This window comes from Pigmentiphaga aceris (assembly GCF_008119665.1).
Lineage (GTDB): Bacteria > Pseudomonadota > Gammaproteobacteria > Burkholderiales > Burkholderiaceae_B > Pigmentiphaga > Pigmentiphaga aceris.
Map to the genome: position 1 here is coordinate 1,553,113 of NZ_CP043046.1, position 230,686 is coordinate 1,783,798.

Here is a 230,686-nt window from a genome sequence, read left to right on the forward strand (position 1 = left end):
TGCCGGAATCAATCGGCTCAAGACGCGTTTCTGTCGCGCCGCGTGCCTGCTTGAACGCCTGGATCGCCAGCGCAACGTGTACACAGTTTCCCCCCGCCACGCAGTCGCAGCGGGCGTAGGCCAGTACGTGCGGCACCAGGAAGCGCACGGTGGCCATGGGCAGGTGTGCGGCGGGGATCGCGCCTTGTTCCAGGCGCACGTCCAGCCGGGCGGCGCGTAGCCGTGTCAGTTCGGTACGCAAGGGGGCGGACAGCGACGCAGTGAATGCGTCGGCGTCCAGCTCCGCTGGGTCCCAAGCGGCACGGGCCGCAGGCGAGGTGGTGCCAGAAGTGTTTTTGCGCGCGTCTTGGTCAGGCGCTGTACTCGTACTGCTGCCAGTCGCTGTGCCTGCGTCTTGGCCCGCCTCGGTTCCTGCATCCTGGCCGGCGCTTGTCGCTGCGTTCGTGCTTGTGCTCGCAGCGGTCTCAACGTCAGCACCACCGCCCGCACTCTGCTGCGCCTGATACGCCAGCACCAGCGTCACCCGATGACGACAAACACCACTCGCCGGGCAGGTGCACGTTGCATCGATCAGGCTGCGATCAGGTGCGAGCTTTGTCACCGTGCCGTCGGCAAAGTCGGCCTGAACCGAACCGTCGTCGCTCACCGTGATCGTGGGTGCCTTGCCCTCGGCCACATCACGTCGGCCGCGCTTGACCAAGCCTACATTCGCCAACTGCGCGAGCCCATCGTCACTCAAGGCGAGCAGATCGTGGCGGATCATGGGTTGTGCGTCCGAGTGCTCAGGGACGCATTGCCTGCGAGCATGTTCGCCGGCCGTTTGCCTGCAGACGCTTGGTTCACAGTCCAATCTCGTGCAGTCTGCATCGCAGCGCACAGCTTCATTGTCGTCGTATCCATCACTGTCCAATCTTCTCCGCCAACCATCCGGCCAATTCCCCCGGCGTCATCGCACCGACTTCCGCGCCCGCTGCCACCAGCCGATTCGCCATGTCCCGGTCATAAGCAGGATTGGCATCCGCATCCAGCGCGGCAAGCCCCAGCACCAAGCTGCGCTGGCTGGTCAGCGCACGCACGCGTTGGACCAGCATCTGTTCACTCGCGCCTTCATAAAAGTCGCTGATCAACACCACAATCGCACGCTCGGGGGTTTCGACCAGACTCGCGCCGTATCCCACCGCTTGCTGAATATCGGTACCGCCACCCAGCTGCACTTTCATCAGTAGTTCACATGGGTCTTCCACATCCTTGGTCAGATCGACCACCTGGGTATCAAAGGCCACCAAGTGAGTTCGTATCCCAGGAAGGTTCCACAGGCATGCCGCGGTGACCGACGCATGAATCACCGAGCTGACCATTGACCCGCTCTGGTCCACCAGCAGAATGACCTGCCACGGCCGCAGGTGCCGCTGCGACCGCGCGAAGAAGTGCACGCGTTCGACGGTGACGCGTTTGTTCACGGGGTCGTAGTTGCGCAGGTTGTCGCGCAGGGTGCGGCGTAAATCCAGGTTACGAGCACTACGCAGTCGTGTATGCCGACGACGGTCCAAGGTGCCTGAGAATGCGACCGCCATGTCTTTGGCCAGTTTCTCCATCAGCTTGCGAACGACCTCGGCAACCAACTGCCGCGCCAGTTGCAGAATGTCTGGCGACATCAAATGCTTGGTGCGCAACACCGCGCGCAGCAGGGTTTCGTTGGGCTCGGCGCGTTTCAGTACGTCGGGGTTGGTCACGACGTCATCGATGGCAAAGCGTTCGATGGCGTCGCGTTCCAGGCGTTCGATGGTTTCTTTGGGGAACAGGCGATGGATTTCGTTGATCCAGTCTGGCGTGCTCAGCCGCGAGCCTTCGCGGCCACCTTGTCGGCGCAGGTTGCGTTCGTCCTGACCCTCGCCGCGCTGGTATAGCCAGTCCAGCGAGGCGTCCATGGCAAGTGCGTCACTGCTTAGCGTGCAGCCGGCGGCGCTGCATGCGCCGTCGGCTGACTCGCCCAGAATCAGGCGCCAGCGGGTCAGCGTGTCGAGTGCGGGTGGGGTGCTCATGGGGTGCTCACGTGCTTGCGCTGCTCGCTACCAGGCTTGGCACGCGCAGCAATTCGCTGATGCTGATGGGGTCCAGTTCACCAAAGGTGCGGCTAACTTTTTTGTTGCCTGAGCCTGAACCCCACGGGTCACCCAGCCCCAGGGTGCCCATTTTCTGGGTCTTGGGTTCGTACTCGGCGGCACCGGCGTAAATGCCCTCAGATATATGCATGTACACCTCACCTGGCTTGCCGTCGCTGAAGGTCACGGGGCGTTCCAGCCAGACCGACACGCCGCCGTCTTGCGGTGAACCGATGTTCCATCCGCGTGTGCTCATGCCGCGCAGGCGGGTGGTTTCCACCTCGGACTCGGCGAAGCGCGTAAGCGTGTGCAGCTCCCGTTCCTGGTCTTCCAGCGCGTAGGTTTCGCGGGACAGTTGCATAAAGGGCTGGGCGATTTCATAGTCCCCGAATACCGTGCCCCAGGCGGCGCGCGTGTCGGCATCCAGGTGCAGCGGGTGTACCAAGCCGATGCGGCTGCTTGCGTCTTCGGACAGGTCCACGTCAAGCGGGTCGTCGTTTACGTCTGCGGCCGACAGGTCTTCCGTCACGCGGAACACTTGGGTAGGCAGGCTGCGTGCATCGTCGTCGGCAAATACGCCCCACACCAGGCGTTGCGTCAGGTGGCGGATCAAGGGGTGCGTCGCAAAGAAGGCATCGAACACGCTGGGTTTTACGCGGCGGGAATTGGCCAGCATGGATTCCAGTCGGGTGATCTGCAAGGACGCCACCGCACGCGCGTCTTTCTTCAGGGCGGACCATGTGGCGCTGGCCTGTTTGGACAGTTCCTCGTCGTCTGATTTGTTGGGCTTGGGCAGGTCTTTCAGGCGACGGCCTTCGGCGTCTTTCACCCAGGGCTTCAGGAATTCGTCGAAGCCTACGCGGAATTTGCGTTCGCCAAAGTCCAGGTCCATGCCGCCGCGTTCGTCCAGGTTCAGGTCGGGTGCAAGGCGGTCGGCAAGTTCTTCCGGCGTCAGGTCGCGGGCTTCGGCGATGACTGCAATTTTCTCGCGGGCTTTTTCCTGCAAGCCTTTGAACTTCAGTTTTTCTGCGATGCCGTTCAGGTTCATCAGCGCCACGTCGGTGCCAATGTCGGCCAGCACGTCCAGGCCGGTCACGGCGCGGGCATGTGCCGCTTCACCCGGCCATTTGCGGATCAGTTTGGTCAGCCTGCGTGCGCATTCGTCGTCGCCCAGCCAACCCACGCCGCGTAGCGCCCAGTTTTCCTTGGCGACAGCACCTTCGGACATCCAGGTCGAGAACACATCCCATGCGAAAGCAGCTGCGCTGTCGCGGGTCAATTCTTCACGCACGCGCGCCACGCCCACGTACTGCTCGCCCGCTGCGCCCAGCATCAGCATCTCGCCCAGACCAAGCACGGCGTCGTCGGTCAGGGCACCGCTGCCGTCGGCCAACATGGGGCGCGACAGCACGGCGGGTTGGAACCAGTTGGGCAGTTTGGGTGGTTTGGATGGCACGTTGTCGGCAGCGTCGCGCGCAAGAATTTCGGCGACGGCATCGACCACACCGGGTTCTGCAGCCGCGTAGGCGGCGACGGCTTCGTCAATGGCTGCGCGGCCATCTTCTGTGTCAAACGCGTACCAGCGCAGCGTGTACTCGGCGACTTCCCGTGCTTCCCGTGCCTGGCTGGTTTTACCAACGGCGTCGGGAATCAAGCGCATCAACGCGGTGTGACGATGGCGGCGCAGCCAGGGCACGGCCAGCGCATGTGCCTTCTTCAATTTGGCCAATGCACGCGCGGCATGCGGCGCGATGTGTGCGCTGTCTACTGGCAAGGCCAGTTCCAGCATGCCCAGCGGGTCGCTGCCGACCAATGCCGCCATGCCGGGCGCGGCGCGTTCACCAAAGCGCTTGAACATCCGTGCGACGGTGGGTTCCCACGTCACATAGCATTCCAGCGCTACCGTTGACAGTTCCCACAGAGCAAGCGTCAGCGTCTCGTGGTGAGTGGGCAGCGTGTCGTAAAGCTTCGCGTACTCGGTGCTGCTGATGTAGGTGTTGGCGGCGCGTGCTGCGCTTAAACGCTGCGTCAGCCACGTCACCCATTCTTCCCCCGACAATTCATCCACGGCGGGCAGGGGGGCGGCCGTGGGCGGCATGGGACGCCAGTTGGACTGCTTGCCACCTTCGGTGGCGTGTATGAAATCGCCAAGCTTGTCCAGGGTGTCGATCAGCGGCTTGGTTCGCGGCGGCATCTCGTCGCTGAGTTCGCCTTCGCTGTACACGAACGGCGTGGCAATCGGCTTGAGCGCAAGCACGGGTACCAGCTTGCCGCCCTTGCGGGCCGGGTTGCGCCAGGGGGCCTTGCGCAACAGGGCGGGGATGGCCTCGTCCGGTGCGGTAGCCGCATTACCGGCACTCAGGCGTTCGTCCAGGGTGGTAATGTCTTTCTCGCTCAGACCGTCGGCCCATTGGCGCACGGTCTGCTCACCGAATTTCGCAATCAATTCTGCCAGGCGGACTTTGATGGCAGGTTCGTCACGATGCTTGGTGGCCAGGCGCAGCAATTGCCGGAAGGTCCACACCGGGTAGGCCTTGCTGGCGGCATCTACGGCAGTGCGAATCCAGCGCTCGTGGAAGTAGGGCAGCAGCAAGCCCATCGCCTCGTCGTCGCGTGTTTCCAGCATGGCGCGCGCTGCCGTGGTGCGCCATGCTTCGGTTGCGTATTCCAGCAGCCAGTTCAGCGTGGACAGTGGCGATTCGTTGTAGTGGCGGCCAACCGCCATGGCGGTCGCCGCGATGCTTTCCAGCGAGGTCAGGGCATAGCGGTAGGTCAGGGTGTAGGGGCGCGTCTGGTGCCACTGCGCTGCCGCAGCCGGCGGCGCATCGATAATCAGCGGAAGCAGCGGCGATTGCGCAGGCACATCGGCACCCGCAGCCTGGGCTGCCTCTACCTGTGCCAGGGGCTTGAGTAGATGATCGCCGGGTCGGTCGTCGGCAAAGATGAACGCGTAGAACACACCATCGTCGGGGTCGGCCTGCGCGAGGTCCTGGGCGGCACGAAGCGCAGCGTCGTAGTCGGCTTCATCGGGCGTGGCGGGAAACGCCTGGCGCATGGCCAGGGTGAATGGCTGGGCCCAGGCGAAATCCTGATAGCTTTGCTTGGGCTTTGCCGGTCGCGTCTGCTGCACGACGTCGATCATGGCCCGCGCACCCACGCTGGCGATGCCCAGCCGTACCAGGGCCGACAAGCCGCCCAGGTAGTTCTCGAAGCGCCCTGTATAGAACATGCCGCCACGGCTGGTGATGTCATCCCACACGCGGCATGCATCGCGCTGCAAGGCGGTGATGGTCGCCAGATCGAAGGTCGGCGGGCTGTCCTTATCAATAGCTTTAAGGCGTTGCAGCTCGGTCGGTCGCTTCGAGCTTGACGCTTCGATGTCGGCAATGTGTTTGCAAAAGGTCTTCCACTCTGCAGCCGCATCAATGGCTGGGCCAGGACGGCTGCGCGTGGTCAGTGCCTCGGCAGAAAACAGTACACCGTGGCGAGCGCATTCTTCTGCGAACGCAGTGGATGCATCTGTCGTTGCTGCGTCGGATTGGTCTTTCTGGCTGGTTGGCGCAGGCGCGCTGGACTTCTCAGCGGCGGCACTGTTGCTGTTCGTTTGCGCCACGGTAGAGGCAGCAGCGGCGTCTACTTTCTCACTGGTCGATGGCGATTCGCTGGCTGCGGGGGTAGCCATCGTCGCTGCCTTCTCCACCTTCGGTTTGGCAACGACAGGCGCACTGGCAGCCGGCACCGGGCTGGGCCCGCTTCCGGTCAGCGCATAGCCCTTGCCGGTCTTTTCCTTGACCAGTTTCAGCTTTTCTTTTTCCGCCGCAGCGGCATCGGCAAACTGTTTGTCTTTGGTCTGGCCATTGGTGCCGATGCGGCCAAAACGCACGGTTACGGTGTCGCCAGTAACCGAGACTTCCCAGAATTTCGATGCACTGCCTTCAACCAGTTCGTAGCGTTCCATGTGGTGCAAGTTTCCTATTCTTAAACTAAGTAGAGCGTCGTGTTGCAGGTTCAAGCCGCGGGTGCTTATGCGCCCGCGCTGTTCGCCACCAGGCTCGGCACGCGCAGCAGTTCGCTGACGCTGATGGCGTCCAGGTCACCGAAGGTGCGGCCAGATTTTCCCTGGCGTGCGTTCGATCCCCACGGGTCGTCCAGGCCCATGGTGCCCATCTTCTGTGTCTTGGGTTCGTATTCCTGGGCACCTGCCCAGATGCCTTCGGAAATATGCAGGTAGACCATGCCCTTGGTGCCGTCGGTGAAATTCACCGGGCGTTCCAGCCACATCGATACACCCGCATCCTGCGGGTCGCCGACCCGCCAGCCGCGCGTGCTCATGCCGCGCAGACGGGTGGTTTCGACTTCGGCCTCCGCGAATCGTGCCAGCGTGTCCACGCCGCGTTCACTGTTTTCCAGCACATAGGTTTCGCGACCCAGTTGCAGGAAGGGCTGGGCGATTTCGTAATCGCCAAACACCGAGCCCCAGGCGGCGCGCGCCTCATCGTCCAGTTGCAGCGGATGTACCAAGCCGATCCGGTAGCTGGCATCGGCCGAGACATCCAGCTCGACAGGGTCGTCGTTCACATCGGCTGCCGACAGGTCTTCCGTGACGCGGAATACCTGCGTGGGTTGGGTACGTGAATCGTCGTCGGCAAAGATGCCCCACACCAGCCGCTGGGTCAGGTGGCGAATCAGCGGGTGGGTGGCGAAGAAGACCTGGAACACATCGGGTTTCACCCGCCGCGAATTGGCCAGCATGGCTTCCAGGCGTGTGATCTGCAGCGAGGCAATCGCGCGCGCGTCTTTCTTCAGTGCCGACCACGTGGCGCTGGCCTGTTTGGACAGTGCTTCGTCATCCGATTTATTGGGCTTGGGCAAGTCTTTCAGGCGTCGGCCTTCGGCATCTTTCACCCAGGGCTTCAGGAACTCGTCGAAGCCCACGCGGAATGTGCGTTCCCCGAAGTTCAGATCCAGACCGCCGCGTTCGTCCAGGTTCAGGTCAGGGGCAAGGCGGTCTGCAAGTTCTTCAGGGGTCAGGTCGCGGGCCTCGGCAATGACGGCAATCTTCTCGCGGGCTTTTTCCTGCAAGCCTTTGAATTTGAGTTTTTCGGCGATGCCGTTCAGGTTCATCAGCGCCACGTCGCTGCCGATGTCGGCCAGTACATCCAGGCCCGTCACTGCGCGAGCGTGTGCCGCTTCACCTGGCCATTTGCGGATCAGCTTGGTCAGGTTGCGCGCGCACTCGTCGTCACCCAGCCAACCGATCGCTCGCATGGCCCAGTTTTCCTTGCCCGGTGCGCCTTCCGACATCCAGATCGAGAACAGATCCCAGGAAAACGCCGCCGCGCTTTCAGGTGTCAGGGCAGCACGCGTGCGCGCGACACCTACGTAGGGTTCACCAACGGAACTGAGCATCAGCATTTCGCCTAGCCCGCGCACGGCATCGTCCGACAGCGCGCCCGCGCCGCTTGCCAACATGGGGCGCGACATCACCAGCGGTTGGAACCAATTCGGCAATTTCGGCGGCTTGGACGGCACGTCGTCGGCGGGATCGAGGGCAAGCATCTTCTCGATCTCGGCGGCAAGCTTTGGCTCAGTGGCGGTGTAGGCGGCCACGGCTTCATCAAGCGCGGCACGTCCATCTTCGCGGTCTTCGATGAACCAGCGCAGGGTCTGCGAGGCGGCATCGCGCACTGGGCCGGCCTTGCCAATGGCGTCGGGGATCAGGCGCAGCATGGCGGTGTGACGATAGCGACGCAGCCAGGGGATGGCGAATGCACGCGCCTTCTTCAGTTTGGTCAGAGCGCGTGCCGCATGCGGGGCGATGTCGGCGCTGTCCACCGCCATTGCCAACTGCAGCTTGCCCAGCGGATCGGTGCCGACCAGCGCCGCAAAACCCGGTGCCGCGCGTTCGCCGAAGCGCTTGAACATGCGGGCGGTCGTTGCTTCCCAGTACAGATAGAAGCTCGATGCGACCGTGGGCATTTCCCACAGGGCAAGCGCCAGCATCTCGTGGTGGAAGTGGATCGTTTCGTAAAGGCGCTGGTACTCGCTGCTGCCAAGATAGGAGTTGGCCGCCCGGGCGGCTTCCAGGCGTCGCTCGATCCACCTAACCCATTGCTCGCCCGACAGTTCACCGGCGGCAGGGAACGAGTCCGGGGTAGGCATAGGCTTCCAGCTCGACTGCCTGCCTTTCTCGGCCTCGTGCACAAAATTGCCAAGCGTCTCCAGATCCTCGATTTTCACGGGCTGGTGCCGCATCGGGCCTTGCTCGCTCAGCTCACCCTCGTGGTAGACAAAGGGCGTGGCGATCGGCGTCAGAGACAGCACGGTAAGGGCGTTGCCAGCCTTGCCGGCAGGCTTGCGCCACGGTGCGCTGCGCAGAATGGCGGGCAGCGCGTCGTCCGGGGCAATCTGCACATTCTGCGATGCGTAGCTGCGATCCAATGCCGCGATTTCCTTGGCACCCAAGCCCTCGGCCCACTGGCGCACAGTGGTTTGGCCGTGCTTGGACATCAGGTCTGCCAGTCGTGCCTTGATCGCAGGTTCATTGCGGTTGTTCGCCGTCAGCTTCAGCAGTTGGCGGAAGATCCAGACCGGGTAGACCTTGGTGGCGGCATCGACTGCCGCCCGAATCCAGCGCTCGTGGAAGTAGGGCAGCAGCGCGGCCAGCGCGTCGTCGTCGCGGGTCTCCAGCATGGCGCGCGCAATCTTCGTGCGATCGCCTTCGTCTGCGTAATGCAGCATCCAATCCAGCGACGGCAGGGGCGACTCGCCGTAATGGCGCGCCGCGGCAATCAAGGTTGATGCGATCGTTTCAGGCGTGACGTGCAGATAGACGAAGTACAAAAAGTACTGGCGTTTCTCACGCCACTTTGCAACGGCAGAGGGCGGGGCATCGGCAACCAGCGGCAGCAGGGTAATCGACCCGGCCGCGACGAAGCCAGCGGCTTTTACTTGTGCCAAGGCTTGCAGCGCGTGGCTGTCGGTGCTGTTGTTGGGTCGGTCATCGGCAAACACAAAGGTGTAGAAAACCGCCAGCGACGGGTGTTGCACCAGGGTTTCCTGGGCGGCACGCAGCGCGGCATCGTAGTCCGCCTGGTTTTCGATTGCCGTGAAGGCCCAGCGCATGGCAAGCGTGTAGGGCTCGCCCCAGGCAAGGTCTTTGTAGGAGGTTTTGGGCGGCACGGGAATGGCCAGACGCGCGACCTCGACCATGTCTATTGCGCCCAGCGTGGCGATGCCCCAGCGTGCCAGCGCCGCCAGGCTGCCGATGCGGTCGTCGATGCCTGTGGTATCGGTGTACATGCGGTTGGCCTGGGTGGCCTCCCACAGAAGATGCACGTCGCTCAGCCACTGAACCATCGCCTGGGCATCGACCGCCGGCGGGGTGTCCACGTTGCGGTCGGCAATGCGTCGGGCCTCTGCTGGCAACTTGCCGTCGTCTGCAGGCAGTTTGCTCATGTGCTGGCGATACGCCTTCCAGTCTTCCGCAGCATTGATGCGTGCGCCGGGCCGGCTGCGCGTGGGCAGGGATGTGCCTTCGAACAGCAAGCCGTGACGGGCGCATTCCTCGGAAAATGCTACTGAGGCGTCGCCGGTGGTTTCAGCTTCTTCGGCGGGCTTTGTTGCCGGGGGAGTGGTGTCAGCAGCATCGGCGGCGTTGGCCGAAGGCACCGTGGCGGGCGTTTGCGTCGCGACGGCTTTAGGTGTTTCTTCAGATGCTGCGTCGGCCGTTGCCGTATCTGCTTTCACCGAAGCGGCCTTCGCTGCCTTGGGCTTGGCGGCGGGCGCGGTGCTGGGCATCGGCGTTGTTCCACTTCCCGTCAGCACATAACCCTTGCCGGTCTTTTCCTTGACCAGCTTCACCTTCTCTTTTTCAGCCGCAGCTGCATCGGCCAATTGCTTGTCCTTGGTCTGGCCATTGGTGCCGATGCGACCAAAACGCACGGTTACGGTGTCGCCAGTAACCGAGACTTCCCAGAATTTCGATGCACTGCCTTCAACCAGTTCGTAGCGTTCCATAGGGAGCGAATTTCCTTTTTTTCGTTAGCCGCAGGGCCATTGAGTCGCAGCATGTGATCGGAAGCTCATGCCCCCGCGCTGCTTGCCACCAGGCTTGGCACGCGCAGCAGTTCGCTCGCGCTGATCGGGTCCAGGTCACCAAAGCTGCGGCCAGATTTGCCTTGGCGGGCGTTCGATCCCCACGGGTCGTCCAGGCCCATGGTGCCCATCTTCTGTGTCTTGGGTTCGTATTCCTGGGCACCCGCATAGATGCCTTCGGAAATGTGCAGGTAGACCGTGCCCGTCTTGCCGTCGGCAAAGTTCACCGGGCGTTCCAGCCACATCGACACGCCACCGTCCTGCGGGGCACCGATTTGCCAGCCGCGCGTGCTCATGCCACGCAGTCGGGTGGTTTCGACCTCGGCATCGGCGAAGCGGCTGATCGTATCCACGCCGCGTTCGGCCTCGTCCAGCACATAGGTTTCGCGGCCCAGTTGCAGGAAGGGCTGGGCAATCTCGTAATCGGCGAACACCGTGCCCCAGGCGGCGCGGGCTTCGTCGTCCAGTTGCAGCGGGTGCACCAGGCCGATTCGATAGTTGGCATCCGCCGACACATCCAACTCGACTGGGTCGTCGTTCACATCGGCTGCCGACAAGTCTTCCGTGAGGCGGAACACCTGCGTGGGTTTGGATGTTGCGTGGTCATCGGCAAACGTGCCCCACAGCAGCCGCTGGGTCAGGTGGCGGATCAGCGGATGGGTCGCAAAGAAGACCTGAAACACCTCGGGTTTCACCCGCCGCGAATTGGCCAGCATCGCTTCCAGTCGCGTGATCTGCAGTGATGCAATGGCGCGCGCGTCTTTCTTCAGCGTCGACCAGGTGGCGCTGGCTTGCTTGGACAGTTCCGGATCGTCCGACTTGTTCGGCTTGGGCAGGTCTTTCAGGCGACGGCCTTCTGCATCTTTCACCCATGGCTTCAGGAACTCGTCGAAGCCTACGCGGAATGTGCGTTCGCCGAAGTTCAGATCCAAGCCACCGCGTTCGTCCAGACCCAGGTCGGGGGCCAGGCGGTCTGCAAGTTCTTCGGGCGTCAGGTCCCGTGCCTCGGCAATCGCAGCGATCTTTTCGCGGGCCTTTTCCTGCAAGCCTTTGAACTTCAGCTTTTCGGCGATGCCGTTCAAATTCATCAGGGCGACATCGCTGCCGATGTCCGTCAGCACTTCAAGGCCGGTCACGGCGCGGGCATGTGCCGCTTCACCCGGCCACTTGCGAATCAGCTTGGTCAGGTTGCGTGCACATTCGTCGTCGCCCAGCCAGCCCACCGCTCGCAGCGCCCAGTTTTCCTTGCCCGGTGCGCCTTCCGACATCCATGCCGAAAACACATCCCAAGAGAACGCCGCAGCACTTTCCGGCGTCAGTGCCGCGCGTGTGCGCGCCACGCCTACATACGGCTCGCCAGTTGCGCCGAGCATCAGCATTTCGCCCAGGCCGCGCACTGCGTCGTCCGATAGCGCGCCGGCACCACTGGCCAGTTCCGGGCGGGTGAACAAGGCGGCTTGGAACCAGATCGGCAGCTTGGGCGGTTTGGACGGTACGTTGTCGGCAGGGTCTTGCGCCACTACCTGGTCGATGGACTCCTTAACCTCGGGGTTGGACGCTGCATAGGCGGCCACTGCCTCGTCGAGGGCGGCGCGACCATCTTCAGCGTCATCAACGAACCAGCGCAAGGTCTGGGACGCTGCGTCGCGCAACGCACCGGGCTTGCCCATGGCGTCGGGGATCAGCCGCATCATCGCCGTCCGGCGGTAGCGGCGCAGCCACGGAATGGCCAGCGGTGACCCTTTTTTCAGCTTGGTCAGGGCACGTGCCGCATGCGGTGCAATGTGTGCGCTGTCTACCGCCATCGCATGGGGCAGGAAGTACAAGGGATCTTGACCCACCAGCACGCCAAAGCCTGGTGCTGCCCGCTCGCCAAAGCGCTTGAGCATGCGTGCAGTCGTGACCTCCCAGTTCAGGTAGAACTCCTGCGCAACAGCGGGCATTTCCCACAGTGCAAGCGACAGGCTTTCGTGATGCATGTGGATCGTGGCGTACAGCTGCGCATAATCCGTGGAGGTCAGGTAAGCGTTTGCCGCGCGTGCTGCCTTAAGTCTGGCGACGACCCATTCAAGCCATTGTTCGCCCGACAGTTCGCTGGCGGCAGGCAGGGAGTCCAGCGCCGGCATGGATCGCCAGCCCGGCTTCTGGTTCTTCTCGGCCCGATGCACGAAGGTGGCAAGCTCCGTGAGTTTTTCCATCACCATGGGCTGGCCGCGCATGGGTGCCTCATCGCTTAGCTCGTCGGTAGCAAAGGCGAAGGGCGTATCGATAGGCGTCAAGGACAGCACGGTGATGGGCTTGCCTGCCTTGGATGCCGGTGTGCGCCAAGGCATGCTGCGCAGAATGGCGGGCAATGCATCGTCGGCAGCAATGGCGACGTCTCGGACCGCAAAACTCCGTTCGAGTGCCGCAGTTTCCTTGGCACCCAGCCCTTCTGCCCACTGGCGCACATTAGCTTCCCCGTGCGTGGCGATCACTTCTGCCAGCCGTGCTTTGATGGCTGGCTCAACGCGACTGCTGGCCGCGAGTCCAAGCAGCTGGCGGAAGCTCCATACCGGATAAGCCTTGATCGCGGCATCGAGCGCAGCCCGTATCCAGCGTTCATGCAGGTAGGGCAGCAGTACCGCAAAAGCGCTTTCGTCACGCGTTTCCAGCAAGGCACGTGCGACGGTGGTGCGACGGCCTTCATCTGCGTAGTGCAGCAACCATTCCAGTGCGGGCAGTGCAGACTCGCCGTGATGGCGGGCAACTTCAGTCAAGGTCGCCGCCACCGTTTCCGGCGATACGTGCAGGTAGACGAAATAGAACAGGTACTGGCGCTTCTGACGCCATGCGGCAACGGCCGATGGCGGCGCATCGGCAAGCAGTGGCAGCAGCGAGGAGTTCGACGCAATATCGATGTTGGCAGCGGCGGCTGCCTGAAGCTGTGACAACGCCTGCAATGCATGGCTGGCGGGGCGGTCATCAGCGAACACAAACGTGAAGAAAGTTGCCAGGCTTGGGTCGGCCGCGACGGCGTCCTGCGCAGCATTCAGCGCCGCGTCGTAGTCGGCATCGCTGGCAATGGCCGTGAACGCCTGCCGCATTGCCAGCGCATACGGCTCTGCCCAGGCCAAGTCTTGATAGCCCCGGTGCTTCGGGGGAACCGGCGTGGCGCGTTGGACCACGTCGACCATGGCTTGCGCGCCCAGCGTGGCGATGCCCCAGCGTGCCAGGGATGCCAGGCTGCCGATCCGGTCGTCGGTCACTGACGACCCCTCGCGGTAATTGCCCGAGCTGGCAACTTCCCACACGACGGCAGCATCGTTCAGCCAGGTCACCATTGCGTCCAGATCGACGGTTGGCGGCGTGTCGGCGTCACGCTCCTTCAGCCTGCGCAATTCAGCAGGCCGATCCCTGGCTTCTTTTGGCAGCGCGGCCATGTGCTGGCGATACGCCGCCCAGTCGCGTGCTGCATCGATGGTGGCGCGCGGGCGGCTGCGCGTGGGAAGGGCGGTGCCTTTGAATAGCAGACCGTGGCGGGCGCTTTCTTCTGCGAAGGCGGCCGAGGCGTTGGCTGACGGGCTGGTAACGTCAGCAGTGCTGTCCTTCGGGGACGCATCAAGGGCGTCGGGCGCGGTCGTTGCATCGGCGGCTTTCTCGGGCGAAGGTGGAGGTGCCGCTGCGGCGCTCGATGCATGCTCATCGGTCGCGTCGTCTTTTGCCGTGGCTGTCTTCGCCTTTGTCGTTGTTGCCTTCGCGGCCTTGGGTGCTGCGGCAGGCGTTGCACTGGCCGCAGGTGCCGGGCTTGGCCCGCTTCCCGTCAGCACATATCCCTTGCCAGTCTTTTCCTTGACCAGTTTCAGCTTTTCTTTCTCGGCTGCAGCTGCGTCGGCCAGTTGCTTGTCCTTGGTCTGACCATTGGTGCCAATGCGTCCGAAGCGCACGGTTACCGTGTCGCCAGTCACCGAGACTTCCCAGAATTTCGCTGCACTGCCTTCAACCAGTTCGTAGCGTTCCATGTGTGTGGGCTCCTGTATTTACTGGGTTGAGCGGGGCGGCGGCAACACCAGGCCCGCGCGCGCCATGCGCGCCACGGCCCGTTGCTCGGCCGCCAGTGCGTAGGCTTGTTGATCCAGCGGCACGCTTTGCCGCATCCAGTGCATGGCGTCGGCTTCCGCTTGTGCGGGTGCCATGCCATGTCGGGTCAGCAGCGCGCGTGCAATGCGTTCGCGTTCGCGTGGCGGGAACCATGCAAATGCTTCGCGCAGCGGTGGCAGCGCACGCAGAAAATCGCCGTCGTGCCAGTCCGCGACCAGTTCTTCGACGGCTTGCATGGCACCTTGATCGGTGCCGATTTCGTCACGGGCCAATGCAAACAAGCCGATCAGAAAATCGCCAAGCTCGGTAGGCTGCGACACGCGCCGAATGCGTGCATCGACACCATCGGCGGCTGTTTCGCCGCAAGCTATGCGCAGGCCCAGGGCCGCGCCCGCCAGTGTGGGCGGGCTGTCGGTCGATGTGATGCAGCGTGCTGCCGTCGCCAGAAAGGAGTCCCGCGCAAGCGGGATTTCCGGGCAGTCGCGCAGCAGGTCGCGGCAGGCCTGCATGGCGGTCACGGCTTGTTTGCCATCGCCTGTGGCCTGGGGCGATTCCAGCAACCAGCCGGTCTGTTCGAACCCGGCTTGTGCCAGCCGGGCCAGGCCCGCACGTGCATCCGCACCGAAGATGTCGCCGAAGCGGTACAGGGACACAATGCGTCGATGCGCTTTGCCCAGTGCACCCAGGTCGTGGGCCTGGCTCAATGCGGCATCAAGTGTTTTGACGGTGCCGTCGTGGGCGTCCATCAGCCCGGCGAACAAGGCATCCGACAAGGTGTTTGCCAGGCTGGCAATGTCGGTGTCGCGCGCCGCCAGGCAGCCTGATGCCGCCGCCTCCAGCGTGCCGCCCCAGCGCGATGCTTCGATCAGCGCGCCGTGCAGATCGCGGTGGCGGGTGATGCGGAAATTTTCGCTTGGCGTGCGGGTATCAGCCAAGGGCGTGCCGCCCACGCGCTCGAACCCCGGAATGCCCAGAATGCGCAGCGCGTGCAGCACATGCGCGCGCCTGCGATCTTCTGGCAGGCTCCAGTCCAGCTGCACCTCGCGTGGCATGGTCTGCGGTTCCAGCGTCAGCTGTCTCAGCAGTTCCTGAATTTCTAGCAGCAATGGTGGTTCGCGTGTACCTGCCGCAAGCTGGCCTTCACGTTTGCCGGACAGGGCGTGCAGCATGGTGCCCAGGAACGGATGCGCGCGCAGACCGCGTTGGCTGGACCAGTCGGGCACTTGGTCCAGGCCGTCTTTCAGCAGCGTGGACAGGGCACCATCCAGCAGGTCGTGGCGCAGCGCTGCACGATGACCGCGCAGGCGTGCCAGTCCTTCGGCTTGTGCTGCCCACGCGATGCGGTCTGCGGTGGACACCACTTGGCCGCGCTTGCGCAAAGTGCGTGTAATCACCGTGTATGCCCAGTCGCTTGCGCGGGCCAAGCCGTGTTGCCAAACCTGTTCGTAATACGCAGGGGAAGGCATGCCCGCCGCGTAGCCATTCAGGCGGTCAAGGCGAGGGTAGCTGTAGGGCACCAGATAACTGTCGACGCGGGTATCGCCATCCGGTTGGGGTGTGTCCGGCAGCTCAGCGCCATCGACACTGCGGGCAATTCGGCGGATGGCGTCGGCATGCCAGCCACCGCACACCAGCACCACCGGTCTTCCTGCTGCCTGGCGTACTGCCCAGGCGGCGTAGCGTCCCATGTGCTGTTCGCGTGCGGCTTCGCTGGGGTCTTCTGCGCCGTCGGGGCGAAGCAAGGCGAAGTATTGCGCCAGCCGCGCGGGCAGGGCATCTGGGTCGGCCTGTTCGGCCAAGGCATCCCACAAGGCATCCAGGTCTTGCTCGCCCAGGCGGCTGGCCAATGCGGTTTCCACTGCGTCGATGTGCAGGCCGTGCGGATCGGCGTAGCGATTGGGCGTGTCGCCGAATGCACGTGTCCAGGCGGGCAGGTCGCAAAAGAGCGGCGTGGCACCTGTTTCGAAGGCAGCCGACAAGGCTTGCCATTCCGGGGAGTATTCGCAGAATGGCGCGTAAGACGAGCGGCTGTCGTTTGGCCCGGCATGAAAGCTGAAGATGGCTACCGGCAGCGTGTGCGGGCGTTTCAAGTCTGCAATGTGCGGGTTGAAGTCGGCCGGGCCTTCGACCAGCACAAAGGCCGGGCGCGTGGACGCGATCACCTGGCGCACGTGGCGTGCGCAGGCAGGCGAGTGGTGACGGACGCCGATGACGATCAGGCCGTCGTCTGATTGACCGGGATGCTCGCTCACCGTGCTGCTTGCTGCATGCATGGCATGCACGCTCATGCAGTCAGACGATGTCGTGCCGCGTACAGTTCGCGCCAGACATCACCCTTGCGTTTGGACACGCGCTGTTCAAGATACCGGCGCAACTTGGCCAGGTCATCGGCGTTGTCCTTGGCAGCAGTACCGGCCAGACATTCGACAATGTCTTCGGCCCGTCCATTGTCGCCACGCATGAAGTGTCCGCGCACGCCAATGGCATGCGCCATGCTCACGGCCTCGGCCGTGCTCATCACGGATGACAGGCGTTCCATGCCCTTGCCGCCGTCGTCCGTGCCTTCACGCAGTTCGCGAAAGCACGTCACCAGCACACGCAGCACGTCGACATGCGGGGCCTGCGGCACGCCCGAGCGAAGCAGCAGCGCAGCCGATTCCCGCTGCACCAGCGCCAGCTCGTCTTCCAGGTCTGCAATGGGGAACACGGTTTCGAAGTTGAAGCGGCGCTTCAACGCTGCCGACATATCGTTCACGCCCCGGTCGCGGGTGTTGGCGGTGGCAATGACGTTGAAGCCATCACGCGCGAACACCATGGCCGAATCGCTTTTCAGTTCAGGCACGGCCAGCACGCGGTCGGACAGCACCGACAGCAGGCTGTCCTGCACTTCCAGCGGGCAACGTGTGATTTCCTCGAAGCGCACCACACGGCCTTCACGCATGCCGCGATACAAGGGGGCGGGTACCAAGGCGCGTTCGGTCGGGCCTTCGCTGACCAGCAAGGCGTAATTCCAACCGTATTTGATCTGGTCTTCAGTTAGCGACGCGCCACCCTGAATCGTCAGCGTCGAATCCCCACTGACCGCAGCGGCCAGCAATTCCGACAACAGACTTTTGGCGGTGCCAGGCTCACCAATCAACAGCAGCGCGCGCGAGGTCGCCAAGGTGACCATCGCGCGTTCGATCAGCGCGGGCGAGCACACCAGCTTGGGCGGCGAACCGTTGCCGCCCAGGATGAATTGCTTGACGCTTGCCAGTGACATGCTCCAGCCAGGGGGCCGCGCGGCGGTGTCGGCCGCACGCAGGGCAGCCAGTTCGTCTGCATAGCGCAGCTCGGCAGGTGGCCGTTGCCAGCTGGTGGAGTTTTCTTGCGCCGCGGGGGCTTGCACCGGTTTTGCAGTCAACGACTCGCTCCTTGCAGAATTATTAGCCGGGTTTAATGGCCAAGTTCGCAATGGTAGAGCGTAGACGGCGAAATATCCGTGGCAAAAGGTTAGCGGCGAGCCAGCGGTGCAGTGGTTGGCCACCGGAACTGGTTACGAACACCTGACTGTCGGTACCCATCTGAATAGATGGCGATGGTCGGCACAACAATCATCCGCGTGCCTTCCATCGCCAGCACAAGCTGCGTTGACGTGCTTCAGCGTCCGCGCACGATGCGCAGTCCGATTCCCAGCGCAATCATGATGCCGCCGTAGACCTGGGCGAACAGTTCGCCCTTGTACACGCCCACGGCAAGCAGCAGCACGCCCAGCCCTACCGCAACGCCCCAGTGAGCGTTACCCAGCTTGTTCAGCAAGCCGATGCGGCGTGGGGTGGTCGATGTTGCTGCGGGCTGCGCGCGGCCCGCATCGGGGCGCTCATCTGGGCGCGGAGCTGCCATTAACGCAGTGCCTCGATCAGGCTGTCGAGCTTGCGTGCATCAGCCACAAAGGCGCGGATGCCTTCTGACAGTTTCTCAGTCGCCATCGCATCTTCATTCAGCAGGTTGCGGAAGGTGACTTCGTCGGCCGTCAGGCGTTCCACGGGCGAGGCAGCGGCCGTGGCCGGGTCCAGCAATGCAGGTACGTCGCCTTCTTCCGCCGCCAACTTGGCCAGCAGATCAGGGCTGATGGTCAGCAGGTCGCTGCCTGCCAGCGCGAGGATCTGGCCGACGTTGCGGAAGCTGGCACCCATGATCTCGGTCGGAATGCCGAACTTCTTGTAGTACGCGTAGATTGATGCCACCGACTGCACGCCGGGGTCATTCACGCCGGCCTTGGCCGCTTCGTTCCAGGATGCGCCGGCAGACTTCTTGTACCAGTCATAGATGCGGCCGACGAAGGGCGAGATCAGCTGTGCATCTGCGTCGGCGCAGGCCACGGCCTGGACCAGCGAGAACAGCAGCGTCATGTTGACCTTGATGCCTTCGGACTGCAGCACGCGCGCGGCCTGGATGCCTTCCCAGGTGGAAGCGATCTTGATCAGCACGCGATCGCGCGAGATGCCGGCGGCGTCATACAGCGCAATGATCTTGTGCGCGCGGTCGATGGTGGCCTGGGTATCGAAGGACAGGCGGGCATCGACTTCAGTGGACACGCGGCCGGGCACGATGCCCAGAATCTCGGTGCCGAAGGCCACCAGCACCTGGTCGACCAGGTCCGGCAGCGGGGCGGTCTTGTTGGCCGCAACCACGCGCGTCAGGATCGGGCGATAGGCGTCTTGCTGGACGGCTTTCAGGATCAGCGACGGGTTGGTGGTCGCGTCGGTCGGACGGAATTCGCGCATGGCTTCGAAGTCACCGGTATCGGCGACGACGACAGTGTGTTGGCGCAGGGATTCGAGCAAAGTGGGCACGGCAATCTCTTCTTTGTTGAGCGGTCGATAACGCAAGTGTAGTGCGCCTGTCCGCAAACCGAGAATGTGGCGGGGCAGCAGCATTGCAGGGGCCGGGAGCGCGATATGACTGCAAAGCCCCTATCTTTAAAGTGCGGGGAAACGCTATAATCGGAAGGTTTAGCGTTTTCACTTCATACCTTCCCTAGCGCATAACCCCATCTGTCGCATGCTGGTCTGAGCCGGGCCACGCAGAACCATGAATACGTGTTTTTTTGACACGTTCCTGAGTTTGCGAGCCCCTCAAGACCGCGCAGCCCCCCAACACGAGTCGCCGCATTTCCTTGCGGCGTCCACAGCGTGCGGGTGGTGCGCTCCGGCCGCGCAGGATGCAGTCTCACTGCACTGCGGGCCGCCCCGGGAAGGTAACGACACGGAGATTTTCCTTTGTTGCCGTCTCTCTTTCCCGAGACCTCCCCTGCGATTCTGGCCCTTGCCGACGGCACGATCTTTCGTGGTATCTCGATTGGCGCGTCTGGCCACACGGTCGGCGAAGTCGTGTTCAACACGGCAATGACCGGTTATCAGGAAATCCTGACCGACCCGAGCTACCACCGTCAGATCGTGACGTTGACCTACCCGCATATCGGTAATACCGGTATCAACGTGGAGGACAACGAGTCCGTCAAGGCATTCGCCGCCGGCCTGATTGTGCGCGACTACCCGCAAGTGGTCTCCAACTTCCGGTCCACGCAAACACTGCAAGCCTACCTCCAGGAACAGGGAGTCGTAGGCATTGCCGGGATCGATACGCGCAAGCTCACCCGTATCCTGCGTGAAAAGGGTGCCCAAGGCGGTGCCATCCTGGCTGGCGACGACGCTGAAAAAGCGCTGGAACTGGCTCGCGAATTCCCCGGTATGTCAGGCCTTGACCTGGCCAAGGTTGTCTCGGTGAAGGAATCGTATTCCTGGACCGATGGCACCTGGGCGCTGGGCGAAGGCTTCAAGAAAGACAACGCCGGCACGTACCACGTGGTCGCCTATGACTTCGGCGTGAAGCACAACATCCTGCGCCTGTTGGCCGATCGCGGTTGCCGCATCACCGTGGTGCCCGCGCAAACCCCGGCCGAAGACGTGTTGAAGCTGAACCCGGACGGCGTGTTCCTGGCCAACGGCCCTGGCGACCCAGAGCCTTGCGACTACGCAGTCGCCGCCACCAAGGTGTTCCTGGATCGCAAGCTGCCGGTATTCGGCATCTGCCTGGGTCACCAGTTGCTGGGTCTCGCCGCAGGCGGCAAGACCTTGAAGATGAAGTTCGGTCACCACGGTGCCAACCACCCGGTGCAGGACCTGGACAGCAAGCGCGTGTTCATCACTAGCCAGAACCACGGTTTTGCGGTCGATCCGACCACGCTGCCGGCGACGGCGCGTGTGACGCATGTGTCGCTGTTCGACGGCTCGCTGCAAGGCTTCGAGCTGACCGACCGTCCGGCGTTCTGCTTCCAGGGTCACCCGGAAGCAAGCCCCGGCCCGCACGACATCCTGGGGCTGTTCGACAAGTTCGCGCAGATGATGCAGCAGGCGCGCGCGGCGTAACCGCCGCCCCGCAGCCACGCATCAAGCTCCGCAATCAAACAGACAAGCAGTTAGGCGTCCCATGCCCAAGCGTACAGACATAAAAAGCATTCTTATCATTGGCGCAGGCCCGATCATCATCGGTCAGGCTTGCGAATTCGACTATTCCGGCGCGCAGGCCTGCAAGGCCCTGAAAGCCGAGGGTTACAAGGTCATCCTGGTCAACAGCAATCCGGCCACGATCATGACCGACCCGGAGACGGCCGATGTCACCTATATCGAACCGATCACCTGGCAAGTCGTTGAAAAGATCATCGAAAAAGAGCGCCCCGATGCGCTCCTGCCCACCATGGGCGGCCAGACCGCGCTGAATTGCGCATTGGACCTGGCCAAGCATGGCGTGCTGGAAAAGTACAAGGTCGAACTGATCGGCGCGAACGAACACGCCATCGAGAAGGCCGAAGACCGCCTGAAGTTCAAGAACGCGATGACCAGCATCGGTCTGGATTCGGCCAAGTCGGGCGTTGCCCACAGCATGGACGAAGCCTGGGCCGTGCAGCGTCGCATCGCTGAAGAAGTTGGCACCGCCGGCTTCCCGACCGTGATCCGCCCCAGCTTCACGCTGGGTGGCACGGGCGGCGGCATTGCCTACAACGCGGAAGAGTTCGAAACCATCTGCCGCCGTGGCCTGGAAGCCTCGCCGACCAACGAACTGTTGATCGAAGAATCCCTGCTCGGCTGGAAAGAGTTCGAGATGGAAGTTGTGCGCGACCGCGTCGACAACTGCATCATCGTCTGCTCGATCGAAAACCTGGACCCGATGGGCGTGCACACTGGTGACTCGATCACCGTTGCTCCGGCACAGACCCTGACGGACAAGGAATACCAGTTGATGCGTAACGCGTCGATCGCGGTCCTGCGCGAAATCGGCGTCGATACCGGCGGTTCGAACGTGCAGTTCGCGATCAACCCGAAGAACGGTCGCATGATCGTGATCGAGATGAACCCGCGCGTGTCGCGTTCGTCGGCGCTGGCATCCAAGGCCACCGGCTTCCCGATCGCCAAGATCGCGGCCAAGCTGGCGGTTGGCTACACGCTGGACGAACTGCGCAACGACATTACCGGTGGTGCAACCCCGGCATCGTTCGAGCCCAGCATCGACTACGTGGTCGTCAAGGTGCCGCGTTTTGCGTTCGAAAAATTCCCGCAGGCCGATTCGCGCCTGACCACCCAGATGAAGTCGGTGGGCGAAGTGATGGCCATGGGCCGTACCTTCCAGGAATCCTTCCAGAAAGCCCTGCGTGGCCTGGAAGTTGGCGTAGATGGACTGAACCAGAAGACCACCGACCGCGAAAAGCTGACGGTGGAACTGGGCGAACCTGGCCCGGATCGCATCTGGTACGTGGGCGATGCCTTCGCGCAAGGTTTCTCGCTGGAAGAAGTGCAGAACCTCACGCACATCGACCCGTGGTTCCTGACGCAGATCAAGGAAATCGTCGACATCGAACTGGCGCTGGAAAAGCACACGCTTGCCGCGCTGGATCGCGACACGCTGTTCCAACTGAAGCGCAAGGGCTTCTCGGATCGTCGTCTGGGCTGGTTGCTGGACACGACGGAAACCGAAATCCGCAAGCTGCGTCACCAGTTGAACGTGCGCCCGGTCTACAAGCGCGTGGACACCTGCGCCGCTGAATTCGCCACCAACACCGCGTATATGTATTCCACGTACGAGGAAGAGTGCGAGGCCGCGCCGACCAATGCCAAGAAGATCATCGTCTTGGGCGGCGGTCCGAACCGGATCGGCCAGGGTATCGAGTTCGACTATTGCTGCGTCCATGCTGCCCTCGCGCTGAGCGAAGACGGCTACGAGACCATCATGGTCAACTGCAACCCCGAAACCGTGTCCACCGACTATGACACGTCTGACCGTCTGTACTTCGAGCCGGTCACGCTGGAAGACGTGCTGGAAATCGTCGACAAGGAAAAGCCGGTTGGCGTGATCGTGCAGTACGGCGGCCAAACGCCTTTGAAGCTGGCCAAGGCGCTGGAAGCCAACGGCGTGCCGATCATCGGCACCAGCCCGGAATCCATCGACATCGCCGAAGACCGCGAGCGCTTCCAGAAGCTGCTGCACAAGCTCGACCTGAAGCAGCCGCCGAATCGCACCGCGCGTACCGAAGCCGAAGCCATGTCGCACGCACAAGAGATCGGCTACCCGCTGGTCGTGCGCCCGAGCTACGTGCTGGGCGGCCGCGCGATGGAAATCGTGCACGAGCCGAAGGACCTGGAGCGCTACATGCGCGAAGCCGTGCAGGTCAGCAATGACTCGCCGGTGCTGCTCGACCGCTTCCTGAACGACGCGATCGAAGTCGACGTGGACTGCCTGTCTGACGGCAAGCGCGTGCACATCGGCGGCGTGATGGAACACATCGAGCAAGCTGGCGTGCACTCGGGTGACTCGGCTTGCTGCCTGCCGCCTTACTCGCTGTCTGACGAGACGGTTGAAGAGATCAAGCGTCAGACCGCCATCATGGCCCGCGCGTTGAACGTGGTCGGCCTGATGAACGTGCAGTTCGCGATTCAAGCCGGTACGGTCTACGTGCTGGAAGTGAACCCGCGTGCGTCGCGTACCGTGCCCTACGTGTCGAAGGCAACCGGCATCCAGCTCGCCAAGGTGGCGGCGCGTGCGATGTCCGGCCAGTCGCTTGACGCGCAAGGTCTGGGCAAGGAAATCGTGCCGTCGTACTACTCGGTGAAGGAAGCCGTCTTCCCCTTCGTCAAGTTCCCGGGCGTGGACACGATTCTCGGCCCCGAGATGAAGTCGACCGGTGAAGTCATGGGCGTGGGCATCAGCTTCGGCGAAGCCTTCGTGAAGTCGCAGCTGGCTGCCAGCGTGCGCTTGCCCGAATCGGGCACCGCCTTCATCAGCGTGAAGAACGAAGACAAGCTGCGTGCCGTGGAACTGGCGCGTGGTCTGCATGGCCTGGGCTTCTCGCTGGTCGCCACGCGCGGCACGGCGGCAGCCATCGAGCAAGCCGGCATCCCGGTTCGCGTGGTGAACAAGGTTGCCGAAGGCCGCCCGAACATCGTCGACATGGTGAAGAACGGCGAAATCTCGCTGGTCGTCAACACCGTCGAAGAGCGTCGCAACGCCATCGTCGATTCGCGGGCCATCCGCACCTCGGCACTGGCGTCGCGCGTGACCTACTTCACGACCATGGCCGGTGCACGCGCAGCGGTCGAGGGCATGCAGTACATGCGCGAAAAGAACGGCTTCCAGGTGTACTCGGTGCAGGAACTGCACGCCGGGCTTGAGAAGGCCTGATCGACGGTTCTGCTACGGTTCAATGCGGCCCGGGAGGGTTCCGGCTGCATGTTGAACAAAGCCGGTAGAGCAAAGACAGAAAGTGGCCGCATGGCCACTTTTTTTCGTCTGTACTTTGTTCATTGCGATCTTCGCCACATTGCAATCAACACTGCGCCAGCAGGGCGCGCGTCGGTATACTTGTCGATGCCCAGCCCGGTATTCATCACATGTCCGATTTGACCTCTGCGCCGCATGTCTCCAGCGCCCGTGCCTCTACTGACGACTATCAGTTCTCTGAACAGATCGGTCATCTGTTGCGCCGTGCCTATCAGCGCCATGTGGCCTTGTTCCAGCAGACCATTCCCGATTCGCAACTGACTGCCGCACAGTTCGTGGTGCTGTGCGCGGTGCGCGACCAGGACGCCTGTTCGCTGAGCGACGTGGTACGAATCACCGCCATCGACCAGGCCACCGTGCGTGGTGTGATGGAACGCCTGAAATCCCGCGACCTGCTCCAGGTTGCGCAAGACGCCGTAGATCGCCGCAAGGTCATGGTCACCCTGACCGACACCGGGCGCGCGCTGGTCGGTGAAATGGTGCCCTTCGCCGAGAAGATCACCACCGACACCTTCGGCGATCTGAATCCCGCCGAACGGGTAGCCATGATCTACCTGCTTCGCAAGATGTGCGAAGTCGACACTGCCCCCTCATCCTCGGGCAACTGAATACCGATATCCCAATAGGGGAAACCCGAAATTACCGGGAGGACGTGCTAAATGCACGATCCCCGCGTAATGGTATTCACGTATTCATATGCACTTTCAGCACTGAGTTGGTGCTGTTTCTGGTGCTGAAGTGCACTGTATTTGTGATGTGTCACGCCGTTTGCACCGTTATTTGCCAATACACCTTTTTGTTGTAAGGTTATTTGCGCCAGCGCAAGTTTCTGCGTGCAATATCGAGCGTATACACCTGAATCAAGCCTTGTGCGTTCAGTCGATGCCCAGGTCTTTCCGCCATTTGTGATACCGCCATACCTCCGAGGGGACACCATGTACGGTTTCAAACGCTATACCCAGATCCTGGGCGCAACCTGCCTGGCACTGACGGCCGCGTCGGCCTGGGCTCAGGGCACGATCAAGATCGGCGAAATCAACAGCTACAAAGCCCAGCCGGCCTTCCTCGACCCGTACAAGAAGGGCATGCAGTTGGCCCTGGACGAAGTCAACGATGCCGGTGGCATCAATGGCAAGAAACTGGAACTGGTCATCCGCGACGACAACGCCACGCCGGGCGACGCCGTGCGCGCGGCCGAAGAACTGGTGTCGCGTGAAAAGGTTGACGTGCTGACGGGTTCGTTCCTGTCGCACATCGGCCTGGCGCTGACCGACTTCGCCCGCCAGAAAAAGGTGTTCTTCCTGGCCAGCGAACCGCTGACCGACAAGATTACCTGGCAAGACGGCAACCGCTACACCTACCGCCTGCGCACCTCGACCTACATGCAGGTTGCGATGCTTGTGCCGGAAGCATTGGCGCTGAACAAGAAGCGCTGGGCCATCGTGTACCCCAACTACGAATACGGTCAGTCGGCAGTCGCCACCTTCAAGGCCTTGATGAAGGCCAAGCAGCCCGACATCGAGTTCGTGTCTGAGCAGGCAGCACCGCTTGGCAAGGTTGACGCCGGCAGCGTGGTGCAGGCCCTGGCCGATTCCAAGCCCGACGCCATCTTCAACGTGCTGTTCGCCGCTGACGTGACCAAGTTCGTGCGCGAAGGCACCACCCGTGGCCTGTTCAAGGACCGCCCGGTGGTCAGCGTGCTGACCGGTGAGCCGGAATACCTGGACACCTTCCGCGACGAAACCCCGGCTGGCTGGATCGTTACCGGCTACCCGTGGCAATTCATCGACACGCCCGAGCACAAGGCGTTCTTGGCGGCCTACCAGGCCAAGTTCAAGGACTATCCGCGCCTGGGTTCTGTCGTTGGCTACAGCGCGATCAAGTCGATTGCCGAAGGCATCAAGCGTAGCGGTGGCTCGACGGAAACCGAGGCCATGATCAAGGCCTTCTCGGGCCTGAAACTCACGATTCCGTTCGGACCGATCGAATACCGTGCCATCGACAACCAGTCGACCATGGGTGCTTATGTCGGCAAGCTCGCCAGCAAGGACGGCAAGGGCGTAATGGTTGATTTCCGCTATGTCGATGGTGCCAAGGTTCAGCCTTCGGACGAAGAAATCCGCAAGCTGCGCAAGCCGGACTGACACTTCCGTAATGGTCATGGCGGCAACGGTGTCGCCATGCCCCTGCGGCTTTTGCACGATGCGTCGCGCCCGCGACGCACGCATTCCTCACAGGTGCCAGGTTCATGGATCTGACGGGTTTTCTTGCGCAGATGCTCAACGGCTTGGCCGAGGCATCATCGCTATTCTTGGTGGCCGCTGGCCTCTCGCTGATCTTCGGCGTGACCCGCATTGTCAATTTCGCACACGGCTCGCTCTACATGCTGGGCGTGTATGTGGCGTATTCGCTGGTCGAGCGCATCGGCGGCAGCGCGCTCGGTTTCTGGTTCGGGCTGATCGCCGCGTCGCTGATCGTGGGTGCCGTCGGTGCGGCCATCGAAATCGTATTGCTGCGTCGGATCTACCGCGCACCTGAACTCTTCCAGTTGCTGGCGACCTTTGCGCTGGTATTGATCATCAATGACGCCGCCCTGTGGATCTGGGGTGCCGAAGACTTGCTGGGCCGTCGCGCCCCGGGCATGACCGGCGCTATCGATCTGTTTGGTCGTCAATACCCCGTCTACAACCTGGCGCTGATTGTCATCGGCCCGATTGTGCTGGGCTTGTTGTGGCTGCTGCTGACCCGTACCCGCTGGGGCACGCTGGTGCGCGCCGCCACGCAAGACCGCGAGATGTTGGGTGCGCTGGGCGTGAACCAGGCGTGGCTGTTCACTGGCGTGTTCGCGCTGGGCGCGATGCTGGCAGGCTTGGGCGGCGCGGTGCAACTGCCGCGCGAACCCGCCAGCCTCGGGCTTGATCTGCGCGTCATCGGCGATGCCTTCGTGGTCGTGGTGGTAGGCGGCATGGGCTCGATTCCGGGTGCCTATGTGGCCGCGCTGATCATTGCGGAACTGAAGGCGCTTTGCGTGGGCCTGGGTACGGTCACGCTGCTGGGCATCAGCATTTCGTTCCCGAAGCTGACACTGGTGGTGGAATTCGTATTCATGGCCTTGGTGCTGGTCTTCCGGCCCTGGGGGCTGTTCGGCAAACCGCAGGGTGCCAGCCGCAATTCTGCTCCCTTGGAAGCACCGCTGCGCGCCGCGTCCAAGTCTTTCAAGCTGATGGCCGTGGTGGTGTTTGCGGCGCTGGCGGTCTTGCCCTTGCTGTCGCCCTGGTTGCCTTATGCCACCGTGCTGACGCAGGACATTCTGGTGGCCGTGCTGTTTGCCATCAGCCTGCACTTCATCATGGGGCCGGCCGGCATGCACTCCTTCGGTCACGCCGCGTACTTCGGTCTGGGCGCATATGGGGCTGCGCTGCTGTTGAAAAGCGCATCCATGCCAATGCCGCTTGCGCTGGCCTTGGCCCCCATGGTGGCCGGGGCGGGCGCGCTGATCTTCGGCTGGTTCTGCGTGCGCCTGTCCGGTGTCTACCTGGCCATGCTGACGCTCGCGTTCTCGCAGATTGTCTGGTCCGTGGTGTACCAGTGGGACGACTTCACGGGCGGGTCAAACGGCATTGTGGGCGTGTGGCCGGCCGAATGGCTGTCCGGCACGCCGTACTACTACCTGAGCCTGGCGCTGGTCGGCCTGTCCATCATCGTGTTGCGACGGGTACTGTTCTCGCCCTTCGGTTACGCCTTGCGAGCTGGGCGGGATTCGCCGCTGCGTGCAGATGCGATCGGTATTGACGTCAAGCGCATCCAGTGGATCGGCTTTGTGATCGCGGGCCTGTTTGCGGGCTTGGCAGGTTCGCTGTTTGTCTTCTCCAAAGGCAGCATCTCGCCAGATGCAATGGCGGTGGGCAAGTCGGTTGACGGCCTGGTGATGGTGCTGCTGGGCGGTATTCAGACTTTGGTTGGCCCGATCGTGGGGGCGGCCAGCTTCAGCCTGCTGCAGGACTACATCATTCGATCCACGGAATATTGGCGCGCCTTGTTCGGCGGCGTGATCTTGCTGCTGGTGCTGGTGTTCCCGCAAGGCATTGCAGGCTTCTGCCGCGAGCTGGGTGAGCGCTGGCAAGCACGAAAGGGCAGCAACGGCAACGGGGCTTCGTTGGCAACATCCAAGGAGGCATCATGAGTCTCTTGCAGGTCAGAAACATCAGCAAGTCCTTCGGTGGCGTGCAGGCTGTTGCCGGTATCAGTTTCGATGTGGCGGCAGGTGAACTGCTTGCGCTGATCGGCCCGAACGGTGCAGGCAAGTCCACCACCTTCAATATGGTCGGCGGGCAATTGGCGGCGTCCAGCGGGTCGGTGAAACTCGATGGCCACGAACTGGTGGGCATGCGTCCGCGCGATATCTGGCGGCTTGGCGTAGGCCGGACGTTCCAGATCGCCGCCACCTTTGCGTCGCTTACCGTGGTGGAAAACGTGCAGATGGCCTTGCTGTCGCACCGCAGCCGTATCTATTCCTGGTTCAGCCGCGCAGCAAACGAATATCGCAGTGAGGCCATGGAATTGCTGGCCCAGGTGGGCATGGCTGCGCAGGCCGACCGGCCTTGCAGTGAACTGGCCTATGGTGACGTGAAACGTGTCGAGCTGGCCATGGGTTTGGCCAACGATCCCAAGCTGTTGTTGATGGACGAGCCTACTGCCGGCATGGCACCGCAGGAACGCAATGATTTGATGGCGCTGACCAAGCGCCTGGTGGTCGATCGCGGCATGGCGGTGCTGTTCACCGAGCACAGCATGGACGTGGTGTTTGCCTATGCCGACCGCATGATCGTACTGGCGCGCGGCAAGCTGATCGCTGAAGGCAGCGCGCAGGAAATCCGCAATCATCCCAAGGTGCAGGAAGTGTATTTCGGCAGCGGCAAGACCTTCGAGAAACCTACCGGAGTGGCCGCATGAGCACGCTTGCTTCTCGTTCTTCTACGGCCTCGGCTGCTGATGCCAACCTGCTGTTGAAGGTGCAGGATCTGAACGCCTGGTACGGCGCGGCGCACATTCTGTTCGATGTGTCGCTGGATGTGCGGCGTGGCGAGGTGGTGGCCTTGATGGGTCGTAATGGCGCGGGCAAGTCGACCACGCTGAAGGCGATCATGGGCATGCTGGCCAAGCGGCGCGGCAACATTGCGTTCATGGGGCAGGACATCAGTTCGCGTGAACCGTTTGAGGTGGCGCGGATGGGGTTGGGGTTTGTGCCGGAAGATCGGCGGGTGTTTACTGATCTGAGTGTGACGGAGAACCTGGAGGTTGGGCGTCAGCCGGCGCGGAAGTGGCCGGATGGGACGGATGCGTTGAATTGGCAGCCGGAGGCTTTGTATAAGCTGTTCCCGAATCTGGGGGAGATGCGGAATCGGCCGGGTGGGCAGATGAGCGGCGGTGAGCAGCAGATGCTGACGGTTGCGCGGACGCTGATGGGGAATCCGTTTGTGGTGTTGTTGGATGAGCCGTCTGAGGGTGTTGCGCCGGTGATTGTGGAGCAGATGGCGCAGATGATTCTTGAGCTGAAGGCGCGGGGTGCGAGCATTCTGTTGTCTGAGCAGAATGTGCACTTTGCCGAGCTGGTGTCGGATCGGGTTTATGTGCTTGAAAAGGGGCAGATTCGGTATACGGGCAGCATGGCTGAGCTGGCTGAGAATGAGGAAGTTCGGCGGGCTTATTTGACGGTTTGAATGGTTTTGCTTTGGTTGCTTGGGGCGGTCCTTTATGGGGCTGCCCTTTGTTTTTGGTGGGTCGTGGCGGTGTGTCTTTCTTTTGCCAGTCGCGGGTGGTGGGGCCGGCTCGTCTGCCCCGCTGGACGTTGGCGTCGGGACTCCCGCCCTCCACCTCGTCCAGAAGGGCAGCCAACCCGGCCCCACCACCCACGCCTTCAAGGTCGTTTGGTTAAAAGCCAATCCCGCCTGTGGACGGCTCCGTCTTTCTGGCTGCTTGGTGCTGGAATCGGTTCTCGGCATTCGTTGGCCATCGTCTTTTAATCGCCGTGCGGCTGGCCTTGGGGATTGGTTGGCCAGGTCGCCACGAAGTAGCTCAACGGCTCGCGTTTCGGAGTGTCCTTCAGTGGCCTTTTACATTTCGGCAGTTCGGTACGTCACCAATCCTTCAACGGGTGGGGTGACACGGAAGCGGGTGGCCGCGCATACAGGCATGCGACGAAAAGGCGTTTGGCGGCCTTCTGCGTTCTGGCGTTGGGACTTCGAGTTTTCAGCGGGTGGGGTGACGCTGGCGCGGGTAGATGCGCGTCGCCTGCTCGCGATGGGAAGGGCGTTGGTGCGCAGCTTGATGTGCTGAACGAGTGTAGTGGTCAAGTTTTAATGGACACGGAGATAGGGTGTTCAGTGGCTAACTTTCTCGTAGTCAGCCGGTGATTGATAGCCCAGCGTCGAGTGCAGCCGATGGGTGTTGTAGAAGCCCACGATGTAGTGATTGATGTCGACGATCCCTTCAGCCGCATTGGCATAACGGCGCTGCCACACCCGCTCCATCTTGAGGTTCAGGAAGAAGCGTTCCATCACGGCATTGTCCCAACAGTTGCCCTTTCGGCTCATGCTGGCGACCAGCTTATGTTTGGCCAGTAAGTCACGATGGGCATGGCTTGCGTACTGGCAGCCACGGTCGGTATGCACGATCAGGCCAGGCTTGGGCTGACGCAGTGTGATCGCCATCTGCAGCGCGTTGCAGACCAGTTCAGCAGGCATGGCCGGTGCCATCGACCAGCCCACCACCTTGCGTGAGTACAAGTCCAGCACGGCGGCCAAGTACAGCCAGCCTTGGTCGGTGCGGATATACGTGATGTCGGCCACCCACGCTTGGTTCGGCGCAGCCGGCCTGAACTGTCGGTTCAACACGTTGGCGGCGATCGGCAGGTCGTGTCGGCTGTCGGTGGTATGCACGAACTTGCGCTTCCAGCGAGGTTGCAGCGCAAGCTGTTTCATCAACCGACGAACCCGATAGCGACCTACCATCAACCCATCAGCGTTCAGGGCTTCCCGCACACGTCGGCTGCCGTAGTTGCCACCGCTGGCGTCGAAGGCGGCCTGAACGGGGGCTGCCAAGGCACAGGGCCTGGGCGCAGCACGCCGTCGGCGTGCTGCGTACACCCCGGAGCGGCTGACGCTCAACAATCTGCACAAACGGGTCACGCTGGCCTTCTCCTGCCACTGGTGAATGATCCGTTGGATCACTTCAGTTCGCGGGCGAAGAAGGCCGATGCTTTTTTTAACAGCGACACGTCCTCACGCAGACGCTGATTCTCTCGCTCCAGTTCACGGATGCGTTGCTGCTCAGCGGTCAACGGCTTGCCCAGGCCAGGCTGGCCAAGCTGCTCGGCATCGTACTGGGCCAACCAGCGGCGGACCGGGCTTTCTGCCAAGCCCAGGTCCTTGCAGACCTGCATTACGCTTAAACCCTGGTCACGAATCATCTGTGCCACTTGCAGCTTGAAAGCTGCATCGAACGTTCTGCGGTTAGGTGTCGTCATATCGTCAGTGTCCTCGTTGGAGAAATTATCCCCCTATCGAGGTGTCCACTTTTATTGGACCACTACAGAGATCAGTGGTTCTTGCGCAGGGCGTTCACGCGGTCGGGGACGTTTTCCCAGGCGGCTTTGTCGGGGGCGTAGCGGGCGCGCATGTAGGCGATGAGGTCGGCGATCTGGGTGTCGTTCATGCTGTTGCCGAAGGCGGGCATGTAGCCTAGGTCGCCGGTGGCGGGGTCGGCGATGCCGTTCAGGATTACCTGGATCAGGTTGTCAGGTTTGTCGCTGTGCAGGTTGGTGTTGAGCGCAAGCGGCGGACGGACGCCGAACATGGGGGCTGCGTTGCGGGTGTCGTGGCAGACGGCGCAGGCTCCTTCGAAGATGCGTTCGCCGTTGGGGGGGAATACTTGGGTGCTGCGGTCTGCGGCGGTTTCCAGTGCGGTGATGCTGGCGGCACGTTCGGTGTCGGTGGTGGTGACGGGGTTGAGTGACGCCAGGTATACGGCCATGGCGCGCACGTCTTGTTCGGGCAGTTGTGACAGGCCTTGCACCACGGGGGCCATGGGGCCGGCGGCGACGCCGTGGGCGGGTGAGAAGCCTGTGCGCAGGTAGGAGAAGTAATCGTTTTCTGTCCACGGAATCGGTGAGCGGGACAGGGCGTTCAGGGGTGGGGCTTCCCATCCTTCTGCTTCGCCTCCGGCCAACCAGGCCTGTGCGCCTGTTTTTTCTGCGCCCAGGGCGTTGCGGGGCGTGTGACAGGCTCCGCAGTGGCCGATGCCTTGCACCAGATACGCGCCTCGGTTCCAGACGGTGGACTGGGTTTCGTCGGGCTGGTAGACCTTGTTTTCGTGGAACAGCAGGTTCCAGCCGGCCATCAATGGGCGCACGCTGAATGGGAAGGCCAGCTTGGTTTCCGGTGGCGTGGCGCGTACGGCCGGTTCCGACATCAGGTAGGCGTACAAGGCCTGCATGTCGGCGTCGGTGAGCTTGGCGAAGTCGGTGTACGGGAAGGCAGGGTAGAGCTGGCGGCCGTCGCGGTGGATGCCTTGTCGCATGGCTCGATCAAAAGCCTGGAATGACCACATCCCGATGCCGGTTTCCGGGTCGGGGGTGATGTTGGTGGTGAAGATCTGACCGAAGGGGGTGTCCAGTGCCAGGCCGCCCGTGTTCGGTGTGCCGCCCGGCACCGTGTGGCAGACCACGCAGTCGCCGGCGGCGGCGACCAGGCGGCCTCGGTCGATGGCGGCGGTGGAGTAGATGCTCAGGTCGGGCGTGACAGGTGGAATCTCTGCGCGCCACGGCATGGCCGTCACGAGCAATCCGGTGGCTGCGGCCGCAATGCCACCCAGCCACGCACCGGCCACGCGACGCGATGGGCGGCGGGGTTCGGTGGTCAGTGCGGCGCGGGCTGCCGCACCGTTGAAAGGCGGCTCGCGCAGCCGGACGCCGGTGGCGTCGAAGATGGCGTTGGCGACGGCTGCTGCGGCGGGCAGCGATGCGGCGTCTGACCAAGCCAAGCCCGTCGGGACGCTGACCGTGGTGCTGGCGGGCGCTACTTCGTAGTTCGTGCTGGCGACGTTCACATCAGCGGATGGCACGATCGCCGTCCCCGGCGTGTCGGTTGTGCCCCAATCATCGAATGCTGCCGGTGCCTGCAGCAGACGGCCGGTGGTGTCTCGCACCTGGTCTTCGATCTGGCGTGCGCCGGGCGCAGCGGCTTGCATGTGCTCCAGGTCGTGGCCGACGACTACCCGCGTGATGTCGATGCGGCCATCGGTCGGGTCGACCGCCACGTCGGCGACCCATGCAGACCAGCTGCGCTGCGCAGGGTCCACTGAATCGTCGATCACGCTGGCGTAGGCAAACCCTCGGCCGGTGCGTGGCGTGCTGCCGTTGTTGGGGGCAGAGCCTGGCTTGTTGCCGGCACGCTGATCTGGGTTTGACGAGGTGCCCGCCCAGCCTGCGTGCTCAGACACCTGACGCACCAATGCTGCGCCGCGCGCATCGTCCAGATGGCGCAGGCGATAGTCGACCGGATCGATTTCAGATGCTGCCGCCGCTTCGTCAATGAAGGATTCCTGCGCGAAAACCTGCGCCGCTTGTTGTGCTGCACCCGCCTGGGCGACTGTCGCCACGGCCGCATTTTCCGGGACCGCGAGCGAGGCCGCGTCGAAACGGTAAGGCACCAATCCCGGTTGGTTCACCGTTCCGCCACCATCCGACAGCAGGCGTGCCAGTGATGGCCGGCTTAAGTGGCTGCCATCGGCATGAATGGTCTGCGACAGAACATAACCATCGCCAGCGAGCGTCGCGCGAATCGATGTGCGGCCACGTGCTGTGTCAGCCTGTGATCCGGGCTGTTCGTGATGATTCAGCCCACGCGCATCCGCTGCTTTCTTGCCGCTGCCTGATGGCTGCAACACCTGATCTACATAAACAGATCCTTGCGCATTCGACATGTTCGACACATGCACCGCGCGTCCAACAGCACGCGACAAGAGCACTGCATCTGCTGCCACATCGAACGCTGCATCGCATGTGGCTTGGCCATTGCCCAGCACACGAACCACATCCAGTGGCAGCCCTGTCAGCGCGGACAGCTCACGCCGCAAGGGCAGGGCAGGGGCGGCGCTCCAGACGCTGAGTCCGTCGCCATGCCACCACGCCACGGCCCAGGTGGAATCCGTGTTTGCCGTGACAGGCCAGCGATACTCGTGCGCGATGGCACGAGCGTCGGTTGTATCGTTCGCGTCATCGTCAGATGAAGCGCTCGTGGACGCAAGGCCTGCACGATTCGCAGATGCGCCTGTCTCAATATTCGCAGAAGCATGTGCCTGCGATGCGGACGTAGACGATGCATGTGTTGAAGACGATGCCGAATCAGGCCTTCCGCCCGCATCCCCATTCGCCGCCGCATTGCTGCTGTGCCAAACCGTTCTCGGCGTATCGACCGCCGAAGCCGCTGACCACGCAACATGCACACGTGCGGCAGCCTGACTGGCCGCATCTGAACTGAGCGCCACGACCCCGACAAAGTCGCCGTCGCGCACCACTCGCACCAGCCCAGGCAAACCTTGCACACCAGATTCATCCACGCGCAACACACGCGAACCGGTGTAGCGATGCCCGTTCCACTGCAGAACCGGTGGGCGCAGCACGCAGCCCCACAGCACATCGGCTCCGTTGGGCGGGCTCAGGTCGGCACCGCCTACGGTCTGCATGGCACCAGGTTTCGACACGCTCATTTCCGCCGACTCATTTCAGACCACTCATGGCGCACACCCGCCGCAGCGTTCGGCCGCGCAACGCACGGCGGCCAGGATTTCCATGTGTGTGCCGCAGCGGCACAGGTGGTACTGCAAGGCCTGGCGAATGTCTGCTTCGGATGGCGACGGGTTGCGCAGCAGCAAGGCCTGTGTCGCCATGATCATGCCGTTCAAGCAGTAGCCGCACTGGGCCGCCTGCTGATCGATGAACGCCTGCTGCACCAGCCCGGGGGACTCGCTTGTACCAAGTCCTTCCAGCGTGGTGACGCGGCGCGTGCCGATGCCCTTGACGGGCACCACGCAGGACCGCGCCGGCAGGCCGTCCACCAGCACCGTACAGGCACCACACTCGCCCAGGCCGCAGCCGAACTTGGGGCCATTCAGCCCCAGGTCGTTGCGCAATACATAGAGCAGTGGCGTGTCGGGATTGACCTCGACCACATGACTGTGGTCGTTGACGTTGAGAATGACGTGGCGAGAGGTGGCGCGCATGGTGCGCAGAGCTTACTGCGTGCGCTCAAGCCGCGGTCTTGCGGCGACCTTCGACCAGCGGTTCTTTGAACACGTCGTAGCCGAAGCACCAGTCGGGGTTTTCGTTGGTGCGCAGCCAGGTGTTGTTGTGTGACACCAGCTGCACGCGGCCCGCGCGTTCGGCACGGTTGTCTTCGTACAGGCGGAAGGCGGTTTCGTGGTCATCCAGGCCAACCTGCTGGAACACGCGCGTCAGCATGGCGGCATCTTCGATGGCCATGGCGGCACCTTGTGCCATGTGCGGTTTCATCGGGTGGCAGGCGTCGCCCAGCAACACAATGCGGCCACGGCTCCACAGCGGCAGCGGGTCGCGTTCCAGCAGCGGCCACTTGGAAATTTCCTTGGTGCCGTTGATCAGTGCCTGCACAGTCGGGTGCCAGCCGGCGAAGGTGTCGCGCATTTCGGCCTGGCTGCTGGGCAAGTTGCTGTGGCTCAGGTTCCATTCGGCTTCCGGTACACCGGTCACGTAATAGATTTCGTCGCGCTTGCCGGTGACGAAGTACACCATCATGTGACGGTCGTCGGCCCACCACTTCACACACATGTCGAAGGGCAGGGGGCCGCTGTCTACCGGGGTCTGGAACACGGCGCGATGCGCGATCAGACCGGTGTACTTCGGCGGCTCGACGCCCAGCAGGTGTTCGCGCAGACGCGAATTCACACCATCGGCACCGATCACGATGTCGGCTTCTTCGACCGTGCCATCGGCGAATGACAACTGCACCTTGTCGCCCAGGTCTTCGACCTTGGTCAGGCGCTTGTCGAATTCCAGAATGCCGGGGGGCAGGGCAGCAGTCATCAAGGCATGGAAGTCACCACGGTGGACGGTCAGGTAGCTTGCGCCATAGTGGGAAACCGCATAGTCACCGAGCGGGATCTGGGCGAGGATATCGCCGGTCTTGCCGTCGCGGCTGTACCAGTAGTCGGGGTGCGAGCCCTGGCGGTTGAGTTCGTCTTCGATGCCGATCTCGCGCATGATCTTCATCACGTTCGGGCCGACGTGGATGCCTGCTCCCAGACGCGAGAAACCCGGTGCCTGTTCATACAATTTGACGTTGAAACCCGCGCGCGCCAGCAAGGCTGCACCTGCAGTTCCGCCGAGGCCTGCGCCGATGACGGCGATTCTTGGTTTATTTTTCACGAGGGGTCTCCGGAGATGATGCGCGTCCGACACTGGTTCGCCAATGGAAAATAAATGTACACACTAAATTTTCGGCTGTAAACGAGTTTGCCGGAAGCGGAGGAAAACTCCCTTTCACGGTGCGTTTTGCACCATCGTGAATCGCGTTTTGCCCTAATTTGGATGGGTTTTCCCCAGTTTTTCAGGCTGTCATGTCGCGCTATCAACTAGCTATTGTCAGCCACCGCTCCAGCGGTGAGAATGCAGCGTATACGCTAAATAAGTCGATTCAAAATCTTGCCGGCCATCCAGGAGAACAAGCATGCCCGTTAGCGACTACGAACTGATCCGCGCCTGGCAACAGGTGCTGACCCTGTCGAAGCTGGAGGCCGGACAAAGCGTAACGGTGTTGACCAGCGCCACCACGCACCCGCAAACCCTGTCCACTGCGTTGATCGCTGCCCAATCCATGGGGGCCATCGTCAATCGCCTGGACCTGCCACCGGTCAACGCCGACAAGGCGCTTAGTCGCGATTCGCTGGCTTACCTGGGCACCACGCCGCTGACGGGCAACCGTGCGGCGATTGCTGCCTTGAAAGAAAGCGACCTGGTGCTGGATTTGATGACACTGCTGTTCTCGCCCGAGCAGCATGACATCCTGTCGGCCGGCACCAAGATTCTGCTTGCCGTCGAACCGCCGGAAATCCTGGTGCGCATGGTGCCCACCGAGGCCGATCGCACGCGCGTGAAAAAAGCAGCCACGCTGATCGAAGCCGCGAAAGAGATGCACGTGGTGTCGGCAGCAGGCACCGACCTGCGCTGCCCGCTGGGCGAATTCCCGGTGGTCAGCGAATATGGATTTGTTGATGAGCCGGGTCGCTGGGATCACTGGCCCAGCGGATTCGTGTTGACGTGGGCCAACGAAGGCGGTGCCAACGGCACCATCGTGATCGACCGGGGCGACATTCTGCTGCCGCAGAAGTCCTACGCGACCGATCAGATCGTACTCACGGTGGAAAACGGTTTTGCCACCAGGATCGAAGGCGGCGTCGACGCGGAATTGCTGCGCGAATACATGGAGTCCTTCAAGGATCCCGAGGCCTATGCGATTTCGCACATCGGCTGGGGCCTGCAACCGCGCGCGCATCGCGCCACGCTGGGTCTGTACGACCGCGAAGCCACCATCGGCATGGACGCCCGCGCCTACGAAGGCAACTTCCTGTTCTCGCTCGGCCCCAACAACGAAGTGGGCGGCAGCCGCACCACCACCTGCCACATCGACATTCCGCTGCGCGCATGCACGGTCAGCCTGGACGGCGTGCCGGTGGTCGAGAGAGGCAAAGTGCTGGACGGCGGCGGCAACTAAGGTCTGGCCGACGTCGGGTTCTCGTCCATGAGCACGCTTTCTTCCTTGTCGGCGGCTGGGTCGGCTGACTCGTTGGCGGCAGCGTCGGGATCGTCCGGCGCGGCTGCCAACGCGCTGATCACCACGCACAAGCCGCAACATCTGGCGCTGCTGCAAGATCGGCATGCATTGCTGGTGACGCGCGCGCCGTTGCCGGGCGTCAAGCCCGCACCCGGACAGCCGGGTGCAGCGTCTGACTACGTGCCGCCAACACCGGATATTTTCGTCGCGGTGCTGGCCAACGGTCTTGTGCTGGCGTTCAACGGCCACGTCGATCTGGGCACGGGTATTCGCACGTCTTTGGCGCAGATCGTTGCCGAAGAACTTGATGTCGACCTGGAGCGTGTCGACATGGTGCTTGGCCACACCGAGGCCGCCCCCAATCAGGGGCCGACGATTGCCAGCGCCACCATTCAGATATCAGCTGTGCCCTTGCGCAAGGCTGCGGCTCAAGCGCGCGCCTGGTTCGTCGCGCAGGCCGCCAATGTGTTGGCGGTGGATGCCGCCACGCTTCGTGTGGACGACGGGTTGATCCAATCTGCCGACGGCGGGCGCATCGATTACTGGACCGTGCTGAATCGAGGCGGTGCAATCCTGTCGCTGGCCGACGCCGTGGTGCTCAAGCCCGCCGCAGAGTACCGCATCGTCGGCAAGTCCACGCCTCGCGTGGACATTCCTGCAAAGGCCACTGGCGCATTGACCTACGTGCACGACGTGCGTGTGGCGGGCATGTTGCACGGCCGGGTGGTGCGCCCGCCTTATGCTGGGTTGGACAGCGGAAGCTTCATCGGCAACAGCCTGCTCGATGTGGATGAAGCGTCCGTTGCGAACCTGCCCGGCATCGTCAAGATCGTGCGGCAGGGGGACTTCGTTGGCATCGTCGCCGAACGGGAAGAACAGGCCATTCGTGCGGCCCGTCAACTCAAGCTGCGTTGGGCACCGATCCCGCCTGCGCCCGATCTGTCCGACTTGGCCCAGGCCCTGCGCACCGCGCCGTCTACCTTGCGGCCTTTGACCGAGCAGGGCAACGTCGACGCAGCCTTGGCTGACGGCACTGAACTGGCCTGCGACTACCTCTGGCCTTATCAGATGCATGCGTCCATCGGGCCGTCCTGCGCCGTGGCCGATTATCGCGACGACGGTTTGACTGTCTGGGCCGGTACGCAGAATCCGCATATGCTGCGCATCGACCTGAAACGCCTGCTCGACCTGGGCGAAGACAAGATCGAAATCGTACGCTTGGAAGCGGCCGGTTGTTACGGCCGCAATTGTGCAGACGACGTTTGTGCCGACGCGGCGTTGTTGTCCAAGGCCGTGGGTGCGCCGGTGCGCGTGCAGCTCAGCCGCGAGCAGGAACACGCGTGGGAACCCAAAGGCACCGCGCAGTTGATGACCGTGCGTGGCGCGGTGGATCGGCACGGCAATTTGTCTGCTTACGACTTCAGCACGCGTTACCCCTCCAACGACGCGCCCCTGTTGGCCTTGCTGCTGACCGGGGTAGTGCCTGCCGAACCGCGTACCTTGCAGATGGGCGACCGCACCGCAGTGCCGCCTTATCGCTACGAATCGATGCGCATCGCCTGCCACGACATGCCGCCTTTGGTGCGCTCGTCATGGCTGCGTGGCGTGTCCGCGTTGCCGAATTCGTTCGCGCACGATTGTTTTGTCGATGAGCTGGCGGAACAGGCTGGGCAAGATCCGTTGGCGTTCCGGCTGCGTCATCTGGACGATTCACGTGCGGTCGATTTGCTGCGCGCGGTCGCAGCACGTGCAGGCTGGCAGCATGGCGCTAACGGCTCGCGTGGACAGCCGAATGCCGATGGCTGGCTGCACGGAAGGGGCGTGGCGTACGCCCGCTACATCCACAGCCGTTTCCCCGGCTTCGGTGCCGCCTGGTCCGCCTGGGTGATCGACCTGCGTGTTGACCCGAAAACAGGTCGTATCGTGGTCGACAAGATCGTGGTCGGCCAAGACACCGGCATGATGGTCAACCCCGACGGCGTGCGCCACCAGATCCACGGCAACGTGATCCAGTCGCTCAGCAGGGCGCTGAAAGAGTCGGTCAGTTTCGACGCAAAAGGCGTCACCAGCCTGGAGTGGGGTGCCTACCCCATCCTGGGCTTCAAGGACATCCCGGACATCGATGTCGTCCTGATGCCGCGCCAGGACGAGCCGCCAATGGGGGCAGGCGAATCGGCTTCCGTCCCGGGTGCCGCTGCGGTTGCGAACGCCCTGTTCGACGCCACCGGCAAACGCTTCCGCGCCCCGCCGTTCACGCCCGAGCGAGTGATGCAGGTGTTGCGCGACAAGTGATGATTTGGCAGCGTGTCGCGGTGGATACGCCATGCCGCGTCGGCCTGGTACGTCGATGGCAAGGCTTGTCGGGCCGCACTTTCCTGAGCGTCAGTCCTTAATCTCTTCCAGCATCTTCATCCGCAGAATCTCGTTCATGCGGGAAGGGACTTTTGTGTCCTATTCCTTCCTGTGCACGTCCTTCGGACGCCGCAACAGCATCAAGTCATACAGCTCCTGTGCCGCCATCGGCAGGCTCGCGCCGCGCCGTTTCACCAGCGAAATCTTCCGCACCAAGCCTTCCACATTGATTGGCCGGCTCACCAGCTCGGGCCGCTGAAACTCATACAGCGTCAGCGCCGGCACCACCGTGATGCCCATCCCCGCCGCGATCATTGCGGTCACGGTTGCCAGTTGCTCGACCTCCATGGCGGTCTGCATTGGGTAGGGGTGAAACGCGCGCTCCAGTTGCAGCCGCACGCTGTGTGATCGCGCCAGGTGAATGAAGGGCGCTGCCGCCAGGTCGCGCACGCCGATCTTGCGTTGCGTGGCCAGCGGGTGCGATCGGTGGCAGACCAGGTGGAAACGGTCGTTGCACAGCAGTTGGGTGTCCAGGTCTTCGGCGTTCGTGTGCGACGACGCCAACGCAAAGTCTGCGCGACCCGAGCGCACCAGTTCCAGACAAGGTGCCGACAACACATCGGCCAATGCCAATTCAATGGCCGGATAACGCTGCCGAAATTCCGCGAACACGCCGGGCAACCAACCCGATGCCAAGGACGGCAGGGCGGCGACCGACACGCGGCCTTTGTGCAGCATGGCGTGGCCCTGGAAGTCCGCGATCATCGCGTCGAAGTCGCCCACTACACGGCGCACCGAGGTTTCCAGCAATTCCCCTTGCGGGGTCAGTTCCACATTGCGGGTGTCCCGATCAAACAGGCGATACCCCAGCGTGTCTTCGATTGCTTTGATCAGGGAACTGAAGGCCGACTGGGACAGATGACATTGCCGGGCAGCCCGCGTGAAGCTGCGTTGTTCCACCAGCGCCAGAAAGGCCCGCAGGTCACGTGTAGAGAGATTTATCTCTTTCATCGCTTAATCCATTCAAATTTTCTGTTTTCCAGATTCTAGCCACGGGTCTACAGTCTACGCATCAGAAGTTGGCGCATGCCACGCATTGCAGCAGTGCCGGGTTCCCGGATGCCCACTGCACCAAGCCGCTCGACAAGAAACGCGATCCGCCGATCCGAGGCCGGGTCCACCCAGGAGAGACTGTCCATGTCCGTCACCCGTCGCACCGTGTTGCGCGCGCTTGCTGCCGCGCCCGCTTTGTATCTGGCCCCGCGCTTCGCGCACGCTGCCGAGTTCACTTACAAGTACGCCCACAATCTGCCGATCACGCACCCGCTGCACATCCGTGCGCAGGAAGCCGTGGATCGCATCAAGAAAGAATCCAACGGCCGGCTTGAGATCAACATCTTCCCGAGCAACCAGCTGGGCGGTGACACCGACATGCTGTCGCAGGTGCGCAGCGGCGGCATCGAGTTGTTCACCCCCTCGGCGCTGGTGATTGCCACGGTCGTGCCGGTGGCGGCGATCAACGCAGTGGGCTTTGCGTTTGCCAACTACGACCAGGTCTGGAAGGCGATGGACGGCAGCCTTGGCGCGCATGTGCGCGAAGCCATCGGCAAGGCCAACCTGTATGCGTTTTCCAAGATGTGGGACAACGGTTATCGCCAGATCACCACCAGCAATCGCCCGGTGCAGACTGCGAAAGACCTGGAAGGCACGAAGATTCGTGTGCCGGTGAGCCCGCTGTCGGTGTCGATGTTCAAGGGGCTGGGTGCTGCACCCGCCAGTTTGCAGTTCAGCGAGGTCTATTCGGCCTTGCAGACCAAGATCGTGGATGCCCAGGAAAACCCGCTGCCGATCATTCAGCAGGCCAAGCTGTTTGAAGTGCAGAAGTTTGCCTCGCTGACCAATCACATCTGGGATGGCTACTGGTTCATTGCCAACGGCCGTGCTTTCAAGCGCTTGCCTGAAGACCTGCAGAAACTGTGGGAATCTGCTTTCAACGATGCGGGTGAGCGTCAACGCGACGACTTGCGCAAGATGAACCAGTCGATCCAGACCGATCTGGAAAGCAAGGGCCTGAAGTTCAACACCGCTGCGCCCGACAGCTTCCAGGCCAAGCTGCGCGAAGCGGGTTTCTACGCCGAGTGGAAGAAGAAGTTCGGTGATCAGGCTTGGGGTCTGCTCGAAAATACCGTCGGCAAACTGGCCTGATCATGCACCTCGCTGATGCTTCGGTCCAGCCGGGTAACCCGGTTGGCACCGGCGGCTTTCTTGCCGCCGCTGACCGTGCGCTGGGCCTACTGGTCGAGATTCCCGCTGCCCTGCTGGTGCTCGCCGAGATCGCTTTGCTGCTGGCAAGTGTGATTGCCCGATACGTCTTCCACACGCCGCTGGTGTGGGGGGACGAACTCGCGTCGATGATGTTCCTGTGGTTGTCGATGCTGGGCGCGGTCGTGGCCTTGCGGCGCGGCGAACACATGCGCATGACGGCACTGTTGTCACGGGTCAGTCCGCAGGCACGGGCGTTCATCGACGTGCTGACGATTGCGGCGTCGATTGCCTTCATGTTCATGGTGTTCCCGCATGCGCTGGAATACGCCGAAGAAGAGGCGGTCGTCTCGACGGCGGCGCTTGAAATCAGCAACGCATGGCGGGCCTCGGCCTGGCCGGTGGGCATGGGCCTGATGTTGTTGACGGGTGTGCTGCGCCTGACGCGTGTCGCGACATTGAAGCAGGCCGTGTCGTCTCTGGCACTGGTTGCGCTGATCGTCGGCGTCTTCTACCTTGCCAGCCCGATCCTGATGACGCTGGGCAAAGTCAATCTGATCATCTTCTTTGTCGGGGTGGTGGCGGTCAATGTGTTCCTGGGTGTGCCGATTGCGTTCGGCTTTGCACTCGCCACCTTCGGCTACCTGGCGCTGACTACGCATACGCCGCTGGTCGTGATGGTCGGGCGCATGGACGAGGGCATGTCGCACATGATCTTGCTCGCGGTGCCGATGTTCATCTTCCTGGGCATGCTGATCGAGATGACCGGAATGGCACGCGCCATGATCGGTTTCCTGGCCAGCCTGCTGGGCCATGTGCGCGGCGGCCTGTCTTATGTGCTGATCGGTGCGATGTACCTGGTGTCGGGTATTTCGGGTTCCAAGATTGCCGACATGGCGGCCGTCGCCCCGGCCCTGTTCCCCGAGATGCAGAAGCGGGGTTCCAAGCCTGGTGACCTTGCCGCGCTGTTGTCGGCTACCGGCGCGCAAACCGAAACCATTCCGCCGTCCATCGTGCTGATCACCATTGGTTCGGTGACCGGTGTGTCCATCGCGGCGCTGTTCACGGGTGGTCTGCTGCCCGCCGCAGCGCTGGGCCTGGTGCTTGGTTTCATCGTCTGGCGTCGCAGCCGCAAACAGGATCTGCAAGGGCTGGTGCGTGCCACGCGCAAGGAAATTCTGCGCACGCTGTGGATCGCCTTGCCTGCCATCGTGTTGCCTTTCCTGATCCGCGCTGCGGTGGTGGAAGGTGTGGCAACGGCGACGGAAGTCTCGACCATTGGCATTGCGTACTCGGTGATCGCCGGCCTGTTGCTGTATCGCCAGTTCGACTGGAGCCGTCTGCCGAAGATGCTGGTCGATACCGCCACCTTGTCGGGTGCCATCATCTTCATCGTCGGCGCAGCTACTGCGATGGCCTGGGGTCTGACCCAATCTGGTTTCTCGCGTGACCTGGCGGCCCTGATGACGCAGATTCCTGGCGGCACCGTCGGCTTCCTGCTGGTCTCCATCGTGGCCTTTGCGATCCTGGGCAGTGTGCTGGAAGGCATTCCCGCCATCGTGTTGTTCGGACCGCTGCTGTTCCCGATTGCCCATGCGGTCGGGGTGCACGAAGTCCACTACGCCATGGTCGTGATCCTGGCGATGAGCCTGGGCCTGTTCGCACCGCCTTTCGGCGTAGGTTTCTACGGTGCCTGCGCGATCAGCAAGGTCGACCCGGACGAAGCGATTCCCTATATGTGGGGTTATCTGGTTGCGCTGGCCATCGGTACGGTGATCATCGCGCTGGTCCCCTGGATCTCCATCGGTTTCCTGTGATCCGCCTAGTGGCGTGATCCCCCAAATTCTTCGAGGTAAGCATTCATGAGCCGCTTTTTTGGTGAAGTGCGTCAGCTGGGCTATGTGGTCCACGATATTGAAAAAGAAATGAAGCACTGGACGGAAGTCCTGGGCGTGGGTCCCTTCTATTACGCCGAGCGTGTGCCGGTGCAGAACTTCCACTACCAGGGCAAGCCCTCGCCCATCGAAGTGTCGGTGGCGCTGGCCAACTCGGGCCCGCTGCAGATCGAACTGATCCAGCAGCGCAACGATGCACCGTCGATGTACAAGCGTTTCCTGGACGAAGGCCGCACGGGTCTGCAACACATCGCCTACTGGACCGAAGACTTCGACAACGATGTCGCGCGTCTGGACAAGCAGGGCCTGATCGTCGGCATGAGCGGCGACGTGGGGGATAAAGGCCGCTATGTGTATTACGAGACCGAGACCCATCCGGGCACGATCATCGAGTTGTCTGAAGTTGCCGGTCCCAAAGGTCGCCTGTTCAAGCTGATCCGCGAAGCCTCGCAAGGCTGGGATGGCAGCGACCCAGTGCGCAAATTCCCTGATCTTTCTACGCTGTAGGCCGATCCATGAGTGATTCATCACGGGCGTCGCGCCCCGAGTTCGAGGCGACCTACCTGATCGAGACGCCGTTTCCGCTGGCCCAGGCGGCCGACGTGTTGGCCGGTGAGCAGTCCAGCGGCACGTTTGTACGGGTGGCGGGCGAGACCGATGACCTGCGTCAGCGCACCCGCGCCGAGGTCGTGAAGATCGAAGAACTGCCGTCGTTTGATACGCCCAGCCTGCCGAATGCGTTCCTGGATCGCCGCCAGAAGGGCGGGCCGTACAAGCGTGCTCACATCACTGTGCGTTTCCCCGAGGAAAACATCGGCAATAACCTGCCGACCTTGGCCGCGACGGTTACCGGCAACATCTACGACCTGGGCGAGATGACGGGCGTGAAGCTGCTGTCGCTCAAGCTGTCGCCATCCTACGTGAAGCAGTTCGATGCGCCGCGTCAGGGCGTGGCGGGCACACGGCGCTTGGTGGGGCGTGACAGCGGTCCGATTCTGGGCACGATCATCAAGCCGAACGTTGGCCTGTCGCCTGCCGACACCGCGCGCACCGTGGCGCAGCTGTGTGAAGCGGGCGTGGACTTCATCAAGGACGACGAGTGCATGGCAAACCCGCCGCACTCGCCGCTGGCCGAGCGCGTGCGTGCCGTGATGCGGGTGATCAATGATCACGCCCAGCGTACTGGTCGCAAGGTGATGTACGCCTTCAATATCTCGGACGAACTGGATGCCATGCGTCGGCATGCGGCTCTGGTCGAAGCCGAAGGCGGCACCTGCGTGATGGCAAGCGTGAACTGGTGTGGCTACAGCGCGATGCAAAGCCTGCGCCGGTCTACCTCGCTGGCCATTCACGGGCATCGCAACGGCCTGGCCATGATGACGCGTCATCCGTCGCTGGGTATTGCGTTCCAGCCCTACCAGGTCATGTGGCGTCTGGCCGGTGTCGATCAATTGCACGTGAACGGCCTGGCGGGCAAGTTCTACGAGCATGACGATAGCGTGGCCGCTTCGGCGCGGGATTGCCTGACACCCCTGGGTGGTTATGATGCGGTGATGCCGGTATTTTCGTCAGGGCAGTGGGCGGGCACGGTGCCGCCGACCTTCGCGGCGGTGGGCAGCGACGACTTGATCTTCCTGTCGGGCGGCGGCATTCTGGGCCACCCCGATGGCCCGGCTGCCGGCGTGCAAAGCATTCGGGATGCATGGGACGCCGCGCGCAGCGGGATTGCGTTGCCGACGTATGCGGAAAACCGTCCTGCGCTGGCCAGTGCGCTGTCGTTCTTTGGTTGAACGGTTGTTGGCTGAGCTGCTTGGCTGAGCTGCTTGGCTGAGCGATTCGGCTGGAAGATCTGGCCGTCCGGTCTTGGTCAGCATTCTTAGCCAAATATCTTCGGCTAGAGCGCTTTGACCAAGCCTCTCTGCCGAACGTCATTGAGTCGGCATGTCGGCTGAAGCGCGGTTTCTTGTTGACCGTGTTTCGGCCGACTGTCTTTCGGGTTGATGGTTTTCCTGGCTGACCGCTTTGGCTGACCTTTCTGGCTGCGTGTTGGCCGACGCCGTCAGTCCATTCCGTTGACCGAGTCCTTCGGCTGACTTTCTTGCAGCCCCTTTTGCTGCGACGACTTTTGTCCCGCCCCTTTCCTCCATGACATCTACTGCCACCCCCGCCGACGCCGCCTCCACGCAACGCGGCGTTCGCTTCGCCTATTACGGTGACGACTTCACCGGATCGACCGACACCTTGTCGTCCGTGGTTCAGGGTGGCTGGCGTGCCGCCTTGTTCATGAAGGTGCCTGATGCAGCACAACTGGCGGCCTTCGGCGAACTTGACTGCGTCGGCGTCGCCGGCACGGCACGCGCGATGTCACCGGCCGAGATGGACGCCGCGCTGCCCGATATCTTTCGCGGGCTTGCGGCCACCGGGGCCGATGTCGTGCATTACAAGACCTGCTCCACGTTCGACAGCGCGCCGCATATCGGCAGCATCGGTCATGCGGTGCAGCTGGCGCAGTCGGTTCTTGGTTCCCAGCCGGCAATGATCGTGGGCGGACAGCCGAACCTGGGGCGCTACTGCGCCTTTGGCAATCTGTTCGCCCGTGCGGGTCAGCAGGGCGCGGTGTATCGGCTGGATCGTCATCCGACCATGAGCAGGCACCCGGTCACACCGATGGACGAGGCAGACCTTGCCCGTCACTTGGCAAAACAGGGACTGGCCAGGATTGCCGGCGTAGATGTCGTGGCGCTGAGCGCAGCAGATACCAACGCCCGTGTCGATGCGGCATTGGCCGACGCACCGGATGCCCTGCTGTTCGACGTGCTGGAGCCGTCGCACCTGGTGGCGGTGGGTCGCCAACTGTGGCGGCAGGCAGAGAAGCGAGGCCCACTGTTGACGGTGGGGCCAACTGGCGCTGCGCAGGCGTTGTTGGCAGCGTTGCCAGCAAGCGGGCAGGGCGGTGTGTCTGGGGAGTTGTCGACCGGGGCAAAGAAAGAGGCAACATCGCAAGGTTCAGCGAACATCTCGGCGGGGGGTACGGCCCAGGCCGCAACCGCGCACGCAGTTTCCCAGACCTTGATCGTCGCCGGCAGCCGTTCCCCGGTGACGGCTGCGCAGATCCGGCATGCTGAACAGGCTGGGTTCGTTTCCATCGAGCTTGACCCGGTGCTGCTGGCCGACTCCCAGTCGTCGTTGGTGCCCTTGATCGAACAGGTGCTGGATGCGCTTCGTTCAGGGCGTAGTGTGGTGGCACATACGACTTTTGCCGACGACAGCCATGGCCGTACGGCAGGATTCACGCGGGCGCTGGCCGTCGGTAGCGGCAGGCTGGTGCGCGAGGTGCTTGCCGTGCATCCGCTGGCTCGCGTCGGTCTGGCTGGCGGCGACACGTCCAGTCTGGCGGTCGAATCCTGGGGAATCACGGCGTTGACGCTGGCCTACATCCTGGCACCGGGTGTCGGGGTATGCCGCGTCCACGCCGCGGGTCACCCGCTGGATGGGATCGAGTTGATGTTGAAAGGCGGTCAAATGGGACCACCTGATGTTTTCGAGGCACTACTGGCGGGTACCTGAACCCGCGCTCAGGCCATCGCGCGTGGGTTTTCGGCCCACGGAGTGGGCATCCATGCCGAACTGGGTGTTCTCGGGCCAACCCGGCTTGCATGGTGGGCCGAGTTTCAGGACAATTGACCTTAGTCGCCCCGGTTTTCGCACCGGGGCGTTTATATTTTTAGACACTATGTGTCCCGAGCCGCAGGCAGTGCCGCGCTCGGGACACGTGCATTTGAAGGAAGCAAACATGGCTGCCATTCCGCTGACCGTGCGCGGTGCCGAGCGCCTTAAAGAGGAACTGCATCGTCTGAAGACGGTCGAACGCCCCGCTGTCATCAATGCAATTTCCGAGGCACGCGCGCAGGGCGACCTGTCGGAAAATGCTGAATATGACGCCGCCAAGGAAAAACAGGGCTTCGTCGAAGGTCGTATCGGCGAATTGGAAGGCAAGTTGTCGAACGCGCAGATCATCGATCCGACCACCCTCGATGCAGAAGGCCGCATTGTGTTCGGTGCCACGGTTGACCTGGAAGACCTGGAGTCCGGTGACAAGGTGACGTATCAGGTCGTCGGTGACGACGAAGCCGATATTCGCGAGCGCAAGATCTCGGTGTCCAGCCCGATCGCGCGTGCTCTGATCGGCAAGTCGGCAGGCGACGTGGCCGAAGTCCAGGCACCTGCGGGCATCCGCGAGTACGAAGTCCTGGATGTGCGTTACATCTAAAGAGAGAAGGGTCTTGGAACAAGACCTGAGAAGCGCGACTTGAAAAAGTGCGACCTGAGAAAGCGGACCGGCAACTGACAAAAATACGTCAGTTGCCTGCCGTTGGTCGGTCGGCGGCAAAGGCCGCCGAACGGCAGGGGGCCGCTCCCGACACAGGCCAGTCGTGAAGACTGGCCCGGTTTCCTGCAGTAAGGCACTTGCGAACTGCTGTTCGCAGGCCTGCTACTTACTTCTTGGTCGAGCGAGTCTTGCGCGGCGATGCCGTGCTGCGGGGAGCACCCGACGCACGAACTCGCGGTGCATCACGGGCACCAGCACGCAGCGACAGGGCGCTGCGACGCGGGGTACGTGCCGGTGCTGCGCCGCCTTCGTTGCCGCGTTCACCGCCACGCTCGCTGCGTTCGGCGCTGCGGGCTTCGGCGGCACGGCGTTCGGCCGGGCTGCGGGTGGTGCTGAAGCGATCGGCCAGTTTGCGGGCTTCGCCACGGCGCGAACCGGTTTCACCGGTTGACGGACGTGTACGCTTGCCGGAGTCGCCAAGGTAGCGTTCGCGGGCAGTGACCGGGCCGGCAGGGCGCTCGACGCGTTCGCTGCGCTTGACGCGCTCGGGAGCCGGCTTGCCAACAGCGGCGAGCTTCTTGGGCACGTGGGCTTCGTTGGGGTTGCGGGCACCCTTGAAGTCGGGATCGGGCACAGCCGGACGTCCGGCGAGCAAATCCTTGCCCTGGGGATCGGCTTCGGTCGGTCGGAACAAGATGAAAATCTTGCCCAGATGATGGACCGGGGCGCAGGAAACCGCTTCGCAGATGGCGTTCAGCAGTTCGTCTCGCTCGGCGCGATCCTTGGCTGACGCGCGCACTTTGATCAGGCCGTGGGCTGACAGGCTGCGGTCGATTTCTTGCAGGACCGCGTCGGACAGCCCCTTGTCGCCCATGAGGACGATAGGCTTGAGCGGATGGGCGGCAGCGCGCAGGGCGCTACGGGTTTGGGAGGTAATGTCAAGAACAGGCATGGCGCGATTGTACGGGCTGGCGGGCTTGGGGTGGCGCTGAATTGTTGGAAATCACTGCGATCGACGCCTGCATGCCGCCACCGTCGCTTGAGCCCAACGTCACGGCACGATCCACGTCGATCAAGCTTCGCATTTGGAACCCGGGCACAATGCCGGGCGTTATTGTTTTTGTCTCACGCCGAATATCGGGCAATCATGGCCAAGAAAAAGTTTTCCAAAGAATGGATCATGCAGCACATCAATGATCCATACGTAAAGTTGGCCAAAGAGAAGGGCTATCGGGCCCGTGCCGCTTTCAAGCTCACCGAGATTCTCGACAGCGAGAAATTGCTGCACATCAACGACGTGGTGGTCGATCTCGGGTCCACTCCTGGCAGTTGGTCGCAAATCGTAAGCGAGCGCCTGGCCGGTGCCGGCGGCACGCTGCGCGGTCGCGTGATCGCCCTCGACATCCTGCCTATGGAACCGATACACGGCGTGGAATTCATCCAGGGCGATTTCCGCGAAGACGAGGTCTTGTCCCAGTTGTCCCAATTGGTAGGCAATCAGCAGGTAGACCTTGTTCTTTCGGATATGGCCCCAAACTTGTCCGGAGTGGGGATCGCAGACGCCGCGCGCATTCAGCACGTCTGTGATCTGGCGCTGGAGTTTGCGAAGGATCATTTGAAACCTGATGGCGCGTTGATCGTCAAAGCGTTCCATGGAACCGGGTTTTCCCAGATCGTTGAGAGCTTCAAAACGGTTTTCACCCGTGTCGTGGAGCGCAAACCCAAGGCCTCGCGGGACAAATCGTCGGAAACCTTTCTTGTTGCACGGAACCTGAAGGCTTCGGTGCTCGCGGGAAGGGTAGAATCAGGTAATTAAGTCGATATTCAGGCGATGGACGCGTTTGTCCGCAGCCGGTCGGTAATCTAGCGGGAGATCGACCTTGAACAATATGTTCTCCAAAGTAGCGGTCTGGATGGTGATCGCCCTCGTGCTGTTCACGGTCTTCAAGCAGTTTGAAGGTCGTGCCCGGCCGCAGGACACAGTGTCGTATTCGCAGTTCATGGACGACGCCAAAGCCGGACGCATCCAGAAGGTCGACGTCCAGAGCGATGTGCTCTACGTGACGCCGTCCGATGGCCGCCCCTACACCCTCACGTCGCCCGGCGACCTGTGGATGGTTGGCGATCTGATGAAGTTCGGTGTACAGGTGTCTGGCAAGGCCAAGGAAGAGCCGTCGCTGCTGATGAGCATCTTCGTGTCCTGGTTCCCGATGCTGCTGCTGATTGGCGTGTGGATCTTCTTCATGCGACAAATGCAAGGCGGTGGGCGCGGTGGTGCCTTCAGCTTCGGCAAGTCTCGCGCCAAGGTATTGGACGAAACCACGAACCCGATCACCTTCGCTGACGTCGCCGGTTGCGACGAAGCCAAGGAAGACGTGTTCGAGCTGGTCGAGTTCCTGCGCGACCCCAGCAAGTTCCAGAAGCTGGGTGGCCGTATTCCCCGTGGCGTGCTGATGGTCGGCTCGCCGGGTACCGGTAAAACCCTGCTGGCCAAGGCCATTGCCGGTGAAGCCAAGGTGCCGTTCTTCAGCATCTCGGGTTCGGACTTCGTGGAAATGTTCGTCGGCGTGGGCGCTGCCCGTGTCCGTGACATGTTCGAAAACGCCAAGAAGCAGTCGCCTTGCATCATCTTCATCGACGAAATCGATGCGGTGGGTCGTCAGCGTGGCGCAGGCCTGGGCGGCGGTAACGACGAGCGCGAACAGACGCTTAACCAGATGCTGGTGGAAATGGACGGCTTCGAAGCCAGCCAGGGCGTGATCGTGATCGCCGCTACCAACCGTCCGGACGTGCTTGACCCGGCGCTGCTGCGTCCGGGCCGTTTCGACCGTCAAGTCGTGGTGCCGCTGCCCGATATCCGTGGTCGCGACCAGATTCTGAAGGTCCACATGCGCAAGGTGCCGCTGTCCACCGACGTGGATGCAAACACCCTGGCACGCGGTACGCCTGGTTTCTCGGGTGCTGACCTGGCCAATCTGGTCAACGAAGCTGCGCTGTTCGCTGCTCGCCGCAACGGTCGTACCGTTGAAATGGGCGATTTCGAAAAGGCCAAGGACAAGATCATCATGGGTGCGGAACGTCGCTCGATGATCATGCCCGAGGAAGAGCGCCGCAACACCGCGTATCACGAGTCCGGCCATGCCATCGTGGCGCGCAAGCTGCCGAAGACCGATCCGGTGCACAAGGTCACCATCATCCCGCGCGGTCGTGCGCTGGGTGTGACCATGCAACTGCCGGAAGGCGATCGTTACAGCACCGACAAAGAGCGGATGCTGAACACCATCGCCGTGCTGTTCGGTGGTCGGATTGCCGAAGAGATCTTCATGAACCAGATGACCACTGGCGCATCGAACGACTTCGAACGTGCGACGGCCATTGCCCGTGACATGGTTACCCGCTACGGCATGACCGACAGCCTGGGGCCCATGGTCTACGCCGAGAACGAGGGTGAAGTATTCCTCGGTCGCAGCGTAACCAACACGACCAAAATGTCGGAAGCCACCATGCAGATGGTGGACAGCGAAATTCGCAAGATCATTGATGAGCAATACCAGGTTGCCCGCAAGATCCTGGAAGAAAATCGCGAAGCCGTGGAAGTCATGACGCGTGCTCTGCTGGAATGGGAAACCATCGATGCAGACCAGATCAACGATATCTGCGATGGTCGTCCGCCCCGTGCACCGACCCCGCCGGGCTCGTCGGGAAACAATCCCACCACGCCGCCCACGTCTGGTTTGACGCCGAACGCAGCAGCACCGGCTTGACGTAACAAGGCAGGCAGCGGCCAAGACAAGCATTTGCACGATAAGCGGTCCGCTGCTTTGTAAACAAAGGCGTCCTTCGGGGCGCCTTTGTTTTTGTCACGCTGCCGCAGCGTTATTCTTGAGCCCCCGCGCTGAGCGCGCCATGAATATGCGCAGACCGCAGATAATTCACGACTGTTTTTGCCAACGCACTGATCTCCAAGACTCGAATCATGAATTCCCTGTTTCTTTGCGGCCGTTTTGAGCTTTCGCTGGCGCGGCCGCTTGTCATGGGTATCGTCAATGTGACCCCAGATTCTTTCTCGGACGGGGGGCAACATGCCCGGCTGGACGCGGCCATTGCCCATGCCAGGCATCTGGTGGCCGAAGGTGCCGACATGCTTGATATTGGTGGCGAGTCCACCAGACCGGGGTCTGACTCGGTGCCTGAAGACGAAGAGTTGCGGCGGGTGGTGCCGCTGATCGAGGCCTTGGTCAGCCTGAACGTGCCGCTGTCGGTCGATACCTGCAAACCTGCGGTCATGCGCGCAGCCTTGCGTGCCGGGGCCGATATGATCAACGACATCATGGCCTTGCAGGCCGATGGTGCCCTGGCGGTGGCGCAGGACTATCCCGCCAGCGGTCTGTGCATCATGCACATGCAGGGCGAGCCGCGCACCATGCAGGCTGCCCCGGTTTATGACGATGTGGTCGAAGACGTTGCAGCATTCCTGTGCGCGCGCCTGGCGGTGCTGGATACGGCCGGCATCGATCCTCGCCGGGTCGTGCTCGACCCCGGTTTCGGCTTTGGCAAGACTGTTGAACAAAACTATCGACTGTTGCGCGAATTGCCGCGCTTTGGCGAGATTGGCTTGCCTGTTCTGGCCGGCGTCTCGCGCAAGTCCATGATTGGCGCATTGACCGGCCGCCAGCCCGCTGAACGTGTGGCCGGCAGCGTGGCTGCTGCGCTGGCATCGGTTGCACGTGGCGCGGCGATTGTCCGGGTGCACGACGTTGCCCAGACAGTCGACGCACTGAAGGTCTGGCAAGCGGTCGAGTCCCCATCCTTTTTCCAGGAGCACGCATGAGCGCGCGCAAATATTTTGGCACCGACGGTATTCGCGGTGTGGTTGGCGGCGAGCGCATCAATGCGATGTTCGCGCTGAAGCTGGGTTATGCCGCAGGCCGCGTATTGACGCGAGCGCCGCTCAAGGGCGGGGCACGACCTGTCGTGCTGATCGGCAAGGACACGCGCATTTCCGGCTACATGCTGGAGTCCGCCCTTGAGGCCGGTTTGTCGTCTGCAGGGGTGGATGTGTTGCTGGCCGGGCCGATGCCGACGCCGGCGGTTGCTTACCTGACCCGTACGCTGCGCCTGTCGGCCGGTATCGTGATCAGTGCCTCGCACAACCCGTACTACGACAATGGCATCAAATTCTTCTCGGGGGGCGGCATGAAGCTGCCGGACGAGCAAGAGCTTGCGATTGAAACGGCTTTGGAAGAGCCGCAGGGTTGCGCATCTTCCGAATCGTTGGGCAAGGCGCGCCGCTTGAACGACGCGGCAGGGCGCTATATCGAATTCTGCAAAAGCACCTTCCCCGCCGAACTCGATCTGAACGGGCTTCGGATTGTGGTCGATGCCGCCAACGGGGCGGCCTACGACATCGCGCCCCACGTGTTCCGTGAACTGGGTGCCACCGTCATTCCGGTGGGATGCGCGCCTGACGGTTTCAACATCAATGACGGCGTGGGTGCCACGCACCCTGAATCATTGGCTGCTGCGGTTCGCGACAATGCCGCCGACTTGGGTATTGCGCTGGATGGGGATGCCGATCGACTGCAGATGGTGGATGCGTCCGGGCGGGTCTTCAACGGTGACGAACTGCTGTATGTGATCGTGCGTGATCGCATGCTGCGGGCACCGGTTCCCGGCGTGGTGGGCACCTTGATGACCAACTTTGCCGTCGAGCGGCGCTTCCTGGATTTGGGCGTGGACTTTGCGCGCGCAGCGGTGGGCGACCGTTATGTGCTGGAGCAGATGTTGGAGCGCGGCTGGAATTTCGGTGGAGAAAGTTCGGGTCATCTGATCTGCCTGGACCGCCAGACCACTGGCGACGGGATTGTGGCGGCCTTGCAGGTACTGGCTGCCATGCGGCAAGCGGATAAAGACCTGGCCGAGCTGCTGCAAGACCTGCGGCTGTATCCGCAGATCCTGGTGAACGTGCCGCTGGACCCGGAGATCGACTGGCAATCGCATGGCGGTCTGACTGCCGCGCGCAAGGAAGTCGAAAGCACACTGGGCAAACGCGGTCGGGTCTTGATTCGCGCGTCGGGCACCGAACCCAAGCTGCGATTGATGGTGGAAGCCGAAGACCGTCGCCTGGCCGAGGAAAGTGTCGAGCGCCTGCGCGAAGGGCTGATGGGTGTGCACCAGCAAGCCTGAACCAGCCCCCAATAAATCTGAACCTGCCGCGGCAGGCTTCAACATGCATTGGAAGTAGGTACTGACACAAGGTTTGCCCGTGGCCGTCAATAGACGGTCATGGAGCGACGTCACAATGCCGTTTTTGCGCCCGGTGGGTGCTTTCAAGGAAGCGTTTTTCATGAATTTGATCTTGTGGCGTCATGCAGAAGCCGAGGAAGGCGAGGACGATCTGGCACGTGCGTTGACACGGCGCGGGCGTCGTCAGGCCGAAATGGCTGCCGGCTGGTTGGGCCGTCATGCGCCGGAAGACATGCAAGTGCTGGTAAGCCCCGCCGTGCGCACCCGCCAGACGGCTGACATGCTGGGCCGCGACTACACCGTGGTGCCGGACATCGCACCGGGTGCGTCGCCCGACCTGGTGCTGGCTGCGGCAGGCTGGCCGCTGAATGCGCAGACCGTGCTGATCGTGGGTCACCAGCCGACGCTCGGTCAGGTCGCCAGCATTTTGCTCGCCGGCAACACGCTGAACTGGACGCTGAAGAAAGGCGGCATCTGGTGGCTGGGTCGCCGTCAGCGCGACGAAGACTTTCAGGTTGTGTTGCGCGCCGTGGTGAATCCCGAATTTCTTTGATTCATTTTCCGAAGTGTGCGGGCTTCATCGGCCTGTCATTTCAGCTTCAACGTAGTGAAATATGCGGGATCGACACTGACTACTCCTAGCCAAGGAGTCTGTCCATGCTCGAGTTTTCCCGTATCGCCGCCCATGTGGGCAAGCCTGTCGGCACCGCCGGCATCTCGGCCGATTGCGCCGGCCTGGCAGTCGGCCTGGCGCGTTCCTGGGACGAAGTGGAGCAAGCGCAACGCTTGCGCCACGACGTGTTCACCACAGACATGGGTGTGGTGTTCGAGGGTGCGCGCGATGGCATCGATGAAGACCGTTTCGACCGCTGGTGCGAGCACCTGCTGGTACGCGAAGTCGATACGGAACGGGTGGTGGGGACCTACCGCATCCTTACCCCGGAGCGCGCCCGTCAGGCGGGTGGCTATTACTCGGAATCCGAATTCGACCTGAGCGGCCTGGCCGGCATTCGCGACGGCCTGGTCGAGTTCGGTCGTTCATGCACCCACGAAGACTATCGTGGCGGCTCAGTGATCATGTTGCTCTGGTCTGGCCTGGCAGAATTCGTTCGCCGTCATGGCTATCGCCACGTATTGGGCTGCGCCAGTGTCAGCTTGCGGGATGACGGTGCGACTGCCGCAGGTGTGTATCGCCTGGTGGCCGACCAGATTGCCGAAGCCGGTGACATGCGCGTCACGCCGCGTCTGCCCCTGCCGATCGAGCGCCTGGATCACGCACTGCCGACCAAGGTGCCGCCGCTGATCAAGGGTTATCTGAAGACTGGTGCGCGTGTGTGTGGAGCCCCGGCCTGGGACCCTGACTTCAACGCGGCTGATTTCCCGGTGCTGCTGTCGGTGCGCGATCTGGACGAGCGTTATCGTCGCCGGCTTGGCATGCCGGGTCGGGCGGATTGAATGCGTCCGCTCCCGGGCAATATCGCGGGCGGGTCGATGGACCCGTCTTTTGAATCCGCAGCACTTGAGTCGGCTCCGCTTGAACCCGCCGCGCTCAAGTCTGTTGCATTGGAAGTACTGAGCAGGGTGCCCAGGCGACGCCGCGTATTGCGGCGCACCCGGGTGCGCATGCTTCGACTGCTGACCGGGCGTGTGCGCTCAGTGCTCAAGCAGTTCGAAGTTGAACCCTATCTTGCTCCATTCTGAGGTCTCGCTGCGCAGGGTGAAGTCGGTCAGGGGGTGGGCAGCGAGCCATTCGCTGTCTGCCTTGACGATGATCGACGAACCTTGTGCAGATACCGAGATCGGCAGCACGTCGCTGTCTTCACGACGGCGGAACAGCAAGGTGGCAAGACGCAGGCTCAGGATTGCCATCCACTGTTCCTGGTTGCGCACCAGGGGTTGCAGTTTGGCCAGCTTGCCGATGTGTCCGAGTGCCAGCAGGGACATCAGCTTCTGGTCCTGGCGCGAGAACCCCGGCATGTCGGCGTTTTCCAGCACGTAGGCTGTGTGCTTGTGGAAGGCCGCGTGGGCGATCGACAGACCGACCTCGTGGAGTTCGGCGGTCCAGGCCAGCATGCGGATCAATTCTTCGATACCGGGCTGATCGCCGGGAACCAGACGCGCGAAGATCGCCAGTGCGGCCTTGCGCACACGCATGGCTTGGGCAACATCGACTTCATAACGCGCCATGAACTGGCGCACGGTGTCGTCGCGCTTGTCGTGCGAGGCGTCGCGGCCCAGCAAGTCATACAGCACGCCCAGGCGCAGGGCACCATCGGCGGTCTGCATGCGGTCGATCTGCAACTCGTCGAACACGGCGCTCATGATGGCCAGGCCACCGGGCAGCACCGAGCTGCGGTCGTGCTTGATGCCGGCGAGTTCGGCGCGGTCTACCGTGCCCATCTTGATCAGGCGTTGCTTGAGCAAGTCCATGCCCTTGCGGGTAATGCCCGATTCCGAGAAGCCCGATTCCACCAGAATCGCGCCCAGTGCCTTGGCGGTGCCTGAGGAACCATAGGCTTCCTTCCAACCGCTGCGGCGGTAGGTACGGCTGATGACCTCGACCTCGCGGCGGGCGGCCAACTCGGCCTGCTTCATGCCGTGCGCGTCGACGATGCCGTCGGGGAAGAATTGGCGGCTGTAGCTGACACAGCCCATGTACAGCGATTCCATCAGTTCGGGTTCGAAACTGCGGCCGATGATGAACTCGGTCGAACCGCCACCGATATCGACCACCAGACGGCGCGAAGGCGAGGGCGGCAGCGAGTGTGCGACGCCCGAGAAGATCAGCCTGGCTTCTTCGCGTCCGGCAATCACTTCAATCGGGAAACCCAGCGCGGCTTCGGCCAGCGGCAGGAATTCAGAGACGTTGCGGGCAACGCGGAAAGTATTGGTGGCAACGGCGCGCACGCGATCCGGGTGGAAACTGCGCAGGCGTTCGCCAAAACGTTGAAGCACTTCAACGGCACGTGCGACGGCGGCGTCATCCAGTTCTTTGGTCGGTGTCAGGCCGGCAGCCAGACGAACCGTTTCTTTCATGCGATCAACCGGGTAGACCTGACCCATGCCGTCGCTGTCGGCACGGCCGATCAGCAGGCGAAAACTATTGGAACCCAGGTCGACGGCGGCAAGCAGATTATTCATGGGGCGGCAGAAGTGCAGCGAGTAAACCCGAAGAATACGCAATTTGCGTGACATTCGGGCTTCTCGAGGCTTTTTGCGTGCATCAATTGCTGGTTTGCCGACCTGTGGCGATGGCTGTCTTGCGTTCTATCAAGCCTGTATTTCAGGCCTGGCTCAGACGCATTTCAAGGTCAGACCGCCATCCACGGGCAACTCGACGCCTGTGATGTAGCGCGCATGGTCAGATGCCAGGAACAGCGCCGCGTAGGCCACATCCCAGGCGTCGCCCATGCGACCGGTCGGCACCTGCGCATGGCGTTTGGCCTTCATGGTTTCGATGTCACCGCCATACGCCGCTTTCAGCGGTTCGCGGATCATCGGCGTGTCCATCAAGCCGGGCAGGATGCAATTGCAGCGCACGCCGTGCGGGGCGTATTCCACGGCAATGTTCTGGGTCATGCCGACAATGGCAGCTTTCGACGCGGTGTAGCCCAGGTAAGGGAAGCCGATCCAGCGACGCGAGGCAATCGACCCGATGTTGATGACCACGCCAGACTTCTGCGCCTTCATCACCGGCAATACATATTTGCAGGTCAGGAACACGCTGGTCTGGTTGATTGCGATCAGGCGGTTCCAGCTTTCGATGGAGGCGTCTTCCGGGCCGCCGGTTTCGGCGATGCCGACATTGTTGTGCAGGACGTCGATGCGGCCGAAACGCGCCAGGGTGTCGGCGACGATGCGCTGAATGTCGTCCGCGCTGGATACATCGGCCTCGACGGTGATGCATTCGCCACCTTCGCCTTCGATGATGCTGCGGGTTTCCTCGGCGGCAGACAGCTTGCGATCGACGGCAACGATCTTGCCGCCAGCGCGTGCATACAGCACGGCAGCGGCCTTGCCGTTGCCCCAGCCTTCACCGACCGAGCCTGCGCCCATCACGATGATGACCTTGCCTTCCATCGATTTGCCCAGTGGCAGATCCGTATTCATAGCTGTGTATCTCCGGGTGAACGTGCGCCTTGTCCGGCACGGCGTGCCTGGCGGGCGCTTTGTTGTGGGAGCGCTGATGCAGATTGCATGCCAATGGGTGCGACGGTGCATGCGCCAGAACAGGCGACGGGGGGGCGACAGCGGTGCGACACATTGGCGACATGAGCGCGACATGAGCACGACACTAAGGCGACATCAAGGCGACACCTGATGCGACAGGTGTCGCATCCCATTGTCCCGGTTCACAGGCCGCGAAGCGACAGTGTCCGGCAACTGTCAAGCATGTTGACGTCACAGAGGTACCCAGGGGTGGCACCCCATGCGCCAGTCTCAGGGTAGACACCTAATTCACCTGCCAAACCCGCGTGCTAGCTTACGCTCCGATGCCGCGACCCCCAGCAATGACCACGGTTTTACGCATCGATGGCATACATATTGCAATTGCCACGTTGGGGCGGCCTCGCCCTTCATAGACGATAAGTCAGAGAGTCCAGGAGACCTGAATGACGCAGACGCGACGCACCTTTCTCAAGACCATGAGCGTGGCTTCGGCCGCATTGGCCGGTGGCTTCTATACGACTCGCGCCAGCGCAGCCGCAGAATTCACCCTCAAGTACGCCAACAACCTGCCGCTCACCCACCCGATGAACGCACGGGCCAAGGAGATGGCCGAGGCGATCGCCAAGGAATCCAACGGCCGCGTTGAACTCCGCATCTACCCGACCAGCCAGCTGGGCAACGACACCGACACGCTGGGTCAGGTCCGTGCAGGCGCTGTCGACTTCTTCACGCTGTCGCCGCTGATCCTGGGCACGCTGGTTCCCGCCGCGCAGATCTCCGGCGTCGGCTTCGCGTTCAAGGACTACAAGCAGGTCTACAGCGCGCTGGACGGTGAACTCGGTGCCCACGTGCGCGCACAGATCGCCAAGACCTCGATCTTCGCGTTCGAGAACATCTGGGACAACGGCTACCGCGTCACCACGACCAGCACCAAGCCGATCACCAAGCCCGAAGACTTCAAGGGCATGAAGCTGCGCGTGCCGCCGAGCCCGCTGTGGACCTCGATGTTCAAGGGCTTCGAAGCATCGCCTTCCAGCATCAACTTCGCCGAGACCTACTCTGCGCTGCAGACCAAGATCGTGGAAGGCCAGGAAAATCCGATGGCCATCATCGAGACGGCCAAGATCTACGAAGTGCAGAAGTACCTGTCGATCACCAACCACATGTGGGACGGTTTCTGGTTCCTGGGCAACAAGAAGTCCTTCGAGCGCCTGCCGCAAGACCTGCAGGACATCGTTCGCAAGAACGTCAATGCCGCCGGCCTGAAGCAGCGCGACGACGTCGCCAAGTTGAACGACAACCTGACCGAAACCCTGAAGGGCCACGGTCTGACCGTCAACACCGTGAATCCCGAACTGTTCCGCGACAAGCTGCGCAGCGCCGGGTTCTACGCCGAGTGGAAGAAAAAGTTCGGTGACGACGCTTGGGCCTTGCTGGAGAAGGTCACAGGAAAGCTGGAGTAAGCATGCATTTGGATTCGGATTTTCCAGTGATCGAGCGCGGCGGTCTCGTCCGCGGTTTCGTCACGTTCAATGACGCGGTGGTGCGCCTGGTTGGGTTCATCACGGTGATCTTGTTGGTGGTCGAGACGACCATTTTGTTGAGCGGCGTGATTTCGCGTTATGTGTTGCATGCGCCGCTCACCTGGTCCGACGAACTGGCGTCGATCTTGTTCATCTGGCTCACGATGCTTGGTTCGGTGATCGCGCTGAACCGGGGTGAGCACATGCGTCTGACGGCCTTGATCGGCCGCCTGACGCCGGCAAAGCGGGTATGGTGCGAGACCCTCGGGTTGCTCCTCATCTTGTTGTTCCTCGTCATGGTGCTGATGCCTGCGGTGGAGCATGCCGAAGAACAGATGTTCATCACTACGCCGTCACTGGAGATTCCGGATGGCTTGCGCGCCGCGGCAATGCCTGTTGGCGTGGCGTTGATGTTGATGTCGGCAGTGGCTCAGCTGGCCCGCCGTTCCACGATCAAGGACCTCGCCAGTTGCCTGGTGGTTGCGGTGCTGATCGGTGGTGCGTTGTGGCTGGCTGGCCCCTTGCTGATCGGCATGGGCAACTTCAACCTGGTGATCTTCTTCGTGCTGCTGATTGGCGCGGGGATCGCCGTGGGCATCCCGATCGCATTCGCGTTCGGGGTGGCGACGATGGCCTATATCGAAATCATCACGCACGCGCCGATGCTCATCGTCGTGACGCGGATGGATGAAGGCATGTCGCACATCGTGTTGCTGGCGGTGCCGCTGTTCATCATGCTGGGTGCCTTGCTGCAATTGAGCGGCCTGGCACGCACGCTGATCGACTTCATGGCCTCGCTGCTGGGCCACGTGCGTGGTGGTCTGCAATACGTGTTGTTGGGTGCGATGTTCCTGGTGTCCGGCATTTCCGGTTCCAAGGTGGCCGACATGGCTGCCGTGGCGCCGGCGCTGTTCCCTGAGATGAAGAAGCGCGGCCAGAAGCCCGAAGAGCTGGCCGCGTTGCTGTCGACGACCGGTGCGATGACCGAAACGATTCCGCCTAGCCTGGTGTTGATCACCATTGGCGCGGTGTGCAGCGTCTCGATCACCTCGCTGTTCATCGGCGGCCTGATGCCCGCCGTGGTCTGCACGATCGCCATCGGTATCGTCTGCTGGTTCCGTGCTCGCAAGGAAAACCTGCCCACGCAAGTGCGCGCCCCGATGGCCGTGGTGGTCAAGACCCTGCTGATCGCGATGCCCGCGCTGATTCTGCCGGTGCTGATCCGCCTGTCGGTGATCGAAGGTGTAGCAACGGCAACCGAGGTGTCCACCATCGGTATCGCCTACACCATCGTGGTCGGCCTGATCATGCACATCTTCCAGCGTCACATCGACTTCCGTCGTGTGTACCCGATGCTGGTCGATACGGCGGCGCTGTCCGGTTCCATTTTGCTGATCATCGGCATGGCAACTGCCATGGCCTGGGCGCTGACGCAGTCTGGCTTCTCGGCCAAGCTGGTGTCGACCATGATCCAGATCTCTGGCGGCCCCTTCGGCTTCCTGCTGATCACGATCGTGCTGTTCGCCATCCTGGGTAGTGTGCTGGAAGGCATCCCGGCAATCGTGCTGTTCGGACCGCTGTTGTTCCCGGTTGCTCGTGCGCTGGGTATCGACGACGTGCACTACTCGATGGTCGTGATTCTGGCCATGGGTCTGGGTCTGTTCGCACCGCCGCTCGGGGTTGGTTTCTATGCAGCTTGCGCCATCAGCAAGGTGTCGCCAGACCAGGTGTTCCACCGGGTGTGGGGTTACCTCGGCGTGCTGTTGATTGCATTGCTGATCGTTGCAGCGGTGCCGTGGATTTCCACCGGCTTCCTCTGATTCCGATCGTTCCATGATTTAACGCGTGTCCTTCCGGGCGCAGGGTCCTGACCTTGCGCCCGGTTGCCATCGGCCGTCCCGAGCCAGGCAAGGCGACGCTTAGTGCAAGGCTAAACAAGGCTACAAACATGAATTCTCCTGCCACGAACTCCTCTTCATTTTCTGAGCCCACTTCCCAGCAACGTGTCGCATTGGTGACGGGCGGCGCTGTCGGCCTGGGTGCCGCGATTTCCAAGCGTCTGGCGCGTGACGGTTTCACTGTGCTGGTGGCTGACATTGATGACAAGGCTGCGGATGCAACGGCGGCCGAGATCATTGCTGCGCAGGGACAGGCTTCGTCGCTGCATATGGACGTGGGGTCGGCGGAGTCGATCGCTGAGGCGTTTGCCGAGATCACCGAGCGTTATGGCCGTTGCGATGTGCTGGTGAACAATGCGGGCATTTCGAACATTACGGCGTTCCTGGATGTTGATCTGGATCGCTGGAACCGTACGATGCAGATCAATGTGACGGGTACCCTGTTGTGCTCGCAGCATGCGGCGCGTTTGATGCGTACGCGTAGCTGGGGTCGCATCATCAATATTTCGTCGATCAGTGGCATTCGTGCGGGTGCGGGTCGTACATCGTATGGGACGTCGAAGGCGGCGGCGATTGGTCTGACGAAGCAGATGGCGATTGAGTTGGCTCAGTATGGGATTACGGCGAACAGTGTGGCGCCGGGTCCGGTGGATACGCCGATGACGCGTGAGTTGCATTCGGACAAGACGCGTGAGAGCTATGTGCGCGGTATTCCGGCGAAGCGTTATGCGACGCCTGAGGAGATCGCGGGTGCGGTGGCGTATTTCACGACGGATGATGCGGCTTATGTGAATGGCCACGTGCTGCCGGTGGATGGCGGTTTCGTTGCTGCGGGCTTGCTGGAAATCTGATCGTCGGTTTTTGACGATTTGGCCTGGGGCGGATTCGAGAGAGTCCGCTTTTTTTTATGGGGTGGTGTGTACGTGTTTTTGCCAGTCGGGCGTAGCTCGGAATCGGTTTGTCTCTGGTTGGCAGATTGCTATTATTTGTATCGGTGTGTCGTGCTTTAGTCAGTCGTGGGTGGCGGGGGCGCGTCGCCTGCCCCGCTGGACCTACGCGTCGGGTCTCCCGCCCTCCACGTCGTCCAGAAGGGCATGCGCCACGCCCCCGCCACCCACGCCTTCAAAGCGGCTTGGTTAAAAGCAGATCCCGCCTTTGGGCGATCTGCAATTTTCTTGCTGCTTGGTGCTGGATGCGGTTCTCGGCATTCTGTGGCCACCATTCTTGAGCACCATGCGGCTGGCCCTGGGGATTGGCTGCCCAGGTCGCCACGAAGCAACTCAGCGGCTCACGTTTCAGGCCGTATATCAGTGGCCTTTCGCAGCAGCGCCACTCGACAAGGTTGCGCTCCTGCTCAGTGGTGGGGTGACTTGGAAGCGGGTGGCCGCGCACCAGGTAATGCGACGAGAAGGCGGGGCGTCGACGATCTGTGCTTTTCAGGTTTTGTCGTAATCGGGCGAGCGGCGGCTTGAGTATGGGCGTGTCCTGACGGACACGTATTTGGCTGCGAATTGCTGCTGGCAGAACGTCGTGACAGGCCCGTTCGCCATCCTCTTCGGCAAGCGTTTCACTGGCAAGAACGAGTGAACAACCCGTTTCCAACACGCCTCGCCCACAAAACTCTGACACGTCCTCAGCAATGGGTCCTTCTCGTTCGATTGCCACCATGCCTTGCCGGCCAAGCGCGTTCGTCAATTTCATGTGAGCGATCAACGTCCACATTCAGCTTTCAACTTCCACATTCAGCCGCCAGCACCGCGCTTGCCGCGATTTTTCTCCGCAAGCCATAACCGTGCGGCCACCCGCTTCGGTGTCACCCCACCACCAAGCAGACGCGCAAATTTCCTTGAGTGGAAGTGCCGTAAAAGGCCACTGATATACGGCCAGAGCCGCGAGCCGTTGACTCGCTTCGTGGCGACCTGGTCAGCCAAGTCCCCGACTCCGGCCGGGCAGTAATCAAGGATTGCTGACGCCAATACGGGGGAGCCGCGTACAGCACTCGAACAGCCAGCAGAACGGCATACGTCCAAAGGCGGGATCTGCTTTTAACCAAATGATTTTGAAGGCGTGGGTGGCGGGGGGCGGGGCGAATGCCCTTCTGGACGACGTGGAGGGCGGGAGTCCCGACGCGTAGGTCCAGCGGGGCAGGCGACGCGCCCCCGCCACCCACGACTGGCAAAAGCACGAACACACCGATATCCATAAGCGAATCACCGGTTCCAAATACGCATGCCAGCCGCACAACAGAAAACCTATTCTGGCTCAACCTCTGAGGGCACAGAAACCACCGCCATCTCACCCTGAAGTTCCAGATAATCCCGCGCCGTCTGCGCAAAGGTATTCACGCACGGATTCAGATTGTCGCGGTTCCAGATTACTGCCACTTCCAACATCGGCGCATCCTGCAAAGGGATAAATACCGCCGTCGATAACCGCATATTGCGCATCGAATTTGGTACCAACGCGACCCCCAGCCCCTCGCCAGCCAGATTCACAATCGTCTGCTGCAAATTAGTTTCCAGCCGAATCCGAGGCTTGAACCCCCGCGACAGACAGAAATTGATCGTCAGGTCGTAATACACCGGGGCCACATGACGAGGAATCGTCAGAAAAGCCTCCGTCGCCAAATCCGTGATCGACAGCGAACGACGCTTGGCCAACGGGTGATTGCGCGCCAGTACCGCCACCAGCGGCTCGCGGAAAATGGTTGCCGTCTCCAGACCCCGACAATCCTCTGGCCGATACATTACCCCGATATCAATGGCCGAGGTTCGCACCATATCGGCCTGAATATCCGGCACGATTTCAGTCAGCTTCACATCCACATCGGGATAACGCGACAGATACTGCGTGGTCAGCGTTGGCAGCACGTTATACGCCGCTGACATCATGAAACCCACCGACAAGGTCCCCACCTGGCCCTGCGCCGCCGCCAAGGCATTGCGCTGCGCCTGCTCCAGCATGCTGAAGATTTTCTCGGTATCTGCGTAGAAACGTTCGCCGGCATTCGTCAGTTGCACGCTGCGGCGGGTGCGCTTGAACAAGGCCACGCCCAGCTTCTGTTCCAGCAACGCAATCTGGCGCGAAAGAGGAGGCTGTGAAATGTGCAGCTGCTGGGCCGCGCGGCCGAAATGCAGGGTTTCAGCGAGCGTCCGGAAGTACTGGATATGGCGCAGCTCGATCAAGGACTTTCCCTAGGTAACAGACCACAAGCAAAAAAATGCTGCGGTGCAAAGCCGCGTGGTTGCTGATCATACCTTTTAGGTATCACAGGAGTGCCGGCCTTGTATTGGATGTTATCAAACAATCAGCGCAGCATCCGCTTGCCGATCACCCGTAACGCGCTACTGCCATGCGGGTGTGTGAACCGCAAGTAGGGTCGGCAGAATAATCGTTACGGAGAGTCATCATGGCGACGCCTGCAACCGTCATCACCTCAGCCACCGCGGACCTGCTGCGTAGCCCGCGGCCGGCGTCCCGCCCGACCGTGGATGCGGTCATGGAAGCGGTGATCGGACGTGGCAAGAAGCTGATCGACAAGGCCGTGCCCATCCTGCTGCTGGGCGAAACCGGTACCGGCAAGGAATATCTGACTCGCCTGCTGCATGCCCACTGTGCGCGTCGTGATGCGCCGCTGGTGGCCGTGAACTGCGGTGCCATTCCTGAATCACTGATCGAAAGCGAACTGTTCGGATATGTGAAGGGCGCGTTTTCCGGTGCGCTGGCCGGTGGCATGAAAGGCAAGGTCACCGAGGCCCACGGCGGGGTGCTGTTCCTGGACGAAATCGGCGACATGCCGCTTGCCCAGCAGACCCGCCTGCTGCGTGTGCTGTCCGAACGCGAAGTCACACCGCTCGGTGCATGCCGCCCGGTGCCTGTCGATTTCCTGCTGGTGTGCGCCACCACGCAGAACCTGGAAGCCAAGGTTGCCGACGGCACGTTCCGCGAAGACTTGTACTACCGCATCGCCGGCGGCGTGCTGCGCTTGCCGCCGCTGCGCGAGCGCATGGACCTGGCTGCACTCATCCTGAAATTCATCCAGGCCGAGCTGCCGGATGCCGATGCGGCCGATGTGCTGCCGCCTTCGGTCATGGAAGTTCTGCTGCAGCAGCCCTGGCCTGGCAATGTGCGCCAGCTGAGTGCCACGATTCGGTACTCCTGCGCCGTCATGGAGGGCAGTGTGCTGTCGGAAAGTGATCTTCCTGACGGCATGGCTAGGAAATTTGCACCACCCCTTTCAGCTCGATCGGGCCGTACTGTGGCACGACCCGTATCGCAAGTGCCCGCAACCCGCGCGTCCGCTGATAACGTCTATGTATTGGACACATCCCGCCGCGATACGGGTGGCCGCCTCGATGCTGGCGACATGCCGGAACACGCTGCTGGCATGCGCAAAGATGCGTCGGAACGCGAACGTGTTCTCGACGCACTCGATCAGCACGGATGGAACATGTCGGCGAGTGCACGTGCCTTGGGCATCTGCCGGGCCTCGCTGTATCGGGTGCTGCGTCGCATGGACATCCCTTTGATCAGGGAACAAGCCAGCGCATCCACAAGATCGCGCAACTTCTAAACGTTTCTACCGGAGACTTCTGCCATGACATCACCCCATATCACTGGCTGGGCGCACACTCGCTTTGGCAAGCTCGATGCTGTCGACCACGAAGAGCTGATCGCGGAAGTTTCGCGTGGCGCCTTGCAGCACGCCGAACTGAGCGCCGAAGAGATCGATTCGATCCACGTCGGTACCTTCAACGCCGGTTTTGTGTACCAGGACTTCCCGTCCTCGCTGGTGTTCAACTCGATCCCGGAACTGAATTACAAGCCTGCCGTGCGCGTCGAGAACGCTTGCGCCACCGGCTCGGCCGCGATTCACTCCGCATTGGCTTCGATCCTGTCGGGCCAAAGCCGCCACGCGCTGGTGATTGGCGTCGAGAAGATGACCAGCCTGCCGACCAAGGAAGTGGGCGATGTGCTGCTGAAGGCTTGCTACGCCCGTGAAGAAGCCGGCGTGCCGGGCGGCTTCGCCGGTGTGTTCGGCCAGATCGCGCAAACCTATTTCGACCGCTACGGCGACCAGTCGGATGCGATTGCCGCCATTGCTGCCAAGAACCACGCCAACGGCGCAGTCAACCCGTACGCGCACATGCAGCGCGACCTGGGCTTCGATTTCTGCCGCACCGAATCGGAAAAGAACCCGTTCGTGGCCGGCCCGCTGAAGCGTACCGACTGCTCGATGGTGTCCGATGGTGCAGCCGCCCTGATCATCAGCGCAGGTGACGCCATTCAAAGCCGTCCGAACGCGATTCGCTTCCGTTCGTTTGCCCACGTGAACGACTTCCTGCCGCTGAGCAAGCGTGACCCCATCGTCTTCGAAGGCGGCTCGCGCGCTTGGCAACAAGCTTTGTCCAAGGCCAAGCTGACGCTGAACGACCTGTCGTTCGTGGAAACCCACGACTGCTTCACCATCGCCGAATTGATCGAATATGAAGCCATGGGCCTGGCACCGAAAGGCCAGGGCGCACGCGTGATTCTGGACGGCATCAGCACCAAGCAAGGCCGTCTGCCGGTGAACCCCTCGGGCGGTCTGAAAGCCAAGGGTCATCCGGTTGGCGCAACCGGCGTGTCGATGCACGTGATGGCCGCGATGCAGCTTGCACAGCAGGCACCTGCCGGCATGCAACTGGCTGACCCGCGCCTGGCTGGCATCTTCAACATGGGCGGTGCGGCGGTGGCGAACTACGTCAGCATTCTCGAATCGACCAACTAAGCTTTACAGACACGCTCATGCTCAAGAACGTCAAGAATCTCGGCAAGCTGCTGACCGATGTCGCCAAGCGCATTCCCGATGAACCCGGCCTGATCGTCGGTGACCGCGAATATTCGTGGCGCGAGCTCAATCGCCGAGTGGATGCCGTGGCGACTGCCTTCCGTGACAAGCTCGGCCTGAAGAAGGGCGACAAGCTGGTTGTCCATTCGCGCAACAACCTGCAAATCTTCGAGAGCGCCTGGGTCGCTTTCAAGATGGGCATTGTCTGGGCACCGACCAACGTGCGCATGACGCCGCACGAGGCTGCGTACATTGCATCGTCCAGCGGTGCCGTGGCCATGATCTACGAAGCAGGTGCCGAAGCGCACGCCGATGCCGCCAAGGCTGCATCACCGGCTTTGAAGCACATCATCGCGATCGGCAAGCCGCGTGAAGGCGAGTTCTCCTTCGACGACCTGGCCAATGCCGTGACCGACGCCTTCGACGAAGCTGAAGTCGAATACGAAGATGGCATGTGGTTCTTCTATACGTCGGGCACCACGGGTCATCCCAAGGCGGGCACGCTCACGCATGGCCAGATGGCCTTCGTGATCACCAACCACCTGGCCGACCTGATGCCCGGCATCACGCACAAGTCGCGTTCGCTGGTGGTGGCGCCGCTGTCGCACGGTGCCGGCATTCATGCGGTCATCAATGCTGCACGCGGTGCCGCGAACATCTTGCCGGCCAGCGATCGTTTCGATGCCGAAGATGCCTGGCGTCTGATCGAAAAGCACAAGGTGGACAACATGTTCACTGTGCCCACCATCGTGAAGATGCTGGTGGAACACGAGTCGGTTGACCGCTACGACCATTCTTCGCTGAAGTTCGTGATCTACGCCGGTGCGCCGATGTACCGTGCTGATCAGAAGTACGCGTTGAAGAAGCTGGGCAAGGTGCTGGTGCAGTATTACGGTCTGGGCGAAGTTACCGGCAACATCACCGTGCTGCCGCCGTCTTTGCACTTCGAGGAAGACACGCCGGAAGCGCGTGTGGGTACTTGCGGTTATGCACGCACCGGTATCGACATCGCCATTCTGAACCCGGCCGGCGAGAAGCTGAAGCCGTTCGAGACGGGCGAGATCTGCGTGCGCGGGCCGGCGGTGATGGAAGGGTATTACAACAATCCGTCGGCCAATGAGAAGGCGTTCAAGGGCGGCTGGTTCCACACGGGCGACTTGGGGCATCTGGACGAGCAGGGCTTCTTGTTCATCACGGGTCGTGAGTCGGATATGTACATTTCGGGTGGGTCGAACGTGTATCCGCGTGAGATCGAAGAGGCGCTGTTGTTGCACGCTTCGGTGTCGGAAGTGGCGGTGTTGGGGGTGCCTGATCCGAAGTGGGGCGAGTCTGGTGTTGCGGTGATTGTGTGCAAGCCGGGCTGCAGTGTGACCAATGAGGAGCTGTTGGCTTTCATTGGTGAGCGCATTGCGAAGTACAAGTGGCCGCGTTATTTCGTGTATTGGGAAACGATGCCGAAGTCGGGATACGGGAAGATTGTGAAGAAGCAGATTCGCGGGATTCTGGAAGAGCAGGGCACGTTGAACGTTTGATGTGTTTTGCGGCTGGGGTTTCCGGTCTTGCTCTTAAGAACGCCATGTCCTGAGTTTCAGGGCGTGGCGTTTTTTTTGGGGTTCTTTACTAGGCATGGGGGCTTCGTTTTGAGTCGGTTAGCTTTGGTTTATGCGGTGTGTCGTTCTTTAGCCAGTCGCGGGTGGCGGGGGCGCGTCGCCTGCCCCGCTGGACTTACGCGTCGGGGCTCCCGCCCTCCACGTCGTCCAGAAGGGCAGCCGCCACGCCCCCGACACCCGCGCCTTCAAGCTTTCTTGGTAAAAAGCGAATCCCGCCTGTGGGCGATCTGCAATTTTCTGGCTGCTTGGTGCTGGATGCGGTTCTCGGCAGTCGTTGGCCACCATTCTTGATCGCCACGCGGCTGGCCCTGGGGACTGGCTGCCCAGGTCGCCACGAAGCGACTCAGCGGCTCACGTCTCGGGCCGTCTTGCAGAGGCCTTTTACGGCAGCGCCACTTAATGAAGTCGCGCGTCTGCTTGGTGGTGGGGTGACTTGGAAGCGGGTGGCCGCGCACCAAGTAATGCGACGAAAAGGCGGGGCGTCGACGATCTGTGTTTTTTTACGTTTTGCCGTAATCGGACGGGTGTCGGCTTGATTACGGAGGCATCCTGAGGAACACGTTCTCGGCAGCGAACTGCTGCTGGCAGAACGTCTTGACGGGCCCGATGTGGCTCGCGCTACGAAACGTGCTGTCCAAAGAAATACGCGCCGCCTACGATTGAAAATCTGCCATGAGTCGGTTCGCCATCCTCTTCGGCAAGCGCTTCACTGGCAAGGACGAGTGAACAACCCGTTTCCAAGACGCCTTGCCCACAAAAACTCGAACACGTCCTCAGCACTGGGTCCATCTCGTTCGATTACCACCATGCCTTGCCGGCCAAGCGCGTTCGTCAATTTCAGGTGAGCGATCAACGTCCACATTCAGCTTTCAACTTCCACATTCAGCCGCCAGCACCGCGCTTGCCGCGATTTTTCTCCGCAAGCCATAACCGTGCGGCCACCCGCTTCGGTGTCACCCCACCACCAAGCAGACGCGCAAATTTCCTTGCGTGGAAGTGCCGTAAAAGGCCACTGATATACGGCTAGACGCGTGAGCCGTTGAGCCGCTTCGTGGCGACCTGGCCAGCCAAATCCGCGACTCCAGCCGGGCAGTAATCAAGGATTGCGGACGCCAATACGGGGGAACCGCGTACAGCACCCGAGCAGCCAGAAGATCGAACACGCCCAAAGGCGGGATTCGCTTTTAATCAAAACCGTTCTGAAGGCGTGGGTGGCGGGGGCGTGGCGGATGCCCTTCTGGACGACGTGGAGGGCGGGAGACCCGACGCGTAGGTCCAGCGGGGCAGGCGACGCGCCCCCGACACCCGCGACTGGCGATAGAAACCAAGACCAGCCCAAAGCCAACCACAGCCCCTTTTCTGAAAGCATCTGCTCCAAAAATAGGGGTTACCCCGAAAAGCTTTACAGAAAGTCGTCGGACTGTCATAGCTACGTCATCATTCTGAAGCAAAAATACATGTTCGCCGCGCGTTGCACCTGCCTGCCCGCGTGACACGCACTCTACGGACGCTCCCGATGCCTGCTCGCAAGCCCGCTGAAAAACTGTTCCTGAACCGCGAACTTGCCCTGTTGAAATTCAACGAACGGGTCCTGGCGCAAGCCGAAGATCCGCGTACGCCGCTGCTCGAACGCCTGCGCTTCGTCTGCATCGTCGGTGCCAATCTGGACGAATTCTTCGAAATTCGGATCTCCAGCATCAAAGAACAGCTTCGACAGCATCCCGGCGTCAAAGGCGGTGACGGCGTCAGCCCCGCGGAAAGCTACCAGCAGATATCAGACGCCGCGCACACTCTGGTCGCGCGCCAATATGCACTGCTGAACAACGAAATTTTCCCCGCATTGGCTGCCGAAGGCGTCGTGCTGCACCTCGCGCAAACCTGGACACCGTCGCAGCGCGCCTGGGCCCATGAAGTATTCGTGCGCGAAGTCATGCCGCTGCTCACGCCAATCGGCCTGGACCCAGCTCACCCGTTCCCGCGCGTCTCCAATAAGACACTGAACTTCATCGTGTCCCTGTCGGGGCGCGATGCATTCGGCCGTCAGGCGTCGATTGCCATCGTGCAGGCACCGCGCGCCTTGCCGCGACTGATGAAGATGCCGGACGAGCTGTCCGGGCATGCAAACGGCTATGTGATGCTGACCTCGTTCATGCAATTGTTCGTGGGCGATCTGTTCCCGGGCATGAAGGTCAGCGGGTGTTATCAGTGGCGGGTGACGCGCAACAGCGACCTGTATGTCGATGACGAAGAAATCACCAATCTGCGCCTGGCTTTGCAGGGCGAGCTGACGCAGCGCCACTTCGGCGATGCCGTCCGCCTGGAAATCGCGGAAACCACCACGCCTGAACTCGAACGCTTCCTGATGACCGAGTTCTCGCTGGACGCGTCAGCGGTGTACCGCGTCGATGGCCCGGTGAACCTGTCGCGCCTGATGCAGCTGTGCAACGTGGTGGACCGTCCCGATCTGAAGTTCTCGGACTTCCGTGGGCCGGTGCCGGTGCCGTTCAATGCCACCTTGCGCGCCAAGGACCTGTTCGGCGCGATTGCCGAACGTGATCGCCTGCTGCATCACCCCTACGAGTCTTTCCAGCCCGTCATCGATTTCCTGACCGTGGCGGCGTCAGACCCGGCCGTGATGGCGATCAAGCAGACCATTTACCGTACCGGTGAAGACTCTGAATTGATGACTCTGCTGCTGGCGGCGGCCCGCTCCGGCAAGGAAGTCACGGTGGTGGTGGAATTGATGGCCCGTTTCGACGAGCAGACCAACATCAACTGGGCTGCACGTCTGGAAGAGGTGGGTGCGCACGTCGTCTACGGCGTGGTCGGCCACAAGACGCACGCCAAGATGTCGCTGGTGCTGCGCCGTGAAAAGGGGCGCATTCGTCGTTATGCCCACCTGGGTACCGGCAATTACCACCCGCGCACGGCGCGTCTGTACACCGACTTCGGCTTGTTCACCGCCGATCCGCGTATTTGCGAAGACGTCGACAAGGTGTTTGCGCAACTGACCGGCTTGGGTGAGCAGCGCAAGCTGAAGTACCTGTTGCAAGCCCCGTTCACCTTGCACGCCACCATGATCTCGATGATCCGCCGCGAGGCGCGTCATGCGCGGGCCGGCAAACCTGCGCGCATCATGGCGAAGATGAATTCGCTGCTGGAACCTTCGGTGATCGAAGAGTTGTACAAGGCCAGCCGTGCCGGGGTGAAGATCGACTTGGTGGTGCGCGGTGTGTGCACGCTGCGTCCGGGCGTGGAGGGCTTGTCCGAGAACATCACGGTGCGCTCGATCATCGGCCGCTTCCTTGAGCATTCGCGCGTCTTCTATTTCCTGAACGAAGGCGAAGAAGCGACCTACATTTCGTCGGCGGACTGGATGGATCGCAATTTCTTCCGCCGTGTCGAACTTGCCACACCGATTCTCGACCCCGAACTGAAGCGCCGTGTCATCGATGAAGCCTTCACCTACGCCTTGCGCGACAACGTCCAGGCCTGGCTGCAGCAGCCAGATGGCGACTACACACGGATCAAGAGCCGTCGCAAGCCGTTCGTGATGCATCAGCACCTGATGCAGACTGTGGGGTCGGAGGGCGGCTGATTCAGGGAATTATCCGGGTAATTATTTCGGATAATTCACCCGGGTAGTGCAACCCGATGAGTCGTAATGTTTCAGTCATCATGACTGTCATCAACATGTCATGGAGCGTGCGTAATCTTCGTTCATCGGTTGACCTAACTCCACCCGCGTAGAGGAAATTCAAGCAATGTTGAAGAAAGCGTTCCAGCAAGTGTCGATCAGCCTCGCCCTCGGCGTAGCAAGCTTTGGCGTGGTCCACGCTGCGGACATCACCGGTGCCGGTGCTTCGTTCCCGTACCCGATCTATGCCAAGTGGGCGTCTGACTACAAGGCTGCAACCGGCAACACCGTGAACTACCAGTCGATCGGTTCCGGCGGCGGCCAGAAGCAGATCATCGCCAAGACCGTCGATTTCGGCGCCTCGGACGATCCGATGCCCGCAGCTGACCTGGAAAAGAACGGCCTGCTGCAATTCCCGGCAGTCATCGGCGGCATCGTGCCGGTGGTCAACATTGACGGCGTGAAGCCGGGCCAGCTGAAGTTCTCCGGCGAAGTGCTGGCCAACATCTACCTGGGCAAGATCAAGAAGTGGAATGATCCGGCCATCGTCGCACTGAACAGCGACGTGAAGCTGCCCGCACAAGACATCGTTGTGATCCACCGTTCGGACGGTTCGGGCACCACCTTCGGCTGGACCAACTACCTGGCCCGCGTGTCGGCTGACTGGAAGTCGTCGGTTGGCGAAGGCAAGTCGGTCAAGTGGCCTGCTGGTCAAGGCGGCAAGGGCAACGAAGGCGTGGCCAACTACGTGAAGCAGCTGAGCGGTTCGATCGGTTACGTCGAATACGCCTACGCCAAGCAAAACGCGCTGTCGCACGGCTCGGTCCAGAACAAGGATGGCAAGTTCGTTCAGCCGGAAGAAGCTACCTTTGCAGCAGCTGCAGCCAACGCTGACTGGAAGAGCGCACCTGGCATGGGCGTGATCCTGAACAACGAGCCGGGTGCTACCAGCTGGCCCATCACCAGCGCCACCTTCATTCTGGTCCACAAAGTCCAGGACAAGCCGACGCAAGGTGCAGAAGTCCTGAAGTTCTTCGACTGGGCCTTCAAGGGCGGCAAGGCATCGGCATCGGCCATGGACTACGTTGCTCTGCCGGACGAAGTCACGACCCAGATCCGCGCACAGTGGAAGTCTGAGATCAAGGACACCGCCGGCAAGGCTGTGTACCAGTAAGTTAAATCGACGGTACCTTCGGGTAACGTAGAACAGACGGGCGGGTGGCGATGCTGCATGTATCTCCCCCGCCCGTCTGCATGTCGCCACTAACGGTTCAGCAGAGAGAAGCACCGATGAGCGCGGTAATTGATAACATTCGCGGCACTACGGACTCGTCCGGGGCTGAGAGCCTCCCTCCGATGCGCAAACCAAAAAATGCGTTGTACGACGCAATCTTCAAGAATTTGACCCGACTGGCAGCACTGGGCGTACTCAGCCTGCTGGTTGCGATCCTGATTTCCCTGGTCATGGGCAGCCAGGTCACGCTTGCAAAATATGGCGTGTCCTTCCTGTTTTCTGACGAGTGGGACCCGGTCAACAGTGAATACGGTGCCTTGGTGCCTATCGTCGGCACCTTGCTGACATCCATCATCGCCCTGGTGATTGCCGTGCCGGTGTCGTTCGGCATTGCCTTGTTCCTGACCGAACTTGCACCGGCCTGGCTGCGCCGCCCGTTGGGTACCGCCATCGAAATGCTGGCTGCGATCCCGTCGATCATCTACGGCATGTGGGGTCTGTTCGTGTTTGCGCCGGTCTTCCAGCGCTACGTGCAGCCTTCGCTGATTTCGCTGTTCGGTGATATCCCCGGCTTTGGCATGTTGTTCCAGGGGCCGGCCTTCGGTATCGGCATCTTCACCGCAGGCCTGATCCTGGCCGTGATGGTGATCCCGTTCATCACCGCCGTGATGCGCGACGTGTTCGAACTGGTCCCCACGCTGCTGAAAGAATCGGCCTACGGTCTGGGTGCAACCACCTGGGAAGTGGTCTGGCGCGTCGTGTTGCCCTACACCAAGGCAGGTGTGGTCGGCGGCATCATGCTGGGTCTGGGTCGTGCGCTGGGCGAAACAATGGCGGTCACCTTCGTGATCGGCAACGCCTACCGACTGTCCGGTTCGCTGTTTGCGCCGGGCAACTCGATTGCCTCGTCGCTGGCCAACGAATTCGCGGAAGCCTCTGACGACGTTCACCTGTCGGCGCTGATCGAACTCGGCCTGATCCTGTTCCTGATCACCACCATCGTCTTGGCACTGTCCAAAGTCTTGCTGCTGCGTCTGGCCAAGAACGAAGGCTCGCGTAGCTGACGCCTGGAAACATCACCATGTCCATTATCAATATGCAAAACCCGGTTTATCGCAACCGGGCCCGGACCAACAAGGTGTTGTTGACCCTGTCGGCCATCGCACTCGCCTTCGGTCTGTTCTGGCTGGCGTGGATCATCTTCACGCTGTTGTCCAAGGGTGCGGCAGCTTTGTCGTTCACCTTGTTCACGCAGATCACGCCGCCGCCGGGTCAGACGGGCGGTCTGCTCAACGCGATTCTCGGCAGTGTGATGATGGCCGGCCTGGGTACGCTGATCGGCACGCCGATCGGCATCCTGGCTGGCACCTACCTGGCTGAATACGGTCAGCGCGGCTGGCTTGCCCCGGCCACCCGCTTCATCAATGACGTGCTGCTGTCGGCCCCGTCGATCGTGATCGGCCTGTTCATCTACACCGTGGTCGTGGCGCAGATGAAGCACTTCTCGGGCTGGGCTGGTGCGCTTGCGCTGGCCGTCATCGTGATCCCGGTGGTGGTTCGTACTACCGATGACATGTTGAAGCTGGTGCCGAACAGTCTGCGCGAAGCTTGTGTCGCCTTGGGCTGCCCGCAGTGGAAGATGATCACGCTGGTCTGCTATCGCGCTGCCCGTTCCGGTATCGTGACCGGTGTGCTGCTGGCGGTTGCCCGTATCTCTGGCGAAACCGCACCGCTGCTGTTCACCGCGCTCAACAACCAGTTCATGTCGATGAACATGAACGGTCCGATGGCCAACCTGCCCGTGACGATCTTCCAGTTCGCCATGAGCCCCTTCCCGGACTGGCAACGCCTGGCCTGGGCAGGCGCAACACTTATTACCTTGCTGGTGCTGGGCATCAACATCGCCGCACGCCTGCTGTTCCGCAAACAGGGCTGATGCCCCCATCATTCGCAAACGGATAAATCATGCCCACCACTGCGCAACAACCCAGCCGCGCCAAGCTGGAAGTCAAGAACCTGAACTTCTACTACGGCAAGTTCCACGCCCTGCGTAACGTCAACATGACGATCCCCGAAAAGAAGGTCACCGCCTTCATCGGCCCGTCGGGTTGCGGCAAGTCGACGCTGCTGCGTACCTTCAACCGCATGTTCGAGCTGTATCCCGAGCAGCGCGCCGAGGGCGAAATCAACATGGACGGTGAAAACCTGCTGCAATCCAAGCAGGACATCTCGCTGATCCGCGCCAAGGTCGGCATGGTCTTCCAGAAGCCCACGCCGTTCCCGATGAGCATCTACGACAACATCGCCTTTGGCGTGAAGCTGTTCGAACGCCTGAGCAAGGGCGAGATGGACGAGCGTGTCGAATGGGCGCTGACCAAGGCTGCTCTGTGGGAAGAAGTGAAGAACAAGCTGGGCCAGAGCGGTCACGGCCTGTCGGGTGGCCAGCAGCAACGTCTGTGCATTGCGCGCGGCATTGCGATCAAGCCGCAGGTGCTGCTGCTTGACGAACCTTGCTCGGCGCTGGACCCGATCTCGACGGCCAAGATCGAAGAGCTGATCACCGAACTGAAGAACGACTACACCGTGGTCATCGTGACCCACAACATGCAGCAGGCTGCACGTTGCTCGGACCACACCGCCTACATGTACCTGGGCGAACTGATGGAATTCGGTGAAACCCAGCAGATCTTCATCAAGCCGAAGAAGAAGGCGACCGAGGACTACATCACCGGTCGTTTCGGCTGATCCAAGTTCGCTTGTAGTACTGAACGTGTAATACCGAACCGCCGCGCTTTGCGCGGCGGTTTTATTTTTGGGGCAGGGCATCACCTGGTCAGAAAGGGGCGAGTGTCGGCTGAATGCATCAATATGCCGCTCAGGCAAGCCCGCCGAGCGCCCGCGACCGTTGTTCCCACGCGGCGCGCGGCGCAGATACGACGTGTGACTACCGCTTTCAGCCTAGAATCCCGAAACCGCCGCGATGTGCAGGCGAACGCATGTGTGTCTCCGATGTTCGTCGATCTTCTTACCCTCTATCTTCTCGCCGTTGGCACGCTGTTCGCCACGGCGTGCATGACATTCTGGGAGCATCGGACGAATGCCCGCCATAGCCGGGCGTTACGGTTGCTCGCAGCGGGCTTCGCAGTATTGGGCGTCGGCTGTGCGCTGATTCTGGTGCGTCGCCAGATACCCTGTGGCGCTGGTGCCACGATGGCCAATCTGGTGGTGTTGTCGGGGTATCTGTTGATACTCAACGGCATCGCTGCGTTCAGCGGGCGGCAATATCGGCGTTTGTGGGTCTTTGTTCTGGTCGTGATGGCGCTGGTGTGGGCCGTTGCAGGCGTACAAGGCGAACCCCTGGTCTGGCACTACCTCAGTTCGATTCCCATAGCCCTGATCAACGGCCTGATGGTCTGGGAAGTGCGCCGTGCCGAGACCATGAAAATGCTGTCGGCCCGGCACATCGTCGTTGCCATGGCCGGCATTCACACCATCTTCTACGCTGCCCGGGCCTTGATTCTGCCCTGGGCCGTGCAGGTTTACGGAGACGGATTGCTGTCGATCACCAGCAAGATCACGCTGTATGAAGGCGTGCTGTATTCCGTGGTGCTGCCCATGGCCCTGCTGAAACTGGTGCGTGACGAGACCCACAGCCAGTTATTGCAGGAATCCCAGACCGATTACCTGACCCGCCTGGGAAACCGACGTTCCTTCTTCGAACTGGGGGCGGCTGCCGTCGATGGCCGGGGGCGGCAGGGCCCGATCGCCATCTTTGCGTTCGACCTTGATCGCTTCAAATCCATCAACGACGTGCACGGTCACCAGGTTGGCGACGATGTGCTGAGGCGTTTTGCCGAGATTGCCCGCCGTGTGCTTGGCCCGAATGCGATCCTGGCTCGGATTGGCGGTGAAGAATTCGCCGCGCTGCTGGCCGGTGACGATGCGCGCGACGCAGTGTCGCTGGGGCAGTCCGTGACCAGGCAATTTGCAGAATCGGCGCGTGATCCGCATGCGGGCCTGGGGCTGATCGCAACGGTCAGTGTCGGGTTGGCTTATTTTGCAGATGAGGTGCCCGCTTTGCCCACCGCGCTTGCTGCAGCAGATCGTGCCTTGTACTGCGCGAAGGCGCAGGGTGGTGACAGGTTGGAACTGGCCTGACGTGATTGCTGGCCTGGGGCGCGGCGCGGCGTTGCTTGCCGGCGATTGACGGCTGATTTACCCATGCCAAGTCAGTCGTGTGAGCGAACAGACACGGTTGATGCAGGAACGCCCGACGAACGGTCAATGTGCTGGAATACTGTATTTTTATACAGTATTCTTGTGGCATGAAGCTCCGCGACAAACTAGAGATCCTGGCTGACGCTGCCAAATACGATTCCTCCTGTGCCAGCAGCGGGGCACCCAAGCGCTCGTCTGCCGGCAAAGACGGGCTGGGCACCACCACCGGCATGGGCATCTGCCACAGCTACACGCCCGACGGGCGTTGTGTGGCGCTGCTGAAGATCCTGTTCACCAACTTCTGTCAGTACGACTGCCAGTACTGCGTCAATCGGCGGTCCAGCAACGTGCCGCGTGCACGCTTCCAGGTAGACGAAGTGGTCAAGCTCACCATGGACTTCTATCGGCGCAACTACATCGAAGGGCTGTTCCTGTCTTCGGGCATTGTGCGCAGTGCCAACTACACGATGGAACAACTGGTGGAAGTGGCACGCCGGCTTCGCGAAGTTGAACTGTTTCGCGGTTATATCCACCTGAAGACGATTCCAGATGCCGATCCGCAATTGATCGCGCTGGCGGGCAAGTATGCCGATCGGCTCAGCGTCAATATTGAACTGCCGACCCAGGAAAGCGTGGAAAAGCTTGCGCCGGAAAAGAACGTGCACACCATCAAGATGGCAATGGGCACCATCCGCAGCAAGCTTGACGAATCGCAGGACAAGCGCGCGCCACGTTTCTCGCCCGGAGGGCAAAGTACCCAGATGATCGTGGGTGCCGATGCCAGCGACGACCGCAGCATTCTTGATACGGCAGTCACGCTGTACAGCGCCTACAAGCTGAAACGCGTGTATTACTCCGCCTTCAGCCCGATTCCCGACAGCCCGTCTTCAGTGCCGCTCGCTCCTGCGCCCCGGCTGCGTGAACATCGCCTGTACCAGGCGGATTTTCTGGTGCGGGGTTACGGTTTTCAAGTGCCCGAATTGCTGGATGCCGACCGGCATCTGGCCTTGGATATCGATCCCAAACTGGCATGGGCGCTGACGCGGCGCGAGCTGTTCCCGGTCGATCTGAATCGGGCCGACGAAGCCATGATTGCACGCGTGCCGGGCATTGGCTTGCGCAATGCGCAGCGCATCGTTGGCCTGCGCCGCCACCGCCGTGTCAGCTGGGCCGACCTGAGCCGGCTGCGCTGCCCGATGCAGAAGCTCAAACCCTTCATCGTGGTGTCGGACTACCGGCCTGCGGCTGAACCTCAGTCTGAACAGTTGCGCAAGGCCTTGATCGAGCCGCCGCGTCAGCTTGATCTCTGGGGCGCAGCAGCATGAGTACCCGGCATCGATACGAAATCGCAGACTTCGAGGCCTGGCGGCGTATCGCTCGGGAATTGCTGCTGGCAGGCGTGCCACCGCACGATGTCGATTGGCTCGATGTCAGCGATTCAGGAAGCCATACGCTTTCCTTGTTCGAGTCGGCGGGGGGCGATGTTTCGGCTGCGCGCGCGCCTGCAATGAAACCAAACAGCAGCGCAGACTTGTTCAGTGCGGCCGATGTGTCAGGCGCAGACCACCAGCAGATGCCGTCATCAGATGTGGCTGAACATGCTGCGCCAGTCTTGCGTGTGTCCCGCCAGTGCCTGGACGTCTTGCGCTCGGCGGCCATGTTCCGTGACGCCGGCCGATGGGCCTTGCTGTATCAGGCCTTGTGGCGTTGGCAGCAAGGCGACCAGGCTGCAATCTCGCCCGCCGATTCGGACGGCGCGCGCATTCACGTAATGGTCAAGGCGGTTCAACACGAAATTCATCGCATGCATGCCTACGTGCGCTTTCGTGAAACTCAGGGTGAGCGCCCGGCCGGTTCGCCGCAGTTCATTGCCTGGTTCGAGCCAGTGCATGAAATCCTGCGGGCAGGGGCCCCGTATTTCCGACAGCGCATGGGCCGCGCCAGCTGGATGATCGCGACCCCTGGCGGTATTGCCCAATGCCACGGCGAAGACATCGAATACGGCCCACCCATCCCGCAACCGCCGCCTATCGACGATGCCGGTGAAAGCCTGTGGTTAAGCTACTACCAGCATACGTTCAACCCCTCTCGCGTCAACGCGCGGGTGATGACGCAGCACATGCCTGTGCGTTATTGGAAGAACCTGCCCGAGGGCAAGCTGATCCCGGGTCTGGTGGCGCAAGCCAACGCCGGATCACAACAACTGGGGCAGACCGACTCGGTAGGGGCCAGAAAAGGCGCACCGATTCGTGTGTCGGCCGCGCGCGCCATGCCGGTACGTGAAGCGCCGCGCACGCTTGATACCTGCACGCGCTGCGAACTGGGACGCCACGCCACGCAGGGCGTCGCAGGTATCGGGCCGCGCAATGCCAGCATCATGCTGGTTGGCGAACAGCCCGGTGATCAGGAAGACCTTCAAGGCACCGTGTTTGTCGGGCCGGCAGGGCAGTTGCTCAATCAGGCGTTGGAAGCGGCTACCCTGTCGCGCGACGCTATCTACCTGACCAACGCCGTCAAACACTTCAAGTGGGAGCCGCGCGGCAAGCGCCGGCTTCACAAGACGCCCGCGCAACAGGAAGTCGATGCCTGTCGTTATTGGTTGGAGCAAGAATTGACCGAGGTTGCACCCAAGGTCATCGTCACGCTGGGGGCCACGGCTTTGCGCAGCGTGTTGAATCACGCTCGCATCAAGCTGCAGGATCAGCGAGGGCGGCCGTTGCGTCACGGTGATACGTGGGTGATACCTACTTGGCATCCGGCCTATGTACTGCGCGTGCCAGACCCTCGTGCACGCACCGATGCGCTGGCCGACATCGTTGCTGCCTTACGCCAGGCGCAGGCCTTATCCGAGTCGGATGTGGTGGCAGGATAAGGGTCGCCGGATAAAAGCCATCGATCGGTGCCGAACGAGGCCCGACCTGATGTACAATCGCGGCTCGGGTTTTTCGCCGGACACTGCGTCCTGCTTTATTCGAGCCTCGTCGGGGCGTAGCGCAGCCTGGTAGCGCATCTGCTTTGGGAGCAGAGGGTCGTGAGTTCGAATCCCACCGCCCCGACCACCAGAATGCCAAGTAACAGCCCAGCGGCTGTTGGAAGAATCGAAAGAAGCTGTCAATGACTTTGTGCATTGGCGGCTTTTTTTGTATGCGGCTCACGGGCTTGCCTCAGCGCCAACAAGCGGCCGATCAAGGCGCTGCAAGGCTTATCGGCTGCGGCGTGCAGGCGGTGGTGTCCGCAGACCGTAAGAAAGGCGGACCTGCGCCGTTGCAATGGCACATGCTTTGCTTTGCGCATGCATGACATGAATGGGGAGGGCACACCTGCCCCAAGCATTCCCGCACGGCGTTCCTAGCACTGATTACCCCGCACTGACTACCCGTACTACAACACGAAGATCACGCACGACGCGCTACGCACCGTCCACCGGTTTCCACCTGGTGGCGCTCGCACAATCCACATCATGCAGGGGAGAGGGAAGGGCAGTGAATTCCCGTGATGTCGTGTACGGCCATGCTTGCCTGCGCCCGGCTTTGTCTGGGCAGGTCGTGTCCTGCCTGCGTCATGTGCAGCGTGGTACCCATGCTTGATACGCGTACCCTGATCTTCTGCGGTGGCGTCGGCCAATTGCTGGCGGCGTTGCTATTGATCGGCGTGGCGGTGATCCACCGACGCGAGCTGGCTGCACGCTATTGGGCCTGCGCCTATCTGATGCTGGCGCTCGGCACGCCCCTGTTCATCATGCGCGGCATGGTGTCCGACTTCATGAGCATCGTGGTGGCAAACACGCTCAGCATCGGCGGGGTGTACCTGATCTATGTCGGCGTGGCGCAGTTCGAGCGCCGTCCCAAGTATTGGCGCGCGGGCCTGAGCATGCTGCTGGCATCCGCGCTTGGCCTGGCCTACTGGGCCTACGTCGATCCACGGTTGCCGGCGCGCGTCATCATGGCCAATCTGGGCATCATTCCCTTCGCGCTGATGATTTCCTGGACCATGCTGCGCACCAGAATGATCGGCCAGCGCATCATTCCCCTAGCTATTTCGGCTTTGTTCCTGGCGGTCGCCATCGGCAACACCATTCGGGTCGTGGACGCGGCGTTTCGCTGGGATTCTGCTAACACCAACGCATTTGCAGCACCCTGGTTGGCGCTGTGGCTGGCCTTGACGCTGGCCGTGGTGTTTCTTAGCGCCACCGGCTTTCTGATCATGATCCAGCTTCGTGTGCAGGCCAGGCTTGATCGGCTTGCCAATCACGATCCCTTGACGGGGCTGTTCAATCGACGGGCGTTTCGCCGTCGTGTGATCGATGTCATGCGCCAGGCCGTGCCAGACAGGGCGGATGGGGCAGGTGGGGTCTTGCTGCTGATGGATCTGGATCGGTTCAAGCAACTGAATGACCACTTCGGACACCTTGCCGGCGACCGTGTGCTGCGCGCCTTTGCCAATGTGTTGATGGAAAAATTACCGCCTGAAGCCATTGCTGGAAGATTTGGTGGCGACGAGTTCTGTGTATTGCTGCCCGAGGCAAACGCCGCGCAGGCCGCGCAACAGGCAGAAATCATCCGTGCCGCAACCGAGCGTTTGGCGGTCATCGTCGGGCCGGCAATTGTTCGGGTGCAGGTCAGTATCGGCTTGAGTGAACCGACCACCAGTCTTTCTTTCAACGAACTGCTGCGACGTGCCGACCAGGCGCTTTATCAAGCTAAGTCTGCCGGGCGCAATAGTGTGGCCCTGGGTGATAAGGCACTTGCGCTGATGCAGCCGGCAAGCTTGGCGCATTAAGCAATCCGGTCTGTCTGGGCGCTTGCCAGCGGTTTTATGGGCTGGATTGGCGCGATTCCTCACTTGTTGGCAAATTGCAGGTGCTGCCAATGCTATCCTTGCGGTCGCTGCCTGCCCGTAGCTCAGTTGGATAGAGCAACGGCCTTCTAAGCCGTGGGTCGGGGGTTCGATTCCCTTCGGGCAGGCCAGCACAGCTTATTGCCTTATTGCCTTATCGCCGGTTTTGCCGGCGATGAAAATGAAGTCCGATGCCATCAGGCACGGGCTTTTTTTCGTCCGCAGAGGCTTGGCTGGGGCAGCCGCCTGGGTCAGGCACTTATCTTGCTGAGACGCGCTTCTCTTCAGATATGTACGAAAAAAGGGTTTGATCATGGGCCTGACCGCCAAATTCCTCGCAGCTACCGCCATTGCACTGGGCTTGAGCACACAACCGCTGCTTGCCCAGACCACGATGTCGGCGAACGATTTGCCTGTGGAGCAGACACAGGGCGATGTGCGGTATCGCACTGGCGGTATCGGACTGGATGAATCGACCGCTTTCAAGTCTGCTATCGGCAAGCACAGCGCCGCCCTGGTGTTCACCTCGCATTCCGGCGGAGCAAATGAGTATCTGGCCGATGTGCCGGTAACCATTACCGATGCTCGTGGCCGGGAAGTGCTTCGTGTTGCTGCCGGCCCGTATCTGCTGATCGATCTGCCGGCGGGCAACTACACCGCGACTGCCAGCTATCAGGATCAGACCCTGACCCGCAAGTTCTCGGTGGGTGCGCGAAAGGGCAATCGGGTGTCGTTCGACTGGCGCCGTTGAAGCGAACTATTTAATTTTTGCTATCGATTCGCCAAACGCAAAAAAATCCGTTAGAATTCTTCTTCTCTGCTGCACCGACGTGAAAACGCAGGTGCCGGCGGGGAAGATAGAGTGCTGTAAAAGCTAGTTGAAAGAAATCAGTGGTGACTGTAGCTCAGTTGGTAGAGTCCCGGATTGTGATTCCGGTTGTCGTGGGTTCGAGCCCCATCAGTCACCCCATTTTTCTTAAACTATTTTTTTATACGCGTCATTAATACCTGATCGGATCACCGATTAGCGTGTCTAAGTTCCACGCAGTGGAATTCGAAGAAAATCCCCTGTCAGTAAAAATAAGCATCGCGGCGTAAGCCATTTGGCGCGAGCACAGATTGCTTGGATCAACACTGGTTGCTTGAATCAATACGGTTCGTCTCCGTGGCGTCTGATTCAAAACATCTGACTCCTTGCACCGGGTCGCACGCACTCGCGATGTGTCCTCGTCAAGCACCAGCACCAGCACCAGCACCAGCACCAGCACCAGCACCAGCACAACCGCAGGCACCTTGCCCCCCCCCGGTGCCGTCGTGCACACCCAAGCCATTCCGCCCTGTTTTGCGACCGCATTACGTGGCCTTTCGCTCGCGCGGCACAATCCGCTGTAAGTGAATCGCAATCGCACACTTCGCGTTTTTTCAGGCACCAGGTTCAGCATCAATCTGGCAGGGCTTTCATTAGCATTGATACATCGGTGAACACCCGGTGTCCTGTGATTTCAGCGCCGGCGTTCCCTTCGACTCAGTCAGCTCGATGAACTCCGCGAACAAGGCCCGCTGCCAACGCAGCCGCCAAGCTGCGCATTCCAAGGACAAGCATGACCATGGCAACTGACAACCGTAGCTGGGACGATATGCGGCTATATATCGACGGACGCTGGCATGACAGGTCAGAGGCACCGAAGATCGCGGTCGTGAATCCTGGTTCCGAGACCGTCCTGGGTCATGTTGCCGCAGGTTCGCAAGCCGACGTCGAGCTTGCCGTAGCGGCGGCGCGGCGTGCGTTCGACCAGTTCTCCCAAAGCACAGTGGCAGCGCGGATCGCCTTGCTCGAACGCATTCAGGCGCTGATTGAAGCGCGCGCCGAACAATTCGCCCAGGCCATCGTCAATGAAATGGGCACACCGATCGAGTTCGCGAGAAACGCACATGTACCGGCTGGCATCGCCCATGTGCGTGCCCAGATCGAGGTGTTGCAGACTTATGAATTCCTGTCCAGAAAAGAGGGCATGGCGATTTCCAAAGAGCCGATCGGCGTGTGTGCGCTGATCACGCCCTGGAACTGGCCGCTTTACCAGATCACCGCCAAGGTCGCGCCTGCGATTGCCTCAGGGTGCACGGTGGTGCTCAAGCCCAGCGAATTGTCGCCCTACAGCGCACTGCTTTTTGCCGAGGTCATGCACGACGCCGGTGCGCCTGCCGGCGTGTTCAATCTTGTCAGTGGCACGGGGGAAGTGGTTGGGGCGGCGCTCTCTTCGCACCCCGAAGTCGACATGATTTCCATCACCGGCTCCACTCGTGCCGGTGTGCTGGTCGCCCAGGCAGCGGCGGTAACGGTCAAGCGTGTCGTGCAGGAACTGGGTGGCAAGTCGCCCAATGTGTTTTTGGACGACGCAGACTTCAAGAACGGCGTCGCCAAGGGCGTGTTGTCGGGCATGCGCAATGCCGGCCAGTCGTGCAGTGCACCGACACGCATGCTGGTTCCCGCGTCACGCCTGGCCGAGGTCGAAGCCCTGGCAATCGCGGCGGTCGCAGACATCACCGTGGGCGACCCGAACGATGTGAAAACCATCATGGGGCCGATTGCCAACGCGGCGCAGTACGCACGCGTGCAGACCATGATTGCGCGTGGCATTGAAGAAGGGGCCAAGCTGATCTGTGGTGGTCTTGGCCTGCCCGATGGGCTGGAACACGGCTACTTTGCGCGTCCCACGGTGTTTTCCGAGGTGACGTCAAGCATGCAGGTGGCCCAGCAGGAAATATTCGGCCCGGTGCTGGTCATCATCCCCTACCAGGACGAAGCCGAGGCCATCGCAATTGCCAATGACACGATCTACGGCCTGGGTGCACACGTTCAATCAGCCGACCCGGAACGGGCACGGCGGGTGGCAGGGCGACTGCGTGCAGGCCAGGTGCACATCAATTACCCGGCCTGGCGCAGCGACGCGCCGTTTGGGGGATACAAACGCTCTGGCAATGGTCGCGAATATGGCGTCCATGGACTGGAGGAATACCTGGAAACCAAGGCCATCGTCGGCTACTGAACAATGAAATTGGCTGGTGACACGGTTGTCACGAGTCAGCTGCACTTCCCAGCTTTCGAGCACCTTCTGCGGACACCCTGAGCATGCCAGCCCCTTTATTTGCCATCGAAACGAATGCCGAGCTGCCCACGCACGCTGACGTGGTCGTGATCGGTGGCGGGATTATCGGAACCTTCACCGCCTATTACCTGGCCAAGCGTGGAATGAAGGTCGCGCTGCTGGAAAAGGGGCGTATCGGTGCCGAGCAATCAAGTCGGAACTGGGGTTGGTGCCGCCAGCAGAATCGCGATGCACGCGAATTGCCGATGGCCACGAAAAGCCTCGATCTCTGGGAACAATTCTCGGCAGACTCCGGTGAAGAAACCGGTTTTCAACGCTGCGGCCTGCTTTATCTGAGCAACAGCGAAAAGGAATTGGACGGTTGGGCCAAGTGGGGTGAGTTTGCTCGCACCGTCAACGTGAAGACGCAGATGTTGACCGCCGAGGAAGCCGCTGCCCGCGCGCGTGTTACCGGCAAACCTTGGCGGGGCGGTGTCTTTTCGCCCACCGACGGTATTGCCGACCCGTCTCGGGCGGCCCCGGCCGTGGCACGTGCCGTCATGAAGCTGGGCGGCACGGTGCATCAGGACTGCGCAGCACGCGGCGTGGAAACCGAAGGTGGCCGACTGTCTGCCGTGGTGACCGAGAAAGGGACGATCCGCACCAAAATGGCTGTGCTGAGCGGCGGGGCCTGGGCCTCATCGTTTTGCCATCAGCACGGCATTCGTTTCCCCCAGGCGGCCATTCGGCAGACTGCCTTGGCGATCTCGCACGGTGTCGAGGGCATGCCGGCGGCCTGCCATACCACGGGCGTTTCCATGACCCGCCGTGTGAATGGCGGCTATACCGTCGCAATCAGTGGCCGAGGCCGTGTCGATCCGACCCCGCAGCTTTTCCGCTTCGCGCCGCAATTCCTGCCCATGTTCCAACGTCGCTGGCGCAGCCTTGCGCCCGGTGGACTGGAAGGTATTCGTGCGGGCCACGAGGGCTGGCGCAAGTGGAAGCTGGATCAGCAAACGCCGATGGAGCGCACGCGGATTCTTGATCCCAAGCCCGATGCGGCGGCAGTGGCACTGACCTATGAACGCGCAGTGGAAATGATTCCAGCACTGAAGGCGTCATCGATCACGGCGGCGTGGGCCGGTTATGTCGACAGCACACCGGATGGCGTCCCGGGCATCGGCGAAATGGCAAGCCTGCCTGGCCTGGTGCTTGCCGCCGGGTTCAGCGGCCACGGTTTTGGTATCGGCCCGGGGGCAGGGCATTTGATTGCCGACATCGTCAGCGGTGCTGCACCATTGGTCGATCCGCGTCCGTACCATCCGAGCCGATTCCAGTCTTCGTCTTGGGGCAAGGTCGCGGATTTCTGAATTGTCGGGTTTTTCGGCTTCCTGATCGTCAGGTTTGCCTGTCTTCAGGTGTCAAATCTATTGCACCAGCATGCAATGGTCGGGGCATGAGAGTTGCGGAGTGGTACGCCGCACAAACACCTCTCACCTTTCTGCTGGAGTTATCAATGGCCGTGAAGACACTGCAAGACTTGTTCATCCACGCCCTGTCGGACGTGGCCAGTGCTGAAAAGCAGATTACCAAAGGCTTGCCGAAGATGGCGCGTGCTGCCACGGACCCTAAACTGGTCGAGGCATTCAAGGCGCATCTTGAAGAAACGCGTGGACAGATCGAGCGAATCGATGCTGTGGTCGAGTCGATTGGCCTTCGCCTGAAGCGCATCAAATGCGCAGCAATGGAAGGCCTGATTGAAGAGGCTTCCGAGGAAATCGAAGAAATCGAAAAAGGTCCGGTGCTGGATGCTGCGCTGATCGGTGCGGCGCAGAAAGTCGAGCACTACGAAATCGCCAGCTACGGCACCCTGATCGCGCTGGCCAAGCAGCTTGGATTCACCGAAGCTGCCGATTTGCTTCAAGCCACGCTGGACGAAGAAAAGGCCACTGACAGCAAGCTCACCGTGCTGGCATTGCAAGAAGAAAATGCCAAGGCCGCTGCTGTCTGATGTGAACGCTGTCGGGTCGATTGACCCAGGCCTATGTAATAAAGCCAGGTCCGCATGCGCTGCGGCCCTGGCTTTGTTTATTTAGCGTGCCAATACGGCTTGCATGATCACACCAGTGGCGATGCCGACGAGCAGATAATCAGCGCCTACGCCAACCCAGTGTGCGCCACGGGGCGGCGGTGCCAGGCGATGGCCGCGCCAGTCATTCACAATATATTGGCGGCCACGGTAATCGCGCGGCAGGCGGTCACCGCGTGACCAACGCGGGCCAGGGCCGTGACGATAATGGTCTGCACGGTCGTTGCGGCGGCCGTCCCAATCACGGCGGTCATCGTAACGACGACGATCGTCACGAATCACGATTACGCGATCCGGACCGCGACGGTCGTAATGGTCGTGACGGCGACCGTGGTCGTGAGCCTGTGCAGGAGCAATCGCGGCCAGAGAGAGACAGCCAGTGATCGCCAAAGCGGTGAGTTTAGTGAGTTTCATGGTGGCACTCCTTGGATCGTGTTCGGTATTCGCGTCAGGCCCGCCGACGCCATGACCTCAATGTACGTGTGCACTGAGGTCGAAATGTGGCGAAATCGTGGGCTTGCGTTAGCGCGCGTAGCTCGACGCGGAAGCACGATTGATGCCCGACGCAGAATATGCAGGGCACAGCAAGGCACGTCCCTTGCGACTGCTTGCGAGCCTGGGACATGAGGGCGAAGTGGTGTAGGTTTCGCCAGGCACCGGTAGCCTTGCGTCAAGCCTGACGCGGTGGCACCGGTGCCGGTGGAAAGCAACAGACGCGGTGCGCGAAGCGTCAGCGGCGTTCCGGCACCACCATCTGTGCAACTTCGAATTCGACCAGGTCACCGACGCGGAAGGTTTCGAGTTTCATGCCGCCGTGGTCTTGCGGCCCGACAAAGGTAGCGATCTTGCCTTGATAGCGGTCGGCGTCGCGGCCGGTCACACTGACAATGATTCGGTAGTTGGCACCGGTGGCAGGCGAAAGATGGATATGGTCGCCCGTTTCAATGCGGCGCGGCGTACCGCTTGCCGCATCGGCAGGAGCGGGCAGAAATTGGTCGGGGCCATGTTTGGCGGCCTGGGTCATCGTGTCATCCTGTGCGCAGCGGAGAGGGTGGATCCCGCGTTTGCGGTAACTATTCTCTTTATGGATATACCCCGGCCGCGAGACGATTTCTATCTCGCCGTAGACAAATTGCTTCGGTTAGGCATTTTTCCCACAGCTTTTCTCCAAGCTAGACATAAAGAAAACCATGGCTCAGTTCTTTAGTGTGCATCCCCAGAATCCGCAGGCGCGCTTGTTGAAGCAAGCGGCACAGCTGCTGCACAACGGCGGTTTGGTGGCGGTTCCGACTGATTCGGGTTACGCCGTGCTGGCGCAGCTTGACAATAAAACCGCTGCCGACGCGTTGCGGCGGCTTCGCGGCATCGATGATCGGCATCATTTGACCGTTCTGTGTCGGGACCTGGCCGAGATTGCCGTCATGGCGCGGGTGGACAACCGCCAATATCGTTTGCTGAAGGCCGCAACGCCGGGGCCATGGACGTTCATTCTTGAAGCCACGCGCGAAGTGCCGCGCCGCCTATCGCATCCGTCGCGCAAGACGATCGGCATTCGGGTGCCTGACTATCCCATCACGCTGGAACTGCTGGAAATCATGGGTACGCCGGTGATTTCGACAACGCTAATTCCGGCCGGCGAAACCGAGCCGCTGAGCGACGCCGAGGCGATCCGCGAGCGCTACGAGCACGAATTGGCTGCGGTGATCGATGGTGGTGCCTGTGCGGTCTTGCCCACCACCGTGATCGACCTGACCGGTGATGAGCCGGAATTGATTCGTCGCGGACGCGGTGATCCTGCGCTGCTTGGCATTGCGGGTTGATGTGCTGACGGGCGATCTGCTGACCACCTGACGTGACGCGCGGCCCCAGTACGCATTACCGGTACGCGCCACGTCGGATCGCAAGCGCTAACGGCTACACTGCTGCTTTGCATCCGCAGCCGGTTCACGCGTCGCCATGAGTTCCAGTATCAGTTCCCGCACTAGCCCCAGCAGCAACCCCAGCAGCCGTACCCGCGTACTTACCGGTATCACCACTACGGGCACGCCGCACCTGGGCAACTACGTTGGGGCCATCCGTCCTGCCGTGACGGCCAGCCTGCGCGCCGATACCGAGGCCTTCTACTTCCTGGCCGACCTGCATGCGCTGATCAAGTGCGGTGATCCGGCCCGTGTCGAACGTTCGCGCCGTGAATTGGCCGCTACCTGGCTGGCTGCAGGTCTTGACCCGGAACGGGTGACGTTCTATCGCCAATCCGACATTCCTGAGATCCCGCAGCTGTGCTGGTTGCTGACCTGCGTCACGCCCAAGGGCTTGATGAACCGGTCGCATGCGTACAAGGCAAGCGTCGATCGCAACGTGGAAACCGGTCAGGAAACCGATGACGGCATCAACATGGGGCTGTTCTCCTACCCCATTCTGATGGCGGCGGACATTCTGATGTTCAACGTACACAAGGTGCCGGTTGGACGCGATCAGGTGCAGCACATCGAAATGGCGCGCGACATTGCGCAGCGCTTTAATCATCTGTTCGGCAATGGCCGCGAACTGTTGCTGTCGCCGGAAGCGTCGATCGAAGAAGACGTGGCGCTGCTGCCAGGCCTGGACGGTCGCAAGATGTCCAAGAGCTACGACAACACCATTCCGCTGTTTGAAGGCAACGCCAAGCAACTGCGTGAAGCGATTTCGCGCATCGTCACGGACTCGCGTCTGCCGGGTGAAGCCAAGGATGCCGAGCAGTCGCATCTGTATGTGATCTATCGTGCCTTCGCCACGCCGGAAGCCACGGCGTCCTTCCGCTCGGCGCTGGAAGGCGGTATGGGCTGGGGTGATGCCAAGCAGGCCTTGTTCGAGTTGATCGACGGTGAGATCGCGCCAATGCGCGAGAAATATCACGCGCTGATGGCCCAGCCCGCCCAGGTGGAAGCACTGCTGCAGATTGGCGCAGCCAAAGCACGTGAACGTGCCGCCCCCTTGCTGGAGACGCTGCGTGACGCCGTGGGCCTGCGTTCGGCCACCAGTGTCGCTGTGGCCCCGACCAAGAAGAAAAAGGCGGCCAAGTTGGCACGCTTCATCAGCTTCCGCGAAAAAGACGGCAGCTTCGGCTTCCGTCTGCTGGCGGCCGATGGCGAAGAGCTGCTGTATTCCAGCGGCCATGCCACGCCGCAGAGCTCGGGCGCATTGATTCAACAACTGCGTCAGCCGGGTGCCCTGAGCGAGGCCTTGAAGCCGGCCGCACCACATTACGAGCTGGTGATCGACGGTGGCGTGATCGGTCGTGGTCCGGTTGATGCGGCAGGGGTCGACAAGCTGCTGGCCGAATTGGCAGCCTTGGACGCGGCTGCTTCAGATAGCGACGCTTGAGCGTCGACCGCTACAATCAGGCATGGATTCAGTCATTCAAACGATCGCGGTCTACGCGATCCCCCTGATCTTCGCGATCACGCTGCACGAGGCTGCGCACGGCTATGTCGCGCGCATGTTCGGTGACAACACGGCCGAACAGGCTGGCCGGATCAGCCTCAATCCCATTCGCCACATCGATCCGATCGGTACGCTTCTGGTGCCGGCGCTGATCCTGCTGACCAGCAAGCTGTTCGGCGGCGGTCTGCTGTTTGGCTGGGCCAAGCCCGTGCCGGTCAACTTCGGGCGTCTGCGCAATCCCAAGCGCGACATGCTGTGGGTGGCGGCTGCCGGGCCTGCCAGCAACCTGGTGATGGCAATCGGCTGGGCGATTGCGATCAAGATCATGATCGCATCGGGCGTCACCGAGCGATTCTTCCTGACCATGGGTATTGCCGGCGTGCAGGTCAACCTGACGCTGATGGCGCTCAATCTGTTGCCGATTCCGCCACTCGATGGCGGGCGCATCCTGTTCAGCCTGCTGCCTACCCGCCTGGCCATGCAGTTCGCCAGGATCGAGCCTTACGGCATGGTGATCCTGCTGGTCTTGCTGGCCACGGGCGTGCTGTCCACCTTGCTGTCGCCCTTGCTGGCGATTGGCGACCTGGTCATCAGGCTGTTCCTCTGAACAGGCTCGCGCAGCAGAATTTTGTGGATCGTTTGCCGACTTTCGTCGGTAACGCTTGCTTTCACGGCAATCCGGTACACTTAACGGTTGAATTCCAGCCACTTCATGGCCACTTCGGGGCATTCGAACCAGCATGACATCTACGACATCGAACCATCCCATCCAGGGTAGCCTGGTCGCGCTCATCACTCCCATGTTGCCCGATGGCAGCCTGGACCTGCCGACGTATCGAAAACTGATCGATTGGCACATCGAGCAAGGCACCAATGGTCTGGTGGTGGTGGGAACGACCGGCGAATCGCCGACCGTCTCGATGGAAGAAAACAGCGAGCTGATTCGCATTGCCGTCGAGCACACGGCGGGCCGCGTGCCGGTGATCGCCGGTGCCGGTGCCAATTCCACTGCCGAGGCTGTGGAACTGTCCAAGGGTGCCAATGACGTCGGTGCCGATGCCATCCTGTCGGTGGTGCCGTACTACAACCGTCCGACGCAGGAAGGCATGTACCAGCACTTCCGCACGGTTGCAGAAGCGGTCGACATTCCCGTGATTCTGTACAACGTGCCGGGCCGCACCGTGGCTGACCTGCAGACCCAGACCACCTTGCGTCTGGCGCAGATCGACAACATCACCGGTATCAAGGACGCGACCGGCGATATCGCCCGTGGCGTGGAATTGATCCGCCAGGCCCCGGAAGGCTTCTCGGTGTACAGCGGCGACGACGCCACGGCTGCCGCGCTGATTCTGCTGGGCGGCAAGGGCAACATCTCGGTCACGGCAAACGTTGCGCCGCGTCTGGTCAGCGAGTTGTGCGCTGCCGCCCTGGCAGGCGACGTGCGCCGCACCCGCGAGATCAACGAACGACTCAGCCCGCTCAACCGTGCGCTGTTCGTGGAAGGCAATCCGATTCCGGTCAAGTGGGCCTTGGCCAAGCTCGGTCTGACGGCACTTGGCTATCGTCTGCCGCTGGTCGAATTGTCGGAGCCGCACCATGCCGCCGTGCTGGAAGCGCTGGCTGCGGCAGGTATTTCGGCAAATGCCTGAAACTCTTTCCCATCCCTGTTGATCCAATCCGCAGCATTGCGCACCAAGCCCCGCGCTTGCGATACCAAGACGAGACGGTGAACGCGTGAAGCATGTTCTCGTCCCAGGAGCCCCCGAAGCTATGAAAGCTGTTTTCCCGATGTCGATGCGCGTGCTGGCGACCGCCTTGTTAGGCGCGTCGCTGCTGTCCGCCGGCTGCAGTTCCGTCAACAAGTTGCTGGGCAACGAAGAGTCGATCGACTACAAGAGCGCCGACAAGGCACCGCCAAGCCTGCAGGTTCCGCCTGATCTGACCCAGCTGTCGCGTGAAGACCGCTACCAGGTGCCGGCCGAGCGTGCCACCACCACCTTCTCGACCTACAACGCCAAGCAAGGCGAGCAACGTGCCGAGCCGACCTCGACCACGGTGCTGCCGACCCCGTCGGCTGACATCACCGTGCAACGTGACGGCAACCAGCGCTGGCTGGTCGTCAACCGCCCGGCCGAAGAGCTGTACCCGGTGGTGCGTGAGTTCTGGCAAGACCTGGGCTTCAACATCCGCCAGGAACGCCCGGAAGCCGGCGTGATGGAAACGGATTGGGCCGAGAACCGCGCCAAGCTGCCGCAGGATTTCATCCGCAACACCATCGGCAAGGTGCTTGATTCGGTCTACTCGACCGGTGAACTCGACAAGTTCCGCGCTCGCCTGGATCGCGCCCCGAACGGCGGCACCGAGATCTACATTACCCACCAAGGTATGGTCGAAACCCTGACGGGTGCCGACAAGACCCGTGCAACCTGGACTGCTCGTCCGTCCGATCCGGATCTGGAAGCCGAATTCCTGCGCCGCCTGATGGTTCGCCTGGGCAGCAGTATCGAGCGCGCCAAGGCCAGCGTCGATCGTCCGCAGGAAGTGGCGGGCCGCGCGGTTGCCAAGCGTGTCACGGGTTCGGGTGCAAGCGGTTCGCTGCAACTGACGGAAAGCTTCGATCGCGCATGGCGCAGCGTTGGCCTGGCGGTTGATCGTGGCGGCTTCAGCGTGGTGGATCGCGACCGTTCGCAAGGTACGTACTTCGTGCGTTACGCCGACCCGGAACTGGGCGCACCGAAAGAGAAGGGCTTCTTCAGCCGTATCTTCAGCTTCGGCAGCGACAACGATCCGAAGGCGCAACCGCAGTACCGCATCAAGTTGACCGGTTCGGGCGATGCCACGCAGATCGTGGTGCAGAACGCCCAAGGTGGCCCGGAAAACAGCCGTGCCGGTGCCCGTATTCTTGACGTGCTGGCAGACCAACTGAAGTAATGCAGTCAGCAGGTCAACCCATCGCAGGACACGCATGATGCGCTACGCCAGTCTGGGTAGTGGTAGTGAAGGCAACGCGCTGGTGGTGGAATCGCAAAGCGACACCACCACCACGCGAGTGATGATCGACTGCGGCTTTGGCCTGCGTGAGATCGAACGTCGTCTGCAAGGCCGGGGCATTGCGCCGGCCGAACTCTCCGCCATTCTGGTCACGCACGAACACGGTGACCATATTGGCGGGGTGTTCAAGCTGGCACGGCGTCACAACATCCCGGTGTATCTCACCACCGGCACCCATCTGGCCGTTGCCGACCGAATTCCCGAAGGTACACAGATCAACCGCTGCGACAGTCACGACCTGCTGTCCATCGGTGACCTTCAGATCCAGTGTTTCCCCGTTCCGCACGACGCCCGTGAACCGGTTCAGTTCGCGCTGACCGATGGCGCGTCACGTCTGGGCGTATTGACCGATATCGGTCAGGGAACGGCACATGTGCAGGCCATTCTGGATGGCTGTGATGCGCTGGTGCTGGAATGCAATCATTGCTCCGACATGCTGGCGCGTGGTGCGTATCCGCCGTCGCTGAAGGCGCGCATTGCGGGTCGCCTGGGACACTTGTCCAATACGGCAGCTGCCGCGGTTCTGGGTTCGTTGAATCGATCCAGGCTGAAGTCGGTGCATGCCGCTCACCTGAGCAGCAAGAACAACCTGCCGGCGCTCGCGCAGGCGGCGTTGGCAGAGATTCTGAACTGCCGACCGGAAGAGGTTGGCGTGGCATCGCAGTCGGAAGGCTTTGACTGGGTGACGATCTAAGCGGAACGAAGACAAACCCGTGGCGCAAGAAAAAAGCCGATCTCATGGATCGGCTTTTTCATTTCAGAACCGGTGCATTGGCACCGTGGACTGTTAGTACTTACTGTCAGGCTTATTTGCTGGTGCCCGTGGTGCCAGTGGTATTGCTGGTTCCCGGCACGGTGGGCGTACCCGCAGCTTCACCCTGGTTGGCCGGTGCAGTGCTGGTACCGGTGCCTGAGGTGGCTCCCGAAGTCGTGCCGGATGTGGTGCTGTCCGGGGTGGTCGGCGTAACCGCAGCAGGTGCAGGCGTGGTCGACATGCTGGCGGGCGGCGTGGGCGCAGTCGCTGGCGCCGGCACTTCGTCCTTCTTGCCGCATGCGACCAGTGCCAAAGAAGCGAGCAAAGAGGCTGCGAGCAGAGATTTTTTCATATCGGTTTTCCTTGAAATCACAGAAAGCTGAGTCGCAGCTAAAAATCCACAGCCGCGCTGAAACTTAGTTCTGAAGTGAGCGAGTCCTAACTAGGACACTTCAAACAGCTTACCAGCGTGATATCCGGGAAAACGGCAGTAATCTAGGCAGTAAGTTCCGTGTAAGCAAGTTCTGTAAGAACCGCCGGCATTAAGTGCGTAGATGTTTCGAGGCGGGCGGGCAGGGCGTTGGTCGAACGTTGCCGGACTGTTAATCAGACCTTGCTCAGGCATTATTCGACCCCCGCCCAACCTTCGACCGGTCTTAATCTGCCTCGATCACACGCAGCCAACCGGCATCCAGCCAGTCGGCCAACTGCTCACGTTCTTCTTCTGACACTTTGTCTTCCGGCAGGTTGGCAAAGTCCAGCCTGCGCTGGTCAGCCAGCTTCTTCAGCAAAGGCGTGGCACCGCTCTCGATTTCCTCACCATTGATGAAGGCAAGCTTGCCGCGATAAAGCATCTGCGTACGGCGGTCAGCTACCAGCGCACCTTCCGTCGGCCAATCGCTCATCAGATCCAGGTCGGCAGCATCTTCGTCTTCACCAAACACCACGTTGGCCTTCGGTTCGGTCAACCAGCGGCCCAGGAAGCGGGTGGCCAGCTTGGCGTCGAAACGCACGCGCGATGCGGCGTCGATGGCAAAGTCCAGCAGCGAATCCGGCATTTGCGCCGGGTTGCGCGTGGGCGCAATGCCGGGGTCGCGGTAACGCGCACCTGCCTGGGCATCGCCCATGTCTTCGGCAGCCAGTTCAAGCATGCCCTGCGCCATCTCAGCGGCCGACGGCGAACGAAAACCGATCGACAGCGTCATGCAATCGTCACCTTCGGCAATACCGTCGTGTGCGTAATGCGGCGGCAGATACAGCATGTCGCCGGCTTCCAGCACGAATTCCTCGGTAGGCTGGAAATTCTGCAGCAGCTTCAAGGGCACGCCCGGCACCAGGCTCAGGTCTTTTTGCTTGCCGATGCGCCAGCGGCGACGGCCAGCGCCTTGCAGCAGGAAGACGTCGTAATTGTCGAAGTGAGGGCCTACTCCGCCACCATTGGTGGCAATGCTGACCATCACGTCGTCCAAGCGCGCATCGGGAATGAAGCGGAACTGCGCCATCAGGTCGGCTGCTGCATCGACATGCAGGTTCAAGCCTTGCACCAGCAAGGTCCAGCCGTCTTCACGTGCGGGCGGCAGGCGGGCGAAGGGGCCGCTTTCCATCTCCCAGCCGTCGGCTTCCTGCCAGATCAGCCGGGATTCGACATCGTCCTCGCGTGCCAGGCGCTTGATCTGCGCGGGGCTGGCGGGGGGCTTGATGTTGGGGATGGCACCGCGGATCAGCAGCGGGCGACGCTGCCAGTAGCGTTGCATGAAGTCGGCGGGCGAGCGGCCGCCAAGCAGGGGCAGGGGAAGTGAGATGTCCATGCCCGCGATGATAACAATGCGGATGCGTTAATCTTCTGCTTTGACACAGAGACCCGCAGGAACACGACCATGAGCAACAGCAGCAATAACGCCCGAAAAATCGGTGCAAACACCGTCGTGACTGCCGAATTCTGGATCAGCGATTCACAGGGAACGCCGCTGGACGACAGCGACGGTCCGGTGGTCTTCCTGCACCGCGGCCAAGACAGTCTGCTGCCGCGACTTGACGACGCCATTGAAGGCAAAGAGCCGGGCTTCGACAATATCTTCCATCTGGAACCCGAAGATGCCTTCGGCGACTACGATGCCGAGCTGGTCCGGGTGGAGCCGCGCGCGCGTTTCCCCGAGCCGCTTGAAGTCGGCATGCAGTTCGAAGGCGTACCCGGCGACGATGACGACGAAGACGGCCCGCTGGTCACGGAAGATGACGGCGAACTCAGCGACGATGAAGACGCCCTGGTCTTCACCGTGACCGACCTGGCCGAAGACCGTGTGGTGCTGGACGCCAACCACCCCTATGCCGGCATGGCGCTGCGTGTGCGCATCAAGGTGTTGGATGTGCGTGCTGCCGAGCCCGATGAAGTCGAGCAAGGCTTTGCCTACGGCGAGGAAGACGAAGAGAACGAAGAACAAGCGCTGGATGCGTTGCTCGACGCGCGTCGTCGTCCCGGCACCTTGCACTGATCTGTTGATCTGACCCGCCGACGTATCCACGTCGGTGGGGCATCTGTTCTACGGTCTATCGCGTTTGCTGTTGTCCAAGCCCACTAATCAAGGCTGCGGACGCGCGTTGCGAGTGCGCACCACAAAGCCCGCATTTCGACCGGCCTGATATTCGATGTGCAGCCAGCTTTCCCCCGGCCGGCTGTTGTGCACGCCTACCCGCATGACGTTGGGCAGGCGTTTGCCGGCTACCGTGAGGGTCTGGTCCACCACGGCCTTCTCGCTGCCGTGCAGCAGCAGCACCTGCCCCTTGAAGTGCCCCGCCAGTTGAACCAGCTGCTGCTTGAATCCTGCATAGGCATCACTGCGGTCACCCGTGTCCAGGCGCGAAAAATCCGGGTCGGCATGGAAGGCGACGATCACGGCGCGTGCGTCTTCACGGGTAGCGTTTGAAAAGGCCTGGCGCAGCCACGCGTTGTTGGCCAATGCGCGTTCTTCCAGCTCGCCGTTTCGTCCTGCACCACGCTGAAAATTGTTCTGTCCACCAGGCACATTTACCGCCACGAACATCAGTCCGTCAGTGCTCCATCGGGCGTTTTCCGGGTAGCCACGAAAGCGTGAGGTCTCGCTTTGGCGCGACAGCGCAATGCGGGTGGCTCCAAGCGAATCTGCACGTTCGAAGAACAGTTCGCGCAGTCGGGTCAGGCGCTCAAAGGGGGCGTAATTGCCGCCTGCACGCAGCGCGCAATCGGCCCAATCGTTGTCGCCGGGCAGCAAGACCAGCGGCACCAGGCTGCTTTCCAGCAGCTCGCGGCGCTGAAGGTAAAGCGTGTCGTCGCAGCGTTCGTTTTCACCCTTCAGGTTGCCCAGGTGGATCAGCAGGTCACTGTCGTGGCCGATGTCTTCCAGCGTGCGCAACAGCACACGTGCCTGGGCCTCGTTGCCGGGGACGTCGGCAATCACTGCAATGGCCGGTCCGATACGTGGCGGCAAGCCATCACGCACGCCGACACCCGGTGGTGGGCGGTCGGCGTGTGCGGCGGGCAGTGGCAGGATGGCCAGCAGCGGCAAACCCAGAAGCAGGGCGGCCAGGTGCCGCCGCCACGATGCGTGCTGGACTCCTTCCCGGACGGATGTCTGATTCATGGGCTGACGGTCATGATGCAACGTTCTTGATACAAAGTTCAGGAGGCGAAATCGTGTGGCGAAATGCATGTGACGAAATGCATGTGACGCGTATGTCATGCGACGCCGCGCACACTGCATCGTTCATGCGAAACGGGTCAGGCCGCACGGTTCGTGCCGCGTTTCATCAGGCGTGACTCGAACCATTCACAGCACCCAAATCATGCGGCAAGACTCTGCCTGCAAAACTTACGAACACTGACCACGCCCCACATCGCGCAGCACAACAGTCATCGTGCGTGGCGCACGCCATCACACTCACGACGAACTTGGGCTCAAGGCTTTCAAGCGATACAGCGCATCCAGCGCTTCTCGCGGGCTGAGCACATCGGGGTCGATCGATTGCAAGGCATCGTGAAGCGGATCGGTCACGATCTCGGGTTCTGTATCCCAGCCCGGTTCTGCGATTCCGGGTGCATTTGCGTCCTCAGGCGAGCCGCCGAACAAAGACATCTGCGGGGTGGTACCGCCTTGCGCCTCCAGCCGGTCCAATTCGCGGCGCGCCATGCGGATCACCGACGGCGGCACGCCTGCTCGCTGTGCCACCTGAATACCGTAGCTGCGGCTTGCCGGGCCTTCACGCACTTCGTGCAGGAAGACTATGCCGCGCTGAGGGCCGGTGATCGGTCCTTCGGCAGCAGCCAGGTGCACGTTGGCGGCCTCGGGCTGCATGGCGGGCAGGCGGGTCAGTTCGAAATAGTGCGTCGCGAACAAGGTCAGCGCGCGGTTTTGCATCAGCAACTGGTGGGCAATCGCCCAGGCCAATGCCAGACCATCGTAGGTGGACGTACCACGGCCGATCTCGTCCATCAGCACCAGGCTGTCCTGCGTGCTGCTGGCAAGAATGGCCGCGGCTTCGGTCATCTCCATCATGAAGGTCGATCGTCCACCAGCCAGATCATCGGCCGCGCCAATCCGCGTGAAGATGCGGTCGATGCGACCGATCCGGGCCGAAGTCGCCGGCACAAAACTGCCCACGCGCGCCAGCAGCACAATCAAGGCGACCTGCCGCATGTAGGTCGATTTACCGCCCATGTTCGGGCCGGTCACCAAGAGCATGCGGCGCGTGTTGCTCAACAAGCAATCGTTGGGCGTGAAGCGTTCGATCACGCGTTCAACCACCGGATGGCGGCCTTGCTCGATGGTGATCTCGGCGCTTTCTTCAAGCTGCGGTGCCACCCAGTCGTTGCTCAGCGCATGGCTGGCCAAGGCCGCCAGCACATCCAGCTCGGCAAGTGCGGCAGCGGCACGTGCCAGCGGCTGAACGTAGGGAGCCAGCAAGTCCAGCAGCTGTTCCCACAGCCATTTCTCGCGCGCCAGGGCACGGTCCTGGGCCGACAGGATCTTGTCCTCCCAGGTCTTCAGTTCCGGGGTGATGTAGCGCTCGGCGTTCTTCAGCGTCTGGCGTCTGCGGTAGTCGTCTGGCACCTTGTCTGTCTGGCCGCGCGTGACCTCAATGAAGAAGCCATGCACGCGGTTGAATTCCACGCGCAGATTGGCAATGCCGGTGCGCTCGCGTTCACGTGCTTCCAGCTTCACCAGGAAGTCGCCGCTATGCGATTCCAGCGCGCGCAGCTCGTCCAGTTCTTCGTCAAAGCCAAGTGCCAAGACGCCGCCATCACGCACATTCACCGCAGGCTCTTGGGCCACTGCACGTTGCAGCAGTTCGGCCAGCGCGGGATCGAGTTCGCACTGGTCGGACAGGCTGCCCAGGTGCGGGTCTGCATCCAGGTCACGTGACAGCGCGACAACCTGTTCGCGCAGTGCCGGCATCAAGGCCAGCGCATCACGCAGGCTGGCCAATTCACGCGGACGCACAGACCGCAGGGCCAGGCGTGCAGCGATGCGTTCCACGTCGGGGAAGGGGCGCAGACTGGTTTGCAGCGCAAGCGGATCGCGCGCTGCCAGCAGGGTTGCGATCGCCTGTTGGCGGCGCGCTGCCGGTGCGTTGTCGCGCAGCGGATGGTGCAGCCAACGGCGCAGCAGACGGCTGCCCATGGGCGTACGGCAATGATCCAGCGTCGAGAACAAAGTCGGCGATTCTTCGCCACGCAAGGTCTCGGTCAGTTCCAGATTGCGACGCGTGACCGGGTCCAGCAACACGTACTGGCTGGCGCGGTCGGCACTAAGTTGCTGCACGTGGGCCAGCGCCTGCGATTGCGTGCCGCTGACATAGCGCAGCAGCGCACCCGCCGCGCATACGGCTTCGGGCATGTCTTCGACATCGAAGCCCGCCAGGCTGTCGGTACGGAAATGCGCAAGCAAATGCTGGCGCGCATTGGCCGTCTCGAAATGCCAGGACGGCGAGGTATTGATCGATGCGGTAAACGTCACCGGCAGCGGAATGCCTTCCGGCAGCACCACTTCGGCCGGTGAGATGCGATGCAACTCGCTACCCAGCAAGGCCAGCGAACACTCGGTGACATGGAACTGGCCGTTGGCCAGATTCAACCAGGCCAAACCGACGCGACGGGCCTCGCCCTTGCCGTTGCCCAGGTACACCGACGCAATCGCGCGATCGGCCTTGGCCGGCAACAGGGCTTCGTCGGTCAGTGTGCCCGGCGTGACGATGCGCACGATTTTGCGTTCGACCGGGCCTTTCGACGTGGCAGGGTCGCCGGTCTGTTCACACACCGCAACCGATTCACCAAGCTTCACCAGCCGGCCCAGGTAGCCTTCGGCCGAATGATGCGGAATGCCAGCCATCTTGATCGGCACGCCGTTCGACGCACCACGGGTGGTCAGCGTGAGATTGAGCAGACGTGCAGCCTTGACCGCATCGTCATAGAACATTTCGTAGAAGTCGCCCATCCGGTAGAACAGAAGGTGGGCACCAGCTTCGGCTTTTAGACGAAGGTATTGCTGCATCATCGGCGTGTGGCCGGAGACGTCGTGTTTTTCCATTAACGGTGACAGCTTCTGATGATCGTTCGAGGCGGGGTCGGAGCAGGGGCGTTCCCGCCATCGGCTTGATGCGATGAGGGCAGGGAAGCAGGTGCGGACAGGGATACCCCGATTGTATCGGCTGAGGCCGGACCCGCCTACCGGGCGGGCGAAATCCGACGAAACGAAGCGGCCGGATTTCCTACGGTTTGTGAGCACGGGGCAGAAATCAGGCAACCCGGCGATCAGGCAGCGCAGCCGTTGCCTGCCAATCCTTCGTAGCGAAATCTCACATATTGGGCATTTCGCCCATATTTTGAGATGTGGATATGATCGCCCGCATGATTTCCCCTGATACCCCCAAGTCTGACGGGTCTGCATCGGCCACCGGCACGCAGGCCTTGGCGCGTGGCCTGCGGGTGCTGGCGGCAGTGGCTGCTGGCGCGAAGGATTTGCGCAGTATTGGCGAAGCGGTTGGTACCAGCCGCGCCACTACCCATCGCCTGGTGAGTTTTCTGCGACAGGAAGGCTGGTTGCGTCAGTCCGACAGCAAGGCCTATTCGCTCGGCCCTCGAATGATTGAGCTGGGTGCCATCGCACTTGAACAAGTGCCCTTGGCAACGCTCGCACGGCCGCACCTGTTGCAACTTGCACAGAGCAGCGGCAACACCATCCACCTGGGCATGGTCGATATGGGCGAGGTGCTGTATCTGGACAAGATTCCCGGCACGGTGGGCCAGGAAATGCGCTCGCGCATCGGGCACCGCATGCTGCTTGCCAGTACCGGTGTGGGCAAGGCACTGATGCTCGATATGTCGGAAGCCGATTGGCGTCGGCATTACGACCACGCGGTGGCTATCGTGCAATCGCAGACACCAGTGCCACCGGGCATTCTTGCGTGGCCGGACTACCGCGACCGCATGCGCAAGTCGCAGGTCGATGGATACGCCATTGACCTGGAAGAAAATGAAGTGGGCATCCGCTGTGTGGCTGCCCCGATTCGTGATGCGGCCGGGCATATTGTGGCGGCCGTCAGCGTGGCGGGCACGGTGCCTTACATGTCGATGGCGCGCATGGTTGAACTGGCTGCGTTTGTGCTGGCCTGCGTGCACGGCATATCGAGCGAGCTTGGCTGGCGCGGGCCAGCAACCTGGCCGCCATCAGGCCATGCCGTGGGTCGCGTCTGATCGTTTGAACCCATTCGCATTTGAACTATTTGATTGACCCTGCACGGCTAAGCGCATATCCACGTTTTTCTTCGATCCCATCGTTTCCCACATCAGGGCACTGCCGAGATGACCACGACGTTTCCAACCACCACTGCCGCCCGACACCTGCTGGCGCTCGACTGGGGCACCAGTTCGTTGCGTGCCCGCCTGATGCTTGCCGATGGTACGGTGCTGCGCGAGGCCAGCAGCGCAGACGGCATTCTGTCCGTGCCGGCGCAAGGTTTCGAGACCGTGTTCGAGCAGCGCTTCGGCGATTGGCTGCGTGAGTTTCCCGACACCGTGGTGCTGGCCGCCGGCATGGTGGGCAGTCGCCAGGGCTGGGTCGAAGCGCCTTATCTGGCATGCCCCGCTGGCTTCGGTGAAATGGCGGCGGGCTTGGTCTGGCCCATGCCGGATCGCCGCCTGGCCTTTGTGCCCGGCCTGAGCACCACCCATGACGACGGCGCACCCGATGTCATGCGCGGTGAAGAAGTGCAGATATTCGGTGCCTTGGACGCGTTGGGGGCAGACGAAGGTGTGTTTGTGCTGCCTGGCACGCACAGCAAGTGGGCGCATGTCGCGCAGCATCAGGTGCGTCGCTTCCACACCTTCATGACCGGCGAGCTGTATGCCTTGCTGCGCCGGCAATCGATTCTGGCGCGCGCCATGCCTGCGGACGACACCGCACCTGCTGTGGCCTGGCCCGCGCAACGCGAGGCCTTCCTGGCCGGCGTACAGGCCGCGCGCGACGGTGTCCTGCTGCACAAGCTGTTCTCGGTGCGTGCTCGCGGGCTGTTCGGCCAATTGTCTGCAGACGCGCAACCCGATTATCTGTCCGGCATGTTGGTGGGCGAGGAAATCCTGGAAGCACTCAGCCTGCTTGGTACGCGTGATCCGGGGCCGATTCACCTGGTCTGCAATGCCGACTTGTGTGATCGCTATCGCGGCGCATTGGCGGTCTTCGGCTTGCAAGGCGTGCCCGCCGTCGACCACGCAAGCTTCCGTGGCCTGCTGGCGATTGCGCATGCGCGCGCGCTGTTGGCTTAGGCAGTCGCCTGCGATCCGGTTTCTTCTTTGATTTTGTTTGCCCGTGTACAGGAATTCAGCATGACATCCGCCCTCACCATCGACCGCTTCCTCGACCGTTTTCCGCTGATTGCGATTCTGCGCGGCGTGCGCCCCGATGAGGTCGAAGCCATTGGCGACGTGCTGGTCGATGCCGGTTTCAGCATTCTGGAAGTGCCGCTGAATTCCCCCGATCCGCTGGACAGCATTGCGCGCTTGGCGTGTCGCTTTCCCGACGCGCTGATCGGTGCGGGCACGGTGATGACACCGCAGGATGTGCATGCAGTTGCCAAGGCAGGTGGACGCCTGATCCTGATGCCACACAGCGACCCTGCCGTGGTGCGCGCAGCTTGCGAAGCGGGGCTGTTGTGTGTGCCCGGCGTGGCAACACCGACCGAGGCCTTTGCCGCGCTGGCCAATGGTGCCGCTGCGTTGAAGCTCTTCCCGGCAGAGCAGATGCCGCCTGTCATCGTGAAGGCGTGGCGCGCCGTCGTTCCGCATCAAGTGCGCTTGTTGCCAGTGGGCGGCATCAACCCGGACAGCATGGCGGCCTACTTGGCGGCGGGCGCGGCCGGTTTTGGTCTGGGGTCTGCCTTGTATCGGCCGGGCATGACGGCTGCCGAAGTGGCGGAACGCGCCCAGGCATTCTGTGCCGCGCTGGCAGTTTTGAAGGTGTGATCAGGGGCACTCGCAAGCCACGGCCGAAACACGGTTTGAGACGCTCTGGTGCCAGGCGCTGACCGATAGCCTGTACCAAGCCATGAACCTGCTGCGTATAAGCCGAAGACCGCTCGTGCATTTGCCAGACCGGTCTTCGCAAACCGCGCAACCGGCCTGACCTTCGTCTCAGTCTTCGTGCTTGTCGTGCGTGGCAGCACTGCCGCGACGCCAGTAGCCTGCCGCCTTGGTCCATGTCGGATGCGCGCCATAACGGGTCAGCAACTCGTTGCGCAGCAGCTTGGCCGTTGCCGATTCGCAGGCCACCCAGGCGTGAAAATCGCCGCGCGGCAGGGGCAGGGTGGGCAGGGCATCATGCAGCAGCGTGGTGCTGCCTGGCTCGGCCCCCAGACGGTGGACCCAGTGCACGGACACCTGGGCCTGGCTGTCGAAGCTGATCTGGTCTGCTGCCGAATCGACTTCCGCCAGCACCACGGCATGCGCATGCTTGGGCAGCTCGGCCAGGCGTCGGGCGATTGCCGGCAAGGCCGTGTCGTCACCGATCAGCAAGTGTGCGTCAAAGTCGGTCGGGATAATGAACGAGCCACGCGGCCCGCCCACGCCCAGGCGTTGGCCGGGCGCTGCCTGCGCTGCCCAGGTGGTTGCCGGGCCCGCGTCATGCATGGCGAAGTCCAGCGTCAGCGTGCCTGCCACCGGGTCGTAGTCACGCGGCGTGTAATCACGCGCGGCCGACCGCGCCTGACCTTCGGCAAACACCGGGCCGTCGGGGCCGACGGTGGGCAGGTTCAATACGCCCGTTACCGGGTCGGGGAAGAAGACTTTCACGTGGTCGTCGAAGCCGGGGCTGGTGAAACCAGCCAGGTCTTCGCCGCGCAGCGTGACGCGCACCAAGTGGGGCGTGACACGGTTGACGGCAGCGACTTCAAGATTGCGAAAGCGCAAGGTATGGCGCACGCGACGTGGGTTTCGGTCGGGAACAGGGTTGCTCATGATGGGTATCGGATAGGTATCGAAAATTCGGTTGATCGGCAGCGTCCGCGGGTTCTATCAGCCCTGAGCAGTTCCGCGCAGGTGGCGTTCGGCGACGATGTGCGGCCAGTCGGAAAGGGGCTGGGGCGGACAGGAAAATGACGATATGGACATGCAATCAGGTCCGCTCGATCTGCCGGGCGGCGGCATCGAGTGCATCGGCAATCGCATCGATCTGCGCGTCGTTCAGCGGCGCACGCGCCAAGCGCATGCGCACCGCCATGCGCAGGTTTTCAATCGCGCGAATGACCTGGGGCGGACGCCCGCCGGCCGGGCCGGCTTCGTCCATGCGGGCCAGCAAGGCATCCACGGCCACACGGTTTGCAGCCAGGAATACCTGGCCTTCATCGGTAATGCCGTAACGCTTGCGTGCGCCTTCGCTGGTCACGCTGACGTGGCCCAGCTCTTCCAGCAAGGTAAGGGTGGGGTAGACGACGCCCGGGCTGGGGCTGTAGGCACCATGAAGACGTTCTTCAATGGCTTTGATGAGTTCGTAGCCGTGGCTGGGCTTGTCGCAGATCAGCTGCAACAACACCAGACGCAGGCCACCGTGGCCGAAGATGCGACCGCCACGGCCACCACCTGTTGCCGCCTTGTCAGCGGCTTCCCATGCACACATGCTTGATCTCGATCTTGTTCAGATATAAAAAGATATATCTAAATTGGATCGAAATCAAGTCGATTCGATAGCAGGAGGGATGCCAGCTGCGCCAGTTGTGCAGCTCAGTGCGTCATTCAGCGCAAGACGATGTGACCCTTTTCAATCACGGCCTTGCCGCCTTCACGCTCTTCCATGAAGGTGCGCTGATGCCCTGCGTAATGCAGCGTCACGCCGGCCTGCACGCCTCGGAAAATCTCGATGCGCGCGTCAGACGTGGGGATCATTTCCTGTTGAATGGCCTTGATCTTGGAATCCAGGGCGAACAGTTCACCCACCACGCTGGAGAACATGCCGCGAATGCGCTCGACCTGCTGTTCGCCGACGTCGGGCCGCTTGTCCAGCACCTCCATCAGCTTGTCGAGCTTGGACTTCTCTTCAAGCAGGCGCACACGTGATTTTTCAACCTCGGCCAGCTTGCCCGCCGCGTGCGGATTCACACCCGCCTGAATCATCGTGGGGGTTCCTGAAGGCGCACCTGCGCGGCCGGCGCGAATGCTCTTCAAGGCGCGAACCTTGCCGCCGATGATGCTGCCGTCGCGTGAACCGGGGCGACCGACCACCACCGATTCACCCGCCAGCACTTCACATTGCCGGATCTCGCGTTCTGCACTGATGCTCTTGCCGGCGCTGACAAAGGCGCTGACCATGAAGCGTGCCTTGATCGAGCCGCCTGCCACGATGTGCGCAATGCGCAGGCTCGGGTTGTCCTGCTCTTCAGTCATGGCGGCGCTTTGCACACCGATGATGCCGCCGTTGACCTTCACGTCGCCACCTGCTTCCACGTGTGCCGCTTCAATGGTCCCGCGCACGGCGATGTCGCCCGTGACGCGCACTTCCATGCCGGCAGTGATGTCACCACGCACTTGCAGGCTGCCGTCGAAATTGATGTTGCCGGTGGTCAGGTCGACCGCTTCAACGGACACCACCGGATCGACCGTCATCCGGTCTCCTGCAAGCTTGGGCACACCCGCAATCGCAGCGCGCAGCAGGTTGGGGTCTTCCTCGTCGATTTTCGTGCCGGCAAGATTGTTGGGGAACGGCTGGTCGGACACCGGGGGGGGCGGTATCTGGTGGCCGAAAACATCCGTGCCCGGCAGCCCTTGCACGGCAGGAACGCGCCGCATCAGGGGCGCGCCCGGCGATACCAGCAGAAGATGGCTGAGGTTGCGATAGTCGATCAGCGCGTTTTCATCTTCATCGTGCGAGCTTGGTTTCAACTCGTCCAGCAGGCTGACAAAGCGTGCCGACATGCCCGGTACGGGCGGCGTGCCCTCGGCAATTACCAGGCTCTTGCAGTGACCGGCGCGCAGCGCGTCCAGTATGGTCACTTGTTTCAGTCCATAGGTGATCTGGCGTTTGGTGATCGCCTCGCGCACCTCGGACAGGCGCACTGGCTTGCCGCCTTGCGGCGCGTGCAACTCAAGCAATACGACGACGTGATCGGCGTCGAGTTCGAGACTGAACGTGCCGTCGCGCACTTCACCGACTGGCAGGCGAAAAGGCTCGGTCGCGGTGTGACAGCGATTCAGGAACAAGGTGACCGCGGGATCGGCGAACGCGGTTTCTGACCAACCTCGGGCAGCGGCTGCTTGTACCAAGGCATCTCGGTTTGGCAATACGGCGTCAGGGGTGGCCAAGTATTCCGCGTACAGCACCCGTGTCGATTCTTCGAGCATGAGGTGGAATGAAGAGTCGGACATGTGCGAGCGCCGGGGGCAATGGTGTTGAGGGAGTCTACGCAATTCAAGGCGCAGCATGCTGGTCCACGTGCTGGTCCCCATTCGGGTCCAATAAGCCCGCGAATTATGGTCTGCTTTGAAGCAGTTGCCGATTAGGGATTTGAAAGGGTTTCTACCAAGAACCGCGTAGACAGTGGTCCACCAGCGTCAATAACGCGTGATCTTCATTGCAGTGTGGTTTTTTTGATGCGCGTCTGGCGGCATCTTGCCAGCGGGCAGCGCCGTCAGCAAAGGGACAAACCGGCTGGCAGATGTCGCTGCCAGCCGGTTGTTCAGCGGGTTCTTCAGTCGATTGTTCAGCCGACTGTTCAGCGAACGGCGGCAGGCTGATTGGGCTGTGCCTGGCCGAAGAAGCGGCCGAGCTCCGCCGACAGCTCGTTCAGTGCCGCCATTTCTTCAGGCAAGACCTTGCGCACTGATTCAGGCCGATTCCAGTCGCCGTAGATCAGCGCCACCGCACCTGCCGGAGTTCTTACCGGCAGCAGCACAAAGGCGTGTGCATCGGGCAATGCACGACGGAACCACGCGGGAATGTGGGCGCTGAATTTGGGGTCACGGGCGTTTTCGAAGAAGATGCCCACCGAATTGGCAATGGCCAGGTGGAAGACGTCGACTTCGAAGGCTTCGTGAAAACGCAGCTTGGGCAGCAGACGTTCCAGGTCTGCACCGAAACCCAGGCGTGCGGCATAGATGCCGGCCGAGGCATCGCGCACGAACACAATGGCACGCGACAGCTTCAGACTTGCCAGCAAGGTTTCCGATGCCATCGCCAGCACCGGTGCCAGGCGATTTTCCGAGGGCAGGGAGCGCAGGTCTGCCAGGCCATCACGGATATGGCGTTCTGCCGCAATCGCGTCGCTGGCTGCCGAGCCCGACTGGGCGCGGAGTTCGTAGATTTCCTCGATGAAACGCTTGCTGGCGTTTTCCTGCGTCAGGCTGCGGGTCAGGTGCAGCAGCTTGCCCGCATCAAGCAGCAGCGCAGCGCTGTATTCAGTGACGGTGCTGCGAATCGCCTCTTCGGTGACCTTGGGATCTTCCCCCGTCGACAGGTGTTCCGACATCGAGGTCGAAAAACTGGTGACGGCCTGCATCCAGTGCGTGCGCGCTGGCACGTCTTCCGCATGCGGGTCATAGGGCAGCATGCCAAGCGTCACGCTTTCCGGCAGGCCCCAGCGCTCGGCCGCGAGCTGACCCAGCGTGTCAAACGAGATGCCCAGCACATCCAGACCGACCTCGTCTTCGCTGCGGCCTTCGGCATCGGCCCGCTGGCGGATCTGCTTCCACTCGGTTTCCAGGTAGAACAAGCACAGCAGCTTGCCCAACTGACGCATCAGCGTGCACACCACCGCTTCTTCGCTGGCGCGGGCGTCGAGGGTCTCGGTGATCTTGCGGGCGATACAGCCGGCAAGCATCGCACGGTTCAATTCAAGCTTGGCGTCGATGCGTTGGGTGCCGGTCTGGTGGAAGTGGTCAACCAGCTTCAGGCCCAGCACCAGGTGTGCAACGGCCTCCATGCCCAGCACCATGAGCGCGCGCGAGACGGTGGTGATGTTGCCACCGAAGGCCATGTACATCGCGGAATTTGCCAGCCGGATCACGCGCTGCGTCAGCGTGAAGTCGGACAAGACGAGCTGAACCAGCGCCGTGAAGTCGTAGCTGTCGCTTTTCATTGCCGAAATCGTCGCGCGAAGCGAGTTCGACAACATCGGAAAATCGCCACGCTCGTTGATGCGTTGCCACAGCTTTTCGATGATCGGGCCGGAGGGCTGGGTGGGCGGCATGTGTATCGTCAGAGCGAATGTTGCAAAAACCGGTCGCGCATAGGCAACGTTTGCGTTGCCTATGCGCGCCGGTAAAGGATTATGCCGATACTGTGCGAAGTTCGCCCAGCGCAAATTTGCGCGCCAGTTGATCGACGGGCAGCGCTTTGCAGACTACCCAACCCTGAATCAGGTGACAACCGCTGCTTGCCAGCATCTGCCTTTGTTCAGGCGTCTCCACGCCTTCAGCAACCAATTCAAGATTGAGCGAACGCGCCAGCGCCACCACGGCAGCGACGATCGCCTGATCATTGACGGAATGCGGCAGGTTAACAATAAAGCTGCGATCGATCTTGAGCGTCGACAGCGGGAAGCGTTGCAGATAGGCAAGGCTGGAGTAGCCGGTGCCGAAGTCGTCCACGGCAAAACGAATGCCGATGGCGGTCAGTTCTTCCAACAACATCTTGGCGCGCGCCGGGTCGTGCATCAGCACGCTCTCGGTGATTTCCAGCACGATCCGCTCGGCAGTGATGCCGGTGAGCGCAATCGCTTCACGCACGACTTCAGGGAAGCGGCGGTCGCGGAACTGGTGTGCCGACACGTTGACCGTGGCGTAGGGCAGGCGGATACCCGCGTTGTCCCACTGGGCCAATTGCATGCAGGTATTGCGCAGCGCCCATTCGCCCAGGAAGTTGATCAGCCCGCCGGACTCGGCCAGCGGAATGAACACGCTGGGCGGCACCGCGCCGTGCACCGGATGCTGCCAGCGCATCAGCGCTTCCACGCCCACCACCTGTTGCGTGCGCGCATCCGAGATCGGCTGGTAGTGCAACGAGAACTCGCCATTGCGAATTCCGTTGTACATATCGGATTCGAGCTTGAGTGCATCGGCACCCTTGGTGCGCACATTCGGCTCGAAAAAGCACAGTCGGGTCGCCCCTTGCACGCGCTTGGCGCGGATCAGGGCGTCGTCGGCCTGACGCAACACTTTGCCGCTCTGGTGGCGAACCTCGGGGAACATCACAGCCCCGATGCTGACCGACAACTGCAAGGTCTGGTTGTCCAGCGTATACGGCTGCTGAATGGCGTCGCTCACGCGCCTGGCCAGGTCGGCAATGTCTTCACGACCAGGGGTGTGCGCCACTACCATCAGGAACGAATCGCCCTCGGCACGGGCCACGAATTCACGTCGGTCTGCAATTTTCTGCAGGCGTTGGCCTGTTTCCTGGATGATGCGGTCGCCAGCCTCGTAACCGAAGGCGTGGTTGACGCGGTGGTATTCGTCCAGATCCACCAGCAGCACGGCTGCCTGGGCGCTGGGATCGGACATGTCGCCCGCAATGCGGTCGATCTCGTGGCGGGCGGCCGTCAGGTTCGGCAGGCCGGTCAGGGCGTCATGGTGGGCGTCGTGGATCAGGCTTTGTTCGCGTTCCAGCCAGCTCGACACGTCGAAGGCCAGCACCGTGAACTCGCCCGGATGACGCTCATTGATATTGATGCGCAGTTCGACCAGGCGCGGATAGGTCAGCGTCTTGACCAGGTGCAGCGTGCACTTCTGCATCGTGCGGCGTTCGCGCGCACGGTCGAAGCAGTCCATCAGGGTGGCGAATTCAGCGTCCGGCACCAAGTCGGGCAGCGTCAGAATCTGCAGGTAGCCACGGTGATAACCGATGAATTCCAGGCCCCGGTCGGACAGATAGGTAAAGCGACCATCGGGTGTGACACGCGCGAAAAAGTCTACGGTCTGCTCTAAAGAGCCCGTAGTGTCTTCGGAGTCGGACTGCGGCGCTGCCGCAGGCATTGGAAGCCCGACCTGGTGGCCCGCCAACTGATTGGTCAGCGCGCGCAGTGATTGAATGGACATAAGCATGCGTCCCAGAAACGATCGCTCAACTCGGATTTGTCTTGGCCACGAAGTCGATCACGCCCTGGCAGCAGGCGACGCGGTAGGCACCGGGGAGCGGCTACGCACGTGAAACTACACGTCAACTTTCTCAATAACGGCAGTGTAGAGCGAATCTTGAGTCAGCTACATGGCGGCTTGCACCTGATTGGCATGTAGATGCGCACTTATCAGACAAAAATCGCACAAATACTACCTAAAGAAGCTGAGAAAACAGCCGTAATCAAGGAGATGGCGTATGGCGCGTGCCGAATTTGATGGTTCTTGCGAACATCGGCGCGCTGATCGAAGGTGAATTTTTATATCGAGTTGAACGATGACCTCAGGTTGCTGGCAGGCGTTCGACTATTCACGCCACCTTGTTTTTTTGGGTAGCGTCGTCGAGCGTTCCCGAGACGCTGCATGTTGATGAAGGTCTCGAATAAGGACAAGGCACCGCTGATTCTCGCGGTCGACGATGAACCCAGCAATCTGTCGCTGTTGCGGCAGATATTGCAGGACACCTACCGCATGTCCTTTGCCAAGGACGGCGAGCGGGCGATCGCGCTTGCCAAGGTGGAGCGTCCCCAGCTGATCCTGCTGGATGTGATGATGCCCGGCATGACCGGCCATGAGGTGTGCCGACGGCTCAAGGCCGATCCGGCGCTGGCGGGTACCCCGGTGATCTTCGTGACGGCGCTGGTCGATCCGCAGGACGAACTGGCTGGGTTCGATGCGGGGGCCGTGGACTACATCGCCAAGCCCTTCAGCCCCCCGATCGTGCGGGCGCGTATTCGCACGCATCTGTCATTGGTCCGTTTCGACGAAGTGCGGCGCACCCAGCTTCAGGTGGTGCAACGCCTGGGGCTGGCCGCCGAGTACAAGGACAACGAGACCGGTCTGCACGTGATTCGCATGAGTCACTACGCCCGTCTGCTTGGTCTGGCCGCAGGGCTGAGCGAGGACGAGGCTGAAGACCTGCTTCACGCCGCGCCCATGCATGACGTCGGCAAGATCGGCATTCCCGATCGCATTCTGCAAAAGCCCGGCCCGCTCAGCCCCGAGGAATGGCGAGAGATGCAGCGCCACGTCAACATTGGCGCAGACATCATCGGGGAACAGCCTTCCGGCATGTTGGCGATGGCGCGGAACATTGCGCTGACGCATCACGAAAAATGGAATGGCGAGGGATATCCGTCTGGCTTGTCCGGCACCGCGATTCCATTGGTCGGGCGGATCGTGGCGATTGCCGATGTGTTCGACGCCTTGACATCGAAGCGCCCCTACAAGGAAGCGTGGCCCGTCGATCGTGCGGTCGATTATCTGCTCGAACAGCGGGGCCGGCACTTCGATCCCGAGCTGGTGGATCTGTTCGTCGGCCTGATGCCCGCCGTATGCGAGGTCATGAATACCTGGGCCGAGGCCTGAGGGGCATAACCTTCGCCCATGCCAGTCGGCCATGTCCATCGCCCATGCCCGCCTGCGGTATCGTGCTGGCCTTGGCCATCTTCTGGCTTTACGCATCACGGACGATTCATGCAGCACGATTTCACCCTCACCAGCGACTACATCGCCCTTAACGACCTGCTCAAACTGACTGGCCTGTGCGCATCGGGTGGCGAGGCCAAGATGTTGATCGCCGATCATTACGTGTCGGTCAACGACCAGATCGAAACCCGCAAGACCTACAAGGTACGCGCGGGGGACGTGGTGGTGCTGGGTGACGAGCGCATCGTCGTCAGCGGCGCTTAAGCTGCCACACTCGCCGGCCATACCCAGCCATACCCGCCGCACCACGAGGTACCCACGGTTTTTCGTCGTTGCCGCGCTGGAAAGAACGGTCGTGCCCGCTCAGGCATGACTCCTGCGATAGCTTCCACAAACGCCCGTTGCCATCTGGCCTGCGTTGAGCGCGCATGCAACCCGCCGTCCGGCCACCCCATCGCATGCGCGCATCTCGTTCACAGGAGAACCACATGCTTGGGACCATTCTGCTTATCGTTCTTATCTTGCTGCTCATCGGCGCACTGCCGACCTGGGGCCACAGCCGCAGCTGGGGTTACGGCCCCACCGGTGGCCTGGGCCTGGTCGTGGTGATCGTGCTGGTGCTGGTGCTCATGGGCAGGATCTAACGCAAATCGGCCGACAGGTAGGCTTTACCTGTCGGCCGATATTGTGGGTAATACTTACCCGTACGTGCTGCAGAGAGCTAGGCTCGGAGATGTCTGCCCACACAGCGCAGATGTCCCCGATGAATCACCAAGGCGGATTGCTCGAATTATCTGCTGTCGTTGACGACGGTGTTGACGATGCCTTCGGTGCGGATGATGCCGTTGGCGTAGACGACGGCTGCGGTGCCTGGGACGCCTGCTCCCCACCCAGCGCCTCGGTCACATCGGCGATCAGCTTGGCGAGTTCACCCGACATGAGTACGAAGTCGGCGTCGAAACGCTCGTCGTCCCCCGTTCCACCCGTATCGGTCTGTTCCTTCAGCACATCCAGCGCCGCAATGCGCTTGAGCGCCAGCGATTCCGTGAGCACGAAGGAAACGCGATCTGCCCAGGTCATGGCCAGACGGGTGCACTGCTTGCCAGCTTCAATGTGGCGACGGACTTCATCGACCTCGATCGAATGCTTCACATAGCGCACCGTTGCCTTGCTGTCGCCAGTCGAACGCAGCTCGGTGTCCTGGTCGATCGAGAACCCTGCGGGGGCTTCGTCGGCGAGCAGCCAGCTGGTCATGGCAGCCGACGGCGACTGATTCACATGGAACAGGCTGAGCGGCAGCGGATCAATTGCCTTGTGCAGCAACTCGATGACTTCGTCGCAGATCGCCGACGAGGCAGCATCGATGACCAGCCAGCCGTTGTTCGTATCGATCCACACCCGTGTATCGCGGAACAGGCTGAATGCCTTCGGACGCAGTTCGTCGGTGATGGCTTCCTTGATCTCGCGCATCTGCTTGCGCCCGGGCTTGAAACCTTGCTGGGCTTCGATGTCCGCCGCCTTGGCCTTGGTGAACTGATTGATCACGCTGGCCGGCAGCAGCTTCTTCTCGGTGCGCATGGTCAACAGCAGTTGGCCGTTGATCCCGTGAACCAGCAAGTCGTTTTCGCGCGGCGAAATCCAACCCTTGGTCTGGCCTTCCAGCGTGCCGCCCGGTTCAAACGTGTGGGGCACCAGCTGGTCGTGGATTTGTTCGGCAGTCTGCGGCCAAGGAGCGGGCAGACGGTAGATCTGTAGGTTCTTGAACCACATGGAGACGGCGCCGGCAAAGGGTCGATTCTACCGCGCGCGGGCCGCCCGCTCATCCGCAGCTGTGGCGGACTTATCTCATGCTGTATTGGCGCTGTGCTCGTAATGTGCTTGTGCGTTGCTTGTGCGGTATTCGCCAGGCCGATTCCAGGAAGGCGCGGCGCTGCGTTCACCGAAATGCCAAGGCCACCTTCAACCCCTCGGCTTCCACCGTGATGTCAGTGGGTTCGACCCGACGTCCGCCCACCGCCAACTCTTCCGGTTTGAACGTGTGAACCGCATAGTCGCGCAAGACTTCGCTGGCCAGCACGCTGGCCGCACTATTGAGCTGTTGCGCATATATCGGGGACAGTCCGGGCACGTCGACTGCCTCCACACCAGGGCGGTCCAGCAACACGGCACGTCGCGCAGCGTCGTAGCGCAAACCGTTGGTGACCGACAGGCGACCGTCGATCGGTGCACCAAGCATGGGATTTTCCACGCGCGCATCCAACCGTGTGCGCAGTCGGTTGTTCGCGGCATCCATGCTGACGACGGGATTGGCCAAGCGTATCGACATCACCTGCGCGTATCTGGCGGTGACGGGAAAACGGGTCAGTACCGCAGCTTGGATTTCATCACGTGTGAACGTGAACTCGTTGTTCCAGATGTTGTAGCCCGCCCGTGCAGAAGGCACGGCAAGCAGGGGGTTGAGTGCAAAAAGCTGAAGCAGATGACGGCGTGACTGGCGCATGGGTGTGGGCGGAAATCGACAATAGTAGTGCTGGTGCGACCGGCTGCCAGCTACATGGTTCGGTCGGCAAGGTGACTGGACGTCACGAGGCACATAGCAGTTGATCATCGTGGCTGGTGTTGCGGGCAGTTGTCGCAACGGTTGCCACTGCAACCAGTGATGCAATCACGGTCGTTATTGCAACTATGTTGCGTAACGTGGCATCATGTCGGCCGTTGATTGGCCGATTCACGCGTGGCGTGGCGGTCTGTATTCATTGTTGAAGGATGCGTTCACACCATGAAAAAAATTCTGGCAGCCTGCCTGTTGGCCGTAACCTCTCTGGGCGCGCAGGCGCAGGAAAAGATGCCCGTGGTGGCGAGTTTCAGCATCCTGGGTGACCTGGTTACCGAGATCGGTGGCGATCGCGTGTCGGTGCGCACCCTGGTCGGACCGGACGGCGACGCGCACGTGTTCCAGCCCAGCCCGCAGGACGCGGCAGTGTTGGCATCGGCGCGCTTGCTGGTGGTCAATGGCCTGGGCTTCGAGGGCTGGATTTCACGCCTGACGAGCACGACCCGGTTTGCCGGCGTGACCACCGTGGCAAGCGAAGGGGTACAGGCGCTGGACATGGAAGAGCCGGACGATCACAAAGGGCATAGCGATCACAAAGGCCACAGTCATGCAGGCCACGACCACAAGCCTGCCGAAAAACCTGCTGCCAAACCCGCCGCAGACCACCATCATCACGGTTCCCAAGACCCGCACGCCTGGCAGGACGCCACACGCGTGAAGACCTACGTTGCCAATATCCTGGCCGGGCTGATCAAGATGGACCCGGCGGGTGCCGACTACTTCAAGGCGCGTGCGCTGGCCTACGATGCAAAGCTGGATGCGCTTGACCAATGGATCGTGGCGCAGATTGCGTCAGTGCCGGCCGCCAAGCGCAAGGTGATCACCTCGCACGACGCTTTCGGTTACTACGAGAATCGTTATGGCGTCGAGTTCGTGTCGGCTGCTGGCGTCAGCACCCAGGCCGAAGCGGCGGCGGGGGACGTTGCCAGCATCATTCGTCAGGCGCGCAAGGAACAGATCAAGGCAATCTTTGTGGAAAACATCTCGAACGATCGGCTGATCCAGCAGGTTGCGCGCGAAGCCAAGGCCACCGTTGGCGCGCCGCTTTTCTCTGATGCGCTGTCTGCCAAGACCGGCCCCGCAGGCGATTATCTGAGCATGATGCGCTACAACACCGAGCAACTGGTCAAAGGCATGAAGCTGAACTGATGCCAGAACCACGCACAGGGCGGCAGGTATTTGCTGCCGCGCTGTGAGGAGTGTTACCGAAGACGAAGGCCGTATTGGCCTTCGTCTTTTTTTGTGCCTGGCGCGGCCAGCGGTATTCCGCCTGATTTATACAAGCTTTCTGTGGACAAGCTTGGGGGAATGTCCATAAGAAGGTTCAAAAATCTTTAATAATCAATGGCTTGATTGTTGCTGCCTATTAATTGGGCAGCGTGCGGTTTTCGCTGTTTCCGCTTGCGTTTCAGTGGTTCGTCAGCCTGGGTCATCCACAGGCTGCTTGGCTCTACCGTAAGCACGCTTTTGTCCGGAAATAACTGGACAAGATGTCGGCGCGCTTCGCCGCTAAGCTGGTCTCGACTGTGCAGCCATCCACTTGCACCCAAGACCACAAGGAATAGCAATGCTCAAACTCGCCATCCTCTTCGCGATCATTTCCGTGATCGCCGGTATCTTCGGCTTCACCGGTATTTCCGCAGGCGCGGCTGGTATCGCCAAGATTCTGTTCTTCATCGCCATCGCGCTGTTCGTGATCTTCATCGCGCTGGCCTTCATGGCCGGATCGCTGATCCTGTAGTCCACAGCAGGGCAGGCATCCGGATCTGGGTGCCTGCCTGACCGGTATCAAATGCAGGGTCGATGCAAGAATCGACACGTTGATTGACATGTCGATCAGCGATCAGTGCGCTGCTTCGAAGATCAAACCCGCACAGGCTGTTGTGCCTTCAATTGCCCCAATGCGTCGGCGAATAGATGAAGCGGGTCATCAGAGGCGGCAATCATGTTGCCCCCGACCAGTAGCACCAGTACGCGGTTGGGCAGCTCGACCAGCGACAGGGCACCGGGTTCGATGGCTACACCTGCCTTGGGCGCAATGATCTTGAACGCCTGAATCAGGACGGCGATTTCTTCAGCGTCGTAACTGAAGTGCTCGTGCGCAAACGCACGGCTGACTTCGTCGACCAAAGCCTGGCTGGTGCGCTGCAAGCCTTGTTCTACGCCATAGACTTGCGCGCTCAACATATCGTCCTGATCAGCAAGCACGCTTATTGCTGAGGCAGGTATGTCGGGACGTATTGTCTGCAATACGCACTGCAGCTGACCTTGCGTGGCAAGTAGGCGATCCTGGCTGATCTGGGATGCGAGCATGACGATTCTCCGCTTGTCATTGCCTCCAGACTAGTCTTACCCGTCCGTCAGACGGGTTACATGCCGTGTACCTTCATTTCCGGGTATGACACGCACACCCCCATCCAATGTACTGACGAGCTGCCGCAAGCGGCTTCACTGCGCCGCCGACGCGACTGGATCGAGCCTGACCACGATACGACTATGTTGCACTGTCCGGTCGATATGAATTGCCTGATCGCCACGGCGCGAGAAAGTACGTACCAGTCGAATGCCCAGACCACCGGTCTGGGATTGCGGCTGCGGGAAGGACTCCGGGAATCCCGGGCCATCGTCTTCCACTGTCAGCTCAAGCGCGTCGGGTCTGCTGTTCAGGCTGACCGTTACCGTGCCGCGTCCGTATTTCAGGGCATTGGTCACCAATTCGGCAGTGATCAGCCCCAATGAGGTCAAGCGGTCTGCGGGCATGGGCAGCGGATCTGCGTTCAACACGATATTGCGACCGCCGCGCCAGTCGGCCAGTGAGCGTTGCAAGTCATCCAGCAGGGCTTGAAGGTACTGAACGGCGTCCGAATCCATTGGCGCGCCTTCACGATACAAGCGCTCGTGAACGGCACCGACCGTCATGACACGGTTGGATGCTGCATTCAGGTGTTCACGCACCGTCACGTCCATACTGGTGGCGGCCTGCATCGACAGCAGGGTGCGGATCAGCTGCAAACTGTTGCGCACACGGTGATGTACCTCAAGCAACAGCAGCTTCTGGTGATCAAGCCGGGATTCGTGGTGATTCAGCAGCTCGGTCAAGGACTGTTCGTTGGCCACGCGCTCGGTGATGTCGCGCCACGTCGCCATCAGGCGCGTGATCTCCCCTGCGTCGTCGCGAACCGGGGAGATCGTCACATCGAACCACATCGGCGGCTTGCTGCCGCCCGCTGCCTGGGTGCCAGAAGTCGCTTCATCCTCAGTCTCATTGCTTGTAGGCCACGGGGCTTCAAAGCGTGAGGTTGTGCCCGCAGCAGCCTGGGCCAGGGCCTTGGCGGCAGCGCCTTGTTCGGCAGCTTGCCAAAGCGACAGCCACGCGCTGCCAGGATCGCCAAGGGCGGCCTCAGGCTGAGTTGCGCGCGCTTTCAGCAGTTCCGCACCACGTCGGTTGATGAATTCAAGCTGGCCATCGATGCCGATCAGCTGGATGCTGTCCGGGCTTGCGTCCAGCATGCTGGTAGAGCTGCCGGGAGAATCGGTGTGCACGGTTTCGGCCGAGTCACGTTCCAATGCCAGCGCAATCGTATTGGCAATGGTTTCGAGAAACGCGATGTCACGTGCAGACAGGTGCTGGCTTGCCGGTGCGTCCGCTTCAAGCACGCCGTAGCGCTGGGTATCGCCGCGAATGATCACATTCAGCGCACGTTTGATCCCGTACTTGCGCAGCAGTTCCGGGGTGCGGAACCGTTTCTCCCCAGGCAGGTCCACCGACAAGACGGGCTGCCCGGTCTGGAACGCAAAGCCAGCCGGGCTTTCCAGGTCCGCCCCCAGGCGTGCGGTGCCAATGTCTTCGGGCAGCCAGCCAATGCCTGCTTCCAGCAGGAACGAGTTTTCTTCGGGCAGGTGACGCAGGACTTTGGCAAAGCTGACTTCCAGGCCCTCGGCGACCACCACGCAGCTTTCGCGCAGCAGGTCGGGAATCTGGCGGCTTCTGAGTGCAAACAGCGCGAAACGAACGGTCAGCGCTTGTTGTCGGCGTATGCGGTCCAGACGCGTGGCGTCCTGCGCGAAGTCAGGATCGACGGGGGGCAAGGTGTGCATGAAGTTCGGCTCGTCTGAAGTGCGTGCGCATGGCGTGATAGGTCTGCACGAGAACCTGAGATAGTTTTCATGGTCACCCGCGCACATTCTATCCAGCGCCCAGATAAATTGCTCAGGCACGCTATTTGCTGAAGCCCGCTCAGTTAGGCGTGATATATCGTTCAAATACGGGTGTCATGCCATGGAATCAGTCTCAGGCGTGAGACGCGGAGGAAGTTGATGCAACAGTTTTACGAGGGCGAGATCGTGCGAAGCCAGCGGACCAATTGGCCGACACAGCAACATGAGCACGCTCGTGTGTTGATCGTCGAGGACGATGGCGAAGCGCGCGAGGCGCTGCATATGCTGTTGACGCTTCAGGGCTTCGAGGTGGCAGTGGCCGCTGACGGTGCCGAAGGTCTGCGCCTGGCCAGTGGGTTCCAGCCGCATCTGGTATTGCTGGACATCTCCATGCCCTTGATGGATGGGTTCGATGTGGCGCGCATGCTGCGTGACATGTCGTTTGCCAGCCGCCCGCGTCTGGTGGCGCTGACCGCGCTGACCGCGCCGGCAGATATTCAGCACGCTTTTGACGCAGGCTTCGACGAGTACTGCGCCAAGCCGGTCGAACCGGCACGTATCTACAGCATCGTCAATCGTCACGCGGATGCACTGGGATTGAAGCGACATCGCCGTCCGCCGGCCAACTGATCCCCACGACGCAGCGAGTTCAAGCCTTTTTAAGCTTGGGCGAGGTGCTGCGCGTGTAAACTTTGTCGCCCGCGTTCGGGCCAAGTGCCATGTGGTGCTCTGGTTCATGATCGATACTGGTATCGGCCGTGGTGTTGACTGGTGTCGCCAATGAATACGCTCCCTGATTTCGAATCACTGCTGAACGCGTCGCCCAACGCCTACATGCTCATGTCTGCCGACCTGACCATGATCTGGGCCAATGACGCTTACGTCAAAACCACGAGCACCGCACGGGAAGCCTTCATCGGACGCAATGTCTTCGATGCCTTCCCGAACGAGTCCAACGAGTCCATCAACGCGGGTGTGCTGCAACTGCGAGCATCGTTTGACCGGGTGTTGAAGACCGGTCTGCCTGACACGGTTGCGGTGGTGTCCTATCGCGTGCCGGCAGATGCGCCGCACACCACTGATTGGAGCGCGACCCACACCCCCTTGCTGGGTCCGGATGGCCGCGTGGCCTACGTGCTTCAGTGCACGGTGGAAGTGTCCGAGCTACAGCGCCTGAAGCTCGCTGCGCGCCGCGCCAACGACAGCGAGGACCCCGACGTTTTGCGTTCCGACGAGCTGCGCGCTGACCAGGTTCGCGCCGGCTTGCTGGACCGTGCGCATGCGGTGCAAAGCGCCAATCTGGTGTTGGAGATGGAGCGCACGCGCCTGCGCAACCTGTTCGATCAGACACCCGGCTTCATGGCGTTTCTGTCGGGTCCGACCCATGTGTTCGAGCTGGCAAATCGCGCCTACTTTGAAACCGTGGGTCGCCACGACATCATCGGTCGCACGGTACGCGAGGCCTTGCCCGAGATCGCGGTGCAGGGCTATATCGAATTGCTGGATCGTGTATACCGAACCGGTGAGGCCTATGTCGGTCGTGGCATGCGTGCCTTGCTGGAACGCACGCCCGATGAAGCGCTGGACGAGTTGTATATCGACTTTGTGTTCCAGCCGGTCTTTGACCTGAAGTCGCAAGTGATCGGGATCTTTGTGCAGGGCAGTGACGTGACCGCCGAGCACAAGGCGCAAAGCGAACTGGCCAATTACCGCAATCATCTTGAAGAGTTGGTCGCGCAGCGCACCGACGAGCTGCGTGAAAGCCAGGCTGCGCTGTTGCAGGCACAGAAGATGGAAGCCGTCGGCAAGCTCACGGGTGGCGTGGCCCACGACTTCAACAACGTCTTGCAGATCATCTCCGGCAACCTGCATCTGTTGCAGGCCGCCTTGCCGCAGGAAACCATGACCACGCGCCGCTTGGCCTCGGCCTCTGCTGCCGTGGAGCGTGGTGCCAAGCTGTCATCGCAACTGCTGTCGTTTGCCCGTCGTCAGCCGCTGGACCCGCGTGTTGTGAACCCCGGCCGCCTGGTGCGCAACATGGACGAATTGCTACGTCACGCGCTGGGCGAACATATCAGTATCGAGACCATCATTGCCGGTGGCTTGTGGAACACCTTCGTGGACCCACACCATCTGGAAAACGTGATCCTCAATCTGGCGATCAATGCCCGCGATGCGATGGGCGGCGAAGGCCGACTGACCATCGAAGCCGGCAATGCGATGCTGGACGATCGTTACGCGCAATTGCACCCCGAGGTCACCGCAGGTCAGTATGTGATGCTGGCCGTCACCGACACCGGCATGGGCATGTCCGAGCATGTAATGTCGCGCGCCTTCGAGCCCTTCTTCACGACCAAGCCGGAAGGACTGGGCACCGGTCTGGGCCTGAGCATGGCCTATGGGTTCGTCAAGCAAAGCGGTGGTCACATCAAGATCTACACCGAGCCGCAGCTTGGTACTTCGATCAAGATCTACCTGCCACGTTCGCATCTGAACGAAGCCGCCTTGCAGGCGCCTGCGGCGGGCGAGGCACCGGTGACTGGCGGTCGCGAGACCATCCTGGTGGTCGAGGACGATGAACACGTTCGTGCCACTGCAGTCGACATGCTGCTGCAGTTCGGTTATCAGGTGTTGAAGGCGTCAGATGCGCAGAGCGCGCTGGTGGTGCTGCAAAGCGGCGTGCACATCGACCTGATGTTCACCGACGTGGTGATGCCAGGTCCGATCCGCAGTCCGGAATTGGCACGCCAGGCGCTGACGCTGATTCCCGATCTGGAAATCCTGTTCACCTCGGGCTACACCGAAAACGCGATCGTTCATGGCGGGCGTCTGGACCCAGGCGTGACCTTGCTGAGCAAGCCCTATCGCATGGATGACCTGGCGCGCAAGGTGCGTCATCTGTTCCGTAACCGGGCACAGCGCAAGCGGTCGTCCCAGGTGGCTGATGTGCCGCCGGCACCTGCGGCAGCTCCCGCAGCCGTGGCGCGGCCCTCGGGGTTGCGGATTCTGCTGGTGGAAGACAATGCCGATACCCGCGTGTCGACGGCAGAGCTGCTTGGCATGCTGGGGCATACCGTGGTGGCGGTTGAAGATGCCGAGGCAGCCCTGGAGGTGCTGAACAAACAAGCTTTCGACTTGCTGTTCAGCGACATCAGCTTGCCCAATATGTCGGGGGCAGACCTGGCGCTGGAAGCCGTCAGCCGTTTCCCCAGCATGCGGGTGATCTTTGCATCAGGCTATGGGGAAACCGGTGGCCTGATCGGCGGCAAGATGGATTCCGTCACCTTGGTCAAGCCATATAGCCTGGAAGAGTTGATGCGCGCAGTCAGTCACAGCAGCAGCTGATTGGTCTCTGCTTGCAGTCGCCCTGCGCTGATGCATACGGCACAGGGTGACTGCATCGTTCTGCTGCTTGGTTCCGCCATTTAGTTCTGCTGATTACACCGAGTCGTTTGTCTTGCGTTCCAGCAGGGGCAGCAATTCGTTCTTGCCCAGCATGGTGGCAGTGTCGCGGGCAGAAGGCTTGCCGTAGCCAGCATCGGCTCCGCCAGCAACCAACACTTCGATCACCTCGCGATAACCTTTGAACACCGCGCCGGCCAGCGGGCTTTGGCCGCGGTCGTTCACGCGATTGGGGTCGGCACCCTGGATAAGCAGCGTGCGCACCGTCTCGGCATGGCCGTGATAAGCGGCCAGCATCAACAGGCTGTCGCCTTTGTCGTTGGTCAGGTTGGCGGGCGCGCCAGCTGCGATATAGGCGCTCAGGGTCTCGGTTTCGCCTTGGCGCGCAAAATTGAACAGCTTGGTGGCCAGGGCGATGACAGCGTCTTCATTGCTGCGCTTGGGAGGCTGCATGAGCGATTTCCGGTAACAAAATTCTGAAAGTAAGGTGTGGTCAGGCCCGGATGGCAGGGGCCAGACCGAACGACTGAGAGATCAAAAAACGGGCAGAAAACGTACGCTGCCCGTTTTTTGATCCCTCATGCTAAGTATTTGTACCAAAAGGTATTTTTCAAACGGTCCCCGGTGTATCCCCAAACTTGTCCACATTGGCTGGGGATAAGTTATTCCGTATTTTCGGATCGCGCATCCCGTGCCGAGGCAGGTTCCGAGGCAAGTTTGGATGCAGGCCCCCATTTGTCCGCCAGGGTCTGCCAACCTGTCCACCCCAGCTTGCGCAAGCTGGCAATATTGCGCGCGTAGATGCGCTCCGGGTCCGGGTAGCTTGCCACCGCACGTTGAATGCTGCTTTCGCGCAGCAGGTGCAGCATGGGGTAGGGCGATCGGTTGGTGGCGTTATCCACATCGTTGGCGTCGGTATCTGCGAACTGGTAGTCGGGGTGAAAGCTTGCCACCTGCAGTTCACCTTCCAGGCGAAGTTTACGGACGATGCGATCGGCTTGTGCAAGAAAGGCGTTGTAATCGGTGAAGTCGCCCAGCACATGGGGGTGAATCAGCAACACCGTGTCGAGCTTGGCGGCATCAGCCGCCGCCAATTCACGCAGAGCGTTGCGCAATTCGTCTGCCAGCTCAGTGGTGCCGGTGGCGCGGCTGACCCGGTAGCCAATCTGCTCGCGCACATGGACTGCCTTGGCGAAGGGACACAGGTTCAGGCCGATCACGGCGGTTTCAAGCCAGCTGCGTGTGCGGGCAATGACGGTGTCTTCCGACTCGGAACAGGAGGGCAGGGTAGGCATGACAGACAGAAAAAATAGGTTTGGCGCACGGCTTTCGGATTATGCGACTTTCGCATGTTTGCTGCGCGCAGGCGCGGTAGGGGCCGAATGCGATATAACTGCGCAACTTGTGCGTGGTCCGATGATGCACGCCGCAAAAGATTCCAAGGATTTACGTTGAGCGACCTGCTTACCACCCGCCTCACCCTGCTTGACCAACCCGCCCATCACCGCTTGATTGCCGGCAGCCAGATCGGTCTGGAAAAAGAAGGCTTGCGGGTCGATCCCCGAGGTCATCTTGCCCTGACGCCGCACCCGATCGCGCTGGGATCGGCGCTGGCCAACCCGCGCATCACCACCGACTATTCCGAAGCCTTGCTGGAATTCATCACCGCCCCGCACCGCAAGCACGACGCGATGCTGGCCGAGATGGACCAGATTCACCGCTTCACCTATGCCAATCTGGGTGACGAGGTGGTGTGGAACCAGTCCATGCCGGCCTTGCTGCCGGACGAGGAGACCATTCCCATCGCCTGGTATGGCAAGTCCAACACCGGCATGCTGAAGCATGTGTATCGGCGCGGCCTCGCGCGGCGCTATGGCAAGGCCATGCAGTGCATTGCCGGCATCCACTACAACTTCTCGTTTGACGAGGCGCTGTGGCCCTTGCTGGTGGACGAGAACGTGGGCAATGCCGGGCAAAACGCTGCCGAACACCAGTCGACGCGTTATGTGGCGATGATCCGCAATTTCACGCGCTACAGCTGGCTGCTGATGTATCTGTTCGGTGCGTCGCCGGCGATCTCGGCCGGCTTCCTGCAAGGTCGTCCGCATGCCTTGGAACGTTTCGACGCCGACACCTTGTACCTGCCGCATGCCACCAGCCTGCGCATGAGCGACCTGGGCTACACCAGCACCGCGCAAGCCGAGCTCACGCCCTGCTACAACGACCTGCCTACCTACCTGGACAGTTTGTTCGGTGCGGTCAGCCGCCCCTGGCCCGCCTACGAGAAGATCGGCACGATTCAGAACGGCGAATGGGTGCAGCTCAGCACCAACGTGCTGCAGATCGAAAACGAGTACTACTCGACCATCCGCCCCAAGCGCGTGGCGCGTCGCGGCGAGCGGCCCTTGCGTGCCTTGGCCAGCCGGGGCGTGCAATACGTCGAAGTCCGCTGCATGGACATCGACCCCTTCGTGCCCACCGGCATCGAAGCACGCACCAGCCGCTTCCTGGAAGCGTTCATGCTGTTCTGCGCGCTGGAGAACAGCCCGTCCTTCCCGGACGACGGACGTTGCATGCGCAGCACCAACAACTTCGGCCGTGTGGTCAAGCAAGGGCGGCAACCCGGTCTGCTGTTGACGCGTGATGGTGAGCCCATCGGGCTGCGTGAATGGGGCCATGATCTGCTGGATCGCATCGATGCCTGTGCCGATCTGATCGAACGCGCGCGCGGCGAAACCGGTTATCGCGAGGATGTGCGTGCCCAGCGCGCCAAGTTGAATGACGCTGACGAGACGCCGTCTGCACGCCTGCTGGCGGCCATGCGCGAATCGGGTGCTTCGTTCATCGAGTTCTCGCTGGAACAGAGCCGTCGCCACGCTGAGCATTTCCGTGCCAATCCGCTGCCCGCTGCAGACCAGGAAGCATTTGCCGATCAGGCTGCAACGTCATTGGCGGATCAGGCCGCGCTGGAGGCGTCCGAGGCGGGTGACTTTGGCGCGTTTGTCGCCACTTATCACGCAGGTCTGTTAGGCCGGATCAGCACCTGATCGATCGGACGATGCAGTGGCGTTGGGTGTCGCTGCATCGTTCGGGGGCGTAACGGGGGCTGTACTGTGCGGGGTGGCGTTTTCTACCTGCGCTGCTTCGACATCCACGGCTTCTGTCTGCACTGCTTCCACGTCTTCTGCCTGCACATCACTCACCCCCTCTGCCACCGGTTCATTTCCCCCTTCCTGGAACAATTCGAACTGGGTCACAGGCGGGCCAAGCCGGATACCGACGCCCATCAGCCGGACCGCCTTGCTGCTGCGGCCATGCGCCTCTCGCAGCAGTCGCTCCACCCGTGCCGGTGACAAGGTGTGCGCCACGCATTCCGCCGTGGTGCGGCTGAAGTCGGCGAACCGCAGCTTCACAAACAGCTTGTGCATCGTGTCATCGGCTTCTGCCCGCGCGATGCGTTTGCGCAGCTGTGCAAGCAGTTCTGCCATCTCGATACGACAGGCTTCGAAGCTGCGCAGATCACGCACGTACGTAGTTTCCACGCTGATCGACTTGCGTTCTCGCGTAGGGTTGACCTCGCGATCATCGATCCCGTGACTGAGCTGATGCAGCCGGTCGCCAAAACTGCCGAACACGCGTGTCAGGGCATCCGGTGTCCAGGTCTGCAGGTCGGCACAGGTCTCGATGCCCAGGCTGTGCATGCGCGCAGCCGTCACCTTGCCGACGCCGTGCAGCTTCTTCACCGGCAACTGCGACACAAAACCGGCGACGTCGGCTGGCCTCACGACAAACATGCCATCGGGCTTGTTCCAGTCGCTGGCGATCTTGGCCAGGAACTTGTTCGGGGCAACCCCCGCAGACACGGTGATGCCGACCTGCTCGGCCACACGCGCCCGGATCTCGCGGGCAATCAGGGTGGCACTACCGCGATGCCGGTCGCTGTTGGTCACGTCCAGATAGGCTTCGTCCAGCGACAGCGGCTCCATCAGGTCGCTGTAGTCCAGCATGATGGCCTGGATCTGGTTGGAGGCGATCCGGTACTTGTCCATCGCGGGCGGCAGGATCAGCAGTTCGGGGCACAGGCGCAGCGCGTGCGCCATCGGCATGGCCGAATGAATGCCGAAGTGGCGTGCTTCGTAATTGCAGGTCGCGACCACACCACGGCCTTCGGGACGGCCACCCACCGCCAGCGGCCGACCACGCAAGCTGGGGTCGTCGCGCATCTCGATCGAGGCGTAGAAGCAGTCGCAATCGCAGTGAATGATCTTGCGGTTTGCGAGGGTGGGGGAATCAGGCATCGGCGCGTGCAAAGAGGACGTCTTATCATAGCTGACCCTCAATCGGAGACCTGCCGATGCCCGATGCACCGCCCTCGCTGTTCGCCGCCAGTCCCGCCGCTGGTACCGCTGACAATTCCGGTTCTCACCCGTTCGACCGCGCGATCCGGCTGACGCCGCTGCCAGACGGCAACTGGCGCGGGCACACCAGTGCCGACTACCGCAACATGGTGGGACCCTACGGCGGCATTACCGCCGCCACGGTGCTCAACGCGATCCTGCAGCACCCGGCCCGACTGGGCGACCCGGTGGCACTTACCGTCAACTACGCCGGTCCGGTGCAGGACGGCGAGTTCACGATCGAGGTCGAGATTCTTCGTACCAACCGCGCAACCCAGCACTGGACCTTGCGACTGGTGCAGGGGCCGGACCGCACGCCCGCCTTGAGCGCCACGGCGGTCACCGCGCTGCGCCGGCCGGCGTGGTCCGGGCCGGAACTTGGCATGCCGGTGGTGCCCCCCGCAGACAGCTTCCCGCGTGAGCAGATCGATCTGGCAGGCGTGCCCTGGACGGCCCGCTACGACATGCGTTTTGTGCGTGGTGCGCTCAGCCTGGACCCCGAAAGCGCGGCCAGCGACAACAGCTGCACAGAGGTCTGGATGCGTGACGAACCGCCACGCCCCATCGACCTGGCATCGCTATGCTCGATGTGCGATGGCTTCTTCCCGCGCATCTTCCTGCGACGCCCTGGTTTTGTGCCGGCCGGCACGGTGTCGATGACGGTCTACTTTCATGCCGATGCGCAGACGCTGGCCACTCAGCACGAGGCACCGGTGCTGGGCGTGGCGCGGGCGCAGGTCTTTGCCCAAGGCTTTTTCGACCAGACGGCGCAAGTGTGGGGGCAGGGTGGCACCTTGCTGGCCAGCAGCCATCAGATCGTCTATTACAAGGAATGAATGCACGGGTGGGATGCACGAACGAATGCGGTATCGTTCCCGCTGGTTTTTCCCCAATTCGTTATCTGTTTCGGTGACAGGCGACTGCCTGATCACGAAATACTGAAAGGATGCAGTAAGTGAGTACAAACTTTGATGGTCCGATCGCGGGTGTATTGGGCGGCATGGGCCCGCTTGCCGGGGCGGCATTTGCCACGCGTCTGACCATGCTGACCGACGCCGCTGTCGATCAGGAACACATTCCGGCCGTGCTGTGGAACGATCCACGCGTGCCCGACCGTACCCAGGCGCGCTTGCACGGCGGGGCCGATCCCTTGCCCTGGATGCAGAACGGCATTGCCCGGCTTGAGCAGGCGGGTGCCAAGATCATTGCCATCCCCTGCAATACCGCCCACCTTTGGTATGACGAACTGGTGGCAAGCGCGCACGTGCCGGTGCTGCACATCATTGAATCGGTCGCCGACGATCTGGATCGCCGTGGGCTGGCTCCCGGCCCGATCGGTCTGATGGGCACGCCCGCCACCTTGAAGCTGGGCCTGTACCAGAAGCACCTGGAAGCCCGTGGTTATCAGACCTTGGTGCCGACCGAGCAAGAGATTGCCGACTTCTGCGTGCCCGCTATCGAACTGGTGAAGGCAAACCGCGTGGCAGAGGCGTTCGAACCGGCTGCAGCCTGCATTGCCCGTCTACAGGCACGCGGCGCGCGTGCGGTGGCGCTGGGGTGCACGGAACTGCCCCTGGCCGTGCCGCACGACCGTCGTGCCGCGCTGGGTATTCCGCTGACCGATTCCATCGATGCACTGGCCTTGGCAGTGATCGACTGGTTCCGCGCGCAATCTGCATCGGGCAAGGCAGCTGCTTGACGTAATGTTTGGGGTAGGAGGGGAGTGGTTACTTGCTTCTTAACAGTTGGCAGGACAACGCTCCTGTTCCCACCCATGTTTTTTCCTTCATGTTTGACTTCCCGGTGCAGCCGTTCTGGCAGTACCGTAACCGGCAAGCCACGTTGCCCGGCTGATCGATGACCATCGTCTTCACCGTTTTGATTCTGCTGCTTGGCGTGGCCTTGTCGGGCATCGTCGCCCGCATCTCGCCCATCAGGTTGCCCGCCCCCTTGTTCCAGATCGCACTGGGGGCGGTGCTGGCCTTGCCGGTGTTCGGGCTCAAGCTCAGTTTCGACCCCGAACTGTTCCTGCTGCTGTTCATCCCGCCATTGCTGTTCGCCGATGGCTGGCGCATTCCAAAGCGTGAATTCTTCCGCCTGGCTCCCGCGATTCTTGCGCTGGCCTTGGGGCTGGTCTTGTTCACCGTGGTGGGTGTGGGGTACTTCATCCACTGGCTGGTGCCGGCGATATCCTTGCCTGTGGCTTTTGCGCTTGCCGCCGTGCTGTCGCCCACGGATGCCGTGGCGGTGTCGGCCATCGTCGGCAAGGGGCGTCTGCCGTCGCGGCTTCAGCACTTGCTGGAAGGCGAGGCCTTGATGAACGATGCCTCGGGCCTGGTGGCCTTCAAGTTCGCCATCGCGGCGGCGTTGACGGGCGTGTTCTCGTTATGGGATGCAAGCACCCGTTTCCTGGTCATTGCGGCCGGTGGCTTGGCCGTTGGTACGGCGTTGGGCTGGTCGGCAGGCTGGGCGCAACGACAGATCGAGCGCATCAGCGGCGACGAGCCCGGAATTCAAGTAGTGCTGCTGATCCTGCTGCCCTTTGCTGCCTACATCTTCGCCGAGCATTTCGAGATGTCGGGCATTCTGTCCGCCGTTGCTGCTGGCATGACCATGACCTACAACCAGGGCCTGGGTGCAGCGTCCAGCGCCACACGCATGCAAAGCCAAAGCCTGTGGGCCATGCTGGAATTCGTGTTCAACGGCATGACCTTCCTGCTGCTTGGCATGCAGTTGCCCGGTGTGATCGACATGGCCCACGCCGATGCGGTGGCGGCCGGCAACGTGCCGGTCTGGCATCTGTTTGCCTACATCGGGGCGATCACGCTGGTGCTGGTGGCGCTGCGTTTTGTATGGGTGTGGGTCACCCAGCATTTCCGCAGTTTCCGTCGCGCCATGCGCGGCCATGCACATATCGTGAAGCCCGATTGGCGGCTGGTGCTGGTCACGTCTTTGTCGGGCGTGCGCGGCTCGATCACCATGGCTGGTGTGATGTCCGTGCCGCTGCTGCTGGAAGACGGCACGCCGTTCCCCGCGCGTGATCTGCTGATCTTCCTGGCAATGGGTGTGATCCTGTGTTCGCTGCTGGGTGCCGTGGTGACCTTGCCTTTTCTGTTGCGCCTGTTGCCGCCCGAACAGGGCACAGCGCGTCAACAAGAGCTGCGAAGCGCAGGCATGCGTGTCGCCAATGCCGCGATCCGGGCGATCGAACGTCGCCAAGGCGATGTTTGCCTGACCCTTGAGCCTGAAGACGCCGCGATCTACAAGGAATTGAGCGCCACCATCACCGGCGCGTATCGACGCCGTGCGGAAGCGCTGGGCGAAGATGAAGAGGTATTGGAGCGCGCGAAACGCGCACGGGGTTTCGAGCGCAATCTGCGCTTGGTGGGCGTGCGCGCCGAGCGGGCTGAATTGCAGCGCATGCGCGAGCGTGACGTGATCAACGACGAAACCATGCGCGACATGATGCGCGAGACGGATCTGGTCGAAACCTGGCTGACCAAGATGCAGTGATCGGGCTGCGGCGTATTGCTGCCAGGTCATATCTGTCAACCATCTGCGAAACCCTATTCGGCTCACTCCAACAGCAAGCGACACGCCGCCGCATGTCGGTGTGTCGCGCCCGCGTTGCAAGCCGAAAGCCTTGTGTCAATACTTAAAGATATTTTCTTAAGTCATTGAATAAAAAGGATTTCGGCTTTTTTGCATGAATTGAAAAGCAAGCTTGCGATGCCTGCCGCTTCTGTTTGCTGCTGAGGCCCGTATGTACAAGAGACTGCGACCGCAACCATGTTTGTCGCGGCCTAGCCTACAACTTCAGGAGTACCTTCATGAAACGCATCGCTATTGCCATTGCAGGTTCGCTGATCGGCGTGAGCGCCTTTGCTGCCAATTACGGCGCAGCGCAACCCAAGCCCGTTGACTTCAACAACGGTGAGCTCGCCATGTATCCGGCCCAGGTCCAGGCATTCGAGCCGCAACAGCAGGCCGCTGCCAACACCCAGATCATCATTGGTGCGGCGGAAGAGAACGTGGGCGAACTGGCTGCCTATCCGTTGGTTCCTGTGTCCGTGACCCAGCTTAGCCGCACCGAGGTGCGCAACAACGCCTTGGTCAGCGCGCGTACCAACGCACAGACCGATGACGGCGAACTGGCCGGCCCGAACAGCTGAAGCTGATTCACGACAGGTCAGGCACCCAATTTGCTTAGGGTCTCATGCATAGAAAACGCGACGCAATAACGCTGTCGCGGTTCAGCCAAATCAGGAGTACCACCATGAAACGCATCGCTTTCGCAATCGCAGGTTCGCTTATCGGCTTCAGCGCATTCGCCGCTCCGTACGGTGCATTCCAACCCAAGCCGGTTGATTTCAACAATGGTGAAATCGCCACCTACCCGACCCCGGTTCAAGGCTATGACGCACCGCGCCCGGTGCCGGTTGCTGCCGTTGGCCCGGTCACCGAGCCGGATACCGAACTGGCTGCCTATCCGCTGACCCCGACCGCTGGTGGCATGGTCATGTTGAGCGACCACGGCATCAACAAGGGTGACGTGCGCATGAGCTACAACACCACCGGCAACACGCAGCGCTGGTAAGCATCGCCTGAACGCGATTGAAGGGCATCGCTGATGCTGGCTGCAAGCCCGGCCGTGCCCCTTGAATCGCATCAGGCCGCATAGTCTTCCATGAAGGCTGGCGATCCAAAGACTGAGGCCGACATTACGTCGGCCTCAGTCTTTTTGGCTTTTACGAAAGCCGCTCGCTACTGATTGGTAAAACTGGCCAGTCGGATGAAAAAACGTAAAAGAAATGGCCCCGGAGCGTTGCCGCTTCGGGGCCATTTCACATCCAGACTTTCTGAACTCGTTTCCGTAACTTACCGAGCTGCCAGCCAGATGACGATGATCAGGCCAAGCGCAATCCGATACCACGCAAACACATTCAATGAATGTGACGCCACGAATCGCACCAATGCCCTGACGACCAGCATGGCGCTTGCAAAGGCGGCGATGAAGCCGACAGCAATCGCCAGCATGTCGTGGCTGCCCAGCATGTCACGATGGCGCCAGCCGTCGTAGACCGCCGCGCCCAACATCGTCGGCATGGCCAGGAAGAACGAAAACTCGGTGGCCGTCTGACGATTCAAGCCCGCCAGCATGCCGCCCACGATGGTGGCACCGGAACGCGACGTACCCGGAATCATGGCCACACACTGCGCCACGCCGACCGCAAACGCCTGACCCCAGCTCATGCGCTCGACGTGCGGGCCGTCATCGGTAACGCCCGCAGGTTTCGGCCTGCGTTCGACCCACAGAATGATCAGCCCGCCGATCACCAGGGTTGCTGCCACCACCTCAGGCCGAAACAGCATGGCCTTGATCTGACCGATCAGCAGTGCACCGATCACAGCCGCCGGAAAGAAAGCCAGCGACACCTGGCCTGCGAATCGCAGGGCAGCCGGGTCACGCGCCAGCACGCCGCTGATGAGCTTGCCGATCTTGCCCCGGTAGATCCAGACGACGGCGAGAATCGCCCCCAACTGGATCACCACCTCGAAGACCTTGCCGCTGCCCGAATCGAAATTGATCCAGTCACCGATCAGGATCAGGTGCCCGGTACTCGATATCGGCAGGAATTCGGTCAGACCCTCAATGATGCCCAGAAAGAAAGCCTTGACCAGAAACAGCGACTCAGCGCTCATGCTCAACGAGCCTCATCGACGGAAGCAAGCGTGTCCTGGGCAGCCTCGGGCAAGACCTTGTTCACCGCCACTTCGGCGATGCGACGTTCGGCCACCTTCAGCACTTCGAAGCGCACACCATTGCGGACCAGGGCTGCGCCAGCCACCGGCAGTTCGCCGAACTGGTTCAGCAGATACCCGGCCAGCGTGGCATAACCGTCGGCATCGTCCACCAGCCAATCGGTCTGCAGCACTTGTTCAAGGTAATGCAGGTCGGCGGCACCGTTGACGCGCCAGCGGTCCTCGCCTTCGGCCACGATGTCAGGCGTCTCGTCCTCATCGGGGAACTCGCCGGCAATCGCTTCGAAGATGTCGATCGGCGTAACCAGGCCCTGTACCGCACCGAACTCGTCGGTTACCAGCACCAGTTGGCCGCTCGCACGACGCAAGGTTTCCATCACGGCCAGCACACCCACCGACTCATGCACAATGATGGGTTGACGCAGGCTGCGCTCCAGGTCGATCTGGCCATTGGTCAGCAAGTCTTCGATCAAGTCCTTGGCACGCGCCACGCCGACGATCTCGTCGATGTTGCCACGGCAGACCGGGAAGAAGCTGTGCGGCACTTCGGTGACCAGCTGACGGATGGTCGCTGCATCATCGTTGAGGTCCACCCACGACAAGTCGGTACGCGGCGTCATGATCGAGCGGATCGAGCGCTCGGCCAGCGACAGCACGCCGCTCACCATGTTGCGTTCCTCGACACCGAAGGTCGGTGCCTCGGTAACCTGGGGCGCTTCTTCTTCCTGCACTTCGGCGTCGGGTTCACGACGCTTGTGGCCAAGCAGGCTCAGCACGGCTTCTGCAGTACGGTCGCGCAGCGGCAAGCGGGAATCACGACGCAGCAGATTGCGTCGTGCCAGTTGGTTGAAGAACTCGATCAGGATCGAGAAGCCAATGGCTGCGTACAGATAGCCCTTGGGCACCTTGAAGCCCAGACCTTCGGCCACCAGGCTGAAACCGATCATCAGCAGGAAGCTCAGGCACAGCACCACCACCGTCGGGTGGTTGTTCACGAAGCGCGTGAGCGGCTTGGATGCCAGCAGCATGACTGCCATCGCGATGATCACGGCGGCCATCATGACGCCCAGCTCGTCGACCATGCCGACGGCGGTAATCACGGCGTCCAGCGAGAACACGGCGTCAAGCACCACGATCTGCGCGACGACCGGCCAGAAGCCAGCGTAGACGCGCGGGCCGGAGGCGGTCAGGTGGGCACCTTCCAGGCGCTCGTGCAGTTCCATGGTTGCTTTGAACAGCAGGAACAGGCCACCGACGAGCAGAATCAGGTCACGTCCGGAGAATGTGAACGAACCGACGGAAAACAGGGGAGCAGTAAGCGTCACCAGCCAGGAGATCACTGAAAGCAGGCCCAGGCGCATGATGAGTGCGAGGGAGAGCCCGATGATGCGTGCCTTGTCGCGTTGCGCGGGAGGCAGCTTGTCTGCAAGGATGGCGATGAAGATGAGGTTGTCGATGCCGAGGACGATTTCCAGCACGACAAGGGTAAGCAGGCCGACCCAGATTTGCGGGTCTGAAAGCCACTCCATGAGTGAACTCCCGAGAATTAGGAGCCGCAATCATATCGAAGTTCTGGGATCTTGTAGCGAAATGCTAATGATCCGGCATCAACCTGCCGCGAAAATACCCTTACCCAGCAAACTGGGGAAGGGCGTTTCGACTTGTTTTCAGTACGGCGCGCTTAGTCAGGCTTGACGCGCAGAGGTTCCAGCAAGCTCAGCAATTGCGGGAATACCTTAGGGGTGGCGGCAACGATCTCGCCGGATTCCATCCAGCTTTGTTCGCCTTGCAGATCGCCGATCAGGCCGCCGGCTTCCAGCACCAGCAGCGAGCCGGCAGCAACGTCCCATTCCTTCAGGCCAAGACCGTAGTAACCGTCGAGGCGGCCTGCGGCCACATACGCCAGATCCAGCACTGCCGAACCTTGACGACGCACACCCGAGGTGTTGGCCGAGACTACGCCAAATAGCTGCGAGATCTGCGCCAGGCGTTTGCCGCTGGCCGAGGGGAAGCTGGTACCGATCAGCGTGTCGTGCATGCGCAGACGGCGCGAGACACGGATACGGCGATCGTTCAGGAACGCGCCGCCCCCGCGCGAAGCGGTAAACAATTCATTGCGTGAGGGGTCGTAGATCACGGCCTGGGTGATCTGGCCGCGGTGTTGCAACGCGATCGAGATCGCGTAGCTGGGGAAACCGTGGATGAAATTGGTCGTGCCGTCGAGCGGATCGATGATCCACAGGTTTTCGTGACGGCCTTCGTCGTCGGTGGTGCCGGGGATCGAGCCTGACTCTTCGGCTAGAATGCCGTGGTCGGGATAGGCCGTCTTGAGGATCTCGATGATCGCTGCTTCGGCAGCGCGATCGACTTCGGTGACGAAGTCACCCGGGCCCTTCTGGGCCACTTTAACCAAGTCGAGGTCGAGACTGGCGCGATTGATGATTGCGCCTGCGCGCCGGGCCGCCTTCACGGCGGTGTTGAGCATTGGATGCATAGAGAAGCCAGATTTTAAGGAACGCGTTCAATCTTCGTATTCTAAAGCCAAAGCGCCGACCTGCCCGTTTGAGCCTGCCGATCCCCTGATTTTTTGCGACTTCCAAGGACCCCTGTGTTTTCCCGCGTCTGTTTCATCATGGTCGAACCCAGCCACCCGGGCAACATCGGTTCGGCCGCACGCGCCATCAAGACCATGGGCTTTTCGCAACTGGTGTTGGTCAATCCCAAGCTGCCCGATGCTGCCAGCCAGCCCGAAGCCATCGCGCTGGCAAGCGGTGCATCGGATGTGTTGGCAGCCGCCAAAGTCTGCGCCACGCTGGAAGAGGCGCTGGCACCGGTGACGATGGCGCTTGCGCTGACGGCCCGCCTGCGTGACCTGGGTCCCCCGGCCAGCGACGTGCGCCAGGCCGCAGAGCTGGCGCGTGAGCACCTGGCGCTCAACGAGGCGGCGCAGGTTGCCGTGGTGCTGGGCACCGAGCGTGCCGGCCTGACCAACGAACAGGTCGCGCTGTGCCATCGCACTTGCCATATCCCGGCCAACCCGGAATACACCTCGCTGAATGTTGCGCAAGCGCTGCAGTTGGCGGCCTACGAAGTGCGTTATGCCCTGCTTGATCCTGCCGCGCGTCTGCCGCAGCGGGAAGAGGCCGAGCCGGCGACATCAGAGGCCGTGCAGGCCTTGCTGGTGCACTGGGAGGAAGCCTTGGTCACCGTCGGGTTCCTCGACCCGAAACACCCCAAGAAGCTGATGCCGCGCATGCGGCACCTGTTTTCGCGCGCCGGCCTGTCGCGTGAAGAAACCGATTTGCTGCGCGGTGTCTGCACCGCAATGATTGCCCGCACACGACCCCGATGATTCCCCGCAAGATTCCCGCCGTGTATATGCGCGGCGGCACCAGCAATGGTGTGTTTTTCCACGCTGGCGACTTGCCACGCGACCCGGCCATGCGTGACGCCTTGCTGCTGCGTCTGATGGGCAGCCCCGATCCCTATGGCCGTCACGCCGACGGCATGGGCGGTGCGTCCCTGGCGACCAGCAAGGTGGTGCTGGTGAAGCGCTCATCGCGGCCGGATTGCGATGTGGAATATCTGTTCGGTCAGGTTTCCATCGATCAACCCGTGATCGACTGGAGCGGCAACAGCGCCAACCTGAGCGCGGCGATCGGGCCGTTTGCCTTGCAGGAAGGCCTGGTATCCCCAGAAGAAGGCACGACCACGGTACGCGTCTGGCAGGCCAATCTGGGTGAGCGCATTCTGGCGCACGTGCCGGTGCGCCATGGCGAGGTGGTGGAAGATGGCGACTTCATGGAAGACGGCGTGCCCTTTGCCGGTGCCGAGATCACGCTGGATTTCTGTGATGACCGGCGCGAGCCGATCTTGCCCACCGGGGCTGCGCAGGAACTGCTTGAGGTGCCCGGCGTGGGCACCTTCCGCGTGACCATGATCACGGCGGGCGCGCCCACGGTGTTCGTCAAAGCCGCCGATATCGGCCTGAGCGCACGCGAATCGACCGACAGTTTTACTGGCGAAGCCGCGATCCTGGCGCGCCTGGAAGCCATCCGCGCTGCCGCAGCGGTTCGCATGGGGCTGGCAGCATCGATGCAGACCGCCACGCGCGATCGACCATCGACCCCGAAGATTGCCTGGGTTGCCGCGCCTGCCAGCTACCGCACGGCGTCGGGCCGCGAGGTGGCGCGCGAAGAATGCGACGTGTTGGCCCGCATGATGTCCATGGGCAGCTTGCACCACGGCTTCACGGGCGCAGGCTCGGTGGCGCTGGCGGTGGCTGCCAGCGTGCCAGGCTCAGTCGTGTCGGAAGTGGCACGTACGCTGCCTGCCGTGCCCACGCGTATCGGCCACGCCTCGGGCGTGCTGGCCGTAGGCGCAATGGTCAGCCATCAGCCTGCAGGCTGGGTGATGGAAAACGCCAGCATGTCGCACAGCGCGCGACGGCTGATGAGCGGCTGGCTGCACATTCCCAACAGCGTTCGCTGATCTGCTTGCTGGACAAGGAATATGGCAGTGAGCGACAGGTTCTGAACGCATAGGTTTCGGGGCTGAAGCAGGGCAACAACAAGCCCTGTTTCAGCCCCGAAATTCCATCGATGCGTGTCGATACTTAGCCGATAACTGGCGCGCTGTCTGCTCAGTCCGCGAGTTCGATGTCGTTGATCGACAGACCGTCTTCGTCTGCAATCATCCATCCACCGCGTGTGGCGCTGTGACTGTCCAAGTCCCAGTCCGGCAATACCCAGCGTTCGCACCGTCGGTCATCAAGCATGAAGACATGACGGTCCGGGCGATGGGTGTGGCCGTGGATCAGGCGCGTCGTACCGTGGGTGCGAAGCAGGGTTTCGACGGCAAGCTGGTTGACGTCCATCACCTGTTCGGCCTTGCTCTGCTGCGCCTGCTGGCTGTCGCGTCGCAAGCCATCTGCGATGGCCTCGCGCTCGGCCAGCGGGCGCGCCAGAAACGCCGACTGCCAGGCCTGGCCGCGAACCTGCCGACGGAAGTCCTGGTAAGCCAGATCGTCGGTACAGAGTTCGTCGCCGTGACACAGCAAAAACGCACCGCCAGGGGCCTGGATGCGCACCAGATCGGGCAGCAATTGCGCGCCCACGCTGCGGGCAAGCTTGTCGCCCATCAGGAAGTCGCGGTTGCCGTGACCGATCCACAGCGCAATGCGCTTGCTGCATTGGCGCAAGCCGTTCAACACATCCGCCAGCCAGGGCGGCGGGGCGTCAGTGACGTCATCGCCTACCCAGGCATCGAAGATGTCGCCCGGCAGCAGCAGGGCCGTGGCGTTGTCTGCCGCCAGTTCCAGAAAGGCCAGGAAGGCCTCGCAGGTGGCGGGCATGTCAGCGCCCAGATGCAGGTCCGACGCCAGCCAGATCGCGCCGTCGATGCGAATCGTCGGCACGGCCTGCGCAGACTCAGGCAAGCCGGCACCGTGCTGGACGGTACCGGCCGCGCTCGCGGTGGCTACGTGCAAGGAGCCTGCGACTGATGTCGTCATCAGGCGACGACTTCAGCCTTGGTGATCAGCACGTCTTCAACCGGCACGTCCTGGTGGCCGCCAGCGCCGCGACCGGTCTTCACGGCCTTCATCTTTTCAACGACGTCGGTACCTTCGACGACCTTGCCGAACACGGCATAGCCCCAGCCCTGCGCGGTCGGCGAGGTGAAGTTCAGGAAGTCGTTGTTGGCAACGTTGATGAAGAACTGAGCCGATGCCGAGTGCGGGTCGCTGGTGCGGGCCATGGCAACGGTGTACTTGTCGTTCTTCAAGCCGTTGTTGGCTTCGTTCTCGATCGGCGCGGTGGTGCTCTTTTGCTTCAGTCCGGGTGCGAAACCGCCGCCCTGGATCATGAAGTTGCTGATGATGCGGTGGAACACGGTGCCATCGTAATGGCCGGCGTTCACGTAGTTGAGGAAGTTCTCGACCGTCTTCGGCGCCTTTTCGGCGTCGAGTTCAAGGCCGATCAGGCCGAAGCTGGTGTGCAGGTTGACACGAGTGCTCATTATTTCAGGACCTCTGCTTTGTCGATCACGACGGGTTGCACCGGGACGTTCTGATACGGTCCGCGGGTGGTGGTGGGCACGAGTTTGATCTTGTCGACCACGTCTCGTCCCTTGATGACCTTGCCGAACACCGCATAACCCCAGCCGCGCGGCGTGGAGTCACGGTGATTCAGCGACGAATTGTCTTTGACGTTGATGAAGAACTGGGCGGCGGCCGAGTGCGGATCGGACGTGCGCGCCATGGCGATGGTGTAGGCGTCGTTCTTCAGGCCGTTGTCTGCTTCGTTGCCGATCGGCGCGCGGGCGGGCTTTTCGCTCATGTCGGCCTTGAAGCCGCCGCCCTGGATCATGAAGTCGCCGATCACGCGATGGAATACCGTGCCGTTGTAGTGGCCGTCACGCACGTATTGCAGGAAGTTGGCCACGGTGGAAGGCGCACGTGCTTCGTCGAGTTCCAGGACGATATCGCCCTGGTTGGTGCGCAGGGCTACCTGGGGACCGGCCCATGCCAGGGTGGCACTCAGGCTGAGCGCAGCGGCGCAAAGGAGTCGTTTCATGCGGTTCTCGGCTAAAGAAATGAGGAGAGGGCGAGACTGAGGACGGTGCAGCGCAAGCAGACACAGCGCAACAGGGGCAGGGCACGGCCCGTGCCCCCAAGGGCTGGAAGTCTACCGACCCTGTTGGCGCAACAGGGTGTCTACCTGCAACTTCAGGGCGGCAGCACTACCACCCGCGGCACCCAGCTCACGCGAGGCCAGCGCCAGGTAAACCAATCCCAGGTTTTCCCGGGCCAGCGAATAGTTCGGGCTGTTGCGAACCGCCTGCAAGAGCGAATCGCGCGCCAGTTCCAGCTGCTTGTCGGCAACTTGCAGCGACGCCAGGTTGTTCCAGCTTTCGGGCAATTCCGGGAAACGCTCGGTAATGTCCTGGTAGACCGCCGTGGCTTCGGCGCGACGGCCCAGCTGGGCCAGCGCACGACCGCGCAGGAACAGCATCTGCACGTTGGTGCCCGGACGACCGCGTTTGGCCTCATCTTCCTTGGTGAACTTGTCGATGTCGGCCAATGCCTGCGCATTTTCGCCGCGATCGAGCATGCCCTGTATGCGGGTTGCCGTCTGGCCGGCCGTTTCGGGCACGGTGGTGTCCACCGACGGCTTCAGATGCTCCAGCGCGCGGGCCAGGCCGGGGAACAGATTGGGGTTCGGTGCCTCGGTGGCAGGAGCCTGGGCGAAGGCCGAGGCGCAGACCAGCAGGCCGGCGCAGGCCGTCAGGACGCGGGTGCGGCGGGACGGGCGGCAAGCCGCTACAGACTGGCCGGAAGCCTTGCGCGCGAAGGGAAACGATGATGCGATGGTCAACGCGTGTCTCACCTGAAACGGGAACCGTGGCCCGAAAACGGAGCCGGATTCCCCGGGTTGATATACTTTGCAGCCGATTTTAGCCCCGGCGGTGCCTTCCCCCTCCGGGGCTTCCCGTTTTTCTCTTCCCGCGGCGCTCATGCTCCAGATCTACAACACGCTCGCGCGTGCCAAACAGCCCTTGCAACCGACAGAGCCCGGTCACGTACGCATGTACGTCTGTGGCATGACGGTGTACGACTACTGTCACCTCGGGCATGCGCGGATGCTGGTGAGTTTCGACATCGTCCAGCGCTGGTTGCGCGCCAGTGGCCTGAAGGTCACCTATGTGCGCAACATTACCGACATCGATGACAAGATCATCCGTCGCGCCGTCGAGTCGAATCGCCGCATTGGCGAGGTGACCGAGTTCTTCATCAATGCGATGCATGAAGACGAGCAGGCGCTCGGCGTGCAGCCGCCCGACCACGAGCCGCGTGCCACGCAGTACGTGGGCAAGATGCTCGACATCATCAAGCTGCTGGAAGACCGTGGCCTGGCCTATCAGGCCGATGACGGCGACGTGAACTTCGCGGTGCGCAAGTTCGAGGGCTACGGCAAGTTGTCGGGCCGCTCGCTCGACGACCTGCGGGCCGGTGAGCGCGTGGCGGTCGACGCCAGCAAGCGCGACCCGCTGGACTTCGTGCTGTGGAAGTCGGCCAAGCCGACCGAGCCCGAAGACACCCGCTGGGAATCGCCCTATGGCGAAGGCCGTCCGGGCTGGCACATCGAGTGCTCGGCCATGAGCCTGTCCTTGCTGGGCTTGCCGCTGGACATTCACGGCGGTGGCCCCGACCTGAAGTTCCCGCATCACGAAAACGAGATCGCGCAGACCGAAGGTGCTTACGGCGGCCAGCTTGCCAACACCTGGATGCACTGCGGTCCGCTGATGGTCGATGCCGAGAAAATGTCCAAGTCCCTGGGCAACTTCTTCACCATCCGCGACACGCTGGAACACTACGACCCGGAAGTCATCCGCTTCTTCATCGTGCGCAGCCACTATCGCAGCGAGCAGAACTACGCGCGCGACAACCTGACTGACGCCAAGGCGGCGCTCACGCGCCTGTACACGGCGCTGGCCAATGTCGATGCCGACGATGCCGGTATCGATTGGGATGCGCCCAGTGGCGTGGCATTCCGGGCAGCCATGGACGACGACTTCAACACGCCCGAAGCCATGGCCGTGTTGTTCGAGCTGGCTGTGGATGCCAACAAGACCGGCTCGGCACGCGCGGCGGGTCAGTTGCGTGCCTTGGGTGGCGTGATTGGCCTGTTGCAGCAAGACGCACGCAGCTTCCTGCAAGGTCGTCGTGGTGCGGCGGGCGTTGATGCCGCTGTTGCTGCGCAGGCGCTGGCGGCGGGCGATGAAGGTGGTGTGGTGGTCCAGGTGCAGGATGACGTTGAAGTCCGCATCGAAGCCCGCCGTGCCGCCAAGGCCGCACGCGACTTCGCGCTGGCTGACCGCATTCGTGCGGAATTGCTGGCCGATGGCATCGTGCTCGAAGACAAGCCGGGCGGTGTGACCGTCTGGCGACGCGCGTGAAGCCCCCGGAGGGGCCGAAGCCCGACTATTGGGACAGTGCGGTTGCCCAGTTGACCAAGCGCGACCGTATTCTGCGGAAGATCATTCCGCAGTATCCGGAAATCCACTTGTCAACGCGCACCGATCCGTTCCAGACCCTGGCGCGCGCCATCATTGGCCAGCAGATCTCCGCCAAGGCGGGTGATGCGGCCTGGGCGCGTTTCCAGGAAATCTGTGGCAGGCGTGCGACTGCCGCCAGCGTGACAGCCGCCGGGCTGGACACGTTGCGGTCCGCGGGTCTGTCGCAGCGCAAGGCTGACTATCTGCTCGACCTGGCGACACACTTCCAGGAAAAGCGCGTCCATCCGCGCCAGTGGTCCGAGATGGACGATGAGGCGGTGATTGCCGAGTTGACGGCGATTCGCGGCATTGGCCGCTGGACAGCCGAGATGTTCCTGATTTTTAATCTGCGGCGGCCCGATATCCTCCCTTTGGATGATCCCGGACTGTTGAAGGCGATCTCGCTGCATTATTTCAGCGGGGAACCCGTCTCTCGTTTCGAGGCGCGGGAAGTGGCGCAAGCCTGGAAGCCCTGGTGCACAGTGGCCACCTGGTATCTATGGCGCAGCCTCGATCCCGTACCTGTGGAGAATTGATGCGAAACGCATTTCTAGAATTTGAACAACCCATCGCCGAACTTGAAGGCAAGATCGAAGAGCTGCGCTTTGTCCAGGCAGATTCGGCGGTGGATATTTCCGATGAGATCGGCCGGCTGCAGCAAAAAAGCCTGTCTCTCACCAAGGACATCTATGCCAAGCTGACGCCGTGGCAGACCGCGCTGGTGGCCCGCCACCCGCAGCGTCCGTACACGCTCGACTACGTGGCGGAGATGTTCACGGACTTCCACGAGTTGCATGGCGACCGCATGTTCGCGGACGACCAGTCGATCGTGGGTGGTCTGGCGCGATTCAACGGCATGTCCTGCATGGTCATCGGTCATCAGAAGGGCCGTGACACCAAGGAACGCGCCGCACGCAACTTCGGCATGCCCAAGCCCGAGGGCTATCGCAAGGCGCTTCGCCTGATGCGTCTGGCCGAGAAATTCGGCCTGCCGGTCTTCACCTTCGTTGACACCCCGGGTGCTTACCCCGGTATCGACGCAGAAGCTCGGGGCCAATCGGAGGCCATCGGCCACAACCTGTTCGCCATGGCCGAACTGAAGGTGCCGATCATCGCCACCATCATCGGTGAGGGCGGTTCAGGCGGCGCGTTGGCGATTGCCGTGGCCGACAACGTGATCATGCTGCAGTACTCGACCTACTCGGTGATCTCGCCCGAAGGTTGCGCCTCCATTCTGTGGCGCAGCCCGCAGAAGGCACCTGATGCTGCCGAAGCCTTGGGCATTACCGCGCATCGCCTGAAGGCGCTTGGCCTGATCGACAAGATCGTGCCCGAGCCGGTTGGCGGCGCGCATCGCGATCCCAAGCTGATGACCCAGATGCTCAAGCGCACGCTGGTCGACAGCCTGCGCCAGTTGCAGGGTCTGACGCCGACCGCCTTGGTCGATCAGCGTCTGCAGCGCGTCATGTCCTATGGACGCTTCAAAGAGACCGGCAAGGCCTGAGGCCGGCCCGGACGGTGCCAGTCCTGCAGGTCTGGCCGCGCTTGCCGCGGCCCTGGCTTGCCAGGACCGGCCCGTGTCCACCTTTGCCGTGGGTCTGAGCGGCGGTCCCGATTCCGTCGCACTGGCCTGCTGTGCCGCGCAGCACGCGCGCACCCATCACCTTTCCCTGCATTTCTTCCATGTCGATCACGGCCTGCACCCGCTGGCTGCGGCATGGACACGTGCGGCCGAACAAGTCGGCCATGCGCTTGGCATTCCTGTTCATGTGGCACGGGTGCATGTCGACCTGGCCAGCGGAGAGGGGATAGAAGCGGCGGCCCGCCATGCGCGCTACCGGGCCTTGGCAGCGCTTGCGCAGCAGCACGGTGCATCGCCCGTGCTGCTGGCTCATCACCAAGACGATCAGGTCGAAACCGTATTGCACCGATTGCTGCGCGGCAGTGGCATCGATGGCGTGCGCGGCATGCGTTCGACCATCGAGGCCAAAGGTGCGCATTTCCTGCGTCCCTGGTTGGCCTTGCCACGGGCCTTGTTGCTGGCCCCTGCGCAAGCCTGGGCCGCGCATCACGGCATTGAACTGGCCGATGATCCCAGCAACCTGGACACCCGCTATGCACGCGGGGCATTGCGCCGTGATGTGCTGCCCGGCATGGCAGCGCATTGGCCCGGTTATCGCACCACGCTGACACGCTTTGCACAGCATGCGGAAACCGCCGCCGCTGTGTTGCAGGAAGTCGCGCAAAGCGATCTTGCGCAGATCAGTGAGCTGCATGACAGCCTGGGGGCCTGCCTGCGTCTGTCGGGCCTGCTGGCCTTGAGTCCGGCGCGTCAGACACTGGTGTTGCGTGCGTGGTTGGATGCCTGCCATCTTCAAATGCCGACGGAAGCGCGCCTTCAGGCTTTGTGCGTGCAACTGCGTGATGCCGGCGTGGATCGTCAGCCTGTGTGGACGCATCAGGGGTGTACGGTACGGCGGTATCGCGATTGGGTCGTGTTGATGCCGGCAGAAAGCACGCAGGCGGCGGACCGTGAACAGACCACGTCACCTGTCGAACTGACCTGGCGCGGAGAAGCGTCACTGCACGTCGACGCCTTTGATGGCGTGCTGCATTTCGAGTCCGTGCCCCACGGAATCGACCCCGCCTGGCTGCAAGCCGGACCGCTTGCAATGGGCGTGCGACGTGGCAGCGAGCGCCTGCAGATTCGCGCTGGCAGCCCATCGCGCAGCCTGAAAAATCTTTATCAGGAAGCGGGCGTGCCCGCCTGGGCGCGCGATCGCCTGCCCCTGCTTTACCGGGATGAACAGCTGATCCATGTGGCCGGGCTTGGCAGCGACGTTCGTGTGCCGCACGCAACGCCCGGCATTCGCCTGCTGTGGACGCCAAATCGACCCACTGTTGTGTTACCAGCGTAGGAGACTTTGCGATGTTTGAACGGTGGGCTACCATCTATGGTTTGCCATCCGTTACTCATTTCCTCGTCACATGGCCCTAATCGTTCATAAATACGGCGGCACGTCGATGGGCTCGGTCGAGCGCATCAAGAATGTCGCCCGTCGCGTTGCCAAGTGGCACGCGGCCGGTCACCAGGTTGTCGTGGTGCCTTCTGCCATGTCTGGCGAAACCAACCGCCTGATCGGCCTGGCGAAAGACATTTCGGCCCAGCCCGATGCGCGCGAGCTCGACATGCTGGCTTCGACCGGCGAACAGGCAAGCGTTGCACTGCTGGCGATTGCGCTGCAGGACATCGGCCAGCCCGCGCGCAGCTACACCGGCTGGCAAGTGCCGGTGCGCACCGATTCGTCCTACACCAAGGCACGCATCACCTCGATCGACGACAAGCGCATCCGTGCCGATCTGGACGCCGGACGTGTGGTCATCGTGACCGGTTTCCAGGGCATTGACGACGACGGCCACATCACGACCCTGGGTCGCGGTGGTTCCGACACGTCTGCGGTGGCGGTGGCAGCGGCCCTGAAAGCCGATGAATGCCTGATCTATACCGACGTGGATGGTGTCTACACGACCGATCCGCGCGTGGTGCCCGAAGCGCGTCGCCTGCGCGTCGTTTCCTTCGAGGAAATGATGGAAATGGCATCGCTGGGCTCCAAGGTCCTGCAGATCCGCTCGGTGGAATTCGCCGGCAAATACCGGGTGCCGACGCGCGTGCTGTCGTCGCTCACCGACCCCATGATCCCGCTCGACGAAGAAATGACGTCCGGGACACTGATCACTTTTGAGGAAGACGAAAAAATGGAAGCCGCCGTCGTTTCCGGTATCGCGTTCAGCCGCGACGAGGCCAAGGTCACCCTGGTGGCCGTGCCCGACAAGCCGGGTGTTGCCTATTCGATCCTCGGCCCGATTGCTGCCGCCAACATCGATGTCGATGTGATCGTGCAGAACCAGTCCGTGGCTGGCACGACCGACTTCTCGTTCACCGTGCATCGCAACGAATTCCAGAAGACGATCGACGTGCTGACCCAGCAGGTCCTGCCCGCTGTCGGTGCCAAGGAAGTCGTCTCCGACGCCAAGGTCGCCAAGGTATCGATCGTCGGCATCGGCATGCGCTCGCACGTTGGCGTGGCCAGCCTGATGTTCAAGACCTTGTCGGAAGAGGGCATCAACATCCAGATGATCAGCACCAGCGAAATCAAGACCTCGGTGATCATCGAAGACAAGTACATGGAACTGGCCGTGCGCGCCTTGCACAAGGCTTTCGGCCTGGACCAGGTACAGGAAGCTTAATTTTGGTGGGGGAACCGTAGCGACGGGGTAAATTTCTGTGCTATAGTTCTTTTCGCCTTACGGAGACGTGCCCGAGTGGCCGAAGGGGCTCCCCTGCTAAGGGAGTATGTGGCTAAAACTGCATCGAGAGTTCGAATCTCTCCGTCTCCGCCAAGTGCCCTGCAAGACTGTGCTCAGCACAGACCAGAAACCCGCATCAGCGTTTGCTATGCGGGTTTTTGTTTTTCTGACATTTTCTGTCTGACGTTTTTTAATTGCGCAGTCCGCCAACCGCGCAATCTCCAACTGCACCGCTTCACTGCCCCGAATTACCCAGCGTGTCTTCACGCTTCTCGCCCAGGTAATGCGTCAGAAAGGCGTGCACCTGCTTCAGCGTCTCGGCGTCCGGCATCGGCCGCGACTTGCCACGGGCAGGTGCCGACAGCGCGTCGAGTTCCGCGCAGCGTTCTGCATCTGGCGTCAGCAAGGTAATGCGGCGATCGGTAGGGTGCTTGGCCCGATGAATCATGCCAAGCCCTTCCAGCCGGTCGATGATGCTGGTGATGTTGCCCGAACTCAGGCCCGACAGACGCCGCAACTGGCCGGTATGCAGCGGGGCCAGTTCAATGATCAGATCCAGCACGCGCAGGTCACCCACAGTCAGTCCGCGCTCGGCTGCAATCATTGTGCGGCGCAGTCCTGCATACACCGCAATCCGATGACCAAGCATGGCCATGACGCCATCCAGCAGGTCTGCGTGCGTCGTCGGCACCATCCTTGGCCGTTCCTGGTTGGACGCCGTGACCGGGAACGAATGGTTGCGCGAATTGGCCTCGGACGGGCCATGAATGAAGTGGAGCTGCGCTGACATAAGGATTCCGATTTTTTTGCAGTGGATGGAAACGGCCCTGGAAAGGAAATCCATCCCTTTGCCAAGGCCGCGTGTTGCTGGCTTGCGGGGTTCAGCTACTGGCTCAGTTCATATGTGCACTGCCCATGTGGGTGTTCACGTGTGCCGTGTTCATATGCCCATTGCGCGAACGACTGTGCAGGGCGTCGTCACGCAGGTGATCCAGATACTGCGCAAGGAATGCGTGCACCTGCGCCAAGGTATTGGCATCCATGCCCGGCATGTCGCCTGCCGCCAGACGATTGGCATCGGGGACATCAAGCACGCTGCATTGCTGGCGATCTGCCTCCAGCACGATCACACGCCGGTCCAGCGGATGCTTGCTGCGGCGAACCATCTGGTTGGCTTCCAGGCGGTCGACGATGGCGGTGATGTTGCCCGAACTCAGGCCCGACAACTGGGTCAGTTGGCCCGTGGTCAACGGGCCCAGTTCCACGATCAGATCCAGGGCGCGCAGGTCACCCACGCTGAGTCCGTACTGCGAAGCGGTGGCAATGCGTTTGAGTCCCGCATACACCGCCGCGCGACGTTCCAGCATGTTCACCACTTCATCCATCATCTGCAGCTCCGGCGAGTCTCGTCGAGGCTCGTCGGCAGTGCCATTTGCCGCAGGTAAGGAAGGTGCGCCGTGGAAACGAAAGTTCGGGGCAAGTTCTAGGTGCTTGATCTGGGCCGGCATGAGCATTCCTTGGTCGATTACACGTTGGCTTGCATGGGTATCTACATCAGCATCCTGGCTGGTGGTTCGGACGCTTATCGGCGGGTGCCCAACACACCGTTCAACAGGCCGCCGACTGCGCCTACGGTGTTGGTCGTGCCACCGGTCGTGGTGGTACCACCGGTCGTTGCACCCGTCGTCGCGCCAGTCACCGTGGTCACCAGGTTGTTGACCAGACCAGTCACCGGGGCGAGCACGCCACCTGTGGTGGTGCCGCCCGTGCTGGGAGCCGGTGCAGCCACCGTACCCACCGCCACGCCTGCGCCCGCTGCGACGGTCGTGGTGGGGGCAGCCGCCGGGGCGGTCGGTGCCAGCGAGCTGGTTACCGAGGTCAGCAGGTTGGTGACCGGTGCCAGTGCACCGGTAGCCGGGGTACCGCCGGTCGACGGCGTGGTGGCACCTGCCAGGCTGCTGGTGACACCGCTCAACACACCGCCCACCGGGGCCAGCAATCCGGCAGCCGGGGCCGTCGTGCCACCGCCTTGCAGGCCGCCCGTTGCCGAGGTGAGTGCCGTGGTGACCGGAGCCAGCACGCTGGCCGGTGCACCCGGCGCACCGGCATTACCCAGGTTGCCCGTGATCGACGACAAGGCGCTGGTCACCGGTGCCAGCGGGCCGTTTGCTGCGCTCGGGGTGGCTGCACCGCCGATGCCGCTCACGAGGCCGGCGACCGGCGTCAGGATGTTGCCGTTGACGCCACCCAGCACGGTTTCGCCGACGCCGCCAATGGGCGAGACGCCTGCACCACTGACCGGCACCTGAGTCACGACATTGGTCAGCGCGCCAGTGACCGGGGCCAGCAGCGAACCATCTGCGGCCAAGCCCGCGGTCAGGTCACCCACGCCATTGGTCACGTGCGTCAGGGTATTGCGCAAGGGGGTGGGGTTGTTGGCATCGGCCTGCAGCAAGCCGCCGCTGGCAGCCACGCCTTGACCCACCTCGTTCAGCAAGCCACCCACACCGGCTGCGCCGGGCAGGTTGTTGCCGGCCGTCTGTGTGCCGACGTTGCTGACCACGCCGCCCACTTGTTGCAGCAGTCCACTTGCCGGTGCGCCGAGCTGCGTCGTGGCACCTACCGTCTGGGTCGTGCTGGTCACGCCACCCACTACCGGTACTGCAACACCGTCCACGACTCGTCCGGCCGCTCCCAGCGTGGTCTGCAGACCCAGCGGGGCCACGTTGTCTACGGCTGCTCCGGTACCCGCAAGCGTCGGTTGCAGCACGCCTTGGGAAGGATTGCCGCTGCCAAGCCCGGTCACCAGACCGTTTACGCCACCAGCTGCCTGATTCAAGGCCGTGCCCAGCGGGGTGGGGTTGTTGGGGTTGGCATTGACCAGGCCACCGGTGGTGGACACGGCATTGCCCAGCGAGGTCACCAGGGCGCTCGCACCGGTCTGCAACGGGGTCGTGGTCCCGGTGTTGCCAATCTGGGTGCCGACGCCTGCGACGGTGCTGCCCACGGTTTCAAGCAGACCGCTGGCCGGTGCACCCAGACCCGTCGTGGCACCAACCGTCTGCGTCAGGCCCGTGGTTGTGTTGACGATCGGCGTGACGACCGTATCCAGTGCCGTGCCGGTTGCGCCAAGCTGTGTACCGACGTTCAAGGTGCCGCCTGTCAGCGTGTCCACTGCATTGCCGGCATTGCTCAAGGTGGGAGCCAGCACACCCGTGGTGCTGCCGCCGTTGTTGCCGGGGTTCACGACAACCGGAGGCGTGCCCGGGCCGCCAGGACCGCCGGTGCCCGGAGGATTCGTCACGACCGGGGGCGTACCGCCGCCACCTCCGCCGCCGCCCGTACCACCGCTGCCACCGCCCGTGCCGGTGTCACCGCCGCTGGTGCCAGGATTGGTGCCGATGATGGTTCCGCCATCGGTGCCCGTATCGCCCCCGGTGGTGCCGGGCGTGCCAATGACGGTTCCCGAATCACCGGAGCCACCGGTGGTGCCGCCAGAACCCGACGACGAGCCGCCTGCTGCCATATGACCGCCAGACGAGCCGCAGCCCGCAAGGGTGGACAGTGCAAGCAGGACCGCTGCGGTCAGGGTTGCAGTACGGGGCGAGAATAAGGTGCGTGCAGGCATGGAGAGCTCCCGGTAGGACGACGCGTTGGTCGTGAAGTGTTCTGGTCCAGTTATTTGTGCAATAGCTATGCCAAAACGATTTACCGTTCGTCAGATGCTGAAGCAGAGATATTCGACCAACCGGAATATCGGCGGAAACCCAATGAATATGCGGCTTTCCGGCTTTCGAGTAATTGCGATTTTCAAGAAATCCGGAAATCGCAAATCTGACGAATTTCGATTTTTGCGTAACGACGTTACGGTCACGGATGGTTCACGTAACGTTACGTCGCCGGGCTGTAACGCCCGACGACCCCCTTAATCCAACTGCAACGAATAGCTCAGGTTAAAGCGCAGCGGCCGCTTCGATTCATTGATCGGTCGATCACCGATAGGCTTGGCGATATTCAAATCCAGGCTGTAATAACGGTCATCGCTGAAACGCAATCCAAGCGCTGCGGATGCAAGCTGTTCCTGCCCCTGACCGGGAAGCGGTTCGGCCACACGGATGCGTGCTGTATCGAGCAGGACATATGGCGTGACCGTCTTCAGATACGTCGTCGGCACCGCAAACTTGCGGTTCAACTCCAGTGCAAAGCCCCATCCTGAATCGCCGCCCACCGCACCCGACGGATACCCGGCCCCGAAGCGCGGGCCGCCGAAGGTGATCTGCTCTGACGGCGGCAGCGTGTCTCCACTGAACTGGGCAGCCATCGATCCGCTCAGGCCAAAGCCTGCCGGAAGCACCAGGTTCTGCGTGGCACCCAGGTTCAAGCGGGTAAAGCCAAGGTCGTAGTTGGTGGTGCTGGCCTGGCTTGCGCCCAGCCCATCCAAGCCTTTGCTCAGTCCTGCCGTCAGGCTGCGAGATTGCATGGGGCTGGCATCTGCATACGTCACATCGGCCTGCACCACACGGGTATGCGACACCAAGGCCACGTTCGCACCGTCTGCCACGCGGGTATAGCGATCAAGATTGTTGGCCGCATACACGCCCGCGCTGACATTCACACTGCGCGTATTGCTCAGCAGAACCGGATACGCCAGCGACAGGCCGACACGTCGATTCTCGATGTTGCGGGCCAGGCCCAGCGACTGCAGTACCTTGTCGCGCGGATCTGCCTTATATAAAGATGCGTTGCCGCGCAGGCTCAGGCCGTCGTCGCCAATCGGTTGGCGATAGGACAGCGCGTAATACTGCAGCTTGTCGCGTCCACCGGGAACGGCAGCATTCAATTGCAGCTGCTCGGCCAGCGGCGTCATGCTGTTGATATTGACCCCGAGTATGGCGCTGGGGCTATTGCCGACCTGGCCCAGAAACACATTCCCGGTCACTGGTTTGTGCGTAACGTTCAACACCAGCTCGGTTACACCATCTGCCCGTTGCGGTGCAGGCAATTCGGGTTTGATCTTCACCCCCGGCAATTGCGCCATCAGGTTCAGATATCGCTCAAGTGTCTCCAGGCGCAAGGGGCGATCGGCTTCGATGCGCGCAGCGTAACGTGCCATGGCGTCGTGTGCGCCACCAGCATCGCCTTCGATGCGGGTCTTGCCCACGAAACCCTCGATTACCGTGACCTTCACTTCGCCGTTGGCGAATGACTGTTCCTGTATCAGCCCGAACGACAGCGCATAACCACGTTGCTGATACAGCTTGGTGATTTCCTGTGCACGCTCGGCCAGCTCGCCAACGGAAATTTCCTTGCCTGCCAAGGGTGTCAGCAATGCCACCACGTCGTCGAACGGAATGGCGCTGACCCCACTGACCGCAAAGTGACGGGGCACGATACGACGGGCCAGACGCGCTTGAATCTCTGGTGACACGGGTGCTGCGGGCAGCGCAACCGGCGCACTGGCCGGTGGGGCTGCCGGTTCGATCTGCGGCAGCGAATCAATAGGATTTCCACGCATCGGCGCGTCGGCAGCCTGGGCACCAAAAGCAGCCAATATGGCCACCGAGACAGACGCGTGCTTCCACCAGCCGCCTGCGCAAGGCAGGGTCTTGAATGGTTTGATAATCATAGTAAGGCGGGGCGATCCGAGTGTCGCAATATCAGTACATATAGTCCCCGGGTTTGCTTGAGTTGTTCTGACTAGTTCTGACATTGCGACTAATTATTTTTGCGCGACGCCATGTTCTGACTAATTCTGACTTTCGATGGAGCTTTACGTGACGCGGTCGTTGAATGACGGTGGCCGAAGCTACGTTCTGATATTTTTCTAACATCTCGCGACGCTTGTCGTCCGAGCTGACTACCCCGGGGCAACCATGCAGTCTGGCGATATTATCTCCGTGTCCTTCAGGCCGGGGATGTTTGTACTGTCCTTTATCCTGTCTGCGCTCGGTGCGTATGTCGCGCTCGAAGCGACGTCCAAAATACGCAATGAAGATGGTGGGCTGCGTGTCGGGTATGTGCTGGTCGGTGCGCTGGCGCTGGGCGGGGTCACCATCTGGGGCATGCAGTTTCTTGGCATGGCAGCGCAGCGTTATCCGTTTGCCGTGGGTTATGAGTTCGGACTGACCTTCCTGACGTTCGTGATATCGGTGGTCGTGGCTGGGGTGGCGCTCTGGTATGTCGGCAAGTCTGCATTCAGCGCCAAGACCTGCATTGTCAGTGGCTGTGCTACGGGCGCAGTCATGGCAGGCGTCAACTACCTGGGCATGGATGCGGTGCATACGCAGGGCGTGCTGTCCTGGAGCGTGCTGGGGGTAGGGGCCTCGATTCTTATTGCTGCGGTGGCCGCCACTGTTTCCTTGTGGCTGGCGTTCAATGTCGAGAGCGAAGCCCAACGTCGCACGGCATCGGTAGTGATGGCGCTGTCTGTCGGGGGCTCACACTATATAGGCGTGCTGGCCTGCACCTTCATCTACGTGCCCAAGCCCGGTGACAGTGGACTGATCCTGGAAGGAGCATATCTTCCCTACGTCGTTTTTGCGTTGTGCCTGGCTATGCTGGGTGTGATGAAGCTTCAACTTGCCCGCGCTGCGCGGGTATATCAGAAGCGGCTTGAGGTGCGCATGAACGAGCTGCTGGAATCGCGCGATACAACCCACCCCGGTTAATCGCAAAATTACGACTATTCGCAGAAAAGTTGCTTATAACCAATAAGTCCAAAGCAATACTTTCTAGTATCTGTCGAATTCTGACAAACACATTTGTCAGTTCCCTCATTTAATGGCTTGCTCTGGATAATTCATAATTTTCTTTTATGAAGATCTCCAAAAGCAAAATTTTTTATGAGGATTGGGCGGGCGCGTTGCCGAGCTTCTGACAAGTCCTGACAAACCGTCGTCGCCTTGCTTGAGTATGGGCAGAATTAACTCACCAGATGCTTCGGATAATGTGCGAAGCCAGGGGCGGGCCGGAGAATCCCGCTGCACCCAGCGGCGGCCTGAATAAAAATCCATGCCATGGACTATGGCAATGAGGTCAATCATGAAAAATGAAATTGCTCAGTTCCTTCGTGAAGAAGATGGTGCCACGGCGCTTGAATACGGGCTGATCGCCGGCTTGATCGCTGTCGCGGTAATCGCCGTGATCGGTACCTTCACCGGCGCGCTGCAAGGTTTGTTCAATCGACTGGCTACGCGAATCGGTGCTGTTGGCTAAGTCTTGAGGGTCTCGATTGTTGAGTCAGTCGGGACCCTCATCACTGGCAGTACTCACAGACTGACCAGACAGCAAAAAATTTTCATGCTCAGGGCGTGATCGCGAGGCAAATCATGAAAACCCAGATTGCTCGATTTCTCCATGAAGAAGACGGTGCCACTGCATTGGAATACGGCCTGATCGCAGGCTTGATTGCCGTGGCGGTGATCGCTGTGCTTGGCACCTTCACTACCGCGCTGACTGGATTGTTCGGCCGTTTGAAGACGCTGATCGATGCGAACTAAGACGCAGACAGGCGTGGCGCACCTTGTTCTTGACGGTGCCGAGCACGCCTAGTCGTGCATGACAGGGCAGGCGAGATATGAGCGGCGGGTATCTGGTCTTGCTGTGGGTGTTGTGTGGGGTGGTTTTCGTCACCGACTGGCTGTTCAGGCGTGTGCCGAATCGCCTGCTGCTGGTGGTGCTTGCTGCGTATGTGGTGCTTCGTGTGGCCGACTGGGCAGGGTTGCCGGCAGGTACCGCGATCGACCTGCAAAGCTCGCTGGTGGGCGGGGTGCTGGCCTTTGTGTTCCTGCTGCCCTTCTACGCGTTTCGCGCGATGGGTGCAGGTGATGTGAAGTATTTCGCCGTGCTGGGCCTGCTGATGGGGCCAGCCGGCGTGTTGGTGGTGTGGTTGGCAGGTACCGCACTGACCGGTGTGCACGCTGTCATGCAGTGGATATATGCATCGGAAGCGGTACCGGCGCTCGCAAATCTGGGCCGGGTAGCTGGCTCATGGATGGATGGCGGTGGTGGGCGGTTGCAGCGCTTGGCAACATGGATCCACGACAAGCGTCAGGGAAGGCGGGGCATCCCGTACGCGGCATACATGGCAATTGCCGCGGTGGCGCAACCTTGGATCAGTGCCAGGCTTTGAATAGCTTGCCGGCTTGTGGGTGAAGCCGGTCGAAGAGGTTGCATCGTGCAGCGATACGTAAAGGTGCAACGCGCAGTTCCGCTCGAACCTGTTCGAGTGTGGACCCGTGGTGGCAGCGCCAGCCGTGCGCGCCAGCGGGGGGCATATGCGGTGGAATTTGCCGCTGTGTTTCTTGCGTTCTTCCTGACTTTCTACAGCTTGCTCAGCTGGGGCCTGATCGTTACCGCGCGGCAGTCCCTGCAATTGGCTGCTGAAGAAGCTGCACGTGGCAGCCTGCGTTATCAGGCTGCGGGTACCGACGTGCTGGCGCAAATCCGTGCGCGGCTTGCCGAGGCCTGCACCCTGGCCGATGCCGCCAGCGGCTGGGTCTCTTCTTTGTCTGGAAAAAACACCAGCTGCAAAGCCGTCGTGTCCGGCACCGGGCTGTGCGGGGCCACAACCTGCTGCCTGTCTTTTGATCGCAACGTGTCATCGGGAAGCGGTTCTGGCAATGGCTGCCAGTCACCCACTTCCGGCTGGATGGTCACGGTGCGCATCAACTACGACAACTACCGATCCTTCCCGCTGATTCCGGTGTTTCCCGGATTCAGCGCCATGTTGCCCGCACAGTTGGTGGCGCAGGCAACGGTATGGATTCCGCCGACCTCACTCGATCGAGGGGTCTGACATGCGTACTGTCATGCGTCGATTCGCACAAACCGCACAAGCCACACAAACATCCCGGGCTGCACCAGCACGCCAGCGCGGCATGGCTGCCATCGAGTTTGCCTTGGTCAGTGGCGTCTTCTTCATGATGTTCTATTTCGTCGTGACTTACGGCGCAGTGTTTGTGGTGCAGCAGTCGCTGAGCCGCGCCGCCGCCGAAGGCGCGCGTGCATTGTTGACCAGCGAATTTGCGGCGTCGGCTACACCCGGCATTCGCACGAGTTCGGTCATCGCCCCAGAACAGCTGGGCCGTGACGCCGCCGCGCGCGTGGTCGCCTGGTTGTCTGACTTTCGTCAGACGCAGTCCCAGCCAGCCATCGCACCGGCCGTCGTGGCGGCACCGAATTGCGCATCCGGCATGGCCTGCAGAACGGTGACCGTTTCCTACCAGAACTACGCGGCCTATCCACTGATTCCGTCGCTGCTGCCGTCGAGCATGATGCCGCAGTCCCTGAGTGCCAGCGCAACCGTCCAGCTCGATCCCGAGCAATGGGCACGCGCCGGTGGTTCCTGATTTCGTTTTCCATGTCCAGACACAGGTGTGATCGATGAACCGAGCGACCAAAATCGTGGCCGCTGTACTGGTGGCGCTGTCCCTGGGGCTGGCCGTGCTTGCCATCGTCCTGGGCCGGCAAAGCAGCCCGCCAGAGGTCGTGGTGGCTGCGCCGGTTGCGGACCCGGCACCGTCCTACCCGGTTGTGGTGGCCGACGCAGAATTGCCTGTGGGTCAGCCCATCGAAGCCAGGCAGTTGAAGGTGGTCAACCTGTCGATCTTCCCGCCGGGTACCAACGGCGATATCGATGCTTTCGTCGGCAAGAAGCCGGTGCGCGCGATCCCGGTGGGCCGACCCATCTACGAGTCCGACCTGGGCGCAGCAAGCCCCTTGTCCTTTGCCATGACCGACGGTGAGCGGGCCATTGCCTTGACGGTCGAGGAAATCGGCGGCGGCAGTGGTACCAGCAGCGGTGGTCCGAACCGGATCTCTGCGGGTGATTTCGTGGATGTGTTCTTCTCGCTCAAAGACCAGAGCAATGTTGGTCGCAGCCAGGTGCGCCTGCTGCTGTCACGGGTCCGTGTGCTGGTGTACGGCTCGGGGGTGACCGACAACCTGGCAGTGGCACAGTCTGGCCCGGTCACGCGGCCGGCGGTGCTGGTGGTGCCGCTGCCCGATGTGCCGCGCCTGTTGCTGGCGACCCAGCATGGCCGTGTCGTGCTGGCGCTGCGCGCGCCGGGCGACGATGCCGTGGCCGACGTCAACCTGTTCCACCAGCCAGGGCCGGCCTTGGCGCCGCGTCCCGGTTTGAACGATGCCCAGCGTGCGTCGCTGCGTGAACCCAGCAACCAGGCCTACGCAGGCATGAGCCTGGGGGGGCTGGTCAACCTTACCGAAGAATCCGTTCCTGCATCGCCATCCCCTGTGCCGGTGCCGCCCGCCGTGTCTCCCGCATCGCCCACGCCGCGCCAAGCGCCGCGTGCGGCGCCGACACGTCAGGTCGAAATCATTCGAGGAACGCAGACAGAGGTCGTGCCATTTTGATCAGTCGCTTGGGGTTCCATGCGGGTGCGCGCGGGTCGTACCTGTTCATGTCAGGGGTGGTGGTATGTGCGGTTGCCGTGGGCATCGCTGGGCAGGTGCGCGCCGCAGACGTGGCGCAGACGCTTAGCTTGGGGATACGCGACAACCATGAATTGGCGCTGGGTGCCGAACTTGAACGGGTGGCCATTGCCGATCCGGACATCGTTGATGTGCTGCTGCTCAAACCCGGGCCGCAACGCAAGGCAGGCGCGGTGTTGGTGGTCGGCAAGCAAGCCGGGACCACCACGGTGTCGCTGTGGACCAAGGGCGAGGCAAGTGCAAAGACCTATGTGGTGAAGGTGCTGGGCGAGCTGGCTGCGTTGCAGCCCCCGCCCGCCGGTGCGACGGTCGATGTGCGAGGTGGGCGGGCAGTGGTGCGCGGCAGTTTTTCCACCCTGGCCGAACACGAAAATTCCGTGATTGCGGCACGCGATTCGGTGGGCAAGGAAGGGGTGGTACTGGATACCTCCACGGTTGCCTCGGGTGGCGTGGTGCAGGTCGATGTGAAGGTCGTTGAATTCAGCAAGTCGGTCATGAAAGAAGCCGGCTTCAACCTGGTCAGCTCGCGTGACCGGGGCTTTGCGTTCGGTACCTATTCCCCGGGCAGGTATACGGGCGTGACCAGCAGCGGCGGGCTGCCGGCTGCCGGTGCCGCGATTGGCGAAGCGTTCAACCTGGTGTTCCTGAACGCCTCACGCAGCTTGTCGGTGAACCTCAGCCTGCTGGAAACCAATGGCTTGGCGCGTGTGCTGGCCGAGCCGTCCCTGGTGGCCTTGTCAGGGCAAAGCGCAAGTTTCCTGTCCGGTGGCGAATTGCCGGTGCCAAGCGCCGGTGCCTTGGGCACGACAAGTGTTGAGTACAAGCCATTCGGTATCGGCCTGACCTTGACACCCACCGTGTTGGGGCGCGATCGGATCGCGTTGAAAGTCGCCCCCGAGGCCAGCGACATCGACTGGGCCAACGGCGTGACGGTCAATGGATTGCAGATTCCCGGCATCAGCACGCGGCGTGCTGATACCACGGTGGAACTGGGTGACGGAGAGAGCTTTGTGATCGGTGGTCTGGTGTCGCGCACCACGGTGTCGAGTCTGGACAAGGTGCCGTTCCTGGGTGACCTGCCAATCATCGGTGCCTTCTTCCGTGGCATGTCTTACTCGCAGAATGAAAAAGAGCTGGTGATCATCGTGACACCGCGTTTGGTCCAGCCCTTGGCACGTGGTGCCGCCTTGCCCTTGCCGGGCGAGTTGCAAGAAAAGCGCGATAGCCCGGGCAATGCCTGGGGCAGCTATTTAATGGGTATCTCCTCGGACGATGTACTGCCCGGCTTCTCGAAATAGAACCCAGTGTCCGCGGAATTTTGCAGGGAAAAAACATGAACGCTCGCAACCAGGAATTCTCCGGATCTACGGGATTGGACCAGTTTCTTTTTTGCTCTCAGGACACCGAAGCCGCCCGCCAGTTGGCGATCGGTCTGGAAGACCTGGGTGTGCTGGTGCAGGAACCAGGCTCGGCAGCCGACGTGGCCTTGCGGGTGGCAACGCTTGCGCCACGCCTGATCTTCGTGGACTTTGCGCGCGGTGGATCAGCTGAGCAGATCGCCGTCAGCGTCGATCTGGCGCAGGCCCTGACGCGCAATTCACCGGGCGTCCCGCTGATCGCAGTCGGCAACATGGCGCATCCGGGCGGTGCCATTGCCGCGATTCGGGCTGGCGTGCGTGAGTTCATCGACTTGTCGGCAGGCCCGGCCGAGGTACGCGGCGTGGTCGGCCGTGTGATCGAGACCGCCGCGCGTGAACCGGCCCCTGCGCCCGCTGCACGCGGCAAGCTGGTGGCCTTGCTGGGCGTGCGCGCCGGGGTGGGAACCAGCACGCTGGCGGTGCATCTGGGGGCTGCGGCCCATGCCTATTGTTCGCAGGCGCATCCGCCCACTACACCTGGTGAGACACGCAGCCGTGCCGCGCTGCTCGATCTGGGTCAACCGGTTGGCGATGGTCAGCTGTACCTGAACGTGGCCAGCGAATTCCACTTTGCCGAGGCCGTGCGCAACCTGCGTCGTCTGGACGAAACCCTGGTTCGCTCGGCACTGGCACGCAGTTCGCATTGCGTCACCGTGGTGCCCTTGCCGCGTGACCTGGGCGAGATGCGCAGCGTGTCACTGAGCGATTCAATGGCCTTGATGGATCGCCTGCGCATGTATTTCGATGTGGTGTTTGCCGACGTGGGCGGGCTGTCCAACCCGGACTTCATCGACAACCTGGTCAACGGCGCGGACGAGGCCTGGCTGATTACCGATCAGAGTGTCGGGGCGCTGGTGTCCTTGGCCGACCTGCTGCGTGAACTGGACACGCGTGGCATCCGTTCCGATCGCCTGCGCCTGATCGTGAACCGCTACGACGAGCGTTACGGCATGACGGCCGATCAGATATCGGAACGTTTCGGGGTGCGCCTGCTGGTCACTTTGCCTGACCGCATCTTGCCCTTGATGAGCAGTACCAACCAAGGCAAGTTGCTGAGCGAAGTTGCCGAACGTGACCCCTATGTGCGCGGCGTCAACTACCTGATCGACAAACTCGTGTCCACGCGCCAGCCCAAGAATGAAATGAATTGGGTCACCCGGTGGCTGCCGCAGAATAAGAAGGCCCATGTATGAGTCGCATGGTCGAGTTTGCCGACGATGGTGCGAACTTCGCCCAGACCCAGCGTTATCAGGACGTCAAGGCGGCCGCACACGAACATCTGCTGTCCCGCATTGAAGAGCTGGGGGCGGAGTTCGGTCGCTGGTCGCGCACGGCAATCAACAAGTTTGTCGACCTGGAGGTTGACAGCTACATCCGCCTGCGCCGTGTCCCGATCAACGAAGGTGAAGTCCGGCAGATTGCCAGTGCACTTACCAAAGAGCTGGCAGGCCTCGGCCCGCTGGAAGATTTGCTGGGTGATGCCGAAGTCGAAGACATCTTGATCAACGGCTTCAACAACGTATTCGTGTCGCGCCGTGGCGTGTTGAAACGCGAGACCCTGCGCTTCTCGGACAACCAGCACCTGCTGCGCATCGTGCGCCGCATTCTTGCGCCGCTCGGGCGTCGTCTGGACGAATCCACGCCGATGGTCGATGCCCGGCTGCCTGACGGCGGTCGTTTGAACGTGGTGATCGAGCCCTTGGCCGTCGATGGCCCGATGGTGTCGATACGTAAGTTCCGGCAAGACCCGCTCAAGCCCGCCGACATGGTGGCCCTGGGCAGCTTCGACGAAAACATCTACCGTTTGCTTGATTGCGCGGTGCGCGCACGTTGCAACATTCTGGTGTCTGGCGGTACCAGCTCGGGCAAGACCTCGTTGCTGAATGCGTTGGCTTTTTTTGTGCCTGAGAACGAGCGTGTGGTGACGGTTGAAGACACGGCCGAACTGTCGCTGAATCACCCGCATGTGGTCCGGCTCGAATCGCGGCAAGGGGGCTTCGACGGCTCGGGCATGGTGTCCATCCGCGACCTGATCCGCAACAGCTTGCGGATGCGTCCCGACCGGGTGGTGGTCGGTGAGGTCCGTGGCCCCGAAGTGATGGACATGCTGCAGGCCATGAACACTGGCCACGATGGATCGATGGCCACGATTCACGCAAATTCCGCCCGCGAATGCCTGTATCGGATCGAGATGCTGGCAGGCTTCGCCGGCTTTGCCGGCAGCGAAGACAGCCTGCGCCGCCAGATTGCCGGCGCATTGGATTTCATCGTGCAGATCGGCCGCCTGTCCAACGGTAAACGGCGCCTGTTGTCGGTGACCGAGATCACCGGCATGGCCGACAACATGATCGCCATCCAGGAGCTGTACCGGCACGAAACCCATACCGCGCCAGACGGCACCGAAAGTGATCGCTGGGTATCGCTCGGCATCTTGCCGCATTCCCCCAAGCTGCTGAAATATCGCGACGAATTGCGGCCCCGTGTCGAGGTGCCGGAAGAGCCTGCGCCGGCACCGGCAAGCAACGGGTTCTGGGGGCGGTCGCGTTGATGAACGGAGGTGCGTGATGACTCGCACATCGATGGGCTTGTGGTTGGGCGCGCTGTCGCTGCTATGCGTCGCAGCGGCGCTGATGTTGTGGCATGTCGCCAGCAATCGGGCGCGACGGCAGGCCACGTCTGCGTTCATCGATCATCAGCTGGAGCGCCATGCATCGCAAGCGCATGGGCACGCCCATGCACACGTGCCTGCCGATGCCCCGACCCCGGCCGCATCGGGCGCGCGCCCTCGCAGCGTGATACCCGGTTGGGATGCATTGCTGCTGAACGCCGGTGTGTTCCCGGACATGCGTCTGTACCTGTTGCTGGTGATGCCGGCGGTTTGCATGGTGGTACTTGCACTGGGTTTTGCAGGCCCCTTGTCGGCAGGATTGGCGTTGTTTCTGTATTGCGTACTGGTGTATTTCCGCCTGTGGACGATGGGCCAGAAACGCTTGCGCAAGATGGCAGTGCAACTGCCCGGTTTTCTCGACAGCGTGGTGCGCCTGGTCACGATCGGCAGCAGTCTGGGGTCGGCATTTCAGTCTGCCGTGCCCAGCGCGGAAGAACCGCTGAAAAACGTATTGGAACGCGCCGCCCAGCTCAATCGCGCCGGCATGGAACTCGATACCGCCTTGCGCCAGGTGGCAAAGGTCTACAACTTTCCACCGCTTTACTTGATTGCGTCAGTGATTGGCATCGGCCTGCGTTTCGGCGGGCGCAGCGATCTGGTGCTGGACCGCATGGCGAACTTCATGCGCGATCTGGATCAGGCTCGGCAAGAGCTGATCGCCTTGTCTTCCGAGACGCGCATGTCTGCCTGGATACTCGGGTTGATGCCCCTGGGCGTGGCGTGTTTCATCGTGGTGTTCAACAACGACATGTTCATGAGCATGTGGGCCGATCCGAGCGGGCAGAACATGTTGCTGTCAGCAGTTGGTCTGCAACTGGTCGGCAGCTTCTGGCTGTATCGCCTGGCGAAAGGGGTTTGACATGAGGGGTGTGACATGGTGAGCGCCTATGTGTTGTCCATCATCTCGCTCTTGCTGCTGGCGCTCGCCGTAGGTCTGGCAGGCGGGTCGATGGTGTTGCGCGCCGCGCGTCAGCAACGCAGCCGGCAGTCCATCGACAAACGCCTGAACCGGCGCGCCACGCCCGGTGCCTCGCGCAGCGACGACGAACCTGAAGAAGGTCCTGCCACCCGCCTGGGGCGCGCGCGTGCACGTGCGCTGCAACTCGGCAAACAGTTGTCCAAGGGCCGGGTCGGCGAACTGCTGCTGACCGACGAAGAGCGGCAGTTGCTGACACAAAGCGGGTTCAACCGGGAGAACGACCGGTCGATCTTCGCGTTGTCACGTGCCGGCTTGGCGCTGGGCCTGCCCATTGTGATCATGTTCGTGCTGTCCCTGGATGGACTGGGCGAATACGTGATGGCGGCGTTCTTTGGCCTGGCATTCGGTCTGATGCTGCCCAAGTGGTATCTGCGCCGTCGTGCTGCGCGCAGGCGCGTCCAGGCTGCCGATGAACTGCCCTTGCTGATCGACCTGATGCGCCTGCTGCAAGGGGTAGGGCTGTCCATCGATCAAAGCCTGCACATCATCGTTCAGGAGTTCAAGCATGTGCTGCCTATCCTGAGCGGAGAACTGGCGCTGGCAGCCGGGCAATACGCACGTGGCCGTACCCGCGAACAATCCTTGACCCGTGTGGCCACGCTCTACAACAACGACGACCTGGCTGCCTTGGTCGGCATGATCGTGCAGGTAGATCGCCACGGCGGAGCCGTGCAGGAACCCTTGCAACGCTTCGGCGAGCGGTTGCGCGAACAGCGCAAGCTGGACCTGAAAATGCGGGTGGGCAAGCTGACGGTGAAGATGACCGGCGTGATGGTCGTGACCCTGCTGCCTGCATTGATCGTGGTGACGGGGGGCGCAGGTTTCCTGGCCTTGTTCCGAGGCTTGTCGAAGATGGGTTTATGAGTACACATCACATGATCGTTTTGCGTTCCTTGCCCGCGCGTACCGTCGGTGTCACCGCACGCCGCATTGCGATGCTGTGTCTGGCGGGGCTGCTTACGGCTTGCGCCAGCGACAAGCCTGCGGGTTATGGCCTGGCACCGAATGGCCCGGTGCGCACCGATATTGCACCGGCTGCCGCGCTGGGCGACAAAACGCAGCCAGACACTCCCGGCATGTATCGTTCCTTGATCGAGCGCATGCAGGCGCAGGGCTTGTTCTTTGCCTCGCTTGCCCACATTGCGCAGTTCGAAAATCAGTTCGGTATCAGCCCCGAATCCATTCTTCTGCGTGCGCGTGCACAGCGGGAAACCGGGCAGCTTGATCAAAGCGCCGAGGCCTATCGCGGGCTGCTGGATACGCCGCTTGCGGCGCCTGCATGGCACGGCCTGGGCCTGATCGCTGGTGCCCGCAGCGACTATGCCGGCGCAGCCAAGGCATTGGCCGAAGCCGCGCGTCGTGCACCGACCGACCCGATGGTGCTCAATGATTACGGTTATGCCTTGTTGCGTGCCGGGCAGCTCAGCGCCGCCAGATTGCCGTTTGCGCAGGCGGCCGAGCTGGATGCTGGCAACACCAAGATCATCGCCAACCTGGCGGTGTATTTGCGGGTCAATGGCGAGATCGGACGTGCCGATGCGGTGATGGAACGCGGGGCGCTTCCCCCCGCCACGCGTGCTGCTGTGCTTCGCTTGTCTGAGCGAATTCGCGCCGACATTGTGGCCCACAAGCCAGATGATTCCCTGGCAGCGCAGACATCGGATCGGGCGTCCACGGCTACCGTTACTGCCGCAACTACCGCGACCTCCAATGGCCCGGTGGTATCTCGCGTAGATGCCGACACATCGGCCATGCTGGTCTCCCGGCATTCGCCGATTGTCGCGGCCGGCATGGATTCGCCGCTGGTGTCTGCACGTCCTTCCCCATCTTCGCCCGAACGCGTTGGCACCGAGCCTCGCTAGGTCTGCGCCGGAGTCATCATCATGCATCTCATCCCCAAACTCGCGCGTTCCCAGGTACCAGACGCCCAGGTGCGTTGCCGCCAGCTGCTGCTTGGCCTGGTGCTGAGCGGCACGGCCTGGCTTGCGCACGCCCAGCCCGCACCGCAGCCATCCACCGCGATGACCGCCGCGCCGAATGTAGGTGCGGTTCCCTCGGCACCGGGCCGCGCACCCGTGGTGGGTGCTACGGCGCGTCACTTGCTGGAAGCGCAGTCCAGCGGACGCATTGCCGCACCTGGCAAGCCCATGTCGGGGGCCACCGCATCTGCCAGCTGGAAGCGATACGTAGATACCTTCTCTCACCCCGTGCCCGAGTTCTTCGAGTCGCGGGTAGGCAAAAAAACGTCTGAGTGAGTCGATCATGCGGCCCCGCCTGTCACGTGCACACATAGGTCCGGCCCGCCAGCGCGGCGCGATTGTCATTGCGGCATCGATGGCTATCCTGGTCTGCATTGCGCTGCTGGCATCGGCCGACATCGGTTATCTGTTCTATATCAAGCGTGAGTTTCAGAAGAGTGCCGATCTGGCTGCGTTGGCGGGCTCGCAGAAACTGCCCAACCCGTGCGCGTCTGGTGGCGCTGCGTCACCGACCTCGGCAGCCACCGCCAACGCGACTTCCAACCTGAGCACGCATAATTTCTCGACGCCACCTGTGGTGACGGTCAACTGCGGCATCTGGTCCAGCCTGACGCCATCTTCCCCGGCGGGCAGTGAAGGCGGCCGATATTTCGTGATCGGCGGCACGCCCACCACCATCAACGCCGTGCAGGTCGTCATCACCGGCAGTGCACCGGCCATGATGCCCTTCATCGCCACCCGCACCGTGCGCGCGAGCGCCGTGGCCATTCGTGACCAGCCCAGCGCGGTGATCTCCACCGGATCACAGCTTGCGTCGCTGCGGCTGGGTGGCTTGAATGCCGCCGTATTGGGACCCGATGGCGCGGCACGCATCACGCTGGATGGCCTGTTGGGCCGCCTGGGCATTCCGGTCGCAGCGGACATCGGCGTGGGCGAACTGAACGCCTTGCTGGCGGCCAACAAGATCAGCGTGGGAACACTGATCGCTGCATCGGCCAGCGCGTTGCCAGCCAGCGGCGCAGCATTGTCCACCCAGCTTGGCGTGTTGCGGCAAGCGGTGGAAGCCAATGCAACGCTCAGCGCGGCCAAGGTGCAGTTGGGCGGGGCCAATTCGCCAGTCAGTCTGTTCACCGGTGTCGGATCGAGTGCGACACAGGACTCTGCTTCTTTGGCACGCGCGGCACTGCATACTGAATTGAAAGTGACCGATCTGGTGTCGGCTGCAATCGGCATTGCGTCATCCACCAATGCCGTAGCCGTGCCCGGCCTCAACCTGGCTGGCATCAACGTTACCGCAGGCATCGTGTCACCGCCGTCTGTTGCCGCAGGCCCGGTGGGGACAACGGCCAGACAGGCGCAGGTTCGTCTGTTTGTCGATATCGACTCCAGCACCATTCCCGTGGTGGGGCCAGTGGCGCTGGCACTCGAAACGCGGGTGCATCTGCCCTTGTTCATCGACGTCGCACGCGGCACCGCGCGCATCAACGCAATCTCTTGCTCCAGCGCACCGCGTACCGTGGATGTGCTGGTGAATCAGTCCATACTTGGCGCTTGCGTCGGCAAGGTCGCAGATGCCACCCGTTTTTCGGCGCAAGGACTATGCGATGCCGCAACACCGACCGATCTGCAGCCCGAAGTGTTGCTCAAGCTGCTGGGGTCGAATCTGCTGACCACCAGCATTCGCACTGATGCGCTGACATCAACCGAACTCTTGCCCGGCATGGTGGCTGGCGAAACCCGCAGCAGCTCGAACAGCCTTCCGATTGGATCGACCATCTCCAATCTGATCGGCACGCTTACGGCCACCCTTGGTCGGCTGACCACCACCACACCGCCCCCAAGCAGTACCGCGAACCAGGTCGCTGTTGACAGCGCAAATCTCTATCTGGCCGCGACGCCCAAAGACGCCTTTGGGCGCTATCAGATCGATTCCTTGATTGGCCTGCTGCAAAACGGCAAAAGCGACGGGTCGCTGGCTGCACTTGGTACCTGGGACATGCCGGTGCCATATGCGTGCGGCCCGCTCAATCTGCTGACTTGCTACAGCACCGGGTCGGTGTGGGCCTCGTTCAAGGCCACGGTGACAGGTGCGAGTACCGGTGTGCTCGGTGGTGTGCTGGGGACAGCCCTTGGCGGACTGGTCGTGAACAACTGTTATGGCCTGATCTCGTCGCTGCTGAACTACAACAACTGCATTGCCTCGAATCTGGTGTCGTACCTGCAGACCAAACCTGGGGGCGTTCTGCAACCACCGTCTTCAGGGGCGTGCAATACCTTGTTATGCACCGCGCTCAAACCGGTTACCGATGGGCTGACGTCGGTGTTGAACACCGTCGGCTCCACGCTGGCCAGCACCTTGTCCAGCACCCTTGGCCTGTCGCTTGGCCAGACCAGCGTCACCGTTCAGGCCATTTCTTGCGGCAATGTCCGCATTGTTTATTAGGCTCGACCGCATGGCTACGAAACCCGCTAGAAAACCGCAAGCTGCCACGGTCGATTTCGATGTCTATGTCTGGGAAGGAAAGTCTGACATCGTCGAACGTGTCAGCGCTTGTCTCGGTCATCTTGACATCGACGTGGTGCGTGCCGATGGCCTGGAAGCCACCACAGAAAAACGCGCGCAGAGTTCCACGGTTGCGATCATTTCCGTCAGTGCCATCGATCAACCCAACTTCACGGCACCGGATTGGCGCAGCCGTCACAGCATGCCGGTGATCTGGGTAACGGCCGAACCGCGTGGTGTCGACCCACGCGTCTATCCCCCTGACTACGAGAACATCCTGGCGCTGGATTTTTCCTGCGCAGAATTGCGCACGTTGCTGTTCCGGCTGGTGGGTGACATCCGCGCCGGCTTGGCTCCCACCAGCCGGGCTGAACCCCTGGTGGCAACCTCGGTGTCCATGCGTCAGTTGCTGACGGAAGTCGAGGCATTCGCTGACTGCGACGCCAGTGTGCTGGTGCATGGCGAGACCGGTGTCGGCAAGGAACGCATCGCGCAGATGCTTCACGAAGGGCATAGCCGCTACGGGGCCGGGCCTTTTGTGGCGGTCAACTGCGGGGCCATTCCAGATGGCTTGTTCGAGTCGCATTTTTTCGGTCATGCCAAAGGCGCGTTCACGGGCGCGCAGTTCACCCACAAGGGATACTTTGAGCAGGCAACCGGGGGCACCTTGTTCCTGGACGAAATCGGCGACCTGCCGCTTTATCAACAGGTGAAGCTTCTGCGTGTGCTGGAAAGCAGCGCCGTCACCCGGCTGGGGTCCAGCACCGACATCGCGGTGGACTTCCGGCTGGTGGCGGCCACCAACCGCAACCTGCGTGACCTGGTGGCGCAGGACCTGTTTCGGGCTGACTTGTATTACCGCCTGGCGGTGATCGAACTCAAGGTGCCGAATCTGGAAGAGCGGGGCGGCGACGAAAAAGTGGCAATCTTCCAACGCTTGCTGGAAGACGTGGTGCAGGAAGTGTCGGTCACGTTGCCAACCTGGCTGATCAGCTTGGTGGCGTCGACTCGCTACGCAGGCAATGTGCGTGAACTGCGCAATATTGCTGAGCGTGTCGGCATTATTCGCCGCCAACTCGGCGACTGGGATCGTGCACGCATCGAGCGTGTATTTGCGCCATTGGCCCAGGCATCGGGCGCTTCGCGCAATCCTCGCGACACGGCTGAACGCGAGCGTGTCATTTCAGCACTGGACGCCAATGGCTGGCGACGGCAGGATACCGCTCAACATCTGGGTATCAGTCGCAAGGTCTTGTGGGAAAAAATGCGCAAGTACCAGATAGCAGGTGCGGAAGCCGAGCCTGCAGGAGAAGTGGATTAGCCATATGATGGCGTCCTGGCCGTTACGCTTGGTAATGCGCCACTCAGATCGGACCGATCCATCGCACGGCCCAGTGGCGCAGACCAAATGGCGACCCATTGTGCCGATTCATCGCATCGGGATAACTACCGGTTTACCCAGGAACAGGAACGGCCATCGAGCCGGGGGACTCAGAACATGACTGTATCCGCGCGAAGCGCGTTTTCGAAGTTGCGTATGGGCTTGGCCATTGCCATGTTGCCCGGACTCGCGCTTGCTCAGACCGCGCCTTCCAGCGTCAATGCACCGCTGGCAGGCACGGGTAACGCGGTTGTCTCCGAAGCGCCCGTCACCAACGGCATCCCGGGCAACAGCACGGTTGCCGAACTGCAGCAACTGATCCAGGACCGCAGCCTGAACGAAATGCGCACCAGCTACAACGGTCGCTACGGGGCAAGCCTGCTGTTCAAGCGCGATACGCTGACCTATTACGTGGCCTTGTTCCAGCAGCGCAATTTCTGGCGCGTGGTGAAGACCGATTCGGAAAGTCATGCCGAGCAGGTTTATGACAGCTTTGTTGCGCAGACCCGTGATCTGGCCAGCGTCGATCTGCGTCGTATCCGTCTGGATGCCGAACGCGTGCGTACCGAACGCCTGATCGCCACCAACGAAAGCCGTCTGGGTGCCTTGCAGAACGACGTGCTGGTGCGCCAGCAACAGGAAGAGCGCGTGGCCGCTGCGCAGCAGCAGGCTCGCCAGGAAGCCGCATCGCTGGCCAGCGAGCAGCAGGCCGCACGTGCGCAGCTGATCAACCTGGAGCGTCGCATTCAAACGCTTGAAGCCGAGAACAGCGGCGGCATTCCGCCGGCAAGGTCGGAAGGCCGTGGCCAGTCGGGTCGTGCCCAGTCTGGCGCAGCGCAGTCGCAACCGGTGTCGCCGGCTCGCAGGGCCTCGTCTTCGTCGGCCAGCGACGTGTCGCAGAAGTAAGATTGAAGAAGTAAGGGCCGGAGAAGCAGGTTTTGCAGAGCCTGGTTTTGCATAGCTAGGTTTTTACAGCTAGCTGGTTTGGCAGCTAAGGTCATCAGGTAGTGGTCTTGTGTGTGTTCCTGTCGGTCTTGTCGATCGACAGGACAGGGGCATCACCGAAGATAACTTTTTTGCCGATGATTTCCCCCAGCCGGAAATTTCTGCTATAGTCTTCTTCTTTGCAGCGCGCCCGTAGCTCAGTTGGATAGAGTACTTGGCTACGAACCAAGGGGTCGTGGGTTCGAATCCTGCCGGGCGCACCACTGATCATTGCGTATCAGTTGGGATGCAAAAAGAAGTTGGAAAAAAGCAGTAAAAAAGTGCAGTTTGGGCGTGCAGAAAAATACAGTTTCTGTAGAATGCGCCCTCTGCAACGAAGTAGCAGAAAGTCTGAAAAGACAGCAGTAAAAAGCAATGCGATGTTTAGCAGTGCAATGCGCCCGTAGCTCAGTTGGATAGAGTACTTGGCTACGAACCAAGGGGTCGTGGGTTCGAATCCTGCCGGGCGCACCAATATGTAGAAAAAGCCAGTGACTTAGTCACTGGCTTTTTTTCGTTTGGGCGCTGCGTTTGTGATCCATCCAGCTGATCCATCCCGCTTTGTGATGCACCCAACACCGCCTTAGATGCAAATCCGAGGAAAACGGGCATAGCGACCACGCTTGTTAATATAAAGCGCCCTCTGTTTCTCATCCCAGGCTTCCCCGTGAACCCCAGTACGTCGCTGTCCGGCAAAGATTATTTGTGCGCGTTGGCAGTGGTACTGATCTGGGGGTCGAACTTCGTGGTGATGAAGCTCGGGCTTCAGGGCCTGTCGCCGATGATGCTGGGCACCTTGCGCTACATCTGCGCATCCCTGGTGTTCATTCCCTTTGTGCGCCGTTCGACGGTGCCGTGGCGCTGGCTGCTGGTCTGCGGCATGCTGGCCTTCGGGCAATTCGTCTTTCTGTTTGTCGGCCTGAAGGTGGGCATGACGGCAGGCATCGCGTCGCTGGTGATGCAGACGCAGGCCTTTTTCACCATTGTGCTGGCGGCTGTATTGCTGCAGGAACGCCCGCGCGTGTATCAATGGGTGGGTGTGGCGATCAGCGCAATCGGCCTGGTGTTGATTGCGTCGGTACATGGCGATGCTCCCGGGCAAATGACCCTGATCGGTTTCCTGCTGGCGCTTACCGGGGCCTTGTCCTGGGCCGGCGCCAACATCGGCATCCGTTATGCCATGCGAGCCAGTCCCGGCTTCGATCCGCTTGCATTCATCGTCTACAGCAGCGCAGTGCCCATCCTGCCTTTTTTTGCGCTGGCGCTGCTGGTCGATGGCTGGTCTGCCATCACCGACATGATGTGGAACATAAGCGGGCGCGAGATATTCGCGGTGGTCTATCTGGGCGTGCTTGCCACTGTTGTTGCATACACCTTGTGGACGCGATTGCTGGTGCGCCACCCTGCAGCACGGGTGGTGCCGTTCTCGCTGCTGGTGCCAGTGGTCGGCATCTACGCCGCCTCGCTTGTCTTTGATGAACACATGCAGGGCTGGCAGTGGGCTGGTGCTGCACTGGTCTTCAGCGGTTTGCTGTTCAACCAGTTCGGCGGACGGGTGATCCGCCGCTGATCGCACCTGCAAGCCGCCCGCGACTGACGCGCCTAACGCGACTCACCGCCGAAAACCTCTGGAACCTCCGACCGCGCTGACGACAGCAGGCACCAAGCTGGCCTTGGGTCGTCTTACTCGCCCAGAAACTCCGCAACCGTATCCAGCGCCTCGATGTGATCTGCAACGGCCTTGATGATCAGCGCGATCGGTATGGCCAGCAGCATGCCCCATACGCCCCACAGCCACGTGAACAGCAGCAGCACGATGAACACGGCCACCGGGTTCATGCGGGCAATGCGGCCCGTCATCCAGGTGGTGATCACCGAGCCGATGATGGTAGCAATCGCCATGGATGAACCCATGGTCAGCAGAGTAGGCACGATCGTGCCGAACTGCACGAATGCCGCCACGCCGGTGCACAGCGCCACGATCAGCGGGCCGAAGTACGGAACCATGTGCAAGGCGCCGGCCGCGACTGCCCAGGTGCCCGCGTTTTCCAGCCCGATCCAGCGAAACGCAATCCAGGTGAACAAGGCCAGCGCCACATTGGTGATGACCAGCATCGCCATGTAGCGTTGAATCGAGCGATTGATCTCATCGAGCATGTGCACGCTGATCTTCTTCTGCGACAGCGTGTGCCCGGCCACCTTGATAAATTTTCGTTTGAAGGTATTGCCTGACAGCAGCAGGAAAAACACCAGGAAGATCACCATGGTTGCCTGACCCAGGAAGGCCATGACACTCATGGAACCGGCAACGATGATGTCGCCGATATGGTTGGTGGGCCGCTCGATTACCACCGCGCGACGGGGCTCGGGTTCGCGTGCGGCTGCCTCGATGGCCGCTGCCGTGCGGCGCAGCTTGTCCAGAATCGAGCCATTGCCGCCCGTGAGTGTATTCAGTGAACTGCTGATCTTGGTAGCCACCTCGGGCATCTGATCGACAATCGCCTGCGCCTGGCCGCGCAGGGCGTACGCGCCACCCACAATCGATGTCAGCAAGGCCAGCAATACCAGCGTAGACCCGATCACGCGCGGAATTCGGCGGCGTGCAAGAAAGGTCACCACCGGGTCAAGTGCATACGCCATGATCACGGCGATCACCAGCGGCACGACAAACTCACGGGCCGACTGCAAGGCAAACAAGCTGGCCAGCACGGCAAGTACGATCAGCGCAGCACTGCGCGGGTTGATGCGCGGGGCCACCGGGTGGACCGGCAGGGGCTGCGCGGAGGCATGCGTCGCGGGTTCTGCGCCAACTGGCGTTGATGCCACGGGCAGCTCGATAGAGGACGGAGGCATGGACTTCCAGGGTGGGCGTGAACGTGCGTGGGGGTGAATGCGCGTCGTGAACACGCAGAAAACCGGGTGTTCAAAAAGTATACAAAGCAGGGTTTTGGGGCCGAAGCCGCCAGATGTAATCGCCGGGTATCGCTTGCAACCCGCTTGCAACCTGGGGGCTGGCGTGCAACACAGCTGTGTCGGGCCGGCACCTGTTCGGGGTGCGTTACGTGCTATATCTGCGGCCTGGAGCGGATTTTCGCTTTGACTTACTTCAAGGAGCAGGACATGTCGCGCGGAGCTGGCGAAGATTACAAGGGTTATTACATCCGGACCGAGACCCGCAAGGTCAACGGCGAGAACGCAACAAGCAGTCTGTATGACTCGGTCGCACGCATCTGGCTGGATGCCGATTCGATGGCCGACGAGACCGAACCTGATCTGCAGGTAGAAGGCGAACAGGCTTTCCCGACCGAGTTCGAGGCACACCGTTACGCCGAGCGCGTGGCGCGTCAGTACATCGACAAGCTCGAAGCGGAATGAACACAGGGGCAGCGCCTGGCGGCGTGCCCCTGTTCCATTTCATGCTGCGCTTCCCGTCACCCAGCCGGGGCGCGCTTAACAGCGTCAGGGAACGCCAGCCGTGGCCAGCAATACGCTCAAGTTGGCTGTCATGGCCTTGAGCAAAGCCGGGCGGTCCACGTCGATCCATTCATCCAGATTGTGGGTGCGGCCGATTTTTCCTGGCCCCATCACACCGAGTGCGATCGACGGGATGCCCAGGCTCATGGGCACGTTAGCGTCGGTCGAGCCCCAGCGGTAGCTGGTCTTGTAGCCGGCTGCCGTCAGCGCGGCATCGGCGTACTGCACGATGTCTTTCTCAGTATCGGTCTGGCCGGCAGGGCGATCCCCGAGCAGCTTGGCATCGACCGTGATCTTGCCTTCCTTGGTCGAGCGGATGCCGTTTTCGGTATCAGCCGCCTGCGCCACCACCGATAGCATGCGTTCTTCCACCCGCTTCAGGCGGGCGATGGATTCCGAGCGCATGTCGATTTCCATCCAGCCCGATTGCGGGATGGTGGTGATTGAGGTGCCGCCACCCACCATGCCGATGTTGTAGGTCGTGCGCGGGCTGGACGGCACTTCCACCTTGGACAACTGGTTTGCCGCCTCGGCCAGTGCAAACAGCGGGTTGACCAGTCCGAAGGCATTGAAGCCCGGGCCACCCGGGCCGTTGAAAGTCACGCGATATCGCTTGGACCCCAGGCCCGCATTGGTGATCGCGCTGATCTCGGCACCTTGCAGCGCGATGAACTGCTTGATCTTGTCCTTGAACGGGCTTTTGGTGAACAGGAAGCGCGCGCCGCGCAGGTCACCCAGGCCTTCCTTGCCCACGGTTGCCACGAACAGAATGTCGTCGCGCGTCTTGATGTCGCCGGTGTCGAGTGCGCGCGCAAAGGCCAGCATGGTGGCCAGGCCCATGGCGTCTTCACCGACACCGGGACCGGCCAGGCGGTTGCCTACCCGTTTCACCGTGGTGTCGATGTCCGGTGCAAAGCTGGTGTCGAGATGTGCAGATACCGCCACCAGTTTGCTGTCTTTGCCGCCCGACCCCTTGCGCAGGGCGTAGACGTTGCCTTCGGCATCGATATCCACCGTCTGCAAACCCGCTTCACGCAGCAGACGCGCAAACACCTGCGCTCGTGGGCCTTCCTTGAAGGCGGGGGCAGGAATTTCCGACAAGGTGACACACTCGTCAACAATGCGGTTGTAATCGCGATCGAACGCCGCGCTTGCACGTTTGAAGGCGGCGCTGGTGATGATCCGCTGGACATCAGCCTGGGGGTCGGCCGACTGTGCACCAGCCGGTGCCGCGCTTGCCAGGCCGAGTGCCAGCCAGAAGACAGTGGTGCGGACGGACAACGGCATTTTCTTATTCCAAAAAACGGGGTCGCAGGCACGGCCGGGACTACGCTGGCAATGATAACTTAGCGTCATCCTCGGCACGGTAATTACCGCTTTGCTGTCGTGTGCGATAGACGCACTAACGGCAGAAGCCAAGCTGTGCTTAAGCCCTGATTGGCTCAGGCTTTGTTATCCTGCCAGTCACTGATCCCGTCCCGCTACAGGAGTAGGCCGATGCGCATGGCGCGTCTTGCAACCATGCGCAGCGGAATAGCCGCACTTATCGCCGCATCCACCGTCAGTCTGCTGGCCGCTTGCGGCGCTGGCGACTCGGTCATGAACAGCCCGCACACTGGTGACGAAAAAAGCAATACGCTGTATACCGCGTTCACCAACCGGTCCCCCAAATATCTCGATCCGGCGAGTTCGTATTCGACGGACGAGACGCCGTACACCTACCAGATCTACGAGCCGCCCTACGGGTATCACTACCTGAAGCGCCCCTACGAGCTGATTCCGCGTGCCGCCAGCAAGCTGGCAGAGCCGCAGTATCTTGACGCCGCCGGCAACCCTTTGGCTGCAGATGTGCCGGGCGATCAGGTGGCGCAAAGCGTCTACGACATTCCAATTCGACCCGGCACGCGCTTCCAGCCACACCCGGCTTTCGCCAAGGATGCGAGCGGCAAGTACACCTACCACGCGCTCGCGGCCAAAGACCTGGAAGACAAGTACGCCATTCCCGATTTCCCGGAAACCGGCACACGTGAACTGCTGGCCGACGACTACGTCTATGCCATTCGTCGGCTGGCATCGCCTCGCGTGGTGTCGCCGCTGTATGCGCATTTGTCCGAGTACATCGTCGGCCTGAAGGAATACGGCGACCAATTGCGCGAGATCGACCGCAGCCAGCGTGCAGGCCTGCCGCCGCTGACGCGTGATCTGCCGTGGATCGATCTGCGCAAGACCGGCTTTTCCGGCGTGGAGGCCATCGACCCGCACACCTTGCGCATTCGCGTGAAAGGGAAGTACCCGCAGTTCAAGTACTGGCTGGCCATGACTTTCTTCGCGCCCATTCCCTGGGAAGCGGATTACTTCTACAGCCAGCCCGGCATGGCCGCAAAAAGCCTGTCCTTGAACTACTGGCCGGTGGGCACTGGCCCGTACATGCTGACCGAGTACGCCATCAATCGTCGCCACGTGCTCAGCCGCAACCCGAACTTCCACGGCGAGACGTATCCGTGCGAAGGCGAACCTGGGGACCGCGAGGCAGGACTGCTGGACGATTGCGGCAAACCCACGCCTTTCATCGATCGGATCGAATTCCACATCGAGAAAGAAGCGGTGCCTTTGCAGGGCAAATTCCTGCAAGGCTATTACGACGTGCCGGAAGCGCAGCGCGGCGAGTACGGCGTGAGCTATCTGGTCGCGGCAGAAGATTCCGCCGAAAAAGCAAAGCTGTATGCAGAGCGCGGCTTGAAGCTGCCCACCACGGTCGAGACGCAGAATTGGTATATCGGCTTCAATTGGCTTGATCCGGTGGTGGGGCAGGGCGACACCCCCGAGCAGCGCGAGAAAAATCGCAAGCTTCGGCAGGCAATCAGCATTGCCTACGACTGGGAAGAATACGTCGCCATCTTCGAGAACAGCCAGGCTGAAGTTGCGCACGGCCCGTTGCCGCCTGGCCTGCTGGGCTACGTGGCGCCGCCCGCAGGTGCCAATCCGCAGGTCTACGACATGGGTGCGGATGGCCCGCGCCGCAAATCGCTGGATGAGGCCAAACGTCTGCTGGCCGAGGCCGGTTATCCGGGTGGCCGCAATGCCATGACCGGGCAACCGCTGGTGATCAATTACGACGCCATGGGCGGTGTGTCGGCGGGCGCGCGTCCGCAGTACGACTGGATGGCGCGGCAGTTTGCCAAGCTGGGCATTCAGATGGAAGTGCGGTCCACGGACTACAACCGTTTCCAGGACAAGATGCGACGCGGCGTGGCGCAAATCTTCCTATGGGGCTGGAACGCCGACTACCCCGACGCCGAGAACTTCCTTTTCCTGCTCTACGGCCCGAATGCAAAGGCTGCGCACGGCGGCGAGAACGCATCGAACTACGCCAATCCCGAGTTCGATCGCTTGTTCGAACAGATGAAATTCCTGGAAGACGGCCCGGAAAAAGCCAAGGTGATCGCCCAGATGCTGACCATCGTGCAGCGCGACGCGGCATGGATGTTCGGCTACTTCCCGAAGTCGGGCGGGGCGTATCAACAGTGGGTTGGCAACGGCAAACCCACCCAGATGATCCGCAACAACCTGCAGTACATGAAGATCGACAGCGAGTTGCGGGCCACCAAGATTGCCGAGTGGAATCGCCCGATCTGGGTGCCGCTGCTTATCCTCGTCCTGCTGGGCGTCCTTGCTGTGGTCCCCGCCGTCGCCATGCTGCGCCGACGCGAACGCGCCACCGCCTTCAACCGGACTGAGCCATGAGTGTCTACATCATTCGCCGCATCCTCTACGGCATTCTGGTGCTGATCGGGGTCAACTTCTTCACCTTCCTGCTGTTCTTCGCGGTCAATACGCCCGATGACATGGCACGCCTGGCAATCGGCGGCCGCCGTGTCACGACCGAGGCCATCGAGAAATGGAAGATCGAGCGGGGTTACGACAAACCGCTGCTGATCAATCAGGCGGCAAGCGGCACTGGCAAGTTCACCGAAACCGTGTTCTTCGAGCGCTCGATGCCCTTGTTCGTGTTCGATTTCGGTTCCTCGGACGCGGGGCGCGACATCACCCACGAGGTATCGGAACGGGTGGGGCCAAGTCTGGCGCTGGCCTTACCCACCTTTGTGCTCGGGGTGCTGGTCAGCGTGCTGTTCTCATTGCTGCTGGTGTTCTTCCGAGGCACTTATCTGGACTTCTGGGGGGTAGTGCTATGTGTGGCGCTGCTATCCATATCGTCCCTGTTCTACATCATTGCCGGGCAGTATCTGTTCTCGAAAGTCTTGCGCCTGGTGCCGCTATCAGGCTTTGAAGGCGGCATCTCGATGCTGAAGTTCCTGGCCTTGCCCGTGCTGATCGGCATCATCTCGCGGCTGGGGCCGGAAGCCCGCTTCTACCGCACACTGTTTCTGGAAGAAATCGGCAAGGACTACGTACGTACTGCGCGCGCCAAGGGTTTGTCAGAGAGGGTGGTGTTGTTGCGCCACGTGCTGCGCAATGCCTCGCTGCCGATCCTGACCAGCACGATCTCCGCCATTCCACTGCTGTTCCTGGGCAGCTTGATTGCCGAATCCTTCTTCGGCATTCCGGGCTTGGGCAGCTACACCATGGACGCGATCAACGCACAGGACTTTGCGGTCGTGCGCGCCATGACCTTCATTGGGTCGACGCTCTACATCATCGGGCTGCTGCTCGCCGATATTTCCTACACGATCGCGGACCCCCGCGTGCGTTTCGAGTAAGGGGCCACGATGCCAAAGCTGGTATTGCTCTGGACCGATGTCGCCTTCCTGCTGGTGCTGTTGGGTGCGGCCGTGTACGTGTGGCATGTACGCCGCTCGCCCGCCTTGCGCGCCACGTGGGCGCGTGTCGCCCGCGATACACCCGCCATGTGTTCGGCCGTGTTGCTGGTAGTTTTTGTCTTGCTTGCCGTGTTGGATTCGCTGCATTACCGGCCACGCTTGCCGCCCGCACCGAACGCCCCGCCGGGTGCCGCAGTGGCCTATGCACCGGTGACCATGTCGGTGCTGGACGCCTTGCTTGCGAAGCCCATGCGCGCGGTGGAAAAGACCTATTCCGCACCGCTGGCGATTCGTCAGTTTTCCAAGGAAACCGAGCTGATTGACGGCAAGCCCGTGCGTGACTTTCCCCGGCTGCGTCACGGTGGTGCGCATCTGACCGATCCCGATAAACAGTACGTGGGTGACGTGGCGCGTCGCACGCTGGGCGGTGCCGTGCTTGGTTTGTTGGTGGCGTTCACGGCAGCGCTGGCATTGACTGCAATTCTTGCCGAGCGTTCAGGCTCGAACCTGCGTGATACCTGGACCGGCATTGCCCAGGGCCACACGGCGGTGCCCTGGCGCGCCATGTTGTTGACCTTTGCCGTGCTCAGTCTGCTCGGTGGCATTGCGGCGGGTTTGTCGTCTGGCTATCACGTGCTGGGCACCGATCGCACGGGTAATGACGTGTTGATCCAGGCGATCAAGAGCGTGCGCACCGCCATCGTGATCGGCAGCCTGACCACCATTGCAACCTTGCCGCTGGCCTTGTCGCTGGGGCTGATGGCGGGCTACTTCAAGGGTTGGGTAGATGATCTGATTCAGTACGTCTACACCACCCTGACCTCGATTCCCGGCGTGCTGCTGATTGCTGCCTGCGTGTTGATGGTGCAGGTGTTCATCGACACCAACCCGGACCTGTTCGCTACCGGTGCCGAACGTGCCGACCTGCGGTTGTTCCTGCTGTGCGCGATTCTGGGGGTGACCGGTTGGTCGGGCCTGTGCCGACTGCTGCGTGCCGAATCACTGAAGCTGCGTGAACTGGACTACGTGCAGGCCGCACGCGCATTCGGCGTGTCGCACACCCGAATCATGATCCGCCATCTGCTTCCCAACGTGATGCACATCGTGCTAATCACCGTGGTGCTGGAATTCTCGACCCTGGTGCTGTACGAAGCCGTGCTGTCCTACCTGGGCGTGGGGGTCGATCCCAGCATGAATTCCTTCGGGTCGATGATCAACCTGGCGCGACTGGAAATGTCCCGTGACCCAATGGTGTGGTGGAACATTCTGACTGCCTTCGTATTCATGCTGGCCTTGGTCCTGTCGGCCAATCTGTTTGCCGATGCCGTGCGAGATGCCTTCGACCCGCGCGCCCGTCGTTTCCGCCCGGCATGGCTGGGTGGCAAGGCGGCCAAGACACCGGTTGCCGCCAACGGGAGCGCCTCATGAGCACCATCGATTCCCGCCCGGGTTCTGCTGAACCTGCCAACGACACCTTGCTGGCCGTCAGTGGCCTGCGTGTGGCGCTGGATGGCGAGCAAGGCCTGGTGCAGGCCGTGCGCGACTTGTCGCTGACCATCGCACGGGGCCAGACTTTCGCCCTGGTGGGGGAGTCCGGCTGCGGCAAGACCATGACGGCCTTGTCTCTGTTGCGACTGCTGCCCGACGCCGGGCGCATTGTTGCCGGCCAGCTTGCGCTGGACGGCACCGACCTGAATCACCTGTCCGAACAAGCCATGCGCGGTGTGCGTGGTGGTCGCATCGGCATCATCTTCCAGGAGCCATCCACCAGTCTGAACCCGGTGATGCGCGTTGGTGACCAGATCATCGAAACCATCGTGTCGCACACCAGCCTGCGCGGCGCGGCGGCTCGCGCCAAGGCCATCGAGTGGTTGGAACGCGTTGGTATTCCTGAACCTTCACGTCGTATTGACGACTACCCGTTCCAGATGTCGGGCGGGCAGAAGCAGCGGGTGATGATCGCCATTGCACTGGCCGCCGAGCCTGCGTTGTTGATCGCAGATGAACCCACCACGGCGCTGGATGTGACCATTCAGGCGCAGGTGCTGGACCTGCTTGCAGACCTGCAGCGAGATCTGGGTATGGCCATGCTGCTGATCTCGCATGACCTGGGCGTAGTCGCGCGCATGGCCCACCACGTGGCGCTGATGTATGGCGGTGAGATCGTGGAATCGGCCCCGGCCGAGCGCTTCTTTGCCAATCCTGAACACCCATACGCGCGGCATTTGTTCTCGGTGTTGCCGGGAACCGCCAAGCGCGGGCAACGTCTGGGCAGTGGTGCGTGGACACCGTCTGTGATGATGGACGCCACGCGGCCTGCGGTTGCTGCAAACAGTGCACCGGGCGCGCAGGAATCGGTGACTGCGGAGCTGCCGGTTGAAGGCTTGTCGCCTGCGGTGCCGTCGGCGCTGGGGTTGTCGGCACATGCGTTGTCGGCAGATAGGGCGTCGGCAGATGCATTGCAGACGCAATCATCGTCAGAAGATGCGGCATCGGACGCAAGGTCTGTTTCCGCTGACGGCACCGCCGTCACCTCCGTGGTGCAAACGGTTTCGACGCCACTGCTGACGCCGCGCGACACGCCTGCCGGCCCCTTGCTTGAAGTGCAAGACCTGCGCGTGCACTTCCCGATTCGCAAAGGCTTGCTGCGTCGTACCGTTGGCTGGATCAAGGCGATCGATGGCGTGAGTTTTTCACTGGCAGCTGGGCGCACCCTGGCACTGGTCGGTGAATCTGGCTGCGGCAAGACCACCACCGGCAAAGCCTTGCTGCGCCTGATCGACAGCAGCACCCGCGTCACCGGTCAGGCAAGCCTGGCGGGCGAAGACCTGCTGACGGCCAGCACCAGTGCCATGCGCCGACTGCGCCGTGATATCCAGATCATTTTCCAAGACCCCTATGCATCGCTGAACCCGCGCATGCGTGTGGGCGAAGTGCTGGATGAAGGCATCGCGTCCTTGCATCCTGAACTTGATCCATCCGCACGCACGCAGCGGATTGCCAGACTGTTGGATCAAGTGGGTTTACGCAGCGACGCTGGTTCACGTTATCCACATGAGTTTTCCGGTGGCCAGCGTCAACGCATTGCGATTGCGCGCGCACTGGCGGTGGAACCACGGCTGCTGGTGTGCGATGAGCCCACCTCTGCGCTGGATGTGTCGGTGCAGGCGCAGATTCTGAATTTGCTGAACGACCTGCAAGCCGAGTTCGGCATCGCCTACCTGTTCATCACGCACAACTTCGGTGTGGTCGAATACCTGGCGCACGATGTGGCGGTGATGCACGGCGGCAAGATCGTCGAGGCTGGCACCGCAGAACAAGTGCTGGGCGCACCGCGTCATGACTACACGCGCAAGTTGCTGGCAGCGGTGCCGCGCGTGGATGAGCCGGCGTGACGGGTGTGAAGTCGCGCTGATCTGATCGAGTGAAACTGCTGGGTTGCCTGAACAGGGTTCAGCCAACCCAGCAGAACCCTTCATCTTCCATCCAACTTGGCCTTGTCCGGCGAAGACGGAACATCCCCCACGCGCGGATTCAACGTGGCGTCCGAACCGCCCAGTCCTTCGCCACCATTGGTGCTCAGATAGTCTTCCAGCAAGCCGAAGAAGCGCGCGTACAGCCCGGGCTGGGTGATGGTGGCGCTGCCCACCTTGACCAGTGAATCGTCTACCGAGGCAATCGGCATCGACAGCGATCCCACCACACTCACGCCTACCGAGGCCGAGGTATTGGTCTTCTTCAGCACGTAATTCTGCTGCACGGCATTGACGAACACCGTGCTGTCGCGTCCGCGATCAGACACGCAGGTCACATTGAATTCGATCTCGTAATGCTGATCGCGGCTTTGCTGAAAATGCTTGCGCGCCGTCAGTGCCAACGAGGTCGAACTGGTGATGATGTAGCCCTGACTCAGCAAGGATCGCCGCGCCGCTTCGCAGGCTTGCGCGGGCGGGGCAGCGTAGTTGCGGGTGAAGGTATTGGTGTCTTCGAACGCGTCGGTGACGGCGTTGAACGGCTCGGGCGACGAGCAGCCCAGCAGCACCCCGACTGACAGGGCACCGCAGAGCAAAAGGCGAGGGGAGGGCATGCGCATGGGGCGCGACTCTACCGACACTATGTGCAGCAACTGTGGAGCACGGGCGGATCAGCGCAGGCATAAGCAAGATTGCGGCACGCAGCTACATGCGGACGATTTTCATTATCATGTTTGGCCCACAATCCGGCGCAACAGATTTCATCCTGATGAGCTACATGAACAATCGCACTGCAGAACTCGCACGCATGCTGACGCACACCGGTCGATGGCTTCCGCTGTTTGCCGGCGCGGCCTTGTTGACCGCCTGCGGCCACGGTGCCAACGTCGCCAGCACAGGCGCACCGAACCCCGTCAGCACACCTGATAAAACGACCGCCGCACACACCGACGCGCTGGGCACCGCCACGCCCATGTCCTTGCCGGGTGCCTACGAATTCTCGATGCAATCCTCGCAGGGCAAGGACTACAAGATTTTTGTGGCCGTCCCCGAGGGCAAGCCGCCTGCCGAGGGCTTCCCGGTGCTGTACCTGCTTGATGGCAACGCCTACTTCGTCTCGGCCGCCAGCACCATGCGCGGCCAGTCTTCGTTTGCGTCCATGAGCCGGGTGCAGCCCGTGATGGTGGTGGGGGTAGGATACCCAGGCGAATACCTGTTGAATGGCGAACGCCGCAGCTTCGACTTCCTGCCAGTTGCCAACGGCAGTGATTCCGCCCAGTTCGCGGCACTGCGCGCCAAACCGGGCGGTGCCGATGCGTTCCTGAGCTTCCTGGTCGATGAACTGCGCCCCGCACTGGCCAGACGCTATGCCATCGACCCCGCGCGACAGTCCCTGTCCGGGCACTCGCTTGGCGGCTACTTCACGCTGCACGCATTGCTGAGCCGCCCCGACGCGTTCCGCAGCTATGCGGCCATCAGCCCCTCGATCTGGTGGGACGACGCCCGCCTGCTGAAAGAAGCGGAAGCGCGACTGCCATCCCTGGTGAAACCCGCAGGTGGCCCCGGCATCGACGTGTACCTGGCGGTGTCCCCACAAGAACTGCCCAGCCATCCCGACCGTTCAGCCGTGATGCTGTCCAATGCGCAGACCATGAACGTCATGTTGTCGCGTGCCGCCAAGCAAGGCATTCACACCCGCTATCAGGAACTTCCCGGCGAGAACCATATTTCGACCAACATGGCGGCCATGTCCGCGATTCTGCGTCAGGCTTCGGGCAATCCCTAGGCTGAACGCGCCAGCAGACCAGGTGGTGATGGCCTGGTCTGGCTCGCATCACGGCGATGGTCACCACCGCTAACATAATCACCCTTAATCTCACCGACCTCATCCATTAGCTGGAGGACTTGCGCTGCACGCTCGGGCTAGACTTAATGTGGATCCCTGTTGCCCACTATAAGAATATCTCCAAGGCTTGCATGTCGGAACACGACCTCGCTTACGACTACATCATCGTCGGCGCCGGCACTGCAGGATGCGTGCTGGCCAATCGATTGTCGAGCGACCCCACTGTGCGTGTCCTGCTGCTCGAGGCCGGCGGCCTCGACAACTACCACTGGATTCACATTCCAGTTGGCTACCTGTACTGCATCGGCAACCCCCGTACCGACTGGATGTACAAAACCCAGGCGGAAGCCGGGCTCAACGGCCGTTCGCTCATCTACCCGCGCGGTCGTGTGCTGGGCGGCAGTTCGTCCATCAACGGCATGCTGTACCTGCGAGGACAACGAGAAGACTACGACCGCTGGGCCGAAGTCACCGGCGACCCGGACTGGCGCTGGGACGCCGTGCTGCCGCTCTTCAAGCGCAGCGAAGACCACTACCGTGGCGCGACCGAATTTCACGGCAAAGGCGGCGAATGGAAAGTGGACAAGCAACGCCTGTCCTGGCCCATCCTGGATTCCTTCGCCAAAGCCGCCGAAGAAACCGGCATTCCGCGTGTGGACGACTTCAATCGTGGCGACAACTTCGGCGTGTCCTACTTCGACGTGAACCAGAAAGGTGGCTTCCGCTGGAACGCCTCCAAAGCCTTCCTGCGCCCCATCAAAGACCGCAAAAACCTGACCGTCATGCACGGCGTGGAAGTCCAGCGCCTGGGCTTCACCGGCAGGCGCTGCGCCGGTGTGGTGGTGAACGTCAACGGCGAATCTGCGCACCTGCGCGTGCGCAGCGGCGGCGAAGTGCTGCTGTCGGCTGGGGCCATCAACAGCCCCAAACTGCTGGAACTGTCGGGCGTAGGCCAAGGCCGCCGCCTGAAAGACCTGGGCATTGCCGTCACCCACGAACTGCCCGGCGTCGGTGAGAACCTGCAAGACCACCTGCAACTGCGCACCGTCTACAAGATCGGCGGAGCAAAGACGCTGAACACGATTGCCGCCAGCAAGCTTGGCAAACTGCTGATCGGCATGCGCTACGCCTTCAACCGCAGCGGGCCCATGAGCATGGCCCCCTCGCAGCTTGGTGCGTTTGCCAAAAGCAACCCATCGCGTACGCGGGCCAACCTGGAATACCACGTACAGCCACTGTCACTGGAAAAATTCGGCCAGCCCCTGCACGCCTTCAACGCCTTCACCGCATCGGTCTGTGACCTGCAACCCAGCTCACGCGGCAGCGTGCACGTAGGCAGCCCCGACCCGAAAGCAGCGCCCCACATTGCACCCAACTACCTGTCCACCCAGGAAGACGTCAAAGTCGCCGTCGAAGCCATCCGCCTGACTAGGCAGATCCTGCAAGCCCCCGCATTGGCCGCCTACAAGCCCGAAGAATATTTGCCCGGCGCATCATTCCAAAGCTTCGAAGAACTGGCCGCCGCCGCAGGCTCTATCGGCACCACCATCTTCCACCCCGTCGGCACCTGCAAAATGGGCCGCGCCAACGACCCCCGCGCAGTGGTAGACGCCCACCTGCGTGTACACGGCATCGCAGGCTTGCGCGTGGTGGACGCGTCGATCATGCCCTTCATCACCTCGGGCAACACCAACTCGCCTACGGTGATGATTGCCGAACGAGCAAGCGACCTGATCCGCGAAGCGCGCACACGTTCGTCCGGCTTCGGAAACTAGGCAAAATTTCGCGTATCATGTCGGGCTTACCTGCGAAGCACGCGTAGCGCGCTTCGCAGACGGGATGGAGAGTTGGGTGAGTGGTTTAAACCAGCAGTCTTGAAAACTGCCGACGGGTAACTGTCCGTGAGTTCGAATCTCACACTCTCCGCCAAGGGCCTAGTATTTATGAGGGTCTCCAGGCGGTAGGGCGAAAAATAGGCCCAGCTATAGGCCTAATGCTCCGACGGTTGATCCATGTGGAGAGATCAGTGATTGAGCCCATTGACAAGAAACCCAAACCTGTCAGCAATATCACATCAGCCGAGGCTCGCGCGGCAATGCAAAGGGCATTGGCGCAGCTTGCGTTACGTGACAAGGACCTGACCTTAGCTTCACATGCGCAGCTTCGGGCGAAGACTCAGCAGAAATAGCAGTCGGGCAAAGCTGAGGCGATATCTGCTTCTATGTGCTGGGCTTCAAGCCCGATGGCGCCTGCTGGGTTCTTAGCCATGTATGGCACAGCGTCCGTTGAGCCCTTCCGCCCAAGTTTTAGGTGCTTGAACAGCTGAGAGTCCAGGCACGAGTGCCATGCACGGCCTTCCGCGCTTCGTTCGAGCTGAGCACTTGACGCTATAGCCGGAGGAGTGCCAAGCCAAGTAATTCTCTTTGCTGACTTCGTAGTGCTTGGCAAGGTAGCCAACGGGGTCGGCCGCGTATGCCAATACCTGATCGGGACTGAGATGTACGTGTACTTGACCCGAGGGGCCTTCGTGACTCGCATAAAAGCCAATCTGCTTGTTAGAAAGCTCAGTGACAGCTGCCTTGAGGTGTTGGTTCATGTGCTCTGATGGCGCGAGATGATGGTCGCCAATACTAGCTGGGCGTGCCCGCTATTCGCCAGATGGCGCGTAAGGATGTGGGCTCAGTGACGCTTGCTGGAACGACTGCCGGCGGAGGGGGCGTGCCCTAGTCATGGCTTGGTCAGAGCATGAGTCAAGCCGCACGCGGCCTTGTGCGCCAGGCCTTGAGCACTATGAGTCGTATGTTCTTTGCTGCAGCGCGCGCTTCCAACAAGGTGGTGAACCGCTCGATCAACCCTCTTCAGTGAATCAAGGCCCAACACCGGGTCCGCTCGACGAGCCGCCGACTCATTCGTCACTTAGATTCAGTGTTGCCCTGGGGGCGGCTAGTCACCGTGCCAAAGTTGTACGCCGTCGTAGTGATTATGTTGCGCGGGACTGTTCTGGATGCCCGACGTGCCTTCATTCAAGGGAGTTAGCGGCCCTGTCGGATTGCCTCGATAGTCCAGTATCAGGTTCTGCGCATACATGAGCGACGCGTTGATTGCATTCTGTTCGCTAGCGTGCAGGTCGACCACATCGAAGGTGAGAAATTTTGCGGCCCCCGGGCGTGATATCGTCACCTGGCCTCGCCAGCCACGCGTTGTATTGCTTAGCTAGGCAACCGGTTCGATCAGATACCCCAGGTAGTCAATTTTCATGGCGCCTCCGAGTCTACGGCCTGTCACCATCGCTGATGTAGAGCAATGGCGCATCGGCTCTATCGTTCCTTTACCAATTGGCAGCAGCGAGCGCGCGTCCCAGACCCAACCGCGCTGTGTAGGCTTCATGCATTTCGAGCGCGGCCTGGGGCTAGCCCAGCATGGAATCCCGTTATGAAGCACATCTACAAGATCACGTACCCAAACGGCAAGATCTATGTCGGCAAGGATTTGACGGGAAGCCTAAGCTACTTTGGGTCGGTGCATGAGGCGACGCTACGCGCTGATTTCACCACGGAGCAAATGCGCGACTTCACTATTCGGAAGACGATTCTTTGGGAGTCGGCGAGCGCTGATGATGTAGAAGTGAACCAGCGCGAGGTAGCCTTGATCCGCGAGTTGCGATCCAACGATCCGCAGATCGGCTATAACCGCTGGCCGAAACATCGACCGACTGGTCAGTGTACTGCTGACCCGGCTGACGACGCTTCCAGTTTGCCTATCGCATCGGGCTTGTCTACTTAACCGGTCATCGTTTCATGTTGGTCAATGGTGGTGCGCCATAGGTCGCCGACGGAGCAAGATTCGCCGTCACCTTTAGAGTCAGACGAAGAGCCGTAAAGTGGGCGATATCAATCGTGCTCAGCTCCTGGCAATGGGCTAGCAACGCCATCTTTCATTGAGCGACTTCCGCAGGTCGAACCGATGATGCTATCAGGCCCCTCACTTCCGCCGCCCACACCGACTCGAGCTTGGCTGACAGGATGGATCCGCAATGCTCTACGCTTTCTTTGCATCATCTGTTCTTCCCGTGCTTACTCAGAAGCTCTCGGGCGTCAGGCCGAGGCTGAAGGGAAAGATGCTGAAGCCGGCATCAACAGTCATGATGCAAAGTTTGCGCGAGCCCTTGACCGTAAATTCTGGGGTGCATTCATCGCGGTGATTTTGGGCGGGATTACTGCGGTCGCATTGAGTCTTTGCTTTGACGTATCCAAGGTCGTAGCCACTGCATTGCAATTGGGCGGCGCAGGCCTTGGCCTAGTCGCCGCTGTCGGAATTCCTAAGTCTGATGCATGGGATATCCCGCCTGCCGAAGTGGCGGCGCAAGCCGGGACGGAAATGCTGCTTTTTCTCGCCTTTACTGCGGGTGCATATGGCACCTTGGTTGGCTCCAGCTGAACACGTTGGAGTGCACGCGCGGAGACACTTTTTATGGCTCCGCATAGCCGCGTAGCTGCGCGCTAGATGCCCGTGGTTTCATCGAGCCTACACCCCTCCGGGTGCTGTGTGAGTACATGGGCTGCAATAACTCTTGCCGCACCGTCAGCTCGTCGACGAATTTGTTGGCATCTTCACCCCAACAGCGGTCATACGAACGGCTTGCTTAAGCAATGCCACTGGCTCGCGCCGTGCCCCATGTGGCGCATCTCGGTTCCGAGCGGCTTGCGGGGGCATCTTTCCTGTGGCGACCATCGCACTGCCGTTCCCCCGCAGACCAGTCGACGAGCCTTGCCGCAACATAGGTCGACGGCTCAAAACGTGAGGTAATCCAGACTAAAACCCATGCGTTTCGCATGGAGGACTAAGCTGCGGCCGAGGGATATGGGCCGCACCTACGTTTCCCGGCTATCTGCTCGCGATTGCGCCTAGAACGATGCTCAGCAAACCGCAACCCATCAGCTTGATCCATAACAGGAAGCCGCCCCAGATCGCCATGCCAGGTTTAAGGTCGCCTGGACCGAAGAGGTAGGCCGCGTATCCGATGCTGATGAACGAGCCCAGGGCAAAGCAGATGTAGCCAGCAATCACGAGTAAGCCCGCAATGGCTTTCATGGCCGCTCTCCGGTAAGTATCAGGGCCTCGCGCTGCGAGTGGAAGGTAAGGGCGAGCATTTCCATATTCATTGGTCGTACCAACCAAGCGAGTACATGCACGACTTGTGGATCTCGTCCTGGTCCCGCTTGGCCCTCATCATGGCTCCTACGCCTGCGCCCTGTGCAAACCCCCCGGAAAAAGATGCGCCAGGACTCGTGGTCGGTGTGACGGTGCCTCGATAGTTGCTCGTCACCTGTCCATAGCTGCCATACGTCGTCGCAGTGCCAGATACCGCATACCCCTGTGGACTTGAGTTGGCGACCTGCACAGTAGGCATGGGCGCGCTGCCGGCTGCTACTCGCTTGCAATAGCCGTTGTCGATCACGAGTTGCCGATCGCGCTGCTCAGGGTGGGCGACGCTAGGATTCTGCCAATTGGGTGAGGCGCAGCCGCTGGCTGCGGCTGCCAGGACCAGCGTAATGACGTACTTGCGAGCCATTGTCTTCTTCTTCAAATGGTGTCGGTGAATGGAGGGCTGATGAAGCTGCCACAGTTTTATTGCTACGTTATTCGTAGTGCTACGGAAATCGTAGTTTATCGGGGGAGGGAAAACAACGATTCTCATCGGTTGCCTTCAGCGAAGCTTCGATGTCGAATCGCCCGTCCCAGCCAAGTGTTTTTTGTTTGCGCCTGAAGGCCGCACGCATGGCTGCGGGCATGTCGCAGCGGCAACTGGGCGTGGCCATTGGTCTGGATGAGTTTGTGGCCAGCACACGCATCAACCGTTACGAGCTCGGTGTGCATCAGGCGGACATTGCGACCGCCGAGCGCCTCGCGGGTGCCTTGGGGGTTCCCTTGGCTTACTTCTATGCTCACGACGATCGTCTGGCCCATCTAATCGCCGCATTTCCGCTTCTGCCTATGGCAGACCAAGAAGAGCTCCTGGCGCGGCTTTCGCCTAGGGGGTAGTAGGGGCCTAGGGGCGCTTGCTCGAGGCTATCCTTGGCAGTGAAAGACGTTACTTCCGATGTGCGCGATTTTCGGTTCAAACCTTAGGATTTGTTAACCCTTCATGGGGTTCGTTCGACGGCTGCCCATTCGCTCCTACCTGCCCCTGTCGAGTCGAACCTCCATTACGAGCTGATCGCTCTTTCCCCGCTACTGACCTGGGTCCGGTGGACATGCCGCCGTGGAACTTGCAGCGCCCTGATGCGAAAAGGTCTTTGCGACGACAGGGTTGTCCTGTCCGCTTGCTCGTCGCGCCGCACATGAGGCCGGAGAACTGCTGCCAGTCAGTGCGGGTTGCGTTCGTCAGGTTGATGTCGCAACTATCGTCATCTTCCTGATGCATTTCGCGAACAGCTTGCTTCCACCGTCGACGTAGCTCAGCTTGCTCATCTACGACCGACTTTCGAGGTGTTGTCATGTGTTCAGCCTGATTGCTCTATTCGGTTTATCACTGAGCCCAGAGAGAGGGAGCTGAGCAGAGGCAAAAGAACCCCCAACCCTCTGCAGGGTTGGGTTCATTTGCCAAGCGCGAGCCCGTCGGTCGGTTGCGTCACATCGGCATGAGATCGCCTTCGGATCAATCTCACAGGACTGGCTTTCGATGTCACGGCATCGCCGCCCCTTGTCCAGTCCACCGCTATCTCGCGATCCCCCGGAACGAACCGAGGGCAGATTGACGGCAAGAACTCAAGTCGCGCATGGGCATGCTTCTGTGCGCATTTCTGGCGACCGGCCAGAACGTTTATGGGATTAGGCTGAGGATCGCACAACGCGTGCGATTTCCCGTCTCTGCTCTCGGCCCCGTTTGCCGATAGACTCCGGTCGCCATGGCGCGCTTCGTCCTGCGCAAGCTGGCAGGATTGGAAGCGCGGCAGGGGAGGAGTTACGAGCGGCGGGGCGCGCGAATCTGCGAGTCGCGCCAGGCGATGAGTTCGTCAGCATCCCAGACTGTCATGCGTGCGGACAGGCTGCGCGGGCGGGGAAAGTCAGGCCGCGTGGAGTTGTAGCGCCAGAACGTCGACTGGCCGCAGCCCAGAATGGTGGCGCCTTCTTTGGCGCGAACACCGCGATTGGCAATTTGCTTGTGCATGATGGATCCGTTGCCCGCTTGGATGTCGGGTATTGGGTCCAACTGTGCCTACCGGCAGTTTTTGATGAGCGGGTGCCGGTAAAGACACTTATATATTTCAATGACTTAGCTTTGTTACCGGCACGTATTGCCGGTAAAGAGTGCCGGTAAGGGGACAGGAGCTTGGCGATGCTGAGAGCGTCCGCCTGCGGCATACGGTGCTAAGTCAATCTGCACGTTTGATCGAACAACGCGTTACTCTAACCACAGCCGTGGCCAGGCCAATGCTGCTACGGAAGCGGTAACATCGTTAGCGGCCACAGGGCAAAGCAACCCGCTCTTCTTGTGTCCAGCACCGCTCAAAAAATACACAGGCCTGGCAGCAGGTCCGGCTGTCAATGGCTTGGATGAGGCACCGCTCTGCGCGACGGTCCTGAACGACTTGGTGCGCGCAGTGATGACGCTGGGAATCCACAAAGAATGCCGGGGGGGTGACTGAGCGAACGCTGATGGCCGATTGCATTGCGGCGTCGGCCCCGCATTCGGCCCAGCTATGGAAGCGGCATCCTTGGACACGGGGCTCTTCAAGGAGAAAATGCATCCCGCTGCCAGTGGCGACAAGCCATTCGTCCGGTTCCGTAAGTCCGCCGACTGGCGCCTTTGATAAATCGCCGCGACGGAAACCGGGAAACGCCGAAAGCTCGGCTGACGAAAGCACACCGCCAAGCTCTGTTCCACACGCTGCAATCAGCGCGGCGCCACGCGCACGAATCTCATCCAAATGCGGACTCAGTGTTTCTACGCCACCATTATCCTGTCTGTAGTCGAGTTCGACGGCGGTGTCATTGTCGATTACGGTAAAGACAGCGTTGTCTTTACGAGCAACGAACAGGGCTGGATAGATCAGGATGCGCGGTCGACGAGCGAACAGTTTGCTGCCGGTTCGCTCGTAGTGAACATGCACGCCCTGAAATGCTCCCTCGACATCGCTCAGCTCCAGGAACTGCCGAAGTTGCGCGGGACGTAAAGGCACTGGTGCGTCTTGAGTGAGCGCCGAGCGATGGAGAAGCTCGAAAATGTGTTCCGCCTGCGCCTTGAACTGTGACCGAGGGAATATCGCAATGTCATCTGGCCGTCCGGCGCGCAGGAAGGTTTGCACTGGGGCACTGAACACAACCATCCACTCACCGCTAATGATTACAGCTCTAGGCAAGTCATGGAAATACTGTTCCTTGATAGTCTTTACATAGCCGCTGACCTGGCGCAGATAGCTGTCCCACTCAGCGATAACCGGCGATGTATCGGCGCTCTTCCCATCGCGAATATGCTGGATTGCAACAACGAGCAATGCGGCTTCGCTGGCATACTGACCATCTCCACGAGCCGAAATCGCAGGCTTGTCCCAAGCTTTGGCTTCGACCAGCAGGAGAGGGGAGCCAGAAATATCGACGACTCCGACGTAGTCCATAAACTTCGTGGTGTCGGCCTGGAGACGGGCCTCCTCAAGCACATTGCCCCCTGCGCCGCGTCGCCATCCGAGATGATCCAGCAGTTTATCGACGAAGATCAGCCGCGTATCGTGTTCATGGGGACGGCGGTCCGGGTCGGGGTGGGCGAACGGATCTCGCAGTCTTGTAAGTTCCCACTCGACCGCATTGAGGAGGTCGTCAAGATCTCGCTTGAAGAGGTTTTGAAGCGCTAGCCGGTTCACTGGATCAGTTCCGGCAGGCGATAAAGCAGGCGTCGCGCTTCCGGCCATCCTACTTCTAGGAAAATCTCTAGGCAGTCAACGAGGGCCGCACGCCGAGTCGAATCCTCGAAAATTTCCTTGTGGTCTGCGAGGAATACACCAATCAGCCGAACAAGAAGGTCTACGCCAAGAGACTCGTGTTCATAGCCCGATCGGCTGCCACCTAGCAAAAGGCTGGCCGCCAAATCGAAGGCGGCCTCTGCGTCCACTTCAACAAGGCGCTCTACAAGTTGGAGCAAGTAATAGGTCGTGTGCGGGTGCGCATATTTGCCAATCCGCTTGAGGAGGTCGGTGTTTTCCTGGAGGAACACATTGAGATCCGCGTGGCAAAGCGCCGTGTTGCCGAGCCGTCGACTAGAACCTGCGTCGATCGCAAAGAACATTTCCATACCCGCGGTGTTGATGAGGTGCGCGCACTCCTGCACCTCCGCGGCGGCGTGCGAGTCCGCGTCCGATATCTTCCCCGCAAGCCGGGAGTTCGCGGCATTAACGATGTCCGAGAAAAGCGCCTGAGCGCGCTGGCGGACATCAGCGTCCTTGTCGGGGATCTCGCCTGCCCCAGCAACAATGGCGTCGCGCAGGCTGCTCAGGACCCTCCTTACCTCTTCGGCATGCTGCCATGGCGCACTTGACCATCGGTCGAGAACGAGCTTTGCTTCCTTAGCTTGGTAGGCGACCCAAAGGACGGCGAGTTTATCTGCGATAGCTTTGTACAGCCGGCGTTCTCGATCTGACCCGGGGGACTCGCGCTGCAACAGAAAAAGCAGCAACTCTAAGCTCCGCTGCTGATCAGCGTGGATCAACTTTGAGATGACGTCGCCAAGCAGGTGTTCGATGATGGTCAAGTTGGGTTCGCGGGTTAGGCGGTCTGCCAGAAGCCGCCAGAATTGATCCCGATCGAGGTCCCAAATTTTGACGAGACGCATCGAGGCGTTAAGCCGGACTGCGGGATGGCTGTCAGACAGCAACTCCCTCGCGCGCGGCATCAGCTCGGGGTAGAGGTCCGCCCGTTGTGCGAATAGGTTCCAATAGGCTTGCGCAGCTTCGACCCGCGCTGCGGGGCTGCCCCAAGAGGCAGACTCTTCAAAACTTGCTTCCGTCTCAGCGCCCAGCGCTGGGCTCTCGGACCTACCAGCAATGTCTAGAAGCGCTATAAACGTCGCGTCTTGCTCCGGTGTTGGAGGTGCCTCCTTCGATACCAACAGCTGTTTCGATACGATGACATCACAGCCTTGGCCAATGACCGCCTCTGCGCTCCGCTGAAGACCGGGATGTGGCGCATTGCCGGCAAGGGAGTTTCGTATGGCCTGTAGGGCGGCTAGTGAGTCCTCGAGGGAGGCCACTGCTACATCTTCCGATTGCGCCTCGAGCCGGAGGAGTTTCTTCGCGATGTTGATGGCGTCAATAACTCGCGAGTTTTCTGGCGCTTCCTTGTCTAGGCCTTCGAGCCAGTGAAAATCCTCAGGAGTGCCAGCCAGGGTGCGAACGACGAAGAGCCGCTCATTTGTGGTGGTCTGGTCTTGGGGTATTTCCTCGAAGATCCGGCGCGCCTCGTCGGTGACAAGTTGGTCACGACCGATTGCCGAAAAAAGGCGTTCCAGGAAGGCCCGGCGTACCTCGATTGGATGTTTGAAACGCGAGAAGTCAAAGCCGAGCACAGTCCGTTCGAAAGTCTGTCGTTCCTGCGCTGACCGTCGGCCGATGCCTATCGCGACGAGATCAATTGCGTCCTTGCGGGTGTCGGAGAGGACAAGAAAGGGTTCGGTCACAGCAATGGCCCAGAGCTTGTCTACCAGGCCATCGGCGCGCTCGACGGCACAGAGGAACATACGTGACCAAAGAATTGCGAACGACGCTTCGTTGATCAAGATGTCGATCAAGACCAGAGCTTCGGTCTCCGTGGCGAATTTGAGGTGCGCGCGCAACTTTGAGACTAGGCTTTCCGCATCCCGGCCGTACCGGCTGTTTGGGTCATGTGCCCAGATGTAGCTGCGGTCTTCCCGCAAACGGATTGATCGGCCACTGACTTCAAGCTCGATGTCGCATGTGTCTTCGGATGGAGCATGCTCGCGAGCGACGTAGCCTTCAACTGCCGTGACGACGGCGCGGACTGCGGCTCGTGGGTGGGTTTGTAGAAATTTGGGCAAGTATTCGCCCAATGACCACCGTGCCATCCCGTAATCCTGCCGGGCGTTCGAAGTTAGGTTCAGGATTTGGCTTTGGCTGATCTGGGTCTGGCGATCCTCCGTAACCTCGTAGTCAAACACTACCCGGTAGATGTCAGTAACGAACTCTGGGTCGACGTCGCCGACCGCCGCAATTTTGTGGCAAACCGCGGGCACTTCCTGATGTCCAAACCGATCCAGTCGATTGCGGTCGAAGATCTGGACTAGCAGGGCTCGCGAGGCTTCGGTATCGGTGCCGTAGGTTGCGATAACGAAATCAATGGCGGACCTCACGATAAAGCCTGGATCAGGCTGGGCTAGCCCGTGCGCCAAGAGCGCGCGCGCGGCCCGCCCTAACATCTGCGTTAACCCGGCATCGTTAATTCGTCCGATAAGATTGTGAAGTAGGAAGCGAAGGGTGCTCGCCACCGTCGCCGGGGCTGTCGCTAGGCAATCGGCTAGATGAGCCCACGGCTCCAAAGGGAATTGCTTCTCGTCCTGGAGTCTCACGACAAAGGCGCCAGTAATATGTGACAGCGCCTTAGGTGCGATCTTATCCCCCGCGATAGCTCGATTACCTAACCAAAGGCAATCTTGTGCCGAAGTAGGAAACTCTGCTCCCAAACGCCCGGCTGTGCTACGGATAATCGGGTCTCCGTGCTCGTCGTTGATCAGGGTGCCGAGGATGCTCCAAAAACGCGCATGATCAATCTCAGACTCCCAAACTTCGCGCAGCACGAATCCGAGGGCTGGCGACAGCATTAGTCCCAGAGCCTCACTCTTGCTGAACTTATAGGCATCGCTGGCGATAGCGTTCGGATCGAGGGCCAGTCGCGCGGCTGCGTAGTCGAAGAGTAGGTGATGTCTAAACTGCACCCACCGCTGGCTATCAACGACAACTAGCACCCCCTCTTTGCATAGGGTGTCGATCATGGCCGGGTTGTCACCCGCCGCGTGGAGCGTAGGTGCGCGAAGCGCTCTCGCCTGGACCATTAGCTGAACCACACGGCTAAGCGCGATCTTCGCTGGTAATCCGTGACCTTCTACTCGGTGATCCCAATAGAGACGCAACAGGTCGGCTTGAGACGCAACTTCGTCCAGATGTTTAACCGCCTCAGCTGAGATCAGCTCACTGAGCAGCCGGGTATTGAACGGCACCATCGCCAAGTCGCGAAGTCGCGGTGGTGCCTTTGCAAGACATGTTGCCAATGCTGGCGATTGCTGGAGGAGTTGGTCAAATTCGACTTTGGTCCAGGGAGGCACTTGAATGTGCTGGATCTGGCCGAAAGAAGGGTCCGCAAGTAACACATCCGGCGGTGTGCCTTTGAACAGCGCACGGAACTGCTGACCCATGCGCAGGTCAAAATTGCGGATAGACGCGATAACATTCCAGCGTCCTTTCCGCTCTACAACTCGTTCGATAAGTGCGCGGAAGACGCCCTCACCGCGACCGCCGCGAGTCGCGTCCAGTGCATCAACAATGAGGTAGGCTGGCTCCAGTCCGTCCCAAGCCTCGAGCACATCGAGCAGTGGGTGCCGTAATCCAAGCTCAGCAGTTAGGCCTTCGAGACTCTCGATCGAGTAGCGATCAACAGCGAGTTGGAGGATATCTGCACCGTCGTTGCTTAGTTTGCGAGCAACAGCGTTCAGAACCCCACTCTTGCCGGCCCCAGGCTCGCCTATGATCAGCAGCGGACCGTTGCGCACTGCGGCTTCAATTGCGGCTTGGCAGTCGCGGCGCACAGACAGCGGCGCGCCACCGGCTACCTCGATCGTCTCATAGCTACTGAGTGCTTCGGCTATGCGTTTGGAGTGCCGCTTAAGGGCCTCAATGTCGGTGCGATATTCAGGAGGCGCGCTGAGCACGACGCCCCGGCGGGCGAGTAATTGCCGCAACGTGGGGAGGTCACCACCACCGCGGTCTTTCATCAGCTGGCCGCTAAGATCGGATAGGGCTGTGAAGGCGGTTGCGGCATCCACGTCCATGCCGAAGGCCTTGATAAGGGACCCGCCCGCCACTGCATAGCCTTGAGCGCCGTCAAAGGTGACGACGGCAACTAGCTTCGCCAACTCCCGCAGCAGGTTAGTGTCGAACGGGTTCATGGTGATACTCGCCCAGGCCCGCTCGACCAAGTTAGAGAACACCTGAAACGCCTGTTGCTGTGTTTGGTTAAGTGCCCCTCCGCCAGGTTGGGCGACAAGGCGGAGTGCAGCCGGTAGGTGGTCTCTAACCTGGCCTGAGGCCTGGGGACTCACAACTAGCACCAACCGGTCGCGGGCGGGATCGAGCGGCCGGTTCCACCCCATTGAACCGTCGCCCTGCCGAGCGACAAACCAATGGCGAACGAACTGCATGATCGTCTTGCTCAGTGGTGAGTTTGGCTCCTCACTCAGGCTTGCAGATGTTTTTGCCTGCACTGCGACGTAGCCGCCGTCGCTGGTTTTGATCAGCAGGTCGTCGACCGGAGCCTCGGTTTCGAATCGGATCCATTCCGGCATGGCAGCGCCAAGACGGAAGCTGTCATCAAACCGATCGCCTGCCAGTATCCAGGATGAGAACAGCGCTCCGAGCTGCTGCTCGAAACGAATGCCAGCACTGGTCGCAGCGCCACCGCCCCCAATTCGGTCAGTGGCGGGAAGATTTCGCGGCGTATGGGTCAAGGCATGTTTCCGGTCTGGAGCTAAGGATTGCGTAGTGATAACCGGGTTCGCAGACCGTGGCAATCAGAGAAGCTCACTATGCCTAGACAAAATGCGGCCGGACTTAGGGGCCGCGTTGCTTCCGCTGCCCTTAGGTGACCACGTTCCGTCTCCTGTAAGGACCATTACGCATCGACTCGCCAGGCTCCAGGACCGCTTCTAACCCAAGACAGTCTTGGTATCGATGGTCTGTGGTCGCTGTTGGCGGTGCAGAGGTAAACAGAGGCCTGGCCAAGTGTTGTGTCTACTAGCTGCTAAAGGGGATAGACCCAGGCTTAAGGTGTCATGTACGTCGTATCTTTCAGGTGTTCTGCCCATTCGTCGCGCCATTCACGCAGTTCACGCCGCCAGAAAATTGGCTTCAGATCGGCTAAATGAATGTCATGACGTTTGCTAATCGCAGATGCCAGCTCTATGGGGTGCCAGGTGGAGGCTTGAGCTCTGCAGCCTTTTTTGACACGTGCTTGCTGGAGCCATTTTGGTGGGTCGCCCAGCGTTACCTGCCAAGACTTAGTGTTTTTTCCGAGGACGTTTGCCAAGGCCGCACTCATGTCGCTGGTGGGAATCGGGGCGGGTCCGACGGGTAAAGGAATGCTACGCAAGGTGGTGAGTCTAGGCATTGCTTCTGGCTCCGGCGGTTCTCCCTGTTTCCCGAATAACCAAGCCAATGCGGCATCTTCCAAGCTTGTATCCGCAGTGTCATCTCCTTCGATGCAACTTTGGTGTTGAGCAAGAAAAAACCGCGTATTCAGCTCGAGCAGGAGCGCGTGTGTCTCAATCACAAGCTGGCGCGCGCTATCGCCGTTGCGACCAAGGTTCGCCAGTTTGTTCGGGTCAAGCCCATCAATGTCTTCATAGGACACGATCAGCGATGATCCGCTTCCAGGAAAACAAAAAGCCGCTAGCTCACGGACGGTAAAAGGGAATAACAGCGCAGGTTTCGATACGTCACGAAGTGGATGCCATGCCACTGCGTCGTACTCGGCTTCCAGCAGTTCAATGTCAATGATTTCTTCAATGGGGCGCAAGTAAACGCCGTCATCGCAGATCCGGTGATGCTCCATTGCCGTCGCACGGTCTTCGAAATCCAACCTCTTCAGCAACAATTCGAAGACTGCTCGGCCGTATTGTTGAGGTGTGCTCATGCCGCTACCTTTTCCAATTGCAATACGGAGGCGCCGCCAAGCGCTGCATCGCAGAACGCAGCCCACGATTGCATGAGCTTTATCCGCTTCGTGAACAGGTCGCCGCGCCGATATGCGGCTTCAACTTTGTTCTCGATTGCATGAGCCAACGCCATCTCCACAACTTCCCTGGGGTGGTTGGTTCGTTCTGATGCCCAGTCGCGGAAGGTGCTACGGAATCCGTGCGGCACTTCCTTTCGGTTCATCCTGCGCATCACCGCAGTCAGGCTCATGTCGGACAGTTTGCCGCCTCGTGGCGCAGTGAAGATCAACTCAGAACCCTCGATGCGCGGCAGCGAATGAAGAATGGTCAGGGCTTGTTCTGACAACGGAACGCGATGCTCTTTGCCCGCTTTCATGTGCTCGGCTGGAACAGTCCACACGGCTTCTCGAAAGTCGATTTCAGCCCACGTAGCTGCCCTGACCTCGCCTGATCTAGCGGCGGTCAGGATTTGGAATTCAAGCGCCCGCGCCGCCAAGCCCGCCCGTTCGCGCAGCGCTGGCATGAACGTGCTCATATCTGTCAGCGATACAGCGGGGTGGTGGACGACCTTGCTGATCTTTTCAGGCTTTGGCATCAGCTTGTCCAGTCGGCCGCGCCAGCGCGCGGGGTTCTCGCCGGATCGATAGCCACGCACCGTAGCCCAGTCCAGCACTTGTTCAATGCGTCCACGAAGCCGGGTGGCCGTCTCGGTCTTAGTGCGCCAGATGGGAGTGAGTACGGTCAGAATATGGGTCTGGGTCACATCCGCCACCAGCAGCTTGCCAATCACCGGATACGCATACGTTTCCAAGGTGTTTGCCCATTGCTGGCGATGTTTGGCGTTCTTCCACTCGTCACTCTTCGCGTCGATGAGCATCTGACATGCTTCTGCGAAGGTCACCGCTTTGGCCTGGGCGGCGCGTAGCGCGCTTTTGGCTTGCTGGCGATCAAGAATGGGATCGATGCCTTCTTCAATCTTGCTGCGCCCTATTCGGGCCTTCTCACGAGCTTGGGCAAGCGTTACGCTGGGATAGCCGCCGAGTCCCATGCGCCTACGCTTACTTCCTACCCAGGCACGTAGTACCCAGCTTTTTGCTGTGCCGACAATCTGTAGCTGTAGGCCCGGAACACCACCGACGGCATAAGCACCAGGTTCAACCAGCCGTGAAACTTCCAGCGCGGACAGCTCCTTGACCTTCTTCATCTATATGCCCACCTATAGGCCCAGCGATGCCGAGATTGTACGCGACCTTATGAGACTAAGTGGGAGTGCAGGTGAAGGTTTTTCCTAGGAGGATTGTGCCCAATGAGACTAACTGAGACTAAGGAAAGTTCTATCGCGGCGGACACACTCTCCGCCAGTGAAGTTCGTAAGGGCTTGATTCAGAAGGTTTTTTCGCTCTAATCATCCCCAGCTGTCAAAGCCATTGCATCGCATGCAGTGGCTTTTTGCACTTCTGGGCTCGTTCGCGCTGTGCAGTTCGTTGGTCAGGTCAATTTCTCAGGATGCTCTCGCTTGGGCTGTCTCCGAACCAGCGACATCCTGAACGTATTGATTCGCCAAGTGGTTTGCCGTCAGACAACGACTTATTTCGCCAAAGTAGCGTGGTTGCCCTGAATCGATAGTTCACAGCAGTCATCCGCCGAGCGAATTTGTATGACTGTCAGCTTATGGCCGATCTCAGTCAAAAACAATTCGTTGCCCAAGCTCAAATTCATTTTCATGGCAGTAGAACAGAATGATGGAGCTTTCTGGGGAGTAGGCCATCGCATCGTCGCGGGCGGGCACGAAAATATCCGACCAATTCTCTACGAAGAAGTTGCCGCTGCAACGGAAGCAATCATCCTCACCAAACACGACGACCAATTCCTGAATGCCAGAAATACGAAGCCGCAACCAGTCGGTAGCAGTTGATATACCCTCGTCTAACTCAAGCCGCTCAATTGAATCAACTGTCTGAGCATTCAAACCAAGGTGGCTTTTCGAATCATAAAGACCAACCAGCGTGTAAGCCTGACTAGCCTCACTAGCATCGAGCCAAGAAATGTCTTTCGAATGATGCTTGAGTTCTTCAATTCGCCAATGTTGGTTGCTCATAAATCTCAAGTCGAAAGACTAGTCGTAGGTCAAGCGGCAGCTTCCAGCCGGTGGGAGGCATCCTTAGGCAAGTGCCCGCCAAGCGGCGAGCTCCTGATCGGTAAGCGGCGGTCCCCATCCCCCATGAATTTCGGGTTGAAGCTGAATATATTGGCGGAGCTCGGGCGTTGTGACGCCGTGCACCTTGCAAATTTCCAAGACGTTTTGTAGTTGCCGCGTCGTCGCTGGCAGGTCGTTGCCATACCAAGTGACCGCGCTTGTTTCCACTACATGATCAACCAGCTTATTCAGCGGTTGAAGAACCTTTTGCGGAATAGCGTCCTGTACCTCCTGTGGCCAGTCATCTCCGAGGCCGGAAATGGGTAACGAAGCAAAACCACTTTCCCATGCAACGAAATTCGCTGGTTCGACCTGAGCCACTTTCCAGATATGTTCCACTAATGCGAACAATGCAGGATGCTCTATCTGGAACTGCCGACAGAACCGCTCTAGGCAGGTAACTGCAACGCACTGCTTGGCGACCACTGAAAGGGTATTAATCAAAGTATCTGTCATGAAATATCGAGCTATGTGCAAGATTCAGTTTAGCTGAAGGTGGTCGCTGCTAATATTAAGTGCATATTGTCGATAGTTGAGCACTGACCGCTTTCGGCCAGAAGGGGCTGGGAATATAAATCTGCCCCTTTCTAGTTGATGTTCAGTTACTCGGCAATCGAACCGCGCGTTCTCCACCGCGCACGGACAAAGTCTTCGAAGATATAGTTGTCCTGCAGCGGCAGACCATCTGCATGATCACAGACTATTTCGAAAGATCTTTAGTCCATGAGCCGCCAGTTTCTGTAGAGCTCCAACGTGATGAGGCATTCCGTTCTAGGCTATGACGTAAGGCATCAGGACCCAGGAGAAGCAGGGTCTTGTGCTGATTCTCAGCACTGGGTTTTTGGCCTTGCGTCCAGTACGACCAGCAATTGAAGTAAGGCTTTTCTCTGTCTTCGACGATGTCCGGACGTAAGCGCACGATGTCTGCAGGCTTCGGATGGGCCTTTTCCGTGGCTTGGGTGGGAATGGCATCGTTCAGCTGGGCGAGGAACTCTTTGGGCATCAGGCGGTGTCCACTTGAGCCATCCTCCTTGAGAACCTCCAAGAGGTCACTGTACATATCGCCTAGATAATCCCGAATCCGATAGCCTTTAATGACATCGAATCGGAAGAACCCTCGGACCTTGCCTCGGGCCGTAAGCGTGAGCACGAAAGAAGGCGTGTCCCGCGTGGAGAACAGGCAATCGAAGCTCGCCGCACCTGTTCTCACCAAAAACTGCTGCATGTCGCTACCAATTGCGATCATGCTGTTGTGAAGTTGCCTCAATGAGGTCATTTCCATCTGATGAACTCTCCTTAATCGGGGGCTTATAATAATGGAGAGAAAAGCAAAGAGGGCAGATTTATTTGCTGGGATACTGGCTGCTTCCAGTCGAAAGCGTTCGTGGCGCTTGTTCATGTAGGCCTCGGACACCTGGCATACCGGTTAATAGCGTGGGGAGTGCTGCAGTAGCACTGCGACGCGCGGCCAATAAGAAGTGAGGTGTCATACTACGTTTTCATTGCGGCCGCCTGCACGGAAAAATCAGTCGGACAGATTTTCTATTTATAATTTAACAAATATTATTCGAGCATTGACCCATGCTATCCGCACAGCAGGCCAGCGCCATCGTACTCGACCTTCACAAAGGTTTTCTCAGAGACGGTCAACCAGAGCGATTTGTCATTTATTATTGCGAACTTTCTTCGAATGGTGACTACTGGGTAATTCGCTGCAACAGCGAGGACTGCATAGTACATGGCAAAACCGAATATTGTTATGTCGGTGTGAATGCGCATCTTGTCGAGGTCAAAACTGGTAGACTTGAAACGGTAGTTAGTTCTATGAGCATTGAGGAATATCTGCAAGACAAGGGTGACCTTGAGGCAGCAGCGAGCAAAAGTTATGTGCTGGAGCCGTCATTTTCGAAGGAAAGCAAAGCGGAGGTGATCAACCTACGACAGAAACTGGCGAGCTCCTACACGGACACCTTTGCTCTTCTGTTAGGCGCGGGCCGACACTGGCTCACAGGAAAACGTAGACACCTTGAGCACGCTCAGAGATTACTTGCCATCGAAGGTATCGCGTCAGAGATTGGGCTACAGTCAAACCCAAAAGACGCCATAACTGTCGGGCCGGAGACCTGGCATATCGATGCGGTATTGAGGGCAATTCACAAAAGGCAAATTAACCTCCGCGAGTCAGATCGCTAGCGACAAGAGCGGCCCATCTTTCCGGCTTTTATGCATGGGTAAATGGTAGTTCTCGGCCGTAATGATAACTACTTGAACTCGTCCTTTTCTCAGTAGGTTAAAACGCCTAGTGAAGAGGACAGCTCCGACTGCTACATTCATCGGACCCTCACCATCTCCGGCTGAACCTGATGAAACCGCTTCGCTCGTCGTTCCCCTTGTCCGCTTTGTCGCTGGCGCTTGCTTGCGCTGCCCTGACCGCCGGCACCGCTCACGCCCAGAACCTTGACGCCGCAGCGGAGGTTAAGCGAGTGCTGGCCAGCCCGGTCTTCAAAAGCGCCGCGGCAACGATCGACAAAGAGCACGAACGTATCGTCGAGGAAGGCATCAAGCTGACCGAAATCCCCGCGCCGCCGTTCGGTGAAAAAGCCCGTGCGGAAGAATTCGCCAAGATGCTCCAGGCCGCTGGCCTGAGCGATGTGCAGATCGACCCGGAGGGCAATGTGCTGGGCCTGCGCAAGGGCACCCGCAGTGACGGCAAGGTGGTGGTCGTGTCGGCTCACCTGGACACCGTGTTTCCGGCTGGCACCGACGTGAAGGTCAAGCGCCAGGGTACCAAGCTGTATGCGCCTGGCATTGGCGATGACACCTTGAGCTTGGCGGTGCTGCTGGGCTTCGTGCGTGCGATGAAAGAAGCGGGCGTCAACACTCGAGACGACATTCTGTTCGTGGGCACTGTGGGCGAGGAAGGTCCGGGCGACTTGCGCGGCGTGCGTTATCTGTTCACCAAGGGCGCGTACAAGGACAAGATCAAGTCCTTCTTCTCGGTGGAGTCGGGCGACGTCAACCGGGTGACCAATGGCGGCGTGGGTTCCAAGCGCTACCGAATCACCTTCAGTGGCCCTGGCGGCCATAGCTACGGTGCTTTCGGCAGCGTCAATCCGATGTTTGCCCAGGCCCAGGCGGCGGCGGAATTTTCGCGCATCTTGGTGCCTGCCAAGCCCAAGACGACCTACAGCATCGGTTTGATCGGCGGCGGTACGTCCGTCAATTCGATTCCGGTAAGCAGCTGGATGGAAGTCGACATGCGCTCGGAATCGGTGGACGAACTCAAGCGTCTCGAAGACCGCATGCTGAAGATCATGCAGGAAGCGGCCGAAGGTGAGAACTTCGCCCGTTCCACGACTAACGCCAAGATTACGGTAGAGACCAAGCTCATCGGCGATCGTCCTGCGGGCAACACCGACATGAAGGCCGAGATCGTGCAGATTGCCACGGCGGCTATCGAGGCTGGCGGGTACAAGCCGGACTACAACTGGAGTTCCACGGACTCCAACATGCCGATGAATCTGGGCATTCCGGCCCTGACTATCGGTCGTGGCGATGTGGGCAAGAGCGGTCGCAGCCATTCGCTGGACGAGTGGACGGACGTTGAGAAGGGTCCGATGGTCAAGGCCATGACCACGTCGCTGAGTATCGTGCTTACCGCCACCGGCATGGAATAAGGAAGGCAGCAGTATGCAGCGGCGCCAATTGCTTCTCGGCACTGCCGCCGCCCTGATGCCGTTGGCATTGCGGGCGGAGGCGGTGCCGCGCATCCGGATGTTCGAGCTTTATCAGCCAGACCTGAGCTTTTCTGATCTTGCCAAAAAGCTTGCGGGCAAGCCCGTCACGATTCAGGGCTTCATGGCTCCGCATCTGAAGGTGGAGTCTGATTTCTTTGTGCTGTCGAACTCGCCGGTGGAAACCTGCCCGTTCTGTGAATCTGAAGACCAGTGGATCGACACCATCATTTTCGTGCGCATGAGAAAACGACAGGAAGCGGTCAACCCAGGCGCGTTGATTCAGGTCGTCGGGGTGCTGGAAATCGGTCCGCAAACCGATAGCACAACCGGCTTTGTCAGCCGTGTGCGGCTGGCCGACGCTACTTTCCAGCGCCTGTGAAACCGACACTGGAGGCGGTGGCGGTCAGCACCACGTTTGCCGATGCTGGCGGTGGCCGGATCGCTGCATTGGACAAGGTCGACGCGCGTTTCCTGCCGGGCCAGCTCAGCGTCATCGTTGGTCCGTCGGGGTCCGGGAAAAGCACCTTGCTGCATGCACTGGCGGGCATCGTGGTGCCTGAAGAAGGCCGCATCGTGTCCGATGCGGTAGACCTGAGCACCCTGGACGAAGCCAGGCGCGATGCCTGGCGATTGACCCACTGCGGCATGGTGTTCCAGGACTTCCGTTTGATCGATGAACTGGATGCGCTTGCCAACACTTTGTTGCCTGCCCAGTTCAAGCATGTACGCGTGCCAACGGCGCTTCGTCAGCGAGCGCAGTCACTGCTGACCGAGTTCGGTTTGCCGGCACGCTCGGGGCCGGTCGCACGGCTGTCGCGCGGTGAACAACAGCGGGTCGCATTGGCGCGTGCCATGTTGCTTGACCCACCGGTGCTACTGGCGGACGAGGCTACAGCCAGTCTGGACGCTGAAAACGGTCAGCGCATTGCCGATGCGCTGCTTGCGGTGGCGCGCACCGGCAAAACCGTGATTGCAGTTACCCACGACGACAAGCTGTCGGCACTGGCCGACCAGCGCATCATGCTGAAGGCGGGCAGGGTGGTCACTGCTGAGCAGACGCAAGCATGAACCCCTGGCCATTGATTCGAGCGGCCCTGGCGCGCTACCGCTGGAGCGCACTGGCGTTCATCCTGCTGGTAGCAGCGGGCGTGGCGCTTTCTGTCGCGTTGGTGTCGCAAGAGCGGGCATTGCGCAGCGGCAGCGCCCGCGCGGCAGATCGATTTGATCTGATCGTCGCAGCACCAGGCAGCCGCACCGACAGCCTGCTTTCCACCGTCTTCCTGCGGCCCGGCAGCAGTCAACTGCTTAGCCCGGCCTTCAGCGCTGCCTTGCTCAACGACACTCGCGGCAGCTTCGTGTCGCCGCTGGCGTTTGGCGATAGCTATCGTGGGCTACCGGTGGTTGGGGTGACCGCCGCGCTGGTGGATCATTTGTCGGGTGGTCTTGCCGAAGGACGCAGCTTTACCAGTCGAACCGAAGCCGTTGTCGGGTCAGCGTCACAGTTGAAGGTAGGGGAACACTTCCACCCCGCGCATGGCGTGCATCACAACGGCGAAGCACATGGTGGCGACGACGATCTGGATGCGCATGAAGTGGAAATCACCGTCGTCGGCCGCATGAAGCCAACTGGCTCGCCGTGGGATCGTGCAGTGATGGTGCCTGTCGAGTTGGTGTGGCAGACACACGGCTTGCCATCAGGTCACGCACCGACATCCACGCAGCTCGGGCCACCGTTTGATGCAGCCTTCACGCCCGGTATTCCGGCCGCAGTGGTGCGCACCGCGAACCTGGCTGAGGCTTACAAACTGCGGCGAGCCTACACGGGACGAGAGTCGATGGCCTTCTTCCCTGCGGAGGCATTGATTCAGCTGTATTCGGTGCTGGGTGATATTCGACAACTGATGAGCCTGCTGGCGGTCGTCACGCAGGCGCTGGTGCTGTCGTCGATCATTGCCAGCGTGTTCATCCTGTTTCGCCTGTTGACCCCGCAATTTGTGACCCTGCGCGCCTTGGGGGCACCGCGGCGTTTTGTGTTTGCGGTGGCTTGGGGATTCACTGCATCACTGATGATCGCGGGGATCGTGGCAGGACTCGTGGGCGGTTTCGGATTGTCGTTCGGCATCAGCTGGTGGCTTGCGACAGCGACCGGAATAAGCCTGCAGCCGCAGCTCGGCTGGACCGAGGTGTTGATGGCCGCAGTGCTGCTTGTCGTCGGTTTGGTATTGGCGGTTTTGCCGGCGTGGCGCTTGCAGCGCTTGTCACTCGCCGGGGCCTTGAAGGATTACTGACTGGATCGCCTCAGACACCAGTCGCTGACGCGTAGCTACGTCTGCGTTCAGCAATTGCTGCAGTTGGGCGTGGCATGGGCTTGATCTTGCAAATGCCACCCTTGCAGCAGCGCTTTATCAGGTAGCCGAGCAGGCCGTTCACCTGCTTAGATCTTATGCGTAGACAACAAAATACTGGTCTCCGTATTTGTTATCCCCGGCACGTTCCGAATCGCATTCAACACCCGATCAAATGATTCCAAGGTGTCGGTCCTTAATTCAGCAATCAAATCCCAGCGCCCATTCGTCGTATGCAGCGCAACCACATTCGGGTTGCCGCGCAACACGCGCCGAACCTCTTCCCCATGATTGCCTGACACCTCGATCGACGTCAGCGCGCGAATTCTGTGCCCGTCTGCTTCGGGCCTAAGCCGCAGGGTGTATCCCACAATCGTGCCATCGGCTTCCAGCTTCGCCATGCGGTTCTGCACGGTTGCACGTGCCACGCGCAGCTTTTTCGCCAACGTGACCACAGGCGTTCTGGCGTAGGCGCGCAGCAGGGATATCAACTCGCGGTCGGTGTCGTCCATGGCGCAAAGTGGAAGTTTGGGTTAGCAAAGTGTAGGTAAGCCGGAATAATCTGCCAAGTTGTGCCATTCAAATTGGCAGCGCCTGCATCAACAATCTTCTAGTCGCAGCATCCAACAACAAGACGACAGGAGACAGCATGACCCGCTTCATTGACGTTCCAACCATGTCCCGACTGGTGCAAGACATAGGCGTACCGCAGTTCATCGGAGAACTTGCCGACGTGATCCAGGCAGACTTTCTTCGATGGCCTGATTTTGATAAGTCGGCGCGTGCTGCCAGCCATTCGAACATTGGCGTGATCGAACTGATGCCCGTGTCTGACGCGCAGCGTTACGCGTTCAAATACGTCAACGGGCATCCTGGCAATACGCAGCATGGCCTGTATACGGTTATGGCTTTCGGGGTACTGGCGGATGTGGCCACGGGGTATCCGGTGCTGTTGTCGGAACTCACGATTGCCACCGCGCTGCGAACGTGTGCCACGTCGTTGATGGCAGCGCGTGCACTGGCGCGGCCGGGTGCGCGGCGCATGGCTTTGATCGGCAATGGTGCGCAGAGCGACTTCCAGGCCTTGGCGTTTCATTGTCATTTAGGCATTGAGCAGATCGTGGTCTACGACATCGATCCGCAGGCAACCGACAAGCTGGTACGCAATCTGTCTGCGTATCCCTCGCTGGAAATCATCCGTGCGGGGTCGACAGAAGCGGCGGTGCGTGGGGCGGACATCGTGACGACAGTCACGGCCGACAAGACTCGTGCAACGATTCTGACGCCGGATTTGATCGAACCAGGCATGCATTTGAACGCGGTAGGTGGCGACTGTCCGGGCAAGACCGAGCTGCATGCCGATGTGTTGCGCATGGCGCGGGTGTTTGTTGAATATGCGCCGCAGACGCGCATCGAGGGCGATATCCAGCAGTTGCCTGAAGACTTCCCGGTGACCGAGTTATGGCGGGTGCTTGCGGGCCTGGAGGCCGGTCGCCAGCATGCGCAGCAGGTGACGGTGTTTGACTCGGTGGGCTTTGCGCTGGAAGACTTTTCCACCTTGCGTTACGTGCACGCGCAGGCGGAACAGCGTGGGCTTGGTCAGCAGGTGGCCTTGGTGCCAGGCGCAGATGATCCGAAGGATTTGTTTCGGCATACCCATGCGGGTAGCTCGCGTGCCGTCATGCGCCGCGTGGCCTGACAAAAGGCAGGACGGGTCACGAGCAGCCGCGCATCACACAAGCAAGCGCCTGTTTCACTTGATGACCAGACTCTTCCTGATGCGCTCGATCTGGGCCTGAGCTTGTTTGTTCCCTTCGTCATACGAGAAGGTGATCAGCGCCCGCTCGGCACCCAGCACGATGTGATTCTGCGTCACATTGACCGTCTGCTTAGGGTTGGATGCATCGGAAGCATTGGTGCGCTGGTAGCGAATCACGATCGCCTGTTGGCCGGCCAGGGTTTCCGAAGCGAAGCTGGGTTGGCCAACTTGTTTGATGCCCATCTTGCCCAGATCGGCCCACATCTCTGCTTCTTTGGACTTCCAGTTCAGGGCGGTTGCCTGGACATCGCGCTGGGCATTGGCGCGTGCCTGTTCCTGTGTAACCGGGCGGGGAAGTTTCAGAAAGGTGACCCGCACCACAGCCGCTGAGTCGGTCTGGTGTGAGGTGGCAGACAGGGCGTTCACCGATATCACCGGCACGCCTGCTTTCTTGGCCAGGTCTGCTACCCGTGGGCGATGATCTCCATCGACGATGGTCCAATCATTGGGCAATTCCACCAGTACCTGATTGTTCACCTCGAACATGGTGTAGGCCGTGTTTTGTGCGCTTGCGGGGGCGAGCGGCAACATGGCCAGCAGGCTGGTGAACGCGATGCGTTTGAACATGTAGGGCGCGCGAATGTGGTTTGGCATGGCTTCATTCTCGTTGCTGATCGACGGCATGTGGAGCAACGTTTGCTCCTGTTACCGCAGTCGGATTGCTTGAAACACATGCCGTACGGCCTGTATCCGTGCACCCCTTTGATGTCCAATCCCAAGACATTTTCATGTGGTGCAGCGGCATACGGGCAGATGTTCTAAAGCCTTTGCCGCTGCACACACGACCTACGCTCACTACATCAGTTTCAACGCAAACTTTCCGCGCTCGGCTACAGGTGGTGATGCATCCGTCGACAGCTTGCTGGCCAAAGTCAGGCCAGCGTCGCCCAGGCTTCGCATTTCCCGGATCAGCGCCTCGGCGGCGACACGTCGAACAAGGGGAGCCTGATCGGCTGCTGCCGTCTGCAAGGACGCAAGCAGCGCAGGTGCATGCTGCAAGGTCCTTTCACCCAGGATCTTCTGCATGCGGCCCTGGCAGTACCGGATGTCCGTCCATTCCCAACGACTGGCCTCCACCCACACCGCTTTCCCAAGCAGCAGCGCCCGATACGCCTGCGCACGCACAGCCGGTTGAATGGCTTGAACCGCGATCTGTGCAAGATCTTCATCCAACGCGTCGGTTCGTAGCACCTGAACCAGCATCGCAGGCATCGGCCCCGCAGGCGACGTGATGATTCGGTGTCTGAGTGACGCGGCGACTCCCTCGATATGCACAAGCGTGGTCAGAACCGCCTTGTCGGCGGCTTCTGCACGGCCCCAGGATGTCCAGGTGGGCAGGATGGTACAGAGCATGTCGGCCACGTGTTCGGGATCGGACGTGCGGGCGAGTTCGGGAACGGCTTGTCTGGCCACTGCCCGCACGTCGGGCACCCAGTCGTTCAGCCTGCGCACTGCCAACGCCAGGAAAAAACCGTTGGGAGCCGGGCCTGCCAGGGTGCGCAAGGCACGCTCACGGGCATGGCCGTCGTAACTCACCACGTCCATCCAGGTGGGGAAACGGTTGATTCGTGGGCCTTCCTTGGGCTGCTTGAGCGGAAGCAGCGTTTGCATCCAGGCAGGTCTTGCGTCCACACGTTCGCGTGACGCAAACGCCAACTCGTTGCGAATGACGCGTTCCCAGTACACCAGCTTGGACATCGGCAGTGCGGAGGTCACCTGAGTCAGCGCGTCCATATCCTTGATTGCATCGGCGGCCAGGTGAGCGGACGATGCCAGGTTGCGCACAGCCGTCTGCAAGGTCTCCCGCTCTGTTTCTGCCACACGGCGATTCTGGGCCATGTCAGTTTCTCCGCAGCCGGCTGCTCAGCACGTCTCCAACCGCAGGCCCGTGTTCGATGGTGCCGTCTTCACCGCGCCGATATCTGATGCCAGCCCGGCAGGCGTGCGGGGCCATGTCCCAGACCCATCCCATCAGGTCGCGTCCGGTTTCCTGGGGGGAGCGCAGCGGCATGTTCATGCGCAGTCCGTCTTCTTCGCCCCGATCGAGTGTGCACATCACCGTGCCGTCGCCATCGTCTTCTTCGTCGGGGTTGAAGTCGGCCACGTGCGTGATGCTGACGACAATCGGGTCTGCTTCGACCAGCACCTGCAAGGCGCGCGGAAGGTCGGCAAAGGGCAGGGCGTTGCGGCCGTCGTAGGGTTCCTCATCGAAGGGGTCGGTCAAGCCTACCTTGCGGAAGTAGTATTCGCTGCGACCCATGGTGTTCGAGCCGTCCATGGCGGTTGCCATGTTGGCCAGTTCGTCCGTGCGCAGCAGGAAGCTGTCTGGGCCGGAATGCATGACGACCAGTTCTGTGTCGTTGGCGTCGCTGCCGCTTGAGTCGGCGCGCAGCACGATGTGCAGCGTGATCAACTCGTCGCCTGCATCGTTGCGTGATGCGTCGTAGCGGCCGGAATAAACGCGGATGTTGCTTCGCTCGAATGTCCGAGCGTCAATTTTCCAGAACAGAAGTCGGTACTGCCCGTCGGGTTGCAGTGCCAGCATGCGATGCCAGTCCAGATACGAAGACAGGTACAGGCCGTGTGTGCCCGAGTGCTCAGCCATGTCTTCGAACAGATGGCGCTGTGGGGTGGGCAGCGCGTCTGCAATGGTCTTAGGCTCGTCGGCCTTCTTTGCTGGCGGGTCTACTGCATCGCGAAGACGGGTGTGCAGGGCCAGTGCATCGACTTTGCGCACGCGAAGCATCTGCATCGAAAACAGAGTTTCGTCGATCTCGTAGACCTCGCCGGGGGCAAGCTCACCGCATTCCTCAACGGCAGATTGCAGCAGATCAGGCGGGACCAGCGAGTCACGTGATTCGGGCTCGCACAGGAACTGGTTGAAGCAGTCGTTCAGGCTCCAGGCCAGGTCACCGGTTGCTTTCGACACGGGGTCGAGGAAGGACACGTCTTCGTCGGTGTCGGTCAGTTTGCGGTAGTACAGCAGCGCGCCGAACGGGGTGAGCGCAATCGGAATGCGCGGTACGGCATCGGGCGGCGAGATGATCCAGCGGTCCAGCACGGGCTGCCATTGCCTGGGGTCGATCAGGGCAAGCTGCAGGTTGCCATACAGGCCAAGCCCTTTCTTGCGCCAGAGTTCCAGCAGGCTGGCGGGCAACTTTCCTTCGTAAGCGGCGATCAGTTCTGCAGAAGCGGGTGACGCGTTGCGCACTGGGTGCGTCTTGATAAACGGGGAAAGCGTCAGACGGCGAAACGAGAACATCAAGCAGACTCCATGTGAGGACGGTGTGTTCGGTCAAACCACGCGGTCGTTTCCAGATAAGGGCACTGCTGCATGCCATCGTAGCGTGTTCATCCGAGTGCGCTGCGCAGTGTCGCCAGGTCGACCTCCAGGCTGGTACGCATGGCCGCCAGCAATTGTTGTGCGAAGCTCGTCAGCGGCTGACCCGATGGCATGGCCAGAATGCAGGTGTACTCCAGGCGTTCAGTAAAGCGCCGCAGCACGATGTCCTTGCCCAAGTAGTCGTAGGCCGTTACCGCGTTGACGACGCCCACCCCAAGGCCTTGCCGGACCATTTCGCAGATAGAAATCGTGTAGGGCGTTTCGATCACCACGTCGGGGCGAACGCCATGACTTTGAAAGATGGCGTCCAGGCGTTGGCTGGCGGCATCTTCGGGGTTCAGGCAGATCAGCGGATAGCGCGCCAGGTCTTTGGGATGGATGACACTTTTACCTGCCAGCGGGTGGCCGGCGGGCAGTGCTACCACGCCTTCGTAGCGGGCGAAGATCGAATGCTCCAGGCCGGCCAGGGTGACTTCATCTGCCATCAGGCCAATGTCGGATTCGCTGGCCAGCAAGCGTTCACGCACTTGCCGCGAACCCACGATCTGCAGCGAAATGGTGATGCGCCGTTCCGGCAGGTTCAGTTGTTTCAATACACGTGGCAAAAAGCCGATGCCCAAACCGGGCAGGCACGCCATGCGGATGCGGCCGACGCCGAACTGACGCAGGCTGCGCAGCCTGTGTTCGATGGCATCCAGGCCGACAAAGCAGCGGTTGACCTCGGTGAGCAGTGCAGCGGCTTCCTGGGTTGGCATCAGCTTGCCGCGCAAGCGTTGAAACAGCGGAATGCCCGCGTAGGTTTCCAGCTTGCGCAAAGACTGGCTGATGGCCGGCTGGCTGACGTTCAGCAGTCGCGCGGCCTTGCTGGCCGAGCCGGTTTGCATGACGGTGCGAAACACCTCGATTTCTCGCATCAGCATATTAGTTCTGCTTATAGGTTCAAAGGTTTTCGTGCGTGCACGGCGATGCCACCACTCTAGACTGGAGGCCAATGGCAGCGGGACTTTCACTCGGCCGCCGACCACATCCAGGTATAAGAATAATGCAAAGCTTTTCCAGCCTTGTGCCTCCCGTGATGCGCGCTTCGACCGTGAAGTTCGCCTCCCTTGAGGACTTCGTCACACGCGGCAGCCGATTGCCCGATGGCTTCAGCTACGGCACCACCGGCACGCCCACGCACCGGCAGCTTGAGTCCCGCATTGCGGCGCTCGACGGCGGTGCGCATTGCGTGGTGGTGCCATCTGGCCAGGCAGCGGTTGCCTTGGTGATGATGGCCTTGCTCAAGTCAGGCGACCACTTGCTGATCTCCGATTCGTCCTACGGCCCGGCCCAGACCTTTGCGCTGGAGCATATGGCCACGCTGGGTGTGATCGTGGAACGTTATGACCCGTGCATCGACGGTGATACGTTTGGCACGCTGATCCGGCCAGCGACCAAGCTGATCTGGATGGAGTCCCCCGGCAGCATCACCATGGAAGTGCAGGATGTCGAGGCCATCGTGGCGCAGGCGCGCAAGCATGGCGTGCTGACTGCCATCGACAACACCTGGAGCAGCCCGCTGTATTTCCAGCCGCTGACGCTGGGCGTCGATCTGTGCATTCACGCCTGCACCAAGTACATGGGCGGCCATTCCGACCTGTTGATGGGCTCGATCAGCGCGAACGACTTCGAGCTGTATCGACGCATGCGGCATTTGCAGTCGTATATGGGGCTGGCCAGCAGCGCCGACGATTGTTTCCTGGTCGAACGCGGACTGGAAACGCTGGCGTTGCGCATGGCGCATCAATCGGCGGTCGCGCTGGATCTTGCCGCATGGCTGGAGACTCAGGATTGCGTGCAGCAGGTTCTGCATCCGGCACTGAAATCTTCGCCTTCCCACGCGTTGTGGCAGCGTTATTTCACCGGCAGCGGCGGCGTGTTTTCGATGGCGCTCACGCCCGCGCCCGTAGACGCCTACAAAGCACTGTTCGATGATCTGCAGACCTTCTCGATCGGCGCAAGCTGGGGCAGCGTGCACAGCCTGATCGCCTACTACCCGGCGCAGATTCAGGATTCGCGTGCATTCCCGCTGGTGCGTACTCCCTTGGTGCGAGTGTCTGTGGGTCTGGAGGGCGCGGAACGCTTGCGCGAAGATTTGGATCGCGCGCTGCGCCGCTTCCAGGCAGTGGCCGCCGCATCACCGCAGCAGGCTTGAGCGACTCGTATTCGGATATTTGAATGGCAGGGCGCGCTGTGACTCGCGGCGCGCTTCTTATAAAAAAAGAGGAGACAACCATGATCACAATTCGAACATCTGTAAAAGCCGCTTTCTGCGTATCGCTGTCCATGCTGGCGACCTCGCTGCATGCACAGGAATTCACCGGCACGCTGAAGAAAATCCAGGACACCGGCACCATCACGCTGGGCACGCGCGGGGCATCGGTGCCCTTCAATTATCTGGACGACAACAACAAGCAGGCGGGCTTCGCGTGGGAAATTGCGCTGCGCGTCAGTGACAAGGTCAAACAGGTGCTCAATCGCGCCGACCTGAAGACGCGCAATCTGGAAGTGACGCCGCAGACGCGCATTGCGCTGGTGGCCAACCAGACGGTGGACCTGGAGTGCAGTTCGACCACGCACAGCCTGGAACGCGAAAACCAGGTGAACTTTTCGGTGACCTATTTCTCGGTGGGCGCACGCATCATGGTGCGGTCGGATTCAGCGATTGCCGACTGGAAGGGCCTGGCGGGCAAGAACGTGGTGGTGGGGGCGGGCACGACGACCGAGCGCTTGCTACGACAGGTCAACGAGCGTGAAAAGCTGGGCATCAACATCATCATGGCACCCGACATCAACGAAGGGTCGATGAGTGTTGAATCGGGCCGCGCCGATGCCTTCGTGGCCGACGACAGCGGCTTGTTCTCCAGCGCTGCCCGTGCTCGCAATCCTGCCAAATGGAAGATCGTGGGTGAACCGCTGGAACGTGAAGCCTATGGCTGCATGATGCGAAAGGGGGATGCGCAGTTCAAGAAGCTGGTGGACGATCTGATCATCGACATGATGAAGCGCGGCGAAATGACTGCCCTGTACGAAAAGTATTTCACCCAGCCGCTGAACGTGCGCAATGGCTTCAATCTGCAGATGCCCATGCAGCCAGCCACCCGCGAGCTTTACGAGAACCCTTCCGACAAGGTTCTCTGATCCGTGAACTACAGCTGGGACTTCCTCGTTTACTTCAAGCAGTCCGTGACCGGCGAGGGGGTCTACTGGCGGCTGCTGGCAAGTGGCCTGGGCTGGACGGTGCTGTTGTCTCTCAGTGCCTGGGTGCTGGCCTTGGTGCTGGCGCTGGGTATCGGCATTGCCCGAACCCTGCCCAGCCCCTTGCTGCGGTGGCCTGCAGCGGTATACGTGCATTGCTTTCGCAACATACCGCTGCTGGTGCAGGTTTTCCTGTGGTTCTACGTGGTGCCGGAACTGCTGCCCGAGGCGATCGGGCGCGCAATCAAGCAGGCACCGGCCACCACCAGCCAATTCCTGACCATGCTGCTGGCGCTGACCTTGTTCACCGCGGCCAAGGCTGCTGAGCTGGTTCGTGCCGGCATCGAGTCAGTACCACGCGGGCAAAAGCAGGCCGCCATGGCAATGGGGCTCGGGTTTGTCGATTCCTATCGGCTGGTGATCGTGCCGCAGGCATTGCGCATCATCGTTGCGCCGCTGACATCCGACTTCATGAACGTGTTCAAGAATTCTGCTGTGGCTTTGACCATCGGCCTGATGGAACTGACGGGTCGCACCCGGCAATTCAGCGAATTCAGCGCGCAGCCCTTTGAAGCATTCCTGGCTGCGACCTTGATCTACATGGGCGTCACCTGGTGCGTGGTGTTGTTGATGCGGCATGTCGAAACGCGTTTGCGCATTCCTGGCAGGCGGGGAGCTGACGTATGGATGGCTTCAACTGGGGTGCCCTGAATCGTGCTTGGCCGTACCTGCTGGATGGCATGTACACCACGGCCATGCTTACCGTGGTCGGCATGGTGCTGGGCATTCTGTTCGGCACCGGGCTTGCCATTGCCCGGCTGTTCGGCCCGCCTTGGCTGGCGCGCGTGGCGCGGTTCTATACCGATGTGTTCCGTTCGATCCCGTTGATTCTGACGATCTTCTGGGTGTACTTCCTGGTGCCTTACGCATTGCGCGCCATTACCGGCAATCCGAACCTGGATGTCGGTCCGGTGTATGCCGCATTGACCGCTTTCGTGCTGGCCGAAGCGGCGTATTTCGGGGAGATCATCCGGGGTGGGTTGGGCAGTGTGCCCAAAGGGCAGATGCAGGCGGCCACCGCCTTGGGCATGGGGAAATTCACCGCACTGCGCCTGATCGTGTTGCCACAGGCGTTTCGCAACATGATGCCCTCACTGATCAACCAGTCCATCGGCCTGCTGATGGATACGTCGCTGGTGTATGTGATCAGCCTGAACGACTTTCTGGGCGCGGCCACCAAGGTGGCGCAGCGTGACGGTACGGTGGTCGAGGTCTATCTGTTCGTGGCCTTGGTGTACCTGGCGATATGTTCGCTGGGGACCGCGCTGGTGGCGGTGATGCGGCGGCGTGTGCTGGAACGGTGAAGGTGGAAGTGCCGGCATGAAGAGGTTTCTGCCTGCATTTCCACCCCTGTCGTGTCTTTGATTCCAGCTTGTTTCTACCGGCTTTTCTGAACTTCGTGTCGCCGGTCGAACAGGAACAGCCCCTGGCTGTCCCAGCCTGCCGACCAGCCACCCACCGCAAGCTGGTAGATCGGCAGCGTAGGGTCGTCAGCATCGGGCGCAGCACATAGCGGCCAACGTATCCAGTCCGCCACCTCGTAGGATGCGGCCAATTGGTACAGCGGCTCGGACAGGAAGTAGAACGCCTGCATGCCTACTTGTCCGCTGTGTTGCTGCGCCAGTTCGCCCAGCATGTCGCGGAAATGTATGAAGGGCGAGTCAGCCGTGGCGAAAGCGCTCAGCAGAGGCTCCAGGCTTTCATCCAGCAGCCGTACCGGGGCGTCGGGTTCGGGGGCTTCCAGGTTCAGGCTGTTTATCGACATCAAACCTTGGCGAAGCAGCAACCTGGCTTGGTCGGCATCGATGGTTTCTGGCGCGCGCGACAGGTGCGCTTCCAGCCGGGCCAGCATCAGTTCTCCAGCGGGCAGGATGCTGATCAACTGCCTGCGCGCATCGGCATCGTCCGTGCTGCCAACTGACCAGAACGCGGTGTGAAGACGGGAGTCGTCCCCTACGTCTGGAAGCGATTGGGGTGAGCCTGTCTGGCTTATCGCATCGTCTTCTTCTGGTGCATGGATATCGAGAATCTCATGCCAGCGTCGTTGCCAATGGGCAGGGTGATCGATAGCGGTTTCACTGCCTGTTCCCGCGTCCGTCAATGTCGTTGCTCCTCTTCATGAAACCTTGTCCCGGTCTGTTCCGGGCATGCTGTGCCGAGGGGCACAGTGTAGACAGCGTGGCTGGCGTCTTCTGGACGATTAGCTGACTTGCTTGCGGCAATTTGTTGCTCGGCTTGTCGTTTGTCTGTCCCGCGCAAATTTATGCACAAATGGTTGCGCACAGGTTTGCGCAAAAATCATTCGTCCCCGATTGACCCGACCCCAGGGGCCGCCCTGATGCTTGGCAACATAGCTGACAAATGAAAGGTGAACCGTGTTTTTGCCAACACCACTTATGCAAGACCTTCCCGCGCCCGCGCATCCCCAGTGCTTGAGCGCCTCGGAAGCAGCCAGATCGCTTGGCGTATCGATCAAGGCCTTGCGGCTGTATGAGTCGCACGGCCTGCTGACGCCAGGGCGAACCGTAGCCGGTTATCGGGCATATGGTGTCGAAGATATGGCGCGCGCGGCCGATGTGGCGGCCTTGCGCGCTTTGGGCCTTAGCCTGGCGCAAGTGGCAAAGGCACTGACGGGTGATCGAGATACGCTGGGCTTGGCCCTGGCGACGCAGGAGTCAGCCTTGAACGACCAGATGCATGATCTGGTGCGCAAGCTCGACAAACTTCGACAGCTTCAGGCCGATCTGGCGGCGGGGGCCATGCCTGCCGACGCCTTGCCCCAGTTGCTGCATCCCGCGTCCGCTATCAGCGTGGCGTTTGACCTTCCCTGGCCCTGGGGCGGCGAACGTTTTGAGCTTCGCCACATCAGGCCGTTGACCTACCTCGTCGGTTCACTGGGCAGTGGGAAAACGCGGTTGGCCGAATGTCTGGCTGCAGCGCTGCCAGGTGGGGGCTTTCTGGGGCTGGATCGCGTGGGGCAGGGCGGCGCAACCGCAGCGGATTTGCTGAAGGCCGATCCGGTGCTGGCTATGCGCGTTGATCGCGCCTGCACATGGCTGGTGGATGAAGGAGCAAACCAGTCCGATGCGCTGACAAGCTTGATGGTTGCAGTGGAGTCCGATGGGCGTGGTGCCCTGGTGGTGGACATGGTGGAACAAGGCCTGGACCAAGCGACACAAGAAGCGCTGATCATCTATCTGCGTATGCGCGCAAAGGACGGTGGGCGGCGGCTGTTTCTGATGACGCGATCGTCGTCGATTCTGGATCTGAGCGCCGTCGGGCCTGACGAAGCCATCATTCTCTGCCCGCCCAATCACAGCCCGCCAAGCCGCGTGGCACCGTACCCCGGCTCACCAGGATATGAGGCCGTTGCAAGCTGCCTGGCGTCTCCCGACGTGCGCGCGCGGGTCGCGCATCGCCCTGTGGTGGCGTAGGGGGCCCACAGTTGTCCAAAACGCCGGCAGTGATAAAGTCCTGTCTTCAGTTCCGGGGTAGTTCAGCGGTCAGAACGCTTGGCTCCAACCGAGACGGCGCTGGTTCGAATCCAGCCCCCGGACCCAGAATTTACCCGCACAGCTTTTTCAGAGGTTCGATGCCAGCACCGATCGGAAGCGATTACAGCCTCAACCAACTGCAGCGCGCATTGGACGCCGCTGCGCGTGGCGAACCCGTTCAGGAAAAGCTGCGCCGCTGGCGCGCCGTGGTTGATGGTTTGCTGTCCGGCAAGTTGGCGGTGGGTAATCGCAAGCCGGTGGATGGCTACCCGGAATGGGTGACGCTGGAAGTTGCCACCGGTGGTTTTGCGACTGGCGTCGCATTGGCGGCGGGGCCGTTGTTGCCACACGAAGTGGCGCTGCTCGACGAGCTTGGGCTGAGCGACACCGCATCGCCCCGACTGGCATTGAACCGCTACTTCCTGTCGGATGCTGGTCTGGATCGACTGCGCAACGCCGTTTCATCACGCCAGGTCGTGATCGATACCCCGGAAGAAGCCGCGCTGCCCGTCGTCGCCTGGCTGGTGGCGAATGGATATGCCGATCTCGCCGGTGAATTGATTGCCGTGCTGGCCCCGCTGGCCCACGAGCTGCGCTTTTACCCCCGCATCGATACCGCGCAGGCCGAACCCGTCGATGATGCGCGGGTCCACCTGGAGTCTGTCGGCCAGGTGGTTAAACGGCTGCGGGATATCCGCCCGAAACGCCAGGTGCTGGCGCAGCGTAATGCCGTTGGCGTGTGGATACCGCTGTATGACGCTGCGGTTGACTTGGTTTTGGAAACCGTCGAGGGGACGCTTCCTGTTGCGCTGAAGGACGAGCAGGGCAAGTGGTTGCATGACGAGCACGGCCGAATGGTTTTGCAGGGCGGATGGCCGTTCAAGCAGGTGCCGACTGATTGGCCTGCACGCGTGCAAGCGCTTATTGCGGACGTCGCACGCGCTCGGTCGCAGCATGCCGCATCCAGGCGCTTCTCTGCTGCGGGTGAACCTTTTGTGGTGCTGATGGATGCGCTGGCCCTTGCAGTCAAGGACCCGGCGCAGCTGACCGGACAGCAAGTGGCACGGGTCCGCCTGATCGTTGCGCGTTATATGGCGGTGCGGGGCACGCCTGACAGTGCGACGGCACAAACGCAACGCGCACGGCAACGTGGCCATGCCACTGCGCAGACGCATCAGCAGTTGGCGGTGACGGTGGCGAACCGGCTGGCCAGCTACGCGCCTTCGGCCGGGCTGGACGATGTGGATGCGGTGTTGCAGGTGGTGAATCTGGCTGACGTGCCTGATGTGCCGACAACCCACAATGTGCCGGCAACCCACAATGTGCTGAATACGTCATCAACGCAGGCATCTGCACAACACCCATTGCGCACACCTGCCGAGATAAAAGCGCGCCAGAGCATGCTGCGTCGCTTGCGTCGCTGCGTACTGGACTCGCCCGAAGGGCTGATCCAGCGTGGCGTGGTGACCTCTGCCGAGGTGTTGGCCAGGCTCCTGCCCCAGCGAACCAGCCAGCTGCGCGCAGCCAGCTTTGATGACGATTACCTGCGCATGTTGTACGCCGCCATCTACCAGGCATTTCGTCGGCGACGTTCCCTGTTGCTGCTGGACCTGCAAAAACAGGTTCAGATCCATGAGCTGCCCTGGGTCGCCGCGCTCAACCTCTTTCGTGATACCAATGCCACGGCTGCTCAAACCGCTGGCACGGCGCTCGATGAATTCGCATTCCTGGCCTTGTCTCAGTTCCCCCAGACGGCATTGCCGAACAAGCTGCTGCAGGAATTTGTCGCCTTGGCCGACGAGGCCGGCCGGCAATTGCCGTTCACCGAAGAACTGGCGGCCGACATTTTCATGGGCAGGTTTTCGCCGAAATTCGTGGCAGCCACCCAGCTTGCCGCGAAGCATCTAGGCGACTCGCTGTACGCGCGCTACTACCGAATCGATTACCACGACATGGCCCGTCGCCTGTCGGCTGCCGATACGGGCAGTGCCGGAGAGATGCTCGCCGCCCTGTGCGCAGACCGCGCGGGTGAACAATTGGGCTCGTGGCGAGCTGTCAGCAACGGCCGCATCATCGAACAACAATTGGTCATTACCAGCCACAACCTGGCCTTGTTGTTGGAGCTGCCTGGTGTGCGTGAGCGGTTGACGACCGGTGCCGATGAACTGGCACGGAAGTGTTTCGCCTGGGTGCTGCGTCATTTGCAGTTGACAGGAGGTGGCCATCATGTGGAACGTCATCGTCGCAAGAACGCGGCGTATGCCTGGCGGCAGATGGTGTTCCTGCTGTCGCTGCAAACCAAACCGTTAGACGCCTTCCTGGCCTATGCCGATACGCTGCTGAGCGCGCAACCCAAAGACTTCGTGCGCGGCTTCTACCCCATTTCGCTCGGCTTGCACATGGCGGTGGAGTCCCCGGAAATCTGGCACACCTCACGCGAGTTGATGCCGTTCCTGGGCTGGCAGCACAGCTTGCCGCAGGTGCACACGGCAGGCTGATCGCCACGCGAGCACCCCGCTGAAACATGATGGGGCTTTGCTCGCGCAGACAAGCTTTGCGAAACCGGCCGGTTCCCCTGCGATGGCATAGCGCTGTGCGCCTGCAGTCGTCGCGCCTGGACCACAGTGTCGCGAAAACTGGCTTGGCCTCAGATAGGCTTGGAAGCTGTGCCGCATCGATATGGCGGCTTCACCTTCATCGTATGACGTTGCAATGGGCTACCGCTCTATCGCCAGGTTGCTGGACACGCTGGATGTGGCGTTCTGCGCCTTCGACGCGCAGGATCGTGCCATCCTGTGGAACGAAACCTTCCTGCTTTTCTTTCCCGAGCATCGGGGTCACATCTTCGAAGGTGAGCCCTATCAGGAAAATCTTCGGCGTTTTTACCTTTCCCGAATGAGCAGTGACGACGTGGCGCTGCTGGAGCGCCACGTGGCAGAAGGTGTGCTTCGCAATCGGACACAGACGCGGCCCTTTCACTTCGAGCACAACGGACGCTGGGTAAGAGTGTCTTCCGTGCCCGAGTCCTCGGGCGGCCGGCTGCGGATCTGGGTGCAGATCCAGGCGAATGACCCCAATCAGTTGCGCGACCAGCAGCCCGAGCGCATGGCCTCGGCGATTGCGATTCCCGACCCATCGGCGTTTCTTGATACGGTGGGCGCGGCGGCGGCGTTTCTGGATGCGCAGCGGCGCATCGTGTCGGTCAATGCGCAATTTCTGGCTATCTATGGTTTCACCGACGCACAAGAGGTGGTGACCAAGACCTACGCCGAGATCGTGCATGACTTATGGTGCAACACCGAGGTGGCGGAAGAGCGCGAGCTGCACGAGCACGACATTTCCGTGGCCTTGGTCGATGCCTTGTATTTCTCCGGGGCACCGTTCGAGCTGCCGCTGCCCGGCAAGCGCTGGGTGCGCATCACCATGAACTGGTCGGGTGACGGGCAGATGTATGCGCTGCATTGGGACATTACCGAGAGCAAGCGCCACGAAACGGAATTGCGGGAAAGCGAACGCCGGGCCAAGGACACGCAACGGCAACTGCGCGCCGTGACCAACGACCTGCGTCTGGAAACCCACCGCCTGGAGCAGACCGAAGAACGCATCCGCAAGACGTTTGTTTCCTCGGGTATTCCAACCATTGTGGTGCTGGATGATGGCAGTCTGATCGATGCAAACCGGGCGGCCGGCGCGATGTTCGAATACGGCATTGACGACCTGCTGCGATGCACCTTGAATGACCTGATCGGCATGGACTTGTCCGATATCGCGTTCGAGGGGGAACGGGGCAATCAGGAATCGCAGATCGTGTCGGGCGTCGAGATCGATTTCTATCGAAAGGGCGGTAGCAGAGGCTGTTGCCAACTGTTCGGTGCCCGATCCTTGCGGGTTGCTGGCGCAGCGTCTCATGCCGTGCTGCACATGCTGGATGTGACGACAAGAAAATCGGAAGCGCTGGCAAACGAGGAAAAGCTGCTGCGCTTGCAGCGCGATGCGTTCAACGATCCGCTAACCGGTGTGGGCAATCGGCGTTATCTGGAATTGATGCTGCGCGACTGGCTGGCCGATGGCGGCGTGCACGCCTTGCTGTTCCTGGATCTGGACGGTTTCAAGGCCGTCAACGATCTGGCTGGCCATGCGGCTGGCGACAGCCTGCTGCGCAAGATCGCCAAGGTAATCAGCAAGACCTTGCGCGTCGGCGACGTCATGGGGCGGCTGGGCGGCGACGAGTTCCTGGTGTTGCTGAGGCATTGTGAACCGCTGCGCGCCCGGCCGCTGGCGGTCAAGATCATTGCGGCGGTGAATGCGGCAGGAGCGTCTTCCGAGTCCGGCATGCCCCCGGTGGGCGCGAGCATCGGGATTCGGGGTTTTGGTGGCGAAGACGAGCCGGTACACAGCCTGATCAGCGATGCCGACGTGGCCTGCTATGCGGCAAAACGCGCGGGCAAGAACCGCGCCGAGGTCTTCGGGGACGCTGACTGAGCGTTGTCAGGCCTTTGCCGCGCCGTGCAGGAACGCCCGTTCCACCAGTCCGGCCATGCCGGCACGGGCAATGCGGCCGCGCCGTTCGCCATCGATCAGACCCATGAAAATCGTTATCCACAGTTCGGTCAGCACCGACGCGGTGAGATCGATGCGGAAGACGCCTTCCTGCTGGCCGCGCAGGAAAAACGTGTCCAGCGCGATTTCCCATTCTTCGCCTGCAGCGGGCGGGGTCGACGCATCCTTCCAGTAGTGCATCAGGAAGGAACTCAGTTCCCGATGTTCCAGGTTGTTGGCGATCAGGCGCCGCAAGGCCTCCAGAGGGGGCGAGGTATGCAGCTCGGCTGACGCAATTGCGTGGCCGATCACCACCGTGCCGTGGTGGATCAAGCGTTCCACCAACTGCTCGCGGGTTCGACAGAAGCGGTACAGCGTGGCCTTGCTGACGCCAACCGCCTGGGCCAGTTCCTGCAAGGTAGCGCGGGGTCGGTCGACCATGGCCGATGCCAGTGCCACCAACAGCCGGTTTTCTTCCTGCGGCGCGTCCAAGGTTGCCATGCATCACTCCGAAGATTCTTGATAGATTCTTTTGGTTCGAAATTGATCCAAAAAAACCGTTTCCCGGCGGATTTTCGCATGCCAGCCGGATTCGTGCTCACAAAAACCCGCTTGAAGTCAAATTTTTGATTAATTTCATCTTAATTGAATCTTAATGGATTCATAATGATTGTTGTCGTATCATTCGGACCCTCGTCGTTCTGTTTAAGTCGTAAGGGTTCCAATGTTGATCAAGCCTCGAAGCATGTGGTGGCCTGCCGCCTCGTTCGCCGTTGTCGTATTGGCCGCTTGCGGCAAAGCGCCTGAACAAGCCTATGCGCCGCCCACCCCCACAGTAGAAGTCGTCACCGTTCAGCCACGTACGCTGGCCTTGTCGAGCGACCTGCCTGGCCGCATTGAAGCGGTTCGCGTGGCTGAGGTGCGTGCCCGTGTGCCTGGCATTGTGCTCAGCCGCCACTTCAAGGAAGGCGCGGACGTCAAGGCAGGCGAGGTCTTGTTCCGCATTGATCCGGCTCCGCTGAAGGCGGCGCTGTCGCGGGCCCAGGCCGAATTGGCCAGAACCGAGGCAACCGTGTTCGATGCCGAGGCGGTGGTTCGCCGTTACAGCCCGCTGGTCGAGATCGAGGCCGTCAGCCGACAGGACTTCGATGCTGCGCAGACCACCCTGAAAAGCGCCCAGGCGGCCCGTCAGGCGGCCCAGGCCGACGTGCAGACAGCGCGCCTGAACCTGGACTACGCCACAGTGAAGGCACCGATCGCTGGCCGCATCGGCCGTGCGCTGGTGACCGAAGGCGCGCTGGTGGGACAGAACGAAACCACCGCAATGGCGACCATCCAGCAGCTTGATCCGGTCTACGCCGACTTCAAGCAGCCCGTTGCCGACATGCTGCGTCTGCGCGAACGCCAACAAGGACAGGGCACGGTGCCGATCTCGATCACGGTTGATGGCACCGAACACAAGCGTGATGGCGAAATGCTGTTCTCCGACATCACGGTGGACCGTGGTACCGGCCAAGTGTCTTTGCGCGGCCAATTCGCCAATCCCGACGGCATGTTGTTGCCCGGCATGTACGTGCGCGTGCACACCGGCCAGGGCAGCCAGCCCGCCGCGATTCTGGTGCCGCAACGTGCGGTGCAGCGCGGCGGCGACGGCACGGCCAGCGTGCTGCTGGTTGGCAAGGACGACCTGGTTGAATCGCGCACCGTTCGCATGGGCGTGATGCAGGGTTCTGAATGGCAGGTGACGGAAGGACTGACCGGTGGCGAACGGGTAATCGTCAACGGTGCAGGCAATGCCCGTCCCGGCGAGAAAGTGGTCGTGGCGGCACCGCCTGCTGCGGCCCCTGCGACATCGGCTGCTGCCGGCGCGTCCAAGACCTGAACCAAGGCGCGGGTGATGTCCCGCACATGCCCGCCTACGCCCGAACTCCCAGGATAGAACATGCCGAAATTTTTCATCGACCGCCCCAACTTCGCGTGGGTGGTCGCCATTTTCATCGCGCTCGCCGGCTTGCTGGCGATCCCGTCGCTGCCGGTGTCGCAATTCCCGACCGTGGCACCGACGCAGATATCCATCAGCGCCACCTACCCCGGTGCGTCCGCCTCCATCGTGGTCGATTCGGTGATCAGTGTCATCGAAGAAGAACTCAACGGTGCCAAGGGCCTGCTGTATTACGAATCGTCCGCCAGCTCCACGGGCGTGGGCGAAATCACCGTCACCTTCCAGCCCGGCACCGAGCCTGACCTGGCACAGGTGGACGTGCAGAACCGTTTGAAGAAAGCCGAAGCGCGTCTGCCCGCTGCCGTCACGCAGCAAGGCGTGCAGGTCGAACAGGCAAACGCCGGCTTTCTGCTGATCTATTCGCTGACCTACAAGGGTGATGCGGCCAACAAAGACGTTGTGGGACTTGCTGACTACGCCGCACGCAACATCAACAACGAAGTCCGCCGTGTGCCGGGCGTCGGCAAGCTGCAGTTCTTTGCGGCTGAAGCGGCCATGCGCGTGTGGGTCGATCCGCAGAAGCTGGTCGGATATGGCTTGTCGGTGGCCGATGTCAGCGCTGCGATTGCGGCGCAGAACGTCCAGGTGCCGGCAGGCAGCTTCGGCAGCCGCCCTGGTAATGCCGATCAGGAACTGACTGCAACCATCGCAGTGAAAGGCACGCTGGACACGCCCGAAGAGTTCGGCGGCATTGTGTTGCGCGCGGACGCAAGTGGTGCGCGTGTGTTGCTGTCGGACGTGGCACGCCTGGAAATCGGTCGTCAGAGCTACGGCTTCGAGACCCGTTCGGATGGCAAGAAGAGTGTGGCGGCTGCTGTGCAGCTCAGCCCGGGTGCCAATGCGCTGCAAACGGCTGAAGGCGTGAAGGCACGCCTGGCTGAACTGTCGAAGACCTTCCCGGCAGACCTGGAATATTCGGTGCCTTACGACACCTCGCGCTTCGTGGGCGTGGCGATTCAGAAAGTGCTGATGACGCTGGGCGAAGCCGTGCTGCTGGTGTTCCTGGTGATGTTCCTGTTCCTGCAGAACTTCCGCTACACCCTGGTGCCCACCATTGTGGTGCCGGTATGTTTGCTGGGAACCCTGGGCGTGATGTACGTGCTGGGCTTTTCGGTCAACATGATGACCATGTTCGGCATGGTGCTGGCCATCGGTATTCTGGTGGACGATGCCATCGTGGTGGTGGAAAACGTCGAACGCCTGATGGTCGAAGAAGGTCTGTCGCCGCGTGATGCCACCGTCAAGGCCATGCAGCAGGTGTCTGGTGCCATCGTCGGTATCACGCTGGTGTTGTCCGCCGTGTTCTTCCCGCTGGCCTTCATGAGCGGCTCGGTGGGCGTCATCTACAAGCAGTTCTCGCTGTCGCTGGCGGTCTCGATTCTGTTCTCGGGTTTCCTGGCCCTGACGCTGACCCCCGCCCTGTGCGCGACCTTGCTCAAGGCCGTGCCCAAGGGCCACCATGAAGAAAAGAAGGGTTTCTTTGGCTGGTTCAACCGTCGTTTCGCCAAGCTGACCTCCAGCTTCGAGGCACTCAATTCGCGTCTGCTGCGCCGTGCCGGCCGCTACATGGTGATCTATGTGGGCCTGGTGGTGCTGCTTGGATTCTTCTACATGCGCCTGCCCGAATCCTTCGTGCCGGTGGAAGACCAGGGCTACTACATCGTTGACGTGCAATTGCCGGCCGGTGCTACCCATGCCCGTACCGACAAGGTCATGAAGACGCTTGAGGACTACATGCTGTCGCGCGAGGCCACGGAATCGGCGATTGCCATTCTGGGGTTCAGCTTCTCGGGCAGTGGTGAAAACGCAGGTCTGGTGTTCCCGACGTTGAAAGATTGGTCGGTGCGTGGCAAGGGTCAGTCTGCCGAGGATGAAGTGGCGGCTTTCAATGCCCATTTTGCTGGCATGACCGAGGCCAAGGTCATGGCAGTCAATGCACCGCCCATCGAGGGTCTGGGCAATTCGGGTGGTTTCTCGCTGCGCCTGCAAGATCGTGCGGGGCTGGGTCGTGACGCGCTGGTTGCCGCACGCAACAAGGTGCTGCAAGAGGCCAATAGCTCGCCGGTGATTCTGTACGCGATGATGGAAGGTCTGCAGGACGCGCCGCAATTGCGCCTGGATATCGACCGCGAGAAAGCGCGTGCGCTGGGTGTGAGTTTCGACACGATCAACACTGCCGTGTCCAGCGCCTATGGGTCGGCCACCGTGAACGACTTCGCCAATTCCGGACGCTTGCAGCGTGTGGTGGTGCAGGCCGATGTGGTTGAACGCATGACGCCCGAGCGCATTCTGAAATTGCACGTACCCAACGCCAGCGGCGAACAGGTCCCGTTCAGCGCGTTTGCGACGACCTCGTGGGAAACCGGACCCGTGCAGCTGTCGCGCTACAACGGCTACCCGGCATTCAAGATTTCTGGCGACACCAAACCCGGCTTCAGCAGCGGTGAGGCAATGGCCGAACTTGAACGCATCGTGTCCACCTTGCCGCCTGGCATTGGCTACGAGTGGACGGGTCTGTCCTACCAGGAACGCCTGGCCGGTTCACAAGCTGCCTTCCTGTTCGCGCTGGCCATCGTGGTGGTGTTCCTGCTGCTGGTGGCCTTGTACGAAAGCTGGAGCATTCCGGCTGCGGTGATGCTGATCGTCCCGATCGGTGCCCTGGGTTCCGTGCTGGCGGTAACGGTGCTGGGCATGTCCAACGACGTGTACTTCAAGGTGGGCCTGATCACCATCATTGGCCTGGCGGCAAAGAACGCGATTCTGATCGTGGAATTCGCCAAGGAACTGCGCGAGCAGGGCCGCACGCTGGTCGAGGCTGCACTGGAAGCCACCCGGCTGCGCTTCCGCCCGATTGTGATGACCTCGCTTGCGTTCATCCTGGGCGTGGTGCCGCTGGCGATTGCCACCGGCGCAGGTGCTGCCAGCCAGCGTGCCATCGGCACCGGCGTGATTGGCGGCATGCTGACCGCAACCCTGCTGGGCGTGATCTTCGTGCCTATCTTCTTCGTCTGGGTGTTGTCGCTGTTCTCGCGCAAATCGGGCAAGCACGCCGACACCACCACCTCGCCGCAAACCCATGCCGGGGAGCAACATTGATGCGCAGCATGTCCGTTACTTTCAAGCGTTGTGCACTGGCCATGAGCGTGCTGTTGGCCGGTTGCTCGCTGACCCCGACGCTTGAGCGTCCCGAGGCACCAATCCCGGTGCAGTGGCCGGCGGTGCCGGGTGCCGCCGGGCAAGCTGTTGGTGCACCCACCGTTGCCACGCTGGCCTGGCAGGATTTCGTGGTGGATGCGCGCCTGCGTGCATTGATCGACCTGTCTTTGCGCAACAACCGTGATCTGCGCCAGGCCTGGCTGAACGTGGAGGCCGCGCGCACACAGTACAGCGTGCAGCGGGCCGACCGCTTGCCGGGTATCAACGCCGACGCGGGCGCTACCCGTCAGCGTGTTCCGGCAGATCAAAGCACTACCGGGCAGGCAAGCACCCAGAGCAGCTATCAGGCAAACATCGGCTTGGCGGCTTTTGAGCTGGATGTGTTCGGCCGTGTTCGTGCGCTGTCCGATGCGGCGCTGGAAGAATTCCTGTCTACGGAAGCCGCCACGCAAAGCACACACATCACCTTGGTGTCCGAGGTGATCCAGGCGTATCTGACGCGTGAAGGTGCCCAGCGCCGTCATCGTCTGACCGAGCAGACCTTGGCCTCGCGCGAAGCGTCCTTGAACCTGATCTCCCGTCGCCGTCAGGCGGGCACGGCAACGGCGCTGGACCAGCAAGAGGCCCAGGGACTGACCGAACAGGCGCGCGTGTCGCTTGCGCGTACCGAGCGTGAAATCCGCCAGAGCACTTATGCACTGGGCCTGCTGGTGGGCGTGAGTGATATCGAAGCGCAACTGGCGTCGTATCCGGCCAGCGACTTGTTGCTGGTGCAGGATATTGCCGCGGGCACGCCTTCAGACCTGCTTGAACAGCGCCCCGACATTCGGTCGGCGGAACATCAGCTGCGTGCACGCAATGCCAACATCGGTGCTGCACGCGCGGCGTTCTTCCCGCGCATTTCGCTGACCGGCCTGTTCGGCACGTCCAGCACGGAACTGTCGAGCCTGTTCGGATCGGGCCAGCTTGCGTGGTCCTTCATGCCGCAGGTGACCTTGCCGATCTTCGATGGCGGGCGCAATCAGGCCAATCTGGATCTCGCCACGATTCGCAAGGACAGTGCGGTGGCGGGTTACGAGAAAGCGGTGCAGACGGCTTTCCGCGAAGTGGCCGATGCGCTGGCGGCTACCGATACCTTGCGTCGTGAAGAAGCGGCACAACGGGCATTGGTGGCCAGCAGCCAGGAAACGCTGCGTCTGTCGCAGGCACGTTACCGCGCCGGGGTCGATGACCACCTGCGTTACCTGGATGCACAGCGCAACGACTTCGTCAATCAGACCAGCCTGATCGACATCGGCACTCAGCGGCAGATGGCGCTTGCCAGCCTGTTCCGGTCCTTGGGTGGTGGTTGGCAATCGGCATCGCCGCAAGTGAATTAGGGAATCCGCTGAGCCTCGGTGCGCAGGCAGATTCAAGTCGCACGATGAGCGACGAGCTGGGGTGTGATGTGGCGGAGAATTCCCGCCGCATTACACCCCGTTTTGCCTTGTTTGCGGGCTGGCGCACCGATCTGTGTACACCGATAGATGTCGTGCACGCCGGCCGATATGCGCAGCGCGGTCAGTCATGGCTCGGGGCGGCGGTGACGTATGACAACGGACCACCAGCGCCATGCCATTTTTCTTGCGTGCCAGGCTGATCTGGCTGCAACTGTTTGCGTCGGTGCAACGTATGGACCTGCGCAAGATGGTGGACCGCCAGGTGGCGCTTGTCTCATCATTGTTGATGAGGTGTTTGGTAG

Annotated in this window: 183 protein-coding genes and 8 tRNA genes (1 of these 191 cut by a window edge); 122 read left to right on the top strand and 69 right to left on the bottom strand. The window is 61.2% G+C overall.

The genetic code is table 11. The features are described 5' to 3' along the window. The 9 genes from FXN63_RS06515 to tal form a co-directional block, all read right to left on the bottom strand. On the bottom strand, nt 1-763 hold the 5' end (the start) of the coding sequence (locus FXN63_RS06515; RefSeq protein ID WP_148813838.1) for an SWIM zinc finger family protein. It extends 1,364 nt beyond the left edge of the window; the window shows 763 of its 2,127 coding nt (coding positions 1-763); it begins with the start codon at nt 761-763; its stop codon lies off the left edge, out of view. A gap of 136 nt (nt 764-899) precedes the next feature. Further along, on the bottom strand, nt 900-2,042 hold the full coding sequence (locus tag FXN63_RS06520) for a VWA domain-containing protein (RefSeq protein ID WP_148813839.1): 1,143 nt from the start codon (nt 2,040-2,042) through the stop codon (nt 900-902). A 7-nt stretch (nt 2,043-2,049) separates the two neighbouring features. Continuing rightward, the gene (locus tag FXN63_RS06525; protein ID WP_148813841.1) at nt 2,050-6,060 is read right to left on the bottom strand and encodes a WGR and DUF4132 domain-containing protein; all 4,011 of its coding nucleotides are present in this window, start codon (nt 6,058-6,060) and stop codon (nt 2,050-2,052) included. Between the two features lie 65 nt (nt 6,061-6,125). Continuing rightward, entirely contained in the window at nt 6,126-10,121 is a 3,996-nt protein-coding gene (locus FXN63_RS06530) for a DUF4132 domain-containing protein (RefSeq protein ID WP_148813843.1), read from the bottom strand. Between the two features lie 65 nt (nt 10,122-10,186). Next, nucleotides 10,187-14,200, bottom strand: coding sequence for a DUF4132 domain-containing protein (locus FXN63_RS06535; protein ID WP_148813845.1), 4,014 nt, complete (start codon nt 14,198-14,200; stop codon nt 10,187-10,189). 18 nt (nt 14,201-14,218) lie between these two features. After that, the gene (locus FXN63_RS06540; RefSeq protein WP_148813847.1) at nt 14,219-16,552 is read right to left on the bottom strand and encodes a DUF5682 family protein; all 2,334 of its coding nucleotides are present in this window, start codon (nt 16,550-16,552) and stop codon (nt 14,219-14,221) included. Between the two features lie 11 nt (nt 16,553-16,563). After that, nucleotides 16,564-17,682, bottom strand: a complete 1,119-nt coding sequence (locus tag FXN63_RS06545) for an ATP-binding protein (protein WP_246165051.1) — start codon at nt 17,680-17,682, stop codon at nt 16,564-16,566. A gap of 236 nt (nt 17,683-17,918) precedes the next feature. Next, on the bottom strand, nt 17,919-18,161 hold the full coding sequence (locus FXN63_RS06550; protein WP_148813849.1) for a hypothetical protein: 243 nt from the start codon (nt 18,159-18,161) through the stop codon (nt 17,919-17,921). Further along, entirely contained in the window at nt 18,161-19,114 is a 954-nt protein-coding gene (gene tal / locus FXN63_RS06555) for a transaldolase (RefSeq protein WP_148813851.1), read from the bottom strand. The genes FXN63_RS06550 and tal overlap by 1 nt, the downstream gene beginning before the upstream one ends. A gap of 426 nt (nt 19,115-19,540) precedes the next feature. On the opposite strand from tal, the gene carA reads away from it, so the two are divergent. The 7 genes from carA (at nt 19,541) to FXN63_RS06590 (ending at nt 29,812) form a co-directional block, all read left to right on the top strand. Next, nucleotides 19,541-20,689, top strand: a complete 1,149-nt coding sequence (carA, locus tag FXN63_RS06560) for a glutamine-hydrolyzing carbamoyl-phosphate synthase small subunit (protein WP_148813853.1) — start codon at nt 19,541-19,543, stop codon at nt 20,687-20,689. Nucleotides 20,690-20,750: 61 nt separating this feature from the next. Further along, nucleotides 20,751-23,993, top strand: a complete 3,243-nt coding sequence (gene carB, locus FXN63_RS06565; protein ID WP_148813855.1) for a carbamoyl-phosphate synthase large subunit — start codon at nt 20,751-20,753, stop codon at nt 23,991-23,993. Between the two features lie 209 nt (nt 23,994-24,202). Then, nucleotides 24,203-24,700 carry a MarR family winged helix-turn-helix transcriptional regulator gene (locus FXN63_RS06570; RefSeq protein WP_148813857.1) on the top strand — a complete coding sequence of 166 codons (498 nt, stop codon included), beginning with the start codon at nt 24,203-24,205 and terminating at the stop codon, nt 24,698-24,700. Between the two features lie 327 nt (nt 24,701-25,027). Next, nucleotides 25,028-26,236: an ABC transporter substrate-binding protein gene (locus tag FXN63_RS06575; protein WP_148813859.1), complete on the top strand. Its 1,209-nt coding sequence runs from the start codon at nt 25,028-25,030 to the stop codon at nt 26,234-26,236. Between the two features lie 104 nt (nt 26,237-26,340). Beyond that, entirely contained in the window at nt 26,341-28,275 is a 1,935-nt protein-coding gene (locus tag FXN63_RS06580) for an ABC transporter permease (protein ID WP_148813860.1), read from the top strand. Next, nucleotides 28,272-29,045: an ABC transporter ATP-binding protein gene (locus FXN63_RS06585; protein WP_148813862.1), complete on the top strand. Its 774-nt coding sequence runs from the start codon at nt 28,272-28,274 to the stop codon at nt 29,043-29,045. The genes FXN63_RS06580 and FXN63_RS06585 overlap by 4 nt, the downstream gene beginning before the upstream one ends. Further along, on the top strand, nt 29,042-29,812 hold the full coding sequence (locus tag FXN63_RS06590; protein WP_148813865.1) for an ABC transporter ATP-binding protein: 771 nt from the start codon (nt 29,042-29,044) through the stop codon (nt 29,810-29,812). Before FXN63_RS06585 ends, FXN63_RS06590 begins: the two co-directional genes overlap by 4 nt. Before the next feature lie 660 nt (nt 29,813-30,472). Here FXN63_RS06590 and FXN63_RS06595 read toward each other — a convergent pair. The 4 genes from FXN63_RS06595 to FXN63_RS06610 form a co-directional block, all read right to left on the bottom strand. Further along, nucleotides 30,473-31,617, bottom strand: a protein-coding gene (locus FXN63_RS06595) for an IS3 family transposase (protein WP_148813868.1) whose coding sequence is annotated in 2 segments (ribosomal slippage) — nt 30,473-31,347 and nt 31,347-31,617 — 1,146 coding nt in all. Because the reading frame shifts where the segments join, the coding sequence is not laid out codon by codon here. Between the two features lie 71 nt (nt 31,618-31,688). Then, nucleotides 31,689-34,853, bottom strand: coding sequence for a c-type cytochrome (locus tag FXN63_RS06600; RefSeq protein ID WP_246165052.1), 3,165 nt, complete (start codon nt 34,851-34,853; stop codon nt 31,689-31,691). Between the two features lie 30 nt (nt 34,854-34,883). After that, entirely contained in the window at nt 34,884-35,372 is a 489-nt protein-coding gene (locus FXN63_RS06605) for a (2Fe-2S)-binding protein (RefSeq protein ID WP_148813870.1), read from the bottom strand. 25 nt (nt 35,373-35,397) lie between these two features. Beyond that, nucleotides 35,398-36,552, bottom strand: a complete 1,155-nt coding sequence (locus tag FXN63_RS06610) for an FAD-dependent monooxygenase (RefSeq protein ID WP_148813872.1) — start codon at nt 36,550-36,552, stop codon at nt 35,398-35,400. Between the two features lie 301 nt (nt 36,553-36,853). Here FXN63_RS06610 and FXN63_RS06615 point away from each other — a divergent pair, with 301 nt between their 5' ends. Continuing rightward, nucleotides 36,854-37,897, top strand: coding sequence for a 2,5-dihydroxypyridine 5,6-dioxygenase NicX family protein (locus FXN63_RS06615; protein WP_148813874.1), 1,044 nt, complete (start codon nt 36,854-36,856; stop codon nt 37,895-37,897). A 117-nt stretch (nt 37,898-38,014) separates the two neighbouring features. Then, nucleotides 38,015-40,249, top strand: coding sequence for a xanthine dehydrogenase family protein molybdopterin-binding subunit (locus FXN63_RS06620; protein ID WP_425468722.1), 2,235 nt, complete (start codon nt 38,015-38,017; stop codon nt 40,247-40,249). Between the two features lie 159 nt (nt 40,250-40,408). Here the strand turns inward: FXN63_RS06620 and FXN63_RS06625 are convergent, their stop codons facing one another. Then, complete coding sequence (locus tag FXN63_RS06625) at nt 40,409-41,320, bottom strand: LysR family transcriptional regulator (protein WP_187395126.1); 912 nt, start codon at nt 41,318-41,320, stop codon at nt 40,409-40,411. 186 nt (nt 41,321-41,506) lie between these two features. On the opposite strand from FXN63_RS06625, the gene FXN63_RS06630 reads away from it, so the two are divergent. The 6 genes from FXN63_RS06630 (at nt 41,507) to greA (ending at nt 48,736) form a co-directional block, all read left to right on the top strand. Beyond that, nucleotides 41,507-42,514, top strand: coding sequence for a TRAP transporter substrate-binding protein (locus FXN63_RS06630; RefSeq protein ID WP_148813878.1), 1,008 nt, complete (start codon nt 41,507-41,509; stop codon nt 42,512-42,514). A gap of 2 nt (nt 42,515-42,516) precedes the next feature. Then, nucleotides 42,517-44,388, top strand: coding sequence for a TRAP transporter large permease (locus FXN63_RS06635; protein WP_148813880.1), 1,872 nt, complete (start codon nt 42,517-42,519; stop codon nt 44,386-44,388). 45 nt (nt 44,389-44,433) lie between these two features. Continuing rightward, on the top strand, nt 44,434-44,973 hold the full coding sequence (locus FXN63_RS06640) for a VOC family protein (RefSeq protein ID WP_148813882.1): 540 nt from the start codon (nt 44,434-44,436) through the stop codon (nt 44,971-44,973). 8 nt (nt 44,974-44,981) lie between these two features. After that, nucleotides 44,982-46,256 (top strand): ribulose-bisphosphate carboxylase large subunit family protein, encoded by a 1,275-nt coding sequence (locus FXN63_RS06645; protein WP_148813884.1) that lies wholly within the window; start codon nt 44,982-44,984, stop codon nt 46,254-46,256. Between the two features lie 355 nt (nt 46,257-46,611). After that, nucleotides 46,612-48,033 (top strand): four-carbon acid sugar kinase family protein, encoded by a 1,422-nt coding sequence (locus FXN63_RS06650; protein ID WP_148813886.1) that lies wholly within the window; start codon nt 46,612-46,614, stop codon nt 48,031-48,033. 226 nt (nt 48,034-48,259) lie between these two features. Beyond that, a complete protein-coding gene (gene greA / locus FXN63_RS06655) occupies nt 48,260-48,736 on the top strand; it encodes a transcription elongation factor GreA (protein ID WP_148813887.1) in 477 nt (158 codons plus the stop codon). Between the two features lie 226 nt (nt 48,737-48,962). Here greA and FXN63_RS06660 read toward each other — a convergent pair whose 3' ends face one another. Beyond that, the gene (locus FXN63_RS06660; RefSeq protein ID WP_148813889.1) at nt 48,963-49,748 is read right to left on the bottom strand and encodes a YhbY family RNA-binding protein; all 786 of its coding nucleotides are present in this window, start codon (nt 49,746-49,748) and stop codon (nt 48,963-48,965) included. Nucleotides 49,749-49,943: 195 nt separating this feature from the next. Here FXN63_RS06660 and FXN63_RS06665 point away from each other — a divergent pair, with 195 nt between their 5' ends. From FXN63_RS06665 to FXN63_RS06690, 6 genes are all read left to right on the top strand, one after another. Beyond that, nucleotides 49,944-50,612 carry an RlmE family RNA methyltransferase gene (locus FXN63_RS06665; protein ID WP_148813891.1) on the top strand — a complete coding sequence of 223 codons (669 nt, stop codon included), beginning with the start codon at nt 49,944-49,946 and terminating at the stop codon, nt 50,610-50,612. Between the two features lie 64 nt (nt 50,613-50,676). Continuing rightward, on the top strand, nt 50,677-52,560 hold the full coding sequence (gene ftsH / locus FXN63_RS06670; protein ID WP_148813893.1) for an ATP-dependent zinc metalloprotease FtsH: 1,884 nt from the start codon (nt 50,677-50,679) through the stop codon (nt 52,558-52,560). A gap of 212 nt (nt 52,561-52,772) precedes the next feature. Further along, entirely contained in the window at nt 52,773-53,627 is an 855-nt protein-coding gene (folP, locus tag FXN63_RS06675) for a dihydropteroate synthase (RefSeq protein ID WP_148813895.1), read from the top strand. After that, nucleotides 53,624-54,982, top strand: coding sequence for a phosphoglucosamine mutase (glmM, locus tag FXN63_RS06680; protein WP_148813897.1), 1,359 nt, complete (start codon nt 53,624-53,626; stop codon nt 54,980-54,982). The genes folP and glmM overlap by 4 nt, the downstream gene beginning before the upstream one ends. A 160-nt stretch (nt 54,983-55,142) precedes the next feature. Next, the gene (locus FXN63_RS06685; RefSeq protein WP_148813899.1) at nt 55,143-55,595 is read left to right on the top strand and encodes a SixA phosphatase family protein; all 453 of its coding nucleotides are present in this window, start codon (nt 55,143-55,145) and stop codon (nt 55,593-55,595) included. Between the two features lie 104 nt (nt 55,596-55,699). Beyond that, entirely contained in the window at nt 55,700-56,497 is a 798-nt protein-coding gene (locus FXN63_RS06690; protein ID WP_148813900.1) for a GNAT family N-acetyltransferase, read from the top strand. Nucleotides 56,498-56,695: 198 nt separating this feature from the next. On the opposite strand, the gene ppx is transcribed toward FXN63_RS06690, so the two are convergent. Both ppx and FXN63_RS06700 read right to left on the bottom strand, forming a co-directional pair. Continuing rightward, entirely contained in the window at nt 56,696-58,183 is a 1,488-nt protein-coding gene (ppx, locus tag FXN63_RS06695) for an exopolyphosphatase (protein WP_148813902.1), read from the bottom strand. Between the two features lie 153 nt (nt 58,184-58,336). Then, nucleotides 58,337-59,134 carry an SDR family NAD(P)-dependent oxidoreductase gene (locus FXN63_RS06700; protein WP_148819024.1) on the bottom strand — a complete coding sequence of 266 codons (798 nt, stop codon included), beginning with the start codon at nt 59,132-59,134 and terminating at the stop codon, nt 58,337-58,339. 521 nt (nt 59,135-59,655) lie between these two features. On the opposite strand from FXN63_RS06700, the gene FXN63_RS06705 reads away from it, so the two are divergent. The 3 genes from FXN63_RS06705 (at nt 59,656) to FXN63_RS06715 (ending at nt 63,484) form a co-directional block, all read left to right on the top strand. Further along, nucleotides 59,656-60,675 carry a TRAP transporter substrate-binding protein gene (locus FXN63_RS06705; RefSeq protein WP_148813904.1) on the top strand — a complete coding sequence of 340 codons (1,020 nt, stop codon included), beginning with the start codon at nt 59,656-59,658 and terminating at the stop codon, nt 60,673-60,675. Between the two features lie 2 nt (nt 60,676-60,677). Further along, a complete protein-coding gene (locus tag FXN63_RS06710; RefSeq protein WP_148813906.1) occupies nt 60,678-62,555 on the top strand; it encodes a TRAP transporter large permease in 1,878 nt (625 codons plus the stop codon). A gap of 128 nt (nt 62,556-62,683) precedes the next feature. After that, the gene (locus FXN63_RS06715) at nt 62,684-63,484 is read left to right on the top strand and encodes an SDR family NAD(P)-dependent oxidoreductase (RefSeq protein WP_148813908.1); all 801 of its coding nucleotides are present in this window, start codon (nt 62,684-62,686) and stop codon (nt 63,482-63,484) included. A gap of 271 nt (nt 63,485-63,755) precedes the next feature. On the opposite strand, the gene FXN63_RS06720 is transcribed toward FXN63_RS06715, so the two are convergent. Together FXN63_RS06720 and FXN63_RS06725 are read right to left on the bottom strand one after the other, a co-directional pair. After that, entirely contained in the window at nt 63,756-64,334 is a 579-nt protein-coding gene (locus FXN63_RS06720) for a hypothetical protein (RefSeq protein ID WP_148813910.1), read from the bottom strand. Nucleotides 64,335-64,885: 551 nt separating this feature from the next. Beyond that, a complete protein-coding gene (locus FXN63_RS06725) occupies nt 64,886-65,818 on the bottom strand; it encodes a LysR family transcriptional regulator (protein WP_148813912.1) in 933 nt (310 codons plus the stop codon). Nucleotides 65,819-66,042: 224 nt separating this feature from the next. On the opposite strand from FXN63_RS06725, the gene FXN63_RS06730 reads away from it, so the two are divergent. The 16 genes from FXN63_RS06730 (at nt 66,043) to FXN63_RS06805 (ending at nt 84,968) form a co-directional block, all read left to right on the top strand. Beyond that, nucleotides 66,043-67,206 carry a sigma-54-dependent Fis family transcriptional regulator gene (locus FXN63_RS06730; protein WP_148813914.1) on the top strand — a complete coding sequence of 388 codons (1,164 nt, stop codon included), beginning with the start codon at nt 66,043-66,045 and terminating at the stop codon, nt 67,204-67,206. Between the two features lie 24 nt (nt 67,207-67,230). Continuing rightward, on the top strand, nt 67,231-68,403 hold the full coding sequence (locus FXN63_RS06735) for an acetyl-CoA acetyltransferase (protein ID WP_148813916.1): 1,173 nt from the start codon (nt 67,231-67,233) through the stop codon (nt 68,401-68,403). Between the two features lie 17 nt (nt 68,404-68,420). Next, a complete protein-coding gene (locus FXN63_RS06740; protein WP_148813918.1) occupies nt 68,421-69,995 on the top strand; it encodes an acyl-CoA synthetase in 1,575 nt (524 codons plus the stop codon). A 1,594-nt stretch (nt 69,996-71,589) separates the two neighbouring features. Continuing rightward, complete coding sequence (ppk1, locus tag FXN63_RS06745; protein WP_148813920.1) at nt 71,590-73,671, top strand: polyphosphate kinase 1; 2,082 nt, start codon at nt 71,590-71,592, stop codon at nt 73,669-73,671. 166 nt (nt 73,672-73,837) lie between these two features. Beyond that, nucleotides 73,838-74,884 carry a phosphate ABC transporter substrate-binding protein PstS gene (gene pstS, locus FXN63_RS06750; protein ID WP_148813922.1) on the top strand — a complete coding sequence of 349 codons (1,047 nt, stop codon included), beginning with the start codon at nt 73,838-73,840 and terminating at the stop codon, nt 74,882-74,884. A 116-nt stretch (nt 74,885-75,000) separates the two neighbouring features. Next, the gene (gene pstC, locus FXN63_RS06755) at nt 75,001-76,008 is read left to right on the top strand and encodes a phosphate ABC transporter permease subunit PstC (RefSeq protein ID WP_148813923.1); all 1,008 of its coding nucleotides are present in this window, start codon (nt 75,001-75,003) and stop codon (nt 76,006-76,008) included. 17 nt (nt 76,009-76,025) lie between these two features. Then, nucleotides 76,026-76,880 carry a phosphate ABC transporter permease PstA gene (gene pstA, locus FXN63_RS06760; RefSeq protein WP_425468667.1) on the top strand — a complete coding sequence of 285 codons (855 nt, stop codon included), beginning with the start codon at nt 76,026-76,028 and terminating at the stop codon, nt 76,878-76,880. 29 nt (nt 76,881-76,909) lie between these two features. Further along, on the top strand, nt 76,910-77,689 hold the full coding sequence (pstB, locus tag FXN63_RS06765) for a phosphate ABC transporter ATP-binding protein PstB (RefSeq protein WP_148813926.1): 780 nt from the start codon (nt 76,910-76,912) through the stop codon (nt 77,687-77,689). 264 nt (nt 77,690-77,953) lie between these two features. Further along, nucleotides 77,954-79,102 carry a GGDEF domain-containing protein gene (locus tag FXN63_RS06770; RefSeq protein ID WP_148813927.1) on the top strand — a complete coding sequence of 383 codons (1,149 nt, stop codon included), beginning with the start codon at nt 77,954-77,956 and terminating at the stop codon, nt 79,100-79,102. Between the two features lie 167 nt (nt 79,103-79,269). Beyond that, on the top strand, nt 79,270-80,487 hold the full coding sequence (locus tag FXN63_RS06775; protein ID WP_148813929.1) for a putative DNA modification/repair radical SAM protein: 1,218 nt from the start codon (nt 79,270-79,272) through the stop codon (nt 80,485-80,487). Beyond that, on the top strand, nt 80,484-82,034 hold the full coding sequence (locus tag FXN63_RS06780) for a UdgX family uracil-DNA binding protein (RefSeq protein ID WP_148813931.1): 1,551 nt from the start codon (nt 80,484-80,486) through the stop codon (nt 82,032-82,034). Before FXN63_RS06775 ends, FXN63_RS06780 begins: the two co-directional genes overlap by 4 nt. A 110-nt stretch (nt 82,035-82,144) precedes the next feature. Next, nucleotides 82,145-82,221 (top strand) — tRNA-Pro (locus tag FXN63_RS06785). Between the two features lie 520 nt (nt 82,222-82,741). Then, nucleotides 82,742-83,941 carry a GGDEF domain-containing protein gene (locus tag FXN63_RS06790; RefSeq protein ID WP_187395127.1) on the top strand — a complete coding sequence of 400 codons (1,200 nt, stop codon included), beginning with the start codon at nt 82,742-82,744 and terminating at the stop codon, nt 83,939-83,941. A gap of 111 nt (nt 83,942-84,052) precedes the next feature. Then, nucleotides 84,053-84,129: transfer RNA gene (locus tag FXN63_RS06795), tRNA-Arg, on the top strand. Between the two features lie 182 nt (nt 84,130-84,311). Continuing rightward, entirely contained in the window at nt 84,312-84,749 is a 438-nt protein-coding gene (locus FXN63_RS06800; RefSeq protein WP_148813934.1) for a T9SS type A sorting domain-containing protein, read from the top strand. 143 nt (nt 84,750-84,892) lie between these two features. Beyond that, a tRNA-His gene (locus FXN63_RS06805) sits at nt 84,893-84,968 on the top strand. Between the two features lie 31 nt (nt 84,969-84,999). Here FXN63_RS06805 and FXN63_RS26685 read toward each other — a convergent pair. Next, a complete protein-coding gene (locus FXN63_RS26685) occupies nt 85,000-85,443 on the bottom strand; it encodes a hypothetical protein (RefSeq protein ID WP_187395128.1) in 444 nt (147 codons plus the stop codon). Between the two features lie 156 nt (nt 85,444-85,599). Between FXN63_RS26685 and FXN63_RS06810 the strand changes: the two genes are divergently transcribed. The 3 genes from FXN63_RS06810 (at nt 85,600) to FXN63_RS06820 (ending at nt 89,095) form a co-directional block, all read left to right on the top strand. Then, nucleotides 85,600-87,045 (top strand): aldehyde dehydrogenase family protein, encoded by a 1,446-nt coding sequence (locus tag FXN63_RS06810; protein WP_187395129.1) that lies wholly within the window; start codon nt 85,600-85,602, stop codon nt 87,043-87,045. An 83-nt stretch (nt 87,046-87,128) separates the two neighbouring features. Next, entirely contained in the window at nt 87,129-88,454 is a 1,326-nt protein-coding gene (locus tag FXN63_RS06815) for an NAD(P)/FAD-dependent oxidoreductase (protein ID WP_148813936.1), read from the top strand. 146 nt (nt 88,455-88,600) lie between these two features. Continuing rightward, nucleotides 88,601-89,095, top strand: coding sequence for a YciE/YciF ferroxidase family protein (locus FXN63_RS06820; RefSeq protein ID WP_148813938.1), 495 nt, complete (start codon nt 88,601-88,603; stop codon nt 89,093-89,095). 81 nt (nt 89,096-89,176) lie between these two features. Here the strand turns inward: FXN63_RS06820 and FXN63_RS06825 are convergent, their stop codons facing one another. Together FXN63_RS06825 and FXN63_RS06830 are read right to left on the bottom strand one after the other, a co-directional pair. Then, nucleotides 89,177-89,587: an RcnB family protein gene (locus tag FXN63_RS06825; protein ID WP_148813939.1), complete on the bottom strand. Its 411-nt coding sequence runs from the start codon at nt 89,585-89,587 to the stop codon at nt 89,177-89,179. A gap of 316 nt (nt 89,588-89,903) precedes the next feature. Further along, entirely contained in the window at nt 89,904-90,197 is a 294-nt protein-coding gene (locus FXN63_RS06830; RefSeq protein WP_148813942.1) for a hypothetical protein, read from the bottom strand. 166 nt (nt 90,198-90,363) lie between these two features. On the opposite strand from FXN63_RS06830, the gene FXN63_RS06835 reads away from it, so the two are divergent. From FXN63_RS06835 to FXN63_RS06860, 6 genes are all read left to right on the top strand, one after another. Further along, entirely contained in the window at nt 90,364-90,993 is a 630-nt protein-coding gene (locus FXN63_RS06835) for an L-threonylcarbamoyladenylate synthase (protein WP_148813943.1), read from the top strand. A 136-nt stretch (nt 90,994-91,129) separates the two neighbouring features. After that, nucleotides 91,130-92,536 (top strand): tryptophan--tRNA ligase, encoded by a 1,407-nt coding sequence (locus tag FXN63_RS06840; RefSeq protein ID WP_148813945.1) that lies wholly within the window; start codon nt 91,130-91,132, stop codon nt 92,534-92,536. Nucleotides 92,537-92,558: 22 nt separating this feature from the next. After that, nucleotides 92,559-93,203, top strand: coding sequence for a site-2 protease family protein (locus tag FXN63_RS06845; protein WP_148813947.1), 645 nt, complete (start codon nt 92,559-92,561; stop codon nt 93,201-93,203). A 133-nt stretch (nt 93,204-93,336) separates the two neighbouring features. Further along, the gene (gene dapA / locus FXN63_RS06850) at nt 93,337-94,245 is read left to right on the top strand and encodes a 4-hydroxy-tetrahydrodipicolinate synthase (RefSeq protein ID WP_148813948.1); all 909 of its coding nucleotides are present in this window, start codon (nt 93,337-93,339) and stop codon (nt 94,243-94,245) included. 121 nt (nt 94,246-94,366) lie between these two features. After that, nucleotides 94,367-95,527 (top strand): outer membrane protein assembly factor BamC, encoded by a 1,161-nt coding sequence (gene bamC / locus FXN63_RS06855; protein WP_187395130.1) that lies wholly within the window; start codon nt 94,367-94,369, stop codon nt 95,525-95,527. A gap of 37 nt (nt 95,528-95,564) precedes the next feature. After that, complete coding sequence (locus FXN63_RS06860; RefSeq protein WP_148819030.1) at nt 95,565-96,341, top strand: MBL fold metallo-hydrolase; 777 nt, start codon at nt 95,565-95,567, stop codon at nt 96,339-96,341. Between the two features lie 112 nt (nt 96,342-96,453). On the opposite strand, the gene FXN63_RS06865 is transcribed toward FXN63_RS06860, so the two are convergent. Both FXN63_RS06865 and FXN63_RS06870 read right to left on the bottom strand, forming a co-directional pair. After that, nucleotides 96,454-96,753, bottom strand: coding sequence for a hypothetical protein (locus FXN63_RS06865; protein WP_148813950.1), 300 nt, complete (start codon nt 96,751-96,753; stop codon nt 96,454-96,456). Nucleotides 96,754-97,057: 304 nt separating this feature from the next. Further along, nucleotides 97,058-98,209 carry a cupin domain-containing protein gene (locus tag FXN63_RS06870; RefSeq protein WP_148813951.1) on the bottom strand — a complete coding sequence of 384 codons (1,152 nt, stop codon included), beginning with the start codon at nt 98,207-98,209 and terminating at the stop codon, nt 97,058-97,060. A gap of 69 nt (nt 98,210-98,278) precedes the next feature. Between FXN63_RS06870 and FXN63_RS06875 the strand changes: the two genes are divergently transcribed. Next, the gene (locus tag FXN63_RS06875) at nt 98,279-98,893 is read left to right on the top strand and encodes an FKBP-type peptidyl-prolyl cis-trans isomerase (RefSeq protein ID WP_148813953.1); all 615 of its coding nucleotides are present in this window, start codon (nt 98,279-98,281) and stop codon (nt 98,891-98,893) included. An 87-nt stretch (nt 98,894-98,980) separates the two neighbouring features. On the opposite strand, the gene FXN63_RS06880 is transcribed toward FXN63_RS06875, so the two are convergent. Both FXN63_RS06880 and mutS read right to left on the bottom strand, forming a co-directional pair. Continuing rightward, on the bottom strand, nt 98,981-100,018 hold the full coding sequence (locus tag FXN63_RS06880; RefSeq protein ID WP_148813955.1) for a metallophosphoesterase family protein: 1,038 nt from the start codon (nt 100,016-100,018) through the stop codon (nt 98,981-98,983). A gap of 297 nt (nt 100,019-100,315) precedes the next feature. Then, entirely contained in the window at nt 100,316-102,961 is a 2,646-nt protein-coding gene (gene mutS / locus FXN63_RS06885; RefSeq protein ID WP_425468668.1) for a DNA mismatch repair protein MutS, read from the bottom strand. Nucleotides 102,962-103,281: 320 nt separating this feature from the next. On the opposite strand from mutS, the gene FXN63_RS06890 reads away from it, so the two are divergent. From FXN63_RS06890 to FXN63_RS06900, 3 genes are all read left to right on the top strand, one after another. Continuing rightward, a complete protein-coding gene (locus FXN63_RS06890) occupies nt 103,282-104,127 on the top strand; it encodes an IclR family transcriptional regulator (protein WP_246165053.1) in 846 nt (281 codons plus the stop codon). A gap of 108 nt (nt 104,128-104,235) precedes the next feature. After that, nucleotides 104,236-105,195: a 2-dehydro-3-deoxygalactonokinase gene (locus tag FXN63_RS06895; protein ID WP_148813959.1), complete on the top strand. Its 960-nt coding sequence runs from the start codon at nt 104,236-104,238 to the stop codon at nt 105,193-105,195. A 60-nt stretch (nt 105,196-105,255) separates the two neighbouring features. Further along, nucleotides 105,256-105,891 (top strand): 2-dehydro-3-deoxy-6-phosphogalactonate aldolase, encoded by a 636-nt coding sequence (locus FXN63_RS06900; protein ID WP_148813961.1) that lies wholly within the window; start codon nt 105,256-105,258, stop codon nt 105,889-105,891. A 168-nt stretch (nt 105,892-106,059) separates the two neighbouring features. On the opposite strand, the gene FXN63_RS06905 is transcribed toward FXN63_RS06900, so the two are convergent. From FXN63_RS06905 to FXN63_RS06925, 5 genes are all read right to left on the bottom strand, one after another. Further along, nucleotides 106,060-106,881, bottom strand: coding sequence for a siderophore-interacting protein (locus FXN63_RS06905; protein ID WP_148813963.1), 822 nt, complete (start codon nt 106,879-106,881; stop codon nt 106,060-106,062). Between the two features lie 157 nt (nt 106,882-107,038). After that, nucleotides 107,039-107,539: a PadR family transcriptional regulator gene (locus tag FXN63_RS06910; protein ID WP_148813964.1), complete on the bottom strand. Its 501-nt coding sequence runs from the start codon at nt 107,537-107,539 to the stop codon at nt 107,039-107,041. 116 nt (nt 107,540-107,655) lie between these two features. Beyond that, a complete protein-coding gene (locus FXN63_RS06915; RefSeq protein WP_187395131.1) occupies nt 107,656-109,281 on the bottom strand; it encodes a flagellar assembly protein A in 1,626 nt (541 codons plus the stop codon). A gap of 347 nt (nt 109,282-109,628) precedes the next feature. Beyond that, nucleotides 109,629-111,101, bottom strand: a complete 1,473-nt coding sequence (locus FXN63_RS06920) for an HDOD domain-containing protein (protein ID WP_148813968.1) — start codon at nt 111,099-111,101, stop codon at nt 109,629-109,631. 79 nt (nt 111,102-111,180) lie between these two features. Continuing rightward, complete coding sequence (locus FXN63_RS06925; protein WP_187395132.1) at nt 111,181-112,944, bottom strand: putative bifunctional diguanylate cyclase/phosphodiesterase; 1,764 nt, start codon at nt 112,942-112,944, stop codon at nt 111,181-111,183. Between the two features lie 447 nt (nt 112,945-113,391). Between FXN63_RS06925 and FXN63_RS06930 the strand changes: the two genes are divergently transcribed. The 3 genes from FXN63_RS06930 to FXN63_RS06940 all read left to right on the top strand — a co-directional run bounded on the left by FXN63_RS06930 (nt 113,392) and on the right by FXN63_RS06940 (nt 115,094). Continuing rightward, on the top strand, nt 113,392-114,390 hold the full coding sequence (locus tag FXN63_RS06930) for an HD domain-containing phosphohydrolase (protein WP_148819035.1): 999 nt from the start codon (nt 113,392-113,394) through the stop codon (nt 114,388-114,390). 108 nt (nt 114,391-114,498) lie between these two features. Continuing rightward, complete coding sequence (locus FXN63_RS06935) at nt 114,499-114,714, top strand: RNA-binding S4 domain-containing protein (protein ID WP_148813969.1); 216 nt, start codon at nt 114,499-114,501, stop codon at nt 114,712-114,714. Between the two features lie 224 nt (nt 114,715-114,938). Next, nucleotides 114,939-115,094 carry a DUF3309 family protein gene (locus FXN63_RS06940; RefSeq protein ID WP_148813971.1) on the top strand — a complete coding sequence of 52 codons (156 nt, stop codon included), beginning with the start codon at nt 114,939-114,941 and terminating at the stop codon, nt 115,092-115,094. 124 nt (nt 115,095-115,218) lie between these two features. Here FXN63_RS06940 and rdgC read toward each other — a convergent pair whose 3' ends face one another. Together rdgC and FXN63_RS06950 are read right to left on the bottom strand one after the other, a co-directional pair. Then, nucleotides 115,219-116,220, bottom strand: a complete 1,002-nt coding sequence (gene rdgC / locus FXN63_RS06945; RefSeq protein WP_148813973.1) for a recombination-associated protein RdgC — start codon at nt 116,218-116,220, stop codon at nt 115,219-115,221. A gap of 166 nt (nt 116,221-116,386) precedes the next feature. Beyond that, nucleotides 116,387-116,950, bottom strand: a complete 564-nt coding sequence (locus FXN63_RS06950; protein WP_148813974.1) for a YceB family lipoprotein — start codon at nt 116,948-116,950, stop codon at nt 116,387-116,389. A 279-nt stretch (nt 116,951-117,229) separates the two neighbouring features. Between FXN63_RS06950 and FXN63_RS06955 the strand changes: the two genes are divergently transcribed. Then, complete coding sequence (locus FXN63_RS06955; RefSeq protein ID WP_148813976.1) at nt 117,230-118,213, top strand: metal ABC transporter solute-binding protein, Zn/Mn family; 984 nt, start codon at nt 117,230-117,232, stop codon at nt 118,211-118,213. Between the two features lie 418 nt (nt 118,214-118,631). Next, the gene (locus FXN63_RS06960; protein WP_148813978.1) at nt 118,632-118,805 is read left to right on the top strand and encodes a DUF1328 domain-containing protein; all 174 of its coding nucleotides are present in this window, start codon (nt 118,632-118,634) and stop codon (nt 118,803-118,805) included. A 122-nt stretch (nt 118,806-118,927) separates the two neighbouring features. Here the strand turns inward: FXN63_RS06960 and FXN63_RS06965 are convergent, their stop codons facing one another. Both FXN63_RS06965 and FXN63_RS06970 read right to left on the bottom strand, forming a co-directional pair. After that, nucleotides 118,928-119,272 (bottom strand): hypothetical protein, encoded by a 345-nt coding sequence (locus FXN63_RS06965; protein WP_148813979.1) that lies wholly within the window; start codon nt 119,270-119,272, stop codon nt 118,928-118,930. Nucleotides 119,273-119,512: 240 nt separating this feature from the next. Continuing rightward, nucleotides 119,513-121,162: a sensor histidine kinase gene (locus tag FXN63_RS06970; RefSeq protein WP_187395133.1), complete on the bottom strand. Its 1,650-nt coding sequence runs from the start codon at nt 121,160-121,162 to the stop codon at nt 119,513-119,515. A 219-nt stretch (nt 121,163-121,381) separates the two neighbouring features. On the opposite strand from FXN63_RS06970, the gene FXN63_RS06975 reads away from it, so the two are divergent. Continuing rightward, nucleotides 121,382-121,852: a response regulator gene (locus FXN63_RS06975; RefSeq protein ID WP_148813983.1), complete on the top strand. Its 471-nt coding sequence runs from the start codon at nt 121,382-121,384 to the stop codon at nt 121,850-121,852. 150 nt (nt 121,853-122,002) lie between these two features. Continuing rightward, nucleotides 122,003-124,567: a response regulator gene (locus FXN63_RS06980; RefSeq protein ID WP_148813984.1), complete on the top strand. Its 2,565-nt coding sequence runs from the start codon at nt 122,003-122,005 to the stop codon at nt 124,565-124,567. A gap of 93 nt (nt 124,568-124,660) precedes the next feature. Here FXN63_RS06980 and FXN63_RS06985 read toward each other — a convergent pair whose 3' ends face one another. Next, nucleotides 124,661-125,077 carry an ankyrin repeat domain-containing protein gene (locus tag FXN63_RS06985; RefSeq protein ID WP_148813986.1) on the bottom strand — a complete coding sequence of 139 codons (417 nt, stop codon included), beginning with the start codon at nt 125,075-125,077 and terminating at the stop codon, nt 124,661-124,663. Between the two features lie 209 nt (nt 125,078-125,286). Continuing rightward, a complete protein-coding gene (locus FXN63_RS06990; RefSeq protein WP_148813988.1) occupies nt 125,287-125,919 on the bottom strand; it encodes a DUF1415 domain-containing protein in 633 nt (210 codons plus the stop codon). Nucleotides 125,920-126,075: 156 nt separating this feature from the next. Between FXN63_RS06990 and gshA the strand changes: the two genes are divergently transcribed. Then, entirely contained in the window at nt 126,076-127,671 is a 1,596-nt protein-coding gene (gene gshA / locus FXN63_RS06995; RefSeq protein WP_246165054.1) for a glutamate--cysteine ligase, read from the top strand. On the opposite strand, the gene dinB is transcribed toward gshA, so the two are convergent. Then, nucleotides 127,651-128,922, bottom strand: a complete 1,272-nt coding sequence (gene dinB / locus FXN63_RS07000; protein ID WP_148813991.1) for a DNA polymerase IV — start codon at nt 128,920-128,922, stop codon at nt 127,651-127,653. The two genes, gshA and dinB, sit on opposite strands and share 21 nt — an antisense overlap. 56 nt (nt 128,923-128,978) lie before the next feature. Here dinB and FXN63_RS07005 point away from each other — a divergent pair, with 56 nt between their 5' ends. The 5 genes from FXN63_RS07005 (at nt 128,979) to FXN63_RS07025 (ending at nt 133,618) form a co-directional block, all read left to right on the top strand. Next, nucleotides 128,979-129,857, top strand: a complete 879-nt coding sequence (locus tag FXN63_RS07005) for an acyl-CoA thioesterase (protein WP_148813993.1) — start codon at nt 128,979-128,981, stop codon at nt 129,855-129,857. 119 nt (nt 129,858-129,976) lie between these two features. Beyond that, nucleotides 129,977-130,720, top strand: a complete 744-nt coding sequence (gene cuyB, locus FXN63_RS07010) for a cysteate racemase (RefSeq protein ID WP_148813996.1) — start codon at nt 129,977-129,979, stop codon at nt 130,718-130,720. A gap of 158 nt (nt 130,721-130,878) precedes the next feature. Then, nucleotides 130,879-132,534, top strand: coding sequence for a Na+/H+ antiporter (locus FXN63_RS07015; protein WP_148813998.1), 1,656 nt, complete (start codon nt 130,879-130,881; stop codon nt 132,532-132,534). 317 nt (nt 132,535-132,851) lie between these two features. Next, nucleotides 132,852-133,193 (top strand): hypothetical protein, encoded by a 342-nt coding sequence (locus FXN63_RS07020; RefSeq protein ID WP_148814000.1) that lies wholly within the window; start codon nt 132,852-132,854, stop codon nt 133,191-133,193. A gap of 104 nt (nt 133,194-133,297) precedes the next feature. Further along, a complete protein-coding gene (locus FXN63_RS07025; protein ID WP_148814002.1) occupies nt 133,298-133,618 on the top strand; it encodes a hypothetical protein in 321 nt (106 codons plus the stop codon). Nucleotides 133,619-133,899: 281 nt separating this feature from the next. Here FXN63_RS07025 and FXN63_RS07030 read toward each other — a convergent pair whose 3' ends face one another. The 3 genes from FXN63_RS07030 to FXN63_RS07040 all read right to left on the bottom strand — a co-directional run bounded on the left by FXN63_RS07030 (nt 133,900) and on the right by FXN63_RS07040 (nt 137,278). Further along, nucleotides 133,900-134,724: an undecaprenyl-diphosphate phosphatase gene (locus tag FXN63_RS07030; RefSeq protein WP_148814003.1), complete on the bottom strand. Its 825-nt coding sequence runs from the start codon at nt 134,722-134,724 to the stop codon at nt 133,900-133,902. 2 nt (nt 134,725-134,726) lie between these two features. Beyond that, on the bottom strand, nt 134,727-136,313 hold the full coding sequence (locus FXN63_RS07035) for a TerC family protein (protein ID WP_148814005.1): 1,587 nt from the start codon (nt 136,311-136,313) through the stop codon (nt 134,727-134,729). 152 nt (nt 136,314-136,465) lie between these two features. Continuing rightward, on the bottom strand, nt 136,466-137,278 hold the full coding sequence (locus FXN63_RS07040; protein ID WP_148814006.1) for an inositol monophosphatase family protein: 813 nt from the start codon (nt 137,276-137,278) through the stop codon (nt 136,466-136,468). A 114-nt stretch (nt 137,279-137,392) separates the two neighbouring features. Between FXN63_RS07040 and FXN63_RS07045 the strand changes: the two genes are divergently transcribed. Together FXN63_RS07045 and FXN63_RS07050 are read left to right on the top strand one after the other, a co-directional pair. After that, nucleotides 137,393-138,136: an RNA methyltransferase gene (locus tag FXN63_RS07045; protein WP_281290860.1), complete on the top strand. Its 744-nt coding sequence runs from the start codon at nt 137,393-137,395 to the stop codon at nt 138,134-138,136. Further along, nucleotides 138,133-139,275 (top strand): 2-methylaconitate cis-trans isomerase PrpF family protein, encoded by a 1,143-nt coding sequence (locus tag FXN63_RS07050; RefSeq protein WP_148814007.1) that lies wholly within the window; start codon nt 138,133-138,135, stop codon nt 139,273-139,275. The genes FXN63_RS07045 and FXN63_RS07050 overlap by 4 nt, the downstream gene beginning before the upstream one ends. A gap of 151 nt (nt 139,276-139,426) precedes the next feature. Here FXN63_RS07050 and FXN63_RS07055 read toward each other — a convergent pair whose 3' ends face one another. The 4 genes from FXN63_RS07055 to FXN63_RS07070 all read right to left on the bottom strand — a co-directional run bounded on the left by FXN63_RS07055 (nt 139,427) and on the right by FXN63_RS07070 (nt 142,160). Further along, nucleotides 139,427-140,200 carry a UDP-2,3-diacylglucosamine diphosphatase gene (locus FXN63_RS07055; RefSeq protein ID WP_148819039.1) on the bottom strand — a complete coding sequence of 258 codons (774 nt, stop codon included), beginning with the start codon at nt 140,198-140,200 and terminating at the stop codon, nt 139,427-139,429. A gap of 95 nt (nt 140,201-140,295) precedes the next feature. Further along, complete coding sequence (locus tag FXN63_RS07060; protein WP_148814008.1) at nt 140,296-140,802, bottom strand: peptidylprolyl isomerase; 507 nt, start codon at nt 140,800-140,802, stop codon at nt 140,296-140,298. Then, the gene (locus tag FXN63_RS07065; protein ID WP_148814009.1) at nt 140,802-141,359 is read right to left on the bottom strand and encodes a peptidylprolyl isomerase; all 558 of its coding nucleotides are present in this window, start codon (nt 141,357-141,359) and stop codon (nt 140,802-140,804) included. The genes FXN63_RS07060 and FXN63_RS07065 overlap by 1 nt, the downstream gene beginning before the upstream one ends. 111 nt (nt 141,360-141,470) lie before the next feature. Next, entirely contained in the window at nt 141,471-142,160 is a 690-nt protein-coding gene (locus FXN63_RS07070) for a tetratricopeptide repeat protein (protein ID WP_187395134.1), read from the bottom strand. Between the two features lie 139 nt (nt 142,161-142,299). Between FXN63_RS07070 and cysS the strand changes: the two genes are divergently transcribed. The 6 genes from cysS (at nt 142,300) to FXN63_RS07100 (ending at nt 148,242) form a co-directional block, all read left to right on the top strand. Beyond that, entirely contained in the window at nt 142,300-143,742 is a 1,443-nt protein-coding gene (cysS, locus tag FXN63_RS07075) for a cysteine--tRNA ligase (RefSeq protein ID WP_148814011.1), read from the top strand. Beyond that, on the top strand, nt 143,739-144,377 hold the full coding sequence (locus tag FXN63_RS07080; RefSeq protein WP_148814012.1) for a DNA-3-methyladenine glycosylase family protein: 639 nt from the start codon (nt 143,739-143,741) through the stop codon (nt 144,375-144,377). The genes cysS and FXN63_RS07080 overlap by 4 nt, the downstream gene beginning before the upstream one ends. Beyond that, a complete protein-coding gene (locus FXN63_RS07085) occupies nt 144,377-145,345 on the top strand; it encodes an acetyl-CoA carboxylase carboxyltransferase subunit alpha (RefSeq protein ID WP_148814013.1) in 969 nt (322 codons plus the stop codon). The genes FXN63_RS07080 and FXN63_RS07085 overlap by 1 nt, the downstream gene beginning before the upstream one ends. Before the next feature lie 73 nt (nt 145,346-145,418). Beyond that, a complete protein-coding gene (gene tilS / locus FXN63_RS07090) occupies nt 145,419-146,759 on the top strand; it encodes a tRNA lysidine(34) synthetase TilS (RefSeq protein ID WP_187395135.1) in 1,341 nt (446 codons plus the stop codon). A gap of 70 nt (nt 146,760-146,829) precedes the next feature. Beyond that, complete coding sequence (locus tag FXN63_RS07095; protein ID WP_148814015.1) at nt 146,830-148,089, top strand: aspartate kinase; 1,260 nt, start codon at nt 146,830-146,832, stop codon at nt 148,087-148,089. Between the two features lie 61 nt (nt 148,090-148,150). Further along, a tRNA-Ser gene (locus FXN63_RS07100) sits at nt 148,151-148,242 on the top strand. A 142-nt stretch (nt 148,243-148,384) separates the two neighbouring features. On the opposite strand, the gene FXN63_RS07105 is transcribed toward FXN63_RS07100, so the two are convergent. The 4 genes from FXN63_RS07105 to FXN63_RS07120 form a co-directional block, all read right to left on the bottom strand. Beyond that, complete coding sequence (locus FXN63_RS07105; RefSeq protein ID WP_187395136.1) at nt 148,385-148,939, bottom strand: MarR family transcriptional regulator; 555 nt, start codon at nt 148,937-148,939, stop codon at nt 148,385-148,387. A gap of 103 nt (nt 148,940-149,042) precedes the next feature. Beyond that, the gene (locus FXN63_RS07110; protein WP_187395137.1) at nt 149,043-149,657 is read right to left on the bottom strand and encodes a MarR family transcriptional regulator; all 615 of its coding nucleotides are present in this window, start codon (nt 149,655-149,657) and stop codon (nt 149,043-149,045) included. 74 nt (nt 149,658-149,731) lie between these two features. Then, nucleotides 149,732-151,777 carry a beta strand repeat-containing protein gene (locus tag FXN63_RS07115; protein ID WP_148814018.1) on the bottom strand — a complete coding sequence of 682 codons (2,046 nt, stop codon included), beginning with the start codon at nt 151,775-151,777 and terminating at the stop codon, nt 149,732-149,734. Nucleotides 151,778-152,074: 297 nt separating this feature from the next. Next, nucleotides 152,075-153,775 (bottom strand): ShlB/FhaC/HecB family hemolysin secretion/activation protein, encoded by a 1,701-nt coding sequence (locus FXN63_RS07120; protein ID WP_187395138.1) that lies wholly within the window; start codon nt 153,773-153,775, stop codon nt 152,075-152,077. A 289-nt stretch (nt 153,776-154,064) separates the two neighbouring features. On the opposite strand from FXN63_RS07120, the gene FXN63_RS07125 reads away from it, so the two are divergent. The 20 genes from FXN63_RS07125 (at nt 154,065) to FXN63_RS07220 (ending at nt 172,083) form a co-directional block, all read left to right on the top strand. Beyond that, nucleotides 154,065-154,817: an MHYT domain-containing protein gene (locus tag FXN63_RS07125; RefSeq protein WP_187395139.1), complete on the top strand. Its 753-nt coding sequence runs from the start codon at nt 154,065-154,067 to the stop codon at nt 154,815-154,817. Between the two features lie 373 nt (nt 154,818-155,190). Beyond that, a complete protein-coding gene (locus FXN63_RS07130; RefSeq protein ID WP_148814021.1) occupies nt 155,191-155,364 on the top strand; it encodes a Flp family type IVb pilin in 174 nt (57 codons plus the stop codon). A gap of 113 nt (nt 155,365-155,477) precedes the next feature. Further along, on the top strand, nt 155,478-155,648 hold the full coding sequence (locus FXN63_RS07135) for a Flp family type IVb pilin (protein WP_148814022.1): 171 nt from the start codon (nt 155,478-155,480) through the stop codon (nt 155,646-155,648). Nucleotides 155,649-155,725: 77 nt separating this feature from the next. Continuing rightward, the gene (locus FXN63_RS07140) at nt 155,726-156,280 is read left to right on the top strand and encodes an A24 family peptidase (RefSeq protein WP_148814023.1); all 555 of its coding nucleotides are present in this window, start codon (nt 155,726-155,728) and stop codon (nt 156,278-156,280) included. A gap of 45 nt (nt 156,281-156,325) precedes the next feature. Further along, nucleotides 156,326-156,946, top strand: a complete 621-nt coding sequence (locus tag FXN63_RS07145) for a TadE/TadG family type IV pilus assembly protein (RefSeq protein ID WP_187395140.1) — start codon at nt 156,326-156,328, stop codon at nt 156,944-156,946. 1 nt (nt 156,947) lies between these two features. Beyond that, nucleotides 156,948-157,499 carry a TadE/TadG family type IV pilus assembly protein gene (locus FXN63_RS07150; protein WP_148814025.1) on the top strand — a complete coding sequence of 184 codons (552 nt, stop codon included), beginning with the start codon at nt 156,948-156,950 and terminating at the stop codon, nt 157,497-157,499. Nucleotides 157,500-157,533: 34 nt separating this feature from the next. After that, the gene (gene cpaB / locus FXN63_RS07155; protein WP_148814026.1) at nt 157,534-158,523 is read left to right on the top strand and encodes a Flp pilus assembly protein CpaB; all 990 of its coding nucleotides are present in this window, start codon (nt 157,534-157,536) and stop codon (nt 158,521-158,523) included. Beyond that, nucleotides 158,520-159,899 (top strand): type II and III secretion system protein family protein, encoded by a 1,380-nt coding sequence (locus tag FXN63_RS07160; protein ID WP_246165055.1) that lies wholly within the window; start codon nt 158,520-158,522, stop codon nt 159,897-159,899. The genes cpaB and FXN63_RS07160 overlap by 4 nt, the downstream gene beginning before the upstream one ends. A 35-nt stretch (nt 159,900-159,934) precedes the next feature. After that, nucleotides 159,935-161,212, top strand: a complete 1,278-nt coding sequence (locus FXN63_RS07165) for a CpaE/TadZ family protein (protein WP_148814027.1) — start codon at nt 159,935-159,937, stop codon at nt 161,210-161,212. Beyond that, nucleotides 161,209-162,567: a TadA family conjugal transfer-associated ATPase gene (locus FXN63_RS07170; RefSeq protein WP_148814028.1), complete on the top strand. Its 1,359-nt coding sequence runs from the start codon at nt 161,209-161,211 to the stop codon at nt 162,565-162,567. The genes FXN63_RS07165 and FXN63_RS07170 overlap by 4 nt, the downstream gene beginning before the upstream one ends. 16 nt (nt 162,568-162,583) lie before the next feature. Next, the gene (locus FXN63_RS07175) at nt 162,584-163,546 is read left to right on the top strand and encodes a type II secretion system F family protein (RefSeq protein ID WP_148814029.1); all 963 of its coding nucleotides are present in this window, start codon (nt 162,584-162,586) and stop codon (nt 163,544-163,546) included. A 15-nt stretch (nt 163,547-163,561) separates the two neighbouring features. Then, entirely contained in the window at nt 163,562-164,530 is a 969-nt protein-coding gene (locus tag FXN63_RS07180; protein WP_148814030.1) for a type II secretion system F family protein, read from the top strand. A gap of 11 nt (nt 164,531-164,541) precedes the next feature. Continuing rightward, nucleotides 164,542-165,528, top strand: coding sequence for a tetratricopeptide repeat protein (locus tag FXN63_RS07185; protein ID WP_148814031.1), 987 nt, complete (start codon nt 164,542-164,544; stop codon nt 165,526-165,528). 21 nt (nt 165,529-165,549) lie between these two features. Beyond that, nucleotides 165,550-165,921: a DUF3613 domain-containing protein gene (locus FXN63_RS07190; protein WP_148814032.1), complete on the top strand. Its 372-nt coding sequence runs from the start codon at nt 165,550-165,552 to the stop codon at nt 165,919-165,921. A 7-nt stretch (nt 165,922-165,928) separates the two neighbouring features. Further along, complete coding sequence (locus FXN63_RS07195) at nt 165,929-168,088, top strand: TadG family pilus assembly protein (protein WP_148814033.1); 2,160 nt, start codon at nt 165,929-165,931, stop codon at nt 168,086-168,088. A 10-nt stretch (nt 168,089-168,098) separates the two neighbouring features. Then, on the top strand, nt 168,099-169,469 hold the full coding sequence (locus tag FXN63_RS07200; RefSeq protein WP_148814034.1) for a sigma 54-interacting transcriptional regulator: 1,371 nt from the start codon (nt 168,099-168,101) through the stop codon (nt 169,467-169,469). A gap of 177 nt (nt 169,470-169,646) precedes the next feature. After that, nucleotides 169,647-170,435: a DUF2968 domain-containing protein gene (locus FXN63_RS07205; protein ID WP_148814035.1), complete on the top strand. Its 789-nt coding sequence runs from the start codon at nt 169,647-169,649 to the stop codon at nt 170,433-170,435. Nucleotides 170,436-170,660: 225 nt separating this feature from the next. After that, nucleotides 170,661-170,737: transfer RNA gene (locus tag FXN63_RS07210), tRNA-Arg, on the top strand. 173 nt (nt 170,738-170,910) lie between these two features. Continuing rightward, a tRNA-Arg gene (locus tag FXN63_RS07215) sits at nt 170,911-170,987 on the top strand. Between the two features lie 193 nt (nt 170,988-171,180). Continuing rightward, entirely contained in the window at nt 171,181-172,083 is a 903-nt protein-coding gene (locus tag FXN63_RS07220; RefSeq protein WP_246165056.1) for an EamA family transporter, read from the top strand. A gap of 113 nt (nt 172,084-172,196) precedes the next feature. Here the strand turns inward: FXN63_RS07220 and FXN63_RS07225 are convergent, their stop codons facing one another. Beyond that, entirely contained in the window at nt 172,197-173,366 is a 1,170-nt protein-coding gene (locus FXN63_RS07225; protein ID WP_148814036.1) for an AI-2E family transporter, read from the bottom strand. A 267-nt stretch (nt 173,367-173,633) separates the two neighbouring features. Here FXN63_RS07225 and FXN63_RS07230 point away from each other — a divergent pair, with 267 nt between their 5' ends. After that, a complete protein-coding gene (locus tag FXN63_RS07230; protein WP_148814037.1) occupies nt 173,634-173,888 on the top strand; it encodes a hypothetical protein in 255 nt (84 codons plus the stop codon). Nucleotides 173,889-173,972: 84 nt separating this feature from the next. Here the strand turns inward: FXN63_RS07230 and FXN63_RS07235 are convergent, their stop codons facing one another. Next, nucleotides 173,973-175,274 (bottom strand): M20/M25/M40 family metallo-hydrolase, encoded by a 1,302-nt coding sequence (locus FXN63_RS07235; protein WP_148814038.1) that lies wholly within the window; start codon nt 175,272-175,274, stop codon nt 173,973-173,975. 216 nt (nt 175,275-175,490) lie between these two features. Here FXN63_RS07235 and FXN63_RS07240 point away from each other — a divergent pair, with 216 nt between their 5' ends. From FXN63_RS07240 to FXN63_RS07255, 4 genes are read left to right on the top strand one after another with little or no spacing between them, the layout of a single operon-like run. Continuing rightward, nucleotides 175,491-177,731 (top strand): ABC transporter substrate-binding protein, encoded by a 2,241-nt coding sequence (locus FXN63_RS07240; protein WP_425468671.1) that lies wholly within the window; start codon nt 175,491-175,493, stop codon nt 177,729-177,731. Next, the gene (locus FXN63_RS07245) at nt 177,728-178,705 is read left to right on the top strand and encodes an ABC transporter permease (RefSeq protein WP_148814040.1); all 978 of its coding nucleotides are present in this window, start codon (nt 177,728-177,730) and stop codon (nt 178,703-178,705) included. The genes FXN63_RS07240 and FXN63_RS07245 overlap by 4 nt, the downstream gene beginning before the upstream one ends. 9 nt (nt 178,706-178,714) lie before the next feature. Next, nucleotides 178,715-180,193 carry an ABC transporter permease gene (locus FXN63_RS07250; protein ID WP_148814041.1) on the top strand — a complete coding sequence of 493 codons (1,479 nt, stop codon included), beginning with the start codon at nt 178,715-178,717 and terminating at the stop codon, nt 180,191-180,193. After that, complete coding sequence (locus FXN63_RS07255) at nt 180,190-182,160, top strand: ABC transporter ATP-binding protein (RefSeq protein ID WP_148814042.1); 1,971 nt, start codon at nt 180,190-180,192, stop codon at nt 182,158-182,160. Before FXN63_RS07250 ends, FXN63_RS07255 begins: the two co-directional genes overlap by 4 nt. An 80-nt stretch (nt 182,161-182,240) precedes the next feature. Here FXN63_RS07255 and FXN63_RS07260 read toward each other — a convergent pair whose 3' ends face one another. Next, nucleotides 182,241-182,858: a DUF2242 domain-containing protein gene (locus FXN63_RS07260; RefSeq protein WP_148814043.1), complete on the bottom strand. Its 618-nt coding sequence runs from the start codon at nt 182,856-182,858 to the stop codon at nt 182,241-182,243. Nucleotides 182,859-183,016: 158 nt separating this feature from the next. Between FXN63_RS07260 and FXN63_RS07265 the strand changes: the two genes are divergently transcribed. From FXN63_RS07265 to FXN63_RS07285, 5 genes are all read left to right on the top strand, one after another. Beyond that, nucleotides 183,017-184,024: an alpha/beta hydrolase gene (locus FXN63_RS07265; RefSeq protein ID WP_187395141.1), complete on the top strand. Its 1,008-nt coding sequence runs from the start codon at nt 183,017-183,019 to the stop codon at nt 184,022-184,024. A gap of 191 nt (nt 184,025-184,215) precedes the next feature. Continuing rightward, nucleotides 184,216-185,859: a GMC family oxidoreductase gene (locus FXN63_RS07270; protein ID WP_148814045.1), complete on the top strand. Its 1,644-nt coding sequence runs from the start codon at nt 184,216-184,218 to the stop codon at nt 185,857-185,859. Between the two features lie 66 nt (nt 185,860-185,925). After that, nucleotides 185,926-186,013, top strand: a tRNA-Ser gene (locus FXN63_RS07275). A gap of 1,503 nt (nt 186,014-187,516) precedes the next feature. Beyond that, nucleotides 187,517-187,867, top strand: a complete 351-nt coding sequence (locus FXN63_RS07280; RefSeq protein WP_148814046.1) for a GIY-YIG nuclease family protein — start codon at nt 187,517-187,519, stop codon at nt 187,865-187,867. 180 nt (nt 187,868-188,047) lie between these two features. Next, nucleotides 188,048-188,521, top strand: a complete 474-nt coding sequence (locus FXN63_RS07285) for a hypothetical protein (RefSeq protein ID WP_148814047.1) — start codon at nt 188,048-188,050, stop codon at nt 188,519-188,521. 447 nt (nt 188,522-188,968) lie between these two features. Here the strand turns inward: FXN63_RS07285 and FXN63_RS07290 are convergent, their stop codons facing one another. Continuing rightward, the gene (locus FXN63_RS07290) at nt 188,969-189,175 is read right to left on the bottom strand and encodes a hypothetical protein (RefSeq protein WP_148814048.1); all 207 of its coding nucleotides are present in this window, start codon (nt 189,173-189,175) and stop codon (nt 188,969-188,971) included. Between the two features lie 630 nt (nt 189,176-189,805). Between FXN63_RS07290 and FXN63_RS07295 the strand changes: the two genes are divergently transcribed. After that, a complete protein-coding gene (locus FXN63_RS07295; protein ID WP_148814049.1) occupies nt 189,806-190,126 on the top strand; it encodes a helix-turn-helix domain-containing protein in 321 nt (106 codons plus the stop codon). A gap of 76 nt (nt 190,127-190,202) precedes the next feature. Here the strand turns inward: FXN63_RS07295 and FXN63_RS27335 are convergent, their stop codons facing one another. The 9 genes from FXN63_RS27335 to FXN63_RS07340 all read right to left on the bottom strand — a co-directional run bounded on the left by FXN63_RS27335 (nt 190,203) and on the right by FXN63_RS07340 (nt 202,612). Beyond that, entirely contained in the window at nt 190,203-190,583 is a 381-nt protein-coding gene (locus FXN63_RS27335; RefSeq protein ID WP_148814050.1) for an HGGxSTG domain-containing protein, read from the bottom strand. A 465-nt stretch (nt 190,584-191,048) separates the two neighbouring features. Continuing rightward, nucleotides 191,049-191,255, bottom strand: coding sequence for a helix-turn-helix transcriptional regulator (locus FXN63_RS07305; RefSeq protein WP_148814051.1), 207 nt, complete (start codon nt 191,253-191,255; stop codon nt 191,049-191,051). 289 nt (nt 191,256-191,544) lie between these two features. After that, a complete protein-coding gene (locus FXN63_RS07310; protein ID WP_148814052.1) occupies nt 191,545-192,945 on the bottom strand; it encodes an ATP-binding protein in 1,401 nt (466 codons plus the stop codon). Then, entirely contained in the window at nt 192,942-197,810 is a 4,869-nt protein-coding gene (locus FXN63_RS07315) for an NACHT domain-containing protein (protein ID WP_148814053.1), read from the bottom strand. Before FXN63_RS07315 ends, FXN63_RS07310 begins: the two co-directional genes overlap by 4 nt. 314 nt (nt 197,811-198,124) lie before the next feature. Further along, a complete protein-coding gene (locus FXN63_RS07320) occupies nt 198,125-198,994 on the bottom strand; it encodes a hypothetical protein (RefSeq protein WP_148814054.1) in 870 nt (289 codons plus the stop codon). Next, the gene (locus FXN63_RS07325) at nt 198,991-200,220 is read right to left on the bottom strand and encodes a tyrosine-type recombinase/integrase (protein ID WP_148814055.1); all 1,230 of its coding nucleotides are present in this window, start codon (nt 200,218-200,220) and stop codon (nt 198,991-198,993) included. Before FXN63_RS07325 ends, FXN63_RS07320 begins: the two co-directional genes overlap by 4 nt. Nucleotides 200,221-200,697: 477 nt before the next feature. Beyond that, nucleotides 200,698-201,114 (bottom strand): hypothetical protein, encoded by a 417-nt coding sequence (locus FXN63_RS07330; RefSeq protein ID WP_148814056.1) that lies wholly within the window; start codon nt 201,112-201,114, stop codon nt 200,698-200,700. 63 nt (nt 201,115-201,177) lie between these two features. Further along, nucleotides 201,178-201,669: a hypothetical protein gene (locus FXN63_RS07335; RefSeq protein WP_148814057.1), complete on the bottom strand. Its 492-nt coding sequence runs from the start codon at nt 201,667-201,669 to the stop codon at nt 201,178-201,180. Nucleotides 201,670-201,913: 244 nt separating this feature from the next. Continuing rightward, a complete protein-coding gene (locus tag FXN63_RS07340; RefSeq protein WP_222864008.1) occupies nt 201,914-202,612 on the bottom strand; it encodes a DUF6037 family protein in 699 nt (232 codons plus the stop codon). A gap of 182 nt (nt 202,613-202,794) precedes the next feature. On the opposite strand from FXN63_RS07340, the gene FXN63_RS07345 reads away from it, so the two are divergent. From FXN63_RS07345 to FXN63_RS07365, 5 genes are all read left to right on the top strand, one after another. Continuing rightward, on the top strand, nt 202,795-203,406 hold the full coding sequence (locus tag FXN63_RS07345) for a hypothetical protein (protein WP_148814058.1): 612 nt from the start codon (nt 202,795-202,797) through the stop codon (nt 203,404-203,406). Between the two features lie 170 nt (nt 203,407-203,576). Further along, nucleotides 203,577-204,890, top strand: a complete 1,314-nt coding sequence (locus FXN63_RS07350; protein WP_148814059.1) for a M20/M25/M40 family metallo-hydrolase — start codon at nt 203,577-203,579, stop codon at nt 204,888-204,890. 28 nt (nt 204,891-204,918) lie between these two features. Beyond that, the gene (locus FXN63_RS07355) at nt 204,919-205,329 is read left to right on the top strand and encodes a hypothetical protein (RefSeq protein WP_148814060.1); all 411 of its coding nucleotides are present in this window, start codon (nt 204,919-204,921) and stop codon (nt 205,327-205,329) included. Further along, nucleotides 205,326-206,018: an ABC transporter ATP-binding protein gene (locus FXN63_RS07360; RefSeq protein WP_148814061.1), complete on the top strand. Its 693-nt coding sequence runs from the start codon at nt 205,326-205,328 to the stop codon at nt 206,016-206,018. The genes FXN63_RS07355 and FXN63_RS07360 overlap by 4 nt, the downstream gene beginning before the upstream one ends. Next, on the top strand, nt 206,015-207,238 hold the full coding sequence (locus FXN63_RS07365) for an FtsX-like permease family protein (protein ID WP_148814062.1): 1,224 nt from the start codon (nt 206,015-206,017) through the stop codon (nt 207,236-207,238). Before FXN63_RS07360 ends, FXN63_RS07365 begins: the two co-directional genes overlap by 4 nt. Nucleotides 207,239-207,384: 146 nt before the next feature. Here the strand turns inward: FXN63_RS07365 and FXN63_RS07370 are convergent, their stop codons facing one another. Further along, a complete protein-coding gene (locus tag FXN63_RS07370) occupies nt 207,385-207,807 on the bottom strand; it encodes an Lrp/AsnC family transcriptional regulator (protein ID WP_148814063.1) in 423 nt (140 codons plus the stop codon). A gap of 137 nt (nt 207,808-207,944) precedes the next feature. On the opposite strand from FXN63_RS07370, the gene FXN63_RS07375 reads away from it, so the two are divergent. Continuing rightward, complete coding sequence (locus tag FXN63_RS07375; protein WP_148814064.1) at nt 207,945-208,994, top strand: ornithine cyclodeaminase; 1,050 nt, start codon at nt 207,945-207,947, stop codon at nt 208,992-208,994. 54 nt (nt 208,995-209,048) lie between these two features. Here FXN63_RS07375 and FXN63_RS07380 read toward each other — a convergent pair whose 3' ends face one another. From FXN63_RS07380 to FXN63_RS07395, 4 genes are all read right to left on the bottom strand, one after another. Next, a complete protein-coding gene (locus FXN63_RS07380) occupies nt 209,049-209,708 on the bottom strand; it encodes a glycerate kinase (protein WP_148814065.1) in 660 nt (219 codons plus the stop codon). A 201-nt stretch (nt 209,709-209,909) separates the two neighbouring features. After that, nucleotides 209,910-210,953, bottom strand: a complete 1,044-nt coding sequence (locus FXN63_RS07385) for a hypothetical protein (RefSeq protein WP_148814066.1) — start codon at nt 210,951-210,953, stop codon at nt 209,910-209,912. Nucleotide 210,954: 1 nt separating this feature from the next. Beyond that, on the bottom strand, nt 210,955-212,376 hold the full coding sequence (locus tag FXN63_RS07390; protein ID WP_148814067.1) for a GAD-like domain-containing protein: 1,422 nt from the start codon (nt 212,374-212,376) through the stop codon (nt 210,955-210,957). An 89-nt stretch (nt 212,377-212,465) separates the two neighbouring features. After that, nucleotides 212,466-213,377, bottom strand: a complete 912-nt coding sequence (locus FXN63_RS07395; RefSeq protein ID WP_148814068.1) for a LysR substrate-binding domain-containing protein — start codon at nt 213,375-213,377, stop codon at nt 212,466-212,468. Between the two features lie 122 nt (nt 213,378-213,499). On the opposite strand from FXN63_RS07395, the gene FXN63_RS07400 reads away from it, so the two are divergent. The 4 genes from FXN63_RS07400 (at nt 213,500) to FXN63_RS07415 (ending at nt 217,058) form a co-directional block, all read left to right on the top strand. Then, the gene (locus FXN63_RS07400; protein WP_148814069.1) at nt 213,500-214,651 is read left to right on the top strand and encodes a trans-sulfuration enzyme family protein; all 1,152 of its coding nucleotides are present in this window, start codon (nt 213,500-213,502) and stop codon (nt 214,649-214,651) included. 80 nt (nt 214,652-214,731) lie between these two features. Next, nucleotides 214,732-215,637, top strand: a complete 906-nt coding sequence (locus tag FXN63_RS07405; protein WP_148814070.1) for a transporter substrate-binding domain-containing protein — start codon at nt 214,732-214,734, stop codon at nt 215,635-215,637. Between the two features lie 3 nt (nt 215,638-215,640). Then, a complete protein-coding gene (locus FXN63_RS07410) occupies nt 215,641-216,405 on the top strand; it encodes an amino acid ABC transporter permease (RefSeq protein ID WP_148814071.1) in 765 nt (254 codons plus the stop codon). After that, the gene (locus FXN63_RS07415; RefSeq protein ID WP_148814072.1) at nt 216,378-217,058 is read left to right on the top strand and encodes an amino acid ABC transporter permease; all 681 of its coding nucleotides are present in this window, start codon (nt 216,378-216,380) and stop codon (nt 217,056-217,058) included. The genes FXN63_RS07410 and FXN63_RS07415 overlap by 28 nt, the downstream gene beginning before the upstream one ends. 74 nt (nt 217,059-217,132) lie before the next feature. Here FXN63_RS07415 and FXN63_RS07420 read toward each other — a convergent pair whose 3' ends face one another. Then, nucleotides 217,133-217,855: a hypothetical protein gene (locus FXN63_RS07420; RefSeq protein WP_148814073.1), complete on the bottom strand. Its 723-nt coding sequence runs from the start codon at nt 217,853-217,855 to the stop codon at nt 217,133-217,135. Nucleotides 217,856-218,150: 295 nt separating this feature from the next. Here FXN63_RS07420 and FXN63_RS07425 point away from each other — a divergent pair, with 295 nt between their 5' ends. The 4 genes from FXN63_RS07425 to FXN63_RS07440 all read left to right on the top strand — a co-directional run bounded on the left by FXN63_RS07425 (nt 218,151) and on the right by FXN63_RS07440 (nt 223,730). Next, nucleotides 218,151-219,188 (top strand): MerR family transcriptional regulator, encoded by a 1,038-nt coding sequence (locus FXN63_RS07425; RefSeq protein ID WP_148814074.1) that lies wholly within the window; start codon nt 218,151-218,153, stop codon nt 219,186-219,188. A 51-nt stretch (nt 219,189-219,239) separates the two neighbouring features. After that, nucleotides 219,240-219,314 (top strand) — tRNA-Trp (locus FXN63_RS07430). A 32-nt stretch (nt 219,315-219,346) separates the two neighbouring features. Further along, nucleotides 219,347-221,746, top strand: coding sequence for a hypothetical protein (locus FXN63_RS07435; RefSeq protein ID WP_148814075.1), 2,400 nt, complete (start codon nt 219,347-219,349; stop codon nt 221,744-221,746). 214 nt (nt 221,747-221,960) lie between these two features. Further along, nucleotides 221,961-223,730, top strand: coding sequence for a sensor domain-containing diguanylate cyclase (locus tag FXN63_RS07440; protein ID WP_187395142.1), 1,770 nt, complete (start codon nt 221,961-221,963; stop codon nt 223,728-223,730). Nucleotides 223,731-223,736: 6 nt separating this feature from the next. On the opposite strand, the gene FXN63_RS07445 is transcribed toward FXN63_RS07440, so the two are convergent. Then, entirely contained in the window at nt 223,737-224,288 is a 552-nt protein-coding gene (locus FXN63_RS07445) for a TetR/AcrR family transcriptional regulator (RefSeq protein WP_148814077.1), read from the bottom strand. A 244-nt stretch (nt 224,289-224,532) separates the two neighbouring features. Between FXN63_RS07445 and FXN63_RS07450 the strand changes: the two genes are divergently transcribed. Genes FXN63_RS07450 through FXN63_RS07460 form a run of 3 tightly spaced genes read left to right on the top strand, consistent with a single transcriptional unit; the run spans nt 224,533 to nt 230,324 of the window. Then, entirely contained in the window at nt 224,533-225,669 is a 1,137-nt protein-coding gene (locus FXN63_RS07450) for an efflux RND transporter periplasmic adaptor subunit (protein WP_246165058.1), read from the top strand. A gap of 60 nt (nt 225,670-225,729) precedes the next feature. After that, nucleotides 225,730-228,885 (top strand): efflux RND transporter permease subunit, encoded by a 3,156-nt coding sequence (locus FXN63_RS07455; protein ID WP_148814079.1) that lies wholly within the window; start codon nt 225,730-225,732, stop codon nt 228,883-228,885. A gap of 8 nt (nt 228,886-228,893) precedes the next feature. Beyond that, entirely contained in the window at nt 228,894-230,324 is a 1,431-nt protein-coding gene (locus FXN63_RS07460; protein ID WP_148814080.1) for an efflux transporter outer membrane subunit, read from the top strand. Nucleotides 230,325-230,686: the final 362 nt, after the last annotated feature.

Excerpts from the sequence above, each read along its gene's own strand:
- FXN63_RS06520 (WP_148813839.1), bottom strand. The coding sequence starts at position 2,042 with ATGAGCACCCCACCCGCACTCGACACGCTGACCCGCTGGCGCCTGATT.
- FXN63_RS06525 (WP_148813841.1), bottom strand. The coding sequence starts at position 6,060 with ATGGAACGCTACGAACTGGTTGAAGGCAGTGCATCGAAATTCTGGGAA.
- FXN63_RS06530 (WP_148813843.1), bottom strand. The coding sequence starts at position 10,121 with ATGGAACGCTACGAACTGGTTGAAGGCAGTGCATCGAAATTCTGGGAA.
- FXN63_RS06535 (WP_148813845.1), bottom strand. The coding sequence starts at position 14,200 with ATGGAACGCTACGAACTGGTTGAAGGCAGTGCAGCGAAATTCTGGGAA.
- FXN63_RS06540 (WP_148813847.1), bottom strand. The coding sequence starts at position 16,552 with ATGCATGCAGCAAGCAGCACGGTGAGCGAGCATCCCGGTCAATCAGAC.
- FXN63_RS06550 (WP_148813849.1), bottom strand. The coding sequence starts at position 18,161 with ATGGCAGCTCCGCGCCCAGATGAGCGCCCCGATGCGGGCCGCGCGCAG.
- carB (WP_148813855.1), top strand. The coding sequence starts at position 20,751 with ATGCCCAAGCGTACAGACATAAAAAGCATTCTTATCATTGGCGCAGGC.
- FXN63_RS06570 (WP_148813857.1), top strand. The coding sequence starts at position 24,203 with ATGTCCGATTTGACCTCTGCGCCGCATGTCTCCAGCGCCCGTGCCTCT.
- FXN63_RS06575 (WP_148813859.1), top strand. The coding sequence starts at position 25,028 with ATGTACGGTTTCAAACGCTATACCCAGATCCTGGGCGCAACCTGCCTG.
- FXN63_RS06580 (WP_148813860.1), top strand. The coding sequence starts at position 26,341 with ATGGATCTGACGGGTTTTCTTGCGCAGATGCTCAACGGCTTGGCCGAG.
- FXN63_RS06585 (WP_148813862.1), top strand. The coding sequence starts at position 28,272 with ATGAGTCTCTTGCAGGTCAGAAACATCAGCAAGTCCTTCGGTGGCGTG.
- FXN63_RS06590 (WP_148813865.1), top strand. The coding sequence starts at position 29,042 with ATGAGCACGCTTGCTTCTCGTTCTTCTACGGCCTCGGCTGCTGATGCC.
- FXN63_RS06605 (WP_148813870.1), bottom strand. The coding sequence starts at position 35,372 with ATGCGCGCCACCTCTCGCCACGTCATTCTCAACGTCAACGACCACAGT.
- FXN63_RS06615 (WP_148813874.1), top strand. The coding sequence starts at position 36,854 with ATGCCCGTTAGCGACTACGAACTGATCCGCGCCTGGCAACAGGTGCTG.
- FXN63_RS06625 (WP_187395126.1), bottom strand. The coding sequence starts at position 41,320 with ATGAAAGAGATAAATCTCTCTACACGTGACCTGCGGGCCTTTCTGGCG.
- FXN63_RS06630 (WP_148813878.1), top strand. The coding sequence starts at position 41,507 with ATGTCCGTCACCCGTCGCACCGTGTTGCGCGCGCTTGCTGCCGCGCCC.
- FXN63_RS06635 (WP_148813880.1), top strand. The coding sequence starts at position 42,517 with ATGCACCTCGCTGATGCTTCGGTCCAGCCGGGTAACCCGGTTGGCACC.
- FXN63_RS06640 (WP_148813882.1), top strand. The coding sequence starts at position 44,434 with ATGAGCCGCTTTTTTGGTGAAGTGCGTCAGCTGGGCTATGTGGTCCAC.
- FXN63_RS06645 (WP_148813884.1), top strand. The coding sequence starts at position 44,982 with ATGAGTGATTCATCACGGGCGTCGCGCCCCGAGTTCGAGGCGACCTAC.
- FXN63_RS06650 (WP_148813886.1), top strand. The coding sequence starts at position 46,612 with ATGACATCTACTGCCACCCCCGCCGACGCCGCCTCCACGCAACGCGGC.
- greA (WP_148813887.1), top strand. The coding sequence starts at position 48,260 with ATGGCTGCCATTCCGCTGACCGTGCGCGGTGCCGAGCGCCTTAAAGAG.
- FXN63_RS06660 (WP_148813889.1), bottom strand. The coding sequence starts at position 49,748 with ATGCCTGTTCTTGACATTACCTCCCAAACCCGTAGCGCCCTGCGCGCT.
- FXN63_RS06665 (WP_148813891.1), top strand. The coding sequence starts at position 49,944 with ATGGCCAAGAAAAAGTTTTCCAAAGAATGGATCATGCAGCACATCAAT.
- folP (WP_148813895.1), top strand. The coding sequence starts at position 52,773 with ATGAATTCCCTGTTTCTTTGCGGCCGTTTTGAGCTTTCGCTGGCGCGG.
- glmM (WP_148813897.1), top strand. The coding sequence starts at position 53,624 with ATGAGCGCGCGCAAATATTTTGGCACCGACGGTATTCGCGGTGTGGTT.
- FXN63_RS06685 (WP_148813899.1), top strand. The coding sequence starts at position 55,143 with ATGAATTTGATCTTGTGGCGTCATGCAGAAGCCGAGGAAGGCGAGGAC.
- FXN63_RS06690 (WP_148813900.1), top strand. The coding sequence starts at position 55,700 with ATGCTCGAGTTTTCCCGTATCGCCGCCCATGTGGGCAAGCCTGTCGGC.
- ppx (WP_148813902.1), bottom strand. The coding sequence starts at position 58,183 with ATGAATAATCTGCTTGCCGCCGTCGACCTGGGTTCCAATAGTTTTCGC.
- FXN63_RS06705 (WP_148813904.1), top strand. The coding sequence starts at position 59,656 with ATGACGCAGACGCGACGCACCTTTCTCAAGACCATGAGCGTGGCTTCG.
- FXN63_RS06710 (WP_148813906.1), top strand. The coding sequence starts at position 60,678 with ATGCATTTGGATTCGGATTTTCCAGTGATCGAGCGCGGCGGTCTCGTC.
- FXN63_RS06715 (WP_148813908.1), top strand. The coding sequence starts at position 62,684 with ATGAATTCTCCTGCCACGAACTCCTCTTCATTTTCTGAGCCCACTTCC.
- FXN63_RS06720 (WP_148813910.1), bottom strand. The coding sequence starts at position 64,334 with ATGAAATTGACGAACGCGCTTGGCCGGCAAGGCATGGTGGCAATCGAA.
- FXN63_RS06730 (WP_148813914.1), top strand. The coding sequence starts at position 66,043 with ATGGCGACGCCTGCAACCGTCATCACCTCAGCCACCGCGGACCTGCTG.
- FXN63_RS06735 (WP_148813916.1), top strand. The coding sequence starts at position 67,231 with ATGACATCACCCCATATCACTGGCTGGGCGCACACTCGCTTTGGCAAG.
- FXN63_RS06740 (WP_148813918.1), top strand. The coding sequence starts at position 68,421 with ATGCTCAAGAACGTCAAGAATCTCGGCAAGCTGCTGACCGATGTCGCC.
- ppk1 (WP_148813920.1), top strand. The coding sequence starts at position 71,590 with ATGCCTGCTCGCAAGCCCGCTGAAAAACTGTTCCTGAACCGCGAACTT.
- pstS (WP_148813922.1), top strand. The coding sequence starts at position 73,838 with ATGTTGAAGAAAGCGTTCCAGCAAGTGTCGATCAGCCTCGCCCTCGGC.
- pstC (WP_148813923.1), top strand. The coding sequence starts at position 75,001 with ATGAGCGCGGTAATTGATAACATTCGCGGCACTACGGACTCGTCCGGG.
- pstA (WP_425468667.1), top strand. The coding sequence starts at position 76,026 with ATGTCCATTATCAATATGCAAAACCCGGTTTATCGCAACCGGGCCCGG.
- pstB (WP_148813926.1), top strand. The coding sequence starts at position 76,910 with ATGCCCACCACTGCGCAACAACCCAGCCGCGCCAAGCTGGAAGTCAAG.
- FXN63_RS06770 (WP_148813927.1), top strand. The coding sequence starts at position 77,954 with ATGTTCGTCGATCTTCTTACCCTCTATCTTCTCGCCGTTGGCACGCTG.
- FXN63_RS06775 (WP_148813929.1), top strand. The coding sequence starts at position 79,270 with ATGAAGCTCCGCGACAAACTAGAGATCCTGGCTGACGCTGCCAAATAC.
- FXN63_RS06780 (WP_148813931.1), top strand. The coding sequence starts at position 80,484 with ATGAGTACCCGGCATCGATACGAAATCGCAGACTTCGAGGCCTGGCGG.
- FXN63_RS06790 (WP_187395127.1), top strand. The coding sequence starts at position 82,742 with ATGCTTGATACGCGTACCCTGATCTTCTGCGGTGGCGTCGGCCAATTG.
- FXN63_RS06800 (WP_148813934.1), top strand. The coding sequence starts at position 84,312 with ATGGGCCTGACCGCCAAATTCCTCGCAGCTACCGCCATTGCACTGGGC.
- FXN63_RS06810 (WP_187395129.1), top strand. The coding sequence starts at position 85,600 with ATGACCATGGCAACTGACAACCGTAGCTGGGACGATATGCGGCTATAT.
- FXN63_RS06815 (WP_148813936.1), top strand. The coding sequence starts at position 87,129 with ATGCCAGCCCCTTTATTTGCCATCGAAACGAATGCCGAGCTGCCCACG.
- FXN63_RS06820 (WP_148813938.1), top strand. The coding sequence starts at position 88,601 with ATGGCCGTGAAGACACTGCAAGACTTGTTCATCCACGCCCTGTCGGAC.
- FXN63_RS06825 (WP_148813939.1), bottom strand. The coding sequence starts at position 89,587 with ATGAAACTCACTAAACTCACCGCTTTGGCGATCACTGGCTGTCTCTCT.
- FXN63_RS06830 (WP_148813942.1), bottom strand. The coding sequence starts at position 90,197 with ATGACCCAGGCCGCCAAACATGGCCCCGACCAATTTCTGCCCGCTCCT.
- FXN63_RS06835 (WP_148813943.1), top strand. The coding sequence starts at position 90,364 with ATGGCTCAGTTCTTTAGTGTGCATCCCCAGAATCCGCAGGCGCGCTTG.
- FXN63_RS06840 (WP_148813945.1), top strand. The coding sequence starts at position 91,130 with ATGAGTTCCAGTATCAGTTCCCGCACTAGCCCCAGCAGCAACCCCAGC.
- FXN63_RS06845 (WP_148813947.1), top strand. The coding sequence starts at position 92,559 with ATGGATTCAGTCATTCAAACGATCGCGGTCTACGCGATCCCCCTGATC.
- dapA (WP_148813948.1), top strand. The coding sequence starts at position 93,337 with ATGACATCTACGACATCGAACCATCCCATCCAGGGTAGCCTGGTCGCG.
- bamC (WP_187395130.1), top strand. The coding sequence starts at position 94,367 with ATGAAAGCTGTTTTCCCGATGTCGATGCGCGTGCTGGCGACCGCCTTG.
- FXN63_RS06860 (WP_148819030.1), top strand. The coding sequence starts at position 95,565 with ATGCGCTACGCCAGTCTGGGTAGTGGTAGTGAAGGCAACGCGCTGGTG.
- FXN63_RS06865 (WP_148813950.1), bottom strand. The coding sequence starts at position 96,753 with ATGAAAAAATCTCTGCTCGCAGCCTCTTTGCTCGCTTCTTTGGCACTG.
- FXN63_RS06870 (WP_148813951.1), bottom strand. The coding sequence starts at position 98,209 with ATGGACATCTCACTTCCCCTGCCCCTGCTTGGCGGCCGCTCGCCCGCC.
- FXN63_RS06875 (WP_148813953.1), top strand. The coding sequence starts at position 98,279 with ATGAGCAACAGCAGCAATAACGCCCGAAAAATCGGTGCAAACACCGTC.
- FXN63_RS06880 (WP_148813955.1), bottom strand. The coding sequence starts at position 100,018 with ATGAATCAGACATCCGTCCGGGAAGGAGTCCAGCACGCATCGTGGCGG.
- mutS (WP_425468668.1), bottom strand. The coding sequence starts at position 102,961 with ATGGAAAAACACGACGTCTCCGGCCACACGCCGATGATGCAGCAATAC.
- FXN63_RS06890 (WP_246165053.1), top strand. The coding sequence starts at position 103,282 with ATGATTTCCCCTGATACCCCCAAGTCTGACGGGTCTGCATCGGCCACC.
- FXN63_RS06895 (WP_148813959.1), top strand. The coding sequence starts at position 104,236 with ATGACCACGACGTTTCCAACCACCACTGCCGCCCGACACCTGCTGGCG.
- FXN63_RS06900 (WP_148813961.1), top strand. The coding sequence starts at position 105,256 with ATGACATCCGCCCTCACCATCGACCGCTTCCTCGACCGTTTTCCGCTG.
- FXN63_RS06905 (WP_148813963.1), bottom strand. The coding sequence starts at position 106,881 with ATGAGCAACCCTGTTCCCGACCGAAACCCACGTCGCGTGCGCCATACC.
- FXN63_RS06910 (WP_148813964.1), bottom strand. The coding sequence starts at position 107,539 with ATGTGTGCATGGGAAGCCGCTGACAAGGCGGCAACAGGTGGTGGCCGT.
- FXN63_RS06915 (WP_187395131.1), bottom strand. The coding sequence starts at position 109,281 with ATGTCCGACTCTTCATTCCACCTCATGCTCGAAGAATCGACACGGGTG.
- FXN63_RS06920 (WP_148813968.1), bottom strand. The coding sequence starts at position 111,101 with ATGCCGCCCACCCAGCCCTCCGGCCCGATCATCGAAAAGCTGTGGCAA.
- FXN63_RS06925 (WP_187395132.1), bottom strand. The coding sequence starts at position 112,944 with ATGTCCATTCAATCACTGCGCGCGCTGACCAATCAGTTGGCGGGCCAC.
- FXN63_RS06930 (WP_148819035.1), top strand. The coding sequence starts at position 113,392 with ATGAAGGTCTCGAATAAGGACAAGGCACCGCTGATTCTCGCGGTCGAC.
- FXN63_RS06935 (WP_148813969.1), top strand. The coding sequence starts at position 114,499 with ATGCAGCACGATTTCACCCTCACCAGCGACTACATCGCCCTTAACGAC.
- FXN63_RS06940 (WP_148813971.1), top strand. The coding sequence starts at position 114,939 with ATGCTTGGGACCATTCTGCTTATCGTTCTTATCTTGCTGCTCATCGGC.
- rdgC (WP_148813973.1), bottom strand. The coding sequence starts at position 116,220 with ATGTGGTTCAAGAACCTACAGATCTACCGTCTGCCCGCTCCTTGGCCG.
- FXN63_RS06950 (WP_148813974.1), bottom strand. The coding sequence starts at position 116,950 with ATGCGCCAGTCACGCCGTCATCTGCTTCAGCTTTTTGCACTCAACCCC.
- FXN63_RS06955 (WP_148813976.1), top strand. The coding sequence starts at position 117,230 with ATGAAAAAAATTCTGGCAGCCTGCCTGTTGGCCGTAACCTCTCTGGGC.
- FXN63_RS06960 (WP_148813978.1), top strand. The coding sequence starts at position 118,632 with ATGCTCAAACTCGCCATCCTCTTCGCGATCATTTCCGTGATCGCCGGT.
- FXN63_RS06970 (WP_187395133.1), bottom strand. The coding sequence starts at position 121,162 with ATGCACACCTTGCCCCCCGTCGATCCTGACTTCGCGCAGGACGCCACG.
- FXN63_RS06975 (WP_148813983.1), top strand. The coding sequence starts at position 121,382 with ATGCAACAGTTTTACGAGGGCGAGATCGTGCGAAGCCAGCGGACCAAT.
- FXN63_RS06980 (WP_148813984.1), top strand. The coding sequence starts at position 122,003 with ATGAATACGCTCCCTGATTTCGAATCACTGCTGAACGCGTCGCCCAAC.
- FXN63_RS06985 (WP_148813986.1), bottom strand. The coding sequence starts at position 125,077 with ATGCAGCCTCCCAAGCGCAGCAATGAAGACGCTGTCATCGCCCTGGCC.
- FXN63_RS06990 (WP_148813988.1), bottom strand. The coding sequence starts at position 125,919 with ATGCCTACCCTGCCCTCCTGTTCCGAGTCGGAAGACACCGTCATTGCC.
- dinB (WP_148813991.1), bottom strand. The coding sequence starts at position 128,922 with ATGCCTGATTCCCCCACCCTCGCAAACCGCAAGATCATTCACTGCGAT.
- FXN63_RS07005 (WP_148813993.1), top strand. The coding sequence starts at position 128,979 with ATGCCCGATGCACCGCCCTCGCTGTTCGCCGCCAGTCCCGCCGCTGGT.
- FXN63_RS07015 (WP_148813998.1), top strand. The coding sequence starts at position 130,879 with ATGACCATCGTCTTCACCGTTTTGATTCTGCTGCTTGGCGTGGCCTTG.
- FXN63_RS07020 (WP_148814000.1), top strand. The coding sequence starts at position 132,852 with ATGAAACGCATCGCTATTGCCATTGCAGGTTCGCTGATCGGCGTGAGC.
- FXN63_RS07025 (WP_148814002.1), top strand. The coding sequence starts at position 133,298 with ATGAAACGCATCGCTTTCGCAATCGCAGGTTCGCTTATCGGCTTCAGC.
- FXN63_RS07030 (WP_148814003.1), bottom strand. The coding sequence starts at position 134,724 with ATGAGCGCTGAGTCGCTGTTTCTGGTCAAGGCTTTCTTTCTGGGCATC.
- FXN63_RS07035 (WP_148814005.1), bottom strand. The coding sequence starts at position 136,313 with ATGGAGTGGCTTTCAGACCCGCAAATCTGGGTCGGCCTGCTTACCCTT.
- FXN63_RS07040 (WP_148814006.1), bottom strand. The coding sequence starts at position 137,278 with ATGCATCCAATGCTCAACACCGCCGTGAAGGCGGCCCGGCGCGCAGGC.
- FXN63_RS07050 (WP_148814007.1), top strand. The coding sequence starts at position 138,133 with ATGATTCCCCGCAAGATTCCCGCCGTGTATATGCGCGGCGGCACCAGC.
- FXN63_RS07060 (WP_148814008.1), bottom strand. The coding sequence starts at position 140,802 with ATGAGCACTCGTGTCAACCTGCACACCAGCTTCGGCCTGATCGGCCTT.
- FXN63_RS07065 (WP_148814009.1), bottom strand. The coding sequence starts at position 141,359 with ATGAAACGACTCCTTTGCGCCGCTGCGCTCAGCCTGAGTGCCACCCTG.
- cysS (WP_148814011.1), top strand. The coding sequence starts at position 142,300 with ATGCTCCAGATCTACAACACGCTCGCGCGTGCCAAACAGCCCTTGCAA.
- FXN63_RS07085 (WP_148814013.1), top strand. The coding sequence starts at position 144,377 with ATGCGAAACGCATTTCTAGAATTTGAACAACCCATCGCCGAACTTGAA.
- FXN63_RS07095 (WP_148814015.1), top strand. The coding sequence starts at position 146,830 with ATGGCCCTAATCGTTCATAAATACGGCGGCACGTCGATGGGCTCGGTC.
- FXN63_RS07105 (WP_187395136.1), bottom strand. The coding sequence starts at position 148,939 with ATGTCAGCGCAGCTCCACTTCATTCATGGCCCGTCCGAGGCCAATTCG.
- FXN63_RS07110 (WP_187395137.1), bottom strand. The coding sequence starts at position 149,657 with ATGCCGGCCCAGATCAAGCACCTAGAACTTGCCCCGAACTTTCGTTTC.
- FXN63_RS07115 (WP_148814018.1), bottom strand. The coding sequence starts at position 151,777 with ATGCCTGCACGCACCTTATTCTCGCCCCGTACTGCAACCCTGACCGCA.
- FXN63_RS07120 (WP_187395138.1), bottom strand. The coding sequence starts at position 153,775 with ATGATTATCAAACCATTCAAGACCCTGCCTTGCGCAGGCGGCTGGTGG.
- FXN63_RS07125 (WP_187395139.1), top strand. The coding sequence starts at position 154,065 with ATGTTTGTACTGTCCTTTATCCTGTCTGCGCTCGGTGCGTATGTCGCG.
- FXN63_RS07130 (WP_148814021.1), top strand. The coding sequence starts at position 155,191 with ATGAAAAATGAAATTGCTCAGTTCCTTCGTGAAGAAGATGGTGCCACG.
- FXN63_RS07135 (WP_148814022.1), top strand. The coding sequence starts at position 155,478 with ATGAAAACCCAGATTGCTCGATTTCTCCATGAAGAAGACGGTGCCACT.
- FXN63_RS07140 (WP_148814023.1), top strand. The coding sequence starts at position 155,726 with ATGAGCGGCGGGTATCTGGTCTTGCTGTGGGTGTTGTGTGGGGTGGTT.
- FXN63_RS07150 (WP_148814025.1), top strand. The coding sequence starts at position 156,948 with ATGCGTACTGTCATGCGTCGATTCGCACAAACCGCACAAGCCACACAA.
- cpaB (WP_148814026.1), top strand. The coding sequence starts at position 157,534 with ATGAACCGAGCGACCAAAATCGTGGCCGCTGTACTGGTGGCGCTGTCC.
- FXN63_RS07165 (WP_148814027.1), top strand. The coding sequence starts at position 159,935 with ATGAACGCTCGCAACCAGGAATTCTCCGGATCTACGGGATTGGACCAG.
- FXN63_RS07170 (WP_148814028.1), top strand. The coding sequence starts at position 161,209 with ATGAGTCGCATGGTCGAGTTTGCCGACGATGGTGCGAACTTCGCCCAG.
- FXN63_RS07175 (WP_148814029.1), top strand. The coding sequence starts at position 162,584 with ATGACTCGCACATCGATGGGCTTGTGGTTGGGCGCGCTGTCGCTGCTA.
- FXN63_RS07180 (WP_148814030.1), top strand. The coding sequence starts at position 163,562 with ATGGTGAGCGCCTATGTGTTGTCCATCATCTCGCTCTTGCTGCTGGCG.
- FXN63_RS07185 (WP_148814031.1), top strand. The coding sequence starts at position 164,542 with ATGATCGTTTTGCGTTCCTTGCCCGCGCGTACCGTCGGTGTCACCGCA.
- FXN63_RS07190 (WP_148814032.1), top strand. The coding sequence starts at position 165,550 with ATGCATCTCATCCCCAAACTCGCGCGTTCCCAGGTACCAGACGCCCAG.
- FXN63_RS07195 (WP_148814033.1), top strand. The coding sequence starts at position 165,929 with ATGCGGCCCCGCCTGTCACGTGCACACATAGGTCCGGCCCGCCAGCGC.
- FXN63_RS07200 (WP_148814034.1), top strand. The coding sequence starts at position 168,099 with ATGGCTACGAAACCCGCTAGAAAACCGCAAGCTGCCACGGTCGATTTC.
- FXN63_RS07205 (WP_148814035.1), top strand. The coding sequence starts at position 169,647 with ATGACTGTATCCGCGCGAAGCGCGTTTTCGAAGTTGCGTATGGGCTTG.
- FXN63_RS07225 (WP_148814036.1), bottom strand. The coding sequence starts at position 173,366 with ATGCCTCCGTCCTCTATCGAGCTGCCCGTGGCATCAACGCCAGTTGGC.
- FXN63_RS07230 (WP_148814037.1), top strand. The coding sequence starts at position 173,634 with ATGTCGCGCGGAGCTGGCGAAGATTACAAGGGTTATTACATCCGGACC.
- FXN63_RS07235 (WP_148814038.1), bottom strand. The coding sequence starts at position 175,274 with ATGCCGTTGTCCGTCCGCACCACTGTCTTCTGGCTGGCACTCGGCCTG.
- FXN63_RS07240 (WP_425468671.1), top strand. The coding sequence starts at position 175,491 with ATGGCGCGTCTTGCAACCATGCGCAGCGGAATAGCCGCACTTATCGCC.
- FXN63_RS07245 (WP_148814040.1), top strand. The coding sequence starts at position 177,728 with ATGAGTGTCTACATCATTCGCCGCATCCTCTACGGCATTCTGGTGCTG.
- FXN63_RS07250 (WP_148814041.1), top strand. The coding sequence starts at position 178,715 with ATGCCAAAGCTGGTATTGCTCTGGACCGATGTCGCCTTCCTGCTGGTG.
- FXN63_RS07255 (WP_148814042.1), top strand. The coding sequence starts at position 180,190 with ATGAGCACCATCGATTCCCGCCCGGGTTCTGCTGAACCTGCCAACGAC.
- FXN63_RS07260 (WP_148814043.1), bottom strand. The coding sequence starts at position 182,858 with ATGCGCATGCCCTCCCCTCGCCTTTTGCTCTGCGGTGCCCTGTCAGTC.
- FXN63_RS07265 (WP_187395141.1), top strand. The coding sequence starts at position 183,017 with ATGAACAATCGCACTGCAGAACTCGCACGCATGCTGACGCACACCGGT.
- FXN63_RS07270 (WP_148814045.1), top strand. The coding sequence starts at position 184,216 with ATGTCGGAACACGACCTCGCTTACGACTACATCATCGTCGGCGCCGGC.
- FXN63_RS07280 (WP_148814046.1), top strand. The coding sequence starts at position 187,517 with ATGAAGCACATCTACAAGATCACGTACCCAAACGGCAAGATCTATGTC.
- FXN63_RS07285 (WP_148814047.1), top strand. The coding sequence starts at position 188,048 with ATGATGCTATCAGGCCCCTCACTTCCGCCGCCCACACCGACTCGAGCT.
- FXN63_RS07290 (WP_148814048.1), bottom strand. The coding sequence starts at position 189,175 with ATGAAAGCCATTGCGGGCTTACTCGTGATTGCTGGCTACATCTGCTTT.
- FXN63_RS07295 (WP_148814049.1), top strand. The coding sequence starts at position 189,806 with ATGTCGAATCGCCCGTCCCAGCCAAGTGTTTTTTGTTTGCGCCTGAAG.
- FXN63_RS27335 (WP_148814050.1), bottom strand. The coding sequence starts at position 190,583 with ATGACAACACCTCGAAAGTCGGTCGTAGATGAGCAAGCTGAGCTACGT.
- FXN63_RS07305 (WP_148814051.1), bottom strand. The coding sequence starts at position 191,255 with ATGCACAAGCAAATTGCCAATCGCGGTGTTCGCGCCAAAGAAGGCGCC.
- FXN63_RS07320 (WP_148814054.1), bottom strand. The coding sequence starts at position 198,994 with ATGAGCACACCTCAACAATACGGCCGAGCAGTCTTCGAATTGTTGCTG.
- FXN63_RS07325 (WP_148814055.1), bottom strand. The coding sequence starts at position 200,220 with ATGAAGAAGGTCAAGGAGCTGTCCGCGCTGGAAGTTTCACGGCTGGTT.
- FXN63_RS07330 (WP_148814056.1), bottom strand. The coding sequence starts at position 201,114 with ATGAGCAACCAACATTGGCGAATTGAAGAACTCAAGCATCATTCGAAA.
- FXN63_RS07335 (WP_148814057.1), bottom strand. The coding sequence starts at position 201,669 with ATGACAGATACTTTGATTAATACCCTTTCAGTGGTCGCCAAGCAGTGC.
- FXN63_RS07340 (WP_222864008.1), bottom strand. The coding sequence starts at position 202,612 with ATGAACAAGCGCCACGAACGCTTTCGACTGGAAGCAGCCAGTATCCCA.
- FXN63_RS07345 (WP_148814058.1), top strand. The coding sequence starts at position 202,795 with ATGCTATCCGCACAGCAGGCCAGCGCCATCGTACTCGACCTTCACAAA.
- FXN63_RS07350 (WP_148814059.1), top strand. The coding sequence starts at position 203,577 with ATGAAACCGCTTCGCTCGTCGTTCCCCTTGTCCGCTTTGTCGCTGGCG.
- FXN63_RS07365 (WP_148814062.1), top strand. The coding sequence starts at position 206,015 with ATGAACCCCTGGCCATTGATTCGAGCGGCCCTGGCGCGCTACCGCTGG.
- FXN63_RS07370 (WP_148814063.1), bottom strand. The coding sequence starts at position 207,807 with ATGGACGACACCGACCGCGAGTTGATATCCCTGCTGCGCGCCTACGCC.
- FXN63_RS07375 (WP_148814064.1), top strand. The coding sequence starts at position 207,945 with ATGACCCGCTTCATTGACGTTCCAACCATGTCCCGACTGGTGCAAGAC.
- FXN63_RS07380 (WP_148814065.1), bottom strand. The coding sequence starts at position 209,708 with ATGCCAAACCACATTCGCGCGCCCTACATGTTCAAACGCATCGCGTTC.
- FXN63_RS07385 (WP_148814066.1), bottom strand. The coding sequence starts at position 210,953 with ATGGCCCAGAATCGCCGTGTGGCAGAAACAGAGCGGGAGACCTTGCAG.
- FXN63_RS07390 (WP_148814067.1), bottom strand. The coding sequence starts at position 212,376 with ATGTTCTCGTTTCGCCGTCTGACGCTTTCCCCGTTTATCAAGACGCAC.
- FXN63_RS07395 (WP_148814068.1), bottom strand. The coding sequence starts at position 213,377 with ATGCTGATGCGAGAAATCGAGGTGTTTCGCACCGTCATGCAAACCGGC.
- FXN63_RS07400 (WP_148814069.1), top strand. The coding sequence starts at position 213,500 with ATGCAAAGCTTTTCCAGCCTTGTGCCTCCCGTGATGCGCGCTTCGACC.
- FXN63_RS07405 (WP_148814070.1), top strand. The coding sequence starts at position 214,732 with ATGATCACAATTCGAACATCTGTAAAAGCCGCTTTCTGCGTATCGCTG.
- FXN63_RS07415 (WP_148814072.1), top strand. The coding sequence starts at position 216,378 with ATGGATGGCTTCAACTGGGGTGCCCTGAATCGTGCTTGGCCGTACCTG.
- FXN63_RS07425 (WP_148814074.1), top strand. The coding sequence starts at position 218,151 with ATGCAAGACCTTCCCGCGCCCGCGCATCCCCAGTGCTTGAGCGCCTCG.
- FXN63_RS07435 (WP_148814075.1), top strand. The coding sequence starts at position 219,347 with ATGCCAGCACCGATCGGAAGCGATTACAGCCTCAACCAACTGCAGCGC.
- FXN63_RS07440 (WP_187395142.1), top strand. The coding sequence starts at position 221,961 with ATGGGCTACCGCTCTATCGCCAGGTTGCTGGACACGCTGGATGTGGCG.
- FXN63_RS07445 (WP_148814077.1), bottom strand. The coding sequence starts at position 224,288 with ATGGCAACCTTGGACGCGCCGCAGGAAGAAAACCGGCTGTTGGTGGCA.
- FXN63_RS07450 (WP_246165058.1), top strand. The coding sequence starts at position 224,533 with ATGTGGTGGCCTGCCGCCTCGTTCGCCGTTGTCGTATTGGCCGCTTGC.
- FXN63_RS07455 (WP_148814079.1), top strand. The coding sequence starts at position 225,730 with ATGCCGAAATTTTTCATCGACCGCCCCAACTTCGCGTGGGTGGTCGCC.
- FXN63_RS07460 (WP_148814080.1), top strand. The coding sequence starts at position 228,894 with ATGTCCGTTACTTTCAAGCGTTGTGCACTGGCCATGAGCGTGCTGTTG.